We start from the raw sequence: 225,568 nt of genomic DNA on the forward strand, positions 1-225,568 counted from the left end.
ACAGCGTCCGCCCGCTGCTGCGCACTCACGACCCGGTCGGGGGAAACCGCGTCTCGTTGCGGTCGATCTTGGCGTTGGCGGCGTCGACGAGGTCGATGCCCGCGACGTCGGCCAGCCTGATCAGGTAGATCAGGACGTCGGCCGCCTCGTCGGCCAACCGCTCCTTGAGCGGTCCCGCCACCGGTCCCGGGGCGCCGTCGAGCCACTGCAGCTCGGCGGCCAGCTCGCCGGCCTCGCCGCTGAGCGCCATCGCGAGGTTCTTGGGCGTGTGGTACTGCTCCCAGTCCCGCGCCGCCGCGAAATCGCGCAACCTGTCCCGGATCCCGTCCACGCTGTCCATGCCGGACACCGTAGCCGTGTCAGGCGCGCTCTTCGTGCCGGGCGACCGTCCAGGCCCGGGCCTGGTCGCTGATCGTCACCCCGAGCCCCGGGCGCGGTGACAGGTGCATCCGGCCGTCCTCGATCCGGAGGTGCTCGTCGAACAGCGGGTCGAGCCATTCGAAGTGCTCCACCCACGATTCGCGGGCGTAGGCCGCCGCGAGGTGGATGTGGATCTCCATCGCGAAGTGCGGGGCCAGCTGGAGGTTCCGGTCGTCGGCCAGGGACATCACCTTCAGGAGCTGGGTGATGCCGCCGACCCGCGGGGCGTCGGGCTGGACGATGTCGGCTCCGCCCGCGCGGATCAGCTCGCGGTGCTCGGCCGCGCTGGTGAGCATCTCCCCCGTCGCGATCGGGGTGTCGAAGGTCGACGCGAGCACGGCGTGGCCCTCGAAGTCGTAGGCGTCCAGGGGTTCTTCGACCCACACCAGGTTCAGCGGCTCCAGGGCTCGGCACATGCGGCGCGCGGTGGGGCGGTCCCACTGCTGGTTGGCGTCGACCATCAGCGCCACGCCGTCGCCGACCGCCTCCCGGACCGCGGCCACCCGGGCCAGGTCGACGGCGTTGTCCGGGTGGCCGACCTTGATCTTGATGCCGCCGATGCCACCGGCCACCGACTCCGCCGCGCGCTCCACGACCTCCTCGATCGGTGAGTGCAGGAAACCGCCGGAGGTGTTGTAGCAGCGCACCGAATCGCGGTGCGCGCCCAGGAGTTTCGCCAGCGGCAGTCCGGCCCGCTTGGCCTTGAGGTCCCACAGCGCGACGTCGAAGGCGGCGATCGCCTGCACCGACAACCCGCTGCGGCCCACGGAGGCTCCGGCCCAGACGAGCTTGTCCCAGATCTTGGCGATGTCGCTGGGATCTTCGCCGATCAGCACCGGGGCGATCTCCCGCGCGTGCGCGTACTGCCCGGGGCCGCCCGCGCGCTTGGAGTAGCTGAACCCGATGCCTTCCAGACCGCTGGCCGTGGTGATCTCGGCGAACAGCATCGCCACCTCGGTCATCGGCTTCTGCCGCCCGGTCAGCACCTTGGCGTCGCTGATCGCCGCGGGCAGCGGCAGCGTCACCGAGGAGATCTCCACGCGGGTGATCCGGTCCAGCGTTGCCGATTCGGTCATGAGCTCCCTCTCCCGTTCACCGTCCGATGTGGACTTCATCGCGGTTCGTCGAACCGGATGCGCTTGATCGTGCCCATCACGGCCAGCCCGACCAGCGCCAGCGCCCCGTGCGCGGCGACGAACCACAGCGCCACGTCGAAGGAACCGGTGGCCTGCACGGTGTAGCCGATGACGATCGGCGTCACGATGCCCGCGATGTTGCCGAACGCGTTCATCGTCGAGCTGACGAAGCTGGTGGCCTGCGGCGGCGCGAGATCGGTGGTGATCGCCCAGCCCAGCGAGCCGATTCCCTTGCCGAAGAAGGCCAGCGTCATGATCGCCACGATCAGCGCGCTGCTGTCGGTGATGCTGCAGAGCGCGATGCTGGTGGCCAGCGTCATGCCGATGACCGACGGCAGCTTGCGGGCGAAGGTGAGCGAATGACCGCGGCGCAGCAGGGCGTCGGAGGCGAAACCACCCGCCAGGCCGCCCGCGAACCCGCACAGCGCGGGCAGCGCCGCGACGAAACCCACCTCCAGCAGGGACAATCCGCGGCCCTCGACCAGGTAGACCGGGAACCACGTGATGAAGAAGTAGGTCAGCGCGTTCACCGAGTACTGGGAGAGGTAGAGGCCCCAGAGCGGACGGGTGGCGAAGATCTGGGCGATGGTGCGCCGGTCGAGCCGGGTGCGCCTGCGGTCCTCGGCGGTCTTCGGGGCGTCCAGGTCGACCAGCCCGCCACCGGAGCTGATCGTCTCGAACTCCTCCGGGGTGACCCGCGGGTGGTTGCGCGGCGAGTCCATCCAGCGCAGCCAGACCACGGCCAGCGCCAGGCCGAGCACGCCCAGCAGGACGAACACCCACCGCCAGCCGAACTCGTGGGTGATCCAGCCCATCAGCGGCGCGAACAGGGCGGTGGCGAAGTACTGGGCGGAGTTGAACACCGCGGTCGCCCGGCCGCGCTCGGCCGTCGGGAACCAGGCCGTGGCCACCCGCGCGTTCGCCGGGAACGCGGGCGATTCGAAGACGCCCAGCAGGAGGCGGAGCGCGAAGATGATCGCCACCGACACCAGCACCGGTGTGGTGATCAGCCCGACCAGGCTGATCGCGGCGGTGACCGCCGTCCACAGCGCGAGGCTCAGGGCGTAGACGCGGCGGGCGCCGAAGCGGTCGAGCAGGATTCCGCCGGGCAGCTGGCCCACCACGTAGGCCCAGCTGAACGCGGAGAAGATGTAGCCGAGCTGCACGCTGTCGAAGCCGAGGTCGGCCTGCAGGCTGGTGCCGGTGATCGACAGGCTGCTGCGGTCGGCGTAGTTGAGCGCCGTGATGATGAAGATCAGCGACAGGACCAGGTAGCGGGTCGGGATGCGTCGGCGGCTGGTCGGTGCACCTGCCCGCCCGACGGTGGAAGCTGTTGCGGTGTCAGACATCGGTGTCCTCCCGGTCGCTGCGGAGCACTCCGCAGTGACCAGGACACTAAGTCGGCGCACCGATTCCGGTCCAACACCGAATGAACATCGATCAATACCCAGCCCGCATCGAAGCCCCGGCCAACGCAGGCGGGGCGTCAATTTCGTGCGAAATTGACGTTCACCCGGGTGACGGTCAATTTCGTACGAAATTGACCAGGGCCCGGGTGACGGGCGGGTTCGGGTGGCGATGCGCGGGCGGTATCACTCGATACCGAATCGACCTTGGACACGCATCGGACGCGAACTTAGGCTGCCGAGCGTTCGACACCGTGACTGCGCTCACAGCGCGGCGGTGGGCCGCCTCGAACCGAAGGAGCCCCGCGTGACGTCGAAATCCCCTGCCCGCCGAAGAGTTCTGCCGCCCGTGCTCGCCGCCGCGCTGTCCCTGCCGCTCGCCGCGTGCGGGGGCAACCTGTCCAGCGGCGGCGCGGAGTTCCCCAGCGGCCCGGTGACGATGCTGGTCGGCCAGGCCCCCGGCGGGAGCACCGACCTCATCGGCCGCGCCCTGGCCGACGGCGCCGCCGACGACCTCGGGGTCGCGATGCCGGTGGTCAACACGCCCGGTGCCAACGGGGCGCTGGCCGCGAACGAACTCGCCGGCGAGCAGCCGGACGGCCAGCACGTCCTGGTGCTCAACGCGTCGCTGACCTCGATCACGCCGCTGGCGGTCGCGCCGGAGGAAGCCGTCGACATCAACGATTTCGAGGTCATCACCGGGATTTCCCAGGACGACTACGTGCTCGTCGCCAACGCCGCCTCCGGCCTGCGCTCGGTGCCGGACCTGGCCAGGGCGGGCCGCGACCTCAAGTTCGCCACGACGGGCGTGGGCACCGGCAGCCAGCTGTCCCAGGAACTGCTGTTCAAGCAGGCCGGGATCGCGGGCACCGCGGTTCCCTTCGACGGCGGTTCGCCCGCGATGACCGCGGTCCTCGGCAACCAGGTCGACGTCGCCGCCGTCCAGCTCGGCGAGGCGATCGCCCAGATCGAGGCCGGTTCGCTGACCCCGATCGCCACCTTCGCCGCGCAGCGCAGCCGGTACCTGCCGGAGACCCCGACGGCGGTGGAGCAGGGCTACGACGTGAAGGTGTCGCAGTTCCGCGCCATCGTCGCGCCGAAGGGCACCCCGCCGGAGCGGGTGGAGCGGCTGCGCAAGGCGTTCCAGGCCACCTTCGCCGCCGAGCGCTACCGGAAGTTCAACGAGGACAACCTGCTCACGCCGCACGAGGTCGACGGCGCGCAGGTGGCGCAGGAGTGGAGCAGCTCGCTGGAGAGCTACCGCGCCATGACCCAGCAGTACGGGATCGACCTCGGCGGGCCGAAGTGAGCGGAGCCGAGCCGGAGCGTCCGGCCGGGTTCGCCGCGAACGTGGTCGTCGCGCTCGTCGTGGTCGCCGTCGGGATCTGCGGCGCGGTCGGCTCCTGGTCGCTGGGGCTGGGCAGCGCCGCGGAGCCGGCGGCCGGGACCTGGCCGTTCCTGGTCAGCGTCGTGATCGCGGTGCTCGGCGTCGTGCTCGGCCTGCTGGCGCGGCGGACGAGCGACGCGGAGCGGATGTCCTCGGCGAACTGGGCGGTCCTGGCCGGGATCGCCAGCATGGCGGGCTTCGCCGCCGCGATCACCGCGATCGGGTTCGAGATCCCGGCCGCGCTGCTGGCGTTCGGGTGGCTGCGGTTCCTCGGCCGCGAGTCGTGGCGGGTGTCGGTGCTCGGCGGGCTCGGCGTGGTGGTCGCGTTCTACGCGGTGTTCGTCGGCCTGCTGAAAGTCCCCGTCCCGCACCTGTTCTAGCGCCCGAGGCCACCGGTCGCCGTGCGCACCAACACTGTCGTGAGGAGCGGCGATGGATCTGGCCCCGGTGATCGAGGGGTTCGGCGTCGTGCTCGAACCCGCCAACCTGCTGCACTGCCTGCTCGGCGTGGTGATCGGGATGCTGGTCGGGGTGCTGCCCGGGCTCGGCCCGGCCGCCACGATCGCGATCCTGCTGCCGCTGACCTTCGACGTCGAACCGGTCACGGCGATCATCATGCTCGCGGGCATCTTCTACGGCGCGCAGTACGGCGGCACCATCACCTCGGTGCTGCTGCGGCTGCCCGGCGAGGCGTCGTCGGTGGTGACGGTCTTCGACGGCCACGCGCTGGCCCGCCAGGGCCGGGCCGGGACCGCGCTGGGCATCGCGGCGATCGGGTCGTTCGTCGGCGGCACCGCATCGATCGTGGCGCTGTCGGTGCTCGCGCCGCTGATCGCCGGGTTCGCGCTGGACTTCGGCCCGCCCGAGTACACCGCGCTCGCCCTGCTCGGCATCCTGCTGGTCGCCACCGTCAGCAACGGCGGCCGGGTGAAGGCGGTCGTCGCCGCGTGCGCGGGCCTGCTGCTGGCCACGGTCGGCAGGGACGCCTTCACCGGCTCCGAGCGGTTCACCTTCGACCTGCTGCCGCTCTCGGACGGGCTCGACTTCGTGCCGATCGCGATGGGCCTGTTCGGGCTGGGCGAGATCCTGCACAACCTCGAACAGCGGCAGCGGGGCGCGCCGGCCGCCGCGCGGGTCGCCAACGCCTGGCCGTCGCGCGGAGATCTCCGGCGGTCGGCCGGGGCGATCGGCCGCGGTTCGGTGCTCGGGTTCGTGCTCGGCGTGCTGCCCGGCGGCGGCGCGACGCTGTCCTCGCTCGCGGCCTACGCGGTGGAGAAGCGCCGGTCGAAGAACCCGGAGCGGTTCGGCCAGGGCGCTGTCGAGGGCGTGGCCGCGCCGGAGACGGCGAACAACGCCGCGGCGACGTCGTCGTTCATCCCGCTGCTCACGCTCGGCATCCCGGCCAACGCCACCATGGCGATGATCTTCGGCGCGCTGCTGGTCCAGGGCGTGACGCCGGGCCCGCAGCTGGTCGACGAGGACCCGGACCTGTTCTGGGGCGTAGTGAACTCCATGTACCTCGGCAACGTCCTGCTGCTGATCATGAGCATCCCGCTGGTCGGGCTGTTCGTGAAGATCCTGCGGGTGCGCCCGGCGGTGCTCGCGCCCATCACGGTGCTGATCACGCTGCTGGGCGTCTACACCGTCCGCAACAGCGCCTTCGACATCGCGCTGGTGATCGTGTTCGGCGCGCTCGGCTACCTGATGAAGAAGTACGGCTTCGAACCAGGGCCGCTGGTGCTGGCGTTCGTCCTCGGCTCGCTGCTGGAGACCTCGCTGCGGCGCTCGCTGCTGCTGTTCGAGGGCGACCCGACCGGCTTCCTCACCAGGCCGATCTCCGGCACCCTGCTGATCCTGCTCGCCGTGGTCGCGCTGTTCCCGCTGGCGCAGCGGCTCGTCCGCGCGAGGAGCCGCTGAGTGCCGACGGGTCAGAGCAGGTCGAGCAGCGCGTGCAGGGCCGGGTTGTCGTTCGCGCGGCGCCAGAGCAGGTGCAGTTCCACCGGATCCGGTTCGGGCAGCCGCAGCGGGCGGAAGCGCACGCCCTCGAAGTGCAGCCGGGCCGCGGTGGCGGGCACCAGCGCGCTGCCGAGCCCGACCTGCACCAGCGCCAGGGCGGTGTGGATCTGGCTGACGTGCTGCACGTACGTCGGCTGCACCCCGGCCCGGCCGAAGGCCGTGACGAGCAGTTCGTGGAAGTACCGCGCTTCGGTCGGCGAGTACATCACCACGTCGGCGCCGTGGAACTCGCTCAGCTCCAGCGGTTCGGAACCCGCCGCGAGCGGGTGCCCGTCCGGCAGCGCGGCCAGCAGCGGCTCCGAGCGGAACAGCCGCGACGCCAGCTCGGGTCGGGCGGCAGGCGGTCGGGCGAGCCCGAGGTCCAGGGAACCGCCGGACAGCCGTTCGGCCTGGTCGCGGGTCACCAGCTCGTGCAGCACCACGTCCACGTGCGGCAGGTGCTCGCGAACGGTGGCCAGCAGGCCGCCGAGCACGCCGTAGGCCGAGGTCGCGGTGAAGCCGATGCGGATGATGCCCGCCTGGCCCAGGGTCACGCGCCGCACCGAGAGCGCGGCGTTCTCCGCCTCGTGCAGCAGGCGGCGCGCGTCCTGCAGGAACGCGCGGCCCGCCGGGGTCAGCCGCACGGTGCGGCTGGTGCGGTCGAACAGCTGGACCTTGAGCTCCTTCTCCAGCTGCTGGATCTGCCGCGTCAGCGGGGGCTGGGTCATGCGCAGCCGCTGCGCGGCCCGGCCGAAGTGCTGCTCCTCGGCCACCGCGACGAAACCGGTGAGTTGGTTGAGCGTGAACATCGATGCTGTCCCGGTATCAGTAGATGCATTGTTTGAGTTGGACCGGCATTGATGCCTCACCTTACTGTCGATCGCAAGCCCATCCGAAGAAGTCGCTCACGCACCGCCCAGCCGCCGGGCCGCGCGGAGGAGCAACGACGTCGCCAGGAATCGCCCACGGAGGAGATCTTTGATGTCCGCGTACTCGCCCACCGGCATGGCCCGGCAGCTCGCCAGCGGATTGCTGTCCTTCCCGGTGACCCACTTCCGGCCCGACCTCGGCTTCGACGAGGCCGCCTACCGCGAGAACATCGGCTGGCTGAGCGGTTTCGGCGCGGCCGGGCTGTTCGCGGCGGGCGGCACCGGCGAGTTCTTCTCGCTGACCCCGGCCGAGGTCGAGCAGGTGGTGACCGCCGCCGTGCGGGAGGCTCCGGCGGGTCTGCCGGTGATCGCCCCCGCCGGGTACGGCACCGCGACGGCGGTGGAGATGGCCCGCGCCGCCGAGCGCGCCGGAGCCGCCGGGCTGCTGCTCCTGCCGCCCTACCTCACCGAAGCCGACCAGGCCGGGCTCGCCGCGCACGTCCGGACCGTCTGCGCCGCCACCGAGCTCGGGGTGATCCTCTACAGCCGCGCCAACGCGGTCTTCGAGGACACCACCGTCGCGGAGCTGGCCGAGGACTGCGCGAACCTGGTCGGTTTCAAAGACGGCGTGGGCAACGTGGAGAAGATGACCCGCCTGTACTCCCGGCTCGGCGACCGGCTCACCTACGTCGGCGGACTGCCCACCGCGGAGACCTTCGCGCTGCCGCTGCTGGAGCTGGGCGTGAGCACCTACTCGTCGGCGATGTTCAACTTCGTGCCGGAGTTCGCGCTGCGCTTCTACCGCGCGGTCACCGACCGGGACCGCACCGCGGTGTACCGGTACCTGAACGAGTTCGTGCTGCCCTACTGCGACATCCGCAACCGGCGCGCCGGGTACGCGGTGAGCATCGTGAAGGCGGGCATGCGGGTCATCGGGCGCCCCGCCGGACCGGTGCGGTCGCCGCTGGTCGATCTGGACGACGCCGAACTCGCCGCGCTGGCCGACCTCGTCGAGCGCGTTCCCGGGGAGTGATGATCGTGCGACCCACTGGACAGATGCTGATCGCCGGGGCCGAGGTGTTCGGAACCGGTGAGAAGATCCGGGCCGTCGACCCGAGCACCGGTACCGAGCTGGAGCCCGCCTTCGGGCACGGCGGTGCCGACGAGGTCGACCGCGCCTGCACCGCAGCCCGCGAAGCGTTCGCGGGCTACCGCGCGCTGCCCGACGCCGAGCGCGCGGAATTCCTGGAGCGGATCGCGGAACGGATCGAATCGCTCGGCGACGCGCTGGTCGAACGCGCGCACCGCGAAACCGGTCTCCCCGTCGCCCGGCTGACCGGGGAACGCGCTCGCACCACCGGCCAGCTGCGGCTGTTCGCCGAGGTCGTGCGCGGGGGCAGCTGGGTCCGCGCGCGCGTCGATCCGGCACAGCCCGACCGGAAGCCCTTGCCGCGGAGCGACATCCGGCAGCGGCAAATCCCGCTCGGCCCGGTCGCGGTGTTCGGCGCGAGCAACTTCCCGCTGGCCTTCTCCGTCGCGGGCGGCGACACCGCTGCCGCGCTCGCCGCCGGCTGCCCGGTCGTGGTCAAGGCGCACGACGCCCACCCGGGCACCTCGGAGCTGGTGGCGCGGGCGGTGACCGGCGCGGTGGCCGACCTCGGCCTGCCGCCCGGCACCTTCTCGCTGCTGTTCGGCTCCGGTCCGGAGCTGGGCATCCGCCTGGTCGCCGATCCGCGCATCCAGGCCGTCGGCTTCACCGGATCGCGCTCCGGCGGGCTGGCGATCGCGGCCGCCGCCCAAGCGCGCCCGCAGCCGATCCCGGTGTACGCCGAGATGAGCAGCACCAACCCGGTGTTCCCGCTGCCCGGCGCGCTGGCGGAACGGGCCGCGGAGATCGCCGACGGGTTCGTCGCCTCGCTCACGCTGGGGTCCGGGCAGTTCTGCACCAACCCGGGGCTGGTCATCGCGGTCGACGGGCCGGGTCTGCGGACGTTCCTGGAGTCGGCGGCCGCGGCTGTCACCGGCAGCGCGCCGTCGACGATGCTCACCCCGGGCATCGCCCGCGCCTACGCCGACGGCGTGGCCGGGCTCTCGGCCCACCCCGCCGTGGAAGTGCTGGCCAGAGGTGCCGCGAGCGACCTGCCGAACACCTGCCGACCGGCCCTGCTGGCCACCGATGCCGACAGCTTCGCCTCGGACACCGCGCTGCAGCAGGAGGTTTTCGGCGCGTGCTCGCTGGTGGTCCGCTGCCGCGACGCCGAGCAGGTCCGGGCGGTGGCCGAGGGGCTGGAGGGCCAGTTGACCGCCACGGTGCACGCCGCCGACGCCGACCACGCCGAAGCCGCGGGGCTGCTGCCCGTGCTGGAGCTGAAGGCCGGGCGGATCCTGTTCAACGGCTGGCCGACCGGGGTCGAGGTCGGGCACGCGATGGTCCACGGTGGACCGTTCCCGGCCACCTCGGATTCCCGCACGAGCTCGGTCGGCACGCTGGCGATCGAACGGTTCCTGCGCCCCGTGGCCTACCAGGACGTCCCCGCGGCCCTGCTGCCGAGCGCGATCGCGGGCGAGGGCACCCCCAATCCTGCGCGGAGGAACGCATGACGCAGAAGCAGCCCGTGGTCACCGCGATGCGGGTGGTCCCGGTCGCCGGGCACGACAGCATGCTGCTCAACCTCAGCGGGGCGCACGCCCCGCACTTCACCCGCAACCTGGTGATCCTCACCGACTCCGAAGGCCGCACCGGGGTCGGCGAGGTGCCCGGTGGCGAACCGATCCGCAGCACCCTCGACGACGCGGCCGACCTGGTCGTCGGACGGCCGGTCGCCCGCGTGCGCTCGGTCCTCAACGAGGTGCGCGCCCGGTTCGCCGACCGCGACTCCGGCGGTCGCGGTGCGCAGACCTTCGACCTGCGCGTCACCGTGCACGCCGTCACCGCCGTCGAGTCGGCGATGCTCGACCTGCTCGGCCAGCACCTGGAGGTGCCGGTGGCCGAGCTGCTCGGCGACGGGCAGCAGCGCGACCAGGTGCCGGTGCTGGGCTACCTGTTCTTCGTCGGTGACCGGCGCAAGACCGATCTCCCCTACCAGGCCCCGGCGGACGAGCCCGACGACTGGTCGCGCCTGCGCCACGAGGAAGCCCTGACACCGCAGGCCGTCGTGCGCATGGCGGAGGCAGCGCAGCAGCGGTACGGGTTCCGCGACTTCAAGCTCAAGGGCGGTGTCCTGCCCGGTCCGGTCGAAGCCGAGGTCGTCACCGCGCTGGCGCGGCGGTTTCCCGAAGCGCGGATCACCCTGGATCCCAACGGCGCGTGGTCGCTGGCCGAGGCCATCGAGATCGGCCGCTCCCTGCGCGGCGTCCTGGCCTACGCCGAAGACCCGTGCGGCGCCGAAGGCGGGTACTCGGGTCGCGAGACGATGGCGGAGTTCCGCCGCGCGACGGGATTGCCCACGGCCACCAACATGATCGCCACCGACTGGCGGCAGCTGCACCACGCGATCCGCGCCGGGGCGGTGGACATCCCGCTGGCCGATCCGCACTTCTGGACGATGAGCGGCTCGGTGCGGGTGGCGCAGCTCTGCCACGAGTGGGGCCTGACCTGGGGTTCGCACTCCAACAACCACTTCGACGTGTCGCTGGCGATGTTCACCCACGTCGCCGCGGCGGCGCCCGGCGAGATCACCGCGATCGACACGCACTGGATCTGGCAGGACGGCCAGCGCATCACCCGGAACCCGCTGCGCATCGCCGAAGGCCGCATCGAGGTTCCCACCAGCCCCGGCCTGGGCGTCGACCTGGACGTGGACCGCGTGGCCGAAGCCCACGAGCTCTACCTGCAGCAGGGCCTCGGGTCCCGCGACGACGCGGCGGCGATGCAGTACCTGCTCCCGGGCTGGGCCTTCGACCCCAAGCGCCCGGCGCTCGACCGGGCTTAGCCGCACAGGTTCCGTGAGCGTTTCGGGGCGCCAGAGCGCCCCAAAGCGCTCACGGCTCCGGCGCGCAACTCAAACGCTGCGGAGCACCGAGACCACGATCCCCAGGATGACGGCGTTGTCGCCGTCGATGACCTCGTAGGCCGGGTTGCGGGGTTCGAGGTGGACGTGGCCGTTGCGGCGGCGGTAGACCTTCACCGTCGCCTCGTCGTCGATCATCGCCGCCACGATCTGGCCGGAGTGCGCCTCCTGCTGCTGGCGGACCACCACGATGTCGCCGTCGCAGATCGCCGCGTCGACCATCGAGTCACCGCGCACCCGCAGGCCGAACACGGTGCCCCGGCCGGTCAGCTCGCGGGGCAGGCTCATCACGTCGTCGAGGTGCTCGTCGGCGGTGATCGGGGCGCCCGCCGCGATGTCGCCGACCACGGGCACCGGCACCGAGGACTCGTCGCGCGCCGCCGCGGGCTGGAGGAACGCGCGGACGTCGATCGGGCGGGAGACCGTGGCGCTGCGGCGCAGGAATCCCTTGTCCTCCAACGCGTTCAGGTGCTTCGACACCGAGGACGACGAGCGCAGGCCGACGGCTTCGCCGATCTGGCGGGTGCTCGGCGAGTACCCGTGCCGGTTCACCCAGTCCTGGATCGTGGCCAGGATCTGCTGCTGGCGCTGCGGCAGGGCCGAGGCGTCCAAGTGCTCGAAGGCGTCGAAGTCGTAGGCGGCCACCCCCGAATGGTAGAGGTCGGCACCGCCACCCGGAGCACTGGCCCGGTTCCGGCCGTGATCTCCGACCACCGCCCTCGACACCCTTGCAGCGGTGGCACGCTCCCTGGTGGACAGTGCGGACCTGGCGCGCGGCAGCCCCCGGGCACCGCGCCGGGAGAGCGGCCCCGGCCCACCGCTGGGTAGGCTCACCGGGCGTGGACAGCGAGGTCTCCGGCCGATCTGCCCCGACACCCAGGAGGTTCTCGTGCCCGAATGGCGTCCCCGGTCGCTGCGCAGGTCCCGGCACACCGCGCCTCCAGCGCCCGAGCACTCGATGGACCCGCGTTCCGACGACGAGCGCCCGCTGGCCGACCGGCCGCTGATCGACACCGCGATCTACCGCGACGGCGTGCGCGTCGCGACCCCGGCGAGCCTCGCCGAGACCTACCGCCACCTGCGCCGCGAGCCCGGCACGATGGCCTGGATCGGGCTGTACCGGCCGGCCGAGGAAGAGCTGCTGGCCGCCGCCGACGAGTTCGACCTGCACAAGCTCGCCGTCGAGGACGCGATCGTCGCGCACCAGCGGCCGAAGATCGAGCGCTACGGCGACACGCTGTTCGTGGTGCTGCGCGCCGCGACCTACGTCGACGAGGCCGAGGAGGTCAGCTTCGGCGAGCTGCACCTGTTCGTCGGCCCGAACTTCGTGCTCACCGTCCGGCACGGCCAGTCCCCCGACATGTCGGCGGTCCGGCGGCGCATGGAGGAGGACCCCGACCTGCTGCGCCGCGGCCCCGAAGCGGTGCTCTACGCGGTGCTGGACAACGTGGTGGACGGCTACGCCCCGGTGATCGCCGGGCTGCAGAACGACATCGACGAGATCGAGACCGAGGTCTTCGAAGCCGAACCGCACGTGTCGCGGCGCATCTACGAGCTGACCCGCGAGGTCATCGAGTTCCAGCGGGCGACGCAGCCGCTGCTGAGCATCCTCCGCAACCTGGAGGCGGGCTTCGACAAGTACGGCATCGACGAGGAGCTGCAGCGCTACCTGCGCGACGTGGCCGACCACGCCACCACCGTCGGCGAGCGCGTGGACGGCTTCCGCCAGCTGCTGGACAAGATCCTCACCGTCAACGCCACCATGGTCACCCAGGCGCAGAACGACGAGATGCAGAAGATGACCGAGGCCAGCCTCGCCCAGAACGAGGAGGTCAAGAAGATCTCGGCGTGGGCGGCGATCCTGTTCGCCCCGACCCTGATCGGCACGGTCTACGGCATGAACTTCGACCTGATGCCGGAACTGCACTGGGACCTCGGCTACCCGTTCGCGGTGATCCTGATGGCGGCGGTCTGCCTGACCCTCTACACGATCTTCAAACGCCGCAACTGGCTCTGACACCACCGATCGGTCAGCGGTGAACCTCCGCGATTCGGGTTCTTGTGTCGAATCTGTGGGCGGTCGGGGCGGTGCCGGGGTATCGGTGGTGATAGCGGGGTGGGGTTGGTGGGGTGACGGGGCCGGCGGGGTGCGAGGTTGCGCGGGGTGCACTGCGGTAGGTGGTTGCGTCGTGCGCGGGGCGATTTTGCCTGAAACTGGCCACGTTCTCCACGCAAGATGCGGCCGGGAGGAACGCCAGTTTCAGGCAAAATCGCCAGAGGTCACCACCACCCGAACAGTGGCGACACCAGCCCCGGCCCGAGCCGGCGCCACCCTAGGAGCCGGGTACCCGATCGTGCGGCCGAACCCGCGGTGGTGACACAGGCAGTTTTGCCGGAAATTGCCTCCGGCCCCACCGCAGGTTCCGTCGAGAACGCGGGCAATTTCCGGCAAAACTGCCCCACACCCAACGCGACCACCCACCGCTTCGAACCCAACCCAGCCCCGCGCCGCACGGTACCGCCGATGGCAAGGTCTCCCCGCTATCACCGCCGAATCCTTCGGTGGTGATAGCGGCCGACCCCCCAACCCAGAAGCACCCCGCCCCTTCCGGAGGATTGCGCGCGGCACCGGGTTGCCGCAGGCTTCCGGGGGATCGCCTCTGCTGCACGGCAGCAGGCGGGATGCGGTGACCGGGAGGCCGGATGGTGCGACCGATGCAGAGCACTCGCCCCACGCTGCTCGGCGCCCGGATACCGCGGATCGAGGACGACCGCCTGCTGGCCGGGCGCGCTCGCTTCGTCGCCGACGTGGCCTTGCCGGGCGTGGTCGAGGCCGCGTTCGTGCGCAGCGAGCTGCCGCACGCTGAGGTCCGCGGGGTCGACGTCTCCGCGGCGCTGGAGGCGGGCGCGCACGCCGCGTACGGCGGCCCGGACCTGCCCGTCGGGCCGGTGCCGGACCTCGTCGAGTGGGTGCGGCCGGTCCAGCACTTCCCGCTGGCGCGCGACCGGGTCCGCTACGTCGGATGCCCGCTGGCGGTGGTGGTCGCCGACGACCGGTACCTGGCCGAGGACGCCGCCGAGCTCGTCGAGGTCGACCTCCGGCCGCTGCCCGTCGTCGACACCGCCGAAGCGGCGCTGGCCACCGGCGCGCCGCTGCTCTACCCGGAGTGGGGCGACAACCGGCTGCTGTCGATCGCGCCGGAGAACCCGGCCGTCGACGCCGCGTTCGACCGCTTCCGCACGATCAGCGGCACCTACACGACGCACCGCTGCGCGGCCGCTCCGCTGGAACCGCGCGGCGTCGTGGCCGAGTACCGCGACGACCGGCTGACGGTGTGGACCTCCACCCAGGCCGCCCACCTGGTGCGCACGATGCTGGCCGACGTGCTCGGGCTGGCCGAGCGCGACGTCCGGGTGATCACGCCGGACGTCGGCGGCGGCTTCGGCCAGAAGAACACGATCTCCCCCGAGGAGTACGTGGTGCCGTGGCTGGCGATGCGGTTGCGCCGCCCGGTCCGCTGGATCGAGGACCGCCACGAGCACCTGATCGCCGCCTCCCACGCCCGGGACATGAGCATCGAGCTGTCCGCGGCGGTCCGCGACGACGGCACCATCGCGGCGCTGCGCGGGCGGGTCCGCGCCGACCTGGGCTCCGCGGAGACGTTCCCGGGCGGCTACGGCCCGGCCCTGGTGGCCGTCGGCTCGCTGTGCGGGCCGTACCGGATCCCGCACCAGTGCGTGGCGGTCGAAGGCGTGGTCACCAACAAGACCCCGACCAACGGGTACCGCGGCTACGGCATGCCGGAGGGCACCTTCGCGATCGAGCGGCTCGTGGACAAGATCGGCCGCGAGCTGGGCATCGATCCGCTCGAGCTGCGCCGCCGGATGATCCTCGACCCGGACGACCTGCCCTACGAGACCGCCGCGGGCGCGCGGCTGGATTCGGGCAGTCACCGCGCGGCTTTCGAGCGCGCGGTCGAGCTGGGTGAGCAGATGCTCGCCGAGGAGCGCGACCGCGCCGAACCGGGCGCGCACCTGGGCGTCGGCTACGCCACCTACGTCGAAGGGGTGGCCGCCAGCGGCTTCAGCGTCACCGGCATCCGCAGCGCTCAAGACTCGGCGGACCTGCGCTTCGACCCCGACGGCGGGGTCACCGTCGCGGTGGGCATCTCGGCGATGGGCCAGGGCGCCCACACCGCGGTGGCGACGCTGGTCGCCGAAGCGCTGGCCATCCCGATCGACCAGGTGCGGGTGGTGATGGGCGATACCGACACCGCGCCGTTCGGCCTGGGCAGCTTCGCCAGCCGCAGCGTGCTCGTGGCAGGCGGAGCCGTCGCGGAGGCCGCCGAGGTGTTGCGGCGCAAGGGGATCCAGATCGCCGCGCACCTGCTGGAGGCCGCGCCGGAGGACCTGGAGCTGGCCGACGGCGGGTTCCAGGTGCGCGGCAGCCCGGGCAGCGCGGTGCCGTGGGCGCGGATCGCGCGGGTGGCGCTGACCCGCACGTTCGAGCTGCCACCGGGAACCGCGCCGGGGCTCGACGCGCGAGCCAGCTACGAACCGCCGGGCATCGAGCACGCGCCGCGCCCGGACGGGAAGATGAACGCCTCGGCCAACTACACCAACTCCACGCACGCCGCGGTCGTCGAGGTCGATCCCGGCACCGGCGTGGTGCGGGTGCGGCGGTACGCGGCGGTGCACGACTGCGGACGTGTGATCAACCCGCTGACCGTGGCCGGGCAGATCCACGGCGGTGTCGCGCAGGGCATCGGCGGCGCGCTCCACGAGCAGCTGCCCTACGAGGACGGCCAGCCGCTGGCCACCACCTTCGCCGACTACGTGCTGCCCACCGCGTGCGAGATCCCGGACATCACCACCGAGGAGCTCTGCAGCCCGGCGCCGGAGATCCCGTTCGGCGTCAAGGGAGCCGGTGAAGCGGGCATCATCGGCCCGCCGGCCGCGATCGCGCGGGCCGTGGAGCACGCGCTGGAGCCGCTGGGCGTGACCGACGTGGACGTCACTCCGCTGACGCCGCCGGTGGTGCGCGGGCTGATCGAGGAGGCCCGGTCGTGAAGCCACCGCCGTTCGACTACGCCCGCCCGGACAGCATCGCCGAAGCGGTGCGGCTGCTCGCCGCCGACGAGGACGCGAAGGCCCTCGCCGGTGGCCAGAGCCTGCTGCCGATGATGAACTTCCGGCTCGCCCGGCCCAGCGTCCTGGTCGACATCGGCCGCCTGCCGGAGCTGTCCGGGCTGCGCCGCGAGGACGACGTGCTGGTCATCGGCGCGGGCGTGCGACAGCGAACCGCCGAGACCGCGCAGCTGGTCCGCGACGCCTGTCCCCTGCTCGGCCGGGCGCTGCGCCACGTCGGGCACCACCAGATCCGCTCCCGAGGCACCATCGGCGGTTCCCTGGCCCACGCCGACCCGGCGGCGGAGCTGTGCGCGGCGGCCCTGGCGCTGGACGCCGAGGTGGTGGTGACCGGCAGCGGCGGCCGCCGCACCATCCCGGCGGCCGAGCTGTTCGTGGCGCCCTACCAGACTTCGCTGTCGGAGGAGGAGATCCTCACCGAAGTGCGCCTGCCGATCGACGACGCGCGCAGCGGATTCGCCGAGATCAGCGCGCGTTCGGGCGATTTCGCCCTCGCGGGCGCGGCCGCGGTGCTGCGCTTCGAGGACGGCGAAGTCGTCGATGCGCGGCTGGTCGGCCTGGGCATCGGCGGCACGGTCCAGCGCCTCCCCGATGCCGAAGCGGTGCTGACCGGGACCGCGCTGGACGACAGGACGATCGACTCCGCCGCTGAAGCGACCGCCTCCGTCACGCCGCCCGACGACCTCCACGCCGATCCCGCGACCAGGCGCGCAGCACTGCGCGCGGCCGTGCAGCGAGCTCTGAAGCAGGTGTCGAATGCCTGAGAACCCTTCCGCGAACCGGGAGATCACGCTGACCGTGAACGGCCGCGAGGTCCGGCGGACGGTCCCGGTGCGCCGCCTGCTGGTCGACTTCCTGCGCGACGACCTCGGTCGCACCGGCACCCACGCGGGCTGCGAGCACGGCGTCTGCGGTGCCTGCACGGTGCTGATCGACGGCGACCCGGCCCGCTCCTGCATCACGCTGGCCGTGCAGGCCGACGGCACCGAGGTCACCACCGTCGAAGGCCTCACCCCGGAAGACGGCCTCAGCCCGGTGCAGCAGGCCTTCAAGGACTGCCACGGCCTCCAGTGCGGCTTCTGCACACCGGGCTTCATCACCACGCTCGCGGCGGCGAACCCCGAAGACCACCCGGACGACACCGCGATCCGGGAACTCCTGGCCGGAAACCTCTGCCGCTGCACGGGCTACCACCACATCGTCGAAGCCGTGAACAAGGCCTGGGGCCGCACCTGACCGATCAGGTGAGGGGTGAAGGGCACCTTTCACCAACGTACTTGGCGAAAGGTGCCCTTCACCCCTCAGCCGACCGGGTCGGGTGGGCGGCCGATCGGGGATGTCGGGGTGCACGCGTAGCTTCCCGGTAATGACGACGCAACCGGATCCACGTCCGCTCTTCAGCCGGTCGCTGGACCAGATCGGGCGGCAGGTCGCGGCAGTGCGCCCCGACGAGCTGGGCAATCGCACTCCCTGCACCGACTACGACGTCCGCGCGCTGCTCGGGCACGTGGTCTCCGTGCTGCGCAGGCTCGCCCTCGCCGGGGCCGGAACCGACTTCAGCGAGGTCCCCGGAGTGGTCGTCGGCATCGACGACGACGGCTGGTCCGACGCGTTCGCCCGGGCCCGCGACGAGGTGGAGCGCGTCTGGGGCGACGACGAAGTCCTGGACCGCGCGGTCGACCTGAAGTGGGCCACGATGCCCGGCCGGACCGTCCTCGACGCCTACACCCACGAGTTCACGATCCACTCCTGGGACCTCGCCCACGCCACCGGCCGCCTCGCCGACCTCGACCCGGACCTCGCCACCCGCGCCCTCGAAGTGCTCCCCACCTTCGCCCCACCGGAAACCCGCAGCGCCGAGGGCACTTTCGCCCCAGTGGTCCAGGTGCCCGAAGACGCCGACACCTACACCCGACTCGCCGCCTACACCGGCCGCCACCCATAGTCCGCCGCCTCGATCAGGCGAGAGGCGAAGGGCACCTTTCGCCAACATACTCGGCGAAAGGTGCCCTTCACTCCTCAGCTGATCGGGTTAGAGGAGGGCCTGGCGGTGGAGGCGGGCTTGTTTGGCCATGTTCCAGCCGACGATGGCGGTCGGGTGGCCGTTGTGGTCGTACTTGGCTACGAAGCGGCCCTCCTCGGGAGAGCCGTCGATGATGGTTGGTTGCGCGTCGGGTGGGATCTGGCCGTGGACGTGGATCTTGGCGTCGTACTGGTCGGTCCAGAAGTACGGGGTCGGTGTGTAGGGCTGGTTCTCGCCGAGGACGTTGGCCGCCACTGCTGCGGCTTGTTCCGTTGCGTTCGTGCGGTTCTCCAGGCGCACCAGGGCGTTCAGCCGGTCGTGCCACCAGCGCGCGACGTCGCCGACCGCGAACACGCCCGGGGCCGCGCGGCAGTGCGAGTCGCAGACCACGCCGTTGTCGAGCTCCAGTCCGCTCCCGGCCAGCCAGGCCGTCTGCGGGACCGCTCCGATCGCGACCACGACCACGTCGGCGGGCAGCACCTCGCCGCCGCTGAGGTGCACTCCCGTGACCCGGCCGCCTTCGGAGGTGAAGCCGTCCACACCGGTTCCCAGGCGGAGCTCGACGCCGCGCTCCTCGTGCAGCCCGGCGAGGCGCTGCGCGACCGACGGGCCGAGCTGGGCGTGCATCGGCATCGGCTGCGGGCCGGTCATCGTCACGGCCAGCCCCATGGTGCGGGCCGTCGCGGCGATCTCGGCACCCAGCACGCCCTCGCCGACGACGACCAGCCGGGACGCCGCGAGCAGGCTTTCCCGCAGCGCCAGGGAATCTTCCAGGGTGCGCAGGACGTGGACGCCGTCCAGGCCGTCCTGCCCCGGCAGGACCCGGGGCTTCGCGCCGGTGGCGATGACGACGGCGTCCGCGGTCAGGGCGCGACCGGAGGCCGTCCGCACCGTGCGCGTCGCCGGTTCCAGGCCGACCGCGGCGTCGGCGAGGACGAACTCCGCGCCCAGCGCCGTCAGCGCCTGCTCCTGGCGCAGGTTGGTCCGGTCGGGCTGCCACTCGCCGGAGAGCACCTTCTTCGACAGCGGCGGCCGGTCGTAGGGCAGGTGCCGCTCGGCTCCGAGCACGGTCACCGCACCGTCGTAGCCCTTCCGCCGCAGCGCCTCCACTGTGGACAGACCAGCGGCGCACGCGCCGACCACCAGGACCTCTCGCAGGTCGTTCACGACACCTCGCTCAACTCGGCAGCTCCGGCGCGCTCTCGGGGCCGGATGACACCACAATGCCAGCCGCGGCGCCTCAGCGGCCGGACACGGGCGCCATCCACAGGCCGACGACGCCGTCGATCAGGCCGCTGGCCGCGTCCTCCCACGAAGCCCGCGGCGTCGGCTCGCCATCGGCCAGCGCGCGCTCCCGCTCGGCGATCATGTGCACCATCAGCTGGCGCACCATGTCCCGCCGCTCCAGCCGCACCTCCAGCGGCAGATCGGGCAGGCAGCTGTTGAGGCCGTCGGTCGCGCGCAGCACCGCGGCCGAGCTCAGCGACTCCGCCACCATGATCTCGCGGTAGGCCGGATCGGTCATGACCTGCGCGCCGAAGCGGCCGAACCAGGTCGGGGAGCCGAGCTCGGCGAGGTAGCGGGTGGACGGGCAGACCAGGCAGGCCACCCATTCGCGCACGTCCGAGGAATCGCCCACCGCGGCGACCATCTCGCCGCGCAGCCGCTCGATCTGCAGGCTGTGCTTGCGCACGATCGCGCGGATCAGGTCGGTCTTGGACCCGAAGTGGTAGCCGACCGCGGTGTTGTTGCCCTGCCCGGCCGCCTCGCTGACCTGGCGGTTGGACACCGCGGCCACGCCGTGCTCGGCGAAGAGCCGCTCCGCGGCCGCGAGGATCAGCTCGCGCGTCGCCGCGGACCGCGCCGACCCCGTCGTTCGCACCATCACGTTCACCACCGCATCCGCAACCTCGCGGCCCGCCGACGACGAGCCCCTCCCGCCGGCGCGGCACCGATCCCGGCGCGCAGCGCGGCACCCACCAGTGTGACCTGCGGTTCGCCCGCCTCGGGCGACCACCCCGGGCGGGCGGGGTGATCGCTGCTATCGTCAATCAAGCAGCTGACTTAAAAAGGCTGAGCGACGAGCGCGCCCGACCGGCCCGCAGCATGCTCCGTGGAAACCGCCGGACCCGGTCGCGCAGACGATGGGAGCCCTTCCACCCATGACCCGTGCCTCCAGCACGCCGCCAGTCGCGGCCCCGCCCCCGCAGGCGCGGTCGCGCACCGTCGTCCCGGTGCTGGCGCTGTGCGGCATCGTCGTCTCGCTGACACAGACGCTGATCATCCCGCTGGTCCCCCAGCTCCCCGACCTGCTGAGCGCCAGCGCGGCCGACGCGGCGTGGGCGATCACCGCCACGCTGCTGGCCGCGGCCATCGCCACGCCCACCGTCGGCCGCCTCGGCGACATGTACGGCAAGCGGCGGATGCTGCTGTTCAGCCTCGGGATGCTGGTGCTGGGCTCGGTCGTCTGCGCGCTGTCGACCGGGCTCGGCCCGATGGTGGTCGGCCGGGTGCTGCAGGGCTTGTCCGCGGGCGTCATCCCGCTGGGCATCAGCATCATGCGCGACGAGCTGCCGCCGGAGCAGCTCGGCGGCGCGACCGCGCTGATGAGCGGTTCCCTCGGCGTCGGCGGGGCGCTGGGGCTGCCCGCGGCCGCGCTCATCGCCGAGAACCTCGACTGGCACGCGCTGTTCTGGGTGGCTGCCGCTCTCGGCGCCCTCGGGGCCGTGCTCGTGACCGCACTGGTGCCCGAATCGCGCGTGCGCACCGGCGGGAGGTTCGACCTGCCGGGCGCGGTGGGGCTGTCGATCGCGCTGCTGTGCCTGCTGCTGGTGATCTCCAAGGGCGCCGACTGGGGCTGGACCGGCGGCTGGACCCTCGGACTGCTCGGCACCGGGCTGGTGGTGCTGGCGGTGTGGGGCTGGTGGGAGCTGCGCGCGCCGCAACCGCTGGTCGACCTGCGCACCACCGCGCGACGCCAGGTGCTGCTCACCAACATCGCCTCCGTGGTGTTCGGGTTCGCGATGTTCGCGACCTCGCTGGTCGTCCCGCAGCTGCTGCAACTGCCGGAGGCCACCGGTTACGGGCTCGGGCAGTCGATCCTGGCGGCCGGGCTGGTGATGGCGCCGAACGGGCTGATCATGATGGCGATGGCGCCGGTGTCGGCCCGGATCTCGCGGACCAGGGGCCCGAAGGTCACGCTGATGACCGGCGCCTTCGTCGTCGCCGCCGGGTACTGCCTGTGCCTGGTGATGATGTCGGGCATCTGGCAGCTCGTGATCGCCTCCAGCGTCATCGGCGCCGGCATCGGGCTCGCCTACGGCGCGCTGCCCGCGCTCGTCATGGCCGCCGTGCCGGTGTCCGAGACGGCTGCGGCCAACAGCCTCAACACGCTGATGCGCTCCATCGGCACCTCGCTGTCCAGCTCGGTCGCGGGCGTCGTGCTCGCGCACCTGACGACCGACCTGGGCGGCGTGGCGGTCCCGTCCCTCGGCGGGTTCCGCCTGGTGCTGGTCATCGGCGCGGTCGCCGCGCTGTTCGCCCTGGTGATCGCCGCATTCCTGCCCGGTAGTCGTCCGCAGAGGAGCCCGCATGGACCAGTCCCCCGCCGCTGAGCGAAACGGCGGCCTCCGCACCGGGTTCGGCCCGGCGCCCGACGTGGCGGCGCTGCGCGAACAGCCCGGGATCGTCCAGGTGCCGACGCCGTTCGGGCCGTCGGCCTGGCTGCTGACCCGGCACGCCGACGTGCGCCGGATGCTCGGCGACGCGGACGCCTTCCGCAACGGCTGGGGGCCCGAGGACCTCGCCGGACCGGCGCTGGATCCGCGCCAGCTCTCCGGCGACCGCAGCGGGAACCTGCTCTCGCTCGACCCGCCGGACCACACCAGGCTGCGCCGGATGCTCACCCCGGAGTTCACCGTGCGGCGCATGCGCCGCCTCGAACCGCGCATCGTCGAGATCGTCGACGAGCACCTGGCGGCGATGGCGCGCGGCGGCTCACCGGCCGACCTGGTCGCCGAATTCGCGCTGCCGGTCCCGTCGCTGGTCATCTGCGAGCTGCTCGGCGTGCCCACCGGCGACCAGGCCGAGTTCCAGGAGCGCACCAGCCGCCAGCTCGACACCACGCTGCCCGAGGCGGACAAGGCCGAGCTCGCCGCGCAATCGCTGGCCTACATGAACGAACTCGTCGCGCGCGCCCGCCGCGATCCCGGCGAGGACCTCATCGGCATGCTGATCCGCGACCACGACGACCGGCTCAGCAACGCCGAGCTGGTCGGCATCGGCAACCTGCTGCTGGTGGCGGGCCACGAGACGACCTCGAACATGCTCGGCCTGGGCACGCTGGCGCTGCTGCGCCACCCGGATCAGCTGGCGGCGGTCCGCGACGACCCGGAGAGCGCGCCCAAGGCCGTGGAGGAGCTGCTGCGCTGGCTCAGCGTGGTCAACGGCGGCTCGCCGCGGATGGCGACCCGCGACGTCGAGTTCGAGGGCAGCACCATCCGCCGCGGCGACCTGGTGATGTTCAACCTCCCCGCGGCGAACCGGGATCCGGAGCTGACCGACGACCCGGACCGCTTCGACATCACCCGCCCGGCCGCCCCGCACCTCGGCTTCGGCCACGGCATCCACCACTGCCTCGGAGCGCCGCTGGCCCGCATGGAGATGCGCATCGCCTTCCCCGCCCTGCTGCGCGAGTTCCCGGACCTGCGCCTGGCCGTCCCGGACTCCGAAGTCGCCTTCGCCACCCACCAGGCCATCTACGGCCTCAAGGAACTCCCCGTCGCGTGGTCTTGAGGTTGCCTAGGTTGTCAGGTCGTGAAGAAGTGATGGTCGCACCAGGTTCCGTGAGCGTTTCGGGGTGTTATAGCGCCCCGAAACGCTCACGGGCCGCCCTGCGGCGGGAGCCCCTCACTGGACGGACCAGGCTCCGTCGGACGGCAGGATCGCGCCGGAGACGTTCACGCCGTCGTCGCTGAGCAGGAAGGTGATGGAGGCCGCGAGGTGCTCGGCGGCGGCGATCGGCGGGATCAGCGCGAGGAAGTCCCGGATGCGGCCGCCGCCGAACTCCGAGGTGCTGCCCGCGCTGGTGATGCCGGTGGCCACTCCGCCGGGCGCGACCGCGTTGACCCGGATGCCCTGCGGCCCGTACATGAAAGCGGTGCTGCGCGTGATGCCGACGACGGCGTGCTTGGAAGCGGTGTAGGCGACTCCCGCGGCGGATCCGCGCAGCGCGGCCTCGGACGCGACGTTGACGATCGAGCCCCGGCCGGCCGCCAGCATCACCGGGACGACCGCGCGGGTCAGCCGGAACAGGCCGTCGACGTTGATCGCGAAGACCCGCTGCCAGACCTCGTCGGACACCTCGTGGATCGGCGAGAAGTCGTCGCTGATGCCCGCCACGTTGGCCAGCCCGTCGATGCGCGGCCCGGCGGCGTCGAGGATCCGCTGCAGGTGGCCCGGGTCGGTCAGGTCGGCGACGACGGTGACCACGTCGGAGTCCGGCAGCTGGGCGGCCAGCTCCGCCAGCCGCTCCGCGGAGATGTCCACCGCCACCACCCGGCCGCCTTCCCGCGCGATCCGGGAAGCGGTGGCCCGGCCGATCCCGGAAGCGGCGCCGGTGACGATCGCGGTCCGCCCGTCGAAGCGCCCCGGCGTGATCCGCTCCCGCCATCCGGCGTCCTCAGCGGACACCTCGGGCATCGTGCCGCCGTTGGCCCGCCGGACGAGCCCGTCGACGACGTCCTGCGGCAGCGCGCCCTTGCTCATGTCGGCGAGCTGCTGGAGCGGCAGCTGCCGCACCGGGGCCAGGACCTGCTCGTCGAAACCGGCCTGCGCCAGCAGTTCCCGCAGCAGCGGCGCCCCTCCGGGATGCGCGAGCCACTTCCCGACCGGGCTTTTCGCGGTCAACGGCTCGGATTCGGCTGCCATGTCATCTCCTCCACGATGCTCCGACTGCACCTCGGCTCTCCGCGAGCCCCGCAGCGGCGGTGTCGTCGGCTCCACGGCACCGTTGCCGCTCCGTTTCCGCTGGCCAGGCCCGTGAGTACTTTGGGGTGCTATAGCCCCGCAAACCACTCACGGGCCACCACCAGCGGAAAGCCGGGCGCGGAGGGCGACTTCACGCGAAACCGACCGCGCCCGGACATCAGCGACGCCCACCGCCTGAAGTCGTGCGGCCGAGGGCGTCGAAGCAGGTGTCGACGATGCGCGGCCGCCACGAGGTCTTGTCGCCGCGGTAGTTGGCGGCCAGGCTCAGGACCGCCAGCGCGCTGAGCGCACCCGTCACCCGGATCAGCCGCTCCTCGTCGGACGGGTCGATCGCGAACAGCTCGGACAGCAGCGCGTCCTGGTCCGCGTTGTGCGCCTCCGGCGTGGTGACCGGGCGGAACAGCAGCGCTACCAGCCCTGGCCGGTCCAGCGCGGTGTCGGTCAGCAGCTCCAGCACGCGCCGGTCCCGCTCGGGGCCCAGCGGCAGCGCCGCGACCCGGTCGAGCACCTGCCTGCTCCGCACCGCCGAGAACTCCAGCGCGGCCTCGTGCAGCGCCTCCTTGCTCGGGTAGTGGTGCAGCAGCCCCGCTTTCGACAGCCCGACGGCGTCCGCCAGCGCCTTCAGGGACGTCTGCTCGAAGCCGTGCTGGGCGAACAGCGCGGCCGCGCGGTCGAGGATCTCCTCGTCCACGTGCCGCCGCAACGCTCGTGCCATGCCCCGAGACTACCCGACCGATCCGGTCGGGTAGCCGAACAGATCGGTCGGCACCAGCTCACTGGTCGAAACTTCAACCAATCCTGCGACCGAGGATCCATACCGGAGACCTTTCTCGCGCACCTCCGGTTCCACGGGAAATTTACCGGTTCTTCACGCACGAATCAGCGCGCGATCACGCCGTTTTCTTGTCACCATCGCCCGAACGCCGACCGCCTTTTTCCCTTTCGTCCGCGAACGACCGGAAATGCCGGGCCCGCAGCTGTTCCGGCGATCCGACGCGGATGGCGAGCGGCGACCGCACCGACCACCGCGGACGGACCGAAGCGTGGTCGCCGCCGCCTGAGGAGGCAGCATGACCAGGAACATCGCGATCGTCGGCGGTGGAGTCGCCGGACTGCTGGCCGGACATCTCCTGCAGCGCGACGGGCATCGGGTGACGTTGCTGTCCGAACAGCGCCCGGACGACCTCCGCAACGGCCCGATCACCTCCACGCAGTGCGTCTTCGGCCCCCGGTTGCGCCCCGAGCGCGGCGCCGGTCTGGCGTTCTGGGACGACACCGCACCGGTGATCGCGAACGGCCGGCTATCGGTGTGGCTGGACGAGCAGTGCGTGCTGGACTGGTCGGACGCCCTGCTCGACTCCCCGGCGCAGTCCGTGGACCACCGCATGAAGCTGGCCACCTGGATGGAAGCCCTCAGCGACGCGGACGGAGCGTCCGTGCACTACCGGACCGTCGACGAGAGCGCCCTCGACGCGCTCACCGCCGAACACGACCTGGTGCTGGTGGCCACCGGCCGCGGCCGCGGGCTCTTCCGGCGGAACGGCGAGCTGTCGCAGCACACCGAGCCGCAGCGCCAGATCGCCGCGGTCTACCTGCGGGTTCCGGAGCGCACCAGCGTCATCGACACGATCCGCTGGTCCATCGTGCCCGGTGCCGGTGAGCTGCTCGTGCTGCCCGCGCTGACCTTCACCGGTCCCTGCCACGCGGTGGTCGTCGAAGCGCTGCCGGGCGGACCGTGGGACGTCTGGCGCGACCGCCCGCAGTCCGCTGAGCTGTGGAAGCGGATTCGCGAGCTGCTGCGCGACGTCCCGCGCGAACACGAGGCCCTCGCCGGCACGACGCTGACCGACGACCGCGCCGCGCTGTCCGGCGCGATCACTCCCACCGTGCGTCATCCCGTCGCCGTGCTGCCGTCCGGTCGCGCGGTGCTCGGCCTGGGCGACGCGGTCGTGACCAACGATCCGCTGACCGCGTCGGGAGCGAACTCCGCGGTGACCGCCGCCGCCATGCACGCGGCGGCGATCACCGAGCACACCGGAGCGTTCGACGCGGACTGGATGCGGCGAACGCACGACGCGTGGTGGAACGCGCCGGGCGGCGGCCGCGACGCCACCGCGGTCGCCAACACGCTGCTCAATCCCCCACCGCAACTGCTGGAACGCCTGCTGGTCTCGGCGAACGACCACGCGTTCCTGCGGAAGTTCACCGGCATCATCGAAACCACCGAAGACACCGACTGGCTCCTGAGCACCTGAAGCCGGGGCTCGCTCCACCTGTTCTCGAGCCGATGCGCGTCAGTCGCCTTGGGACCAGGCGGCCACCGGGAGGGAGAGGTAGACGCCGAAGTCGCTCAGACCCGTCGCCTCCTCGATGCCTTCGTGCAGGGCGTCCACGCGCTCCTGGCGGTTGGACGCGCGGCTCTCGAACCACTTCGAGCGAACCTCGACCACGAAGTCCAGGCCGCTGCGGTCGAAGGGGCCGAGCTGCCGGAAGCGCAGCTCCACGTCGCCGGGCTGGAGATTCCGGTCGTAGGGCTCTTCGGGGCACTCCACCGCGAGCGAAACCAGGTGCGGCAGCGCATCACCCAGCTGGTGGAGGGTTTCCTCGGACACATCGGGCGAGTGGACGACCTCGATCAACGGCACGGAATCCAGCCTACCCGCCGGGCCACCCGGCGCCCACCCGCGGACCGGGCGTCCTCTGTGGACACCGCTAGGCGTCGATCCGCCCGGTGATCTCCAGGTGGCGGGGGCCGCGGAGCACCGGGCTCGGCCGGTACGGCGGCGGGTCCTCCGGCAGCTGCGGATCGGTCGTCCTGCTGACGAGTTCGGTCAAGGCGACCTGGGTCTCCAGGCGGGCCAGCGGCGCTCCGAAGCAGGCGTGGATGCCGAAGCCGAAGCCCAGGTGCTGGTTGTCCTCGCGGGCCGGGTCGAAGGTGCCCGGATCGGTGAAGCGCCGCGGGTCGCGGTTGCCCGAGGCCAGCAGCAACCACACCGGGGTGCCCTTCGGGATCACGGTGCCCGCGACGTCCAGATCGGTCAGCGCGGTGCGCTGCGGGAGGAACTGCACCGGCGGCTCGTAGCGCAGCAGCTCCTCCACCAGCAGGGGCGCCGTCGACGGGTTCTCGCGCAGCCGCCTCAGCTCCTCCGGGTGGCGCAGCAGGGTGAGCACGCCGTTGGCGATCAGGTTGACGGTGGTCTCGTGCCCGGCGATCAGCAGCAGCACGGCGTTGGTGACCATCTCCGCCAGCGACATCCGCCCCTCCGGGCCCTCGTCGGTGACCCACGCGGAGAGCATGTCCTCGCCGGGGTGGCGGCGGTGCTGCTCGATCAGCTCGGCCAGGTACTGCCCGAGCTCGAAGCGGCTGTGCTGCGCGGCGCGCCGCTCCGCCACCGGCAGCGCCGGGTTCAGCCCGGCGACCACGCCGTCGACCATCACGCGGAAGCGCGGCTCGTCCTCCGGCGGCACGCCCAGGAGCTGGCAGATCACCGCTACCGGCAGCGGGTAGGCGAAGTCGTCGACGACGTCGAACCGATCGCGGCTCGCGAGCCCGTCGAGCAGGTCGGTGACGATCGCGGTGAGCTCGCCGTGCATGTCGTGGATGCGGTGCGGGCTGTGCGGCGGGCCGAACGGCCGCATCGCCAAGCGGCGCAGGCGGTCGTGCTCGGGCGGGTCCAGGCGGATGAAGCTGGGCGGCAGCGTCGACTCCTCCTCCTCGCCCAGCAGCGAGTTGGCGCCCGGCGCGAGGTTGCGGCTGTCGGAGCTGATCCGCGAGTCCTGGAGCAGGTCGCGGATCTCCCAGTAGGTGGTGACCAGGTGCACTCCGCTCTCGTCGCGGATCACCGGGGTCCGGCGGAGTTCGGCGTAGATCGGGTAGGGATCGGGGCGCGCGGCCTGGTCGGCGATCCGCTGCACCGGGCTGGTCGAGGTCATGCGGGGCCTCCCGTCGATCAGGCTCGGGCCGGGGTGAACACGACGCGCTTGTCGTTGGGCGAGTGGCCGGTCAGGGTGACGGTGGGCCCGTGGCTGGGCAGCGCCGGGTCCGGGAACCGGGCCGGGACCGGGCGCTCGCCGCGCCTGCCGGGCAGCTCGGGCGGGAACGGCGCGGCCTGCTCGATCAGCCGCCGGTAGCCGCCCATCCACTTCCCGTGGTCGAAGCCGACCGCGGCGATCACCCGGCCCTGGTGGCCGTAGGCGGCGGCGAAGCGGTGGTCGACGAGCGAGCCCTGGGTCACCACGACCTCCTCGCCCATCGTCGGTGCGCCGACCGACTTGATGTTCACGGCGAACTGCGCCGACCAGAACGACGGCGTCCACAGGTGCGGTCGCCGCCGGGAATCGGCGCTGATCATGTTGTGCGCGGCGATCTCGGCCTGCGCCACGGCGTTGCCCCAGTGCTCCAGCGAGAGGAACTGGTAGCCGAACAGCGGGTGCGGAGTCCGGGCGACGTCGCCCGCGGCGAACACGTCGTCGGTGACGATGCCGTGGACGTCGAAGGCCCGGCAGCCGGCATCGCAGGCGACGCCGCGCGGCCCCGCCGCCAGCCCGGAACCCTCCAGCCACCTGGTGTTGCGCACCGCACCGAGCGCCACCACGGCGATGTCGGCGTCCAGCGCGGAACCGTCGGAGAGGTGGGCGCGCCTGAGCCGCCCTCCGGCATCGCCCTCCAGCGACGTCACCATCACGCCGCAGCGCAGGTCGACCCCGTGCTCCCGCTGCAACTGCGCGGCGACGTCGCCGACCACGCCGCCGAGCGCGCCCACCAGCGGGGCTGCGCCGCGCTCGGCGACGGTGACGGCGAAGCCGCGTTCCCGGCACGCCGAAGCGATCTCCGAACCGGTGAACCCGGCGCCGATGATCAGCACCCGCTTCGGGCGCCGCGCCAGCAGCCGGCCCAGACGCGCGGCGTCCTCCCGGGTGCGCAGCACGCACACCCCGTCCAGGGCGGCTTCGGACTCGTTGGGCCAGGGCCGCGAGCGCACGCCGGTGGCGATCAGCAGCCGGTCGTACTCGATCCCGGAACCATCGGCCAGCTGCACCCGCCTGCGATCGCGGTCCAGCCCGGCGGCGGCGATGCCGAGCCGCCACTCCGCGTCGATCTCGCGCGTGCGGGGCAGCGCGGTGTGCTCCGGCAGCACCTGCCCCAGCAGGACCTGCTTGGACAGCGGCGGCCGGTCGTAGGGCTCGTGCGGCTCGTCCCCGACCAGCGTGAGCGTGCCGGCGAAGCCCGCCTCGCGCAGGTGCTCAGCGGCGCGCAACCCGGCGAGCGAAGCACCGACGATCACGATGCGGCCGTCGCGCATCATCACCGCTCGCCCCTCGGCACCTCGACGCGGTCCACCAGGATCGCCTGAACCGGGCAGGCGGCCGCGGCCCGCAGCACGTCGTCCCGACGCGCCTCGTCGACGTTCGGCTGGTAGAGCAGCGCCTCCTCACCGTGCAACCGGAACACCTCCGGGGCCAGGAAGGCGCACTGCGCATAGGCCTGGCACCGGTTGAGATCGACGTTGATCCGCATCTGACCTCGCCCCCTCGAAGTCGGGCTGCCCCCATGCTGACCGACCCCCGGCATGACCACCAGCGCGCTGATGTGGGCGACTTTCCCACCACGCAGCCATTTCCACCGTGAACTTCCAGCAGCAGCTGTGACCACAATGGACTGAGCCGAGGTTCAGGCCGGTGTGGTCCGTGAGTGCTTTGGGGTGCTGTGGCGCCCCGAAACGCTCACGGGGACGGTCCTAGCATGTGGGCATGTTCAAGGCTCTCGGCACGGCCCGCAGGCGCGTCTCCTCCGCTGATCGCCATCTCGTGCACCGGTGCGCCGGGCTGCCCAGGAGCGTCGTCGATCCCGGGCTGCGCAAGCTCAGCCGGTTGGCGAACCACAGCAAGTTGTGGTTCGCGCTGGCCGGTGGGCTCGCCGCGCGCAAGGGGCCGACGCGCCGGGCTGCGTTGCGCGGCGTGGCCGCCATCGGGGCTACCAGCGCCGTGACGAACCTGCTGGCCAAGCAGCTGCTGCCGAGGCGTCGGCCGGCCAGCGACCTGCTGCCGCTGCACCGGCGGCTGGTGCCGCGACCGGTCTCCTCGTCGTTCCCGTCCGGGCACGCCGCCTCCGCGGCGGCGTTCGCGACCGCGGTCTGCATGGAGTCGCCGCTGCTGGGTGCGGCCGTGGTGCCGATCGCGGCGGCGGTCGCCTACTCGCGCGTGCACGTCGGGGTGCACTGGCCCACCGACGTGGCGTTCGGGGCCGCGATCGGCTGCACCGTCGGGCTCGCCACCCGCAGGTGGTGGCCGGTGCGCCCGGCCGCTCCCGGGCTGGCCCGGCCGAGCGAGCACGTCGCCGCGCTGACCGACGGCAACGGGCTCGCGCTGCTGGTCAACGCCTCGTCCGGCGACGCCGACCACGACCCGTCCGCCCTGCTCGCCGACCTGTGGCCCGCGGCCAAGGTCCTGCACCCGGATCCCGGCGCCGACCTGGTCGGACAACTGCACCGCGAACTCGACGCGGCAGGGGGTTCCGTGCGCGCGCTGGCCGTGGCGGGCGGCGACGGCACCGTGGCGGCCGCCGCCTCCGCAGCCGCCGTCCGCGGGCTGCCGCTGGCCGTGATCCCCGCGGGCACGCTGAACCACTTCGCCCGCGACCTGGGCGTGGCCAGCGCGCAGGACTCGGCCCGCGCGCTGGCCGCCGGTTCCGCGGTGCAGGTCGACCTGGGTGCGGTCGGCGTCGACGACCGGCCCGACCTGTGGTTCGTCAACACCGCCAGCCTGGGCGGCTATCCCGACATGGTCCGGCTGCGGGAGAAGTGGGAGCCGCGCTGGGGGAAGTGGCCCGCCGCGGCCGCCGCGCTGGTGCGCGTCCTCGCCGAGGCCGAACCGATCGAGGTCCGCATCGACGGTGCCCACCGCAAGATCTGGCTGCTGTTCGCGGGCGCCAACGGCTACCAGCCGAAGGGCTTCGCCCCCACCTGGCGCCCGCGCCTGGACGACGGCATCCTCGACGTCCGCTACGTCCGCGCCGACCTCCCCCTGTCCCGCACCCGCTTCGCCTTCGCGGCGCTGACCGGCGCGCTGTTCAACAGCCGCACCTACGTCCAGCAGGAGCGGAAGTCGGTGCACGTCGAGGTGCTCGGCGAGCCGGTGGCGCTGGCCTGCGACGGCGAGGTCGTCCCGCCGGGACGCACCTTCAGCTTCACCTCCCGCGACGAAGCGCTGCGCGTGTACCGCCCGGAGAACGCGGGCTGATCGCGTCACGGAGCGACCACCGCAGCGTCACACGAGCAGCTGACCACACGAGGAGGGATGCCGTGACCGCCGATGACGTCCTGCGCACCCGAGTCCGCAGCACCATCACCGCGCTCATCGTCAAACCGGACAGCATCGAGGCCCAAGCCCTGATCATCGACCTCGGCAAGGCCACCGACCGCGCCGCGGACCTGCTCACCGCCTCGAACCCGAAAGCGCTGGCCGCGCTCCGCCGAGCGCTCGCCTTCGCGGCCGCGGATCAACCGGAGGAATGCACGACCGAGCTGGTCGCGGCCCACCACCACCTCAGCGGACTGCCCCGCCACTGATCGCCGTCGCGGCGGCGCAATCCTTCGCGCCGAGGTCCGGGGTACTCCTGATGCGTGATGGCGTGGTGGGCGCGGAGCTGGTGCACTTCGGTATCGGGGTCCGCCGCGGGGCTCCGGCGCGGACAACGTCGTCCGGGTCCGATCGGACGAGCAGGAGGACGACGCCATGGGTTCAGCGGGAACGTCGTGGGGACGACCGGAGCTGACCACGAACGCCACCTTCCGGGAGCACCGGGAGCAGCTGGCGCGGCAGGACACCAGCGGGGTGTTCCGCTACATCTTCGAGCAGAACCTCTGGGGCAGCGCGGAATCGGTGTCCGGGGCGGGTTCGGAGAGCTCCGCCACCGCGCACATCCGCGCCGAGATCCCCGCGCTGCTGCGCAGGTGGGGCGTGCGATCGGTCGCGGACGTGCCGTGCGGCGACTTCGGCTGGCTGTCGACGACCGATCTCGGCGTGGCGAGCTACTTCGGCGCCGACATCGTGCCGGAGCTCGTCGAGCACAACCGCCGCCACCACGCCGCAGGCGACCGGCGCTTCGAAGTCCTGGACCTCACCCGCGACCGGCTCCCCGCCGCGGATCTGGTGCTGTGCCGGGACTGCCTGGTGCACCTCGGTTTCGAGCAGATCCGGGCGGCGCTGCGCAACATCCGCGACAGCGGCGTGCAGTACCTGCTGACCACCACGTTCCCGGAGCTGGCGGTCAACGTCGACGTCGAGACCGGCGACTGGCGCCCGCTGAACTTCCAGCTCGCCCCGTTCGCCTTCCCCGAACCGCTGGAGGTGATCACCGAAGGCTGCCGGGAGGGCGACGGCCACTACGCGGACAAGGCGCTCGCGCTGTGGCGCGTCGCCGACCTCCCGCAGCTCAGCTGACGGCGTGCTCGGCGAAGTGCCCGCAGACCTGGAAACCCAGGCGGCGGTACACCGGTTCTCCGTCGGCTGAGGCTTGCAGCACCGCAGTGCGGTGGTCGCGGTCGCGGGCGGCGTGCAGCACCGCCAGGGTCATGGCCCCGCCGTAGCCGCGGCGGCGGTGGGTGGTCAGCGTGCAGATGTTGTAGACGCCCGCGACTCCCGCGTGCAGGAACACCTCGGCCGAGCAGACCGGCTGCCCGTCCGCGTAGCCGACCAAGTAGCGGGACGGGCAGTCCTCGGCCAGCGCCCGGTCCGCGGTGCGCGCGAAGAAGTCGAGGACGGTTCCGGCAGGCGGGTCCCAGTTCGCCGCGAGCACCCGGGCGTAGTCGGCCAGTTCCCCGGGCGTGGTCGCCGTGCGGATCTCGAGCCCGGCGACCGCGGGCCGGGGCAGGCTGTCGTCGAGTTCGGCCCACATCGCCGTTTCCCGCTCCGATTCGGGCAGACCGGCCGCCGACAGGCGGGCGCCCAGGTCCGCCGGGGCCGAGGCCGGGCCGACCCACCAGGAGAAGCGGCGGCCGGTGGCGGCGAGCATCCGGGCTGTCTGGTCGATGCGGGCCGCGGCGGTGTCCGGGGTGAAGCGGGCCGTCGCGACGATGTTGAACGTGTCGTCGTCCAGGCCGCTGTCGGCCACCAGCAGGTCGTCGGTCCGCGTGACCGTCGCGCCCGGCAGGGCGCGGTGCAGGTGGCAGGCGTGCTCGGCCAGGTTCCGCTCCATGCGGTCGAGCAGGTCGTTCTCACCCAGCGTGCTCACCTGACGAATCCCACCACAGTCCGGCTGGTGGCGCATCCGAATTTCCACCGTCCACTGTGGTTCATCGGCCGAACCGCCTCAGCTCCCCGGCGAGATCGTGCTGACCCAGCGGCCGCGCACCTCCCAGGTGCCGCCGTCGGCCGTGGCGCCGCGCAGCCCGTCGAGATCCGTTGCGAGCGCGGTCATCCTGGAGTCCTGCAAGGAAGCGAAGGCGATCGTGCGGGACGGCTCCCACGTCGTGCTGTGCCGCAGCCTCCGGGCCAGCTGCGCGAAGCCGAGCGGTGCGGCCGCCACCACCCACGCGTCCGGAGCACCAGCGGCCATCCGGTTCGCCGGGCGCAGCCACGAGGCGGCCACTTCCGGCCAATCCACTGTGGCCAGCACGGTTCCGCCGAGACCTCGCCAGGCAGCGGAGAACGCCTCCGCTGCCGCCCGGGAGGCATCATCGCGACTGCGGCCGACGGTGACGGCGCTCGACCGCGGCAGCAGGTCGATGACCGCGGCGAGCTCGGCCGCGGAGTGCGGAGCGGGCTCGGCGAACTCGCCGAGCCACGCCAGTTCGGCGGTGTTGATCAGTGGTGACCTCGTGCGCACGGTCCCACCCTGACAGGCGGCGACCACCTCGGCTGGCGGGTTCCGGACCTTGCCCTTATTTTCCACTTCTGGCATATTCTCTGCATGTCAGCCTTCGGAGCACTCGCACAGCCGGTCCGGCGGCAGATCATGGACCTGCTGCTGGAGCGCCCCCGGCCGGTCGGCGAGATAGCCGAGCGGCTCGACCTGTCGCAGCCCGCCGCGTCCAAGCACCTCCGGGCGCTGCGCGAGACCGGGCTCGTGCGGGTGCGTGTGGACGCCCAGCGCCGCTGGTACGAACTGCGGCCCGAGGCGCTCAGCGAGATCGACGACTGGCTGGCGCCCTACCGGGCGTTGTGGTCGGACCGGCTCGACGCTCTCGAACGACACCTGGACTCCGACGACAAGGACCCGAACCAGTGACCGAATCGCTCACCACCGAGAACGGCCGCCAGGTGCTGCGCTTGGAGCGCAAGCTCGCGCACCCGCCGGCGAAGGTGTGGCGCGCGCTCACCGAACCCGCGCAGCTGAGCCAGTGGTACCCGCTGACCTGCACCGGGATCGACCTGCGGGTCGGCGGCGCGATCAGCTTCGACGACGGCGAGGGCACCACCTACTCGGGCGCCGTCACCGAGCTCGTCCCGGAGCGCGTGTTCGCGTTCAGCGAGGAGAGCGACCTGCTGCACGTCGAGCTCCGCCCCGACGGCCCGGGCACGCTGCTGGTCTTCACGCACACCTTCGACGACCCCGAGATGGGTCCGGCGACCGCGAAGGGCTGGCGCAACTGCCTGGCCGAACTGGCCGACTCGCTCGATCGATCCACAAAGGACTAGTCGGCAGTCAGCTCGTCGACCAGTTCGGACAGTGCGCTGAACTGCCAGTCGAAGGCGTCGGTGCTCGTCGGCGGATCGCCCACCGGCCGGTGCACGTAGGCGGTCCGCATGCCCGTCGCCCGGGCGCCGCGGAGGTCCCATGCGTGCGCGGCCACCATGAGGATGCGCTCCGGCGGGCATCCCGCGCTGTCGATGGCGAGCTGGTAGACCTCCGGCGCGGGCTTGTACGCCGAGGCGGTTTCGCCGGACAAGGCCTGGTGCCAGCGCAATCCGGCGTGCGCGTTGAGCCGCAGCAGAGCGGCGCGGCTCGCGTTGGAGAGGCCGAGCACGGGGAAGCGCCGGGCCAGCCGTTCGAGACCGGCGGCGGAGTCGTCCCAGGCGGGCAGCCGTTGCCCCGCCGTGGCGAGCCGCTCGATCGCCGACGGATCGGTGATCCCGGCGCGGTCGGCGACCCGGCGCGCCGCTTCCCGGTCGATGACCTCGGAGTTGGCGTACGCGCGGTCTCCTCGCGCGATGCGCTGCTGTTCGAGCTCGACGTGCCGCTGCCACCGGGCGATCAGCTCATCGACGTCGCCGTCGGGCGCCGCTTCGCGGATTCCCGTTCGGAGACCGCTGGTTTCGTCGACCATCGTCCCCAGGACGTCGAACACGACGACCTCGATATCACCGGCCTCGGCCATGCGGTCCTCCTCGTGTCACCGGTTCAACTGGTGACGAGGTTGCCATCGCCGCGCGTCACCGGTCAAGATGGTGACGTGGATTTCGCGTTCGTCAGCGGCAACCCCGCCCTGGACCTGGCGGGCACCGTGGGCTCCCGCCGGACCCGGCCCGTCGACGCCCTGACCGGCTCCGCGGACCTGGAGCGCTGGGTGGCCGAGTGCGACGGGCTCCCCGATCACGTCACCGCCGACGCCACGACGTTCGAGGCCGCCCTGCGCCTGCGGGAAGCGATCTACCGGCTCGCGCTCGACCGCGTTCTCGACCGCTCCTTCGACCCGAAGAGCCTGGAGATCCTCAACGACGCGGCCGCCGGAAGGCCCCCGACCATCCAGCTCAGCGACTCCGGGCTGCGCACGTCGGGCGACCTGCCCGCCGCGCTCGCCCAGATCGCACGCAGCGCCATCACCGTGCTCGCCGACGCCGACGCCCACCTCAAGGAGTGCGGGCGCGCCGACTGCACCCGGATCTACCTCGACCGCTCCCGCGGGGCCCGCCGCACCTGGTGCGGAATGGAGGAGTGCGGGAACCGCGTCAAGGCCGCCGCCTACCGAGCCCGAAAACGCTCGTCGTGAGCGCGCAACGGCGTTCCACCGCTGTTGCGCGCTCACGACCCCTACCCGCGCGAGGTGCGCTGCGCCCAGCGGGCCGCCCACGCGGCCAGCCCGAATGCGATAGCGGCCTCCACCAGCAACAACGTCCACATGACGACCTCCTAGTCGCGCCTTCGTCCTTCGCCTTCCATCGTGCGGAGGAGGCCGTTCGACAACCAGTGTCCCGATGGCCAATGTGCGCAAGGATCGGGCCAAGGTCTCAGCGCTCGTCGTAGCCCTCGTCGCCGATCGTCCCGATGTGCCGGAGCACGGTCGCCGACACGGCGGCCAGCACCAGGACTGCGATCCCGGTGACCAGGGTCGTCACGTTCAGCCCCGCGGTGAACGCTTCCTTCGCCTGGCCCAGCAGATCGCCCGGCAGCTCCGCGGCCCCCGCGAGGCCGTCCTCGACCCCGGCCAGCCCCGGCGGCAGGTCGGGCAGCCCGCTCCGGTAGATCACCGAGGTGAGGCTGCCGAGCACCGCGACGCCGACGGCCAGGCCCAGCTCCTGCACGGTCTCCGACATCGCCGCGGCCGAACCCGACTTCTCCGGCGGGGCCGCGCCGACGACCAGATCGGTGCCCAGCGCCGCGATCGCGCCCAAACCCAGGTACACCAGGCCGAAACCGCCCACCACCAAGCCGATGTCGCCCGGATCCGCGAGGGACAGCAGGAAGTAGCCCGCGGCGGACAGCGCGAGCGTCGCGGCGACGATCGCACCGGGCCGCACCCGCCGCGCGATCAGCGGGGACGCCAGCGCGGCCACGAACATCAGCAGCGCGGGCGGCCCCATCCACAGCCCGGCCGCGAACGGGGAGAGCTCTTCGACGAGCTGGAGGTACTGGGTGACCAGGAACATCACGCCACCGACGCCGACCAGCCCGAACAACAGGACGCCCAGCGCGGCGTTGAACGTGCGGCTGGTGAACAGCGACAGGTCCAGCAGCGGATCGGCCAGCGTGCGCTGCCGCCGCACGAACATCACCGCGAACACCGCACCGACCAGCAAGGACACCGCCGAGCCCAGGTCGAAGCCCGCCTTGGCGGTGTGCTTGACCGCGTAGACCAGCGGCAGGATCGCGGCCAGCGACAGCACCACGCTGCGCAGGTCCAGCCGGCCGCTGCCCGGCGCGCGGTACTCCGGGAGCACCAGCGGCGCGGTCAGCAGCAGGACGCCGACCGGCGGAACCGCGATCAGGAACGCCGAACCCCACCAGAAGTGGTCGAGCAGCACGCCGCCCACGAGCGGTCCGGCCGCCATGCCCAGCGCGAAGGTGGTCGCCCAGACGCCGATCGCCACCGCGCGCTGCCTGGCATCGGTGAACATGGTGCTGAGCAGCGACAACGTCGAGGGCATCAGGGTCGCCCCTGCGATGCCGAGGGCGGCCCGCGCGGCGATGAGCAGCTCGGCGCTGGTGGCGAACGCGGCCACCACCGAGACCGCGCCGAAGCAGGCGGCGCCGATCATCAGCAGCTTGCGCCTGCCGATCCGGTCGCCCAGCGTGCCCATGGTGATCAGCAGGCCGGCGATCAGGAACCCGTAGGCGTCCATGATCCACAGCGTCTGGGTGGCGGTCGGCTGCAGATCCGCCGACAGGGCGGGCAGCGCCAGGTACAGCACGCTGACGTCCAGACCGAGCAGCGCCGTGGGCAGCGCGAGGATCGCGAGCCCGGTCCATTCCCGCGCACCGGCGCGGTGCGCGACGGGGGTGTGCATGGTTCTCCAATTCGCTCTCGTCGAGTGGTCGCCGACCACGCTGTCGCGCCGCGCGTGCGGTCGGCTGATGGTTCGCTGGCGATATCCTTCGGGCATGCGATACGGGGTTCTCGGCCCGCTGACGGCGTGGGACACCGACGGCCGGGCGGTGCGGGTTCCCGAGGCCAAGGTGCGCGCGCTGCTGGCGATCCTGCTCGCCCACGGCGGCGGCCCCGTTTCGGCCGACCGGCTGGTGGCCGAGCTGTGGGCCGACGCTCCCCCGGCCACACCGCTGAACACCCTGCAGAGCAAGGTCTCCCAGCTGCGCCGGGCACTGGGCCGCGACCAGGTCCTGCACCAACCGGCCGGTTACCGGCTGCTGGTCGACCAGGTCGACGCGCACCGGTTCCAGGAGCTGGTCGAACGAGCGCGCGCAGCCGGTTCACCGCGGGTGCGGGCCGATCTGCTCGACGAGGCGCTGGCGCTGTGGCGCGGTCCCGCGTACGCGGACTTCGCCGACGCGCCGTTCGCGCGCGCCGAGATCACCCGGCTCGAAGAGCTCCGGCTGGCCGCCGTCGAGGACCGCGCCGAGGCGCGGCTGGAGCTGGGCCAGCACGCCGCGGTCGCCGCCGAGCTCGGCGACCTGGTGGGCAGCCACCCGCTGCGCGAGCGGCTGCGGATGGCGCAGATGCGCGCGCTGTACCGGTCCGGGCGGCAGACGGAGGCGCTGAGCAGCTTCCACGAGCTGCGCCGCGAGCTCGGCGATGAGCTGGGCGTGGCTCCCGGCCCGGAGTTGACGGCCCTGCACGAGGCGATGCTCCGCCACGAACCGCACCTGGCCCCTCCGGCAGCCTCACGCGATCGCAGCAACCTCCCCACCCCGCTGACGCCGATCGTCGGGCGGGTCGCGGAGATCGCCGGGATCCGCGCACCGCTGGTGGAGCAGGGCGCGCGGCTGGTGACGCTGACCGGGGCCGGCGGGGTCGGCAAGACCCGGCTCGCGCTGGCCGCCGCCGACGGGCTGCGGTGCCCGGACGGCGCGTGGCTGGTCGAGCTCGCCGGACTGGACCGCACCGCCACCGCCGCCGACATCGCCGACCGGGTCATGACGACGCTCGGGCTGTGCGAGAGCACCTCGACGCCGGAGACCGCCGACCTGGTGGAATGCCTCGTCGAAGCGGCTGCGGGCAAGGACTTCCTGCTGGTGCTGGACAACTGCGAGCACCTGCTGGAGCAGGTCGCGGCGCTGGCCGAACGCCTGCTGGCCGGGGTGCCGGGCGCGCAGCTGCTGCTGACCAGCCGGGAACCGCTCGACGTCCCCGGCGAGGTCGTCCGCCCGGTTCCGCCGCTGGAGCTGCCCGACGACGCGGCCGCGCGAGAAGTCCTGGCAGCCGCCCGGTTCAGCGCCGTGGAGCTGTTCGTGCAGCGCGCCGCCGCCGCGGTTCCCGGTTTCGCCCTCGACGCGGGCAACGTGCGGGCGGTGTCGGCGATCTGCCGGCGGCTGGACGGCATTCCGCTGGCGCTGGAGCTGGTCGCGCCGCGGCTGCGGATGTTCGAGCCGGAGCACCTCGCCGACAGCCTCGACGACCGGTTCAGCCTGCCCTCCGGTGCCGGTCGCGGTCGACCGTCCCGGCAGCAGACGCTGCGCGCGATGATCGACTGGAGCTGGGAGCTGCTCGGCCGCGACGAGCGGATCGTGCTGCGGCGGCTGGCGGTGCACGCCGACGGCTGCACCCTGCGCGCGGCGCAATCCGTGTGCTCGGACCAGGACATCCCCGCGCCCCGGGTGCTCGAACTGCTGGCCCGCCTGGTGGATCGCTCGCTGGTCGTCCGCGACGGCGACCGGTTCCGCCTGCTGGAGTCGGTTTCGGCCTACAGCGCCGAGCGCCTCGCCGAGGCCGGTGAGCGCGACGCCGTGCGCGACCGGTTCGTGCACCACTACCTGGAGCTCGCCGAGCGCGCGGATCGGGAGCTGCGCGGTCCTGAGCAGCAGCGCCACCTGGCCCGGCTCGATGCCGAGACCGCCAACCTCCGCCGCGCGCTGGACCTGGCGATCCAGGGCGAGCAGGCCGAAGCCGCGTTGCGCCTGGTGAACGCGCTGACCTGGTACTGGTACCTCCGCGGGCGCCACGGCGAGGCCCGCCGCTCGCTTCAAGCAGCGCTGGCCACCGACGGCGGAGCACCGGCGCTGCGCGCCGCGGCGCGGGGCTGGCTGACCGGGGTGGAGCTGCGGAGCACGCCGAACGTGGTGCCGGTGCCGGATCTGGCGGCCATCACCGATCCCGTGCTGCACGCGCGGCTGCAGTGGTTCATCGGTTCCGGGCTGCTGGACGACGTCGAGCACGACCTGGGTGTGCGGATGCTGGAGCAGGGCCTGCTCGGCGCTCGCGCGCACCGGGACCGCTGGACCGAAGCCGCGGTGCTGGTGGAGATCCGCACCGACGTGGAGCGCGCCGCGGAGGTGTTCGGCGAGCTGGGCGACCGCTGGGGACAGCTGCGCGCGGCGCGCTGCCTGGCCGAGCTGGCCGAAACGGACGGCGACCGCTCACGGGCCGCCCGCATGCACCGCGAAGGGCTGCGCAGCGCCGAAGACCTGGCACTGTGGACGGAGGTGGTCGAATCCCTGTGCAGGCTGGGGAAGAACTCGCTGGACGGCGGAAATCCCGCGCAGGCCCGGCAGTTCTCCGAACGAGCGCTGCGGATCTCCACCGACCACTCCTACCACTGCGGCGTGTTCCAGGCCCGCAGGCAGCTCGACGCCATCACCCGCGCCGAACCCGCCTGGGCACTGCTGCGCACCAGCTGAGCTCACTGAACCCTCGAATCCTGGCTGGTAACCGCAACCGCGACGACCAACGCGCCGCACCGCGAAACGGTCGCATACACAAGACCGGGATCCCGCAGTCCAGGCGGGCGCTGAGGTTCCGCCACCCGCACCGCCACGCAAAACGAGCCTGGAAAAGGCCCTCATTGCATGGTCACCGCGAGGACGAGGAGTCCCACGGCGATCAGGCCGACGACGATGATGAGCACCAGGTTCGAGGTCTTGTTCATGCGCACAGCCTCGCCGCCGGGCTCACCGGGCGATCATCGCGAGCACCTCGCCGCAGCCGCCTGACCTGCTGGAACTCCGATCCGCGCACGGGCCCGGACGGGTGGGTGAGACGCAGCTCGCAAAGCTGTCCCCCTCAGATGAGGGGGCTCGGGGCCGCCTGGTGGTCCTCGAAGGTGAAGGGGAGCAGTTCCGCGCAGCGGTGGAACTTGTCGACCAGCTCCGCTTCGTCGCGGGCGCCCAGGCAGCAGGTGGCCAGCTCGTAGCTGTAGCTGTCCTGCACGGTCAGCTCGGCCAGCCGCGTTCCTTCGCGCGCCACCACGTCGACGGTCGCCTCCGGCATCTCCCGGCGGATCCGCGCGAGGTGCTCCTCGGTCGGGCAGCTGCGCACCACCCCGTCGGTGAAGGACCGCAGGAACCACTTCGCCGCCACGGCGTGCGCTCCCCTGCGGCACGGCATCTCAGGTTCCTCGCCCAGCGCCAGCCGGACCATGCAGTGGTGGTTCGCAACACCGTCGACCAGCCTGAACAGCTGCGCGTGGGACTGGGAGATCCGCGGGTTGATCTCCAGGACGTTGAGCTCGTCGACGTCCTGGTTCCAGAAGAACTCGATGTTGAAGGCCGTCGAGTCCAGGCCGATCTGGCGGATCACCCGCGTGCTGACGTCGGTGATCCGGCGCTGGATCCGGGCGGGCAGCCGGGACGGGTACTGGTAGCGCAGGAAGCTCGGGCTGCCCGGGTAGTGCACCGAATCGACCACGCCGTAGACGTGCGGTTCACCGCGGTAGCAGTAGCCCTCGGCGGTGGCCTGCACGCCCCTGATCTCCTCCTCCACCAGGCACGCCCGGCCCCCGGCCACCGCGATCTCGGGCGGGAGTTCGAGACCGCTGAGCACGGCGTCGAAGGACTTCCCGACCGCGTCGATGCCCTGCCGGATCTCGGCCATCGCCCGGCCCAGCTCGGCGGGTTCGGCGACGCGGAACGCCAGCACCGAGCTGTAGGACTTCACCGGTTTGAGCCACACCGGGAAGCTCAGCCCGCGCGGCAGGCCGGGGTCGCCCGCCAGGTCGACCAGCCCGAACTTGGGGTGCGCATCGGCGGCCTTGCACTGCTCGAGGCGGCTCCAGTACTTGTGCTCGCACTTGAGCACCGGTTCCAGCCCGGGGCCCGGCACCCCGTAGTCGGCGCACAGGGCCGGTACCAGTGAAGTGGTCGGGAAGTCCCAGTAGCCGACGATCGCGTCGATCGGGCCGCCGAACTCGTCGAGCCTGCGGTGTCCCTCGTCCAGCAGCGCGGGGAAGTCCGCCGAGGCGGGCATGACCTCCGACTTGCCGAACAAGGAGTGGAAGCGGCTGCGCGGGAACGAACCGCGCAGCAGCGCGAGGTTGCCCGCGTCGAGTCCCACGACGAACACGTTGGTCATGGAGATCCCCCGCCTCACACCAGGGCGCGCGGGATGGTCTGCTGCCAGTTCCGGGAGAACACGCGCTGATCGCCCTCGTAGGCGTCCAGCTCGGCGTGCAGGTGGAACTCGGTCCGGCTGGAGGTCAGCACGGTGCGCGTGGTGGTGCGCACCGACCAGTCGCCGCGTTCGAAGGCCATCGTCCACTCGATCTCACCGCGCACCGAGTCGAAGTCGTCCGCGGTCCAGCTGTAGCGCTCGTAGGCGCGGCGGGTCACCGCCAGGTCGATGTCGTCGAAGCGGACCACCCCGAGGTCCTTGACCACCTCCAGCGCCGAGTCGTAGCCCACGAGGTCGCGGGAGACCGTCCAGCGCTGCTCGCCGGGCTGAAGCTGGGTGGTCGCCGACACGGGTGCGCCTTCGGGTTCGCCGAACGCCGGGGCCGTCACCTCGTCGGGCTCCGCGACCGGGCGGATCGGCAGCTCCAGCGCGCTGGTCTCCGGGTGCACCGTCAGGCGAACGGGTTCCGGCGGCGGCCAGGCCAGCGGCCAGTACGAGGTGGACAGCGACATCCGGATCTGGTGCCCGGGCGGGAACGCCTGGGCGACACCGTTGAGCTGCACCCGCACCCGGTAGCGCTGGCCGGGTCGCAGCGGGCGGGGTTCGCCGTGCCCGTCGCGGTGGGTGAGGTTGAGCAGCCCGTACGTGACGCGGGTGGCCCTGCCCTCCGGTGCGACGTCGGAGAGCCGCACGGCCACCATCGCCGTCGGCCGGTCCACCTCGAGGTCGAGCTCGGCCACCGGCCCGCCGAGGATCTCGCAGCGCTCGGCCAGCGGGGCGGTGTCGAAGACCAGCGATCCGCCGTCCTCCTCGCGCTGGTCGTAGGGCAGGTCCGGCGGGGCGTTGTAGGAGCACCACTTCCCGGCGAACTGCCCCACCGACAGCGGCGACTCGACCGGCAGCGGGCGCGACGGCGGCGCCTCGCCGGGCCGGGCGATGAGGCGCTGGCCCAGCGGGAAGCGCACCCGTTCCACGTGCGGCGAGGGCCAGGACGGCTCGCCCACCCAACGCCCCGGACGTTCGTCGTAGGCGGTGGACGGCGGCATGCTCTCCTGCATCCAGACGCGCAGCATCGGGCCGTCCATCGCGCCGTTGTCGACGTCCTTGAGCCAGTGGTCCCACCAGCGGACCAGTTCCTGCAGGAAGCCGATGGCCGGGCCGGGTTGGCCGAGGTGCGGGTACTTGTGCGACCAGGGGCCGATGAGACCGCGCCGCGGCACGTCGAGGTGCTGCATCAGCCGGAAGACGGCGTTGGAGTACCCGTCGGCCCAGCCGCTGACCGCCAGCACGGGGCAGCCGACGCTGCCGTAGTCCTCGCACACCGAACCGTGCCGCCAGTAGTCGTCCCGGTGCTGGTGGCGCAGCCATTCCGCCAGCCACGGTTCGCAGTCGACCAGCCGTTCGAACCACTGGCGCCGCCAGCCCGGCCCGAAGGTCGCGGGATCCGGCGGGCAGGAGTTGTAGGCGAACATCGTCGACGCCCAGGACAGGTTGTCGCTCAGCAGGCAGCCGCCCATGTAGTGCACGTCGTCGGCGTAGCGGTCGTCGCTGCAGCTCAGCACCGCGATCGCGGCCAGGCTCGGCGGGCGGCGGGCGGCGACCTGCAGGGCGTTGAACCCGCCCCAGGAGATGCCCATCATCCCGGTGCGCCCGCTGCACCACGGCTGCTCGGCGAGCCACCCGAGGATCTCCGCGGCGTCCCGCAACTCCTGCTCCAGGTACTCGTCGGTGAGCAGGCCCTCGGAGTCGCCGCTGCCGCGCAGGTCCACCCGCGCGCAGGCGTAGCCGAACCCGGCCAGGTAGGGGTGGTTGACGGAGTCCCGGCGCGCGGTCAGGTCCCGCTGCCGGTACGGGATGAACTCCAGGACGGCCGGGACCGGTTCGTTGTCGGAGTCCACCGGCCGCCAGATGCGCGCGGCCAGCCGGGTGCCGTCGGACAGCGGGATCCAGCCCGCCTCCTCCTTGACCGGATGGGGCAGGACCTCCACCGTTCGCATCGAACCGCCTCCCGTGCGCGTACCTGCCCGTCGCCTACCCGGTTTCGGGGTCGCGGACACCCCTTGTGCCAATCGGAGTCCTGCCCGACCGCACCTCAGGGGACCGTGACGCAACCCAGCCACAAGAAACCGCCAAACGCGAGATCGACCCCGGACGCGACCACCACTGAAAATCGCGGAGAGGCGGGCATGGGAGAGGCGGGACGGTCAGAGCAGGCCGGACTTGGCGGCCCTGGTGATGAGTTCGATCCTGTTGCGGGCGTTGAGCTTTCGCATCGCGTTGCGGAGGTAGCCGGTGACCGTGTGGCGGGTCAGGCCCAGCTGCTCGGCGATCTCCGGGTTCGTGCGGCCCGCCGCCGCGTGCCGGAGCACGTCGTACTCGCGCTGGGTGAGGCCGGTTTCGTGCAGGCGGGAGCGCATTCTCGGCGCCGCCCGGTCGTCCACGCGCGGGTCGAAGATCTGCAGGCCGCTGGCCGCTTGGCGCACCGCCGAGACCAGGTCCGTCGCGCTCGCGTCCTTGAGGATGCAGCCGTCGACTCCCGCGTCGAGGGTGGCCCGCAGCGCCGCGTGGTCGCGGTAGGCGGTGAAGACCACGATGCGGGCGTCCGGGGCCGCCCGGCGCAGCGGGGCGACCAGCTCGCTGGCCACCGCGTCCGGGAGCCGCAGGTCCAGCAGGATCACGTGCGGGCTGGTCCGGGCGGCCAGGCCGACCGCGGCGTCGGCGTCGGTCGCGCCGCCGACCACCCGGATCGCCGGGTCGTCGCGGAGCAGCAGGCGCACCCCGTCGACGACCACCGGGTGGTCGTCGACGACCACGAGCCGGATCTCGGTCACGGCAGCGGGATCCAGATCCGCGCCGTCAGCCCGCCGTCCTCGTTGGCCACCACCGACAGCGTGCCGCCGAGCTCGGCCAGCCGGCCGGCGGTGGTGCGCAGGCCGATGCCGTCGCCCGCGGGCTCCGACCAGCCGTTGCCGTCGTCGGCCACCGAGATCGCGATCCCCTCGTCGAGGGCGATCGCGCTGATCAGCACCGAGCGCGCACCGGCGTGCTTCTCCACGTTGAGCAGCGCTTCGCGGGTCGCCGCGAGCAGGGCTCCGGCGCGGTGCCGGTCGCAGTCCGGGAGCTGACCGATCTCCACCGACTGCGCGGAGATGCCGGTCCGGCGCTGGAAGGCCGCGCAGTCGCGGGACAGCGTCGCGGCCAGGCCACCGGCCGGTTCGTCGTGGTCGAGGGCGTGCACCGAATCGCGGAACGCCGAAGCGGTTTCGGCCAGCTGGTCCTCCAGCGAGGCCAGCCGGTCCAGCAGCTCGGCGCTGTCGGGCTGGGCGTGCGTGCGCAGGTCGCGCAGCTCGGCGCCGATGCGGAAGAGGCGCGCGCCGACCGAATCGTGCAGTTCCGCGGCGATCCGGCGGCGCTCGGCCGCGGCGGCCTGCTCCCGCTGGCGGCGCGCGGCGGACGCGGTCTGCAGCGCCAGGCCGCCGCTGTCGGCGAGGTTCACCGCCGCGTCGAGCTGCCTGCCGCCGAAGTAGGACACCTCGCGCATCGCCGCGTAGACCACGCCCTGCACCCGGCCCGCCCGCACCATCGGCACCGCGAGCATGGTCTTGATGCCGTCCGCCGAGATCGGGACGTCGAAGTCGTGCGTGATCAGCTCGGAGGAGCAGTAGTCGGCCACCCACACCGGGCGGCGCTCGGCCGCGGCCAGCCCGCCCAGGCCCAAGCCCATCTCGACGTGCAGGTCGTGCAGACCGGTTGCCCAGGTGCCGTTCCACTGCCGCAGCACCAGCACCTGCTCCGCCTCGACCGGACCGGCCAGGCCGATGTGCGCGCCGGTCTCCTCGCGGACCCGCCGCGCCAGGCCGCGCAGCGCGGCCGCGTCGTCGAGCAGGTGGAGGACCTGGGCGTGCTCGTCGAGCAGGTGGCCGAACCGCCGACCGTGCTCGGCCACGCGTTCCGAGCGATGCCGCTGCGCCACCTGGACCCCCGACGTCCGCGTTCTCCCAGCGCGCCGGATGCTACCCGGTCTTTCACGATCCACTGTGCACTGTGAGGGCCCGCACAGTGCTCAGCGGCGGGCGAAAGGAGCGGGGTTGGGGGTGAACGGCCTGGTCCGCTGGCGGTCGACGAGCGCGGCCTCGCCCGGTGCCAGCGCGTCGGCCGCGACCGCGCCGCGCGCGTCGAGCAGTGCGGCCAGCACCTTGCCGTGGCCGGGCGCGCAGACCACCACCTGGTCGATCGAGTGCCAGAAGCCCGAGCGCGGCGGGACCTTCGGCGCCAGGTGCACGGTGGTGCACCACGCCGCGTCGCCGAGGTGCCGCGGTGGCGGTTCCGGCAGGTCGCTGACCAGCACCTGCGGGCCTCGGTCGTGGCCCGGCGGCCGACCTGGCCGAAGCGGCCAGCGCAGCCCGGTGGTGATCACGGTGAACTTCTCGCCGACGGCGACGGTGCGCCACCGCTCGGGATGGCGGGTCAGCACCGTGACCTGGGCGCCGATCGCCAGCATCCGGTGCGGCAGGGCCTGCCGGAGCGGGTGCTCGCCGATCAGGCCGATGCGCAGCGGCGACGGGCGGGTCGCCGGGAGGACGACCGGTCGGCGCTGCCGGTCGGCGCCCAGCGCGATCCCGGCCTCGGGCAGGCCGATGCGCAGCTCGGGAACCTCGCGGCTCGACGGCAGTCCGGAGAGGTCCATCACCGGCGCACCACTCCCAGCGCAGCGCTGTCGGTCCGGGTCGGGCAGCCCAGCGGCAGGGTGGCCACCACCCCGGCTTCCTGGTCGTGCGGCAGGTCCTGGCAGAGCCCGGCGTTGAGCATCCGCTGCCGGACCTTGGCGACGAGCCCGGGCACCGCGCCCACCAGGCGCACCACCGTCGTGCTGGTGGTGGTCGCACCGTCCGCGGACAGCGCGACCGAGGTGATCACCTGCTCCACCTCGGCGGTCGCCTGCTGGAGCTCGTCCCAGTCCGCTTGATCGCGCGGCATCGCCGACAGGCAGCAGTGCACCCGCTCCGGTCCGACCCAGGCGTTCTTCTTGACCGAACCGTCCGCCGGTCCGCCGAGCTCCCGCAGCAGGGCGCGGACCGCCGCCGCGGAGAGCACGGCCGTCCGCACGCCGCGGCGCGCCAGCTCGTCGCGCAGCCGCAGCAGGGCGGTGGCGGTCGTGCCCTGAACGCGGTCGCTGCCGTAGGCCACCACCGCGGGCGACCACAGCGGTTCGTGCCGCACCACGAGCCAAGCCCGGACGGCGACCGGGAAGGCCGCGCCGAGCGCGCGGTAGTCCGCGGTGGGCCGGTAGCCGCGGGTGGTGTCCCACGGCGGCAGGAAGAACCGCTCGGTGAGCACCTGCACCCCGGCCGGGGCGGCGCGGTCCGAGCGCAGCCAGGACACCAGGTCCCGCAGCTCCACCTCGTCGGCGCTGAGCTCCAGCACCGCCGCGAATCCGCGGCCGTCGCCCGCGATGCCCACCGGGATCCGGTTGCGGTCGACGTGCTCGGTGATCTCCAGCGCCGGGACGAGGCGGTGCGCCAGGCCGAGGTCGTCACCGGCTGCGGGTTCGCCGCCGCGTCCGTTGAGCCAGATCGTCAGGTGCGTCCAGGCCCAGCGGTCGTGCCAGCGCAGGAACGCGAGCGCCGGGACGAGCACCGCGGGAGCGAACAGCACCGGGTTCAGCGCGAAACCGCCTGCCGCGCAGGCGATCGCCAGCTGCACCGCGATGATCCTGCCCAGCCCCAGGCGGATCCGCCGCTTCGGGGGCGCCGGCCGGGCCGCGACGCGCACGACGCCGATGTTCGACCAGTCCGGCGGTGGCGGTGGTTTCGCGGTCACCGGCCCTCCCCCCGGTGCTCCAGCGCGGCCGCCGCCGGGTCCAGCACCGGCCCGGCGGGCAGCAGGTCGACGAACGGCTTCGGGACGCTGGGAGCGGTGGCCGGGTCGTAGCGCAGGCGTCGCACCGCTTCCGGCGAGGAGAACGGGTAGGCCAGACCGGCATCGGTGATCAGCGTGTGGGTTCCCGCCGTTCCCGCCGCCGTGCTCGCCCGCACCACCGCGCCGCTGCCCGGCGGGACGTGGATCGCGCTCAGCAGGCCGAGCGCCGCGCCGTCGGCGGCGGACACCGCCTTCGCCGGTTCCGGCATCCGCGCCGGGGTGTGCACGACCACGCGCCACGGCGTGTCGCCCGGAGTGCTGCCGGGCGGCGTGCTGACGCACATCGGCTGGTTGCGGCTCAGCTCCACGACCTCCGGCACGGCATCCGGCCACAGGGCTTCGCCCGGCCCGGCGCCGACTTGCGGCGCGGTCGCCGCCACGCCCGCCGGGAGCAGGTGGTCCGCGGTGGCGTGCGCGCTCATGAGCCGGTGGACGAGCGGGGTGATGGAGGCCAGCCCGTCGCGGTGGACGAGGTAGTGCTGCGGGTTCACGCCGTCGGTGTGGACCAGGTCGCCGACCTTCACCTCACCGGGCAGCCGGAACGCCGGAACAGCACCCGCACCGTCCACTGCGGACGGAATCGACAGCGCCGGGCCTTCCGGCACCGTCGCCAGCACCTCGGTGGGCAGCCGCACGGCGGCGGCGCGCTGCAGCCCGAGCATGGTGCGCGCGCTGTCCGGCATCAAGAACCGCTGACCGCCGCTGACCAGCCAGGACGCGCCGCTGGGATCCTGCACGACGACGTCGGCGCTCTCGGCCGGGGACAACCGGATCCCCACGTACGCGGCCACCCGCGGCGCGACGCCCTCGGCGCTCGGTGGAACCGCGCACACCGTCCACTCCTCCTCCGTCAGCGCCTCCGCGGCGGGCAGCGCGTCCGGCGCGAACGGGATGCCGACCGGAAGCCCGCGCGGAACCTCCTCCAGCGCCGAAGGTTTCACGGTGGTGACGGTGCCGCCGCCGACCAGCAGCGCCGAAGCCAGGTTCAGCGCCGGGTGGGCGACGCCGTCGGACATCACGTAGCGGTCGCCGCTGCCGCTGGCCACCACCGCGCCGCTGTCCGGCAGGCCCGGCCCCCGGCCGCCGCCGAGCCAGCCGACGACGCCGAACCCGGCGGCGATCAGCACGCCGATCGCCAGCCCGCCGGCCAGCGCGCGGTTGAGGCGCCGCCGCGGGTCGTGCATGGCCTCGTCGGTGCCGCGGATGAGGCTGGTGGCCCGCCTGCGGTTCTCGTAGCTGTAGGCCTCGGACTGCTCCCGGGTCGTCGCCATCTCAACAACCCCCTCGCCGCACGACGCCAGCCGCGCGCGGTGGGCGGAAGTACGCAATGTCAATGGAGATCAGACGTCCGATTTCAATGGAAGTCGCGCATCCGATTTCCATTGAAGTCGCGGGTGTGCGTGCTTCGATCACTGTTTCAGTCCAGTTCGGTCTTCGGAGGTGTGCGGGTGCTGTGCTCGTGGCGCGGTCGCTCGACCGGGCCCGCGCGCCAGGACCGGCCGGAGGCGCGCCGCACCACCGGAACGGCGCACAGGGCCAGCGCGGTGCCGAGCAGCAGCACTCCGCTCCAGGTGACGGCGACGACGCCGCCCGGGGACAGCAGCGGTTCCTCGCGCGGCACCGGGCCGATGGCCACCCGCCCGATCCCGCCCCGGTGCTCCTGCCGCAGCTGGGCATCGGTGGCGGTCAGCGCGAAGAACGGATCGACCAGTCCGGCTCCGGTGCGCTCGTTGCGGCCGCCGCCGACCGCGACCGCGCTGCCCAGCAGGCGCTGCCGCACCTGGTCGGCGGGCATGCCGGGGAACTCCGCGCGCAGCAGGGCCGCGGTGCCCGACACCTGGGCGGCGGCGAAGCTGGTGCCGCTGTTGCGCAGGTAGCCGTGCCCGCCCGGTGCGAGCATCACCAGGTCCTGGCCGTAGGCGGCGATGTCGACCCAGGCACCGCTGTTGGACTGGTCGACAGGCTGCCCGGAGCCGTCCACTGAGGCCACCGCGATGACGCCTTCGTAGGCCGCGGGATACATCGCGACGCCGCTCTCCCCCTCGTTGCCCGCCGCAGCCACCACCACGACGTCGCGGCGCAGCGCGTGCTCCACGGCCGCGCGGATCTCCGGCCGGTCGACCCTGGTGGCCAGCGACATGTTGATCACGCGGGCCCCGCCGTCGACGGCGCTGGTGATGGCCGCGGCCACCGCGCCCGGGGTCGAGGAGCTGATCTCGGGCACCCGCACCGGGAAGATCCGCGCGGCCGGGGCCACGCCCGCCACCCGGCCGTCCCCGTCGCGGCGGGCGGCGATCAGCCCGGCGACGCCGGTGCCGTGCGCTTCGCAGTCCAGCGGCGCGCCCGGCTGCACCGCGAACTCGGCCGGGAACGGCGCATCGGCGAACTGCACGCCGGGGTCGACGGCACCGGCCAGCTTCGGGTGCCGCCAGTCCACTCCGGAGTCGATCACGGCGACCGAGACGCCTTCGCCGCGCGAGAGGTCCCACGCCGCTTCCAGGCCGAGCTGGGTGATCAGCGGGTGCACGCCGAAGGTCCCGGGCAGGTCGATCCCGGGTGGTGGCGGCTGACGGCAACCCGGGGGTTGTGCGGACGCCGGTGGCGCGGCGAACACCGCCAGCACCAGCAGTGCGGAGGCCAGTCCGAGCAGGCGCATCATCACGCCTTCAGGTTCAGCAGCGTGACGTAGACGTCCCACACCGCCAGGACCAGCGGGATCACGCTGAGCAGCAGCACGACCTCGACCACGTCCAGCGTCCGCGTCAGCCGCGGGCTCACCCGGCGCCCGGCGAGCAGCCCGACCGCGCACGCCGCGATGGCGATCACGAGCCCGATCGGTGCGGCGATGGCCAGCAGCGGGATCACCTCACCGCCGGTGCGGCAAGCCGCCGCCAGCGCGGTCCCGGCCGCGGCGACCAGCCCGGCGATCCACGGCACGTACGCCGCCTCGGCCTCCCGGAACAAGCGCACCCGCAGGGCGAAGAGCGCGATCAGCACGCCGCCGAGCACGAACGACCAGACCTCGCCCGTCCAGACCAGCACGAGCACGCCGGTGGTCGCGGTGAGGTGGGTGCCCACCAGCATCCCGGCGAGCAGCTGCCGCGCGCGGCGCACGCGCACCCGCGCCGACTCGAAACCGGGATGCCCGGAGATCTTCGCCAGTTCCTCGGTCCTGCTGGTGACCTGCGGTGCCGGCACCCGGGCCAGGTTCAGCGCCAGCGGCGGCAGGAAGCTGGTCAGCGCCACCGCCAGCGGCGCCACCACGGCCGCCGAGCGGGCCGCGTCGACGCCCCACAGCAGCGAGATCAGCGCCGCGACCGCGCCCAGCGCACCGGCCACGATCAACGCCGCGAACACGCTGTCACCGCCGCCGATCAGCGCCGGCCCGGCCGCGGCGACCGCCGCGATCACGGCGACGCCCAGCAGCAGGTGCCCGGCCGACGTCCCGGGCCCCAGCAGCTTGACCGCTCCCGCGGCCGCCACGCCTGCCCCCAGCACGATCGCGAAGCAGCCACCGGGCACGTCGCCGAACGCGCGCGAGAGCAACGTGCCCGCCACGCAGATCAGCGCCGCGACGACCAGCGCCAGGATTCCGGGCAGGATCCCGGGAACGGCCATCACCGCCGCGACGGCCCCGGCGATGCCGACCGCCGCGGTCGCGGCCGTGACGCGGCGGGTGTCCTTCGACGACCACGCGCTGCGCACGCCTTCATCGCCGATCACCTCGACCACGTCGTCGTAGAGCGGCGTGCGCTCCTCGCGGCCGTGGGTGAAGAACAGCAGGTCGCCCTCGGCGATCTCGTTGTCCCGCAAGGACAACGCCGGGTCCAGGCCGGTCCCGTCGGCGCGGCGCAGCACCCAGCCGCCGTGGCCGACCCCGCCGTCGGCGGCGATCTTCTCCCCGGTGTGGCGCAGCAGCGACGTGCGCAGCGCGGCCAGCGGCACGCCGAAGGGCACCGCCAGGTCGACCCGGCTGGAGGAACCGGCGATGCCGATCCGGCCGAACTCGTTGTGCGCCGCGCCCGGCAGCCGGACGGGCGCGGTCGTGGTTGCGTGGTCCACGAGAGGAACTCACTTTCCGCAGTTCAGGAGCGGGCATCGATGCGATTTCAATGGAAGTTGGACGTCTGGTTTCCATTGAAGTTGCGCGGTTACCCGCCCGGTACCGCGCCCAGCTGGGAGTCCAGGCGCGCCAGCTGGATCGGGGTGTTGCCGAGGCGGCGGTGCAGCAGCAGTCCGCGGCCCGGCCGGAAGGTCTGCGGGCGGTGGCCCCAGACGCCCGTCTCGTCCTTCGGGATGCTCATCAGGATTCCGGGGAAGTTCAGCTCCCGCATGCGGTTGAGCAGCGGGTCGGTGGTCGCCCGCGCCGCGCCGCCCGCCTGCCGCGCGATGTAGAGGTTCAGCCCGATCGAGCGCGCCTGCGGCAGCAGGTCGAGCAGCGGCAGCAGCGGGTTGCCCACCGAGGTCGCGACCAGGTCGTAGTCGTCGACCAGCAGGAAGATCTCCGGCCCGCTCCACCACGACCGGTTGCGCAGCTGCTCGGGCGTCACCTCCGGGCCGGGCAGCCGCCGCTGGAAGCCGTCGACCAGCCCGCTGATGACCTCCAGCGAGTGCTGGTGGGTGGTGGAGTAGCCCAGCAGCTGCGGCCCGTCGAACTCGCGCAGCATGCTCATCCGGTAGTCGAGGACGATCAGCTTCGCCTGCTCCGGCGACCACTTGGTCACCACCTGGGTGGCGATCGAGCGCAGCGTGGAGGTCTTGCCGCACTCGTTGTCGCCGATCAGGATCGCCCCGTTGTCCCGGCCGGGAGCGAACACCACCGGTTCCAGCCGCTTGCCCTCCATGCCGAGCACGACACCCCGCGCACGGGCCTCGGCCGGGATCTCGGCGAACTCGTAGCAGGTCGGCAGCAGCCGCACCTTCCGCGCGCGCGGGCCGGGCCAGGCCGCGTCGATGCGCTCGACCAGCTCCGCGGTGCCGCCGTCGGCGAGCTCCGGCACCGCGGTGAGGAAGTGGTGCTTGCTCGCGCTGATCCCGCGCCCCGGACGGCCGGTGGGCACGCCGAGCTGCACCTTGCGGTCGATCTCGGAGTCCAGCGCGTCGCCGAGCTTGAACTCGATCTTGGTGCCGATCAGGTCGCGCAAGCCCATCCGCAGGTCCATCCAGCGGTTGCCGCTGACCACCAGGTGGATGCCGTAGCTGAGCATCCGCCCGGCGAGCTGCATCAGGGTCTGCTCCAGCTCCTCGTAGGTCTGGCGCAGCGCGTGCCAGCCGTCGACGACCACGAACACGTCGCCGAACCGCTCCTCCGGCAGCTCGCCCTGCGCGCGCAGCTCCCGGTAGCCGGCCATCGAGTCCACGCCGATCTCCCGGAACCGCAGTTCGCGGTCCTCCAGGATCTCCACCACCTCGGCCACCACCCGGTTGACCACCTCGGAGTCCAGCCGCCCGGCGATGCCGCTGACGTGCGGGAGGTCCTTGAGCCCGAACAGGGTGCCGCTGAAGTCCAGGCAGAAGAACTGCACCTCCGCGGGTGTGTGGCGCAGGGCCAGCGAGAGCACCAGGGTGCGGATCGCGGTGGACTTGCCGGTGCGCGGCCCGCCCACGACGCCGACGTGCCCACCGGCGCCGGACAGGTCCAGCAGCAGCGGGTCGCGGCGCTGGTGGAACGGCTTGTCCTCGACGCCGAGCACCGCCTCCAGCAGCGGTCGGCGCGGCGAAGCCCCGAACCCGCGGCCCTCCCGCACCTCCAGGTCCGGGTACAGCGCGCCCAGCGGCTCGGGCACGTCCAGCGGCGGCAGCCACACCTGGTGCGCCTGCGCGCCGCGGCCGGTCATCTGCTCGACCATCACGCTGAGCACGGTCCGCTGCAAGGACTCCTCCTCGCCGAACTCGTCGGCGGCCAGCTCCGGCTCCGGCGCCGGGGCCTGCTGCTCGGCCGGGATCGGCACGACCGCCGCGGTGAAGGGACGGACGCCGACCTCGCCCGCGAGCCCGCCGTGGTCCTGCTCGTCGCCGCTGCGGTAGGCGCCGGAGACGTAGGCGCTGCGGAAGCGGCGCAGCGTGGTGGTGTCGGTGCGCAGGTAGCCGTGGCCCGGCGAGTTCGGCAGGTGGTGGGCGTCGACCACGCCGATCGCGGTGCGGCTCTCCTGCTCGGAGAAGGTCCGCAGCCCGATCCGGTAGGACAGGTGGGCCTCCAGGCCGCGCAGCCTGCCCTCCTCCAGCCGCTGCGAGGCCAGCAGCAGGTGCAGGCCCAACGACCGGCCCAACCGTCCGATCTGGACGAACAGCTCGGCGAAGTCGGGCTTCTGGGCGAGCAGTTCGGAGAACTCGTCGACCACGATGAACAGGCTCGGCAGCGGCGGCAGGTCGGCGCCGCGCTGCCGGGCGCGCTCGTAGTCGCGGACCGAGACCATGTTGCCCGCGTCGCGCAGCACCTCCTGGCGGCGGTTCATCTCACCGGCGAGCGCCTCCTGCATCCGGTCGACCAGGCCGAGGTCGTCCTCCAGGTTGGTGATCACCGCGGCCACGTGCGGCAGCTCGGACATTCCCGCGAAGGTCGCGCCGCCCTTGAAGTCCACCAGCACGAGGTTCAGCTGCTCCGGCGAGTGCGTGGTGGCCATCGCCAGCACCAGCGTGCGCAGCAGCTCCGACTTGCCGGAACCGGTCGCGCCGACCACCAGCCCGTGCGGCCCCATGCCCTCCTGCGCGGCTTCCTTGATGTCGATTTCGAGCAGGCCGCCGTCGGCGTTGACGCCGACGGGCACCCGCAGCCGGTCGCGCATCGGCCGCGGCCGCCACAGCTGCGGCAGGTCCAGCCGACCGGGATCGCCGACGCCGAGCAGCCCGGGCAGCGTCTGGTCGGCGGTGGTCAGGTCTTCCACCTGCGCCGTCGCCACGTCCAGCCGGAACCGGGCGACCTGCCGGGCCAGCGCCTCCAGCTCGGGCGCGGACAGCCCGTCGGGCTTGCCGATCGGGTCGCGCACCTCGCCCGCGCGCACCGCCAGCTCGTCGCCGCGGACCTCCAGCCGCAGGCCGTGTGCCGCGGCGAGCTCGGCGGCGTGCCCGTCGAGGTCCAGCACCGTCACGGCCTGCAACCCGTGCGCGTCCAGCACGGCCTCGCTGCCCACGACCGTCCCGCCGTCCAGCACCACCAGCAGGTGCGGCAGCTCCGGGTCGGGGTCGGTGCGGCGGTTGAAGCGGGGGCGGCGGGTCAGCTCGGCGCCGAGCCAGTCCTCCAGCGCCAGCAGCCCGGGCTGCACCATCCGCACCGGCCCGACGTGGTCGCTGTCGTCCGGGTGCCAGGTGTGCGGGAGCCACTTCGCCCAGCCCCACTCGCGGCCGTCCGGCGCTCCGGTGCAGATCAGCACCCGCAGGTCCTTCGGCGGGTGCAGGGTGATCGCGTGCGCGATCATCGCGCGGACCAGCGCCCGCTCCGCCGCGCGATCCCCGCCGAAGGTGATCGCGGCGAAGCGGCGCAGCGCCAGCTGCACCGGCAGGTCGACCACAGTGGACTGCGTCTCCACGAACCGCTTGAGCGCCACCGCGCTGAGCGGGTCGACCTCCTCCACCGGCGCCGATTCGGCCGGGACCAGCGGGGTGTTGAGGTAGCGCGGTCCGGTGCCGATGCGCAGCACGCCGAAGTCCGCGTCGGCCGGCCGCCGCTCCCACAGCCGCGGGCTCTCCGCGACCGACCACAGCACCGACGGGTCGGGCGAGTTCCACTCCAGCGAATCCCGCTGCACCTGCGCGGTGTTGCGCACCTCGCGCCGCGCCTTGGCCAGGTGGCGCAGGAAGTCGCGACGGGCCACCCGCAGCTCGCCCTGCTGCCCGCTGCGCTGCCGCAGCAGCGAGCCGACCACCATGGCCAGCGCGGAGACCACGAACATCGAGCCCGCCACGTACCCGATCGGACTGCGCCCGATGGAGAAGATGTAGACCACCGAGCCGAGCCCGCTCAGCGCGGGCAGCACGACGAGCCAGGTGTTCTCGTTGTTCGGCTTGGGCAGCTCCGGTGGCGGCTGCAACCGGACCTCATCACCGGGTACCACCGGTGCGGCGGGCCTGGGCGGCCTCCGGAACGACCGGGTAGCCGTGGACATGCGATAGCTCTCAATCTCGTAGTGGTGCCGGGCGGATGCTGCCGACGAAGTCCTCGAAATCCGGCAGCACCTCGTCGAGCTGATCCGGCGTGCAGGTCAGCGCCATCCGGACGACGATCGAACCGGCGGTGGCGGCCATCTCGACCAGCACCTGGGTCTGGACCACATCGGTGCCCGCCGAGCGCAGCCGCACGACCCGGGCGCAGCCCGGGGTGTCAGCGGTGCCGAACTCGTTGCGGCACAACAAGCACACCGCCACGTACGACTCGGCGAGCTGCGCCAGCCAGTCGGCCTCGGCGGCCCACAGACCGCCGGGCACCGTGGTGACCACGATGTTGGCGGTGAAGCCGGTCCGCGACGGGCCGTGCTGCGCCGCCATCACCACGCCGGGGTCGGCGAAGCGCTCGGCCGGAACCGGCGTCCACTCGCCGGACAGCTCGAAGGTCAGGTCGTACATCAGAACAGGCTCGTAACAGCGTCTTTGGCGTCACCGGCCGTCTCCAGGACCTTGTTCGGGTCGACGGTGACGGTGGTACCGGCCTTGCCGCCGAAGCCGTACGCCCCGCCCGCGCCCGCGGTGAACTGCCACTTGCCGTCCTTGGTCCTCCCCCACCCGGCGTCGCCTTCCGCACCGGCACCGGCCCAGCCCTCGGCGGTCACGTCCACCCCGACCGGTCCCCAGTCGACACCTGCGTCGCCCTGGATCTTGCCGCCCGCGAAAGCGTCGAAACCGACCTTGGCCTCCTCGGAGTTCGCCCGGACATGAGCGTCGAGCTCACCTCCCGCGTACCCGCTGACGTTGGCGTGCCCGCTGGTCGGGCCGTCGCTCATCGACACGCCCGCGGAGCCCTCCAGCAGGGTGAGCTTGCCGCCGGCGCCGAGCCTGCCGCCGTTCTCCCCCGCCGATGCGGTCCAGTTCGAGTCGAACTTGGGGCCGACGCTCGCGCCGTACTCCCCGTAGACGTCGGCCCCGGCCACGTTCCAGCGCTCCGGCACGTCGGTGCTCTTGCTCCACCACGTGCCGTCCCAGTTGAAGATGCCGCCGCCGTGCTGGGCGTAGGTCTGGCCGTCCGGGCGTTGCGGCCTGCCGTCGCCCACCTCCCACTGCCCGCGTTCCCGCTTGTCGTCGAACAGCTGCCCGTCGGGCGTGCCGGGCGGGGTGATCGGCTGGAAGATGTTCTCGTACTGCTTCAGGGCGTCCGGGTACTTGCTCCCCATGCCCTCGATCTTGTCGTCCTTCAGCGCCACCGCCCCGGCGTGCACGGCGTCCCGGGAGGGCAGGAAGTCCGGTGTCCCGCAGAACTTCGACGTGTCGCTGGTCAGCTTGAAGAGCTTGTCCATGCCGTCCGCGCCGAGGGTGTTGTAGAAGCCGTAGAGGTACTTCCAATCCTCCTCGCTGATCGATGCGCCGTCGACGCGCTTGCCGTTCTCGTCGTACAGGTCGTCGGTGATCTCGCCGACGATCTGGGTGTAGAGGTCCAGCCGCTCGGGATCGGGGTTGTCCTTCTCGATCTCCCGCTTCAGCGACTCGGCGTGCCGCTTCGCGTCCTCCTCGGTCATCTTCTTCGGATCGCCGAAGTCGACGCCGGAACCACCGATCTCGTAGCCCAGATCAGATAGCTCGCCCTTCTGCATGCCCAGGTAGGACTCGTAGTCGTCCTGGAGGTCCTTGATGTTGCCGTCGATCTCCTTGGCCCGGTCCCCGGCCTTCTCCCGCCAGTGCTTGACGATCCGCTGCAAGGCCGGCCCCAGGATCGACTGATCGGCACCGCTGCCGACGTGCGTGGTGCCGCAGTAGGCGTCGTTGCCGCCGAACGCCGCGGTGTCGGGATCCTTGTCGTTGCCCACCGCCATGTTCTCGATGGTCTGGTTGATCTCCTCCTGGCCCTTCTCGACGCAGTCCTGCCGGTACTCCTCCAGGACGTCGAGGCGCTTGTCGGCGGCCGAGAGCTTGATGTCGGCCATCGTGCGGATCTTCTCGATGATGCCGCTGACGTTGGCGAAGTCCTCGCCGTCGTTGCCCAGGTCCTTCTTGGTCGAGGACACGTGGCTCTCGATGTCGTGCAGCTGCGCACCGTCGACGCTGCCCGCCGCACCGGTGTCGCCCGAACCGCTGGCCGCGTCCGCACCGGCGTCCGACGCCGCCGACGCCGCGCTCCGGAACTCCGCGCTGAGCGCCGACATCGCGTCCATGTCGAGGCTGTCGGCGAAGTCGTCCTTGCGGCTCCACGGATCGGCGCCGTACTCGATCATGTGCTGCTTGGTGATGGTCATTTCCATGGCGGTGTTCCTGACGACTCGTGGCCGGACTACATGCCGCCGGCGATGTTCCTGCTGATCTCCGACGTCGAGCTGCGGTAGGCCGCACCCCCGGCGACCGACGCGGAATCCGCGTCCAGGTCGTCCCCGGTGCTCGCCGCGCTGTGCGCGCCCCGGCCCATCTCGTCGCGGTTCTCCGCCGCGCGCCCGGCCTGGCTCGCCTGCCCCTCCTTGGTGCTGGTCAACGCGCTCCCGAAGGACCCGTCGCCGCCGAACTTCGCGACCGTCGCGCCGCGCAGCCGGCGCGACACCGCCTCCGCGCCGTCCGCCGCGTCGTAGCTCTTGCGCCCACCCGAGCGGTACAGCTCGGGCTGGTACTCCAACTCCACCTGGTACTCCCCGAAGTCGTTCGGTCACCCTGCCCCTGGTCAATTTCGTACGAAATTGACCACCCGCGCCCCGTTTCCGCTGGTGGCGGCCCGTGAGCACTTTGGGGTGCTATAGCGCCACAAAACGCTCACGGGTCCTGAACAGGCCGTGCGCTCGCGCCGACGAGCTCTCCCCGGTCAGTCACCGAGCACGCCGCGGAGCCCGCGTGCCGTCGGCTGCCACAGCGAATCCTCTTCCAGTGCGGAAGGATTCGCCTTCCTGTCCGGTTTGGACGGTCGTGCTGCGGAACCGGTCGGCGGAGGCCCACCCGCCGACCGGACCGCGGAGCCGCCCAGACCGTGCCGGTCGGCGGCGGGCTTCGGCCTGCTCGCCCACGCCGAAGCCACCTCGCGCCCTCGGGTGGCCATCGCGGCGCGCGGCGCTTGCTGCGTCTGCGTGGGCGCGTGCGAGGCGGGCATGCCGAACGGCCTTCCGCCACCGCCCGCTTCGTGCACCGCGATCCGGGTGGCGAGGTGGGCCTTGTTCGCCAGCCCGCGCAGCGCCTGCTGCCCGAGCTGCCCGCTCGCCGCGTTGTGCTGCGCCAGGCTCGGCGGCAGCGTCCCGCCGTAGAGCCCGCCGAGCGCCGAGAGGCCCATCCCGGTGCCCAGCGCGCCGATCCCCACACCGGCACCCGTGCCCAGCGACGTGGGCATGCCGCCGCTGACGCCCTGCAAGTTGGTGGCGTAGTGCGCGACGTCGCCGAACGGCTTGCCGGTGACCGGGTCGATCCACCGGTTGCTCGCCGGGTCGTACTCCCGGCCGGTCGCCGGGTCGACCAGGTGGCCGCTGCGCGGATCGGTGACCCACCCCGCGAAATCGCCCTTCTCCGGCCCCAGCACCGAAGAGCCCGGGTAGTCCCCAGCTCCGACCGAAGTGCCGTTGGCGGCGAGGGCCAGCGGCGGAGCTCCGCCGCCACCCGAGCCCGGCGCGACGATCGCCGGAGCACCGCCACCACCGCCGCCGGAGCCGGGCGCAGCGGCCGGCGAACCGGGCTGGATGCCGTGGAACGCATCCGCCAACCGCGCCACCTCGGAGTTGATCTTCTCGGTGAGGGCGGCGAGCTGGTCGGCGTCGCGCATCGCGGCGTTGCCCACATCGGGCGCCGCGGCCATGCGGTCCTTGATCGAGTCGTACTCCGACTCCAGTTCCACGCGGTTGGCGAACACCGCCGCGCCCACGTCACCGGCCACGAGCAGCTGCTCGCCGACCCGGGCCGCGAAGTCACCGGCGTCACCGGCCCAGCCGCTGACCCGGTTGAGCCCGGCGGCCAGCTCCGCGTGCCCCTCACCGGGATCGCCGAGCACCGCACCTTCGATGCCGGTCAACCGGCTGGCGTCGGCCCCGGCCGCAGCCGCCAGGCCCTGCCAGGCGAAACCCGCCGCCTTGATCGACACGTAGCTCACGCTGTCGATCAGCGACACCGCTTCCTGGAAGCTGTACCCCATTGCCCTTCCTCACCTGAGCTCGGGCCGCAGACCGCCGGAATGGCGCTGCGCGCCCAGCGATTCGAGGAGCGCCGCCGCGTCGGTCGCCCCGGCGATCTCGGCGACCGTCCCCGCGTTCTCCGCGATCTGGCCGACCGAGATCCCGGCCCGTTCGAGGTTGCCGATCAGGTCGTTGGCGGCCTGCGCCAACCGAGCCGCCGCGTCGGCGCCTTCCGGCAGCGCGCCGAACACGGCAGGCGCGGCCATCAACCCGACGAGCTGTTCCTTCAAGCCGCTCAGGCCCTCGATCGAGGACACGTCGCTCTGCGTCTGCCGAGCCCGGTCCTCGTTGTGGACCAGCGGCCCACCACCATCAGCCACGACTGGTCACCCCGGATTCACAGCGACGCGTGCTTGCGCATCTGCGCGCCGCCTTCGACGGCGAGATCGTTGATGTTGTTGGTGGCCTGGCTCTGCCGCTGCAGCGCCTCGGCGTAGTTGCCGATCTCGCGGACGTACTTGGCGTTGCGGTCCTCCAGCACCGAGGACAGCCCGGCGTCGATGCTGCCGGACGGGAACAGGCCCTGGATCTGGGTGATCACGTCGCTCCAGATGTTGTTGGCCTCCTCCACCTCCCGCTTGCCGACGCGGGCGATCTCGTTGAGCTGCTCGGAGCTGTACTGGTAGTGGCCCATCTGATTCGTCCTCCTGGAGTGCTCGGGTCACATTCCGGCGGTGATGCCGCTGGCCACGACCGAACCGTCGGCCGCGCCCTGCGAGGCCGCCTGGCTGGTGCTGTCGTCGGTCTCGTGCGCGGCCTTGTTGGTGGCGCCGAGGTCGGAGAGCAGACCGTTGAGGGCGTCGCCGAGCGCCTTGCCCGCGCCGCCGAGGTTGGTGTAGCTGTCGATCATGGTTCCGGTGCCGGAGCCCTTGTAGGCCAGCCCCGCGGCGTCGGCCTGCGCCTTGATGTTGGACGCCGAGGTGTTCATCCGCTCGAACGCGTCGGAGACGATCGATTCGATCCGGGACACTTCCTCGGTGCTGATGTTGACGTTGTGGTCGCCAGCCATTTCTCTTTCCTCCACCTCGTGGGAATCGCCGTTGCGACGCGGCGAATCGGAACCCGGTTCCCACTGCCGACGAATTTTCTTCCGAACGATCGCGAATTGCGGACAACCGCGGGAACACGTTCCGGCACCGCACCCGCATTCGCGCGAGCGCGGGCCGGAACGCGTTGACCGCACCGGGTTTTCGATCCGGTGCGGGCGCGAATATCCAGTTCGCTGATCCCTCCTGCCCCCAGGGGGTTCGCCCGATCTTTCGGTACCGCCATGTAAGCGCATCCGATGCCCGCCGTGGGGTGTTCGCGCTGTTCGACTCTGTGTCGAACAGCTGGCGGCCCTGTTCAAACTGCTCACGCTGAGGTAGGGCCCGCAATGCCGAACAGGGCGCGCACACCCCCGGTTCCCGGCACCGCCGCCCGGCCACGGCGAATTCACCTGACGTTCCCGCATTCCGCGCCGGACCGATGAATTCGGCGGCGACCTCCCGCCCTTTCACCGGCAACCGGTCCGCGGAAATCCGCCGAACGGTCTCGTTCGACCACCGCGCGACCCGTTCGAACGCACCACCAATTCCGCCGGAAACGGCTTGTTCGAGTTGTTCGGCGTCCCCGAACGGCCGGTACCAGATGCGGGGATCCCGCCGGGCGGCAGCACTCAGCGGGCGGCGCATTCGCGGTCGCTAACATCTGCCCCGTGTTCAGCTGGTCAACTTCGCGCGCGGCGGCCCCGCGCCCTCCGCGTTCGAGGTCCACCGGTCCCGGAGTCGGCAGATGAGCACCGACCCCGGCCACCACGACGACCTGCGGCCGTCCGGCATCGGCAGCGCCGCGGAGTTCATGCACGGGCTCCGCCGGATGCGCTCGGCGTCGGGCCTCACCTACCGGCAGCTGGAAGCCCGCGCGCGGGCGCGCGGGGACGTGCTGCCCTACAGCACGGTGGCCACCGCCCTCCGCCGCGATTCGCTCCCCCGCCGCGAGCTCACCGCGATGTTCGTCCGCGCGTGCGGAACAGCACCGGAGGAGGCCGCCGAGTGGCTGGCCTGCTACGACCGCCTCTCCGCAGCACCCACCGCGGTCGCGCCCGCACCGGAGCCCGCCGCGGAGCCGGAAACCCCCGAGCCCGCGGCGATCCCGCCGGTCACGCGGCTCGGCAAGTTCCACCCGGTGACCGCGGTGGCGGCCCTGGTCGCGTGCGTGGGTTTCGCCGTCTTCCTGCTGGCGGGCCCGGACATGGTCCGCCCGCCCAACGTCAGCTGGTTCGCGATCCGCACCCCGCACGACACCTGCCTGGACTTCACCACCAAGGACGAGCTGGGCAACCCGTTCGTCACCGAGCAGCCCTGCAAGAGCAACCCGCGCCCCGACCAGCGGTTCGCGCTGGAGGAGCAGGAGCCCGGCGTGTTCCGCATCAAGGTCTACAACCCCGAGACCAACGGCAGCACGCGCTGCATGGACATCGGCGAGCGCTCGCAGCTGCGCCCGCAGGCGTGCGTCGAGAGCAGCATGACGCAGCTGTTCCAGCTCGAATCCGCCGCGGGCAAGTGGCGGATCCAGGACTTCCGCGGCGAGTGCTTCGCGCTGGTCTCCCCGCAACCGGGCCTGCCGCGCGAGGTCCGGCACAGCAGCTGCGCCGATCCCACCGACGACGACGTGTTCCACCTGGTCCCGGCATGATGAGCACCGCGACCTGGCCCGAGCAGTGGGCCCACACCTCCCGGCGCCGCCCGGCGATCCTCTTCGCCGCGCTGGTGACGCTGTTCCTGTTCGCCGCGGGCACCGCGATCCGCCACCACCTCACCGGCTGGCCGTCGGGCGCCCTCTACACCGCGATGTTCGGCCTGCTGTTCGCCGAACTCGCGTGGTTCATCGCGCTGACCCGGCTGCGGCCCCGCAAGTCCGGCGCGAAACCGCTGCGCCGCAAGGCGACCGGCGACGCGGCGATGGTGCTGGAGATGCCGTACTCCAAGGCCCAGTTCACCGGCTTCGCGCTGCTCGCGCTGACGGCCGCGGCGCCGTTCGCGGTGGGCATCATCGGCGCGATGGACAAGGACCGCCCGCAGGTGGACCGGGCCGCGCTGATGGCCGTCGTCGCGCTGGTCCTGCTGTCGCTGCCGCTGGTCATGCTGCGCGGCAGCTTCGCGCTCGGCACCGTGCAGCTGTCCCCGTCGGGCATCTACCACCGCGGCTGGACGCACGAGTCGTTCCTGCCGTGGGACGGCGTCGCCGAGGTGCGCGCGGTGCCGCACGACGGCCCGGAGATCTGGGTGGTCGCCACCGCCGACGCCCGCTGGCACCGCCGCCGGATGACGCGGTTGTGGCCGGAGGACCGCCTGCCCGACCTGCCGATGCTGCGCATCCTCGGCCGCGACCTGGCGGGCGACCCGGCGCTGCTGCACGCGCTCGTCGACCACTACCACCGCCATCCCGAGGACCGCGCGGAACTGGGCACGGACCGCGGCATCGAACGTGCCCGCGCCCTCGCTTCCGGGGCGTGAGCCACCGAGGTGCTCGCACCCGGCCTTGCGCTGGACGGGTTGTCACGGCTCAGAGCCGTGAGCGTTTTGGGGCGTTGTAGCACCCCAAAACGCTCACGGATCGCAAGCGGCGGGCGTGCGGGGCGCTCCCGGCGGATTTTTCGCCGTCCGGATCCGGGGAAGATCCCCGGTGCAATAGGGTTGCCGCCGTTACTGGGCCACTACTGCTGGTGATCAGGAGGGTGCGGTGCGCACCGGTCAACTGGTCAAGGATCGCTACCGGCTGCTGGAGGAGATCGGTTCCGGCGGCGGCGGAACGGTGTGGCGCGCCTTCGACGAGGAGCTGCAGCGGACCGTCGCGGTCAAGCGCGCTCTGTCGCCGGACAGCGAGGACTGGGCCAAGCGCGTCGGGTGGCTGCGGCGCGAGGGCACCATCCTGGCCCGGTTCAGCCATCCGAACGTCGTCACCGTGCACGACATCGCGGTCGAGGGCGGCGAGTTCTGGCTGGTGCTGGAGCACATCTCGGCCAGCGACCTCGCCGAGCAGGGCGTCCTCCAGCCGCACCGCGCGGCGCGACTGGGCGCGGATCTGGCCGGCGCGCTCGAAGCCGTGCACGCCGAAGGCGTCGTGCACCGCGACGTCAAGCCCGGCAACGTGCTCATCACCGACACCGGGACCGCCAAGCTGGCCGACTTCGGCATTTCGCGGGTCGTGCACGGCGACGTCACGCTCACCGAATCCGCACTGCTGACCGGCACTCCCGGCTACATGGCGCCCGAGGTGGCCAGGGGCGCCGAGCCCACCGCGGAGTCGGACGTCTTCTCGCTCGGGGCCACGCTGTTCGCCGCGGTGGAAGGCGTCGGTCCGTTCGGCGATTCGCGCAATCCGCTGGAACTCCTGCACCACGCCCAATCCGGCCACATCTCGGCGCCGAAGAACGCGGGCGCTCTCGCTCCGGTGCTCGCGGCGCTGCTCCGCGTCAACCCGGCCAAGCGGCCGACCGCCGCCGAAGCCAAGCGGATGCTGGAAAGCGCCGCCGAAGCGGAGCCGGCGCGGGCGAAGCAGCCCTGGCGGTGGGCTCTGGTCGCCGCAGCGGTCGTCGCGGTGATCGCCGGTGGCTGGCTGGCTTTCCGCGACCAGCCGCCGGCGAGCACGGTCGCCGGGGTCGACGTCCACGCGGCCGATCCGTGCTCGCTGGTCGATGCGGCGGAGCTGGCCCGCTTCGGCGAAGCCCGGCTGGAACCGGAGTACGGCAACTTCACCCGCTGCGACGTGATCGTGCGGTCCGGCGCCAGCGAGGTCGACGTGCAGGTGCGGTTCGCCGACGCCGAAGCCGGACCGCCACCCGGGCGGGCCGACGCGATCAGCGGCATCGACGTCGTGCGCAATCCTCCCGAAGCCGAGGCGTGCGAGCGGACGCTGCTGGTGCCCGGCGCACGCGTGATCGTCGGCGCCGAGCAGGACGGCGAGGGCCCGGCGGACCTGTGCGGGATGGCCGACGCGGCAACCGCGACCGCCGCGGGCGCGCTCGCGAGCGGAGTTCTGCCGCCGCGCGCCGAACCGGCACCGTCCTCGCTGATCAACGTGGACGCCTGCGCGCTGCTCGACGGCGACGGGCTCGCTCGCTTCCCCGGTGTCGACGCCAACAGTCCCGACCCCGGTGTCGGCGGCTGGTCGTGCCGCTGGGAGAGCACCACCAGCCCGCTGGCGCTGCGGCTGCTCTTCGACCGCAACCAGCCGCTGAACGCCGACGACGGCCGGCCCGTCCGCCTCGGCGACCACCAGGGCTACGTCGAACCGGACGACGAGTCGTGCGCGGTCAAGGTGGTCCACCGCGAGTACACCGGGGTGGACGGCAACCCGATGGCCGAGCTGGTGCAGGTGATCGTCACCGGCGCGCGGCCGCAGGACCAGCTGTGCGAGCTGGCCACCTCACTCGCCGAGCCGACCGCCGCCGGGCTGCCGAAGCCCTGAGCGCGCTGCCGGCGTAGCCGTCCGCCGAATGACCACCTGCGCAGACCAGCACTCGCGCGGGAGGGGTCCCGACTGCGGCTGGCACCGTTGCGGTCAGGGCGGGAGCGGATGTGATCGGAGGTCGACGTGAACGACGAGCTGAGGTCGGTAGGGGGACGTCCGCTCCCGGCCGGGCACACCAGCCTGGCGCGCGGGGTGCCGGAGGCGGTGCCGGGCACCATCCACGCGCTGACGATCGGCGGCGGCATCACGGTGCGCCCCAAGGACGGCCGCACCATCGTGTTCGGGCGCAACCGGCCCGAGGTGCACGTCTGCATCGGCGAGAACGACCGGCGGGTCAGCAGGCGGCACGGCTCGCTGAGCTTCCGGCTGGGGCACTGGTGGGTCGACAACGCCGGCCGCCTCCCGATCCGCCTGCCCGGCGCGCGCCTGCTCTTCGACGTCGACGAGCCGGTCCCGCTGACCGAGGGCTACACGCCGCTGTTCGTGCGCGGCTCCAACGAGCGCGAGCACCTGCTGGAGGTGCACGTCGTGGGCGCGACAGGCACCGCCCCGGTGCACCACGGCGATCCGACGCAACCACCGCGCACCTGGCGGCTCACCGACACCGAGAAGCTGCTCCTGGTCGTGCTGGCCCAGCGCTACCTGCTGCACGACTCGCACCCGCAGCCGCTGTCCTGGCGCCAGGCCGAGGAGCACCTCGCCGAGCTCCGGCCGGCGGCGGGCTGGCGGGCCAAGCAGGTCGAGCGGCGCATCACCGCGGTCCGGGAACGCCTGTCCGCCAGCGGTGTCGCGGGCCTGACCCGCGACGAGGTCGGCGAGCCGGTGGGAAACACCCTCAACCACAACCTGATCCGGGAGCTGATGACCAGCACCACCCTGGTCCCACCGGACCTGAACCTCCTGGACTCGGCCGACCTCGCTTGACACCCCCTCGAACCGCAACTAGGTTCGTTGCAGTTCGAGCGGCACGGAGGGAGCGCGGTGAGCCTCAGCAGCAGGAGCGCGGTCGCGATCCACGCGCTCACCATGCTGGCGCGCTGGAGCGACAAGTCGCTGACCTCCGCGGAGATCGCCGACAGCCTGGCGAGCAACCCGGTCCTGGTGCGGCGCGTGCTCGGCAGCCTGCGCGACGCCGACCTGGTGCGGTCCACCGAGGGACGCGGCGGCGGCTGGACCCTGACCCGCGCGCCGCGCGCGATCACGCTCCACGACGCCTACCTCGCCGTCGAGCCCGGACCGATCCTGTCGCGGCACCCGCACCCGCCCAGCAACGCCTGCGAGGTCGGGCGGAACATGCAGGCGCTGCTCGAATCGGAGTTCCAGGACGCCGAGCACGCCATGGCCGAGCGGCTCGGCCGGACGACGATCGCGGACCTGGTCACGAAGGTGCTGGCGATCGAACGCGAAGCACGGCCGAACCGGTAGCCGAGCGGCGGCGGCAGTCCCGCCGCCTTTTTCACACCCTAACTGCCACCATTTTGGTAGCAGTAAATCAGCAGGAGGCGCACTCGATGACAGCCACGATCGAACGGACCGGTTCGGGGGTGGGCCTGCTGGCGGTCCTCATGCCCGCGGTCCTCATCACGGTCATCGCCAGCGACATGGTCAACCTGATGCTCCCGTCGATCGGCGCGGAGTTCGGCGCCGCGGAGGCCGAGCTCGCCTGGGTCGTGACCGGGTTCCTGCTGGTGTTCGCGGTCGGAATCCCCATCTACGGCCGCGTGTCCGACCGGGTGGGCCTGCGGCAGCTGTTCGGCCTCGCGCTGCTGGCCTACGCGGCCGGGAGCCTGATGTGCGCGCTCGCACCGGACCTCCTCGTGCTCGTCCTCGGGCGGATCGCGATGGGCGTCGGTGCGGCCGCGATACCGGTGCTCTCGGTCATCGCCATCACCAGGCTGCTGCCCGCGGACCGGCGCGGCACGGCGATCGGCGTCGTCAGCGCGGCCGCCGGCATCGGAGCCGCCGCCGGTCCGGCGCTGGGCGGCGGGGTCGGCCAGTTCCTGGGCTGGCGCGCGCTGTTCTGGTTCATGGCCGTGGTCGTGCTGGTGCTGCTGCCCGCGGCGTGGCGCGCGCTGCCGGCTGCCGCCCCGGCTGGCGGGACCGGGTTCGACCTGCTCGGCGGCATCCTCCTGGGCGCCGGCGCCGGGTTCGTGCTCTTCGGCGCGACGCAGGCGCAGGTCGCGGGGCTCGCCGCTCTCCCGGCGTGGGGCAGCTTCCTGGCTTCGGCAGTGGCGATCGCGCTCTTCGGGTGGCGCACCGTTCGCGCCGCGCAGCCCTTCGTCCCGCCCTCGCTGTTCGCCAACCGCGTCTACCGGATCGCCGTCCTCGTCACGTTCCTGGCCATGGCCGTCAACCTCGGCGGGCTGGTCTTCGTGCCGCTGCTGCTCGTCGACGTCAACGGGCTGGAACCGGGGACCGGCGCCCTGGTCATGATCCCGGCCGGGATCGCCGTCGCCGCGCTCTCCCCGCTGATCGGCCGGATCGCCGACCGCATCGGCACCCGGCTGCTGGTCCTCACCGGTCTGGCGATCATGGTGCTGTCGGCCGCGTTCCTCGCCGCAGCGCGCTCGGTGGTGCCGACCGCAGCCGGAATCCTCGGCCTGAGCATCGGTTTCATCCTGGTGCTCACACCGATCATCAACGCCGCGGCCGGGGCGCTGCCGCCCGAGCAGGTCGGGATCGGCATGGGAATCCTCCAGGGAGCCCAGTTCCTCGGCGCGGGCACCGGCCCGGCCCTGTTCGGCGTGCTGCTCGCCGCGCGGCAGCAGCACATCGGCGCCGAAGCCGCCTTCTCCCAGGTCTTCCTCGCCATGGCGGTGGTCGCCGTCCTCGCCCTGGTCGCGGCGGCGCGGATGCGCCCCGAGCGCTGAGGCTCAGAGGCTCCGGGCCAGGGCTCGGCCGGCCGCGCGGCCGGAGAAGATGCAGCCGCCGAGGAAGGTTCCCTCCAGCGCGTTGTAGCCGTGCACGCCACCGCCGCCGAACCCGGCCACCTCACCCGCCGCGTACAGGCCGGGCAGCGCAGCGCCGTCCGGGCCGATCACCTGCGAGTCGAGGTTCGTCTGCACGCCGCCCAGGGTCTTGCGGGTCAGGACGTTGAGCCGCACCGCGATCAGCGGCCCGTGCGCCGGGTCGAGGATGCGGTGCGGCTTGGCCACCCGCGAGACCTTGTCGGCCAGGTAGCGGCGCGCGTTGGCCACCGCCATCAGCTGGAAGTCCTTGGTGTGCTTGTGCACGACCTCGCCGTCCCGGGCCACGATCTGCCGCTCGATCTCGTCGTGGTCGAGCTGCGGGCCGCGGGCGATCCGGTTCATGCCCGCCACCAGCTCGCGCAGGTCGTTCGCGACGACGAAGTCCACGCCCTTGTTCTTGAACGCGTCCACCGGGCCCGGCGCCTCCTTCGCCAGCCGGGTGGCGATGGTGAGCTTGAGGTCCTTGCCGGTGATCTCCGGGTTCTGCTCGGAACCGGACAGGCTGAACTCCTTGGCCAGGATCGACTGCGTGAGCACCAGCCACGAGTAGTCGTACCCGGTGGCCAGGATCTCCTTCATGGTCCGGTTGGTGTCGAAGCCGGGGAAGCACGGCGCGGGCATCCGCCTGCCGGTGGCGTCGAACCACAGCGAGGACGGCCCGGCGAGGATGCGGATCGCGTGGTCCGGCCAGATCGGGTCCCAGTTGTGGATTCCCTCGGTGTAGTGCCACATCCGGTCCCGGTTCACGATGCGCCCGCCGGCGGCCTCGGTGATCCCGATCATCCGCCCGTCCACGTGCGCCGGAACGCCGGAGATCATCGTCTCCGGGCACGGCCCGAGCCGCTCCACCGGCCAGTTCGCCCGGATCAGCTCGTGGTTGTGCCCGATCCCGCCGGAGGTCACGACGACGGCCTTGGCCCGCAGCTCGAAATCACCCGCCGCCGCACGCGAGGACGCCACCCCGCGGTCGGCTTCGCTCGGCTCCAGGACGGTGCCGCGCACGCCGACCACCGCGCCGTCCTGCACGATCAGCTCGTCGACCTGGTGGCGGAAGGCGAACCGGACCAGGCCGCGCCGCTCGGCTTCCAGCACCGGTTCGGCGAACACGCGGACCACCTCGGGGCCGGTGCCCCAGGTGAGGTGGAAGCGGGGCACCGAGTTGCCGTGCCCGCCCGCGACCCCGCCGCCGCGCTCGGCCCAGCCGACCAGCGGCGTCAGCCGCAACCCGAGATCGCGCAGGTACTGGCGCTTCTCGGTGGCCGCGAACCGCACGTAGGCGCGGGCCCACCGGCGAGCCCAGCTGTCCTCGTCGTCGCGGTCGAAACCCGCTGATCCCAGCCAGTCCTGCAACGCCAGCTCGTAGGAGTCGCGCACGCCCAGCCGCCGCTGCTCCGGGCTGTCGACCAGGAAGAGCCCGCCGAGCGACCAGAAGGCCTGCCCGCCCAGGTTGGCGCGGTTCTCCTGCTCGACGACGACCACCCGGCGCCCGGCCTGGACCAGCTCGTAGGTCGCCACCAGCCCGGCCAGCCCGGCGCCGACCACGACGACGTCAGGTTCGGTGTCCACGTTCATCCCCTGCTCTCCACGCTGTAGGCCAGCACGACCTGCTCGAACAGATCGACCCGGCGCCGCACGGCCGGGCCACCGGGTTCCATCAGGCACTGCACGGCGGTCCCGTCGTGCACCGCGACCAGCGCCTGCCCGAGCGCCACCGGATCCGGCACCCGCCGCCCGATGCGGTTCAGCAACGACTCGATCCCGGGCACGATCGCCGCGGCGATCGCCTCCTCCCGGGCCACCACGACCCGCCGCAGCGCCGGGTTGCGCAGCGCGTGCGCGCTGAACTCGGCGGTCACCCGGTACCAGTCGTCGTCCACCGGCACGGCTTCGAGCAGCCGCTCGACGGCCGTGCGGACGTCGTCGACATTGGCGGTCCGCGCCGCGTCGAGCGCCGCCTCGACCTCGGCGAGCATCCGCCGCGAGTGCTGCTCCCACATCGCGAGGAACAGCTCCTCCAGCGAGGCGAAGTTGGAGTAGAACGCGCCGCGCGTGTACCCGGCGCGGTCGCAGATCTGCTCGATCGTCGACCGCCCGAACCCCTCGGCGGCGAACACGACCAGCGCGGCGTCGAGCAACCGCTGCCGGGTCTGCCCCCGCCGCTTGGTCACCCGCCGCTGCACGCTCACCACACCCTCCCGGGCCAATGGATGCACGAGCGTATCCGATGCACCAACGCATCGGAAGCCCTCGGATCAGCGCGGATACCGGCTCCGCACGCTCCGCGCCGGGTCCGCGACGTGGCGATTCAGCGCGGAAGCTCCAGTTCCGCAGGTGGAGGCCCGTGAGTGTTTTGTGGTGCTATAGCCCCACAAAACACTCACGGCCCATGGACACTGAACCCCACCCACTACTCACCCGACGCCGAGTGCGCGAGGACGTTGATCACCACGCCGGTGGGGTCTTCGACGAAGAAGCGCCGGACGCCCCAGGGCTCGTTCGTCAGCGGGTAGACGATGTGCAGCCCGCGGCGCAGGCACTCGGCGTGCGCCGCGTCGACGGCGTCCGGTTCGCCGACGTCGATGCCGAAGCGCGGCTCGGGATTCTCCATGCCCGGTGGCGAGACGATGACCTGGGCCGTGGGGTTCTCCGGTGACCGCAGGCAGAGCACCGGGTCTTCCATCGCGACTTCGAGCCCGAGCACGTCGACGTAGAAGCTCTTGGCGGCGGAGGCGTCGCCGACGAGGTAGGGGATGATTCTGCTGACCATCACCCCATCCTCGCCGCCGCGCTCCCCCGCCGCCTTGTAGGAATGGAACCTCCGCACCGGCCGCCGCGATTTCCATTGAAATCGGACATCTGATTTCAATGGAAATCGCGTCAGACCACGTGGGTGCGATGCGGATCGACGTGCCGCACCGCAGGACAAGCCCGGGAGGCCTACCGGCTCACCAGCTCACAGCCTTCGGCCACCACTCGGCCGTTGTGCAGGACCGTGCGGTCGCGGCCTCGGTCCATCACCGCCGCCGTCGGCGTGTCGCCGTCCACCAGCAGGATGTCCGCCTGGTCGCCGACCGCCAGACCGGGGCGGTCGGACACCGAGGCCAGGCGGGGCAGGTCGCGGTCGAGGATCGACGCTCCGCCGCGGGAGGCCACCGCCAGGCAGTGCTCGATCAGCTCGTCCTCGCGGAAGCGGTTGGTGAAGGCCAGCTGCCAGGTGCGGTCGAGCATGTCGGCGTTGCCGTAGGGCGACCAGTAGTCGCGCTGGCCGTCCTCGCCCAGCCCGACGCGGACGCCGGCCGCGGTCAGCTCGGTCAGCGGCAGCGAGCGGTTCTGCGCGGGCGCGACCGTGGCCATCGAGACGTCGAGCTCGGCGAACTCCTCCACCAGCCGGCGGGTGGTGCTCTCCGAGATGCCGCCGAGGGCGTAGGCGTGCGAGAGGGTGACCTGGCCGGTCATGCCCAGCGCGCGCGTGCGCTCCAGGATCAGGTCGACGGAGAACACCCCGAGCTCGCCCGGCTCGTGCAGGTGGACGTCGACGGGCACCTGGTGCTTCTCGGCCAGCCCGAACAGCACGTCCAGGTGGCGGACCGGGTCGCGGTCCAGCGTGCAGGGGTCGATCCCGCCGACCACCGCGGCCCCGGAGGCCAGCGCCTCGTCGACGAGCTCCGGGACTCCCGGCTCGCGCAGCAGGCCTGCCTGCGGGAAGGCGATGACCTCCACCTCGCACCGGTCCCGGTGCGCCTCCTTCGCGGCGAGCACGCCTTCGAAGCGCTCCAGCCCGCAGTCGGCGTCGATCTGCGCGTAGCTGCGGACGCGGGTCGTGCCCTGCGCGATCATCCGCCCGAGCGTGTGGGTCGCGCGCTCGGCCACCGTCCACTCGGCGTCGCGCCAGTTCTCGCGGTCGTTCATCACCATCGGCCAGATGCCGGGGCTGCCGGTGTGCGGGCGGAACGGCAGCCCGATGCGGGTCGAGTCGAGGTGGCAGTGCACGTCGGAGAAGGCGGGCAGCGCGAGCCGCCCGCGCCCGTCGACCGCACCGGCGGTGTCCACTTCGGACTTGAGCGGCGTGATGGCGGCGATCCGGCCGTCCTCGACGGCGATCTCGGCGAGCGGACCGCCCCACGGGCGGACGTTGGTGATCAGCATTGCGCCTGGCGTTTCGCGGTCGTTCACGAGCTCGTCCTGTCGAAGTCCGGGTAGGTGGGCGGGAACAGCTCCGCGGCCGGGCGGCGCAGCAGGTCGCGCTCGGAGTAGGCCTCGCGCATCCGCTCGAAGAGCAGCTGCGCGCGTTCGCGGAGGTCGTCGAGGTCGACGCCGGGGATCCGGGAGTCGACCAGCACCGGCCGCCCCGCGACCACCGAATGCGTTGCCTGCCGGGCGGTTCCGCTGAGCAGGAAGGTCCGCACCGGGTCGTCGAGGACGCCGTCGCGGATGTCGTCGATGCGGAACGCCACCAGGTCCGCCTGCGCGCCCGGTTCCAGGCGGCCCAGATCGCCGCGGCCGAGCGCGCGGGCACCGCCGAGGGTCGCGGCGTCGACGTAGTCCTCGGCCGGTGCGGCGTCCATCCGCCCGTCCAGGACCTTGGCGACGTGCACGCCGAGGTCCATGCCGCGGATCAGGTCCGGCGGGAAGGAGTCGGTGCCCAGGCACAGGTTGATCCCGGCGCGCCGGTAGTCCCCGAAGGAGCGCAGCACCGCCCCGTAGCGCAGCGACGTCTGCGGGCAGTGCACGATCGACACCCCGGCTTCGGCCAGGGTCGCCAGGTCGCCGCGGTCCTCGCCGTGCACCTGGGGGTGCCGGTCGACGACGAGGCCGTGCGGGACGAGCAAGCGGGTGCCGAGCAGACCGGTCCGGTCGAGCATTTCGAGCGGCGTCGCGCCGTGCTGGCGCTGCACGAGCTCTCGCTCCAGCAGGCCTTGCAGGCTGTGCAGGCGCACGATCGCGTCGCGCTGCTCGGCGACCTCCGCGGTGTCGCGCATGAGCTGTTCGGTGAGCGTTTCGATGCGGCACGGCAGGAGAACGCCGGTGATCAGCGGATCGGCCAGCTCGGCGGCGTGGTCCAGGAAGCGGATCGCATCGCGCAGGCCGGCGCGGCCCAGCTCCTCGTCGAAGACCACGTCGCGGCCGCCCTCCGGCAGCGCGACGTTGACGCCCGAGCGGTACGCGGGCCCGAGGTAGCCGCGCAGGCCGATCCGGCGGGAGGTCTCCGCCATCGCGACCAGCTCGTCGAACGGCTCGGCCCACGAGCTGTGGATCTCCGAGGCGATCGGCATGTAGGTGGTGATGCCGTGCAGGGCGAGCTGCACCAGCGCGTACTCGCGGACGGTCGCCCGCTCCTGCGCGGTGAACACGTCCCGGCGCCGGTGCTGGAAGTAGTCCAGCGACCACTGCAGCCCGGCGGCCCGCTCCGGCGTGGCCCAGGAGTCCAGCACCAGGTGGTCGATGTCGGTGAGCGCGTCGAGGTCGATCAGCCCGGGCAGCACCAGCGAGTCGCCGAGGTCGACCTCGGCGTCGACGGGCCCGTCGTAGCGGTGTCCGACGTGGACGATGACGTCGTCCTCCCAGACGACCTCGCCGTCGCGCAGCAGCGCGTGGTGCCCGGCCCGGTGGGCGAGGACGTGACTGGCGCGCCATCGAGTGCGCATCGGGAAGACCTCCTCAGGCAGAACCTGCGGCGAACCCTAGCATTTGGCATACCAGAAACCTGACCCCAGCGCGGGACCCACCGAGCGAATCCGCCGAACTTCGCGGAACTCCTTGATTAACAACAGTTAACACAGATATTTGCGGCAGCAAACACCGTTCCGGTGGTCAGCGGCTAGGCTCCCGCCGGTATACCGAACCGGTCGACCACTTCGGAGACTGCCATGGAACGAGGCGCCGGAACCGCCGCGCCCGGCCAGATCACCCGCGCGCACTGGGTGACCGCGACCGTGCTGTCCACCGCGGTCTCCGCCGTCGCGGTGCTGATCGGCGAGCACAAGTTCGACATCGGCCCGGCCGCCATCGCGCTGTTCCCGATCGTCTGGGCGGTGCTGATCGGCGCGATCGTCGGCGTCCAGCGCTGGCGCCCGGTCTCCGGCGCCACCCGGTCGGTGGCAGGCGTGCTGCTGGAGATCAGCATCCTGCTGTTCCTGGCCAAGCTGGGCACCGAGATCGGCCCCACGCTGGCGAAGTTCACGAACCTGGGCCCGGCGATCGTGCTGCAGGAGGTCGGCCACATCTTCGGCACCGTCATCATCGCGCTGCCGGTCGCGGTGGCGCTGGGCATCGGCCGGGCCTCGATCGGCGCCACCTGGTCCATCGACCGCGAGTCCTACCTGGCCTTCGCCATCGAGCGCTTCGGCGTCCGGTCCCCCGAGTACCGCGGCGTCTTCTCGGTCTGGCTGATCGGCACGGTCTTCGGCGCGCTGTACGTCTCGCTGCTCGCCGGGTTCACCGGCAGCCTCGGCATCTTCAGCCCGCTCGCGCTCGCGCTGGGCCTCGGCCTGGGATCGGGATCGATGATGCTCGGCGGCGTCGGCGCGCTGTCGCTGCTCTACCCGGAGCAGGCCGCCGAGATCGCCGCGCTGGCCGCGCTGTCCAACCTGGTCACCAACATCGTCGGCTTCTACTCCGGGGTGTTCCTGGCGCTGCCGCTGTGCCGCCGCCTCTACGCCTTCTGGAGCAGGGTCTTCGGCCGCGACGACGAGGGCAGGCGCCGCCGCGCCGAGCAGACCTCCGCGCCCGCGGAACGAGAAGTGCTCGCGGTCGTGGCGGACCCGAAGGTCCGGATGACGCCCTGGCTGCGCCTGCTGGCCTACGTCATCGTCGGCGCGGCCGGGCTGCTGGTCAACGCGCTGGGCACCTGGTCGCTGGCGGTCGAGGACGCGATCGGCATCGCCGTGCTGCTGGTGATCGTCCGGGTCGCGGTCGCGCTGGGCAAGCTGCTGCCCGCGATCCCCTCCAGCGTGTTCGTGCTCGGCATCGGCACCTTGCTCTCAGCGGGCTTCCTGCCCACCGGTGCCTGGCTGACCGGTCTGCTGCCGAACCTGGAGGTGATGCTGATCGGCCTGCCGGGACTGGCGCTCATCGGGCTCACCCTGGGCCGCGACGTGCAAGCGCTGCGGCAGCTCAGCTGGAAGATCGTGCTGGTCGCACTGCTGACCTACACCTCGTCCTTCCTCGCCGCCGCAGCACTCGGCCAGTCCGTCCTGCACCTGTGAAAGACCTGTTCGTGACTGGTTCGCGCGAATGGTCCCGCTGCGGTCACTTGACGTGCACGGGCAGCGAGTCCAGGCCGTAGACGATCGAGGCCTTGCGGAACTCCAGCTCCGAAGCGGGCACCGCCAGGCGGATGTCCGGGAAGCGGCGCACCAGCGCCGGGTAGGCCGCGCGCAGCTCCATGCGGGCCAGCTCGGCGCCGATGCATCGGTGCAGCCCGTGCCCGAAGGCCAGGTGCGAGGTGGGCTTGCGGGTCGCGTCGAACCGCTCCATGTCCGGGCCGAGCGCGGCGTCGCGATCCGCACCGCTCAACGAGCACAGGACGACGTCGCCCTGCGAGATCTCGGTGCCCGCGATCTCCACGTCCTCGCGGGCGAAGCGCGGGAAGGCCACCTGCACGACGGTGAGGTAGCGCAGCAGCTCCTCGACGAGCCCGGGCACCACCTCGTCGTCCTCGCGGACCCGTTCCAGCAGCTCCCGGTCCTGGAGCAGCACCAGCGCACCGAGCGCCAGCATGCTCGCCGTGGTCTCGAAACCGCCGGTGAGCACGCCGTCGGCGAGCTCGGCCAGCTCCCGGTCGGTGACCTCGTCACCGTGCTCGCGGATCAGCGCACCGAGCAGCCCCTCGCCCGGTTCCTCGCGCTGCTTGCGCACGACGCCGTGCAGGTACTCCAGCGACTGCGACATCGCGCCCAGCGACGCTCCCACGCCGTCGAAGACGTCGAACCGCGCGACGCTGAGCTGCTGGAACTCCTCGCGGTCGCCGTAGGGAACCCCGAGCAGCTCGCTGATCACCAGCGACGGGATCGGCACCGCGAACTCGGCGACCAGGTCGACCGGCTGGTCGGCGGCGGCCATCGCGTCGAGCCGCTGCTCCACGATCGCCTGGATCTCCGGGGTCAGCCGGGCCAGCCGCCGCATGGTGAACTCCGGCGTCAGCAGGCGGCGCAACCGGGTGTGCACCGGCGGGTCGGTGAACCCCAGACCACCGGGGTTGTCCGCCTCGGTGACGCCGGCGTAGCCGACCAGGTTGGTGAAGTCGTTGCTGAACCGCTTCGCGTCGCCGAGCACCGCCTTGGCCTCGTCGTAACCGGAGACCAGCCAGACGTTGGTCGCCACCGGCAGCGGGAGGCGGCTGATCGGCTCCTGCGCGCGGACCTCGCCCAGCGCCGGGACGGGGTCGAGCCCGGTCCGCTGCAGCGGCATGAGCGCGGCCGCCGGGAGGACGGAGCTCAGCCCCTTCCGGCGGGCGCGCGCGAGGTATAACCGCGCGAAGAGCCCGGTGATCGTGGCCCGAAGCCGTCCCACTGGTAAAACCCCCATCAAGCTTGATCGGTGAACGACCGCCGCCGGTTTCCCCGACCGGATCAGCGGCCCAGCGCCGCGTCGATGATCCGCGCGGCGACCCGCAACTCTACCTTGCCACGAGCAACTGTTGCCAAGTGCAATATTCGGTGCCCGGAGGAGTCCACATCGCACCGCCGGAGCGGATTCCCCGGCACCCGGCTGGAAAGCCGCCCCCGGCAACCTACACCCAGGAGTGATCGCAGCGGGTCGTGCCGGACGACGATGAGGTAGAACAAGCACATGTCCCGAGCTGAGACCGGCACCCCGCCCGACGCGGACGCGGACGTGGACGCGGTCACCGACGCGGTGCTGACCGCCTCCCGGTTGCTGGTGGCCGCATCGGCTCGCTCGGTCGCCGCCGTCGAGAACTCGCTGACCCTGCCGCAGTTCCGGCTGCTGGTGGTGCTCTCCAGCGCGGGCCCGCTCAAGCTGGCCGCGCTGGCCGAGGCGCTGGGCGTCAACCCGTCCACGGTGACCCGCATGATCGACCGGCTGATCGGCACCCAGCTCGTCGACCGGCGGCCGAATCCGGCCTCGCGCCGGGAGAACGTGGTGGCGCTGACGCCGAACGGCGCCGACGTGGTGGCCGAGGTCACGGCGCGGCGCCGGTCGGAGATCGCGCGGATCGTCAAGCGGATGCCCGCCGCGGCGCGGCGCGGTCTGGTCGGCGCGCTGGCCGCGTTCACCGAAGCCGGCGGGGAACCGCCCGGCCCGGCGCAGCCGCGGGTCACCGCGCAGTGGGGCTAGCAGACGGCCTGTCCACCGGTTCGGCTCGGTCGATCGGCCGAGAGCGCGGCACCGAACGTCGGCCGATCGACCGATGTCGGCGAGCCGATGAGTCGTGTTGCGCGATCACCCTGGCCCCGCAGACTTGTCGGTGTGAATTCCCCGATCTCGAACTCCCCCGGACGTGCCGCGCCACCGCTCGACGCACCGACCGTCCGCCTGCCCGCCACGTCCGGCGGGCGGCGCATCGGTGAGCTCGACGCGCTGCGCGGCTTGGCGCTGTGCGGAATCCTCTTCGTCAACATCTCGCAGATCCTGTACCTGCGGGGCGTCGTCGACCTCCAGAAGCTACCGATCCCGCACGCGCTGGACATGTTCGTCCAGCAGCGGTTCTTCCCCATCTTCTCGCTGCTGTTCGGGGTCGGGTTCGGGATCTTCCTGGGCAACGCGAGCCAGCGCACGGCCCGGCCGCGCATCGTGCTCCTGCGGCGGCTGCTGGTGCTCGCCGGTTTCGGCGCCCTGCACCACTTCCTGCAGCCGGGCGAAGCGCTGCTGCCCTACGCGGTCTTCGGGCTGCTGGTGCTGCTGCCGATGAGCTTCCTGCCGTGGTGGGCGAACCTGCCCATCGCCGTGGCCATGACCGCGGTCACGCTGTCTCTGACCAGCGGCGGCATGCTGCTGATCCCGTGCCTGCTGCTGGCCGGTTTCGCGCTGGCCCAGGCCGGCCTGCCCGCGATGCTGCCCCGCCTCGGCGGGCAGCTCGCCGCCGTGTTCGCCGTCTCCGCCGTCGCCGGTGCCGGTTTCCTGGTGCTGCAGGAGCAGAATCCGCTGAACGCGGGCTTCAGCAGCGCCTCCGCCGCGGCCGGCCTGTTCATGGCGATCGCCTACTCCGCGGGCTTGTTCCTGCTGCTGCGGACTCCGGCCTCGCGCGTGCTGTCACCGGTCCTCGAGCCGCTCGGCAAGATGGCGCTCACCAACTACGTCACCGCCACGCTGCTGATCATCCCGTTCGGACAGCTGCTCGGGATGCGCGAATCCACGAAGTGGGAGCTGCTGCTGGCGATGGCCGCCGGGATCATCCTGCTGCAGGTCCTGTGGAGCCGCTGGTGGCTGGCCCGCTTCCAGTACGGGCCGCTGGAGTGGGTCTGGCGCTGCGCGACGTGGTGGCGCATCGTGCCCTTCCGCCGGCGACCATCCCCGACACCTCACTCCGGTCGGTGACCGACCCCGACGAGAGTGGTCAGGTCGAGCTCCCGGACACCGCGTTCGTCCAGCTGCGCCAGGAAGTCCGCGCGCAGCGCGCGAACCTGTTCGGGAGCCAGCCCTTCGACGACGCGGCGGAAGCCGCTGCCCAGGACGAACGCCCAGGCGAACTCCTGGGTCAGCGGCACCGACCGCGCGACGGTGCGCACGGTGGGTGCGGTCAGGCCGATCTCGTCCAGCCAGGTCCGCAGGCTCTCGGCCCGGTTGATGCGGGTGATCGGCTCCGGCGGGCCGTCACCGTTGCGCCGGACATCCGGCCGGTACCGCTCGGCGACGTCGAACAGCGCCTTGCCGTAGTCCTCGAAGACACCCGCCCGCCACACGGTGGCGCCGAACTTCCCGCCGGGCCGCAGCATCCCGACGAGCCGGCGCACCGAATCGTCCATGTCCGGCAGGAAGAAGATCCCGAAGGAGGACTGCACGACGTCGTAGGCATCGGTGCCGTCCGGGAGCTGCCACGCGGTCACGTCCGCTTCGGCGAAGCCGATGTTGGTCACGCCCTGCTGGCCGGCGAACTTCTCGCCCAGCGCGAGCAGACCACCGGCCAGGTCCACCGCGTCCACCGAACCGGTCGGCCCGGCCGCGATCGCAGCCGGGATCGCCGAAGCGCCCGCGCCGCAGCAGACGTCGAGCACGCGGTCCCCGCTCACGGGTGCGACAGCCTCCACCAACGCGCTGCCCAACGGCCCCCACACCAGGGGCGTGCACTCCGCGAACTCCTGGAACGTCGCGCTGAACCTCGCGCCGAGTTCTTCCACACCCACAGTCGCCTCCAGAAGTGCCGCCCGCCCTCCGGCCACCACCGGAGCGCACCGCATCCGTCCAGTCACCCGGCCGACGACATTACATGAAAACGATTCCCGGTATCGGCGCTTCCGGAGTTCGGCCCCGCGCTCAACTCCGGTCGAACGGGAAGTCCGCTCGACCGAGGCGGGTCCCGGAGCGGGTGATCCAGTAGCGGCGCAGGACGTCGAGCACCACCGAGACCTCCACCGAGCGGATCCCGGGCAGCGCCGCCAGATCCGCGGACAGGAAGTCGGCGAGGTGCTCCTCGCCGCGGAACACGCCCTGGTGGATCACCGTCGCGTTGCCCGCGACCATCGAGACGTAGCGGGCGGAGGGATGCCGCCCCAGCGCCCGCCCCACGACCTCGGTAGAGCCGGGCTCGGTGGACAACGACAGCGCGACCTCCAGCGGGAAGCCCAGCAGCGCGGGCTCGATCTCCACCCGCGGGCGCACGACCTGCCGCTCCAGCAGTCCGGCGATCAGCCGGTGCGCGGTGGACTGGCTGACGCCCAGCGCCCGGGACAGGTCGCTCGACGTCAGCCGGGCGTCGGCGTGCAGCAGCCTGGTCGCCTCCCGCTCCTGCTCGGAAAGAGCTTGCGGCTCCACGACTTCCTGCGGATCGATGCGATGCGCAGCCAGCACCGCGCGCTGGTCCGCCGCCAAGCGGTCGACGCGCCACGCCTCCGCCCGCCCGAACGGTTTGAGCACCAGGTCGGACTGGGTCGAGACCACGCCCGGCACCGACGGGATGCGCTGCGTCAGCAGGTCCTTCACCGCCTCGCGGCCCAGCGGCCGGACGGTGCAGTACACGTCGGCGCGCCCGGTGGTCATCGCGACGTACTGGGCCTCGGGGAGTTCGGCCAGCTTCCGCGCGACGTCCTGCAACCGGCCGGGCGCGGTGGTGATCCAGACGTGCCGGGGGTGGGTGTCGGAGATCAGCGTCCAGTCCAGCTGGCCGATCACCCGCAGCAGCCGCTCGGCGTGCAGCCGCTGCATCCGGCGGCCCACCGTGCTCGGCGAACTGCCCACCGCCTCGGCCAGCGCGTTGATCGGTGCGCGCGGCGCCTCCTGCAACGCCGACACCAGGTCCAGGTCGAGGTCGTCCAGCACGAGGTCACCGTCCACGGGGAGTGATACTACCCCCACGCTCGGCACGTATACCGAATAGATACACCACGAGACTCCCCACTATTGACAGATCACGCCATGCCCGATTTGAATGCTCGCCATCGGCCCAGGCGGTCGGATCGGATTTCGAGGAGCTCGGTTGACCAACACGGAGAACGCGCGGCCCACCCGGTCGATGTCGCTGCTGCTGGGCTTCCTGCGCGGCGTCGAACGCGTCGGGAACAAACTGCCCCACCCGTTCTGGCTGTTCACCATGATGGCCGTCCTGGTCATAGCGCTCAGCGCGGTGCTCAACGCCCTGGGCGCCTCCGCGGTGTCGCCGGTGGACGGCGAGACCATCCGGGTCAAGAGCCTGCTCACGGCCGAGGGGCTGTCCACCATCATCGGCGACGCGGTGGAGAACTTCGCGAAGTTCCCGCCGCTGGCGCTGATCATCGTGGTCATGCTGGGCGTCTCGGTCGCCGAGCAGAGCGGGCTGCTCAACGCGATGCTGCGCGGCAGCGTCACCAGGGTTCCGGCGAAGTACCTGACGTTCGTCGTCGCGCTGGCGGGCATCACCGGCAGCGTCGCCTCCGACGCCGCGTACGTGGTGCTGATCCCGCTGGGCGCGCTGGTGTTCAAGGCGGTCGGCCGCAGCCCGATCCTGGGCCTGGTGGTCGCCTTCGGCTCGATCTCGGCCGGGTACAACGCCTCGCTGCTGCTCACGCCGACCGACGCGCTGCTGGCCGGGCTGACCACCTCGGCGGCGCACTTCATCGACCCGGCCTACACGGTCACCCCGCTGGCCAACTACTTCTTCTCGATCGGCTCGGCGCTCTTCCTGGCCGTGGTGATCACGCTGGTCACCGAGTTCGTGCTCACCAAGCGCGCGGCGGGCATGACCGCCGACGGCGACGGGGTCGACGAGCAGCTGGGCGAGATGCGGCTGAGCGCGGTCGAGCGGCGCGGCCTGCGCAACGCCGGGCTCACCCTGCTGGCCGCCGTGGTGCTGCTGGTGATCGCGCTGGCCCCGCCCGCATCCCCGTTCCGCGGTGAGGACGGCGGCATCCTCAACTCGCCGATCGTCACCGGTGTCGCCTACCTGCTCGGCGTGATCTTCCTGCTCACCGGCGCGGTGTACGGCCGCACCACCGGCAGCCTCGCGACCGCCCGCCAGATCCCCGGCGCGATGTCCAAGGGCGTCGTCGACCTGGCGCCGGTGGTGGTGCTGTTCTTCGCGGCCTCGCAGTTCCTGGCCTTCTTCAAGTGGACCCACATGGGCGAGGTCCTGGCCATCCACGCCGCGGCGCTGCTGAAGTCGGCGAACGTGCACCCGCTGGTGCTGTTCCTCGGCCTGATCGTGCTGGTCACCTGCATCAACCTGGTGATCACCAGCGGTTCCGCGCAGTGGGCGCTGATGGCGCCGATCGTGGTGCCGATGCTGATGCTGCTGGACGTCTCGCCGGAGACGACGCAGGCGGTGTACCGGATCGCGGATTCGGCGACCAACCTGATCACCCCGATGAGCCCGTACTTCGCGATGGCGCTCGGCCTGCTGCAGCGCTACCGCAAGGAAGCGGGCATCGGCACCCTGATGTCGCTGACGATCCCGATCTCCTTCGCGGTCCTGATCAGCTGGACCCTGCTCTTCATGGCCTGGTGGGCCCTCGGCATCCCCCTCGGCCCCGGCGCCCCGGTCCGCTGAGCGTGCGCTGAGCATCAACTCCGGCTCCGTTTCCATGGCTCCGTGAGTGCTTTGGGGCGCCATGACACCCCAAAGCACTCACGGCCCACCGCCGAAACCGGAGCCGCCAACGGAGCTCTCGCACGGAGCCGCCCTCCCGCAGGCGGGGCGGGGTGTCAATTTCGTACGAAATTGACGCGGGCGCGCACCGGGTGGGCCGGGGCTGGAGGCTCCGGGCCGCTGCGGCGGTGGATGGATTCGACAGATGTGGAAGGTGGAGTTGTGACTACGAAGCTGGTGGCGCGGGCCGAGCAGGAGCTCCCCCAGGTGCTCGCGGACCTGCGCAGGCTGGTGGAGCACGAAACCCCCAGCAACGACAAGCAGGCGCTGGACGCCGGGCTGGCCGACATCGAGCAGTGGCTCACCGAACGCCTCGGCGCGCCGGTCGCCCGGCAGCGCCACGACGGCGGCCCGCGCGGCGACGTCCTCGACATCACCTACCCCGGCACGGCCGGCGGAACGGTGCTGCTGCTGTGCCACTACGACACGGTGTGGCCGGTGGGCACGCTCGCGGAGTGGCCGTTCACGGTCGACGGCGACCGCATCACCGCGCCCGGCGCTCTGGACATGAAGCTCGGCATCGTGCACGGCGTGTGGGCGCTGCGCCTGCTGCGCGAGCTGGACGTCCCGCACCCGTCGGTGCGGTTCCTGCTCAACGGTGACGAGGAGATCGGCAGCATCTCCTCGCGCCCGCACATCGAGCGGGCCTGCACCGAGGCGACCGCGACGCTCGTGCTGGAGCCGAGCCGCGAGGGCATGGCCAAGATCCGCCGCAAGGGCCTGGGCCTGTTCGACCTGGCGGTGCACGGCGTCGAGTCGCACGCCGGGCTCGACCCGACGGCCGGCGCCAGCGCGATCCACGCCATCGCCGAGCTCATCCCGGCGATCACCTCGCTCGCCGCGCCGGAGCGCGGCACCACGATCAACGTCGGGCTGCTCGACGGCGGCACCGGCCGCAACGTGGTGGCCGGCCGGGCGACCTGCGAGATCGACATCCGCATCCAGGACCCGGCCGAGATGCCCCGGATCGACGCGGGCTTCCGCGAGCTGGCGGTGGCCGACGAGCGCATCCGGGTGGAGCTCACCGGCGGCTGGAACCGTCCGCCGATGAACCCGAACCCGCTCTCGGAGAAGCTCTTCGAGCACGCCAAGGCGGCTGCGAAGGAGCACGGCCGGACTCTGGAAGGCACCTCGGTGGGCGGCGTGAGCGACGCGAACTTCGTGTCCGCCCTGGAAAGGCCGGTCCTCGACGGCCTCGGCGCGGTGGGCGCAGGCCCGCACTCCCGCGACGAGCACGTGATCCCGGGCGAGTCCCCCGGCCAGATCGCCACCCTCGCCACCCTGATCAGCAACCTCCGCGACTTCTGAGATTCGCACCGGCAGCGCCCGCCCGGAGCTCCTCCGAGCGGGCGCTGCCGCGTTCGGAGTTGCATCGACCACGACACCCAACATAAGTTACCCACGGGTAGCATGACGGGGTGGACGGGTTCTGCGCCAACCCCGGCCCTGCTCGACCCCACCCCGGGGAGGACGTGACGCGACCCGCTCGCGAGCAACCCGGAACGCAAGGCCAATCCCGACGCGACCGCCACTGCCCATCGCGGAGCGGCGGAACCGCGCCGGAGCACACGCAACCGCAAGGGGATTCTCGTGCTGACCGCTGAACTCGCCGGCCTGTCCGGGCTGGAACTGATGCGCTGGGTGCAGGCTGAACGGCCCACCGGCATCCCGTCCATCGGACGACTGCTCGGCATGCGGTTCGACGAGGTGGAGCTGGGCCGGATCGTGCTCTCGCTGGAGACCCGCCCGGACTTCGCCAACCCGCTGGGCACCGTGCACGGCGGTATCGCGGCGACCATGCTCGACTCGGCGATGGCCTGCGCGGTGCACACGACCCTCGCCGCCGGTGTCGGCTACACCACCTTGGAGCTCAAGGTGAACTACATCCGGGCGGCCAAGACCGACGGCACGACGCTCACCGCCGAAGGCACCGTCATCCACGCGGGGCGCAGCACCGCAACGGCGGAGGGCAAGGTCCTCGACGACCGCGGCGAGCTCATCGCCCACGCCACCACAACGTGCCTGATCCTCGATCCCGAAGGCTGATCGCCGAAACCGGTTTCACGGCCGGGGGAAGCACGCTCGGGAAAATTCCTTGACCGGCTGGTGCCGCGCAGTCGACAGTGCGCGTCGTGACTGTCCACTTCCCGCTGCTGAGCGCGCGGCTGCAGGTTCGGCCCTTCCGCACCGACGATGTTCCCGCCGTCCACGCCGTCTACGGCGACCCCGAGGTGATGCGCCACGTCGCACGCGGAAACGCCGCCTCGGCGGAGGAGAGCGCGAAGATGGTGCACGACCACATCGAGCACCAGCGGGCGAACGGCTACGCCTGCTGGGCCGTGGTCGAGCGATCAACGGGGCACCTCATCGGTGACGCCGGGTTCGAGGCGCGCGCCGAGGGTGCCGAGTTCGGGTACACGCTGGCCCGGCGCACCTGGGGCCGGGGGCTCGCCACCGAAGCCGGGAAGCTGTGCATCGACGCGGCTTTCCGGCAACTCCAGCTGCCACGGCTGTCCGCAATCGTCGATCCCTCGAACCCCGCCTCCGCGCGCGTTCTCGGCAAGCTCGGTTTCCAGTTCACCGGCACACGTCTGGAATACGGCAGAACCCACCACGAGTACCTGCTCACCGACGACGCCTACTTCAGCCCGTCGGCTTCCGGGCCGCCAGGCGTTCGATGATGCCCAGTTTGAAGCGGTCGGACTCCAGCACTTCCAGGCCCGCCGCCCGGACCAGCGGCAGCGGGCGGCGCCGGAAGTGCTCGCCGCCGAGCGGGATCGTGATCAGCTCGGCCACTCGCTGGACGAGCCGCACCGGCCACGCCGAGCCCGCCACGTGGTCGAGCAGCAGGAGCTTCCCGCCCGGGCGCAGCACGCGGGCCATCTCGGCGATCGCCTGCTGCTCGTCGGGGATCGCGCACAGGCCGAAGGTGCACACCACGCTGTCGAAGGCGGCATCCGGGAACGGCAGGTCCTGGGCATCCCCCTCGCGCAGGTCGACCGGCACGTCCAGGTCCTGCGCGCGCTGGCGCGCGAGGTCCAGCATCCGCGGGCTCCACTCGACACCGGTCAGCCGGAGATCACCGCCGTAGACAGGGAGGTTGAGGCCGGTGCCGATGGCGACCTCCAGGACCTCGCCCTCGGCGCGCGAGCACACCCACTGGCGGCTGCCGGGCGCCATCAGCCGCTCGAAGCGGTTCATCTGCTCGTCGTAGGCGCGCGCCGACCGATCCCAGTAGTCACGCCACCGGCCAGCGCGATCTCTCTTGACGCTCATGCTGTACCGCCTCTCCGCGATTCACAGTGGTGGTTGCGTTCGGGATCCACCCCGCGTTTCGCGGTTTCTTGTGGCCGGGTTGCGTCACGGTCCCCTGAGGTGCGGTCGAGCAGGACTCGGGCGACGCCCATGCTCCGACATTACCCGGCGTGAGACGGTTCTCGGGCCGCTGCACGAAAGGACGTCACCGCTGGTGCGCGCGTTCCCTCACTGAATCGTCACATCCCTCATCGGCGCCGAACTGCGCTCGCCGATCACGTCGGTCAGCGGCCGCGCCGATTCACCCGAAGTCGCGATCTTCGGGCGAGGGCGGGAGCGAGGGCAGGAACTTCGGCGCCCGCCAGGCGTCCAGCTCCCGCTCGACCGATGCCGCCAGCGACAGCAGTTCCGGGTCTTGCCGGTGACCGGCCATCAGGAGCAGGCCGACCGGGAGCTCGCCGACGAATCCGGCGGGCACCGAGATCGACGGGTAGCCCGCCACCGCGGCCGGCGTCGAGGACGGGATCACGTCGTCGTCACCGCGCGCGCAGTCCGTGGTCCAGGCGGGCGGGTTGGTCGGCGAAGCGATCGCGTCCAGGCGGTGCTCCGCCATCGTCTCGTCGATCGAGCGCTTGGCCAGGTCTGTCAGCTCCGCGCGCATCGCGCGGTAGTCCGGGTCCGTGGTCGGCGGCGCGGTGAGGGCCTGCTCGAAGAGCTCCTGCCCGGCGAAGCAGGTCTGCTCCTCCGGTGTCCGCCGGTTGAACTCGATGAGCTCGGCGAGGTCGCGCGGTCCGCCGCGGGTGGCCAGGTAGGCGTCGATGTCCCGGTGGAACTCGCTGAGCAGCGCGGGGAATTCCAGCTCGCCGAGCCGGTCCTGGTAGGGCGGGACCACCTCGACGACCTCAGCGCCAGCCGCGCGGAACTTCGCCGCGGTGCTGGACATCAGCGCGTCGACCTCCGGGCCGAGGTCCGGCAGCCGCCAGAGCCCGATGCGCTTGCCCGCCAGGCCGTCGGCCCGCGGGACCACCGGTTCCGATCCCTGCAGCACGGCCAGCGTCAGCGCGGCGTCGACGACGTTGCGCGCCATCGGCCCGGCGGTGTCCTGCTCCACCGAGATCGGCACCACGCCGGCACCGCTGACCAGCCCGAGGCTCGGCTTGTGCCCGACCACGCCGTTGATCCCGGCCGGGCACACGATCGAACCGTCGGTCTCGGTGCCGATCGCCACCTGCGCCAGCGACGCGGCCAGCGCGGCGCCGGAACCGGCCGACGAACCGCACGGGTTGCGGTCCAGCACGTACGGGTTGCGGGTCTGCCCGCCGACCGCGGACCAGCCGGAAGTCGGTGTCTCGGCGCGGAAGTTGGCCCACTCGGAGAGGTTCGTCTTGCCGAGGATCACCGCGCCGCCGTCCCGCAGCCGGGTCACCAGTTCCGCGTCGGTGTCCGGCGGTGCTCCGGCCAGCGCCAGGGAACCGGCGGTCGTCGGCATGTCGCGGGTGTTCACGTTGTCCTTGAGCAGGACCGGGATCCCGTCCAGCGGACCGAGGACCTGCCCGGCGCGGTGCCGGGCGTCGCTGGCCTCCGCCTCGGCCACCGCCTCCGGATTCGTGTGCAGCACCGAGTTGATCCGGGGATCGACGGTGCGGATCCGGTGCAGGTACGCGGCGGTCAGCTCGCTCGACGTCAGCGACCCCTCGGCCATCCGCTCCTGGAGCTGCGGAATCGTCGCGGTGTCGAGGTCGATGCCGAGTGCCGGGGCGGCCTCGGCCCCGCGCACGTACTGCCCTGTCATGAACATCCCAGCGGTGAGAGCGGTGATCAGCGCGAGCGCGCCAGTCCTGCGCATGGGCCCATCAGACTACGAAGAGCCCACCCGTGCAACCGATTTCAGCACTGTCCGATTCACAGTTTCAATGTGATCGGGGCTTTCTCACACCCGGCGTTCACAGTTTCCGGCGCGGGTTCAGAGCCAGCCGCGGTCGCGGGCGGTGTTGGCCGCTTCGATGCGGTTGCGCGCCGCCAGCTTCGCCATCGCGGTGGACAGGTAGTTGCGGACCGTTCCCTCCGCGAGGTGCAGGCTCGCGGCGATCTCGGCGTTGCCCGCGCCGGTGGCCACCTCGCGCAGGATCTCCCGCTCGCGCGCGGTCAGCGGGTCCGGCTGGTCCCAGGCCGCCACCGCGAGTTCCGGAGCCACCACCCGCTCGCCCGCGTGCACCCGCCGCAGCGCCGTGACCAGCTCGCCGATCGGCGAGTCCTTCAGCACGTAGCCGGACACCCCGATCTCCATCGCGCGGCGCAGGTATCCGCTGCGCGCGAAGGTGGTGACGATCAGCACCCGCACCGGATCACCGCGCCGGTGCAGTTCCGCCGCGACGTCGATGCCGCTGCGCTCCGGCATCTCGATGTCGGTCAGCAGGACGTCCGGCCGGTGCTGCTCGACCGCCGCCAGCGCTTCGGCGCCGCTGCCCGCCGTGGCCACCACCGCGACGTCCGGTTGCAGGTCCAGCAGCGCGGCGAAGGCGCTGAGCACCATCGTCTGGTCCTCGGCCAGCACGACCCTGATCTGCTCGCCCATCACGCCGCCACCTCGACCGGCACCGCGATGGTCACGGTCGTCCCGGCCGTGCCGGTGCGCCGGACCGCGCCGCCGAGCGCGCTGATCCGCTCGCGCATGCCGGTCAACCCGTTGCCGTCCGGTGCCTTTCCGCCCACTCCGTCGTCGGCCACGACCAGCCGCAGCTCGTCCTGCACGACCTCCAGGCTGACGTGGCAGGTGCGCGCCGAGGCGTGCCTCGCGACGTTGGTGGTGGCCTCGCGCAGCGCGAGCGCCAGCTCGTGCTCGGTGGAGCCCACGATGGCCTCCTCGACTTCCCATCGCACCGTCAACTGGACGCCCGAGCTGGACAGCGCGTTGCGCGCCGCCGCCAGCTCGGCTTCGAGCGTGGCCTGCCGCCACCCGCTCACCGTCGCGCGGATCTCGGCGAGCGCCGCCCGCGCGGCCCGCTCGATCTCACCGGACTCCCCGCGCGCCCGCTCGTCGTCGACGCCGACGAGCCCGTTCACCAGCTGGGCGCGCATGGTGATGGCAGTCAGCGTCTGCCCCAGCAGATCGTGCAGGTCACGGGCGATGCGCTCGCGCTCGGCCAGGGTGGCCAGGTGCTCGACGCGCGCGGTGCGCAGGCGCAGGTCGTTCTGCGCGCGCTCCTTCTCCGCCCACTCGATCTGCAGCGAGCCGATCAGCCACAGCAGCACCAGCGGCGGCAGGTGCCCGAGCAGCCGCCAGGGCATCGGCACCACCGAGACCACCGAGAACACGCTGATCAGGGCCGTCATCCCGACGAACCACCGCAGTGCGGTGCGCCGCGACTCGGTCAGCCCGGCGAACGCGGCGGCGTAGACGAACAGCGTCGCCGCGCCGGAGTTGAACGGCGTCACGATCGCACCGAGCAGCACCGTCGGCACGATCGCCGCCCACCGCGTCCGCTCCGGCCGCCGGTGCGCCACCGCGTACATCGGCACGAACACGACGACCACGGCGGCGGCCAGCGCCCAGTCCACCCAGGTCGCGGTCTCCGAGAACACCGGCAACCACAGCAGGTTCACCAGGTAGATCAGGTGTCCCCAGTGCGACATCAGTCCGGAAATCCTCATGATCGGGCATGACGATACGACACCGCGGCCAGCGTCCCGGTCACCGCGGTCGCGCCGAGCAGCACCAGCGCGTGCCCGAGGGCGGCGCTGCCGTCCAGCTGCGCCAGCGCGAGCTGCGCGAGGTGGTAGGTCGGCAGGAACGGCGCGATCTGGCCGAAGAAGCCGGGCAGCACCGACAGCGGCATCCACAGCCCGGACGCGATCGCCATCGGGAACAGCAGCGCGTTGAGGATCGCGGTGGTGGCGTTGGCCCCCACCTGGAAACCGATCGCCAGCCCGAACAGCGCGAACGGCAGCGCGCCGAGCACCAGCACGACCGAGAGCCGGATCAGCGCGCCCGGCGAGGCCTGCAACGTGCCCAGCAGCGCGGAGGTCGCGGTCATCGCGATCAGCACGCCGATCGCGTAGGGCAGCGCGGCCACCACCTTGGCGGTCAGCGTCACGCCGAGCGGCACGGGTGAGACCCGCTTGGCGCGCAGCCAGCCGCGTTCGCGGTCCGATGCGACGCCGATGCCGGGGTTGGTCAGCACCACCGACAGCACGCCGAAGGTGCCGAAGGTGGCCAGCATGATGGTGCCCGTCGGCACCGCGCCGCCCTGTTCGCCGCCGAAGAGGGACGCGAACAGCGCGAAGAACGCCACCGGCATCACGATGGAGAACAGCAGCGCGGCCGGTTCGCGGATGATGCCGCGCAGCTCGTCGGTGATCTCGACGGCGAGGGTCCTGGTGTTCACGCGGCGACCTCCTCGGTCAGGCCGAGCATGGCCTCTTCCAGCTTGGCGCCTTCGACCCGCAGGTCGGACAGGGCCGGATCGGCGGCGAGCAACCTGCGCAGCAGTTCTTCCGGTTCCCGGGTGCGCAGCCGGACCAGGTCGCCGTCGGCGGCGACCGACACCGCGCCGGGCAACCGGCGCAGCTCGTCCCGGCCGAGCCCGGTCCGCGCGATCACGGTGCGGTCGGGCAGCCGGGCCGTCAGCCTCGCCGGGCTGTCGGCGGCCAGCACCCGGCCGCGGTCCAGCACCACCACCCGGTCGGCGACCGCGGCCGCTTCCTCGATCAGGTGCGTGGTCACCAGCACTCCGGCGCCGCGGGCGCGGCGTTCGGCCAGCACCTGCCACAGCCGCCGCCGGGCGGCGACGTCGAGGCCGTTGGTGGGCTCGTCGAGCACCAGCAGCGCCGGATCGGTGACCAGCGCCATCGCCAGCTGCAACCGCTGCTGCTGCCCGCCGGAGAGCTTGGTCGCGCGCCGCCGCGCCAGCTCGGCCAGCCCCAGCTCGGCCAGCACCGGACCGGCCGCGGAACGCGGGTAGCCGCCCCGCACCGCGGCACCCGTGACCAGCTCGCCGACCTTCAGCGTGCTCGGGAACCCGACCGACTGCTGCACCACGCCCAACCGCCTGCGCACCGCGGCCTTCCGCGGATCGCCGCCGTCCACCCGGACGGTTCCCGCTTGCGCGTGCAGCAGGCCGACGACCAGCTGCACGAGGGTCGTCTTGCCCGCCCCGTTCGGCCCGAGCAGGGCCACGCACTCCCCCGCCCCGACGGTGAGGTCGACTTCGTCCAACGCGCGCGTCGCACCGTAGCGGTGCCGCACCCCGCGCACTTCGAGCACAGATCCCATGGTCGCCGATCGTGCTCGGCCGGAGCCCTGCCCAGTAGTGAAGCGAGAACACCTGGCGCAGCTGACAAATGTCATGCGGTCCGAGATCGCACGGGGTCAGCTGGACTTGCGCTGCCGGTAGGCCCGCTGCTGGCAGGCGCGCGAGCAGTACGCGCGCGGACGTCCCGCGGACGCCTGCTCCACCGGCCCGTCGCACATCCGACACTTTTCATCACGCTTTTCATCACGACTCTGGACGAGCAGTTCGATGCCGTCAAGAACGCGGGCCAGGCCGAACTCGAACGAGTCCAGCGGCTCGTCGTACCCACCGGCCTCCCACAGCGCGGTGATCACCGGGAAGCGGTCGAGGCGCTCGAACAGCGACCCGCGAGCGCCCCACCACTCCTCGTGGGTCACCCCGCTGCTGCGCTCCGCGCGGGCTGCTTCCGCCAGCGCCACCGCTTCGGAGTTGACGAAGCGCTCGACCAGCTCGGCCGAAGCGATCACCTCGGCCGGGGCGAGGCCGGTACCGGCGAGGATGCCGAGCAGGCGCTCGTAGTGCGCCACCGCGTTCGGCCCCGGCAGGCTGCGGCTGCCGCTCGCCTCGGCCAACCACGGATGCCGTTTGCGCAGTTCCCAGCCCTCGCGCGCGCAGGCTTCCAAGCGCGGGCGCCATTCGCCCTCGGCAGGCGCGGAACCCAGCTCCGCCAGCACCGCATCGCGCATCAGCTCGACGAGCTGGTCCCGCCCGGGCACGTGCCGGTACAGCGACATGCTGGTGAAGCCCAGCCGCTCGGCCACCTTGCGCATCGACAGCCCGGCCAGCCCTTCGGCGTCGGCCACCGCCACCGCCGCGCGCACGATCCGGTTCAGGCTCAGCCCGGCCCGCGACCCGCCGTCCCGCCACAACAGCTCGATCCCGCGATCGGGATCGGCCACTCCGCCCTGCACCATCCGCCACCTCCCCCCTCCAGGATCCCGCCCCGCCGGATGCGGCCGGGCAACCCCCGCCTGTTCCGCGCCGGAAAAGTGGTCTACTCTCCACCCGAGTTTATGCCATAAACCCGGAGGTTCGCGTAATCGTGCTAGAACTCCACGTCTCCCCCACCGGCGACGACTCCGCCCCGGGCACCCCGGAGGAGCCCTTCGCCACGCTCGACCGGGCTCGCCGCGCCGCCCGCGAGGCGACCGGTGAGGTCACCGTTCATCTCGGAGCGGGCACTCACGTCCTGACCGCGCCACTCGCCCTCGACCCGGCGGACCGCCGGATCACCTTCCAGGCCCGCGGTTACGGCACCGCCGATCAGGAAGCGGTCGTCATCAGCGGCGGCCGGGAGATCTCCGGCTGGCAGGTGCGCGACGGGGTGTGGCGCGCGGAGGTCGGCGACCTGGACACCCGCCAGCTCCACGCCGACGGCCGGCGGGTGGAGCGCGCGGGCATCGACGGAATTCCCGGCAACGCGAGCCGAACGCCCACCGGGTACGTCACCGACAGCCGCGCACCGCTGGCCTGGCAGCCCGGGGTCGAGTTCGTCCACCGGGGCGTCTACCCGTGGACCGAAGCGCGGTGCGGCGTCGCGGCGGTGGCTCCCGACGGCGACTCCACCGCGATCACCATGCGGCAGCCCGCCTTCGGCTGGGCGCTCGAGCTCTACCGCTCCGCGTGGGACGGGGAGCTGATGGACGGCCCCGGCCTGCCGACCCGCGTCGAGAACGATCTCGCCTTCCTCACCGAGCCCGGGACGTTCGTCCTGGACCGCTCCCGGCCGGGACAGCACGTCCTGCACTACCTCCCGCGGCCGGACGAGGACCCGCAGCGCACCCGCGTGGTCGCGCCCGTCCTGGAAGCGCTGCTGCGCGCGACGGGCGCCCGGGACATCTCCTTCCGCGGCTTGGCGTTCGCGGACGCGACGTGGCTGCGGCCCGGTGGCGACCGGGGATTCCTGCACTACCACGGCAACGCCTTCTACGACGGCGGCGGCGTGGAGGTGGTCGTGGTCGAGGACCGGTCGTGGGTCACCGTGCCGTCGGACACGAAGCCCGTTCCCGCCGCCGTGGTGCTCGACGACGCGGCCGGGATCCGGTTCGAGGGATGCCGCTTCACCCGCCTCGGCGCCACCGGCCTGAGCACCGCAGGCGGCTCGGACATCACCGTGCGCGGCTGCGACTTCGACGCCCTCGGCAGCGCCGGGATCTCGATCAGCGGGAGCCGGGAGGTGCTCGTCGAGGACAACCTGGTCCGGCAGATCGGCCTGGAGCACTCGGGCTCGCCCGGGATCTCGCTGGCGGGCACGACCGGGTGCACCGTTGCGCACAACCACGTCACCGACGTGCCGCACTGCGGGATCGTCGCGGGCCCGGCCAGCGGCACCCGCATCGTGCGCAACCTCGTCACGAAGACCATGGGCGCGCTGGCCGACGGCGGCGGCGTCTACCTGTCGGGCCCGCAGGGCGATTCCCACGACAGCGGCGCCACCGTCAGCGGCAACCTCATCGAGGACACCAGGACTCCGTACAACTTCGGGCTCTACACCGACTACGGCGCCTCCTGGGTGACGGTGGAGGACAACGTGGTCGTCCGCGCCGACAGCACCGCGGTCCTGCACGTCAGCCCACCGCTGGAGAACGTCCGCTACCGCAACAACTTCTGGGACGCCGACCCGCTCGGCAGCGACGCCGTGCCGGACGGCGTCACCTTCGAGGACAACACCACGATCACCGACGAGGACGAACTGCGCGCCGCGACCGCGCACATCCGGGACCGCGCGGGCCGGATCCGCTAGGTGGTGCGGGCGATGTCGGCTTCGATGAGCGCCGTGATCTCCTCCTCCGGGTAGCCCAGGGAGGCCAGGATCCGCCTGGTGTCGGCGCCCTGCTCGCGCGGTGCGGTGCGGACGTTGCCGGGCGTCCGGCCGAGCTTGACCGGGATTCCGGTGCCCCGGTAGCCGTCCTTCTCCACCACCATCTCCCGGTGCAGCACCTGCGGGTCGGTCAGCGCCTCGCCGACGTCGTGCACCGGGGTCGCGGGCACGCCGCGCCGCAGCAGCGCCTGGGCCAGGTCTTGCCTGGTCCGGGCGCTGATCGGCGCGGCGAGCAGGTCGCGCAGCACGCCCATGTGCCCGACCCGGTCGGCGTTGGTGGCGAAGCGGGGATCCTCGGCGAGCTCCGGCAGGCCCAGGACCTCGGCCATGGCGCGGAACTGGCGGTCGTTGCCGCCGCTGATGAAGATCGGCCCGTCCGCCGCGTCGAAGGTGTCGTACGGGGCGATCGACGGGTGCGCCGAGCCGGTGCGCTGCGGGATCTGGCCCGAGGCCAGCCACGCGGCGGAGTGCGGGTGCAGCAGCGAGACCGCGGTGTCCAGCAACGTGCAGTCCACCAGCTGCCCGCGGCCGGAGGCGTGCCGCTCGTGCAGGGCCAGCAGCACGCCGGAGAAGGCGTAGATGCCGGTCACCATGTCCACGATGGGCACGCCGACCCGCAGCGGTGGCCCGGACTTCTCACCGTTGATGCTCAGCAGTCCGCCGTAGGCCTGCAGGATCGCGTCGTAGCCGGGCGTGGAGCCCATCGGCCCGTCGGTGCCGAACCCGGTGATCCGGCAGTGCACCAGCCGGGGGAAGCGCGCCGCGATGACCTCGTCGGGGTAGCCCCACTTCGCCAGCGTCCCCGCCTTGAAGTTCTCCACCACGACGTCCACATCGGACAGCAGCTCGCCCAGCAGCCGCTGGCCGTCCGCGGTGGTCAGGTCCAGGCAGATGTTGGCCTTGTTGCGGTTGATCCCGGTGTGGTAGGCGCTCATGGTCCCGGTGACGAACGGCGGGCCCCAGCTGCGGGTGTCGTCGCCCGCGGGCGGCTCGACCTTGATCACCTCGGCGCCGTGGTCGGCGAGCATCTGCGAGCACAGCGGACCGGCCAGGATCCGCGACAGGTCCAGGACGCGGATGCCCCGCAGGCTGCCGGTGGGTTCGGATGCGTTCATGGACCGTCCTGTTCGCTCGAAACTTCCACTACCCGTTGACGTTCAGTGCTCCCGGATCCGCGCGGTTCCGGGGTTTCCCCTTGGTGGTGGTGACCGCAAGCGCGACGACCAACCGGCCTCACCGCAGAGACGTCGCACGCGCCGCAGGCGCATAACCCACCCCCACAACCGGCACCGCCGCGGGTTCTCAGCGGCTTTCTCGCGAGGACAGCCCGTTCGCCGTGTATCGGACATACATAAGAACGGGATCCCGCAGTCGAGAAAGCCGCTGAGGTTCCGCCACCCGCACCGCTAAGCAAAACGAGCCCGGAAACCTGGTCAGTACGACTTGGGGAGGCCGAGGACGTGGGTGGCGACGTAGTTCATCACCATCTCCTGGCTGACCGGGGCGAGGCGGAGGATGCGGGATTCGCGGAAGTAGCGCTCCACGTGGTACTCGCGGGCGTAGCCCATGCCGCCGTGGGTCTGGATCGCCTGGTCGGCGGTGGTGAAACCGGCGTCGGCGCACAGCCACTTGGCCATGTTCGCCTCGCGCCCGCAGGGCAGGCCCTGGTCGTAGCGCCAGGCGGCGTTGCGGGCCATCAGCTCGGCGGCGTCGAGCCGGGTGACCGCCTCCGCCAGCGGGAAGGCGATGCCCTGGTTCTGGCCGATCGGCCGGTCGAAGACGACGCGCTCCTTGGCGTAGCGCACCGCGCGGTCCAGCGCGGCGCGGCCGATGCCGAGCGCTTCGTGGGCCAGCAGGATCCGCTCCGGGTTGAGCCCGTCGAGCAGGTACCGGAATCCCTTGCCCTCCTCGCCGACCCGGGCGCTCTCCGGCACGAACAGGTCGTCGATGACCACTTCGTAGGAGGAGACCGCGTTGCGGCCCAGCTTCGGGATCGGGCTCAGGTGCACGTGCTCCGGGTCGATGTCGATCAGGAACAGCGACATCCCGTCGGTGGGGCGGTCGACCTCCTCGCGCCGGGTGGTGCGGGCGATGAGCACCATCTTCTGCGAGTCGCCCGCCTTGGTGATCCACACCTTGCGGCCGTTGACCAGGTAGCCGCCGTCGACGCGCTGGGCGAAGGTCGAGATCCGGGTGGTGTCGGTGCCCGCGTCGGGTTCGGTGACGCCGAAGCAGACGTGCAGCGATCCGTCCGCGGCGGCGGGCAGGACTTCCTGCCGCAGCTGCTCGCTGCCGTGCTTGACGATGGTGTTGAGGCCGAAGATGGTCAGGTGCATGGTGCTGCAGCCGTTCATCCCGGCGCCCGAGGCCGCGACCTCTTCCAGCAGCAGCGCCGCTTCCAGGATGCCGAGCCCGCCGCCGCCGTACTGCTCCGGGATGGCGATGCCCAGCCAGCCGCCTTCGGCGAAGGCGTTGTAGAACTCCCACGGGAAGCGGCCCGCCGCGTCGCACTCGGCCCAGTACTCGTCGGAGAAGCTGCGGGCCAGTTCGCGCGCACCCGCCCGCAGGGCCGTCTGGTCCGCGGTCAGCTCGAAGTGCATTGCGTGGTCCTCCCGTGTTCGTATTTACGAACTAAAGCTCAGATATATGAACACCTTGATCCCCGCCGGGCCACCCTGTCAAGCCGCCGCGAAGCCTTGACAGTGACGCCGTTCACTTCTTAGATTCACACTTACGACACCGCGTTCCCATATATGAACGCTTCCCACCCGCTGCGGAGCGGGTTCCCCGCGCAGCCGCGCGACGATCTCCGGCGAAGAGGACTTGAGCGATGACGCTTGGCAGCGCTGCCCCGGCACCCCCAGATCCGGCCTCCCGCAAGGCGGTCGGTCCCGCCGTGGTGATCGGCTCGGCCCTGGAGTGGTTCGACTTCTACCTCTACGCGTCGATGGCCGCGCTGGTCTTCGGCCGCCTGTTCTTCCCGACCGGCGATCCGACCACCGCCACCCTGGGGGCGATGGCGACCTTCGCGGTCGGCTTCCTCGCCCGGCCCTTCGGCGGCATCGTCTTCGGGGTGCTCGGCGACAAGTTCGGCCGGAAGGTCGTCCTGTCGGTGACCTTCCTGCTGATGGGCATCTCCTCCGGGCTGATCGGCCTGCTGCCCACCTACGAATCGGTGGGCCTGTTCGCTCCGCTGCTGCTGGTCGTCCTGCGCCTGCTGCAGGGCCTGGGCGCCGGGGCCGAGCTCGGCAGCGCGATCGCGGTCGCCTACGAGCACGCCGACGCCAAGTCCCGCGGACGCCTCGGATCGCTGCCCGCGCTGGGCGTCAACATCGGGCTGTTCGCCTCCTCCCTCACCGTCACCGTGCTCACCAGCTTCGACGAGGAGTTCCTCTACAGCTGGGGCTGGCGCATCCCGTTCGTGGCCAGCTTCGCCCTGGTGGCGCTGGGCTTCTGGGTCCGCAGGCAGATGCCGGAGACACCGGAGTTCGAGCGCGAGGCCAGCACCCGCAAGAAGTCCCAGCCGCTGCGGTCGCTGATCCGCTCGGACTGGCGCGGGCTGGCCGTGGTGCTGGCGATCACCGTCGGCTACAACGGCGTCAGCTACGTGTTCAAGACCTTCTCGCTGTCCTACCTCACCGAGTTCCGCGACGTGGCCGCCAACGTCGGCTCGTTCGGCATCACGCTGGCCAGCGCCTGCGCCATCATCACGGTGCCGATCGCAGGCAGGCTCTGCGACCGGGTCGGCGCCAAGACCGTGGTGATGGTGGGCGCGGTGGCCACCGCAGCACTGGCCTTCCCGTTCTTCTGGATGCTGGACTCCGGGCAGAACCTGCTGATCTGGGCCGCGCTGGTGCTGGCCACCGGCATCGTGGTGCCCGCGATGCTCAGCGCGCAGGGCGCCTTCCTCTCCCAGCAGTTCCCGACCCGCACCCGGGCGTCCGGGCTGGGCACCGGCCGCGAGGTCGGCGGCGCGTTCTCCGGCGGGCTGGCCCCGCTGGCCGCGCTCGCCCTGGTCTCCGCCACTCCCGGCCACAGCACCTGGGCCGTGTCGCTGATGTTCGTCGCCGGAGCCGCGTTCATCGGCGTGGCCGCGATGTTCGACCAGGCGAAGCGGCTGGAATCCCGCGCCGAACAGCAGGTCGCCGAGCGGACCTGACCGGATTCGGGCGCGGCGGCGGCGGTAGGTTCGTCGGCGAAACCGTGGGCATCGACGATGGGGAGCGCAGTGCCACCTGCAGGAGCAGCCAAGGCGCACCGCACGGTCTCGCGGGTCACCACGATCCTCGAGCTGGCGGCGGCGCACCGGTCCGGAGTGCGGCTGGCCGAGCTGGCCGCCGCGCTCGACGCCCCGCGCTCGTCGGTGCACGGCCTGGTCAAGGGCCTGGTCGTCACCGGCTACCTGCGCGAGGAGGGCGGCGCCTACCGGATCGGGCCGGCGATCAACTCGCTGCTGGCCGCCGCGCCGCCGAGCGTCGCCGAAGCCGCCCGCCCGGCGATGGAGCAGCTGCACCGCCAGTTCGACGAAACCGTCATGCTGGCCGCCCTGGTCGGGGACTCGGTCGTCTACACCGACACCATCGAGTCCACCGAGCCGATCCGCTACTCGGCCCCGCTGCGCACCCGCCGCCCGCTGCACCCGACCAGCTCTGGCAAGTGCATCCTGGCCTTCGGCACCGAGCGGTTCCGCGAGGGCTACCTGGCCGGTCACCTGTCCGATCCGGACCAGCGCGACCAGATCCGCCGTCAGCTCGAAGAGGTCGCCGAGGCGGGCGTGGCGATCAACCGCGGCGAAACCCTGCCGGACCGCAGCGGTGTCGGTGCGCCGATCTTCGAGAGGGGCAAGGTGGCGGCGGCGATCGCGGTGGCGGGCCCGAGCAGCCGCCTGGCGGACAAGATCACCGAGATCGCCGAAGCGACGAAGGCCGCCGCCCACGAGGTCTCCGAGCACCTCGCCGGCCGCGTCTGACGCGCGAAACCGCTTGCCCGCCACCGTTTCCGCAGGTGGCGGCCCGTGAGTACTTCGGGGTGCTGTAGCCCCGCAAAACGCTCACGGCTACTGAACTGCGGAAACGGAGCCGATGTAGGTTGGCCGAACGGGTTCCATCTCGGCGGAGGGCTAGATGGCGGACGCTCCGGCTCGGTTGCGCGTGGGGTTGCTCGGGCCGCTGGAGGTCGTCGCGGGCGGGGTTGCCGTTCGGGTCGCCGGGAAGCGGTTGCGCGCCGTCGTGAGCAGGCTCGCGCTGGACGCCGGGCGGCAGGTTCCGGTGTCCGCGCTGGTGGCGGCGCTGTGGCCCGACCAGGAGCTGGACGATCCGCAGCACGCGCTGCACTCGCTCATGACCCGGTTGCGGCGGGCGCTCCCGGAGAAGTCGGTGCTGCGGTCGGCCGATTCCGGGTACTGGCTGGACGTCGAGCCGGACGACGTGGACGTGCTGCGCTTCGAACGGCTGGCGGCGGAAGGCCGCCGCGCGCTCGGCCGGGATCAGCCGTCGGTGGCCGCGGAGTTGTTGCGCGAGGCGCTGGAGCTGTGGCGGGGCGAAGCGCTGACCGACGCGGGAGACGCGCCGTACGCCGTCGCCGCCGCGATCCGCCTGACCGAGCTGCGGTTGTCCGCGACCGAGGACCGGGCCGCCGCCGAGCTCCGGCTGAACCGGGATCCCGCCGCGCTCGCGGCAGAACTCGCGGAGCTGACCGCGCAACACCCGCTGCGCGAGCGGGCCGGTGCGCTGCTGATGCGCGCGATGCACGCGGACGGCCGGAGCGCTGCCGCGTTGCGCCACTTCGAATCCGTTCGCCGGACGGTGATCGAGGAGCTGGGCACCGAACCCGGCCCGGAACTGACCGCGGCGCATCTGGCGGTGCTGCGCGGCGAACCTGCCAAGCGCCGCAGCAACAACCTCCGGGCCGCGGTGACCAGCTTCGTCGGGCGGGAGCGGGAATGCGCGCAGATCCGCGAGCAGCTGGCCGGGGCGCGGCTCGTGACGCTGGTCGGCGCGGGCGGTTCGGGCAAGACGCGGCTGGCGTCGGCGATCGCGGAGCGGGCCGAAACCGATACCTGGCTGGTGGAGCTCGCACCGGTCACCGATCCGGCCGCGGTGCCGCTGGCCATCGTCGAGGCGCTCGGCCTGCGCGGAACCCGGCCCGCGATGGAGCGGCTCGTCGAGGGGCTCGCCTCGACCGAGGCGCTGCTGGTGCTCGACAACTGCGAGCACCTGGTGGCGGCGGTGGCCGCGTGCGCCACCGAGCTGCTCGGCCGCTGCCCGCGCCTGCGGGTGCTGACCACCAGCCGCGAAGCGCTCGGCGTCGACGGCGAAAGGCTGTTCGCCGTCCAGCCGCTCGCCCTGCCCACCTCCGGCGCCGTGGACTGCCCGTCGGTGCAGCTGTTCACCGACCGGGCCAGGGCCGCCCGCCGCGATTTCGCGGTCACCGCCGGCAATTCAGCCGCCGTCGCCGAGATCTGCCGCCGGCTGGACGGGCTGCCGCTGGCCATCGAGCTGGCCGCCGCCCGGCTGCGCTCGCTGACGGTCGAGCAGCTCGCCGCCCGGCTGGACGACCGCTTCCGGCTGCTGACCGGCGGCAGCCGCACCGCGCTCCCCCGCCACCGCACCTTGCGCGCGGTGGTGGACGCGAGCTGGGAGCTGCTCACCGCCGGAGAAGCTCGCTGCGCGCAGCGGCTCGCGGTCTTCAGCGGCGGTTTCACGCTGGAGGCCGCCGAGGCGGTGTGCGGGGTGGAGCCGCTGACCGCGCTGGTCGAGAAGTCCTTGGTGCAGCAGGCCGGCGAGCGCTACCGGATGCTGGAGACGATCCGCGAGTACTGCCTCGAACAGCTCGCCGCGTCCGGTGAATCGACTGCCGCCCGGATCGCGCACGCCCGCTACCTGTGCGAGTTCGCCGAGTCCCAGGAACCGTCGAGCCGCGACGAGCGGCAACCCGCCTGGCTGCGCCTGCTCGGCGCGGAGCACGCGAACCTGCTGGACGCGCTGCGGTTCGCCGTCGACGAGGACCGGGACCTGGCAGTCCGGCTGGCCGCCCAACTAGGTCCGCTGTGGACTTACCGGGGCATGTACGCCGATGCTGCCGAGCGGTTGCGCTTCGCGGTCGGCAGCCCGTCCTGCGCGGTCTGGTACCTGCTCAACGCCGTGCTCTCCGGCGGCACCGACCGCGCCCGGTTCGACCCGACCGCGCTCCAGCGCGCACCGGAGCACCCGGTCGGTGCGCTGCTGGACGCCGCGCTGGCGCTGGCCACCGACGGCCCGGAAGCCGTGGAGCCGCTGGCTCACCAGGACGGGTGGACGCGGGCGATGGCGCACCTGATCCGCGCCTTCCGCCACGCCAACAACGGCGGGCTGGCCGCGATGCGCCCCGCCCTGGTGAGCGCGGCGGAGGCGTTCCGCCGCTGCGGGGAGCTCTGGGCCCGGTCCACCGCGCTGTCCTCGCTGGGCTACGCGGAGCTGGCGCTCGGCGATCTCGACCGCGCCGAGGCCGCGCTGGTGGAGTCGATCCGGCTGCGGCAGGAGCTCGATCCCGCGCAACCCGCTGTGCTGGAAGGAGTGTGGCTGGCCCAGGTCCTGCACCGGAGAGGAGCGGTGGCCGAGGCGCGAGCACGGCTGCACGAGCTGCTCGGAGGCCCTCCGGCGGTGCACGCCCGGCTGGCGCTCGGCGATCTGGCGCGCCACGACGGGGATTTCGCGGCAGCGGCGGACTTCTACCGGTCGATCGGCCGCCCGAAGCACGAACCGTTCCGCGCCATGCTCGACTGCGCGCTCGGCAACCTGTCCGTGTCGACAGGCGATCTGCTGGCAGCGCGCGCCCAGCTCGCCGAAGCCTTCACCACGGCTTCGGCGACGCTGGACATGCCGCTGGTGGCAACCGTCGCCGTTGCGGTGGCCCGCCTGCGCCACCACGAGGGCGCGAACGCCGCGGAGGTCCTCGGCGCCGCCGAAGCCCTCCGCGGCGCTCCGGACCCCACCGACCCCGACACGCGATCCCTGCGCGCGGCGCTGACCGACCGCGCCGCCTACGACCGCGGCCGCGCGCTCGGCAGGGCCGAGGCTCTCGCTGTGGTAGAAGCGAATGTCTCGGTTTTCCCTGTGCCGTGAGCGTTTTGGGGCGTCATAGCACCCCAAAGCACTCACGGACCACCTCAGGGCCGCCAGACCGCCGAGACCACCCAGCCCGGCACGCTGCCCCGGACCCCGCCCGGCCCCGCCAACGGGCGCAACGCGGCCGCAACGGCCTCCCGCGCCTTGCCGACCGCGCCGTCATCGACGTCGCGCAGCCAGAACCGGATCGGGCCCATGCCGAAGATGAGGTCCACCGCGTCGTCGACATCGCTGCCGAGCACGTAGTCCGAGGCGGTCTCCCGCAGCACCACGTCGTGGAAACCGGCCCCCACCAGCACTTCTCGGATCCGGTCGCCGTCGGTGAAGTTGACCGGACCTGGCGCGGTGTCCTCGGCCGGGTCCGGCAGCGGGACGTGCGCGCCCATCGCGGCCCAGACCACGTCCAGGACGTTCTCGCCATCGCGCCCGCAGCCGAAGACCAACCGGCCGCCGGGCTTCAGCGCGCCGCCGATGTTGCCGAACGCGGCGACCGGATCGGCGAAGTACATGATCCCGCCCCGGCTCAAGGCCACGTCGAAGTGCGCGGCGGGCAAGGCGTGCACCTGCGCATCGCCCTGCTCGAAGGTCACGTTCTCCAGCCCTTCACCGGCCGCCGCGGCCCGGGCGCGCTCCAGCATCGGCGCCGACAGGTCCACGCCCAGCACGTGGGACGCCCGTCGCGCAGCGGTCCGGGTCGTCTTCCCGGTGCCGCAGCCGATGTCGAGCACCCGGTGCGAGCGCTCGATCGCGGCCACCTCGAACAGGAGCCCGGTGCTGTCGTCGAGCATCCGGTCGTAGCGGTCCCGGTTGTCCGCCCAGTGCTGCCCCTCGTAGCCGTTCCACGCTTCTGCCTGGTGTTCGTTCACGATCTCCATGCCGCGCAGGCTGCCGACCCGCGCACACAGCACGCACACACCTCGCGCACTACCGGCGGAGCATCGCCAGCGTCGCCCCCGTCGAGGCCACGGCAAGGACCGCTTGGGCCACTGCGAACACCGTCCAGGCCGCGAACGCCACATCAGTCGCCCAGTAGCCGCCGCCGAGGTAGGTGAACTGGGCGCCGAGCAGCAGGGAACTCAGGATGAGCAGCACTTCGGGGCCGGAGTAGGCCACGACGACCGCACCGGCGAGGTCGCGCTCCTCCTGGTCGCCCACCTCGGTCAGCGCCACCACAGCGCACAGGCCACCGATGGACACCACCGGTAGCAGCGCGCCCAGCGCGCCGAGCCCGGCGATGACGGTCGTGCTGCCGTACTCCAGCGGAAGTCCGGCGAACAGCAGCACGAACTGCACCGCCACCGCGCCCAGCACGACGTAGGCCAGCGGCCGCCTGGCCGGCGGCACGAGCCGCCTCCGGCGGAACACGCGGCGCAGCGGTGCCAGGCGGGATGCCACCGCAGCGGTGAAGGCGATGACCGCGAAGAAGTGCAACCAGGCCCAGACCGTCGCCTCGCCGTGCAGCGAGGTCAGCGCGTCGACCAGGAAGAACACGGTGGTGCCGACGACCAGGCCCGCACCGGTCGCCCCGCGCCCGCCATCGCGCTCCAACCACACCAGACCGGTCACGAGCAGGGCGAACCGGATCAGCAGGAACCCCAGCCCGAAGAAGCTCGACGCGGCGATCACCCCGGTGTAGGTGATCAAGGTGGTGGCCGAGGCAGCAGCGGCCGCGGCGTACAGGGCGTTCCGGTTGCGCAGCCAGCCGAGTCCGGCGACGCGGTCCTTCCAGTCCGGCGGCGTCGCCGACCGCTGTGCGGACCAGTCGAGCACCGACGCCATCCGCTCGGACCAGCTCCCGACGCCCGGCGGCGCGAGGACTTCCCGGAGTTCGCGTGCCAGCTCGGCGAGCGGCGTGCCACCGGCGTGCGCGGCGACGATGCTCAACGCCTGCGGCGATCCCGCGCACAGCGCGACGAGCTCGGCCACCGCTCGCGGTTCGCCGGTCAGCCGCTCTTCGCCGAGGGCCCGTGCGAGCAGTTCGCGGGACTCCGCTGCGCCGAGCGCGTCCAGCGGGAGCGAACGAGCGCCTCCGGCGATCAGGCCGGTCAACTGGTTCCGGCTGGTGACCACGACGAACGCGGTGCTGCCTCCGGGCAGCAGCGGGCGGACCTGCGCCAGATCGCGCACGTCGTCGAGCACCACCAGCACCCGCTTCTTGGCCAGCAGCGTGCGATAGCGCCCGGCCACGTCAGCGGGAATCCGCGTTTCTCCCATCGCTTCCAGGAAGCTCCGCAGCACCTCGGTCGGGTTCACCGGCCAGTCCCCGGCATCCGAACCGCGCAGGTTCACGTACAGCTGCCCGTCCGGGAACTGCTGCGCGACCTGGTTCGCCCAGTGCACGGCCAGCGCCGTCTTGCCGACGCCCGGTGCTCCGGAGATCACCGCCACCCGCGCGGAGTCGCCCACCATCGCGTGCAGCGCCGCGAGTTCGTCGGCCTGACCGGCGAAAGTGGCGATGTCCGGCGGCAGTTGCCCCGGCGCCAACCGCTCCCCGGTCGACGTGGTGAAGTGGATGCCGCCGTGGACCGCGCCGACCTGCGCGACCGGACCGTTGACCGTCCCGCTCTGCTCGTTGCGGGCCCCGGACTCCTCGACCATGCCACCCCCATCACTTTCGCACGATCGTAGCGCCGGAAGATCGCCCAGCGGGCGTGGTAGATGTTTGTGCATGGCACGACCAGCACTGATGTTGGGCATCGATGTGGGCACCACCGCCGTGAAGGTGGCCGCCTTCGAACTGGACGGCACCCTCGTCGCGGCGCACACCGCGGCGTACCCGATCCACCGCCCGCGGCCGGGCTGGGCCGAGCAGGACCCGATGGACTGGTGGCGGGGCTGCGCGGAGGGCATCCGGACCGTCCTCGCCGGACTGGGCGCGGCCGCGGTCCGCTCGATCGGCGTGGTCAGCCAGGTCAACACCCACGTCTTCACCGACGACCGGCTGCGCCCGCTGGCCCCGGCGATCATCTGGCAGGACCAGCGCTGCGCCGAAGTCGCCCGCGAGCTCGACGACCGGCTGACCCCGGCGGACAAGACCCGCATCTGGGGCGGCCCGATCGTGCTGGACGCCTCCTTCGTCGGTTCCCGCGCGGAGTGGTTCGCCCGCACCGAACCCGAGCTGTGGGCGCGGACGCGGTGGGTGCTGAGCCCCAAGGACTTCGTGATCGCCAAGCTCACCGGGCGGATCGCCACCGACCAGCTCTCCGCGGTCCGCGTCGCAGGCCCGACCGGCTACCTCCGAGAGGCGGTCGAGCTGGTCGACGGCCTGCTGGGGAAGCTGCCGGAGATCGCCGCCCCCGAACTCGTGCTGGGGCCCGCGACCGAGCTCGGCGCCGAGGTCGTCGTGGGCACGATGGACGCCTACAGCGCGGTGTTCGGCACCCGCACCACCGAGTCGGGGCGCGGCATGGTCTCGTGCGGAACGTCGCTGGTCGTGGCGGGCGCGTCCGCCGAGTCGGTGCCGGTCGCGGAAGTCGTGAGCTTCCCGCCGAAGGACGGGCTGTTCGTGCACGCCGGGCCGACGCAGGCGGCCGGTGACGCACTGCGCTGGTGGTGCGGCGCTTCCGGGCTCGGCGTCGAGGAGGTGCTGGCGTCGGCGGAAGCGGGTGAGCCGGGTGTGATCTTCACGCCGCACCTGATGGGCGAGCGCGCACCGCTGTGGGATTCCGAGGTGCGCGGGAGCTTCTTCGGCCTCGATTCGGCGACCACGCGGGCAGATCTGTCCCGGGCGGTCCTGCAGGGCGTGGCCATGTCGGCGCGGCACGTGCTGGAGCCGGTGGAGCGCGCGTGCGGATTCCCGTTGCCGTCCTTGGCCTTCTCCGGCGGCGGCGCGCGCAGCGATCTGTGGACCCAGATCCACGCCGACGTCCTGCAGCGCCCGGTCGAGCGCCTGCGCGTGCACGACAGCGCAGTCCTCGGCGCAGCGCTGCTGGGAGCCGTGGGCACCGGCACCTACCCGGACATCGCCACCGCGGCGGCGGCAACGGTCGCGGTGGACCGCGTGTTCACCCCCGCTGCCGACGCCGACCGCCTGAACCCGCTGTTCGAGGCCTACCGCGAGTCGCACGAAGCCCTGCGCGGCATCCACCGGCACCTCACCGCGTGGCGCAGCACGCCATGAACGCGTGCTGCGCCGCTGCGGGCGTCAGCCGCGGATCTTGACGTTCTCGATCTCCACCGGCAGGGCCGGTTCGCCGTCGCCGGGGTCGCCGTTCTCGCCCGGGACGATGCCGCCCGCGACGATCTCGTCCAGGACGTCCATCCCGCGCAGGACGCGGCCCAGCACGGTGTAGGCGGGCTTGATGTTGGCGTGCGAGTGGACGATGAAGAACTGGCTGCCGTTGGTGCCCGGCCCCTGGTTGCCCATCGCGATGGTGCCGCGCGGGTAGGTCTCGGCGCCGGTCACCTCGTCGGCGAACCGGTAGCCGGGGCCGCCCTTCTCCACCGACCAGATGTCCCCGCACTGCAGCACGCCGAGCCGCTCGGAATCCGTCAGCCGCCAGCAGCGGGACCGGTCGTAGAAGTCGCTGCGCGCCAGGTGCACGAGGTTGTGCACCGCGCACGGCGCGTTCGCGCGGTCCAGCTCGACCACGACGTCCCCGCGGTTGGTCTCGATCTCGGCCCGCACCGTGCCCCTGGCCTTCGCCTTCGGCTCGGGCGGATCGACCTCGCGGGCCGCCGGGTTGTCCGGGGTCGGGATGAACTCGCACGTCGTGCGGTGCGGCGGGCGCGGCGACTCGGCCTGCGCGACGGAGACGGGGGTGGCGGCCAGCACGACCGCGAAGATTCCAGCGAACCAGCGCAACTTCATGCGACGAACTTAATCACCCGCCCGGACCCGCCACACCGGCGAACGGACGAGTCAGCGCGACGGCGGCCGGACTGAGGCGCTTCCACCCGGTCCCGGTTCCGGGGTGGGTTACGGTCGACGGCTGTGAGCAGGGGTTCGCACGCGGAAGTGCCAGTCGGCATCAAGGCCGGGCAGTGGAGCACCGTCGCGCCGGAGCGCACGGTGCTGGTGGTGGCGCACAACGTCACCACCATCACGCGGCTGCTCGACGTGCTGCCGGTGTTCGACAGCGATCTCCGGGTGCAGGTCGTGGTGAGCTGGAGCGGATCCGACCCGTTCCAGCACGGCGTGGCCGAACTCCTCGAGCGCACCGGCGTCATCACCATCCCGTGGGAGCAGGCCAAGCAGCTGCACTTCGACCTCGTCGTCGCGGCCAGCCACCACGGATCGCTCACCGACCTGAGCGGGCCGATCGTTGTTCTGTCACACGGGATTGGATACACTAAGTACTCGCCCGGAAACCGGAAACCGGAAACCGGAAACCGGAAACCGGAAACCGGAAACCGGAAACCGGAAACCGGAAACCGGAAACCGGAAACCGGAAACCGGAAACCGGCAGACCTTCGGCCTTTCGCCGCAGTGGGTCCTCTACGACGGCCGCCCGTTCGCCAGTGCGCTGGGCCTGTCGCACGTCGACCAGCTCAACGCGCTCGCCGCATCCGCACCGGAAGCCCTGCCGGTCGCGCGGGTCGTCGGAGATCCTTGCTACGACCGGATTCTCGCGAGCCTGACGCAGCGGGAGCGCTACCGGCGGGCGCTCGGCACCGGTGACCGCACGCTGGTCGTGGTCTCGTCGACCTGGGGGCCGGGGTCGTTGCTCGGTTCGTGGCCGGACCTCGTGCGGCGGCTGCTGGCGGAACTGCCGATCGATTCCCACCAGGTCGCGCTCGCCCTGCACCCGAACACCTGGCACGGCCACGGACCCTGGCAGATCCGCTGCTGGCTGGCCGACTGCCGCCGCTCCGGCCTGACCCTGCTGCCCGAGATCGACGGCTGGCGCAGCGGTCTGATCGCCGCGGACCTGCTGATCGGCGACCACGGATCGGTCACCGGCTACGGCGCCGCCATCGGCGTGCCGACCGCGCTGGCCGCGTTCCCGGACGACGACGTCGCGCCGGACACCCCCATCTCAGCGCTCGGCAGCACCGCACCTCGCTTGAACCCGGCGAAACCGCTGCTCGACCAGCTGGACGAGGCGATCGCCCTGCCCGCGCAGGCGGATGCCGTCGCCGAACGCGTCACCTCGGCCCCCGGTGACGCGCTGAACCGCCTGCGATCCGTGTGCTACGACGTGCTCGGCCTGCCCGAGCCGGCCGGCGAACCGCCGCTGCTCCCGCTGCCCGTCGCCGCGGTTCCCGCAGAGGACCGCCCGCCCGCCTCCGTGGCGTTCCGAGCGGCGCACACCACCGATGCGCGGACGAAGGTCGTCCACCTCAGCCGCCGCCCCGCCGAGCTGGCCACCGCACCGGATCGGCACGACGACCTGCACGTGTCCTGCCCGCACGACTACCCGCTCCGGACGATCAGGGCGAGTGCGGCCGTCCTCACCTGCCAGCGGGCGGAACTGCCCGCGGATGCCGCGACGTGGATCCGGGACACCTTCGAACGCCACCCGGCGTGCCGGACGGTGGCCGTCCTCGACGAGCACTCCTGCCTCGTCCGGACCCGCACCGGGGCACAGCTCTTGGCGCGAACCGCGAAGCTGCCGCCGGACGTCCTCGCATCAGCGGTCCACGCCTGGGCGGCGGAGCCGGGCACCGTCCCGCAGGAGATCTCGATCGACCTGGACGGCACCCGGCACCGGGCGACGATCACACCGTCCTGAGGTTCACAGCTCCTGGGCGATGCGCCGCCAGTGCTCCGCTCCTTCAGGGCTGTCCTGAGCATCGGCGAGCGCAGCCGCGGCTTCCGCTGCCTTGTCGGCCATGCCTCGCGCCCGGAACTCCTCGTACGCCGACGTCAGGCCCTCGACCGCTGCACCACGACGCTGGAGCCCGAGCAGAGCGCGACCGAGGTCGAGCTCGACGCGCGCCAGGTTCGGCTGTTCGCCGTGCTCGGCGAAGTAGCCGCGAGCCTCGGCCAGATCGCTCGCCGCCCGCTCGAACTCACCGAGGGCGCAGCGGTTCCGGCCGAAGTGCATGCGCAGCAGCGCCGTCGCGCGAGCCCGCTGCTCGACGTCCATCAGCGGAACGGCTTCGAGCGCGCGTTCCAGGTCCGCGAGGGCGGCCCGGCGATCACCACGCGACTCGTGCGCGAGTCCTCGCCACGTGTAGGAGCTTTCGATCCCGGGCTCGTACCCGGTGCGGATCGACAGCTCCACCTGCTCGTCGGCCTCGGCGTGATCGCCGCAGCGCTCGTGGAGTCCGGCGAGATCGCGGTGCAGCTGCCACTTCTCGCCCGCGGACACCTCGTGCTGGAGCGCGCCGCAGTAGGCATCGATCAGCTCGTTGCAGCGATGCGTCTGGTAGCCGAAGAACCACAGCGCCAGCGGGAAGACGCGGGACAGCTCGTCCTGCGGTCCGGCGGCGCCCGCGCGCATCGCCGCGATCAGGTTCGGCCACTCCAGCTCGATCTCCGCCCACGCCCGGCGGCCCGCGTCGAGGCCGCTGTACGCCGGTTCGACCGCGTCGTAGCACGCCTCGGCGCCCAGCGGCTTCGGCCGTCCTGAGATCACCTGGTCCAGCGCCACCTGCCTGCGCCAGTACCACGTGCGCGCGGTCTCCACCGTCGATGCGATCTCGACCGGAGACAAGGTCGTGCGCGCCTTGTCCTTCGCGTGTTCGCGGATCAGCGAGTGGAACCGGAAGCGGTCACCGTTGAGCTGGATCACGTGCCGCCGGGCCAGCTCGCGGAGCAGCCGGCCCGCTTCCGCCTCCGCCAGGTCGAGGACCGCGGCCGCCACACCGATGCCGAAATCGGCACCCGGCAGCAGCGACAGCCGCGCGTACGCGAGCTTCTGGGCCTCGTTGAACTCCTGGTAGTCCAGCTCGAAGATCTTCAGCACCGGCCGCTCGCCGTCGCGCTCCAGCACCTCGTGCGGCTTCGCACGCCGGAGATCGGCCACGTAGTCGTGGGCCGGTTCGCCGTCGCCGAGCCGGAAACCGGCGATCGACAGCGCCAGCGGCAGGCCATCGCACACCTCGTGGATCGCGCTGAGCACCTCGGGCGAGAGCTCGCCCAGCTCGTCCCCGGCGAGCCGCTCGATCAGCTCCTTCGCGTGGTCGGCGCCGAATCCGGTCAGCTTCACCCTGGTGAAGCCGTACTGGCCCAGGCTGGGCAGCGACCGCCTCGACGTGACCAGGACGGCGGCGCTCGCGGAGTTGAACAGCAGCGGCTCGACCTGGTCCGCGCGCGCCACGTCGTCCAAGAACACCAGCGCCTTGCGCTCGACGAGAGCCGAGCGCAGCTTGGCGAACCGGTCCCCCGCCCGCGCCGGGATCTCCGCACCGCTGAGCCCGAGCTGGGCCAGCAGCGAACCGGCCACCGACTCGGCCGTCTCGACGCTGTCCGGTTCGGAGCCGTTCACCTCGTGGAACAGGTGCGGGCCGGGGTAGAGATCGGCCAGTTCGGCGCAGGTCTTCAAGGCGAAGGTGGTCTTGCCGATGCCCTGCGGGCCGGTGATCAGCGTCAGCAGCGGCCCGCCGGACCTCGCCCGGGCCAGCACGCCCCGGAGTTCGTCCGCGCGGTCGACGAAAACCGTCGGCGGGACGGGCAGCGACCTGCTCACCGGGGGCTGTGCGCTCACGCTCGGCGTCCTCTCGTCGCATCGGTCCACTGATCACGACCCTATCTGTTCCGACTGCACGGCGTGAGCGGATCGCTACTGGCCAACAGCGCCGAGAAGCGCCCCGACGGCCTGCCCGACTCCGTCCCGCTGCCGCAACCGCGCCTGCATCTCGCCCAGCGCAGCTCTCGTGCGGCCGTCCTCGGCCAGGGCCTCGACCTGGCGGCGCACCGAACCGGAGAGCCGGTCGCCGAGGCCGAGCTGGACGAGGCACTGCGCGGTCGCCCGCTGCTCGGCGTTGCGCGGTGCCAGCAGCATCGGCACCGCCTCGGCGAGCGCCTCCTGCACCGAGTTCATCCCGCCGTGGGTGAGGAAGACGGCGGCCTCGGCGAGCAGTTCGCGCTGCGGCACCCACCGGTGGGCCACGACGTTGTGCGGCAGCGGGCCGAGTTCGGCGGGATCGACGTGCCCGGTCGCCATCACGACGGTCCAGCCGGTGCCGGTGAACTCCTCGACCACGCCGCGGAAGAACTTCGCCGTCCTGGCGAACACGGTGCCGGGCGAAACCAGCAGCAGCGGCCCGGATGTCCGCCGGCCGGTTCCGCCGCGCGGGCCCAGCAACGGGCCGACGAACCGGTACCGGGGCCCGTACCTGGGCCGTTCCGGTTGCAACTCGGGCAGGCTGTTCACCAGCACCGTGCCGCGCAGGCGCGGGGAACGGGCGTGCGTCGTGCTGAGCCAGGCGACCGGAATGCCCAGTTGCTCGGCGACTCTCGCCGTCGCGGGCACCGCCGGGTCCACGATCACCAGGTCCGGCCGGTCGGCCTCGAACTCACCGCGGCAGCGCCGGGCCACCGCGCGCAGCGCGCGCTTGCGCTGCCACCGCACCTCGGCCAGCCTGGCGAGCTGCCGCGGCCCCCAGCTCGGCGGCGACCACACCTCGGCATCGCGGTCGAGAGGCACGTGCTCGGCCCCGGCACCGGTGATGCGCGGGGCGAATCGCGGGCCGGCGAGCATCCGCACCCGGGCACCGGTGGCGGCGAGTTCCGCGGCGACCGGGAGCATCGGGTTGACGTGCCCGAACGCCGAGTACGGCACGAAAGCGAATCCGGACATCCCACCTCTCCGCGAGCCCGAACGTGCTTTCTACCCCGCCGGGCCCGGGAAGTGCCAGCCTCAGGCGGCGGTGGTCTCCGCGGGCGGCAGGTTGCGGGCCTGCCAGAGGGCTTCCGCCGGGGGCTGGTTCCAGCGGGCGAGACCGAGGGATGCGTAGGTCTCGTCGAGGTTCCGGTAGATCTCGTCCAGGAAGGTGGCCGCCATCGCGCAGGTCAGCGACGGCTCGGCCGCGGACGGTTCCACCGCGTCGGCCTGCGATCGCGCTGCCATCTCCCCACCACCTCTTCGGAACAACCGGTGCGCGAGGCCGACCGGCCTCGCCCGATTCGCACCGTAACCGCGAACAGCTCCCCACGTCAACAACCAAGTGACTTGGAAATAGCTGCGATATCGCCCCAATTAAGTGTCATTACCTGCTAAAACAGTGCATAAGTGAACTCGTGATAGCCAACATGTTCAGCTGACGACATCCCGCGGGAAGCCGCGCCGCACCCCACGGCCACGAGACCGCGACGTTCCGCTTGTCCGGACCCACAAGCCACGCACCGAACTTCGTCGTTCAGCACAAACTCACCGCGCAGCCACCCGCCGTACCGTTCTCCGCAACGAACGCGTCCGGCCCGAAGGAGACCCGTGCCGCTCCAGACCGCGCAACGCACCACCGCGCCGCACGACCGCGCCCAGCCCCGCCCGGAACCGAAAGTCCCGCAGCCGCCCGCAGAACCGCACGACGAAGACCACGTCATCCGCGGCTACGACTAGAGCGTGTCTGACAAAGGTTGAGGGCTCAGGCTGGGAGTCTTGACGGGTGTCGCGGTTCCAGACGCTTTCGGATGCTCAGTGGTCGCTGATCGAGGGGATGTTGCCTCGCCCTACGGGCCGGCCAGGTCGGAAGTTCTCTGACGCTCGGCTGATGGTCGAGGGCATCATCTACCGGTACCGGTGCGGGATCGCGTGGCGTGACCTGCCGGACGTGTTCGGCCCCTGGCCGACGGTATGGACGTGGCACCGCCGGATGGCTGCCGACGGCACGTGGGATCGGATTCTCGCGAACCTGACGGCTGCCGCGGACGCGGCTGGGTTGGTCGATTGGTCGCTGTCCGTGGACTCAACGATCGCCCGTGCCCACCAGCACGCGACGAACATAACCCGCCACACAGGGGGCTGGATCGAACTACAATAATCCACTCCTCGAGCGCCTGATCACGGCATTGGCCGATCTCGCGGCGGCCTATCGACGAAGATCCATCAACTCGTCGACGGCAACGGGTTGCCGCTGGTCACGTTGATCACTCCGGGGCAGGCGGGCGACTCGCCGATGTTCCTGCCGCTGATGGCGCAGCTGCGCGTTACTCGCGAAACAGGCCGGCCGCGAACTCGACCAGATGCGGTCCGCGGCGACAAGGCCTACTCGTCCCGTGCGATCCGCTCACACCTGCGATCACGCGGCATCAAGGCCGTGATCCCCGAGCCCGCCGACCAGAAGGGCCACCGCAAGCGCCGCGGATCACGCGGCGGCAGGCCCGTCGCACTCGATGCCGCCGACTATCGGAACCGCAACGTCATCGAACGCCGCTACTGCCACCTCAAGCAGTGGCGCGGACTTGCCACTCGCTACGACAAATACGCCATCGTGTACCGCTCCGCCGTCGTCCTCAACGCGGTCATCGCCTGGACGCGGGCGTTACTTGATGCTGTTGCCGGCTAGGACCATCACCGCCCTACCATTGGGATCATGGGCGATCTTGAAGCGCTTGACCGCGAGGAACTCGTGCAAATCGTGCGGCGACTCCAAGAAGCGGAGGGAAGTGAGCGGGAGCAGGAGCGACTGCTCGAAGTGCTGCAGGCAAACGTCCCGGACCCGCATGTGTCCGACCTGATCTACTGGCCCATGTCTACGCTCGCGCCCGAAGAGATCGTTGACCGCGCCTTGGCCTACAAACCCTTCACGCTCTAACGCACGCCAGTAACTGAGTCGCCATCCTCACGCATTGTCAGACACGACCTAGTCGCCACCCCGAGAGCCACGACGCCCATTTCGCACGAAATCGCCCGCCTTGCCCCTGGTCTCCGTAGGCATGCAGGAGACAAAGGCATCGGGTGAGGGTGGGGTACTGGTACTTCTTCCACCGCGATCGCATCGTGGTCGGCCACTACCCGTTTGGTCTACTTACGTACGTCGTCTCGCCGCTGACGCTGCCGCTGCCACTGCCGCTGAAGATGTGGCTGTTCCCGTGGCTGAGCTACCTGACCATCGCCCTGATGCTCGTGGTGATCGCGGCGATGGCGGTCCTGCCCGGGACTCGCTCCCAGTTCTGGCTGAGCCTGGTGACCCTGGCGGTGGTGCTCACCGGCTACGAGTCCCGCCGTCGCGGAACAACGAACCCGACCGGAGGTGTTGACCGACCATGACGTCCACGTTCGCAGTCACCTGGGACTACCGGTGCCCGTTCGCCCGCAACGCGCACGAGCACCTGCTCACCGGTCTGGCCGCAGGAGCCGACTGGCAGGTCCGCTACCTGCCGTTCTCGCTCGGCCAGGCGCACGTCGAAGAAGGCCCGAGCGTGTGGGACGAACCCGGTCAGGACAGCGGCATCATCGCGCTGCAGGCGGGTGTCGTGGTCCGCGACGAGTACCCGCAGCAGTTCCCGGCGGTGCACCGCGCGCTGTTCGCGGCCCGCCACGACGATGGCCTGCACCTGGAAGACCGGTCCGTGGTGGCCGGCGTCCTCGCCGACCACGACGTCCCCGCCGACGCGGTGTTCGAACGCATCGACAGCGGTGCGGCGCTGGCGCAGGTCCGAGCGGAGCACGAGCAGTTCGCGTCCTCCCACGACGTCTGGGGCGTGCCGACCTTCATCGCCGCCGACCAGGCCGTCTTCGTCCGCCTCATGACCCGAGCCCCGGAAGGCTCCGACGCCCAGGCGTCGATCAGAGCGGTCGAGAAGGTCCTGGACCTGCTGACCGGCTGGCCCGACCTCAACGAGTACAAGCACACCACCATCCCCCGCTGACTCACCTGAGCCCCAGGTGGAACCGCAGCCGGTCCGGCTCGGCTGATCAGCCTGCCCGAGTCCCGCTGGGCACGCGGTTTTCAGCGCTTGGTGCGGCGGGTGGGGGTGGCCGTGGTGGGGTCTTCGGGCCAGGGGTGCTTGGGGTAGCGGCCCCGGAGCTCGGCGCGGACCTGGTGGTAGCCGTTGGCCCAGAAGGACTTCAGGTCCGAGGTGACCGCCGCCGGGCGTCCCGCCGGGGACAGCAGGTGCAGGACCAGCGGGATGCGGCCGTCGGCGATGTGCGGGGCTTCGGACCAGCCGAAGACCTCCTGCAGCTTCACCGGGAGGGCGGGCCGGTCGGTGTAGTCGACCTTGATCCGGGAGCCGGAGGGCACCTCGACGCGGTCCGGGGCCAGCTCGTCCAGGCGGCCGGCCACCGACCAGGGGATCAGCCTGCGCAGCGCGGTGCCCGCCGGGATCCGCAGGTCCGCGCGGCGGCGGGCGTTGCTCAGCTCCGGCTCCAGCCAGTTGTCCACTGAGGACAGCAGGGATTCGTCGTCGGTGGCGGGCCAGGGATCGCCGAGGGCGTCGTGCAGGAAGCCGAGGCGCTGCCGGAGCCGCCGGGCGTCGTCGCTCCAGTTCAGCAGCTCCAGGCCTTCCGCGCGCAAGCCCTCCAGCAGCGCGCGGCGGACCTCGGCGGGGTCGGGATCGCCGATCTTGCGCCGGCTCAACGTGATCGCGCCGATCCGCTCGACGCGGAACGCGCGCACGTCGCCGTCCGCCCAGCCGATCTCGTCGGTGGTGCCGACCAGCGCGGGGGCGGCCGCGCGGGCCAGCTGCTCGTCCGCGGGCGCAGCCAGCCGGACGGTGCCGTGAGCGCTGCCGGGCGTGCGGTCGGCGACTGCGATGGCCAGCCACTCCGATCCGCGCACGCTCGAACCGCTCGGCAACTGCACAGCGGTTCCGGAGGCCATCAAGTACACGTTCGACCCGGCGTCGCGTCGCCGGGCCAGGCGTTCCGGCTGCGCGAGCGCGACGACCAGCGCGGCGTCGTCGTTCCCGCGGTGCGCGGGCACCATCGACCGGAGCCTGCGGACCTCCTTGCGCCACCGGTCGCTGCCCGGTCCGCCGCGCCGCAGCCCGGCCAGCGCGGTGGTCACGTCGAGGTCGTTGGTCAGCGCGTCGTTGTCCAGCAGCGCGACCACTTCCGCCGCGATGTCGGTGCCTGCCCGCTCGGACCCGTCGAGCAGCGCGCGGGCCAGCCGCGGGTGCAGACCGAGCTCGGCCATCCGGCGGCCCCGATCGGTCACCGCACCGGAGGCGTCCAGCGCACCGAGCCCGCGCAGGACCTCCCGGCCGGCGGCGAGCGCACCGGTCGGCGGCTCGTCCCACCACTCCAGCGCCGAACCGTCCGGGGTGCCCCAGCAGGCCAGCTCCAGCGCCAGGCGGGTCAGCTCCGCGGTGCGGACCTCCGGCTCCGGGTAGGCGGGGAGCGTGCTGTGCTCGTGCTCCGGCCAGCAGCGGTAGACCACGCCCGGCCCCTGCCTCCCGGCACGACCGGCGCGCTGATCGGCGACCGCCGCCGAGACCCGCACCGTGGCCAGCCCGGACAGCCCGCGCCGGTTGTCCACGCGCGACACCCGGGCCAGGCCGGAGTCGACCACCGCCCGCACTCCCGGCACCGTCAGGCTCGACTCCGCGACCGCCGTCGCCAGCACGACCCGGCGCCGCTTTCCCGCCCGCAGCGCGCAATCCTGCTCCGACCGGGGCAATCTCCCGTGCAGCGGCAGGACGTCCACATCGGACCCGGACAGATTCCCGGCCACCCGGCGGATCTCGGCGGCACCGGGCAGGAAGGCCAGCACGTCGCCGTCCTGCTCCGCGAACGCCGTGCGCACGGCCCGCGCGACGCAGGCCTCGATCCGCTCGCCCCGGTGGGGCGGCACGTGCGCGGTGCGCACCGGGTGCGTGCGGACGTGCGCTTCGAGCACCGGGGCGTCGCCGAGCAGTTCGGCGACCCGGCCGGCGGCGACCGTCGCCGACGTCGCCAGCAGCCGGAGGTCGGGGCGCAGTCCGGCGCGCGCGTCGAGCAGCAGCGCCAGCAGCAGGTCGGCGTCCAGGTGGCGCTCGTGGCACTCGTCGAGCATCACCACGTCGACACCGGGCAGCTCGGGATCGCCCTGCAACCGCCGCACCAGCAGGCCCGAGGTCACCACCTCGACCGCGGTGCGCCCGCTCCGGCGGCGCTCACCGCGCACCGAGTAGCCGACGCGCTGCCCCACTTCCTCGCCGAGCAGCCCCGCCATGCGCTCCGCCGCAGCACGCGCCGCCAGCCGGCGCGGTTCGGCGACCACGACCCGCAAGCCCTGCTCGGCCAGCGCGAGCGGGACCAGCGTGGTCTTCCCGGTGCCGGGCGGCGCCACCAGGACCGCGGTCCCGTGCTCGGCCAGCGCTCCGGTGACGTCGTCGAGCACCGCCCGCACCGGCAGATCGGGAAGTTCCCGCTCCATCACAACCTGCCTCCGAAGTCCTCCTGCCCAGCCCGGGCAGCCGGTGTCAATTTCGTACGAAATTGACGTTCACCCGGGTGACGGTCAATTTCGTACGAAATTGACGCCGGGCCCCGGGACGGCGGCGGTCAGACGAGTTCGTCGTCCTCCGGGGAGCGGGTGTAGATCGTCTCGCCGCGCAGGACGGTGCGCAGGCAGCGCGGCATCGGTGCCTGCGGTGAGAGGTCCGGCAGCGGGGGGACCCCGGAGCGCGGGTCGGTCGACCAGCGCTGCACCCGCGAGTCCGTTGCCGCCACGACGAGCTCACCGGTGTCCCACACCGCGTAGGTCGCGGGCGCACCCGGCACGAGCGTTCCGGTCACGCCGTCGTCGACGCCCGCCGCTCGCCAGCCGCCGCGGGTGTGCGCCGTGAACGCCGCGCGCGGCGAGATGCCGAAACCGCTGGTGCGGTGGTGCACCGCGGCCTGCACCGCTCGCCACGGGTCCACCGGCGTCACCGGGGCGTCCGAGCCGAGCGCGAGCAGCGCGCCGTTGGCCGCCAGCTTGGAGAACGGGTTGAGCTGCGTGCCGCGCGGCACACCGAGGCGGCGCGCGTACATCGCGCCGGAGCCGCCCCACGCCGCGTCGAACGCAGGCTGCACCGACGCCACCACGCCGTAGCGGCCCAGCTCGGCGGCCTGCTGCTCGTCGACCATCTCCAGGTGCTCCAGCCGGTGGCGCAGGCTCGCCAGCGCCGGGACGCCGACCACCTCCGCCGCCTTGCGGAAGCCCGCGCAGACCTCGGCCACCCCGGCATCGCCGATCACGTGGAACCCGGCCTGCACACCGGCCCGGGTGCAGGCCACGAGGTGCTCGGCCACCGCGTTCGCGTCGAGGTAGAGCACCCCGGAGGTGCTCGGGTCGTCGGTGTAGGGCTCGCGCAGCGCGGCGGTGCGGGAACCGACCGCACCGTCGACGAAGAGGTCACCGGCCAGGCCGCGCGCCCCGAGCTCCGCCGCGCGCTCCACCGCGCCGAGCTCACCCCAGTAGCCGACGACCTCGGGAACTCCGCCCTGCGCCGAGAGCGCCAGCAGGTCGACCAGGTCCTCAGCGCCGGAGATGTCCGGCCCGGCGCACTCGTGCACGCAGGCCACGCCCTGCGACGCGGCGTGCTGCAGGAACGCCAGCTGGGCTTCCTTGCGCTGCCCGGAGCCGAGGCAATCGCGCGCGGCGCGGCGCACGTGGTGGTGCGCCACGCGCGTCAGCGGGCCGGAGTCGCTCCAGCCCTCGGCGCTGCGTGCCAGCGGCGTGCGGTCCACCAGCGCGGTGGACACCAGCGCGGAGTGCACGTCTATGCGGGAGAGGTACACCGGCGCACCGGCGGCGGCGCGGTCGATCTCCTCGCGGGTGGGCGGGCGGCGCTCCGGCCACCAGGTCTCGTCCCAGCCGTGGCCCCACACCAGCGCACCCGGGTACTCGGCCACGTGGTCGCGCAGCGCGTGCAGGAACTCCGTCAGCGAAGCGCAGCCGGTCAGGTCGAGCCCGTTGAGCAGCAGGCCGGTGGACGTCGCGTGCACGTGCGCGTCGACGAACGCCGGTGCGACGAACGCGCCCTCCAGGTCCACGACCTCGGCGTCGGGGTGCAGCGCGCGGCCGACCTCGTCGGAGCCGAGCCAGGAGATGGTGCCATCGGTCACGGCCATCGCCGTGGCGGCGGCGTCGACGGGCGAGTGGATTCGTCCGCCGAGCAGCAACGTGGTCTCGGACATGTCCTTCGTGCTTCCCCGTCTCGGGTTTCCGCTGCGATGGTGACCGGCGCGCGGCGCCGGCGGATGGGCTGGTTCGGGCGAGCTTACCCGCCACCGCGCGGACCCCGACGGACCGTCGACCAGATCAGCCGCGCGGCTGCTCGTCCGAGCGTTCTGCCTGCGCAGACCGCTGCGGGGGCAGCAATCGCGGCCCGTCGTCCGGGGCGCGCTCGTCGTCCTCGGTGACCGAGACCACCTCGCCGTCGATCACGTCGCTGCCCGGCGCCGCGGCACCGCGCTCCCGGCGCACCCGCTGGGTGTGCAGCCACACCTGGTCCTGCATCTCCTTCGACCGCCGCTCGGCGGCGCGCACCATCCGCTTGCGCAGCACCGCGCGGATCGGCGGGAACAGCAGCAGGAAGCCCGCGACGTCGCTGAGCAGGCCGGGCAGGATGATCAGCAGGCCCGCGGCGGCGATGAGCACGCCGTCGGAGATCTCCCGGTCCGGCGAGCGCCGCAGCCGCGCGGCCTCCCGGAACTCCGCCATCGTGCGGCGCCCCTCGCGGCGCAGCAGCCAGGTGCCCAGCACCGCCCCGGCCACCAGCAGACCGAGGGTGGGCAGCACCCCGATCGCCTGGCCGAGCACGACCAGCACGGCGATCTCGGCCACCACGGAGAGCAGGAGCACAACGAAGATCGGCACGGCGGGAGCCCTCCTGTCGACTGCAGTCACCGGGTACAACGAACCAGACCCGACAAATGCTCCCGCACCGGGCGGAGGTGATGGAGGTCCTCCCCCGCGGGCCCCATAGAATTCGTCCCGATGCGGGCGCACAGAACGAAAACACTCCTCTTCGTGGCCGTCAGCGGTGTGCTGGCGCTCGCGCTGCTGATCAGCGACCAGTACTTGCCGGGACTGCCGCTGCAGCCCAAGCAGTTACCGGCCGCGGTGGTCACCATGGGCGACAGCACGCTGTCCGGCGAGGGCGGCGGGGACTACGCGGTGGGGACCAACGGCGAGCGCGGGAACTGGTGCCACCGCTCGGCCGCCGCACCGGTCCACCAGCTCCAGCTGCCGCCCGATGTGACCCGCATCAACCTGGCCTGCTCCGGTGCGCGCGCGGAGGTCGTCGGCGCCGACCCGGATCCCGGCCACCCGGAGGGCTCGCAGTCGGCCCAGCTCGCCGAGCTGGCCAAGCGCTACCGCGTCACCGACGTCGTGGTGCAGGTCGGCGCGAACGACGTGGGCTTCACCGACACGGTCAACCAGTGCGTGGAGGCCTGGGTGCGCCGCGCCGAGGAGGGCTGCGCCGGACCGCTGAGCACCAGCTGGCCGCAGCAGGTCGAGGAGACCAAGCCCAAGGTCCGCAGGGCGCTGGAGGACGTCCGCGCCGCCATGGACAGCGCCGGGTACACCCCGAGCAGCTACTCGCTGGTGGTGCAGTCCTACGCCTCCCCGGTCGGCCCCGGCGTCCGCCCCGAGCTGCAGAACCTGTCCGGTTGCCCGTTCCTGACCGGCGACCTGCAGTGGATCCGCGACACCGGCGTGCCCCAGCTGGCGAACGGGCTGCACGAGGTCGCCCAGCAGGTCGGCGCCCGCTTCCTGGACTACTCCCGGGCGGGCTCGGGCCGCGAGGCCTGCACCGGCGAACCGAGGACGGGCGAGGGCGAGTGGTTCACCCGCCTCTCGGTGGACTGGGCGAGCCTCCAGGACGAATCCCGAGCGGCGCACGCGATGCAGGAGTCCTACCACGCGAACGCCGCAGGCCACCGCCAACTGGGCCGCTGCCTGAGCGAATTCCTCGCCACGACGGACGAAGCGGCGGTCTGCCTCCCCGACGACCGGGGCAACCTCCACCTGGCCACCGACACCGCATCGGCACTTCCGTCGAACCCCTGACCCGACGCCACCGGGTTCCCGCGCCGGTGCACGACGTCAGTCGCCTTGACCGGCATGACGATTGGGCTCTTGTGACGTGTCCGTGGGTGCGATGGGCTTTCGTCTTCGGCGGTGGACTCCGGTCGCTTTTCGGGCGGAGCGTGCGATGGGGTGGTGGTTTCGGCCCGGCGATCGGTGCCTCGGTGCCCTCGGGGGGGATCTGGGGGCGGTGGCCGGCTTGTGGAGCGGGCGCGTTTTCCCATGAAATCGGCATCGTTGGCGAGGCGAGCTGCGGTTGGCACCGCAGCCAATTTCAAGAGAAAACTCTGACGTCGCCACCACAAGCCCAGTCACGCGACCGCTTCGGCCCGCGCCCGGTGCGATGCGCACGCTCCGGACCACGCCCACGGCCGTCCCGGTGGTGCCGAGCTTCGACGATTTCGCTTGAAATCGGCGGCCTCGCCACCGCAGGCTCCGTCGACAACGCGGCCAATTTCAGGCGAAATCGCTACCCCCACAAGCCGACCACCTACCGCTTCGAACCCAAACCCAGCCCCGCACCCAACCGGCCCCGTCACCACCCCAACCCCACCCCGCTATCACCGCCGATCGCTCAGTCCGCACCCACGGGCACGTCACAAGAGCCCGAAATCGCCGCCGCCGCAACCCCAACGCATCCCGCAGGACTTCGCCGGTTCCGCGCGAAAGAGGCTCCCGATCTTCAGATCAGGAGCCTCTTTCGCGCGTTCGGCGTCAGATCGCCGGGGGGCGGTTCTCGAACGGGGTGGACAGGACCACCGTCGTGCGGGTCGAGACCTTCGCCGCTTCGCGGATCTGGCGGAGGAGTTCCTCCAGGCCCAGCGGGGAGGTCACTCGCACCTGGAGGATGTAGGACTCGTCGCCCGCCACCGAGTAGCACGACTCGATCTGCGGCAGGTGCTCCAGGCGCTGCGGGTAGTCGTCCGGGGCCGCCGGGTCGATCGGCGTCAGCGAGATGAACGCGGTCAGCGGCAACCCGATCTGGTCACCGTCCACTTTGGCCGTGTAGCCCTGCAGGGCACCGCGCTGCTCCAGCCGCCGGACCCGCTGGTGCACCGCCGAAACGCTCAGCCCGACGCGTTCGGCCAGATCGGTGAAGCTGCACCGGCCGTCGCGGGCCAGCTCGCGCAGGATGGCGCGGTCGGTGGCCTCCAGCACGGCTGGAGTTGCGGCTCGTTCGCTCACGCCGGCAGCACCACCAACTCGTGCGGCTGGTTGTTCACGCTCTCGACGCCGTCCTCGGTGACGATGACGATGTCCTCGATCCGCGCGCCCCAGCGGCCCGGCTGGTAGATGCCGGGCTCGATGCTGAAGGCCATGCCCGCCTCCAGCTCGATCGCGTTGCCGCCGACGATGTAGGGCTCCTCGTGCACGTCGAGCCCGATGCCGTGGCCGGTGCGGTGCACGAAGTACTCGCCGAACCCGGCGGCGGCGATCGGCTCGCGGGCGGCGGCGTCGATGGACTCGGCCGTCGCGCCGGGGCGCACCGCCTGCACCGAGGCGCGCTGCGCGGCTTCCAGCACGGCGTAGGTCTCGCGGACGTCGGCCTGCGCCGGTTCGCCGATCGAGTAGGTGCGGGTGCAGTCGGAGTTGTAGCCCTCCGCGATCGGGCCGCCGATGTCGATCACGACGACGTCGCCGCGCTCGATCACCCGGTCCGACACGTCGTGGTGCGGGCTGGCACCGTTGGGCCCGGAGCCGACGATGACGAACGCCGCCTCGGTGTGGCCCTCTTCGAGGATCGCGGCGGTGAGGTCCGCGCCGACCTCGGCCTCGGTGCGGCCCGCTTTGAGGAACTCGCCCATCCGGTTGTGCACCCGGTCGATGGCCGCCCCGGCCTTGCGCAGCGCCTCGATCTCGGCGGCGTCCTTGCGCATCCGCAGCTCCCGCAGCACGCGCCCGGCGAGCACCTGCTCGGCGTCGGGCAGCGCGGCGCGCAGCGGCAGGACGTGCAGCGCGGCCATCGCGTCGGCGACGGCCAGGCGCTTGGGCTTGCCGCCGCGGCCTGCCAGGTCGGCCACCATGGCGTGCGGGTCCTGGCCGTCGACCCAGGTGACGACGTCGATGCCGAGCTCGGCCAGCGGGATGTCGGCGAAGCCGAGCTCTTCGAGCTTCGGCAGCACCAGCGCGGGCCGGCCGTCGGCGGGCAGCACCAGGCAGGTCAGCCGCTCGTGCGACTCCCCGCCGGCGCCCAGGAGGTAGCGCAGGTCGGAACCGGGCGAGATCAGCAGCGCGTCGAGGTCAGCCGAGGCCGCGGTTTCGGCCGCCCGGGTCAGACGGGCGGCGAGCACGGAAGGATCCTGCTTGAACGAGTCGGTCGCCATAGCTCCCCAGCCTAATCCCGAGGTGAAGCCCGGACGTGCGGGCGGTCCAGCCCCCGCCACACCGGCGACAGCACCATCGCGAGCGTGACGGCCAGGTAGACCGCACCGCCCGACACCAGCGCGCCGGGCAGGCCGATGCCGTCGACCAGCGCACCGCCGACCAGCGCACCCAGCGGGGCACCGACCATCGCGACCGCGCTGAGCAGTCCCAGGACCCGGCCGCGCATGTCCGGGTGCACCCGTTCGTAGGCGATCACCGCCAGCATCGGGTTGATCGCGCCCGAAGCCAGTCCCACCACGGCGAGCACGATCAGCAGCGCGGGCAGACCGGGTTCCGCGGCCATGATCGCGTATCGCGGAGCTCCGGTGATGGCGATCGCCGTGACCAGCACGAACCGCCGCGGCAGCCGCGCTCCGAGCCATCCGTAGCCGACGTTGCCCAGCAGCGCCGTGCCCGCCAGCACACCGCTCATGGCGCCGAGCGCGACGGGACTGCCCAGCACCTCGGCCGCGTAGATCGGGTGGAAGACCCCGAGCGCGGCCATGTCGAGCGTGTTCATCACCAGCAGCACCAGCACGATCGCCGTCAGCAGCCGGTCGCCGAGCAGCGCGCGGGCACCGGCGCGGAGGTCGGTCAGGTAGCCGTCGGCCGGTCGTGCGACGCGGCTCCGGGGAACGCCGAGCGCGGCCAGCCCGGCAGCCAGCGCGAAGAGGGCTCCGACACCGGCCAGCACGGTCGTTTCGGAGACCACGGCCAGCGCCGCGCCGCCCAGCGGAGCACCGAGCATCTGCGCGCCGCGGCTGGCCGCTTCAAGCCCTCCGGAGCCGCGTTCCAGCGACATCCCAGCCCGCTCCAGGAGCTCTGGGGCCACCGCCCGCCGCGCGGTCTGCCCCGGTGCGCGGCTGGCGCCGAGCAGTGCGGCGAGCACGAAGAGCTGCCACATCGCGAGGCCGAACGTGTTGTGCAGCAACGGAATCGCGATGAGCACCGCAGCGGCGGACAGGTCCGATGCGATGGCGCAGCGGCGCGCGCCGAGCCGGTCCACCAGCGGACCGCCCACCGCGGCCAGCGCCACCAGCCCGGCCAGCTCGACCGCGGCGATCGCGCCCACCAGCGTCGCGCTGCCGGTCAGCGCCAGCACGAACCACGGGACCACCAGCAGCGCGACCGCCGTGGCGAACGCCGACACCCCGGTCGAGGCCCACAGCAGGACGACCGGCGCGCGGCCGGTCACGGCGCCGAACGCGGGAAGGCCTGGAACTGCACGGCGACCTGCTCGTCACCGTCCTCGGCCGGACGCCGGTACTCGTCGAGCAGCTCGTGCATCCGCCGGGTCAGCTCGCCGAGCTCCTCGGGCCGCAGCGAGAGGAAGGTGTCCGACAGGGCGGCCGCCTCGGTCCACTCCGGCGGCCACTGCTGCCGTTCGGCCAGGTACGCCGTGGTCTGCCGGTAGTGCGCGCCGGCGACGCCGAACAGGTAGGCCGCCAGCGGTCCCTGCTCGTCCGGTCCGAGCTCGCCGGTGGCCAGCACGGTGTGCTCGTGCACCGCGCGCCACCAGCGCTCCCGCCGGTTGCCCCGCTCGGCGTCCTCCTCGACGAACCCGTGCTCGGCGAGCTGCCGGAGGTGCCAGCTGGTCGTCCCGCTGCTCTCCCCCGTCCGCGCGGCCAGCTGCGTAGCGGTCGCCGGGCCGTCGCTGCGCAGCGCGCCCAGCAACTCCATCCGCAGCGGATGCGCCAGCCCGCGCAGGCTCTTCGCGTCCAGTTTCCGGTCCATGCGAGCACGATACGATCGCCAAGGACTCTTTGCAAAGAGTTCTTGGCGATCGTCGTGATCAGGCGGGGGCCTTGTCCAGGTCCTGTTCCAGGAGGGCGGCGAGTTCGTCCAGGGCCGCCTCGTCGGGGCCGGAGAGCTCGACCTCCTCGCCGTGCCGGGCGCCCAGCGACATCAGGCCCAGGACGCTGGCCGCGTCGACCGGCGGACCGGCCTCGCCGTCGACGACCTTGGCGACGGTGACCGGCTGGGCTTGCGCGGCGGCCGCCTGGGCGAGCAGCGCGGCGGGGCGGGCGTGCAGGCCGACCGACGCGGCGATGCGGACTCGTCGTTGCATCTCGTTCCTCTCGAGCGTCAGGCCGCGACCGCGGCCTTCTCCGGTGCGGCTTCAGCGGTTTCGGTGCGACCGATCTGCTTGGCGAGCAGGACCGCGAGCGCGGCGACCACGACACCGGCCGCGATCGCACCCAGGTACGGCAGCGCGTTGCCCACCAGCGGCAGGACGAAGAGGCCGCCGTGCGGCGCCCGCAGCGACGCGCCGAAGGCCATCGACAGCGCCCCGGTGGTCGCCGATCCGACCACGATGGACGGGATGACCCGCAGCGGATCGCCCGCGGCGAACGGGATCGCGCCCTCGGTGATGAACGACGCGCCCAGCAGCCAGGCGGTGCGCCCGCTGGCCCGCTCCGCCGGGGTGAACAGCTTGCCGCGCACCGCCGACGCCAGCGCCAGGGCCAGCGGCGGCACCATCCCGGCGGCCATCACCGCGGCCATGATCTCCAGCGACGCGGTGGTGGCGATGCTCAGCCCGCCGACGGCGAAGGTGTAGGCGACCTTGTTGACCGGCCCGCCCATGTCGAAAGCGATCATCGCGCCGAGCAGCGCGCCCAGCAGCGCCGCGTTGGCCCCGGACAGCCCGGTCAGCCACCCGGTCAGCGCGGTCATGGCCAGCGCGATCGGCTTGCCGATGACCACGAACATCAGCACGCCGGTGATCAGCGCGCCCAGCAGCGGCAGCACCACCACCGGCATGATCCCGGCGATGCCGCGCGGCACCCTGATCTTCTTGAGCGCGACGAGCACCGCACCGGCCAGCAGACCGGCGATCAGCCCGCCGAGGAAGCCCGCGCCGACGGTCACCGCCACCGCGCCGCCGACGAAGCCGGGCGCGATCGCGGGCCGGTCGGCGATGGCGAAGGCGATGAACCCGGCCAGCACCGGCACCAGGAACTCGAACGCGGTGGAGCCGACCTGGTTGAACAGCGCCGCCCAGCTGACCAGGCTCGCCGCGTCGAAGTGCTCGGTGACCGGCGGCGCCTCGGTGATCTGGTAGCCGCCGAGCGCGAAGCTCAGCGCGATCAGCAGACCGCCCGCGGCCACGAACGGGATCATGTAGCTGACACCGGTCATCAGCCACTGCCGCAGCCGGGTGCCGAACCCGGTCCCGGCGACGACCTTGCTGGCGAGTTCCGGTTCCGCCGCAGCGGGTTCCGGTGCCGAGGCGGGCTGCTGCGCGGCGGCGTCCGCGGCGCGCTGCAGGAGCCCGGCGGCGTCGTTGATCGCCTGCTTGACCGGCGCCTCCACCACCGGCTTGCCCGCGAAGCGGTCCCGATCGCGCACGCCCACGTCGGCGGCCAGGATCACCGCGTCCGCGGCGTCGATGTCCGCAGTGGACAGTGGTGTGGATCCGGCCGAACCCTGGGTCTCCACCAGCATTTCGTGCCCGGCGTCCTTGGCCGCCTGCTCCAGGGCCTCGGCCGCCATGTAGGTGTGCGCGATGCCCGTCGGGCACGCGGTGACGGCGACGTACTTCACGGCGAGACCTCCCCGCGCACGTACTCGGCCAGCCGCGCGGCATCGGTGGCCGCGCGCAGGTTCTGCTTGAACTCCGCGCGCACCAGCCGGCGGGCCAGCGCGGCGAGCACCGTCATGTGGTCGGCGCCGCCGCCTTCCGGGGCGGCGATCAGGAAGATGAGGTCGGCCGGGCCGTCCTCGGCGCCGAAGTCGACCCCGGTCGCGCTGCGGCCGAAGGCCAGCGTCGGCGCGGTCACCGCCGCGGAGCGGCAGTGCGGGATGCCGATGCCGCCTTCCAGCCCGGTCGGCATCTGCTGCTCGCGGGCCTCGATGTCGGCCAGGAACCGCTCGACGTCGGTGACCCGCCCGGCGGCGGCCAGCCGCTCGGCGAGGCTGCGCACCACGGCCTTGCGGTCGGTGCCCGCCAGGTCCAGGTCGACGAGTTCGGGGGTGATCAGTTCGGTAGTCATGCCGCCACTCCGCTGAGGCTCACTGATTCGTCCACTGCGTCCACCCGCACCCGCTGCGGGTGGACGTCGTCCGGTGCGGGCATCCGGCTGCCGGCCAAGCCGACCGCCGCCCCGCCGTAGGCGACCGCGACGCGCAACGCGTCGGGGCCGTTGCCGCCCGCCCGCAGGAAGCCGGCGAGCATCGCATCACCGGCGCCGACGGTGCTGAGCACCGCGGGCACCTCGCTGGTGGCGTGCCAGGTGCCGGACTCCGCGACCAGCACCGCGCCGAGCTGCCCGAGGCTCACCAGCACGGCACCCACGCCACCGGCGCGCAGCCGGCTCGCGACGTCCAGCACGTCGCCGAGGTCGCGCAGCGGCGTTGCGGCCAGCTCCGCGAGTTCGGCGAGGTTCGGTTTGACCAGGTCCGGCGCCGCCTTGCAGGCCAGCGCCAGGGGCTGCCCGGAGCTGTCCACGGCGACCTTCGCCCCGGCGCGGCGGGCCGCCGCCGCGATGCGGGCGTGCAGGTCGTCCGGGCACCCGGCGGGCAGGCTTCCGCAGGTCACCAGCCACTCGGCTCCCCCGGCGAGGTCGGCGACCGCCTGCTCCAGCGCGGCGACCTCGGCCGCGGCGAGCTCCGGACCGGGTTCGTTGAACTTGCTCGTGGTGCCGTCGGCTTCGACGACCGCGATGTTGCTGCGGGTCGGCGCCTGCACGGGCACCTCCACCACCGGCACCGCTTCCGGCGCGAGCAGCTCGGCCAGGCGCGCGCCGTCGGCGCCGCCGGAGGGCAGCACCGCCAGCGTCGGCACCTCGGCCGCGGCCAGCGCGCGGGAGACGTTGACGCCCTTGCCGCCGGGGTCCAGCCGGGTCCGGAGGGTGCGGTGCACCGCGCCGGGCGCCAGGCGGTCCACCTGCACGGTGCGGTCCAGGCTGGGGTTGGGGGTCACGGTCACGATCACGCCAGCACCACTTCCGCTTCGACCTGTTCGAGCTCGTCGAGCGCCGCCTCGTCGAGGCCGTCGTCGGTGACCAGCACGTCGATCTCGGCGAGCTCGGCGAACCGGCTGAACTGGTCGTCGCCGTACTTGCTGTGATCGGCCAGCAGGACGCGCTTGCGGCTGGCCGCCACCATCGCCGCCTTGACCGCGGACTCGGCCGGGTCCGGGGTGGTGCAGCCGCGCACCGCGGAGAACCCGTTGGTGCCGAAGAAGCCGATGTCCACGGTGAGCCCGCGCAGCACGTCCAGCGCCCAGGATTCCACCGTGGCCAGCGTGGTGCCGCGGATCCGGCCGCCGAGGATGTGCACGTTGTAGTTGTTGCGGGTGGCCAGCTGGGTGGCCACCGTCAGCGAGTTGGTCACCACCGTCAGCTCGCGGTCGGCGGGCAGCAGCCCGGCCAGCCGGGAGGTCGTGGTGCCCGCGTCCAGCAGCACGGTGCCCCGGCTGGGCACCAGGTCCAGCGCGGCGCGCGCGATGCGCTCCTTCGCCGCGGCGTTGGTCTGGTCGCGCAGCGAGACGCCGGGTTCGAAGTCCAGCCGCTCGACCGGGATCGCGCCGCCGTAGACGCGCCGGACCAGGCCCTGCCGTTCGAGCGCGGCGAGGTCGCGGCGGATGGTCTCGGGTGCCACCTCGAACTCGGTCGCCGCGGCGGTGACGTCGATGCGCCCGTCCCGTCGTGCCCGCTGCGCCAGCAGCTGTTGGCGCTCCGCCCCGTACATGCCCGTTGTCCTCCGGTTAATGTTTGGTGTTGCCTGATTGTGCCCTGTGTTGCCATATTGTCAAGCCTCTGGGAACGCCGGGGAAACCTTCGGCCACGACGAGGAGCGCGCATGTCCACCAGCACCCTGCCCGCGAAGACGCACCACGGCGTCGGCGTCAGCCCTGGTCGGGCGGCCGGCCCGGTCGTGCGGGTGCACGACCGGTCGCCCGATCCGCTGCCCGGTCCGGCACCGACCGACCCGGCGGCCGATGCCGCCCGCATCCGCCCCGCCGCGGAGGCCGTGGCGCAGCGCCTGATCGCACGCGCCGCGGCGGCCGACGGCGAGGCGCGGGAGGTGCTGGAGATGACCGCGACGATGGCCGCCGACCCGTCACTGCTCGGCAAGGCCGAGCAAGCGGTCGCCGAGCGGGGCCTGCCCGCACCGCGCGCGGTCTTCGAGGCCGCGGGCGAGTTCGCCGAGCTGCTGGCCGCGACCGGCGGCTACCTGGCCGAACGGGCGCGCGACGTGCTCGACGTGCGGGATCGCCTGGTCGCCGAGCTGACCGGCACCGAACCGCCCGGCGTCCCGGAGCTGACCGGCCCGAGCGTGCTGGTGGCCCGCGACCTGGCCCCGGCCGACACGGCGGACCTGGATCCGCGGCTGGTGCTGGCGCTGGTGACCGAGGAAGGCGGCCCCACCAGCCACACCGCGATCCTGGCGCGGTCGCTGGGAATTCCGGCGGTGGTGGCGGTGCGCGGCGTGCTCGCGGCGGACGCCGCGGGGGCGCGGGTCGACGGCGCGGCCGGCACCGTCGAGCTGTTCGACCGGGCCGTGGAACCGGAGGCGGCGACTCGCGACCGGGTGTTGTGGAACGGCGTCGGCACCACCGCGGACGGGCACCGGGTCGCGCTGCTGGCCAACATCGGCTCGGCCGCCGACGCGCGAGCCGGGATCACCGCCGACGCAGCAGGATCGGGCCTGTTCCGCACGGAGTTCTGCTTCCTGGACGCCGCGGCCGAACCGGACGTCGAGGCGCAGCGCAGCGCCTACGCCGCGGTGCTGGAACCCTTCGCGGGCAAGCCCGTCGTGGTGCGCACGCTCGACGCCGGTGCGGACAAACCGCTGCCGTTCCTGGCGATCGGCGATGAACCCAACCCGGCACTGGGCGTGCGCGGGCTCCGCGTGGCCTTCGACCGGCCCGGCCTGCTCGACCGCCAGCTCACCGCGATCGCCGCTGCCGCAGCGGAAACCGGCGCGGAGGTGTCGGTCATGGCACCGATGGTCGCGACCGCCGCGGAGGCGGCGTGGTTCGCCGAACGCGCCCGCGCCGCCGGGATCGAGCGCGCCGGAGTCATGGTGGAGACCCCGGCGGCGGCGTTGACGGCGGAGGCGATCCTCGACGCCGTCGACTTCGTCAGCATCGGCACCAACGACCTCGCGCAGTACACCTTCGCGGCGGACCGCATGCTCGGCGCGCTCGCCGCGCTCAACGACCCGTGGCAACCCGCGCTGCTGCGCCTGATCGCACACCTGGCCCGAGCCGGCGGGGAACGGGGCAAACCGGTCGGCATCTGCGGCGAAGCGGCGGCCGATCCCCGGCTGGCCGGAGTCCTGACCGGCCTGGGCGTCACCAGCCTGTCCATGAACCCCGCGGCCCTGCCCGCGGTCGGCGCCGCGCTGGCCGAACGCACGCTGGCGGACTGGCAGCGGGCAGCGCAAAGCGCGCTGGCCGCAACGGATCCCGCCAGAGCCCGCCGAGCCGCCGGGCAGGACTGACACCCGCGAGCGGCGGTGGCGGCCCTTGCCACCGCCGCTCGACAATTGTTCGCCGAATTCCGCGAACCGCTTGACAGGAAGTCGAATAGCCTCTCCGGCCATTAATCGACAAACCCAGAACAGCACTCCAGGAATTTGTCAAATTTCCCTTTCCCGCAATTCTTGGTGTACCTTTGCGGCCGCCGCGAGCGCAGTTCCGCCAGCGGCCCATCCGGATTTGTCCACCAGTGATGTGCAGGAGCAGTTCATGACCTTCTTGGTGACCGGTGCGACCGGGAGCGTCGGCAGGCACGTCGTGGCACGGCTGCGCGATGCGGGCGCGCAAGTGCGTGCTATGACCCGGAATCCTGACAACGCGGGCCTGCCCGCGGACGTCGAGGTCGTCGCCGGCGACCTCGACCGGCCCGAAACGCTCGAACCGGCGCTGGCCGGAATCGAGCGCGCGTACCTGTTCCCGCACGACGACGCGACGGCGTTCGCGGAATTGGCGAGGAAGGCCGGAGTGCGCCGCATCGTCGTGCTGTCCTCGGCAGCGGCCGGAATCGAGTACAAGCGCGACCACAATTCCGACAGCCATGCGTGGCACCTCGCGGTGGAGCGGGCCGTCGAGGATTCCGGAATCGCGTGCACGACCGTCCGGCCCGGTTCCTTCGCGTCGAACTCGCTGCTCTGGGCCGACGCCATCCGCTCAGGATCCGCAGTGCGCTCCCCCTACGCCTCGGCGGCGCAGGCCCCGGTCCACGAGGCCGACATCGCCGCGGTGGCCGCCACCGCGCTGCTCGAAGACGGCCACACCGGGGCGAAGTACACGCTCAGCGGCCCCGCGTCGATCACCCTGGCCGACCAGGTGCGCACCATCGGCGAAGTGCTCGGCCGACAGACCTCGTTCGAGGAGCTGACACCGGAGCAGGGCCGGGCCGAGCTGCTGCAGGGCCTGCCCGAGGACATCGTCGACATGCTCCTCGGCTACTGGGCCGAAGCCGTCGACCAGCCGGAACCCGTGCTGCCGACCGTCGAGCAGGTCACCGGCCGCCCGGCGCGCACCTTCGCGCAGTGGGCGGCCGACCACGCGGCGGACTTCCGCTGAACGGGGGCCGACGATGACCGAACGGACGGTCGCGGCCGGGAGCACGCGGCTGTGGAGCGAGGACCGCGGTGATCCCGGCGACCCGCCGGTCCTGCTGATCTCGGGCGACTGCCAGCCCGGGCTGTTCTGGCCCGACGAGGTGGTGGCGGCGCTGGTCGGCGGCGGATACCGGGTGATCCGCTACGACCACCGCGACACCGGGCGCTCGACCCACCGGGACTTCGCCGCGAACCCCTACACCTTCGACGACCTCACCGCGGACGCCATCGCGGTGCTGGACGCCTGGGGCGTGAGCGCGGCGCACGTCGTTGCCTTCTCCATGGGCGCGGGCCTGGCGCAGCTGATCGCGGTCGACCACCCGCACCGGATGCTGAGCCAGACGCTGATCTGCACCCACGCGCTGGGGATCGACTTCGCGGACAGCGTGGCGCGCGCGATGGCCGGTGAAACGTCCCGGGACGGGCTGCCGCTTCCGGAGCCGCGCGTGTTCGAAGCGCTGGAACTGCACGCCGGCCCCGTGCACGACCGGTCGGCCGAGCTCGACCGGCGGGTGGCGGGCTGGCGCACCGTGGCAGGCGACGCCTTCGACCCGGCCGAGTTCCGGCGGCGGGAGGAGCGGGTGATCGACCACGCCGGCACCCTGCACCAGAGCATCGCGCACGGGTACGTGACCGAGGGGATCGCCACCCGCGGGGCCGACCTGGCCCGCATCACCGCGCCGACGCTCGTGGTCCAGGCACCGCTGGACCCGATCAGCCCGCCGCCGCACGGGCGTCACCTCGCCGGGTCGATCCCCGGCGCGGTGCTGGTCGAGATCCCGGGCATGGGGCACGCGCTGACGGGCACGGCGCTCGACGCCCTGATCCCGGAGGTCCTCGCCCACCTCCGGCGGTGACACCGGGCCGGATGTCGCCGGGTCGTGACAAGCTGGGGCGGTGACTGGTCCTCTGATGCTCGTCGACTCGGCCGGGTTGTGGTTCCGCTCGTTCTACGCCCTGCCCGACTCGCTGACCGCGCCGGACGGGACACCGGTGAACTCCGTGCGCGGGTTCTGCGACATGCTCGCCAAGCTGATCACCGATCGCCGCCCGTCCCGGCTGGTCGCCTGCCTGGACAACGACTGGCGCCCGCAGTTCCGGGTCGACGCGCTGCCGTCCTACAAGGCGCACCGCGTGGCCGAGGAGGACCCGGACGCCGAAGAGGTGCCGGACGCGCTCTCCCCGCAGGTCCCGGTGATCCTCGACGTGCTCGACGCGGCGGGCGTGGCCACGGCGGAGGCCGAGGGTTACGAGGCCGACGACGTGATCGGCGCGCTGGCCTGGCGCGAGGACCGGGACCCGGTGGAGGTCGTCACCGGCGACCGCGACCTGTTCCAGCTGGTGCGCACCGAGCCCACCCCGGTGCGGGTGATCTACATCGGCGCCGGGCTGGCCAAGGCGCAGAACTACGGGCCCGCCGAGCTCGCCGAGAAGTACGCGCTGTCCCCCGGGCGGGCGGGCGACGACTACGCCGACATGGCGGTGCTGCGCGGCGACCCGTCGGACGGCCTGCCCGGCGTGGCGGGCATCGGCGAGAAGACGGCCGCGAAGCTGATCACCCAGTTCGGCTCCCTCGAAGCCCTGCTGGCGGCGGCCGACAGCGGTGCCGCCGGTCTGACGCCGCGGGTGCGCGGCAAGCTGGCCGAAGCTTCGGACTACCTCGCCGCGGCGCCGTCGGTGGTCCGCGTGGTGCACGACGCGCCGGTGGTCGTCGACCGCCCCGACCCGATGCCGAAGTCCGAAGTGGACGTCGACCGGCTGCGCGAGCTGCAGAGCACCTGGGGCCTCGGCGCGAGCATCGACCGGCTCATCACCGCGCTGGAGCTCTGAGCCGGCCGCAGGAGGCGAGATGCCCGAGGAGCAGATCTTGCGCTCGGTCGAGCGGGCGCTGGCCGTGCTGCGGGCGTTCTCGCCGGAGCAGCCGGAGCTGACGCTGACCGAGGTCGCCCAGGCCAGCGGCCTGGACCGGGCCGGGGCCCGGCGGATCCTGCTGACCCTGGTCGGCCTCGGCTACGTGCGGCACGACGAGCGGCGCTTCGCGTTGACGCCGCAGGTGCTGGAGTTCGGCTACGCGTACCTGTCGAGCCGGTCGCTGCCGCAGATCGCCGAACCGCACCTGCGGCGGCTCACCGGGGAACTGCGCGAGATGACCGCGCTCGCCGTGCTGGACGGCGAGGAGATCCGCTACGTGGCGCAGGTTCCCAGCCCGAAGCTGCTGTCCGTCACGATCCCGGTCGGCACCCGCTTCCCGGCGCACGCCACCTCGATGGGCAAGGTGCTGCTGGCAGGCATGCCACCGGAGCTGCTGGAGGCGCGGCTGCGGTCAGCGGAGCTGAAGCGGCTCACACCGCACACCGTCACCACCCGCCGAGGCCTGCTCGCCGACCTCGCCGAGATCCGCGAGCAGGGCTTCGCGATCTCCGACAGCGAGCTGGAGGAAGGCCTGCGGGGCGTCGCGGCACCGGTCCGCGACTCCGACGGCAAGGTGATCGCCGCGGTCAACGTCTCGTTGGACGCGCACCGCGCACCGGAGGGGGCGGTGCGGCGGGAGATCGTGCCGCTGCTGGTGACCACCGCGTCCCGGATCGAGGCCGACCTGCGGCTGAGAACACCGGCGGACCACCGGCGGTAGCCGGGTTCCGCTCTGGAACCGACCGATTCGAAGCCGTTGGGAATCGCGCCGGTCGAAGCAGCCGGAGACGTTCGCCCAGCGACCGCCGCAGTCGCCGCGCGAACGGGCCACGATCGGCCGGAACCTCTCGACGCCGTCGGCCCGCATCTCGGCGGAAATCGCGTTTTCCCAGTTCAACGGGCATTGGCGGCGATCACGGGAACGATCCGACCAGCACGTCGATCAGCTGTCGTGTCGTGCATCACAACCATTTCCGCTCGATTTCGCGCCTACGATCCACGTCACACATGGCCCGTTGATCATTTTCGGGGCCGTCGCTGTCCCAACGGAGGGGTGGAGATGACCGGCAGGATTCGGAACCAGCGGTTCGCGGCGAAGGTCGTCGAGGCCCCGGAAGCCGTCGATCTGATCGAGCCGGGCGCCAACGTGGGCATGAGCGGGTTCACCGGCGCCGGATATCCCAAGGAGGTGCCGGGCGCGCTGGCCAAGCGGGTCGCCGAGGCGCACGCGCGCGGTGTGCCGATGAAGTTCGGCCTGTGGACCGGCGCGTCCACCGCGCCGGAGCTGGACGGCGCGCTCGCCGACGTGGAGGGCATCGACCTGCGCCTGCCGTACCAGTCCGACCCGGTCACCCGGGAGAAGATCAACAGCGGCCGGATGGACTACACCGACATCCACCTCTCGCACGTCGCGCAGCGCGTGTGGCAGGGCGCTCTCGGCAAGCTCGACGTCGCCGTCGTGGAGGTCAGCGGCATCACCGAGGACGGTCGTCTCGTCCCGTCCTCCTCGGTGGGCAACAACAAGACCTGGCTCGAACAGGCGGATCGGGTGATCCTCGAGGTCAACTCGTGGCAGAGCGAGCACCTGGAGGGCATGCACGACATCTACTACGGCACCGCCCTGCCGCCCCGCCGCACGCCGATCCCGATCACCAGCCCGGCCGACCGGATCGGCACGCCGTACCTGGAATGCCCCGCGGACAAGGTGATCGCCGTCGTGGAGACCGAATCACCCGACCGCAACACGGTTTTCACCCCTCCGGACGAGAACTCGGAGCGGATCGCCGGGCACGTGCTGGACCTGCTGGAATCGGAGGTGCGTTCCGGCAGGCTGCCCGGCGAGCTGCTCCCGCTGCAGTCCGGCGTGGGCAACGTGGCCAACGCCGTCCTGGCCGGGCTCGGCGCCGGGCCGTTCGACGGGCTGACCGCCTACACCGAGGTGATCCAGGACGGCATGCTGGCGCTGATCGAATCGGGGAAGCTGCGGATGGCCTCCGCGACGGCGTTCTCGCTCAGCCCGGCGGCGATCGACCGCTTCAACCGCGACGCCGCGGCGTACCGGGACCGGATCCTGCTGCGCCCGCAGGAGATCAGCAACCACCCCGAGGTGGTGCGCCGGCTCGGCTGCCTGGCGATGAACGGCATCGTGGAGGCCGACATCTACGGCAACATCAACTCGACGCACCTGATGGGCAGCCGGATCCAGAACGGCATCGGCGGCTCGGGCGACTTCGCGCGCAACGCCCACGTGTCGATCTTCGTCACGCCGTCGGTCGCCAAGGGCGGTGCCGTGTCGGCGATCGTGCCGATGGTCTCGCACGTCGACCACACCGAGCACGACGTCGACGTCATCGTGACCGAGCAGGGGCTGGCCGACCTGCGCGGCCTGTCGCCCAGGAAGCGGGCCGAGCGGATCATCGCGAACTGCGCCCACCCCGACTTCCGCCCGGCGCTCCAGGACTACTACGACCGGGCGCTGCGATCGTCGTTCGGCCTGCACACCCCGCACCTGCTGGGAGAGGCGCTGTCCTGGCACCAGCGCTACGTCGAAACGGGCTCGATGCGCCCTGCCGCGGCGAACTGACCTCGCGGGAGTTCAGGCGTTCCCGCCAAATCGCTCCAAGCCGACCGGGTCGTGCGCGCTGAACACCTCGACCTGGCCGCGGTGCGCGGTGGCCAGGTCGCGCAGCCGGTCCTGGTTGTGCCGCCGCAGCGGGCCGTCGACCTGCACCCTGTTCTGGAAGTAGCGCAGCATCGGGCTGCAGTGCGGGTTCTCGGCCATCTCGCCGTGGTGGAAGAACGCGTCACCGGCGTGCAGCAGCCACGTCCCGTCCTGCTTGCGCACGGCGACGCCGGTGTGGCCGCGGGTGTGGCCGGGCAGCGGCACCAGCAGGATCTCCGGCGGCAGGCCCGGCAGGTCGCGCACTGCCTCGAAGCCGAACCAGCGCTCCCCGTCGGCACTTCCGTGCACGCTCCACTTCGGACCGTGCTGGAACTGGTGGCGCAGGTAGCGGTCCTGCTTGAGGTCGCGCAGCATCGTCCGGTGCTCGACGTCGTGGACGTGCACCTGGGCGTGCGGGAAGTCCGGCAGCCCGCCCGCGTGGTCGAGGTCCAGGTGGGTCAGCACGATGTGCCGCACGTCCTGCGCCCGGTGGCCGAGGCGCTCCAGCTGGGCCACCGCGGTCTCACCGGCGTCGAGCACCGGACGGCCCAGCCGCAGCCGCTGCTTCATCAGCTTCGCGTGCGTGGTGACGTCCGGGACGCCCATGCCGCTGTCGACGAGCACCAGCCCCTGCTCGGTCTCGACCAGCAGGCAGTGGCAGATCATGCGCGCGGTGCCGAACCGGCTGCCCGCCGCGTTGACGAGCCGACCGCCGAACGGCCGCATGGTGCCGCAGTTGAGGTGGTGGATCCGCATCAGTTCCCCTCCACCCGCGCCGCTTCCAGCAACGCGGTCAGTTGTGCTCCTGTCGTTCGCAGCGGCGCGACGTCCCGCTGCACCTTGGCCAGCAGCAAGCCGCCTTCCAGCAGCGACAACGCGACGACGGCCAGTTCCGCGGCCCGGCCCGCCGGGATCCCCCAGCCGCCGAACCGCTCGGCCAGCTGCTCCTGCCACAGCCCGTAGGCGTCGCGGCACGCGGACCGCACCTCGGGGCTCTCCGCGGAGGCCTCCAGGGCGACCGTGGCCACCGGGCAGCCGCGGCGGAAGTCCGACTCGACCAGCGACCGCTCGAAGTGCGCCACGATCGCCGCGACGGCCTCGCCCGGTTCGGCCACCTCGGCGAGCAGGGCCAGCAGCTCGCCGACCTGCCGCCCGGAGGCGGCGACCGCTTCGGCGGCCAGCTGCTGCTTGCCGCCGGGGAAGTGGAAGTACAGCGAGCCCCGCGGCGCGGCGGACTCGGCGAGCACCTGGTTGACCCCGGTGCCGTGGTAACCCTGCTGGTTGAACAGCTCCATCGCGGTCTCGAGCATCTGCTGCCGCGTTCGCGCACCCTTCTTCACGAGAGAAAATATGACAGTCGGTCTACTTATTTTCAACCCCTGATCTCCCCCGAGCACCAAAAAGGGGTCGTGAGTGCGAAACGGTGCTGGAACACCGTTACGCGCTCACGACCCCACGCGACCAGATCAGGACGTCAGCGCCGCCTCCCCGCCGCGGGACCAGGAAGTCCACCGTGGAGGATCAGCAAGCCTGCGCTCAGGTCAGAAACCCGTTCCGCACCAAGGGGTTTCGAGGGTGGCGAACAAGCGGTCGGCCGCCGCGACCGCCGCCGGGTCGCGCATCTCGATGCGCCCGGCCGCCACCAGCGTCGACGGCAGCTGATCACCCAGGTACAGCACGGCGAGCGTCGACACGTCGAGGCTCAGCTGCGGCTCGGCCGTCGAGCGCTCGACGCCGTCCGGCCCGATGCGGTAGCCGCCTTCGTTGTCCGGCAGGAAAGCATCGCGCACCTCGACCACCACCGGCTCCGCCGCGCCGTAGGACCGCGCCCGCAACGCGGCGAGCACGTCCACCAGGCGCACCCAGAGGTCGTCGGCGACCTCGGTCACCGCGCACCGGCGGCGGTCGGTCAGCCACCACTCCAGCGGCTCGTCCAGCGGCCGGACGTGCCCCACCACGCGATCGACCAGGTCGATGCCCAGCAGGAACCGCCACAGCTGCGCCACCGCGGTGGCATCGGCGCCCTTGAGGTCGTGGACGTCCACGGTGGTCCCGCCGTCGCCCGGCTTCGGCTCGTACACGGCGAACCCGTCGTCCGCACCGTCCTCGTCGGCGTGCACCGCCACCAAGCAGCCGTCGCCGAGGTACTGCCGCATCCCCGACCACCACGCCTCGTTCCGGCCGATCGTGCCCGGCCGGTCGACCACGCACCTCCGGTAGATCTCCGGGAGCAGCGAGATCGCCGCCTCCCAGTCCAGCACCCGCACCTGGCCGCCCCGCGGCGCGTCGTCGCGGAACACCACCCGCGCGCGCTCCAGCTCCACCTTCCGGTGACGCGAGGCCAAGCCGTAGCCGAACCGCTCGTAGATCGCGGCCTCCGAGGCGTGCAGCATCGCCACCGGCTCGCCGCGCTTCGCCGCGTCGTCGAGCTGCGCGCGCATCAGCCCGCGGAGCACTCCGCGCCGGGTCCGGTCGGCGCGGACGCCGACGCCGGTCACCGCACCCGCGGCCACCTGCCCACCGGGCACCGCGAGCTCGTTGGTGGTGGCCATGGCGGTACCGGCCAGCTCACCGCCGTCGAACGCGCCCAGCACCCGGCCGAGCTCGTAACGACCGCGGGTGTTCTCCCACGCATCGTCCTTGCACGGTGGGAGCAGCAAGGCTCGCCGGAACAGGTCGTGCGCCGATCGGAACTCGGACTCGGCCAGTGCGCGTACGTCGATCACGCCGCGATTCTCCCGGTCGCCGCCGCCGGAAGCGACCGATTTTCCGCCCCGCCCGGCGGACCTCACCTGGGGTGGCCGACCTCGTAGACGCCCTTGCTCGTCTTCACCGTGACGGTGACGGTCTTGTCCTCCGCGCCGATCCGCACCTGGCAGTCGAACCGGTTGCCGGTCTGCACCGCCTGCCCGCCCGGACAGCTCACCGACCCGACCCCGGCCAGCCCGTAGGAGTCCTTCAGCGTCTGCTCAACGCCCTTCTCCACGCTGCTCGCGTCGAACACCGAGCGCACGAACCACCCCGGCACGATCAACCCCAGCACCAGCACCACGGCGACCAGGAGCACGCCGGCACCGCTGAGCACCCACGGCAGCACCGAGCGCTTCTTCCGCGGCGGCGGGCCGAAGCCGCCCTGCGGCGGGAACTGGTTCGCGGGCCGCTGGAACTGCTGCGGCTGCTGGTACTGCTGGCCGTAGCCGTACTGCTGCGGCGGTGGCTGCGGCGCGAACCCGCCCTGCGGCGGCGGAAAACCGCCCTGCGGCGGGTAACCCGGCCCGCCCTGCGGCATCCCGGTGTTCGGGGGCTGCTGCCCCCACTGGGGATACCCCCCTGGCGGCGGGCCGTAGGGGGACGACATTCTGCACCTCCGGACGATGTTGCACGCGGCATCGCGAAGAAATCCAACCACAACCGCCCGGCCGTCTGTCCCGCCTCTCCGCGTTTTTCAGTGGTGGTTGCGTTTGGGAGCGATCTTGCGTTTTCGGGGCTTCTTGTGGCTGGGTTGCGTCACGGTCCCCTGAGGTGCGGTTGCGCAGGTCGCCGGTTGACACGTGGGACGGTCAGACCGCCCCGGCGGCCACAACTCCGCGCCGGATCGCGGTGACCGCCTTCGCCGCCGCCGCGCCCACCGGATCGGACACCCCGACCACCTCGCGGATCTGGTCCAGCAGGTCGATCACCTGCCTGCACCACCGCACGAAGTCGCCCGCCGACAGCTCGTGCCCGCTGGTCTCCGCGGCGGTGAGCACCTTCTCCAGCGACTCACCGCGCGCCCAGCGGAACACCGGCCAGGCGAAACCCGCATCGGGCTCGCGAGTGCGGTTCAGCTTGTGCCTGCGCTCGTCGTCCTCCAGCTCCGCCCACAGCTGCCAGGTCGCCTCCAGCGCATCGGTGACCGCCCCGGCCGGGACCTGCGGGGCCAGACCCTCCCGCCGCGACTCGTACACCAGCGAGGAGACCACCGCGGCCAGCTCCGCCGGGCCGAGCCCGGTCCAGGTGCCGACCCGCAAGCACTCCGCCGCCAGCAGGTCGGACTCGCTGTAGAGCCGCGACAGCCGCCGCCCGTGCCGGGTGACCTTGTCGTCCTCGCTCGGCTCGGCGGGCAGGTAGCCGCGCTCGGTCAGCAGCGCGACGATCCGGTCGAAGGCGCGGGCCAGCGAGTGCGTGGTGGCCGCGACCTTGCGGCGCAGGTTCTCGTTCTCGCCGTGCAGCCGCTCGTAGCGCTCCGCCCAGCGCGCGTGGCTCTCCCGCTCGTCGCAGCCGTGGCACGGGTGCGCCTTCAGCGCGCGCCGCAACGTCGCCAGCTCCGCGTCGTCGGTGGCGTCCGAGCGCCGCCTGCCGCGCCCGCCCGGCGACTCCAGCCCGGTGTTGCGCAGCGACGAGGCCAGATCGCGCCGGGACTTCGGGGAACGGGTGTCGACGTGCTTGGGCAGCTTGAGCTTGCCCAGCGGCTCCACCGGGGAGGTGAAGTCGGCGACCGACAGCCGGCCCGACCACCGGTCCTCGGTGACCACCAGCGGCCGCGGCTCGCCCATCGGCTCCAGCCCCGGGTCGATGACCACCGCCAGACCCGAGCGGCGTCCCGCGGGCACCGAGATCACATCGCCCTTGCGCAGCTTCTCCAGCGACTTCGCCGCTTCCGCGCGCCGCGACTGCCGGTTCTGCCTGGCCAGCAGCTTCTCCCGCTCCGAGATCCGGCGGCGCAGCTGGAAGTACTCGTCGAAGTCGCCCAGGTGGCAGTGCATCGCCTCGGAGTAGCCGCTCAACGCCTCGTTGTTGCGGTCCACCCGCCGCGACAGGCCCACCACCGAGCGGTCGGCCTGGAACTGCGCGAAGGACTGCTCCAGCAGGTCCCGCGCGGCGTCCTGCCCGACGCGCTGCACCAGGTTGACGGCCATGTTGTAGCCGGGCCGGAACGAGGAGCGCAGCGGGTAGGTGCGGGTGGAGGCCAGGCCGGCCACCTGCTTCGGGTCGACGCCGGGCTGCCAGACGACCACCGCGTGGCCCTCCACGTCGATGCCGCGCCGCCCCGCGCGGCCGGTGAGCTGCGTGTACTCGCCGGGGCTGAGGTCCACGTGCGACTCGCCGTTGAACTTCACCAGCCGCTCCAGCACCACCGTGCGGGCGGGCATGTTGATGCCCAGCGCCAGCGTCTCGGTGGCGAACACGGCCTTGACCAGGCCGCGCACGAACAGCTCCTCGACGGTCTCCTTGAACGCGGGCAGCAGCCCGGCGTGGTGCGCGGCCAGCCCGCGCTCCAGCGCCTCCCGCCACTCCCAAAAGCCCAGGACCGACAGGTCGCTCTCCGGCAGGTTCGCGGTGTGCTCGTCGATCACCTCGCGGATCTCGGCGACCTCGGACTCGCTGGTCAGCCGCAGCCCGGCGCGCACGCACTGGGAGACGGCCTGGTCGCAGCCGTTGCGGCTGAAGATGAACACGATCGCGGGCAGCAGCCCGGCGGCGTCCAGCCCGGTCAGCACCTCCACCCGCGACGGCGGGAAGAACCGGGGCGGCCGCGGGCCCTTGCGCTTGCCGTTGTTGGGGCCGCTGCGGCGGCCGCCGTAGGGCAGGTGCACGCGGGCCAGCTGCTGGGTGTGGCGCAGCAGGCTCGGGTTCATCTGCAGCTCGCGGTCGGCGCTCTCCCCACCGAACAGGTCGAACATCCGCGGCCCGACCAGCATGTGCTGCCACAGCGGCACCGGCCGGTGCTCGTCGACGACCACGGTGGTGTCGCCGCGCACCTCCTGCAGCCACTCGCCGAACTCCTCGGCGTTGCTCACCGTCGCGGACAGGCTGGCGACCTGCACGTGGTCGGGCAGGTGCAGGATCACCTCCTCCCACACCGCGCCGCGGAACCGGTCGGCGAGGTAGTGCACCTCGTCCATCACCACGTAGCCGAGCTGGTCCAGGCTGCTGGAGCCGGCGTAGAGCATGTTGCGCAGCACCTCGGTGGTCATCACGACCACCTGGGCGTCGCCGTTGATCGAGGTGTCGCCGGTCAGCAACCCGACCGCGTCGCTACCGTGCCGCTCGCACAGGTCGGCGTACTTCTGGTTCGACAGCGCCTTGATCGGCGTGGTGTAGAAGCACTTGCGGCCCTCCTGCAGCGCCAGGTGCACGGCGAACTCGCCGACGACGGTCTTGCCCGCGCCGGTCGGCGCGCACACCAGCACGCCGCGACCGGCCTCCAGCGCCTGGCACGAGGTGCGCTGGAAGGGGTCGAGCTCGAAGGACAGCTGCCCGGCGAAATCGGTCAGCTTCGGGTGCACACCGCGGCGGGAGTGCTTGGCGAAGGACTCGGCCGGGGACAGCTCGGTGGGGTTGGAACGGCTAGCAGCCACCTCCCAAGGTTTTCACATCCCACCGACGACCGTCTCGACCGAGCCCGCACCGGCGGTGCGCACCTCATCACAGTCCGACCATTTCCGCAGGTGGGGACCCGTGAGTGCTTTGTGGTGCCATAGCCCCTCAAAGCGCTCACGGCCCCTGTGCAGGCACAACACCAACCCACGACCTTCAGTCGCGCGTCAACCCACGACCTGCAGGGCGCCCGGCGCGCAGCGGATGGTCAGCGGTAGCCGGGCCTGGGGTTCGCCGTCGGCGTAGGCCAGCCAGCCGTTGTCGCCGCCCAGGCGGATCCGCCTGGCTCGCAGCGTGGTCACCGCCGGGTGCTCCACGTGCCCGCCGGAGCGCAGCGTCGGCAGGATGCCGACGAAGTCGCGCCGCGACACCGCGCCGACCACCGTCACGTCGAGCAGCCCGTCCGCCGGGTCGGCGCCCGGGCAGACCGGGATGCCGCCGCCGTAGCAGGCGGAGTTGCCCACCGCGACCAGCGTCGCGGCCTGCTCGATGACACCGGACTCGGTCTCCACCCGCAGCGGCATCGCGTGCAGGCCCAGCAGCTCCCGCACCACCGCCAGGTCGTAGCGCCGCTGCCCGCGCGGCCAGCGCATCCGGTTCGCCCGCGCGTTGACCCGCGAGTCGAACCCGGCGCAGAGCACGGTCGCGAACCAGCCCGCGCCCGCGGCCTTGCCGAGGTCGATGCTGCGCTTGTCCCCCGCCTGCAGCGCCCGGGCCACCGAGCGGGCCGCGGCGGCGGCGTCGAGCGGCACGCCGAGCCCGCGCGCGAGGTCGTTGCCGGTGCCCGCCGGGATCAGCGCGAGCGCGGTGCCGGACTCCGCGCACGCCTGCACGGCGAGGTGCGCGATGCCGTCACCGCCGACCACGGCGAGCACGTCGGCGCCGTCGGACACCGCGCGCTTGGCGGCTTCGGCGGCACCACCGGCATCGGTGGCGATCACCGTCCGGACGTCGCAAACGGCGCGAAGGTGGCCGACGATGTCGCCGACCACCTTCGCCGAGAGCCGACCACCGGCCGCGGGGTTGATCAACAGGACACAGCGCACGAGGCAAGATCCTCACCCACGCGGCACCGCCTTGGCCAGTGCCCGTGTCCAAGTCGTGGCCGGCACCGGCGCCGCTCCCGGCACGTCAGGTGACGTCGTCGTGGTTGCGCCGGGGCGCCTGCGAGGACTGCAGGTCCAGTTCGGAGCCCCGGAAGTCGATCTCGGAGGCCTCGTCCAGCCCGACCGCGTCGAGCCCCTGGGCCGCCAGCTTCTTGGCCTTGCGCTTGTCGTTGGCCCGGCAGATCCCCATCGCGATGATGAACAGCACGGACAGCGCCGCGGCCAGCGCGAGCATCGAGAACGGGTCCTGGCCGGGGGTCGCGATCGCGGCGAACACGAACAGCGCGAACACGATGCCCCGCCACCAGCTCTTGAGCTTCTCGTAGCTGACGATCCCGGCGAGGTTGAGCATCACCAGGATCAGCGGCAGCTCGAAGCTGACACCGAAGATCACCAGCAGCAGCAGCATGAAGCTGATGTACTTGCCACCGGTGAGCGCGGTGAAGAACGCGTCCCCGCCGAAGCCGGACATGAACGCCAGCGCCACCGGCAGGATGTAGTACGCCAGCACCGCACCGGCCAGGAACAGCACCGTCGCGCAGCTGACGAACAGCCGGGCGAACTTGCGCTCCTTGGCGTACAGACCGGGCGTGATGAACGCCCACAGCTGGTACAGCCACACCGGGCTGAACAGCACCGCACCGACCGCGACACCGACCTTGAGGGTCAGCATGAAGATCTCGAACGGCTCGGTCTGCAGCAGCTGGCAGTGCCCGTTGGGGGACAACCGCTGCGTCTCGGGCAGCTGGCAGTACGGCTCCAGCAGGAAGTCGCTGAGCGTGGGCAGCCCGAAGGCCGAGTGGGAGAACCACCAGATCCCGAAGATCGCGCCGACGATCACCGCCGCGATGGCCACGCCCAACCGGTACCGCAGCTCGTAGAGGTGATCCACGAGCGTCATGGTGCCGTCCGGGTTGTGCCTGCGGCCCCACCGGCGGCGCTCCTTGCGGAACGGGTTCAGGCGACGCAGTGGATTACCCACCGTGTTGTCCCGTCCTCACTCAGTTCTTGGTGTCGTTGCGCTGCTTCTCGTCGGCCGGGGACGGCGACGTGACCGGAGGCGCACTGGTCTCACCGGCGGTCAGCTCCGGCTTCGGCTTGTCCTCCTCGGCCTTCTTCGCGGCTTCCTCGTCGGCCTTCATGCCGCGGGCCTCCGCCTTGAACACGCGCGCGGACTGGCCGAGCGAGCGGGCCATCTGCGGGAGCTTGGTGGCGCCGAACAGCAGCACCAGAACCAAGACGATGAGGATCAGCTCCCAGCCACCTGGCAAACCCATCCGAACACAACCTTTCGTGATGTCCCTGCTGGGCGACATCGTACGCGCGGCAGGGCTGGACAAATAGGGCCGTTGAGCGTCACCCGCGGCGGCGTTCGGCGAACGCCACCTTGAGCCCGGCCACGCGCGCCTTCACCAGGCCGCTGCGGTCCGCGAGGTCGTGGGCGACCTGCCGCTGGACGGACTTGAACCGGGAAACCTCCCGGAGGACCCGGACCAGCAGCAGCACGAGCAGGACCAGACCCGCTCCCAGCAGCACAAGACTCCACACGTACGGCACCCGGTCACCGTATCGGGCTCAGATGGACGGAAGGTGACGTGCCCGTGCCAACGCGTCTTCCGCGCGTTGACGCACGTCACAGGCCAGGTCGTCGGGGCTGAGCACCCGGGCCTGCCCGCCCAGCCCGAGCAGCAGCCTGCTCATCCAGCTCCGGTCGGAGTAGCGCATCCGCACCCGGGCGCGCCCGTTCGGCAGCTCGACGAGCTCGTCCACCTGGTAGTACTCGGCGACCCAGCGCGCGTCCGGCTCCAGCTCCAGCTCGGCCACCGACTGGTCGGGCGCGGGCCGGAACAGCCCCTCCGACACGTCGGTGGGCTCGGCCTCGGAGGGCGGCTGCGCCGCTTCGTCGAGCACCGCGACCTCGTCGATCCGGTCCAGCCGGAACATCCGCACGCCCTGCGCGCTGCGGCACCAGGCCTCCAGGTAGCTGCGCCCGTCGATGAGCAGCAGCCGCATCGGGTCGACGGTGCGCTCGCTGATCTCGTCGCGCGAGGGCGTGTAGTAGCGGATCCACAGCGCCCGGCGCAGCGTCGTGGCCTCCTGCACCGCGGCGCGCACGCCCGGCTGCACCGCGCCGCCGCGGCCTTCCAGCCCGACGACCACACCGGCCGGGCGGGCCTGCCCGACGGCGTTCTCCACCTTCGCCAGGGTCCGCTGGACCGCGTCGGTGTCGGTGATGCCCGGCGTCTCGGCCAGCGCCCGCAGGGCGACCAGCAGCGCGGTGGCCTCCGAGGCGGTCAGCCGCAGCGGTCGCCGCATGCCCGCGTCGTAGGTGACGGTGATGGTGTCGCTCTCGAAGGAGAGGTCGATCAGGTCACCGGGCCCGTAGCCGGGCAGCCCGCACATCCACAGCAGCTCGAGGTCCTTGCGCAGCTGCTGCTCGGTGACGCCGAAGTCGCCCGCGGCGTCGGCGACCGGGATGCCCGGCCGGCTCAGCAGGTACGGCACCAGCGCCAGCAGGCGCGGCAGCCGCTCGGTCGCGCTCGTCACCGCGTGCCCTCCCCCGGCTCGCCCTGGTCCACCACGTCCAGGTGGATCTCGTGGATCGTCTTGCGCAGCGTGTCCGGCTCCAGCACCAGCACGTCGGCCCCGTACCCGGCGAGCCAGCTCGCCGCCGACTCCGGGTAGTTCAGGTCGAGCTCGACCACGTCGCCCCAGTCGTCGCCGAGCTGCATCCGGTCGACGACCTTCGCCCGGCGCCGCGCGCCCTGCGCCCGCCCGTCCGCGACCCACACGCGGGCGAGCGTGCTCGGCTGGGCGTGGCGGTGCTCGCCCGCCACGAAGCTCAGCAGGTCGATGTCCGGTGGGCGCTGGACCTGCCCGGCCCGCCCGGTCGCCTTCGCCTTGCCCTGGATGCGGGAGAGCCGGAAGCACCGCGGGGCCTGCCGGTCCCGGTCGTGCCCGACGACGTACCAGCGCCCCCGCCAGGACACCACGCCCCACGGCTCGATGGTCCGCCGGTGCACGTCGGGGCTGCTCGGGCGCCGGTAGTCGAACTCCACCACCCGGCCGCTCTGCACCGCCGCCAGCAGCGGCGCGAACGCGGGCTCGGTGGTGCGCACCTTGGGCTCGACGGCCGCCGAAGCGTGCTCGTCGACGTCCACGCCGGCCGCGCGCAGCTTCAGCAGCGCGCCGCGAGCCGCCGCGGTGAGCTCCGGGGCGTCCCACAGCCGCACCGCCAGCGCCACGGCGGCGGCCTCGTCGGGTTCCAGGTCGACGTCGCCGAGCTCGTAGTCGCGGCGCGCGATCCGGTAACCGTCGGTGGCGTCGAAGGCCGAGTTCCGGCCCGTCTCCAGCGGGATGCCCAGATCCCGCAATTCCGCCTTGTCCCGTTCGAAGGTCCGGAAGAAGGCCTCGTCAGTGGGCGCGCCGGAGTAGCCCGGCACGATCGCCCGGATCCGATCCGCGGTGAGGTACTGGCGGGTCGACAGCAGACACAGCACCAGGTTCACCAAGCGTTCAGCACGCACAGTGGCCACCGCAGAACTCTAGCCCGCCCGGATTCGATCATGTGTTTGGGTCGGGGCGCGTTGTTCTTCGCGGGACGGACGGGGCGAATGAGGCGCTGATTTCGGTGTGCGCTGAAGTCACGATGAACGCGAAGAAGTTTCGCGACGCGCCGCACCCGGCTCGCCGCGAACAGGTTCGCGGTGATCACCGCGCCTACCCTGGACGCATGTCCGAACGCGTCTTGATGATCACCGGGGCGTCCCGCGGCATCGGTGCCGCGACCGCGCGCGCCGCCGCAGCAGCGGGCTTCCGCCTGGTCCTGACCGCCCGCTCCGCCGAAGCCCTGTCCGCCCTGGTCGACGAGCTCGGCCCGGAAACCGCGCTGGCGCTGCCCTGCGACGTCACCGACTACGCGAGCCTCACCGAGACCGTCCAGCGCGCCGAGGACCGCTTCGGGCGCCTGGACGCGGTGTTCGCCAACGCGGGCGTCAGCCAGCACACCTCGTTCCTCGGCAACGGCGGGGCCGAGCCCGAGCAGTGGCGCGACATGGTCCTCACCAACGTCTACGGCGCCGCGATCACCGCCCGCGCGGCCCTGCCCGCCCTCACCCGCACCGAGGGCCACCTGCTCCTGACCGGCTCCAACGCGGGCCGCGGCATCCGCCCGGGCAACCTCTACTCGGCGACGAAGTGGGCGGTCACCGGCATGGCCCAGAACATCCGCGCCGAATGCGTGGGCACCGGAGTCCGCGTCACCCTCATCCAACCGGGCATGGTCGAGACCGAGATGACCGCAGACACCCGCGACGTCCCCAAGCTCACCCCGGCGGACATCGCCAACGCGGCCCTCTACGCCCTCCAGCAACCCCCGACGGTCGACGTCAACGAACTCACCATCCGCCCCACCGGCCAACAACGCTGACCTTTTCGAGGTGAAGGGCACCCTTCACCAACTATGCGGGCGAAAGGTGCCCTTCACCTCGCCCCCACCAGGTGACGGACGCACCGCGCGGAGGCACCCAGACCCCCGGGCCCACCCGAACGTGGTCGGCGTGAAGGGCACCTTTCGCCCACTAACTTGGCGAAAGGTGCCCTTCACCTCGTCCCGATCGGTGGGTCAGAGGGAGTTGATGAGGCGTTCGACGCGGTCGTCGACCGCGCGGAACGGGTCCTTGCAGAGGACTGTGCGCTGGGCCTGGTCGTTGAGCTTGAGGTGCACCCAGTCGACCGTGAAGTCGCGGCCCGCGGCTTGGGCGGCGGCGATGAAGTCGCCGCGCAGCTTGGCCCTGGTGCTCTGCGGTGGGGTGTCCTTGGCCGCCTCGATCTCACCGTCCTCGGTGGCGCGGTCCACCAGGTCCTTGCGCTGGAGCATGTCGAACAGCCCACGTCCGCGGCGGATGTCGTGGTAGGCCAGGTCCAGCTGGGCGATGCGAGGGCTGGACAGCTCCAAGCCGTGCTTGCCGCGGTAGCGCTCCAGCAACCGGTGCTTGATCGCCCAGTCGATCTCCCGGTCGATCAGCGAGAAGTCCTGCTGCTCGATGGCGTCCAGCGCCCGGCCCCACAGCTCCAGGATCCGGTCGGTCATCGGGTCCGAACCGCGCCGCGCCACGTGGTCGACGGCCCTGCCGTAGTACTCCCGCTGGATGTCCAGCGCGGAGGCCTCCCGGCCGCCCGCCAGCCGGACCGTGCGCCGCCCGGTCAGGTCGTGGCTGATCTCCCGGATCGCGCGGATCGGGTTGTCCAGGCTGAAGTCCCGGAACTGCACGCCCTGCTCGACCATCTCCAGCACCAGGTTCGCCGAGCCGACCTTGAGCAGCGTGGTCACCTCGGACATGTTGGAGTCGCCGACGATGACGTGCAGCCGGCGGTAGCGCTCGGCGTCGGCGTGCGGCTCGTCGCGGGTGTTGATGATCGGCCGTGAGCGGGTCGTCGCGCTGGAGACGCCCTCCCAGATGTGCTCGGCGCGCTGCGACAGGCAGTACACCGCGCCGCGCGGGGTCTGCAGCACCTTGCCCGCGCCGCAGATGAGCTGGCGGGTGACCAGGAACGGCAGCAGCACGTCGGCGATCCGGGAGAACTCGCCGGAGCGACCGACCAGGTAGTTCTCGTGGCAGCCGTAGGAGTTGCCCGCGGAGTCGGTGTTGTTCTTGAACAGGAAGATGTCGCCGCCGATGCCCTCGTCGGCCAGCCGCCGCTCGGCGTCGATGAGCAGGTCCTCCAGGATCCGCTCACCGGACTTGTCGTGCGTGACGAGCTGGACGAGGTCGTCGCACTCGGCCGTGGCGTACTCCGGGTGGGAGCCCACGTCCAGGTAGAGCCTGGCCCCGTTGCGGAGGAAGACGTTGGACGACCGCCCCCACGACACGACCCGTCGGAACAGGTATCTGGCCACCTCGTCCGGGGACAGTCGACGCTGCCCGTGGAAGGTGCAGGTGACCCCGAACTCGGTTTCGATGCCGAAGATCCGCCGCTGCATGACTCCACACTAGGCGCTAATACCGCTTCGCGGCGGTCCGCCGTTCGGGCACCTGTGGCGCGTCCTGCCGACGAAAACGGTTGCACCGCGTCATCGGGCGTGCCGCGAAGGCCACCGGCACCCCCGCACCGCGCCCCGCGCACCCCGGTCACCCCGCCACGGGCGGTGTCCGCAGCGGCAGCCGACCACAGCATGTTGTGACCTCCGGCGGCGCCGCCGCTTGGCGGGCAGCCGTTCGGGGAATCCGGTGCGCAACGCACGAGTGCGGGACACCGGTCAGCCGACCGGCATCCCGCACTCGTGGAGTCGTCCGGGCGAAATCGCCACCGCCACTACTTGCCCGAGGGCGTCTCCTCGGAACCGGTGTCCTCGGACTCGTCCGAAGTCGACTCCCGCTCCGGGATCAGCGCCTTCAGCGCCGCACCCTGGATCCGGCGGAAGGTCCGGTTCGGCCGGGCGCGGTCGAGCACCGCGACCTCCAGCTTGTCGGCGCCCAGCTCCCGGTTGCCGTCCCCGCCGGAGCCCAGCGCCTCGATCGCCACCTTGGCCGCACCGGCCAGGTCCAGCCCGTCGCTGAAGGACTCCTTGAGCGCGCTGGTGATCGCGTCGGCCTGGCCGCCCATCACCACGAACTGCGGTTCGTCCACGATGGACCCGTCGTAGGTCAGCCGGTACAGCTGGTCGGTGTCGGCGGTGAAACCGGCCTCCGCCACGCAGATCTCGACCTCGAACGGCTTGATCTGCTCGGTGAAGATGGCACCCAGGTGCTGGGCGTAGGTGTTGGCCAGCGACCGGCCGGTGACGTCACGCCGGTCGTAGGAGTACCCGCGCACGTCGGCGATGCGCACCCCGGCCACCCGCAGCGCCTCGAACTCGCTGTAGCGGCCCACCGCCGCGAAGCCGATGCGGTCGTAGATCTCGGAGACCTTGTGCAGCGTCGGCGACGGGTTCTCGGCGACGAACAGCACCCCACCGGCGTACTTGAGCACCACCACGCTGCGCCCCCGCGCAATGCCCTTGCGGGCCAGCTCGGAACGCTCCCGCATCAACTGCTCGGGGGAGGTGTAGAACGGCATCGTCACGGCTGTGCACTCCTGGTTCGAATCTGCTCGCGAGTCGGATCGGGGCGGGTGTCAGCCGCCGGGGTTCTCCAACCGGCCGTTGACGACCTCGGTGGCGACCTCGGAGGTGCGCTCCTCGGGCAGCCGCACGGCACCGTCGGCGGCCGTGATGGTGATGACCGACGGGAAGATGCGCCGCGACAGGTCCGGGCCACCGGTGGCCGAGTCGTCGTCGGCGGCGTCGTAGAGCGCCTCGACCGCGGTGCGCACCGCGGTGTCCAGGTCGGCGTCCGGGTCGAAGCGCTTCTTCAGCGCGGATTTCGCGAACAGCGAACCCGAACCGACCGCGTGGTAGCCGCCCGCCTCGTCGTAGCGGCCGCCGACCACGTCGTAGGACACGATCCGCCCGGCGCGGTCGGGGTCCTCGGCGTCGGTGTCGTAACCGGCGAACAGCGGCACCACGGCGAGGCCCTGCATGGCGGCCTGGAGGTTGCCGCGCAGCATGTTCGCCAGCCGGTTCGCCTTGCCGTCCAGCGACAGCGAGATGCCTTCCAGCTTCTCGTAGTGCTCCAGCTCGACCGCGTACAGCTTGACCAGTTCCTGCGCCACGCCCGCGGTACCGGCGATGCCGACGGCCGAGTACGCGTCGGTGACGAACAGCTTCTCCATGTCCCGCTGGGCGATCAGGTTGCCCATCGTGGCCCGGCGGTCACCGGCCAGCAGCACACCACCGCGGAAGGTCACCGCGACGATCGTGGTGCCGTGCGGTGCTTCCACCACGCCGTCGGCCAGCTTCCGGCCACCGGGCAGCAGTTCGGGCGAAGTGGACCGGAGGAAGTCGGTGAACGACGACGACCCCGGGGTGAGGTAGGCGGCGGGCAGTGCCTGACCCGGGAACTGGGTCGAGCTCGATTCCATCAGCGACATCGTCTCCCGATCGAAGGACCTGCGACTGGTACGCACTCTAGTCAAGATCCGGCGCGCAGCGGACGGCACCGGGCCGCGCGAAGCGGCCCGGGAACCGGTTCCGACTACTGCCCGCCCTTCTGGACGTAGGCGCGGACGAAGTCCTCGGCGTTCTCCTCCAGGACGTCGTCGATCTCATCCAGGATGGCGTCCACGTCCTCGCCGAGCTTCTCGCGGCGTTCCTGGCCCGCGGCCTCCGGCCCCTGCTCTTCCTCGCCGTCGCCGCCGCCGTGCCGCTGAACCTTTTCCTGGGACATCTCGCCTCCCGGTGGTCGATCTGGCGGACCTCCCCTGCACCGGGGACGTCCTGGTGTGAACACTACCCATCCGAACACCCGTTGGCCCACGGCCAGCCGGGGGTCATTGGCGATCTCCCGGACCCACCTGACGTGGCTGTCCGTCACCCCTTGGTCAGGGAGTCGACCAGTTCCTCGGCGCTGGCCGCGGCCTCCAGGAGCGCGCCCACGTGGGCCTTCGTGCCGCGTAGCGGTTCCAACGTCGGGATGCGCACCAGCGATTCCCGGCCGAGGTCGAAGATGACCGAGTCCCAGGACGCCGCGGCCACCTCCGACGGGTAGCGCTCCAGGCAGCGGCCGCGGAAGTAGGCGCGGGTGTCCTCCGGCGGCGTGAGCACCGCGTCGCGGACCTCCTCCTCGCTGACCAGGCGCTTCATCGAGCCGCGCGCGACCAGCCGGTTGTAGAGGCCCTTGTCCAGCCGGACGTCGGAGTACTGCAGGTCGATCATGTGCAGCCGCGGCGAGGCCCAGCCCAGGCTGTCGCGGCTGCGGTAGCTCTCCAGCAGCCGCAGCTTGGCCGGCCAGTCCAGCCGGTCGGCGCAGCTCATCGGGTCGGTGCTGAGCAGGTCCAGCACCTCGCCCCAGGTGTCCAGGACGTCCCGCGCGGCCCGCTCGCCGCCGTGCTCGTCGAGGAAGGCGGCCGCCCGCTCGTGGTAGGCGCGCTGCAGGTCCAGGCCGGTGAACCGGCGGCCGTCGGCGAGCTCCACGGTCTGCTTCAGCGTCGGGTCGTGGCTGATCAGGTGCACGGCCTGGACCGGGTCGATCAGCTTCAGGTCGTCGAAGCGAAGGCCGGCCTCGATCATGTCCAGCACCAGCGCCGCGGTGCCGAGCTTGAGGTAGGTCGAGGTCTCCGCCAGGTTGGCGTCGCCGATGATCACGTGCAGCCGCCGGTACTTGTCGGCGTCGGCGTGCGGTTCGTCGCGGGTGTTGATGATGCCGCGCTTGAGGGTGGTCTCCAGGCCGACCTCGACCTCGATGTAGTCGGAGCGCTGGGAGAGCTGGAACCCGGCCTTCTCCCCCGCCTGCCCGACGCCGACCCGGCCCGAACCGCAGATCACCTGGCGGGAGGCGAAGAACGGGGTCAGCCCGCCGATCACCGCGGTGAACGGGGTGCTGCGCGACATCAGGTAGTTCTCGTGGGTGCCGTAGCTGGCGCCCTTGCCGTCGACGTTGTTCTTGTAGAGCTGGATGGGCGCGGTGCCGGGCACGCTGGCCGCCCGCATCGCCGCCTCCTCCATCACCCGTTCGCCCGCCTTGTCCCAGATGACCGCGTCGCGCGGGTTGGTCACCTCGGGGGCGGAGTACTCCGGGTGCGCGTGGTCGACGTAGAGCCGCGCGCCGTTGGTCAGGATGACGTTGGCCGCGCCGAGGTCGTCACCATCGGAGTTGCTGGGTTGCTGCGCCGCGGCGCTCAGGTCGAAGCCCCGGGCGTCGCGCAGGGGCGATTCGACCTCGTAGTCCCAGCGCGCGCGCCTGGCCCGCGGGATGTCGGCCGCCGCCGCGTACGCGAGCACGATGTGCGTGGAGGTCAGCACCGGGTTTGCGCTGGAATCGCCCGGCACGACGATGCCGTACTCCACCTCGGTTCCCATGATCCGCCGCATACCTCGCAGCGTACGGGGTATCACCGACCGTGCGGAGTGCTGCACGCCACACGATGTCGGATCGTGGGAAGTGCCGCCGGTGCCGGTGCGTCCGGTGGGCCTCGCCGGACGGCTGCGACGATCGGGGCATGAACCCTGGCGAAGAACTGGTGGCCGTGTACGACGCGGCCGGGCGTGTCGTGGGCAGCGCGACCCGGCAGCGGATGCGCGCGGAAGGCCTGTGGCACGCGTCGGCGGCGGTGCTGGTCCGCTCCCCCGACGGCGAGAGCATCTACGTGCACCGCAGGACCGACACGAAGGACGTCTTCCCCGGCATGCACGACTGCGCGGCCGGTGGCGCCGTCGCGGCGGGCGAAGACCCGGCCGCCACGGCCGAGCGCGAGCTCGCCGAGGAGCTGGGCGTGCGCGGTGCCCCGCTGCACTTCCTGTTCCGCTCCACCTTCGACCAGGGCACCGTGCGCTACCACGGCTTCCTCTACGAAGTCCGCTGGGACGGGCCGATCACCCACCAGCCCGAAGAGGTCGCCGCCGGCTGGTGGATGCCCCTGCCGGAGCTCCGCGAACGGCTGGACGACCCGCGGTGGCCGTTCGTCCCGGACGGCCGGAAGTTCGCCCTGGAGTGGTTCGCCCGGATGTGAATCCGCTCAGCGCCAGGGAAGAGCGGCCCTGTCGCCCCAGTAGGTCGCCGCGTCGCGGGCCAGGGTCTGCAGGGCGTGCAGGTCCCGGTCGGTGAGCTCCACGCGGCAGGCCGCCACGTTCGCCGCCAGCTGCTCGACGCTGGCCGGGCCGAGCAGCACCACGTCCGCCCACGGCTGGTGCAGCACGTGCGCGATGGCCACCGCGTCCGGCGCCACGCCGTGCCGGTCGGCGACCGCCGCCAGCTCCCGGGGCACGTCGACCGCGAGACGCCCGTTGGCCAGGGTCTCCTTGACCAGCACCCGCCAACCACCTGCGTGCACCTCGGTCAGCGCCCGCCCCGCGGACGGCTCCATCGAGTTCCACGTGGACTGCACGGCCGAGAACAGCTGCCGCCCGCCGACCTCGATCTCCCAGGCGCGTTCGATGGCCTCGGCCTGCGCCGCACCGCTGGTGGAGAAGCCCAGGTGCACGCCTGCGTCGCGGATGCGGGCGAGTTCGTGCTGCAGCGCCATGTCCTCGAACAGCGGGCTGCTCGCGGTCAGCGAGTGCACCTGGTAGAGGCCCACCCGGTCGCCCAGCAGCTTGCGGGTTTCCGCCCACTGCGTGCGCAAGCGCTCCAGCGAGTGCTCCTTGACCTCGTGCACCTCGGTCTCGATCCGCCACTGCGCGACGTAGGCGTAGCCCCACTTGCTGGACACCGCCACGTCGCCGTGCCCGCGTTCGCGCAGCCACTCGGCGAGGAACTGCTCGGCGCTGCCGTAGGAACGCGCCGTGTCCACCCACCGGATGCCGCTGGCGTAGGCGGCGTCCAGGACCGCGCGGGTGCGCTCCCGCATGGCCTGCGCGCTGCGCTGCGCGGGCAGCACGTCGGAGCGGCCGACGTTGATGTAAGCCGGGCGGCCCAGGGCGGCCAGTCCGAGCCCGAGCCGCTCCACCGGTGTCTGCGGGATCATGCCTGGAAACGTAACCGCTGCCGGGCTCCGGCACAGCTCGGGGCCGCCACCCGGAGGAGGTGGCGGCCCCGAGCCCAGCGCCCTTACAGGTACTGACCCGTGTTCGTAGCGGTGTCTATCGCTCGACCGGATTCCTGGTTCTTCCCGCTGACCAGGGTGCGGATGTAGACGATCCGCTCGCCCTTCTTGCCGGAGATGCGGGCCCAGTCGTCCGGGTTGGTGGTGTTGGGCAGGTCCTCGTTCTCGGCGAACTCGTCGATGATGGCGTCCTGGAGGTGCTGCACCCGCAGACCCGGCTGCTTGGTCTCCAGCACCGACTTGATCGCCGCCTTCTTCGCCCGGTCCACGATGTTCTGGATCATCGCGCCGGAGTTGAAGTCCTTGAAGTACAGGACTTCCTTGTCACCGTTGGCGTAGGTGACCTCCAGGAACCGGTTCTCCTCGGTCTCGGCGTACATCCGCTCGACCGTGGTCTGGATCATCGCGTCCACGCACGCCGTCTTGTCGCCGCCGAACTCCTTGAGGTCCTCCTCGTGGATCGGCAGCGTCCCGGTCAGGTACTTGGAGAAGATGTCCTTGGCCGACTCGGCGTCCGGCCGCTCGATCTTGATCTTCACGTCGAGCCTGCCCGGTCGCAGGATCGCCGGGTCGATCATGTCCTCGCGGTTGGAGGCGCCGATGACGATGACGTTCTCCAGGCCCTCGACACCGTCGATCTCGCTGAGCAGCTGCGGGACGATGGTGGTCTCCACGTCGGAGGACACCCCGCTGCCGCGGGTCCGGAAGATCGAGTCCATCTCGTCGAAGAACACGATCACCGGGGTGCCCTCGGAGGCCTTCTCCCGCGCCCGCTGGAAGATCAGCCGGATGTGCCGCTCGGTCTCGCCGACGAACTTGTTCAGCAGCTCGGGGCCCTTGATGTTCAGGAAGTAGGACTTGGCCTGACCATCGTCGTCGCCGCGCGCGGCCGCCACCTGCTTGGCCAGCGAGTTGGCCACCGCCTTGGCGATGAGCGTCTTGCCGCAGCCCGGCGGGCCGTACAGCAGGACGCCCTTCGGCGGGCGCAGCTGGTACTCGATGTAGAGGTCGGAGTGCAGGAACGGCAGCTCCACGGCGTCGCGGATCTGCTCGATCTGCCCGGACAGGCCACCGATGTCCTGGTAGCCGACGTCGGGCACCTCCTCCAGCACGAGGTCTTCGACCTCCGCCTTGGGCACCACGTCGAAGGCATACCCGGCTTTGCTGTCGACCAGCACCGAATCGCCCGCCTTGAGCCCGGCGGTCACCAGCGGTTCGGTGACCCACACGACGCGTTCCTCGTCGGTGTGTCCCAGCACCAGCGCGCGGGAGCTCTCCCCGTTACCGCTGGACAGGAGCTCCCGGAAGGTGCAGACCTCACCGGTTCGCTCGAACGCACCAGCCTCCACCACCGTCAGTGCCTCGTTGAGGCGCACCGACTGGCCCAGTCTCAGGTCCTCCGTCTCGACGTTGGGCGACACCGCCACCCGCATCTTGCGACCAGACGTGAACACGTCGACCGTGCCGTCATCGAAGCGGTTCAGGAACACCCCGTAGCCGCTGGGCGGCTGGGCGAGCCGGTCGACTTCCTCGCGCAGCGCCATCAACTGGCCCCGCGCTTCCTTCAGGGTCTCGGTGAGCTTGGCGTTCCGTTCGGTGAGCTGACTCACTCTCTCGGATGCCTCGGCCAGCCGCTTTTCCAGCAACCGGGCCTGTTGGGGCGACTCGTTGAGCCTGCGGCGCAGCAGAGCAACCTCGTCCTCCAAAAGGCGGATCTGGCTGCGGAGCTCTGCATTGCCACCGCTGTACTGCTCGCCGCCCTCCTCTGGCCGGCTGCCGGGACGGTCGTGCTGCATGTCGGCACCCTCCTCCCGTGCTCGTACCACCACGGTACCGGCGATCACCGACGACGGCGGCGTCGTGAATGTCCGCCGGATCGCCCAGCGTGCCACAAAAATCCGCGAATACCCACGAAGTCGGCCAGGTTGTTCCCAGCGGGTCGGCCCGGCCCGGGAGGCGGCCGGACACGGTGCGTCGACGATCATGGTCCGATCGATACGTTGCGCTGCGGGCCGCGCGGTGCCCCGCGCCGCTGGACAGCGCGGGTTTTCCGTTGCGCCACGCGGATCGCGCTCGCGCACCGGCATCCGGGTTAACGGTTCCGGCAACCGGGTGGCGTTGCCCGCGAGCACCCGCTTCCCCACCCGGAACTTCTCCCATCATTTGGAACAACTGCCCCCGGCGTCCACCAAGAGCGGACGAACCCGCCGTGACGATTCGGTGCGGAATGGTCCACTCCGTGCACGTCCCGCCGCGCCCTCTGATCTACTTACGGCCGCCGCGCAGACGGCGACCAGCACGACGCACACCTCCGGGGAGGAGCTCATGACCTATCCGCCGCAGCAGCCTGGACCGGGCGGGTGGGGCCAGCAGCAACCCACGGGCAACGGATTCCCGCCACCGGGAACACCGGAAACCCCGCAGCAGCAGCCCGCCTTCTACGGCAACCAGCACACCGGCTGGGGTCAGCAAGGGCCGGACCAGCCGCAGCAGGCGCCCACGCCCCCGCAGTGGGGCAGCGAGTTCGGCCCCGGTTCCTGGCTCCAGGAGCCCAACGGTTTCGCCGATGTGGAACCACCACAGCAGAAGAAGTCGAAGCTGCCGCTGATCCTCGGCATCGTCGGGGCGCTGGTCGTCCTGGCGGGCGCCGGTGTCGGCGTGTACTTCTGGCTCACCAGCGGGCCCGGCGATCCCAAGCCGGTGGCCCAGCAGCTGGTGACCAAGGTCAACAACCACGACTTCAAGAGCGTTCGCGGACTGCTGTGCGAGTCCAACAAGGCGGAGCTCAACCAGGCCCTCGACCAGCTCGAGCAGTGGAAGTTCAAGGTCGAGCTCGGTCAGGTCACGGAGCGCGACGACACGGCCACCGCGAAGCTGACCGGGACCTACGTGGCCGACGGCAAGACCCACCCCGTGGACCAGACCATGGGGCTCAAGGTCGAGGACGGGACCTGGAAGGTCTGCCAGCTCGACCAGTGATCGCAGGTGGATCGCCGCAGCGGCCCGCCCTGGTAGCTCCGGGGCGGGCCGCTGCGCGTGTCAGCCCTTGCTCGGGCGGCGCTGGACGCGGGGCGGGGTCACGCCGTCCGCCAGGCGGCGGGTGACCAGCAGGAAGGCCGTGTGGGCGACCATGCGGTGCTCCGGGCGGACCGCCATGCCGACCACGTGCCAGGGCCGCAGGAGGGTCTCCCAGGCCTGCGGTTCGGTCCAGTTCTGCTGCTCGCGGATCGCCTCGGTGATGCGGGAGAGCTGGGTCGTGGTCGCCACGTACACCACCAGCACACCGCCGGGGATCAGCTTGTCGTGGACCTTGTCCAGGACCTCCCACGGCGCGAGCATGTCCAGCACCACGCGGTCGACCGGGTCGCCGTCGTAGTCCTTGAGGTCGCCCAGGGTCAGCGACCAGTTGTCCGGGATGTCGCCGAAGAAGCGCTTCACGTTGCGCTCGGCGTGCTCGTAGTGGTCCTCCCGGACCTCGTAGGAGGTCACGCTGCCCTCGGGGCCCACCGCGCGCAGCAGCGAGCAGCTCAGCGCGCCCGAGCCCGCACCGGCCTCCAGCACCCGCGCGCCGGGTCGGATGTCGCCCCACATCAGGATCTGCGCGGCGTCCTTGGGGTAGATGACCTGGGCGCCGCGCGGCATGGACAGCACGTAGTCGGCCAGCAGCGGGCGCATGGCCAGGAACGACGTACCGCCCGCCGAGGTCACCACCGAACCCTCGGGCTCGCCGATCAGGTCGTCGTGCGCCAGCGCCCCGCGGTGCGTGTGGTACTCCCCTCCCGGCTCCAGCACGACCGTGTACTTCCGCCCCTTGGGGTCGGTCAACTGGACCCGGTCTCCGGGCTGGAACTCACCGCTGACGGTGCTGCTCAACTGCGGCCTACCTTCTCGACGCTGGTACAGCGCACCATCGTCGCAGAGGCCCCGGCGCTACCTGGGATCGGCGTCCGGCCTGCGGTTTCCGCTGGTCAAGTGCCGTGAGCACTTTGGGGTGCTATAGCCCCACAAAACGCTCACGGGTCGTGACCGGGGACGACGGAGCTCTTCGAGGTGCCCCGCCGCCTCAGTCGTGCCGGGAGCGCAGGGCGGCGCGGAGGTCTTCGCGGCGGAGGACGCCGCTGGGGCGGCCTTCTTCGTCGATCACCAGGAACTGCCAGGCCAGGACCGTGCGGACGCGTTCCAGGATCGCCTCGGGGGGCTCGCTGTCGAGCAGGATCGTGTCCGGGTCGACCGGTTCGGCGGCTCGTTCGGCGGGTTCGTTCGGGGCGTGGGTGGCCAGCCGCTCGGCCGCCGTCTGGTCCAGCAGGCCCACCGCGATGCCGTCGGCGCGCACCAGCACCACTCCCCGGCCTGCCGCGGCCAGCAGCGCATCGCCCACCGGGCTCTCCGCCGGGAGCTGCAGCACCGGGCGCACGAGCTCCCGCAGGGTCAGCCCGGCCGGCCAGCTCCGGCGCTGGTCGGCAGCGCGCTCGGCGTTGGCGCCGGCCACCACGAACCACGCCATCAGCACGCACACGCCCAGCCGCAGCCACTGGTCCTGGGCGTTCTCGATCAGCCCCAGCAGCGCCCAGACGATCAGCGCCGCCGCGACCACGCCCGCGCCGATCACGCCGGCGGTGGTGCCGGTGCGGCGCCTGCCGGTGATCCGCCAGGTCAGCGCGCGCAGCATCCGGCCGCCGTCCAGCGGCAGGCCGGGCAGCAGGTTGAACACCGCGACCGCGAGGTTTGCCACGCAGGTCTGCACCACCAGCAGCCAGATCGCCCCGCCCGGCACCATGGCGAACCAGCCGATCCCCGTGACCACCGCGAGCACCAGCGACACCGCCGGGCCCGCGGCCGCGATCAGCCCTTCCTGGGTGGGCTTGGGCGGCGTGCGGGAGATCTCGGTCAGGCCGCCGAGCAGGAACAACCGGACCCGGCGCACCGGCAGGCCGAGCCGCAGCGCGACGATGCAGTGCCCCAGCTCGTGCAGCAGCACCGAGGCCGCGAGGAACACCGTGAACACCGCGGCGAGCACCGCGCTCTCCCAGACACCGGCGCCGGGCAGGATGCGGCCCACCAGCGGCGTGTAGAGCAGCACGATCAGCGCCGCCCCCAGCCACCAGGACGGGGAGAGCAGCACGGGCACCCCGGCGACCCGGCACAGCAGCAGGCCACCGTCGTTGAGCTTGGGCCGGGCAGGCGGGGATGCGGTCGGTGGCATGCGCGCAGGGTAGTACTCGCTCCGTGAAGACACTGTCGGCGTAGCCGTCCGCGCCTGTCAAAGCGGCGTCAGCCGCTTCGAGCACGCACGCAGCTCGCACCGCCACGCAAAACAACCACGAACAGGCTCTGCGGCGGTCGTGAGCCGCACGGGCCTGATCGCGTGTCGGAGGGCTCGATTAGGGTTCCTGGCCATGGCCGAACCGGTGGGAACAGCAGCAAGCGGCGCGCTCCAGGACCGCGGGACGAGACGTCCGGCGCTGTCTCCGTCGCGCGCGGGCGACTTCAAGCAGTGCCCGCTGCTGTACCGGTTCCGCGCGGTGGACCGGCTGCCGGAGACCCCGACCAGGGCGCAGGTGCGCGGCACCGTGGTGCACTCGGTGCTGGAGCGGCTGTTCGGGCTGCCGATCGAGCAGCGCGACCCGGAGCAGGCGCGCGCGCTGCTCGCCCCGGCGTGGGCGGAGCTGCAGGAGCAGCAGCCCGAGCTGGCCGGGCTGTTCGACGGCCCCGACGACCCCGAGCTGGCGAGCTGGCTGGAGTCGGCGACGGCGCTGCTGGAGTCCTACTTCGAGATGGAGGACCCGCGGCGGCTGGAGCCGGAGGCCTGCGAGCTGCGGGTGGAGACCGAGCTGGACTCCGGGGTGCTGCTGCGCGGGTTCATCGACCGCGTCGACGTCGCGCCGACCGGGGAGATCCGGCTGGTCGACTACAAGACCGGCGCCGCGCCGCGCGAGATCGGCGAGGCCAAGGCGATGTTCCAGATGAAGTTCTACGCCCTGGTGCTGTGGCGGACCCGCGGTGAGATCCCGCGCCAGCTGCTGCTGATGTACCTGGCCAGCAAGCAGCGCCTGGCCTACGCGCCGGACGAGACGGAGCTGCGCCGCTTCGAGCGGACGCTGGAAGCGATCTGGCAGGCGATCCTGCGCGCGGGCAAGACCGGCGACTTCCGCCCGAACCCGAGCCGGCTGTGCGACTACTGCGACCACAAGGCGCTGTGCCCGGCCTTCGGCGGCACCCCGCCGCCCTACCCGGGCTGGCCGGAGCCCGACCCGGGCGAGGAATCGGTCCTGGACCGCACCGACTGATCGTCTACGGTTTCCAGGCTCGTTTTGCGTGGCGGTGCCGGTAGCGGAACCTCAGACGCCGCCTGAACTGCGGGAGCCCGTTCTTATGTATGTCCAGTCTCGCCGCCGCTGAGAACCGGTCAGTCCTCGTACGGGTCGTAGTTGGCCGCGGTGCCGTACTCGCCGGCCTGGGTCTGGTCGATCACCGCGAAGCGGGCCCCCGTCGGGTCCCGCAGGACCGCGACCCGGCCGATGCTGGAGTCGTAGGGATCCACCCGGACCCGGCCGCCCAGCGCGATCGCGGTGCGGACCAGCTCGTCGGTGCCGACGCTCTCGTCCACGCCGAGGTAGAGCAGCCAGTGCGGGTGCGTGCTCGCCGTGATGTGCTCGCGGATCATGCTCACCCGCGCCAGCACCGACTCCTCGCCGAGGTACCAGACGGAGTAGTCCGAGCGGTTCTCGGTGCCGAACTTCTCCGCGTCGTAGCCGAAGAGCTCGTGGAAGAAGTTGTCCGCGGTCTGCGCCTTGATGGTGACCAGTTCGGCCCACATCAGGGTGCCCGGCAGCCCGACGTCGAACTGCCAGGACTCCTCGGGCTGCAGCAGTCCGAACTCGGCGTCGGCCGGTCCGACCAGCACCGCCTTGGTGCCCACGCCCGGGACGTGGTTGTGCGGCACCGTCAGCGTCGCGCCCAGCTCCTGCGCGTGCGCGGTGGTCGCCGCGCAGTCCGCGCTGGCCAGGTAGAGCCGCCACGTGGAGTGGTCACCGGAGGCGGCGCGCAGGCTCGCCACCGGGAACCCCTCCCGCAGCGCGATCACGTGCTCTCCGGAGACCGGATCGCTGTGCGTCCGGTACTCCCAGCCGAACAGGCCCGCGTAGAACTCGCGGGCCCGCTCCAGGTCCGTGGTGATGAGCTCTATCCAGCAGGGCATCCCCTCGTAGAGCTCCCACCGCGGCGGGGTCTTCCCCGGCACCACGACTGCCATTCGCTCACCCCCGCAGTCTTTCCGTCCAAGATCGTTCGCGAAGGTCATTATCCGCGCCCGGTGCGCGCACCAGCCCGCACCGGGCCCCGAAGCGGATCACGATCCGGTTGAATCACCGGGCATGAGGGACGAAGCGTGCGGATTCCAGGCTCGCACCCGCGGTCCGGGACGAGCCTGGAACACCGTCATTCAGAGGCGGCAGGCGCGGATGTCCGAGGACAGGATCGCCTTGGCACCGACCGCCACCAGGCGATCCATGATCGCCGGGGCTTCCTTGCGGGAGACCATGGCTCGCACCGCCACCCAGTTCTCGTCGGCCAGCGGCGCCATCGTCGGCGAGCCCAGGCCGGGCGTCATCGCGGTGGCCTCGTCGAGCAGCTCGCGCGGGCAGTTGTAGTCCAGCATCACGTACTGCTGGGCGAACACCACGCCCTGCAGCCGCGCGATCAGCTGGTCCTTGACCGGGTCCACCGCCGAACCGCGGCGCTCGATCACCACCGCCTCGGACTTGCAGATCGGGTCGCCGAAGGCGGCCAGCCCGTGCTGGCGCAGCGTGCGGCCGGAGCCGACCACGTCGGCGATCGCGTCGGCGACGCCGAGCTGGATGGAGATCTCCACCGCCCCGTCGAGCCGGATGACCTCGGCGGTCACGCCGTGCCGGGCCAGGTCGTCGGTGACCAGCTTCGGGTAGGAGGTGGCGATCCGCTTGTCCTGCAGGTCCGCCGGGGTCCACTCGTGCGGGCCGGCCGGCGCGGCGTAGCGGAAGGTGGATCCGCCGAAGCCCAGCGCCAGCCGCTCCTCGACCGGCGCACCGGAGTCCAGCGCCAGATCGCGGCCGGTGAGCCCCAGGTCCAGCTCGCCGGAGCCGACGTAGATGGCGATGTCCTTGGGGCGCAGGAAGAAGAACTCGACGTCGTTGGTGGCGTCGAGCACCGTCAGGTCCCGCTGCTCATGGCGCTGCCGGTACCCGGCTTCCGCGAGCATCTCGGATGCGGGCCCGGCCAGCGTGCCCTTGTTGGGCACAGCCACACGCAGCATGGCAGCGTTCTCCTTCTTCGTTGTTGACGGACGTCGGCTCGAACGCCGCGGTCACAGGTAGCGGTAGACGTCCTGGAGGGAAAGACCGCGCCCCAGCATGATCACCTGGAGGCGGTACAGCAGCTGGGAGATCTCCTCGGCCAGCTGCTCGTCGGACTCGTGCTCGGCGGCCAGCCACACCTCGCCGGCCTCTTCGAGCACCTTCTTGCCCTGCGCGTGCACCCCGGCGTCGAGCGCGGCCACCGTCGACGAGCCCTCCGGTCGGGTGCTGGCGCGTTCCTGCAGTTCGGCGAACAACTCGTCGAAGGTCTTCACAGTGCACGATCCTTGCATCTCAGGTCGGCGGGCCGAACGGCGGACCGCCGGTGTCCAGACTCTGGTACGGCTGGTCACCGCAGGCCCGCGGTGGCCTCCAGCGCTGCGCCGATGGTGTCCTTGATCATCGCGCGAGCGGCACCGCGCGGGCTCGACCGACCACCCGAAACAGTGACCGATCCGGCGTCGCCGCAGTCGTAGCGCACCGCCTTCTCCGGACCGACCAGAGCGCCGAGCGGACCGCCGAGCGGTTCGGCGCGGACGGTCACGCGGACCAGGCCGGGCTCGTCGCGGCGGGCGGCGGCGACCTGGCGGAGCCGGTGGCCGGGCTCGACCTCGCGCGGTCCGCCGATCGGTTCCGCCTCGACCCGCACCGCGGTCACGTCCCAGCCCCACAGCAGGCCGGTGATCAGGCGCATCTTGGTCGCGGCGTCCGCGCCGGAGAGGTCGGCGGTCGGATCGGCCTCGGCGATGCCGCGCCGCTGCGCCTCGGCGACGGCGGCGTCCAGCGGATGGCCCGCGGCGAGCTGGTCGAGCACGAAGGTCGCGGTGCCGTTGAGGCAGCCGTGCGCGGCCTCCACGTCGAAGCCGCGCAGCACTGATCGCGCCAGGTCACCGGCGGGCATCGCGGCCCCGGTGGCACCGGAGATCCGCACCGAGCGCCCGGCGCGCCGGGCCGCCTCGTCGAGTCGGCTCCAGTGCGTGAGCAGGTGCGACTTGGTGGCGGTGACGACGTGCGCGCCCTGCCCGAGCGCCTGCAGCGCGTCCTGTCCGGACTGGTCGCTGCCGTCGGAGGGGACGGCCTGCGCGAACACCCTGGCTCCGGTGCGCGCCAGCAGTTCCGCGAGCGGTTCGACCGGCTCCCACTGCTCGCGGGGCGGCACGACGCCGTCGACGGCCACCTGGGTGCTGCGGCCGCGCACGGCCACCACGCGCAGGTCGACGCCGTGCTGGTCGCGCCACTGCGCGCGGTGGGCGGCGACGAGCTCGGCGTACTCCCGGCCGACCGGGCCGAACCCGGTCAGCACGATCGGGACGTCGATCATCACGCGGCCCGGGTGAACAGCTCGCCGAGCGCGTCGAAGTCGACGTCGGTCAGCGAATCGCGCAGCACCCGGTGCGGGCCGGGCGCCAGCGGCACCTCGCACGGGATGGCGATCACCAGGCAGCCGGCGGCTTCCGCGCTGGCCACCCCGGTCGGCGAGTCCTCGACGGCGACGCAGTCGGCCGGGTCGACGCCCAGCAGCCGCGCGGCCTTCAGGTACGGCTCGGGGTCGGGCTTGTTGCGCCCGTCGACCTCGTCACCGCAGACGGTGAGGTCGAAGGAGTCGCGGCCCAGGGTCTCCAGCGCCATCTCGGTGAGCGAGCGGATCGTGGAGGTCACCAGCGCGACCGGCACGCCCAGCGCCCGCGCCCGGCGCAGCGCCTCCTGCGCGCCCGGCCGCCACGGCAGGCCATCTGCGAACAGCTCCGCCATCCGCTCGGCCACCCAGCTCGCGGCCGCCTCGATGTCGGCTTCGGTGGCCGGGGCGCCGACGTCGGTCAGCAGCATCCGCATGCTGCGCGTCATGTTCGAGCCGACCATGGCTTCCCTGGTGGCGTCGGTGAGCGCGCCCCCGCGATGCGCGGCGTAGTCGTCCAGCGCGATCGTCCACAGCTTCTCTGAGTCGACGAGCGTGCCGTCCATGTCGAACAGGACGGCGGCGGGCGAGTTCGGACCGGCGTCGCGGGTCACGCGGAGATCTCCTCCAAGCTGGATCGACAAAGCTGAGTCGCCCCCAGTACAGCACCGCGACCCCCACCAGCCCCACTGAAAGTGGGCAATCCCTCTTCCCGCCCAACCGGGTGAGTTTTTCGAGGTGAAGGGCACCTTTAGGCAAGTAACTTGCTGAAAGGTGCCCTTCACCTCTCACCCGATCCGGTGGGGACGGTCAGATGACGCCCTCGTGCTGGAGGAGGCGGAACATCGCGATGCCGGGCACGACCGGCAGCCAGTAGGTCAGCAGGCGGGAGAGCAGCACCGCGGTCACCGCCGCCGTCGCCGGGATCCCCATCGCGCTCAGGCCCGCGAGCAGGACCGCTTCCACCGCCCCCAGGCCGCCGGGCGAGGGCACCAGGTGGCCGAGGGTGTTGCCGATGATGAACACGACCGTCACCGCCACCCAGGAGAACTCCAGGTGCAGCGCGGCCAGGCAGGCGGCCAGCCCGAGCCCCGACACCACCAGGTAGCCCAGCCCGCCGCCGAACAGCTGCAGCGCCCGGACCGGGTGCCGCAGCGTGTCCAGCAGCTCCCGGCCCACTTCGAGCGCGGGCGCGGCGATGCGCCGCCGCCCGAACGGCGAGGCCAGCACCGCGGCGGCGGCCACCAGCACCGCGACCGCCGCCACCAGCACCGGCCAGCCGGCCGGGAACGACAGCCGGGTGAAGGTGCCGGACAGGCCGATCGCGAACACCCCGACCACGGCCACCGCGAACGCCACCGCGCCGGTGCCCGCCTGGTTCAGCAGCGTCACCCCGACCGCGAGCGGCCGGCGCAGGCCGAGCCGCTCCATGTACACCACGTTGATCCCGAAGAACCCGGCGCCGCCCGGCGTGGTGCGGCCGGTGAACGCGGCGGCGACCTGCACCGCCAGGGTGCGCCAGAACGGCAGCGGTACCCGGCTGGAGCCCTGCACCGAGATCGACGACAGCAGGATCGCCAGGAAACCGGTCAGCACCGCCACCGCCAGCCAGCCCCAGTCGGCGTGGCGGGCCGCCAGGAGCACCTCGTCCATGCTCGACAGCTCCGGCAGCAGCAGGTAGACGGCGGCACCGATGAGCAGCAGCCCGATCACGGTGACCGGGCGGACCGGGGACCGGAAGCCCGGGATCGGTTGCCCGAGCCCGTCGGCCAGCGCCTCGCGCACCTCGGCCATCAGGAAGCGCCCACGCGGTGCCTGCGCGCGGATCCGCCTCGGCAGCGCCATCGGCAGCAGGTTGCGCAGCGCTCCTTCCAGCTGCTCGGCGGGCAGCGCGCTGATCGCCGAGCGCACCGCCCGTTCGGTGCCCACCACCGACGCGATCGACACCAGCGCCTCGGCCAGGTCGCGAGCGCAGCGCGCCGCACCGGCTCCGGCGTGGCTGAAGGTGAAGCTGAGCAGCCACGGCCGGTTCTGCTCGTCGACCAGGACGTTCTTCGCCCGCAGGTCGTGGTGGGCGATGCGCGCGCGGGCCAGCGCACCGAGCTGCGCCCAGATCTCCGCCAGCAGCTCGTCGTCGACCTCCGCCGAGCTCAGCTGCGAGAGGCGCCGCCCCGGAACGTGCCGCACCACCAGCAGCGCGGGTGCGTGCTCGACGTCGCAGGCCAGCACGACCGGTGGCGTGCGCACCCCGGCGCGCTCGGCCAGCAGCGTCACGTACGCCTCGTGCTCGACCTCGTGGTGCGGTGTCGACAGCCGCGGTTCGTCCTGGACGTCCAGCAGCGCGAGCAGCCGCTTGATCTTGTACCAGGCCCCGGCCCGACGGCTCATCCGCCGCACCACCTTGACCCGCAGCGTCGTCCCGTCCTCGGTGCGCACGGCGAACTCGCGCGGCTCCAGGAACCGGTGCCGCAGCGCGACGATCGAGCGCGGCGCCAGCCCGGCCTGCTCCAGTTCGTACCGGACGACCAGGTCGGAGACCCGCCGCCCCGGAGCGCCCCACACCACGTGGAACAGCGTCCCGACGCCCCAGCCCAGCAGCGCCCCGCCCACCGCCGCCAGCGGCAGGTGCCCGCCGAGGTGCACCACGGCGACGCCGACGAGCACCACCAGCACCCACCCGGCGTAGCGGGCGTACCCGCCCAGGTAGGGCGCGACGACCACGACGAGCACCGCCACGACGGCCACTTCGTCGGCCGGGAACGGGAACACCCCCGCCGAGGACACCTGGCGCAGCTCGAGCACCTGGTGCATGAACAGCGCCAACGCCCAGGTCACCGCACCCGAGGCCGCGGACAGCAGCGCCACCCGGATCCAGCCCGCGTAGGCCGCCACCGCGGTCACCCCGGCGATGCCCGCCCACGAACCGAACCAGCTCAGCACCACCCACAGCGGATCGGACACCGCCGGGATCCGGCCGAGCTGGTCGTGGATCGCCAGCTCCACCGGGTTCACCGGCACCAGTACCAGCAGCACGCTCAGCGCCAGCAGGCCGCCGACCAGGCCGAGCTGCGCGAGATCGCGCGGCCGCCTGCCGATGGACAGCCGCAACCGGGATCGCGGGGAGATCCCGTTCTCCCCGTTCGGTGACGGCCTGGCGTGGTCCACTGGGCATCCGCTCCGCAGGCGGTCGAGCGCCTGTTCCCGATCCGCTCCGCAGCCGGTGTTCGCCCGGCGAGAACAGCCCGCCCGCGCGCGTCGGACGACCGGGGCACCCGTGGTCCTGGCGGGCGCTGAGGTCAAGGGTCTGGCCCGCAGGTCCGGGCGTCAAACCGGCTGCGGATCACGATGCAGGAGCGTTGCCGCCGGCCCCGGTATGTCCGGCGCTGGCGTCGGCACGGCGTCGTAGGCTGGGTCGGTGACCGATCGCGACGCACACGCCAACGAACATCCGCGCGCCGAACTCCCCGAGCTGACCGACCCGATCGTCATCGCCGGTTTCGAGGGGTGGAACGATGCGGGCGATGCCGCCAGTTCCGCGATCGAGCACCTGCAGCTCATCTGGGACGCCGAACCGCTGAGCGAGCTCGACCCGGACCCGTACTACGACTTCCAGGTCACCCGTCCCACGGTCAAGCTGGTCGACGGCATCACCCGCCAGGTCACCTGGCCGACCACCCGGCTGTCGGTCTGCCGCCCGCCGGGCTGCGCGCACGACGTGGTGCTGGTGCACGGCATCGAACCGAACATGCGGTGGCGGGCCTTCTGCACCGAGCTCGTCGAGCAGATCGAGCGGATCGGCGCGCACACCGTGGTGACGCTGGGCGCGCTGCTGGCCGACGCCCCGCACACCCGGCCGGTGCCGGTCAGCGGCGCGGCCTACGACGCCGACTCGGCGGCCCGCTACGGCCTGGAGCGCTCCCGCTACGAGGGCCCGACGGGCATCGTCGGGATCTTCCAGGACGCCTGCGTGCAGGCCGGCATCCCGGCGATCTCGTTCTGGGCGGCGGTGCCGCACTACGTCTCGCAGCCGCCCTCGCCGAAGGCGACGCTGGCGCTGCTGCACCGGGTCGAGGACGCCCTCGACGTGGAGGTGCCGCTGGGCAACCTGCCCGAGCAGGCCGAGGAGTGGGAGCAGACGGTCAGCGAGATGGCCGAGGAGGACGAGGACGTCCGCAACTACGTCCGCGCCCTGGAAGAGCGCGGCGACGCCGAGGTGAAGCTGACCGAGACCAGCGGCGACGCGATCGCGGCGGAGTTCGAGCGCTACCTCCGCCGCCGCGGCCCGGGCGGCAAGGGCCCCCTCGGCCCCGGCCCGGGCTGATCCCCACCGCAGCTTCCCGCACCAGCCGTCCGACACGCCCGGACGCGGGGGACTGCCGCGATTTCAATGGAAATCGAACGTCTGATTTCCATTGAAGTCGCATCCGGACCGGCGCTCGCGGGGTTCGCGGTTTGGCGACAAATGGACTGGACCTTGACTCCTAGAGTGGTCTAGTCCATTTTTGTGTGCTCCGGCTCACCCCATCCGGATCGGAGCAGCCATGTCACGGATCCGCACCGCGCTCGCCGCGCTGGCGGGGCTCGTCCTCGCCGCCGCGCCTGCTTCCGCCGCCCCCGAACCCGCCGCCATCCCGGGCCACGCCCTGGTCGGCTACCTGCACGCCAGCTTCGCCAACGGCTCCGGCTACGTGCGCATGGCCGACGTGCCCGCCGAGTGGGACGTCATCGACCTGGCCTTCGCCGAACCGACCTCCCCCACCTCCGGCCAGCTGGAGTTCACCCGCTGCCAGGCCGCCGAGTGCCCGAACGTGGAGAGCGACGAGGAGTTCCTCGCCGGGATCCGCGCCAAGCAGGCCGAGGGCAAGAAGGTGCTGCTGTCGGTCGGCGGCGCCAACGGCCAGGTGCGGCTGGAGACCGCCGCCGCGCGCGATGCGTTCGTGTCGTCGGCGGCGGCGATCATCGACCGCTGGGGCCTGGACGGCATCGACATCGACTTCGAGGGCCACTCGCTGGAACTCGCGCCCGGCGACACCGACCTGAAGAACCCGACCACCCCGGTGGTGGTCAACCTGATCGGCGCGCTGCGCGCCCTCAACGAGCGCTACGGCCCGGACTTCGTGCTGACCATGGCACCGGAGACGTTCTTCGTGCAGGTCGGCTACCAGCACTACGGCGGCGGCACCGGTGCCGACCCGCGCGCGGGCGCGTACCTGCCGGTGATCGACGCGCTGCGCGCGGACCTGGACCTGCTGCACGTGCAGAACTACAACTCCGGCCCGGTCATGGGACTGGACGGCCAGTACCACACAATGGGCAACGCGGACTTCCACGTGGCGATGATCGACATGGTGCTGACCGGCTTCCCGCTGGCGGGCAACCCGAACAACACCTTCGCCCCGCTGGCCCCCGAGCAGGTCGCGATCGGCCTGCCCGCGGCCAACCCGGCGGGCAACGGCTTCACCCCGGTGCCGGAGGTCCACAAGGCCCTCGACTGCCTGCGCGCGGGCACCGGCTGCGGCACCTACAAGCCGCACGGCACCTACCCGAAGCTGCGCGGCCTGATGGCCTGGTCGATCAACTGGGACGTCTACCACAACAACGAGTTCGCCAAGGCCCACGACGCCTACGCGATCCGGTAGGACCCGTTGCGGCCCAACAGATTTCGGCCGGGGCGAGGAGCACGCGCACTCCTCACCCCGGCCGGATCCAGCGCTCAGCCGAAGCTGCGGAGGTACTCCTCGGCCCCCTCCGGGTCGAGCAGCCAGGTCTGGAAGTCCGCCGGGTCGTCGAAGCCGTCGGCGAAGCGGTCGCGGATCTCGGGGTGCCGGGCCGCGGCGGCCACGAGCCGCTGCACGTGCGGCTGGGCGGGCCGCAGCGAGGTGTTCGTCCACGACACCACGTGCCGCGCGTGCCGCCAGAACTCCTCGAAGCTCCGCTGCATCCAGGACCGGTCGAACTCCTGCGCACCGCGCGCCACGATGCTGTCCAAATAGGACTCAGCGCACCGGCTGGCGACGTTGGCGCCCTGTCCGGTGATCGGGTCGTTGGCCACCACGGCGTCGCCCATGCCCAGCACCACCGCACCCGACGGGAGTTCGGCGACCGGCTTGCGCACCACCGGGGTCACGCCACCGGTCAGGGTGGCGCGCTCGTCGGTCAGCTCGGCACCGGCGAACCGGGCGTGCTCCCACGGCAGGTGCTCGCGCATCAGCTCCAGCATCCGCGCCCACTGCTCGCCGCCGCCGGGGCGATCCGACCAGCAGTCCATCGGACCGCCCGGGATTCCCTCGTACAGCAGGACATCGCACGCCCCGCCGAAGGTGCAGCCGGGGATGACGTAGATGTCGCCGACACCGGGAATCGACGTCGCCCGGAGCAGACCGGCGTCGGGCTCGTCCGGCGACGGAGCCGCTCCGCGCACGTAGGCGACCGCCAGCGCCCGCTGCGGCGCGGTGAACGGCGAGTGCCGCGCGTCGCGCTCGAAGATGCGGCCGAGCTCGCCCGCGCCCGTCGCGACCACCGCCAGGTCGTGGCGCGCGGCCATCTCGTCCAGCTCGGAGGCGGTGATGTCGCGGTACTCCACGGCACCGCCTCGCTCGGCGAACAGCTCCAGCCAGCGCGCCATCTTCACCCGCTGGTCCACCGACTGCGCGGGCCGGGAGAACCGGCCCCGCCAGTCCAGCAGCCGCCCCTCCCCCGGCTTCTCGACGACCTTGCGCAGACCGGTGATCGGCGGTGCTTCGCCGTCCCAGAAGTTCAGCCCGCGGGCCCGTTCAGCGGCCAGCGCGGTGCCGAACATGGCCTGCGTGGACATCACCCGCCCACCGCGGATCTGCTCGGGCGTGCGCCCGGAGACCAAGGTCACCTCGTACTGCTCGGCCTGCAGGCCGAGCGCCAGCTGCAGCCCGGCCTGCCCCGCCCCGACGATCAGGACCTTCCGCATTTCCCGCCCGTCCTCTCCCGCGCGTCGACGTCGTGAGGGGCGCCGGTCCCAGTCCGGAACCGACGCCCCTCCAACCGGATTCAGAGCTCGACGCCGAGCAGGGCGTCGACGGCCGTGCGGATCAGCGCCGGCGCCCCGGCGTCGGAGCCGCCGGTCGTCAGCGCTTCCTCCGCCCAGGCGTCGATCGCCCGCAGCGCCCGCTGCGTGTCGAGGTCGTCGGAGAGCCGGTCGCGCAGCTCGGCGACCGCGGCTTCCGCCGACGGGGCCGACTCCAGCTCGACGGCCTGGCGCCAGCGCGCCAGCCGCGCCGCGCCCGCGGTCAGCGCGTCGGCCGTCCACGAGCGGTCGGTGCGGTAGTGGCCGTCCAGCAGCGCCAGCCGGATGGCCATCGGGTCCACCCGGTCGCCGCGCAGCCGGGAGACGAACACCAGGTTGCCCTTGGACTTGGACATCTTCTCGCCGTCCAGCCCGATCATCCCGGCGTGCACGTAGTGCTTGGCGAACGGGAACTCACCGGTCAGCGACTCGGCGTGCGCGGCGCTGAACTCGTGGTGCGGGAAGATCAGGTCCGAACCGCCGCCCTGCACGTCGAAGCCCAGGCCCAGCCGGTTCAGCGCGATGACCGAGCACTCCAGGTGCCAGCCCGGCCGGCCCGGCCCCAGCTCGGACTCCCAGGACGGCTCGCCGTCGCGGGCGGCCCGCCACAGCAGCGCGTCCAGCGGGTGCTCCTTGCCCGCCCGGTCCGGGTCGCCGCCGCGCTCGGCGAAGAAGCCGCGCATGGTCTCGTCGTCGTAGTTCGACTCGTAGCCGAAGCGGCCGCTGGCCCGGTGGCGGAAGTAGATGTCCGGGTGCTCGTCGTCGAGCCGGTAGGCCGCACCGGAGGCCAGCAGCTTGCCGACCGCCTCGACGATCTCCGGGATGGACTCGACAGCGCCGACGAAGTCCGCGGGCGGCACCACCCGCAGCGCCTCCATGTCCTCGCGGAACAGCGCGGTCTCGCGCATCGCGAGCACCACCCAGTCCTCGTGGTCGCGCTCGGCGCGCTCCAGCAGCGGGTCGTCGATGTCGGTGACGTTCTGCACGTAGTGCACCTGGTGACCGTTGTCCAGCCACACCCGGTGGACCAGGTCGAACGCCAGGTAGGTGGCGGCGTGACCGAGGTGGGTGGCGTCGTACGGCGTGATGCCGCACACGTACATCCGCGCGACCGCACCGGGCTCGGTGGGTTCGACCGAACCGGCCGAGGTGTCGAAGAGGCGCAGCGGACGTGGCGTGCCCGGCACTCGAGGCACGGGAACCGATGACCAGGGTTGCATGCACCCGACCTTAAACGTCCGCCTCGGGTGGACGCCGCCATCCGGGGGATAGCCAGTATCACATCGTGGGAGGACCGGCTGGCCCGAACGCCGCCGCGGCCGCGCGGGCGCCCTGGGCCGGAACACCCCGGACCGCGCATTCCAGCACAGCGAGATCCTTTGCATCCGCCACTCGGCCACAACGCCACTGAAGTGGGATCATCAGTTCCGAAAAGGGAATATCCGCACGCCAAAATCATTACATCATGCCTGGTCAGAAGCGCGGAAATGCATTTCTCCGCGAAATGCAGATCTTCGCCCGATCTGCTGAGCGCGAGCTTTTCCGGAGCATGATCGGCGAACGGAACCGAAAGGAGTCGACGGCGAATCCGGGCATCGTGATCGCAACCGGCGGTGTCCCGGCGGAGCGGGTGGAGGCGATCGGTGACTTCGGTACGCGTGGAACGGCTCTACAAGATCTTCGGGCCGCAGCCGGCCGAGCTGGTCCGCCGCGTGGAGCGCGGGGCCGGTCCGGACGAGATCAAGGCGGCCGGTGGCACCGCCGCGGTGGTGGACGCGTCGTTCGAGGTGGCGGAGGGCGAGACGTTCGTCGTCATGGGCCTGTCCGGCTCCGGCAAGTCGACCCTGATCCGGATGCTCAACGGGCTGCTCGCGCCGACCGCGGGCCGGGTGCTCGTCGACGGCGAGGACGTCACCGCGATGTCCGGCAAGGTGCTGCGCGCGATGCGCCAGGAGAAGATGAGCATGGTCTTCCAGCACTTCGCGCTCTTCCCGCACCGGACCGTGCTGGACAACGTCGGCTACGGGCTGCGGATCCGCGGCGCGGGCGAGGACGAGCTCGCCGAGAAGGCCACCGAGGCGCTGAACCTGGTCGGCCTGGAGGGCTGGGGCGACCGCTACCCGCAGCAGCTCTCCGGCGGGATGCGCCAGCGCGTCGGCCTGGCGCGCGCCCTGGCCGCGCAGACCGACGTCCTGCTGATGGACGAGGCCTTCAGCGCGCTGGACCCGCTGATCAAGCGCGAGATGCAGGACCAGCTGCTCGACCTCAACGCCCAGCTGGGCAAGACGATCATCTTCATCACCCACGACCTCGACGAGGCGATGCGGCTGGGCGACCGGATCGCGATGATGCGCGCCGGGCGGATCGTGCAGATCGGCACCGCCGAGGAGATCCTGCGCGAACCGGCCGACTCCTACGTCGCCGAGTTCGTCCACGACGTGGACCGCAGCCGGGTGCTCACCGCGGCGACTCTGGCGAACCCGCAGGTGATCGCACCGACGGGCGCCGAACCGGTGGACGCGGGCACACCGCTGCGGGAGCTGTTCCTGCGGCTCGGCGGCCGACCGGACCCGGTGCCGGTGGTCGACGGGCAGCAGCGCCTGCTCGGCGCGGTGACACCGGCCGCGATCTTCGAGGCGCTCAGCCGCGAGCCCGAGACGGCCGAGGAGGCATCCGATGCGTGAGGTGCTCACCCAGTTCGAGCTGCCGCGGATCCCGGTCGGCAGCTGGTTCGCGGCGGTGGTGGACTGGCTGAACGACAGCATCGGCCCGGTGTTCGACTTCGTCGACCTGGTGCTGCGCTCGGCGGTCGGCGGGCTGGCCCAGGCGCTGACCTTCCTGCCGCCGCTGGTCGTGGTGCTGGTGTTCGCCGCGCTCGGGTGGTGGCTGCGCAGCTGGCGGTTCGGCCTGTTCAGCCTGATCGGCTTCGGGCTGATCGCCAGCGTGCAGGAGTTCGAAGCGGCGATGCAGACCCTGTCGCTGGTGCTGGTGGCCACCGCCATCGCCATCGCCATCGGCATCCCGGTGGGCATCCTGATGGCGCGCAGCAGCGAGGTCAGCGCGGTGCTGCGGCCGGTGCTGGACCTGATGCAGACCATGCCCGCCTTCGTCTACCTCGTCCCGGTGATCGTGTTCTTCAACATCGGCGAGGTGCCGGGCGTGGTGGCCACCGTGATCTTCGCGCTGCCGCCGGGCGTGCGGCTCACCGAGCTCGGCATCAGGCAGGTGGACACCGAGGTGGTCGAGGCCGGCGAGGCCTTCGGCGCCCCGCCCCGCAAGATCCTCACCGGCATCCAGCTGCCGCTGGCCATGCCGTCGATCATGGCCGGGGTCAACCAGGTGATCATGCTGGCGCTGTCGATGGTGGTCATCGCGGGCATGGTCGGCGCGCCCGGCCTCGGCTCGAACATCTACGAGGCGGTCACCAGGGTCCAGCTCGCCCAGGGCTTCGAGGCCGGACTGGCGGTGGTGATCCTGGCGGTCTACCTGGACCGGATCACCGCCGTGCTCTCGGACCGCTCGCCGGTCGCGCGGGCGGAGCGCAAAGCGGCCAGGACCGGCTGAGCCCGGTCCGCCAGCCGCCGCGGAAAGGCAGGTAGCAATGTTGTCCAGCAGGAGATCGCGGAGATTCGCCGCACTGCTCGCCGCACTGGCCGCGCTGGTCCTGGTCGCCGCCGGCTGCGGCGGCCGCGAGCCCCAGACCGGGCAGGAGTCGAAGACGATCAACATCGGCTACATCGCCTGGGACGAGGACATCGCGGTCACCTACCTCTACAAGGAGCTCCTGGAGCGCAAGGGCTACGCCGTCAACGCCACCGAGCTGGAGGTCGGCCCGATCTACGCCGGGCTCGCCCAGGGCAACCCGGACCTGTTCCTGGACGCCTGGCTGCCGCAGACCCACGCCGACTACTGGCAGCAGTACGGCCCGCAGCTGGAGGACCTCGGCGTCTGGTACGACCAGGGCACGCTGAACATCGCGGTGCCGAAGTACCTGACGGACGTCAACTCGATCGAGGACCTCAAGGGCCGGGGCCCGGAGTTCGGCGGCGTGATCACCGGCATCGATCCGGGCGCCGGGCTGAGCCGCACCACCAAGGACAGCGCGATCCCGGCCTACGGCCTCGGTGGTGAGTACGCCCTGCAGACCTCCTCGACCACGGCGATGCTGGCCGCCCTGGAGAAGGCGACCAAGGAGCAGAAGCCGATCGTGGTCACCCTGTGGCACCCGCACTGGGCCTACGCCCGCTACCCGCTCAAGGACCTGCAGGACCCGAAGGGCGCGATGGGCCAGGCCGAGCAGCTGCACGCCGTCGGCCGCGCCGGATTCGCCCAGGACTTCCCCGAGGTCACCGAGATGATCAAGAAGTTCAGGCTGACCGACGACCAGCTGGCCTCCCTGGAGAACGAGATCAACAACGCGCAGAAGGGCCAGGAGCAGCTGGCGGCCAGGAAGTGGGCCGACGCCCATCCTGAGGTGATCAACACCTTCGCCGGTCCGTGACGGCGCGCTGGAGGGCCGGTGGCGGCACCCCACCGGCCCTCTTCTCCGGGAAACCAGGGCGTTGGCACGACGTTGGTCCGGCGTTGGCGTTCTCGCTGATCATTCGGCCAGGTGTGGCCGCGCCTGGAGGCAGCGGCGGTTTCCGGACATCGAGGTGCTGTTGTGGGTAATCCGCTGGTGGCGGAGCGCGAGGATTCGACGAAGTCGTTCAGCGGCGTGCCGATCCTGGAATCGGTCGATGAGACGAAGAAGGCCATCGAGTCCGGTGACTGGGCCTCCGGAGTCATGGGTGCGGTCGGGACCGGGCTGGACGCGCTGGGCATGGCGCTGGATCCGTTCGGGGCGATCCTCTCGGCCGGTGTCGGCTGGCTCATGGAGCACGTCGGCCCGCTCTCAGACGCACTGGATTCGTTGACCGGCGATGCGGATCAGATCAAGGCCCACTCGGAGACCTGGAAGAACGTCGCCGCCGAGCTCGGTGAGATCAACACCGAGATGACCAACATGGTCAACAGCGACGTCGCCGACTGGGCCGGGGAAGCCGCCGATTCCTACCGCAAGCGCAGCGAGGACACCGGAAAGCTCATCGAAGCGGCCCAGAAGGCAGCCGAAGGCGCCTCCGAAGGAGTCGGCACCGCAGGCGAAGTCGTGGCCGCCGTGCGCACGCTGGTGCGCGACATCATCGCCGAACTCGTCGGCAGCCTCGTCTCGTGGGCCCTGCAGGTGCTGGCCACGCTGGGCCTGGCGATGGCCTGGGTCGTGCCGCAGGTCGTCATGGCGGTGGCGAAGACCGCCGCGAAGATCGCCAAGATCACCACGAAGCTGGTGAAGGCGATGAAGTCGCTGGGCAAGCTGTTCAAGAAGCTCAAGGACGGCTTCGGCGACGCCAAGAAGGCCCTCGACAAGATCAAGAAGGACAGCGGCGGCTCCGGCAACAAGCCCGACAGCCCCAAACCCGACCGTGGCAAGGGCGACAACGGTCCCAACAACAAGCCCGACAACAACGACCCGGCATCCACCCACTCGCAGAGCACGGGCGGAAACGAGTCGCGCGGCGGCAATCCCCCGGACAGCACGCCCCGCTCCCCGGACAGCACGCCCAGATCCCCCGACAGCGGTCCGACGCCCTCCCCGCCACCCGCGCGCGACAGGGGCCTGGGCGGCCAGCCCGGCAGCCGCGGTGGTTCCAACACCGGCAGCAACAAGCCCGAGAACCCCCGCGACCGCGCCGTCGGCACCGACGACCGGAAGTACATCTCCGACCCGGTCGACGTCGCCACCGGCGAGGTGGTGATGACCCAGGTGGACCTGACCATCGCGGGCAGCCCCGACCTGGTCCTGGAGCGCACGCACATCTCGTCCTACCGGGCAGGCCGCTGGTTCGGCGCCTCCTGGTCGTCCACTGTGGACCAGCGCCTGGAGGTCGACGAGGAGAACGTCTGCTACTTCTCGGCCGACGGCATGATCCTGGTGTACCCGATCCCCACCGCGGACGCGCCCGTGCTCCCGGTGGAAGGGCCGCGGTACCCGTTGCGGCGGACCGCTGACGGCTACCGCCTCGACGACCGAGCCGGGACGCTGGTCTTCACCGCCGTCGCGGGCAGCGGCGAACGGCTGCTGCCGCTGGTCGCGGTCGAGCGGGCGAACGCCCCGCGGATCACGATCGAGCACTCCGCCGACGGCGCGCCCAGCGCGATCCGGCGTTCCGACGGCTACGAGGCGCGGTTCACCACCGAGCGCGGCCGGATCGTCGAGGTGGCGGCCGTGAGCACGGCGGACGGCAGCGCCGTCCCGGTCGTCGAGTTCGGCTACGACGAGCGCGGCAGGCTGACCCGGGTGGTCAACTCCACCGGCCGCGCGATGACCTTCGACTACGACGAGAGCATGCGGCTCACCGGCTGGCAGGACCGCACCGGCACCTGGTACCGGTACTCCTACGACCGGACCGGGCGGTGCGTCCGCACGGTGGGCGTCGAGGACTTCTTCAACGGCACCTTCAGCTACGACCTGGACAACCGCATCACCCGGCACACCGATGCGCTCGGGTGCACCAGCGAGTTCCACCTCAACCCGGCGGGCCAGCTGATCGCGGAGGTCGATCCGCTCGGCCACGCCAAGCGCTACAGCTGGGACCGCTACGACCGGCTGCTGTCCCGCACCGACGAGCTGGGCCGGACGACGCGCTACACCTACGCCGACGACGGCGAGCTCGTCGCCGTGATCCGCCCCGACGGATCGGAGGTGAAGGTCGCGGCGACCGCGGAGGGCGGTCTGTCGCTGGAGGTCCAGGACGAGGACGCCGTCGACCGCCGCGAGTACTCCCCCACCGCGGCACCGGACCTGTTCTCCGACCAGGTCGGGATCGCTCCGCCGCTGCCGAGCGCGGGCTTGCCCAATCCGCTCGACGAGGAGTCGCCGACGGCGGTTCCCGGGGAGCGGGACCTGTTCGGCCGGCCGCGGACGACCCGCACCGCATCCGGTGCCGCGGTGCGGATCGGCTGGACGGTCGAGGGCAAGCGCTCGGTGCGCACCGGACCGCTCGGGCGCCACGAGACGTGGCACTTCGACGCCGAGGGCAACGCCGTCGAGCACCGGGGCGCCGCCGGGCAGGTGACCCGGCGCGGTCACGGCCCGTTCGGCCTGCCCGTCGTCGACACCGACCCCGCCGGCGGGCGCACCCGCTACGCCTACGACCGCGAGCAGCGGCTGGTCACCGTCACCGACCCGCAGGGGTTGACCTGGCACTACACCTACGACCCCGCGGGCAGGCTGGTCGAGGAGGTGGACTTCGACGGCCGCCGCCTGGTCTACGCCTACGACGAAGCCGGGCAGCTGATCCGCATGACCAACGGGCTCGGCCAGGTCACCGAGTACACCTACGACGTGCTGGGCAACGTCGTCGAGCGGCGGACACCGGCGGGCACCACCACCTACGACTACGACCACCTCGGCAGGCTGGTGCGCGCGACGAACCGGGATTCCGTCCTGGAGATCGTCCGCGACCGCCACGGGCGGGTGATCGCCGAATCGGTCAACAGGCTCGCCGTCCGCTGGAGCTACGACGAGACCGCCGTGCACCGCGGCACCCCCGGTGGGGTCGACAGCACCTGGCGGTTCGACGCCGCGGGCACGCCCACCGTCCTGGCGACCGCCGGCCACGAGATGCGGTTCGAGCACGACGCGGCCGGCCGGGAGACCGCGCGGCACGTCGACGGGCGCGTGGTGCTGACCCAGGAGTTCGACGCCGAGGACCAGCTGGTCGAACAGGTGATCACCGATGGGAAGCGGCGCCGCTTCACCTACCGGGTCGACGGCCAGCTCGTCGGCATCGACGACTCCTCCACCGGGCCGCAGCGCTTCCGGCTCGACCCGGCGGGCCGGATCGCGGAGGTCGCCCGGCCCACCGGCGTGGAGCGGTACTCCTACGACGGCTCCGGCAACATCACCGGGGCCGCCACGCCGTGGGCCGATCCGACCGCCGGGCCCCGCCGGTACGCGAACAACGCGCTGGTCGAGGCCGGGTCCACCGGATACGTCGTCGACCACCAGGGCCGCGTCGTCGCCCGCCACGGCCAGGGGTCCTGGACCTACTCGTGGGACCCGCTGGACAGGATGACCGGCCTGACGACCCCGGACGGCACCCGCTGGACCTACCTCTACGACCCGCTCGGCAGGCGGTTCGCCAAGCAGCGGTGGGTGGCCGACGCCGACGGCGCGCCCCTGATGGCCGAGGAGATCCGGTTCATCTGGAGCGGCGCCGACCTCGTCGAGCAGATCACCACGCGGCAGGACGGCTCGCGAGCGGTCCTCACCTGGGAGCGCCACCCCCTCGACGGGCGCCCGGTGGCGCAGGTCGAGTACGCCTGGCCGCGGCACGACGAGCGGTTCCGCCCGATCGTCACCAACGCCATCGGCACGCCGACCGAGCTGCTCGACGCCGACGGCACCATCGCGTGGGAGGCGCGGACGAGCCTGTGGGGCAAGGCGCTGCCCTCCCCGGCCGGCTCGGCGGCCTCGACGCCGCTGCGGTTCCCCGGGCAGTACCACGACGCCGAGAGCGACCTGCACTACAACGTCTACCGCTACTACGACCCGGAAACGGCCCGCTACCTGAGTCAGGACCCGCTCGGCCTCCGCCCGGGGCCGAACCCCGCGGCCTACGTGCCCAGCCCGCTGCAGGCCGCCGACCCGCTCGGCCTCGCCGGGTCCGGCAGCTGCCGCGGTTCCGGTTCGAACGGCATGCGCGACCGCCCCGGTGGTGACACCGACGCCAAGCACGTCGACTCCCAGCAGAAGAAGCCGGACGGCAAGCCCGACGCCAACCAGTACAACCACGACCTGCGGAACATGAGCCTGGACGAGTACTACAAGTGGACCTCCAAGTGGGACGACGTGATGAAGCACGATCCCAACGGGACCTGGCTCTGGTCCGGCGGCGGCAAGAAGAACGACGGTGAGTGGCAGTCCGTCATGGACCTGGCCAACAAGCAGGCCGACGCCCACGGCGGCACGACGTTGGAAGGCAAGCTGGACAAGGACAAGATCAAGATGCCGGACTGGCCGAAACCGGGTGAGAAACCGGACTACGACAAGGAGGACGTGTTCCGCGAGTCGGTGTGGACCGAGGCCTCGTCGGCGTTCGCGCGCAACGCCAAGGGCGACGTGAACGTGATCCTGGTGACCGGGGCGGAAGGATCGCGGCGGCCGAACAACGTCTTCGACATGACGGAGTTCCCCATCCTCCGGAAGAACCCGGACGTCGAGCGCATCATCACCCACGACGTCAAGTGGGACCCGAAGATCGAGAGGTTCACCCCGACCGGCGCGCACGACGTGCTCTGGGAGAACCCCAACCGCCCGAAGCCCAAGCTCTAGCCCCGCGGCGGGGGCCGGTGGTGCTCCCACCGGCCTCCGCGCGGCGCCTAGCCCGGGTTGCGGATGCCGTCGATCAGGCGGGTCCAGTTGTCGCCGCCCTTGCCCGCGGCGATGGTCCGGTCGTAGTGGGCCTTGATCGCGCGGGGCAGGTCGAGGTCGATGCCCGCTTCCCGGCTGGCCGCCAGGACGTGGTCGGCGGTCGCGCCCATCATCGTGACGGTGCTCAGGTCGCCGGGGTGCTCGTCGGCGTCGACCTGCTCGGCGGACTGCGGCAGGAACTGGATCACGAGCTGGAGCACCTGCGCCGCCCACGGCGCGAAGTCCTTCGCGGGCACCCCTGCCGAGCCGAGCAGCGCCGAGCCGTGCAGGAAGGCCGACAGCGCGGTCAGGAAGACGTCCAGGTTGGCCTGGTAGAACAGCTGCGCCAGACCGGGATCGGTGCCCATGTGGTGCGGTGCGCCGATGACGGCCAGCGTCTTCTCGTGCACGTCGAAGACCTCGCGCGGCCCGCTGTAGTAGACGTAGGACGCCTCGGTGCCGACCATCGGCGCGGGCACCATGACACCTCCGGTCAGGAACCGGGCACCGCGCTGCCCGGCCCACTTCGCCGCTTCCCGCGTCACCTCCGGGCTGTCCGAGCTGAGGTTGACGATCACCTTCCCGGTGACGTCGACCTGATCGAGGATGGCGTGCATCGCCGCGTAGTCGGTCAGGCTGAGGACGACCAGTTCAGCGGCCGCCACCGCCTCCGCCGGGCCGGCGGCGCGAACGGCACCGCGCGCGACCACCTCGTCGGCCCGGCTCGCGGTCCGGTTCCACACCGTCACCGGATGCCCGGCATCCAGCAGCGCGTGCACCATCGCCTGCCCCATCGGCCCCAGACCGATCAGGGTGACTGGCTGATTCATCTTTCCCTCCAGTGGTTTTCGCTACCGCGGATCGCGGATGACGTCGATGAGCCCGGTCCAGCTGCCGCCGCCCCGGCCGGCGGCGATGGCGCGGTCGTAGTGCGCCTTGATCGCCTTCGGCAGTTCCGCGTCGATGCCCACCGCGCGACTGGCCGCCAGCAGGTGGTCGGCGCTGGCGGCCATCATCCGGGCGGTGCCCAGGTCTCCGGGGTGCTCGCCGCTGTCGATCTGCGCGGCGGCCGCCGGGAGCACCAGCGGGTTGGTGGTGAGGTTGTCCACCGCCCAGGGCAGGAACTCCTGCGCGGACACGCCAGCCGAGCCGACCAGCGCGGTGGCGTGCAGGTACGCCGCCAGGCTGACCAGGAACAGGTCGATGTGGGCGAGGTAGTAGAGCTGGGCCAGGCCGTGGTCGGTGCCCACGTGGTGCGGCTCGCCGATCAGCCGCAGCGTCTGCTCGTGGGCTTCCAGGAGTTCCGCCGGGCCGCTGTAGAACACCTTCGCCGGTTCCGCGCCGACGAGCTCCGCGGAGGCCAGCACGCCGCCGGTGAGGAACTTCCCGCCGCGCTGCGCGATCCAGCTCGCCGCCTCGCGGGACGCGTCGGGCGTGTCGGAGCTGAGGTTGACGACCACCTTGCCGCTGAGATCCGGCACCGGGCCGAGGATCTCGTACATCGCCGCGTAATCGGTGAGGCTCAGCAGCACCAGCTCGCTGGCCGCCACCGCCTCGGCCGGGATCGCGGCGCGAACCGCACCCCGCGCGACCACCTCGTCGGCCCGGCTCGCGGTCCGGTTCCACACCGTCACCGGATGCCCGGCATCCAGCAGGACGTTGGCCATCGCCTGGCCCATCGGACCGAGCCCGATCAAGGTGACAGGCTCATTCATGGTTCTCTCCCATTGCTTTTCAGCGCTTGAGCAGCTCGATGACGCCGACGAAGTCCTCGTGGCCGTGGCCGTCGGCGACCCGGCGCTGCATCAGCTGGTGCACCGGTAGCAGGAGTTCAGCGCTGATGCCCTGCTCCTCCGCCGCGATGAAGTGGTTGGCGAACCCGGCGGACTGCATGCTCAGGTTGGAGACCACGTCCTTGTCGTAGTCGCCGGTGTCGATCCGCTCGGCCGCTTCGACGGGCCAGGTGACCACGCCCTGCAGCCACTTGCTCAGCGTCGGGGCGAACTCCCGCGCCGAGGCTCCGGTCGAGCGGACCAGGGCGAGCGCATGCAGCGAGCCCGCGATCACGCCGTACATGCTGGAGAGCAGTGCGAGGTCCTGCAGCGCCGCAGCACCCGCGTCGTCGCCGACGTAACGGCTTTCGCCGAAGAGGTCCAGCACCGGCTGCCAGGTCTCGAAGGCTCCGCTCGGCCCGCTGTAGAGCACGAACGCCCCCGGCTTGCCGATCATCGGCGGGACCGCCATGATGCCGCCGTCGAGGTAGTCGGCACCGTGCTCAGCAGCCCAGGCGGCCATCTCGCGGGCCTGGCCCGGTGTGCCGTTGGTCAGGTTGACCAGCGTGCGCCCGGCCAGCACGTCGGTGTGCGGGCCGAGCACCTGGCTGACCGAGTCGTAGTCGAGCAGGCAGACCACCACGAGCTTGCTCGCCAGGACCGCGTCCGCGGCGGTGTCCGCGCGGATCGCGCCCTTGGCCACCAGCGGATCGGCCTTGGCCGCCGTGCGGTTCCAGACCGTCACCCGGTGGCCCGCCGCGAGCAGTGCGTCCGCCAGCGCCGTTCCCATGTCGCCGAGACCGACGACGCTCACCGTCTTGCCGTTCATTCCAGCTCCTTTCGTCGAGGAGACCGGCAGGGCGAATCCCACCGGCCCCCTCGTCCTTCCGGCCGGGTACGAGCTCCACCGCGCACCGCTGCGCCCGATCCAGGAGTCCACAGAGGACCCCGGCTACCAGAACGGTGGAACCGACCGGCCGGAGTCCTCATTTCCCGAGCAGTTCGACGAGGCTCGCGGTGTCCTCGTGGCCGTGGCCGTCGGCGACCCGGCGCTGCAGCAGCGAGTGGATAGGGGTGATCAGCTCGGTGCTGACCCCCGCTTCTTCGGCGGTGTCGAGGAAGTTGGCGTACGCGGCGGCCTGCATGGCGAGGTTCGAGGTCACGTCGTCGGCGTAGTCGCCTGCGTCGATCCGCGCGGCCATCACCTCCGCGTAGGCGCCCATCGTGTCGACGTACCGGCGGGCCATCGGGGCGAACTCCGCCGCCGACCCGCCCGCCGAGCGGACCAGCGCGAAGGCGTGCAGGACGCCGCCGAACATCCCGTACATGCTGTTGAGCAGGGCGATGTCGTGCAGCGGGGCGAGCCCCGGGTCCTCGCCGAGGTAGTGGCTCTCGCCGAACGCGTCGAGCACCGGCTGCCAGGCCTCGAAGGCTCCGCTCGGCCCGCTGTAGAGCACGAACGCCCCCGGCTTGCCGATCATCGGCGGGACCGCCATGATGCCGCCGTCGAGGTAGTCGGCACCGTGCTCAGCAGCCCAGGCGGCCATCTCGCGGGCCTGGCCGGGAGTGCCGTTGGTCAGGTTGACCAGCGTGCGCCCGGCCAGCACGTCGGTGTGCGGGCCGAGCACTTCGCTGACCGAGTCGTAGCCCAGCAGGCAGACCACCACCAGCGGGCTGGCCACGATCGCATCGGCGGCGGTGTCCGCCCGGGTCGCGCCCTTGGCCACCAGCGGGTCGGCCTTGGCCGCCGTGCGGTTCCACACCGTCACCCGGTGGCCCGCCGCGAGCAGTGCGTCCGCCAGCGCGGTTCCCATGTCGCCGAGTCCGAGGACGCTCACGGCTTTCCGGTTCATCATCTCTCCTTCCGCTGGCATCCACCCTGCTGGGGGCCGCGCACGGTCCGCGCACGACCGGCTGGGGGTGTCGGGCGCGCGGACTAGGCTCGGACCGTGCGTTTCGGAGTGCTGGGCCCGCTGGGGGTGTGGACCGCCGATGGCGAACCCGTCGTGGTTCCCGAGGCGAAGGTCCGCGCCCTGCTCGTGGCGCTGCTCGCGCACGACGGCCCGGTGTCGGCCGATCGCCTGGTCGACGACCTGTGGGGAGCCGAACCGCCCGGCAACCCGGTCAACACGCTGCAGACCAAGGTCTCCCAGCTGCGCAGGGCCGTCGGCCGCGAGCTGGTCGCCTACCGCTCCGCCGGATACGCGCTGGTCGTCGACCCGGAGGCCGTCGACGCGCACCGATTCCGCCGCCTGGTCGCGCAAGCCCGGGCGTCAGCGGCGCCCGGTGCGCGCCGTGCGCTGCTGGACGATGCACTGGCGCTGTGGCGGGGACCGGCGTTCGCCGACTTCGCCGACGAGCCGTTCGTCCAGGCCGCCCGCCAGCGGCTGGCCGAGGAGCACCTCGACGCGCTGGAGGAGTCCGCCGCGGCCCGGCTGGAGCTCGGCGAGCACACCGCTCTCGCCGGTGAGCTCGGCGAACTCGTGGCCACCAACCCGCTGCGCGAACGGCTGCGGGCGCTGCACGTGCGGGCCCTGTACCGCGCCGGGCGGCAGAGCGAAGCGCTGGCCGGGCTGGCCGAGCTGCGCGAGCGGCTGGCCGACGAGCTGGGCATCGACCCGAGCCCGGAGCTGGTCGAGCTCCAGCAGGCGATCCTGACCCAGGACACCACGCTGGCCGCCCCGGCAGCCGTCCCGCACAACCTGCCCGTGCCGGTGACCGACCTGGTCGGGCGGGACGGCGAGAGCGCGGAGGTGCTGGCGCTGCTGGGTTCGTCGCGGCTGGTCACGCTGACCGGGCCGGGCGGCGTGGGCAAGACTCGCCTGGCGATCGAATCCGCGCGCGGGGCGGTGTTCCGGGACGGCGTGCGGCTGGTCGAGCTGGCCGGGGTCGAGCCCGGGGAGGACGTCACCTGCTCGCTGGAGCACGCCGTGCTCGCCGCGCTGGAAGTGCAGGAAGCAGCGCTGTCCTCGGCCGACCCGATCGCGGAGGCCTTGCGCGGCAAGGAGATCCTGCTGGTGCTCGACAACTGCGAGCACGTGATCAACTCCGCCGCGTCGATGGCCGCGCGGCTGCTGCGGCTGCTGCCCGGGCTGCGGTTCCTCGCCACCAGCAGGGAGGCGCTGGGCATCGCGGGCGAGACGCTGCTGCCGGTGCCACCGCTCGCCGTGCCCGAGACCGGCGCCGAGCTCCGCGACGTGCGCGCTTCAGCCGCGGTCCAGCTGTTCGCCGCCCGCGCCGCCGCCACGTCACCGGGATTCGACGTCACCGCCGACAACTCCGCCTCGGTGGCGGCGATCTGCCGTCGCCTCGACGGCATCCCGCTGGCGCTGGAGCTGGCCGCCACCCGGATCCGGGTCCTCGGCGCGCGGACGCTGGAGTCCAGGCTGGACGACCGGTTCGCGCTGCTGAACTCCGGCCACCGCGACGCGCCGGAACGGCAGCGGACCCTGCACGCGGTGATCGACTGGAGCTGGCAGCTGCTGCCGACCGCGGAGCGGATCGTGTTGCGCCGCTTGGCGATTCACCGCGACGGCTGCACCCTGACCGCGGCCGAGGCGGTGTGCTCCGGCGACGGCGTCCGGCCGGCCGAGGTGCTGGACCTGCTGTCGCGGCTGGTGGACCGATCGCTGGTGGTCGTCGCGGAGAGCCGGACCGGCGAACCCCGCTACCGGTTGCTGGACACCGTCGCCGCCTACTGCCTGCAGCAGCTGCGCGAAGCCGGTGAGCACGAAGCCGTGCGGCAGCGGCGCAACGAGCACTACGCCGACCTCGCCGAGCGCGCCGAAACCCAGCTGCGCGGCCCGGAGCAGCGACGTTGGCTCGAACTGCTGGACGCCGAAGCCGCCAACCTGCGCGCAGTGCTCGACGACGCCGCCCCGGACGTGGCGTTGCGCCTGGTCACAGCACTGTCCTGGTACTGGTTCCTGCGCGGCAGGCTCACCGAAGCCCGGCAGTCCCTCGCAGCCGCACTGGTCGCTGCGGAAGCGGATGATCAGGCCGAGAAGCGCCCAGCACCTCTCAACGGCACCTCAGGGGACCGTGACGCAACCCAGCCACAAGAAACCGCCCAACGCGAGATCACCCCCGAACGCGATGAATCGCGGAGAGGCAGTGCAGCAGCTTGGTATGCGGCCATCGCGTTGCTGACCGGTGAGCAGGTCGAGGACGTCGAGGCGTGGCGAGGCATCACCGATCGGGCCGAGCGCGCCCGCGCCCGCTGGTTCCTCGCCCACGCCCAGTACACGGTCGCCGACCTGGGCGCGGCGGAAGCGACCGTCAACGAGCTGGTCGAGGAGTTCGCCGCGCTGCAGGACCGCTGGGGGCTGGCCGCGGTGCTGAGCGATCACTCCACGCACCTCATGACCCGCGGTGATCTCGCCGCGGCTCTGGAGGCCGCGGAACGCAGCGCCGAGCTCTTCCGCGCGATCGGTGATCGCTGGGGACTGGCGCAGGCGTCCTACGCGCTGGGCATGCTCGCGGGGGTGGTCGGCGACTACACCAGCGCCGAACGCCACCACACCGAAGCCCTGCGCGGTGCGGAGAGCATCGGGCTGTGGGCCGAAGTGGCCTACCAGACGTCCTGGCTCGGCCGGGTGGCGCTGCTCAGGCACGACTACCCGCGGGCGCGCGAGCTGCACGGGCGCGCGATGCGGCTGGCAGCCGAGCGAGGCTTCACCCCGGCCGAGATGTACGCCGAGACGGGGCTGGCGCTGGGCGCGCGCCGCGAAGGCCGCTTCGGCGAGGCCGAGCAGCACCTGCACCGGGTGCTGGAATGGCACCGCCGGGTGGAGTTCGAGCCGGGCAACACGCTGATCCTGGCCGAACTCGGCTTCCTCGCCGAACTGCGCGGAGACCTCGGCGCGGCGCGCGAGCACCACCTGTCGGCCTACCGCATCGCCCGCCGGATCGCCGACCCCCGCTCGATCGCGCTGACCCTCGAAGGCCTGGCAGGAGCCGACGCCGCGAGCGCCCCGGAACGCGCGGCCTGCCTGCTCGGCGCGGCCGAAGCGGCACGAGCCTCAGCGGGCACACCGCTGCCCGAAGCGGAGCGCGGCGACCTCGACCGGATCACCGCCGAAGTCCGGAAACGGCTCACCGAAACCGAATTCGACCTCGCCGTCGCCCAGGGCGCGGAGCACTTCCCCACCGATCTGGACGCCCTGACCGCGACGGCGCGGTAACCGCCGTCACCCCGGTGCACGCCGCGGAGCGGGATCGGCGGGCGACCGTATAGTTGCCAGTCGTGTCAAGCGTTCACCTGCTGCCCGTCAAGACAGCGGCGCTCATCTTCCCGTTGCTCGCCATCGTCCTGTTCCTGCCCGCCGCGGTGGTCACCTACCGCAGGCACGGCGTCATGACGAGCTGGCGCACGTTGTCGTTCTACAGCTTCCTGTTCTACGCGCTGACGGCGTTCTTCATGACGCTGATCCCGCTGCCCTCCCGGGTGGTGGACGTGTGCGCGAAGTACCCGCAGATGGCGCAGCCCGCGCTGACACCCGGCAACACCTTCGGCGACATCTGGAAGGAAGCCGGCGGCGAGGTCGGCTTCAGCGCCCTGGTGCTGCACAACCCGGCCGTGTGGCAGGCGACGCTGAACGTGGCGCTGCTGGTGCCGCTGGGCGTGTACCTGCGCTACCACTTCAAGCGCGGTTTCCTCACCACCGCCGCGATCGGCCTGGGCGTGTCGCTGTTCTTCGAGCTCACCCAGTACACCGGCGTGTGGGGCCTCTACGCCTGCCCGTACCGGCTGGCCGACGTCGACGACGTCATCACCAACACCTCCGGCGCGATGCTGGGCTGGTGGCTGGCCGGGCCGGTGACCCGCTGGCTGCCCACTTTGGACTCCATCGACGACGGCGTGCTGGCCCGCCGCCCGGTCCCGCTGGGGCGGCGCGTGGTGGCGTTCATCGTGGACATGTGCCTGCTGCCGTTCGCGATGCTGTTCTGCACGCTGGTGTTCGGCCTGTTCGGCGTCGGCTTCTACACGTCGCTGCTCCTGACGCTGCTGGTGTACTACGTCCTGCTCCCGTGGGCGCTGGGCGGCACGCCGGGCAAGAGGCTGCTGCTGCTCAAGCTCGTCGGCCCGGAGGAGGACGCGCGGCCCGCGCCGTGGCGACTGCTGGTCCGCGCGGTGGTGCTCGCGATCCCGATGATCCCGATCGCGGGCCTGATGATGATGGCGGCCATGCTCCTCGTCGTCCTCCCGGGCGAGCTGCTCTTCGGCGCCGCCCGCACCCTGCTGGACGAACCGCTGGAACTGATCCACTCCCTGGGCGGCCTCGAACCGGTCCTGATCGCAGGCTTCCTGACAGCGCTGGCCTCCGGCGTCCTCTTCCTCGTCTTCTGCGTGGCCCTCTACCGCAACCCGGACCACTACGGCTTCCACGAACTCCTCTCCGGAGTCCACAACAAGGCCCTCCCCCACAAACGAGCCCGCCGCACTCCCCCGCAACCCACCCCCGAAGAAGAGACCACCAAACTCCCGACCGAGTGATGTTGTCGAGGTGAAGGGCACCTTTGGGCAAGTAAGTTGCTGAAAGGTGCCCTTCACCTCTCACTCGACCAGGTGGTTCAGCGACGGCGCCTGGTGCGGAGGTAGTCGCCGAGGACCGCGGCGCCGAGGCCGTCGGCGGACGGGGCCACGACGCGGCCGCCGCCGCGGCGGGCGAGCAGGTCCACGAACGCCGCCAGCCGCGGGTCCTCGCCGAGCATGAAGACGCTCAGCGTCGTGCCCAGTCGGGTCAGCGCGTCCACTTCGGACAGCGTGGCGACCAGGGTGCGCGGGTCCGGCGGGTACTGGAAGACGGCCTCGCCGTCGGGTTCCAGGTGGGCCGTCGGCTCGCCGTCGGTGACCACCAGCACCACCGGCTCGGCGTCCGGGTGGCGGCGCAGGTGGCGCCCGGCCAGCAGCAGCGCGTGGTGCAGGTTCGTGCCCTGCTCCCAGACGCCCTCCAGCGCCGCGAGCTCACCGACCTCCACAGTGGACGCGTAGCGGCCGAAGGTGACCAGTTGCAGCGCGTCGGAGCGGAACCGGGTGGCCACCAGGTGGTGCAGCGCCAGCGCGGTGCGCTTCATCGGCACCCAGCGGCCGTCCTGCACCATCGACCACGACGTGTCCACGCACAGCACCACGGCCGCCCGCGAGCGCTGCTCGGTCTCGGCGACCTCCAGGTCCGCGATGTCCAGCAGCGGCGAGCCCGCGCCCTCGCCCGCGCGGCGCAGCACCGCGTTGCGCACCGTCCGGGAGGCGTCCCACGGTTCCGAGTCGCCGTAGCTCCACGGCCGCGTCGTCCCGGTCAGCTCGCCCGCCGCCCCCGCTCGGTCGGTGTCGCGCTCACCGCGCTGCGAGCGCAGCTGCGAGATCACCGAGCGCAGGGCGGTTTCGCCGAGCCGCCGCATCGCCCGCGGGCTCAGCCGCAGGCTGCCGTCGGGCGCGCGCTGCAGCAGGCCCTGCTGGCGCAGCTGCCGCTCGATCTCCGACAGCCGCTGCGCGTCGACGACCGCTCGCGGGCCGAGCTGCCGCTCCAGCGCCTCCAGGTCGATGTCGGCCAGGCTCGCGCCGGGGTAGGCCTGCCCGAGCTGCTCGGCCAACCGGTCCATCTCGCCGAGCTCGGCCATCGCGGCCGTCGCCTCCGCCAGCCCCATCGGCTGATCACCGCGGAACCGCGCCCGGCCGGTCCAGTCCTCGCCGGGCCGCAACTGCTGCAACTGCTGGTCCAAGCGCTGCAACGCCTGCGCGATGCGCGGATCGCCGAAGGCCTGCTGCGCCAGGGCCATCAGCTCGTCGCGCTGCTGGGCGTTCATCGAGTTCATCAGCCGCTGGGCCGCGGCCGAACGCGCCGCGAGCGCATCGATCAGCTCGTCGACGTCGCGCGGGTTCTCCGGGAAGAACTCCCCGTGCTCGGCCATGAACTGCTCGAACTTCCGCGGCACGTCGGCATCGCCGCGGGCGTGCGCGGCCAGCAGCGCCGAGAGGTCGTCGAGCATCTCCCGCACCCGCTCGACGTCCTCGGGCGTGACCTGCTGCATCGCCTGCTTCATGCCATGGAAGCGCTGTTCGAGGACCTCCGAGCCGAGCAGCTGCTGGATCTCCTCGAAGGCCTCCCGCGCTTCCGAAGAGCGCCAGTCGTAGTTCGCCAGCTCCGCGACCTGCCCGGCCACGTCCGGCGGCAGCGCGTCCAGCTGCAGTTCGCGGAACCGCGCGTCCTCGCTGGTGTCGGCGGCGAGCGCGAGCCGCTCCTGCTGGAGCGCGCGGTCCAGCAGCCGCCGCACCTCGGCGATCGTGCCGTCCAGCCGGTGGCGCCGCTGGAGCTCGCTGCGCCGCTGCCACAGCCGCCGGGTCAGGTCGTCGAGACCGGAAACGTCGCGGGTACCGGTGCGCAGCAGCTCCTCCAGCGCCGCGCGCGGTGACGCCCCCTCCATCACGTCGCGGCCGAGCTGGTCCAGCGCGGCGCGCAGATCCACCGGCGGTTCCAGCGGATCGGGCCCTCCGCGCCACGCGTCGTACCGGAACCGCGGGGACATCAGCTGTACACCGACCTGTCGTCCTCGGCGTCCTTGCCCAGCCGCTTGGCCAGGAACAGCGCTTCCAGCGCCAGCTCCACGGCGCTGGCGATGCGCCCGGGCGGATCGCCAGCCCGCACCTCCAGCCGTTCGGCGACCTGGTGCAGCACCGGCAGCTCCGGCAGCGCGGTCAGCACGTCGTGCCCGGACACCCGCTCCCCGGTGGCCACCGGGTGGCCGTCGGCCACCGCCTGGGCCAGCGATTGCAGGTCGAGCCCGGCGAACAGCCCGCGCGCGGTGTCGGCCACCGAACGGCGCAGCAGGTAGCCCAGCAGCTCGTCCTCGCGGCCCTCCTCACCGGCCTCGAACTCGATCTTGCCGCGCAGCACCGCGGGCACCGCCGCCAGGTCGACCGGCCGGGCCACCGCGGGGTGCTCGCCGGTCACCGCGGCGCGGTGCAGCGCGGCGGCCGAGACGGTCTCGGCGGCGGCGATGGCGAACCGGGCCGAGACCCCGGAGCGCTGGTCCACGGCGGTCGATTCGCGCAGGTGGCCGACGAACCGGGCCAGCACCTCCAGCAGGTGGTCGCCGACCTCGGCGGGCAGGTCCGCCTCCTGGCGCACCAGCGCCACCTCGTCGTCCACGTCCAGCGGGTAGTGCGTGCGGATCTCCGCGCCGAAGCGGTCCTTCAGCGGGGTGATGATCCGGCCGCGGTTGGTGTAGTCCTCGGGGTTGGCGGTGGCGACCAGCAGCACGTCCAGCGGCAGCCGCAGGTGGTAGCCGCGGATCTGGATGTCGCGCTCCTCCATCACGTTCAGCAGCGCGACCTGGATGCGCTCGGCCAGGTCGGGCAGCTCGTTGACGGTCACGATGCCGCGGTGCGCGCGGGGCACGAGTCCGAAGTGGATGGTCTCCGGGTCGCCCAGCGACCGGCCCTCGGCGACCTTGACCGGGTCGACGTCGCCGACCAGGTCGCCGACCGAGGTGTCCGGGGTGGCCAGCTTCTCCGCGTAGCGCTCGCCGCGGTGCCGCCAGGCCACCGGCAGCTCGTCGCCGAGCTCCGCGGCCCGCCGCCGGGAGGCCGGGGTGATCGGCCGCAGCGGGTGCTCGCCGAGCTCGGAGCCGTCGATGACCGGCGTCCACTCGTCGAGCAGCTCGGTGAGGCTGCGCAGCAGCCGCGTCTTGCCCTGCCCGCGCTCGCCGAGCAGCACCACGTCGTGCCCGGCGATCAGGGCGCGTTCCAGCTGGGGCAGCACGGTCCGGTCGAAGCCGACGATGCCGGGCCACAGCGCCCGGCCGGAGCGCAGGGCGGTCAGCAGGTTCGCGCGCAACTCGGCCTTCACACTGCGCGGGGCGTGGCCGCTGGCCCGCAGCTCCCCCGCGGTGCGGGGCAGACCGGGAGGTGGGGTCGGGTTCGTCACCCTGCCGACGCTACCCGGCGAGGCCGACGAACGTCGGAATAGCAGAAAGGTTTTCGCATCCCGGACGGCCCGGCGCCGCTCGCAACGTGTAGAAACACCACGTATCCGCCAGGAGCGAGGAGGCAGTGCAGTGGAGATCGAGGTTGACCCCGGTCAAGTCGGCTTCGACGCAGCCCGGCTGCGGCGCATCGACCGGCACTTCGCCCTGTACGTCGAGTCCGGGAAGCTGCCCGGCTGGCTGGTCCTGGTGTCCCGCGGTGGCAAGATCGCGCACCTGGCCACGCACGGCATGCGCGACGTCGAGAGCAGCGCACCGGTGCGCCCGGACACCCTGTTCCGGATCTTCTCGATGACCAAGCCGGTCACCTCCACCGCGATCATGATGCTGCACGAGGAGGGCGCGCTCGAGCTCACCGACCCGGTCAGCGACTTCATCCCGGCCTTCGCCGACCTGCGCGTCTACACCAGCGGCAGCGCCAATGCGCCGCAGACCCGCCCAGCGGGCGAGGAGATGCGGATCTGGCACCTGCTCACCCACACCGCCGGGCTCACCTACGACTTCAACCGCCTGCACCCCGTCGACGAGCTCTACCGCCGCGCCGGCTTCGGCAACGGCCTGGGCACCCGGCTGGACCTGGCGGGCTGCTGCGACGCGTGGGCCTCGCTGCCGCTGCTGTTCGACCCCGGCACCGCCTGGAACTACTCGGTGGCCACCGACGTGCTCGGCCGGATCGTCGAGGTGATCTCCGGGCAGACCCTCGACGAGTTCTTCCGCACCCGCATCTTCGAACCGCTGGGCATGACCGACACCGGATTCGCGGTCGCCCGCGAGGACGCCGACCGGCTGGCCACCCTGTACATCGCCGACCCGCAGGGCCTGGCGCGCCGCCACCCCCAGCACGACGAGGCGCACGCGGCCGCCTTCGAGCTGCCCAAGGCGCTCTCCGGCGGCGGCGGGCTGTTCTCCTCGGCGCACGACTACCACCGGTTCACCCAGATGCTGCTGCGCCGCGGCGAGCTCGACGGCACCCGGCTGCTGGGCAGCCGCACCGTCGACTACATGACCCGCAACCACCTGCCCGGCGGAGCCGACCTGGAGTCGCTGGCGCTCAACTCCTTCTCCGAGGCGCGCAACGCGGGCAAGGGCTTCGGCCTGGGCTTCTCGGTGGTGCAGGACCCGGCGGCGGGCAAGGTGATCAGCTCAGCGGGCGAGTACGCCTGGGGCGGCGTGGCCAGCACGGCCTTCTGGGTCGACCCGGCCGAAGACCTGACGGTCCTCTTCCTGACCCAGCTGATGCCCTCCAGCACCCACCCCATCCGCTCCCAACTCCACCAGCTCGTCTACCAAGCCCTGGTCGACTGAGCCGCGGCTGGTCAATTTCGTACGAAATTGACGTTCACCCGGGTGACGGTCAATTTCGTACGAAATTGACCACCACCCCGGCCGCGCGGGCGCGTTTCCGCAGGTGGCGGACTTGATCGGCGGAGGTTGCCGCGTCACCTGGTGGTGTGGTCCGCGGTCAGGACGCGGGATTCGCCGACGGCGAGGTCCCAGAGCTGGTCCGGGTCGCGGCCCGCTTCGCGCCAGGCCTTGCGGACCCGGATCAGCGGTTCCACCACCGGTTCGCGGGTGAGCACGAAGGTGCCCCAGTGCATCGTCGCCGCGTGCGCCGCGCCCAGGTCCGCGACCGCCTGGACGGCCTCCTCCGGGTCCATGTGCACCGGCTTCATGAACCAGCGCGGGTCGTAGGCGCCGATCGGCACCATCGCCACGTCGATGCCCGGGTAGCGCTCCCCGATCTCGGCGAAGTGCGGGCCGTAGCCGCTGTCGCCCGCGTGGAAGACCCGGTGCCGCGGCCCGGTGATCACCCAGCTGCCCCACAGGCTCCGGCAGGTGTCGCGCGGGCCGCGGCGGCTCCAGTGCCGGGCCGGGGCGAAGTCGAAGGTCAGCCCGGCCACCTCCGCGGACTGCCACCAGTCGAGCTCGACGACCTCGGTGAAGCCGCGCCGCCGGAACCAGCGGCCCAGCCCGACGGGCACCAGCACCGGCGTCGACCGCGGCAGCCGCTGGATCGTCGGGGCGTCCAGGTGGTCGTAGTGGTTGTGGCTGATCACCACCGCGTCGATGGGCGGCAGCTCGCTGAACGCCACGCCGGGCGGGGTCAGCCGCCGCGGCACGCCGGGGATGCGCGAGGACCACACCGGATCGGTGAGCACCGCGGCCCCGCCCGTCCGCAGCAGGTACGTCGAGTGCCCGACCCAGCTCAGCGCGGTGTCCTGCGCGGCGACCGGGGCCAGCCCGTTGCGCAGCACCGGGATCCGGTCGACGTCCTCCACCCGCCCGCGGAACCCGCCGGTCCACATCAGCCGCATCACGTCCCGGAAGCTGGGCAGCGGAGCGTGCAGGCGATCGGCGTAGGAGGGCTGGAGACGCGGCGGCTGGTGCTGGATCGACACCACCCAAGACTGCCCTGCGCGCACCGCCCACCGCACCCGCAATCCCCGAGGATCACAGTCGCAGCGGTCAGAACGCGGGCCAGGGGATCGCGGGCCAGTCCCCGGAGGGGGCCGGGAAGACGCCGGCGTCCAGGAGGCGGTCGATGCGGGTGCTGATCGCCTGGACCTCCTTCGGCGTGATGTGCTCGGCCAGCCGGACCGCCAGCTCGCCCTCCATCAGCGCCCGCAGCTCGCCCAGCTCGTCGACGGCGTCCTCCGGCAGCGGCTCGCCGATCCAGCCCCACAGCACGGTGCGCAGCTTGTCGTCGGTGTTCAGGCTGACGCCGTGGTCCACGCCGAGCACGCGGCCGTCCGGGGCGTGCAGGATGTGGCCGCCCTTGCGGTCGGCGTTGTTGATCACCACGTCGAGCACCGCGAGGCGGCGCAGCTGCTCGTGGTCGGCGTGCGCCAGCACGACCGGATCACCGTGGTGGTCCTGGGCGCGCAGCACCGGCAGCCAGCCGTCCGGCACCTCGTCCGGGGCGACGATGCCGACCAGCCCGGAGTCTTCCTCGACGTCCACCCACAGCTGCACCATGCCCGGCCCGAACGGCCCGTCGCGCAGCACCGTCGGCGGGACCAGCTCCCAGCCGGTCGCCTCGGCGATCAGGGCGGAGCCGACCTCGCGGCCGGCCAGCGTGCCGTCCGGGAAGTCCCACAGCGGGCGTTCCCCGCGCACCGGCTTGTACACGCACTCGGCGGCCGTGCCGTCGAGCTCGATCCCGCAGAACAGCGTCGCGTTCGACGCCTCCACCAACCGCCCCTGGACGTCCAGCCGGCCGTTCAGGAGCAGCTCGTGCACCGCGGGATCACCCGCGTGCACGTGCCTCAGACCTCTTCCGAACGGCGGTAGCCGTTCTGGCGCGGGCAGATGTGCCCGTTGGGGTCCAGCGGTTCGGCGCACAGCGGGCAGGGCTTGCGGCCGGCGTTGATGACGCGCTCGGCGCGCTCGGCGAACGCCCGCGCGTGCGCGGGGCTGAGGAACACCCGCAGCGCGTCCGGGCCCTCCTCGGTGTCGTCGAGCACCACAGATTCGTCGAGCTCCTCGTCGGTGACGGCCAGCAGTTCGACCACCACCGCCTCGGTCTCGGCGTCCCAGCCCAGCCCCATGGTCCCGACCCGGAACTCCTCGTCGACCGGGACCTGCAGCGGTTCGGTGTCGACGAGCGCGTCGGGGGTCTGGCTGGGCAGGTCGGCGTGGAAGCGCCGCTGCACTTCCTCCAGCAGCGCGCCGATGCGTTCGGCCAGCACCGACACCTGCTGCTTCTCGAGCTGCACGCTCACCGTGCGGACGTCCTCGGACGCCTGCAGGTAGAAAGTGCGCTCACCGGGTTCCCCGACCGTTCCGGCGACGAATCGGTCAGGTTGACGGAAGACGTGGATGACACGAGCCATGACTCCTCCGACACTAGGCCACCGAGCGCACCGGGTGCGCGGCTGGCCCCCGTTTTGTTGGTCACCGCCGCACCAGGTGCCGGTCTACCCGCCGAACCCGCCCGCCGACCACCGGTTTCGCCGATGTTCGCCGATGGCGAACTGAAGCGCGCCGGGGGCCGGGCCGATACGCTCACCGGCGGTGGTCAAGATCGCGGGATGGAGCACGCCGATGAGCATGCGCGAACTACGTCGCCCGCCGAGGCTGCGCAGCGGTGACACCGTGGCGGTGGTCGCCCCCGCCGGGCCGGTGCCCGAGGAGCTGCTCGACGCCGGACTCGCCCACCTGCGCGCCTGGGGCCTGCAACCGCGCGTCGGCAAGCACGTCCGCGACCGCCACCCGGCGGTGAACTACCTGGCGGGCACCGACGCCGACCGGGCCGCCGACCTGCAGGAGGCGTGGTGCGATCCGGAGGTGGCCGCGGTGCTCTGCGCGCGCGGCGGCTACGGCAGCATGCGGGTCCTGGACCACCTGGACTGGGCGGAGATGGCCGCGGCGGGCCCGAAGGTGTTCACCGGCTCCAGCGACATCACCGCGCTGCACGACGCCGTCGCCACCCAGCTCGGCCTGGTCACGGTGTTCGGCCCGATGGTCGCCACGAAGGCGTTCGCGGAGGACGCCGCCGCGAGGGAGCACTTGCGCCGCACCCTGTTCCAGCCCGAATCGGTCACCATCCTGACCCGCTCCACCGCGGACGCCCTCGTGCGCGGGCGCGCCCGCGGCACCACCTACGGCGGCAACCTCAGCATCGTCGCGGCTTCGCTCGGCGCCCCCGACGCGCCGACTCCGCCGGAGCACGGCATCGCGCTGCTGGAGGACATCACCGAATCCCCCTACCAGCTCGACCGGTTCGTCACCCAGCTGCTGCGCGCGGGCTGGTTCGACCACGCCGCGGGCATCGCGCTCGGCTCGTGGACCGACTGCGGACCGCTGGAGGAGGTCCGCGCGGTGATGTCGGACCTGCTGGGCGGCCTGGGAGTGCCGATCCTGTGGGAGCTCGGCTTCGGCCACTGCACCGCGCAGCGCACCATCCCGCTGGGCGTCGCCGCCGAGCTCGACACCGACGCCCAGCGCCTGTCGATCCTGAAGCCCGCGCTGCTCTAACCGGCCGCTTTGCGGCGGGCGTAGTGCTGGCGTGCCTTGGCCCGGTTGCCGCACCGCGCCATCGAGCACCACTGCCGGTTGCGCGCCGGCGAGGTGTCCAGGAAGCGCAGCCCGCAGCGGTGGTACGCGCAGACCGCCACGCGCGGGAACGGTTCTGCCGCAAGCAGTTCGATCGCGTCGACGGCGACCTCCGCCAGCGCCGTCCGCACCGGGTCCCGCGGTTCCGGGCGGAACGCCGCGACGGATCCGTCCGGCTCGGCGCGCAGCTGCACCGCTGCGCGGTCATCACCGCGCGCCGCCTCGTTGATCAGCTCCACGTCGGATGCCGCGATCACCGAGCCCTGCGCGCGGGCGTCCACGGCCTGGCAGATCGCTTCGCGGAGCTCTCGCGCGGCTGCCACGTGCGCTTCCACGGGCGAGCTGTCCGCGCGCAGCCCCACCTCGCGGAGCCATTCGGCCAGCGCTTCCGGCGCGATCAGCAGCTCCCGGCCGCCGCGGTAGCGGTCGCGCAGCGTGTTGACCAGATCGAGGCAGAGCCGGCCGCCGTCGTGGACCCAGTCGCCCATCCTTGCCCTCCCGCCGCCGTCGATCTACCATCCTAAACTCTAACCCCCTAAGCCAGTTAGAAACGGAGTCGATCGATGCCGTCCGACGAAGTCGCCCTGGTCAACGGCCTGCGCGTGCACTACACGACCGCGGGCAGCGGCCCCGGGCTGGTCCTGCTGCACGGCTGGCCGCAGACCAGCCACTGCTGGCGCAAGCTGATCCCGGAGCTGGCCCGCACGCACACCGTGATCGCGCCGGACCTGCGCGGCTACGGCCGCACCGACAAGCCGCGCGACGGCTACGACAAGCGCACGATGGCCACCGACGTGGCCGAGCTGGTGGCGGCGCTGGGCTTCGAGTCGGTCAGCGTGGTCGGCCACGACCGCGGCGCGCGGGTGGCGCACCGCTGGGGCCTGGACCGCCCGGACCAGGTCGACCGGCTGGCGCTGCTGGACATCGTGCCGACCCGCGAGATGTGGCGGCTGATGAACACCGAGGCGGGCACCGCCTACTGGCACTGGTTCTTCCACCTGCAGCCGGACCTGCCGGAACTCCTGGTGGGCAACGACATCGCGGGCTACCTCCGGTACTTCTTCGAGCGCTGGACGGTGAACCGGCCCGGTCTGGAGCCCTCGGCGATCGAGGAGTACGTGCGAGCGTTCTCCGCACCGGGCGCGCTGCGCGCCGGTTTCGACGACTACCGCGCGTCGTTCCCGCTCGACAGCGAGCACGACGACGCCGACGCCGAGGCGGGCCGCAAGCTGACCATGCCGCTGCTGGCGCTGTGGGGTTCGGCGGGCCTGCCCGCGAAGCTGCCGATGCGCGAGATCTGGCGCGAGTACGCCGAGCACCCGACCTGCGCCGAGATCGCCGACTGCGGGCACTTCCTGCCCGAGGAGCGCCCCGAGCAGGTCCTGGCGCACCTGCGGGAATTCCTGGCGCCCGGGAGGTAGTTGATAACGTCGTCAGCGAGCGAGAGGTGCCCCATGCGAGTCCGACCCGTCACGCCCGAACTGCTGGCGGCGGAGCTGGTCGACCGCATCGAAGCACTCCCCCGCCGCTGGGCGCGGATCGCGGTGGACGGCGCCCCGGCCGCCGACACCGGCGACTTCGCCGACGCCCTGGTGGAACCGCTGCGCACCCGCGGCCGCGAGGTGATCCGCATCCGCACGGCCGACTACCTGCGCCCGGCGTCCCTGCGCCTGGAACACGGCCACCACGACCCGGACTCGTACTACGAGAACTGGTACGACCTGCGCGGTCTGACCCGCGAAGTGCTGGACCCGTTGTCGGACAACGGCAACGGCCGGGTCCTGCCCGCGCTCTGGGACGCCGCGGCGGACCGCTCGCCCCGCCTGCCCCGCGTCCAGCTCCCGGACCGGGCGGTGGCCGTGGTGGACGGTCCGCTCCTGCTCGGCGCGGGCCTGCCGTTCGACTTCACCGTCCACCTCTGGCTCCCCGAAGCGGCCCTGAACCGCCGAACCCCCGACGAAGACCGCTGGACCCTCCAGGCCTTCCACCGCTACGCCGAAGAGGTCTCCCCGCACCACCTGGCGGACTGCGTCGTCCGCGTCGACCGCCCAGGCCGCCCAGCAGTGGTGGACAGCCTGGAGTGAAGAGCAGGCGCAAGCTAGGCTCACGGCGCGTATTACAAAATGTGTTACACTCGGGCACATGGGAACTCTCAATGTGCGCACCGATGAAGCAATGGAGACCGCGCTGAACGCGTTAACAGGAGACACGCGTAGCCGGTCAGAGGCCGTTCGCTACGCCCTCCTCCGAGCCTACAAGGAAATGCTCCTGGAACAGGCCGAAAAGGACGCTGAGCGTCTCAACGCAGATCCGGACGACCAAGCGGAGATGCTGGCGATCCAACGGTTCATGGGGGTCACTGAGTGATCTTCCGCGGAGCGGTCTACGAGATCAAGGCGATGCCCGGGGCTCGCGGACACGAACAACAAGGCCGACGGTACGCCGTGATCATCCAATCCAACCGATTTGCGACAAGCACGATCACCGTCGCCCTGACCTCGACACGGGCCGCTGAAGCCATCTACCGTCCCGAAATCGAGCTCAACGGAACCAAAACACGCATTCTCACTGATCAGGTCTACTCAGTGACTTCTGATCGATTGGGAGACTTCAAGGGTTCGCTCGATGCGAGCGAGCTCGCCGACCTGGATCGGGCACTACTCCTCCGTTTCGGCTTGATCTGACGCTCAAGCCACGCGGCGTTCGACGGTGGGTACGGCGGCGAGCAGGGTCTTGGTGTAGTCGTGCTGCGGGTCCAGCAGGACCTGTTCCACCGGGCCGACCTCCACCAGCTCTCCCCGGTACATCACCGCCACGCGGTCGGCGATGTTCCACGCCAGGCCCAGGTCGTGGGTGATCACCAGCGTCGACAGGTCGCGCTCCACGCGCAGTCGCAGCAGCAGCGACAGGATCTCGCCGCGCACGGTCGCGTCCAGCGACGCCACCGGCTCGTCGGCGACCAGCACCTTCGGCTCCAGCACCAGCGCACCCGCGATCACCACGCGCTGCCGCTGACCACCTGAGAGCTCCTGCGGCAGGCGGCCGAAGAACTTCTCCGCCGGCCGCAGCTCCGCGGCTTCCAGCGCCGCGGTGACCCGGCCGCGCTCGTCGTCGGTGATGCCGTGGATCCGCAGTCCCTCCGCCACCGCCTCGTAGACCGTGTGCCGCGGGTTGAGCGCTCCCGTCGGGTCCTGCAGCACCAGCTGCACCTGCCTGCGGTAGTCGCGCAGGCCCGCGGCCCCGCTCGGCAGCGGCACCCCGTCGTAGCGGACCGCTCCCCTGGTCGGCTTCTGCAGGCCCAGCAGGGTGCGCGCGAGCGTCGTCTTGCCGGATCCGGACTGCCCGACCAGGGCGACGATCTCCTTCTCCTCCACCGCCAGGTCCACCCCGCGCACCGCGTGCACGACCTGCCCGGAACGGCCGGTGAAGTCGACCGCGACGTCCTCGGCGGCCAGCAGCGCGGAGCCCCGGGACGCGCTCTCGGTGAGCCGGAACTGCGGATCGCCGACCGTGGGGAACGCATCGGCCAGCGCCTTGCTGTGCTCGTGCTGCGGCCGGGTCATCACCTCCTGGGCCGGGCCGTGCTCCACCACGCGCCCCTGGTACATCACCGCCAGCTGCGCGCAGCTGGCCGACAGCACCGACAGGTCGTGGCTGATCATCACCAGCGCGATGCCGCGCTCGGCCACCAGCCTGCGCATCAGCTCCAGGATCTGCGCCTGCACCACGACGTCCAGCGCCGTGGTGGGCTCGTCGGCGATCACCAGCCGCGGCTCGCACGCCAGCGCCATGGCGATCATGACGCGCTGCTTCTGCCCGCCGGAGAGCTCGTGCGGATAGGCGTTCGCCCGCTCCGCGGGCAGCTCCACCTGCGCCAGCAGCTCCGCGACTCGCGCGGAGAGGTCCTCGGAGCCGCTCCCGTGCAGCTTGATCGGCTCGGCGATCTGCTCGCCGATCGTGCGCACCGGGTTCAGCGCGTGCATCGCGCCCTGGAACACCACCGACGCGCTCGCCCACCGAACGGCGCGCAGCCGCCCGAAGGTCATCTCGCGCACGTCCTCGCCGTCCAGCAGGACCTGCCCCTCGATGCGCGCCGAGCTCGGCAGCAACCGCAGCACCGACATCGCCACGGTCGTCTTCCCGCAGCCGGATTCGCCTGCGATGCCCAGGGTTTCACCCTCGCCGAGGCTCAGGTTCACGTCCCGGACCGCGGGTTCCTCCGCGCCCCGGTAGGTCACCGACACGTCGCGCAGTTGCAGAATCGGACTCACCGCCGCCCCCGCAGCCTCGGGTTGAACACCGTCTCCAACGCCCGCCCGCACAGGGTGAAGGCGAGCACCACCACCACGATCCCCAGTCCCGGCGGCAGCAGGTACCACCAGGCGCCACCGGTCACCGCGCCGGTGTCCATCGCCGACTTCAGCATCGAGCCCCACGACACCAGGCTCGGGTCGCCCAGGCCCAGGAACGACAGCGTGGACTCGGCGATGATCGCACTGGCCACCGCCAGCGTGGTGTTGGCGAACACCAGCGGCACCACGGCGGGCAGCACGTGCTTGCCGATGACGTGCCCGTGCCCGGCGCCCAGCGCGCGAGCCCGCTCGATGTACGGGCGGGTTTCGATGGTCAGCGTCTGCGCCCGCACCATGCGCGCCGTGGGCGGCCAGGACGTCACGCCGATCGCCAGCACGATCGTCCACAGCCCGCGTTCGAGCACCGTGGACAGCGCGATGGCCAGCACCAGCGAGGGCAGCACCAGGAAGAAGTCGGTGAACCGCAGCAGGATTCGCGAGGTCCAGCCGCCGAAGTGCGCCGCGAGCACGCCCACCAGCGCACCGATCAGCACCGACAGCAACGCCGCGGCCAGCCCGACCACCAGCGACACCCGAGCGCCCCACCAGGTCAGCAGCAGGACGGAACGACCGGATTCGTCGGTCCCGAGCCAGTACTCGCCGCTGGGCGCCTGCAGCGGCTCGCCGGTCGCGCGCGTGACGTCCAGGCCACCGGCGTCGGTGAGCAGCGGCGCGAGCAGCGCCAGCAGCCCGACGACGACCAGCACCACGAGCCCGACCAGCCCGCCCCGGTCGGCGCGGAACACGCGCCACGCATCGGCCAACCGCGCCCGGCGGCGAGCCCGGACGATCTGGCCCGCGGTGGCCGTCACGATTCCCGCACCCTCGGGTCCAGCACCCGGTAGAGCAGCTCGGCCAGCACGTTCATCACCACCACACTCCCCGCCAGCACGATGAAGATCCCCTGCAGCAGCGGCAGGTCCGGCACCCGCAGCGCCTCGAAGGTCAGCAGCCCGAGCCCGGGCCAGGAGAACACCGTCTCCACCGTGATCGCCCCGCCGACCACCAGCCCCATCCGCAGGAAGATCAGCGTGACGGTCGGCAGCAGCGCGTTGGGCACCGCGTGGCGGCGGCGCACCAGGTCCTCGCGCAGCCCCTTGGCGCGGGCGGTGGTCAGGTAGTCCTCGCCCATCTCCTCCAGCAGCGAGGACCGCATCACCATCAGGTATTCGGCGTAGATCACCGCGACCATGGTCAGCGCGGGCAGCACCAGGTGGTGCGCCACGTCGAGCAGCTGCGGCAGGAACTCGGGCGGGGTGTCCGGCGAGGACATCCCGCCGACCGGGAACAGCCCCGGGATCGGGCCGACCCCGACGCCGAAGGCCATCAGCACGATCAGGCCGAGCCAGAACGTCGGCACCGACCACAGCGTCAGCGCCACCGAGGTCGAGGTCTTGTCGAACGCGCCGCCGTGCCGCCACGCCGCGCGCGAGCCCATCCACAGCCCGAGCACCACCGCCAGCGCGGTGGCGGTGCCCACCAGCAGCACGGTCGGCCCGATCCGCTCGACGATCAGCTCCCCGACCGGGCGGCTGTAGGTGTAGGAGGTGCCGAGGTCACCGCGCAGCAGGTTGCCGAGGAAGTCCAGGAACTGCTTCCACAGCGGCTGGTCCAGGCCGAACCGCTCGCGCAGCACCTGGATCTGCTGCTCGCTGACCGGCGCCCCGCGGGTCATGGTGCGCACCGGGTCGCCCGGGATCACCCGGAAGAGGAAGAACCCCAGCACCGCCACCAGGAGCAGGCTCACCAGGCCGCCGCCGACCTTGCCGCCCAGGAAGCGGGCGAACCGGCGGCGACCGGCGCCGGCGGGCACCTGATCCGGGACGGTGGCAAGCAGATCGGACACGGTTCACTCCCTGGTGTCGGCGGTCGCCCGGCGGCGGACGAACACCAGCGCCACCACGACGCCGACCAGCACCACGACTCCGCCGAGCACCCACGCGACGGTGCTGTAGTCGGTGCCCGAGGTGCCGTTGACCGCCGCCTCGGTGGGCTCCGCGCCGTAGTAGCCCCAGTAGCCCTGCTGCGCAACGATGACGCCGTCCTGCGCGGGCTGCAGGGTGAACCCGGCGTAGCGGTCGGTGCGGTAGGCCTCCAGCGAGTTCTGGTAGAAGAGGATCAGCCCGGCCGCCTGGTCGTAGAAGCGCGCCTGCGCCTGGTTGACCAGGTCGACCCGCGCGGCCTTGTCGAACTCGCCGAGCTGCCGCTCGTAGAGGTCGTCGTACTGCTGGTCGCACAGGAACGAGTCGGCGTTGCCGCCGCCGCTCGGGCTGGGCCGCGCGGCGCAGGTCTGCAACCGCAGCACGTAGTCCGGGTCGGGGTTGGCCGACCAGCCGCTGATCACCATGTCGAAGTCGCCGCCGGTGGTGCGGTCCTGGAGCTGGTTGTCCGACACCGGCTGCAGCTCCACGCCGATGCCCAGCTCCGCCAGCCACCGCTTGACGAACTCGCCGACCTGGATGTCGGCCGAGATGTTGCCGTGCAGCACGAAGTCGAAGTTCAGCGGTTCACCCTGCGGGGTGTGCCGGATGCCGTCCGCGCCGCGCGGGTAGCCGGCCTCGTCGAGCAGCCGGTTGGCCTCGGCCAGGTCGAAGGCCCGAGGCTGCGGCGGGTTCCAGTGGTAGTCGCCGAAGATCGGCGGCAGGTAGCCGCCGCCGGCCTGCGCGTAGCCGCCCATCACGCGGTCGACCAGCGCCTGCCGGTCGATGGCGTGGTCGATGGCCTGCCGCACCCGCACGTCCTTCAGCGCCGGGTGCCCGGAGCCGATCGGCTCGTTCTGGCTGTTGGCCGCGCCCGGGTTGAGGATCATCTCGAAGAAGCGCCTGCCCTGGCCCTTGACCTGCTGGATGTCGGACTCGCCGGCCAGCGCGTCGAACTGCGCCGGGGTGAGCTTCTGCACCACGTCGACATCGCCCTTGCGCAGCGCCTGCACCGCGGCGTCGCTGTTCTTGAACTGGATGAACTGCACCTGCGCGACCTTCGCCGGGCCGCGCCAGAAGTCCGGGTTGGCGGTCAGCGTGACGTCCTGCTCCGGGCGGTAGCCGGTGAGCACGAACGGCCCGCTGCCCACCACCGGCATCTGGTCGTTGGTGAAGTCCGCGACGTCGGTGACCTTGGACCACACGTGCTCGGGCACGATCGGCGCGTCGATGGCCAGCATCGTCGCCTGCGGCGTCTTGGTGCGGATGACCAGCGTCCTGTCATCCGGTGCGGTGACGGTGTCGAAGTTCTCCACGAAGTTGCCGTTGGCGGTGCTGGCGGCCGGATCGGTCATCATCCGGTTGAAGGTGTAGGCCGCGTCGCGGGCGGTCACCGGCTGCCCGTCGGACCACTTCACGCCGGGCCGGATGTGGAAGGTCCAGGTGAGCTTGTCCGGCGAGGTGTCCCACTTCTCGGCCAGCTCCGGTTCCACCTCGAAGTCCTCGGCGCGGTAGGTGGTCAGCGTCGGGTAGATGGACCGGAAGATGTCGGTGGAGGCGAGCGTGTAGCCCAGGAACGGGTTGAGCGAGTCGATCTGCTGCTGCAACCCGACGCGCAGCGTGGCACCCTGCGGCCGCGCGCCGTCCTCCTGCGCGGCCGCGGGCAGCGGCACCAGCAATCCGGCCAGCAGCACGGCCCAGAGCGCGACGAGTCGTCTGCCCACTTGTGACCCCCTCCTTCGCGGCGAGTGAGAGAAAGGAACCACCTTCGGACACTGTTCGTCAATGGTTAACCACGAGTTGTCGCCGCTGAACATCACGCAGTGGAACCGAACCGTTACCCCATCGGCGCGCCACCGCCCGAAAGCCTGGACAGGCCGCCTAGATTGATCTCCGTGCGGATCTTGCTCTCAGCTGACATGGAAGGCGTCACCGGCGTCACGTGGACCGATGACGTGGTGCCCGGGACCGAGCAGTGGCAGCGCTTCCGCCGGTTGTTCACCGGCGAGGTCAACGCCTGCGTCGAAGGCCTGTTCACCGCCGGGGCGACCGGCGTGCTGGTCAACGAGGCGCACTCCTCGCAGCGGAACCTGCTGCTGGAGGACCTCGACGAGCGGGCGGTGCTGCTGACCGGCAGGCACAAGCCGCTGTCCATGATGCAGGGCATCGAGTCCGATGTGGACGGTGTGGTGTTCCTCGGCTACCACGCGCGGGCGGGCGAGGAGGGCGTGCTGTCGCACACCTACCTGGAGAACTCCATCACCGGCGTCTGGCTGGACGGCCGCCCGGCAGGCGAGGGCGGGCTGAACGCGGCGCTGGCCGACGAGCACGGCGTGCCCGTCCTGCTGGTCACCGGCGACGACAGGGCCTGCGCGGAAGCCGCCGGCTACGCGCCGTCGGCGCGCACGGTCGTGGTCAAGGAGTGCGTCAGCCGCTACGCGGCGATCTGCCGCCCACCGGCCCGCACCACGGCCGACATCCGCTCGGCGGCGGCGGAAAGCCTGCGCCTGGCCGGGCGCACCGCGGGCGACGTGCGCCCGCACCGCATCGAGGTGGAGTTCGACGCCGCGCACCTGGCCGCCGCCGCGGCGGTGATCCCGACCGTGGAGCAGGTGGACGTGCGGCGGGTCGGCTTCGACGCGCCGGACATGACCGAGGCGATGAAGGCGTTCAAGATCGTCACCACCATCGCCGCCCGGGCCGTCCAGGGCATTTACGGCTGATCGAGTCCCGTCGGCGCTGGCCGATGGGACGCCAGCGGAACCCTCACAGATCGCCCCAGCGGGCGGTCTGCCACTGGACGGCTTCCGGACGCTGCCCGGTTCGGGTGAATTCGTCCAGCGCTGCGCGGAGTTCCCGGAACGGGAGCACCGCGTTGCGCGGGAACTTCAGCGTGCTGCCCGCGTCGAAGGGCAGCGCCGGGGCCTCCGGTTCGGGCTCCGGGTTGAGGGTGTGCCAGGACGTCATCTCGCCGTCCTCGGACTCCTCGGTGAAGTTCAGGACGCCGACCTCCTCCTCGGGATCGGTGACGATCCGGACCTGGAGGTAGGGCCCCGGTGCCTCGGGATCCTGGTGCGGCCGGTCCCAGACGTAGAGATGAGCGGCTCCCGGCTGCGCCGGGCGCAGCACCTTGTCCACCAGTTCGGCCTTGTCGTCCTCGGTCTGCGCGTAGAGGCGCTCGCCGCCGACGACCGCGGTCGTGACGGTGACCCCCAGTTCGGTGTTGCGCGCGCCGACCGCCTCGGAGCGCAGCCCCTCCAAGCAGATCCGCGCCTCCTTCAACGCCTTCATCGCCGCGCCCTGGTGGTAGACCAGATCGCCCCAGTACGGGTGACCGAGCACCTTGTTGAGGTCGTCGTAGACCTCGTGGGTGGCCTCGATCAGCTTGTCCAGGGCGTCCACCGGGACGTCCGCGAGGCGGGCGAACACCACCGCAGGCGGTTCTAGCGGGCCGGGCTCGACTTGTGCTGGATTCGACATGCGTTCCCTGCATCCACTTCGATCGTGGGCGACCCCCAGGACGCCCCTGCCCAGATCTCGTCCCCCAGCAGGCTACCGTGCGTCAGTGCACGGCCCCGAAGCGCCACCGGCTCAGCCGGCGGCGTCCCGCAGCACCCCGATCGCAGGCCCGCCGTGCGGCGAACCGAGCGCCAATAACGCCCGCGCCAGCCCGTCCGCGTCGTCCAGGCCGAGCTCGGAGACCAGGTCCTCGGGCAAGCTCAGCATCGACAGCGCCACGCCGAGCATTCCGGCGTCCAGCAGTCCGGCGCCGCGGCGGCTGATCCGCCTGCCCACCGCGCTGTGCAGGTGCACCGCGGTGTCGACGTTGGCCTCGGTGATCGCGCTCAGCGCGGCGCGGACCTCCGGATTCCGGACCGCTTCGAGGTGCAGCTCGAACAAGGCCAGGAACTGCGATCGCGCGCTGGTGGCCATCCGGCGCAGCATCGCCGCGTACAGCGCGGTGATGTCCTCGGAGCTGACGTCGGCGGGAATCTCGCTGCACAGCGCTTCCAGCGCCTCGGTGTGCCGGGCGGCGAGGTAGCGCGCGACGGCCAGGAACAGCGCGCTGCGCGTCGGGAAGTAGTTCTTCGTGGTGCCTTCGGGAACCTCGGCCTCACGATCGATCGCGCGATGGGTGAGCCCACGACCGCCCTCCCGCGCCAGCACCTCGATGGCGGCGTCGGCGAGCAGTTCTCTGCGGTTGCCTCGTTGCGGCATGCATCCCCTCGGTCTCGGCTGCTGATCAACAGCGTACCCGTCCACCACACCAGTGGTGGAAGCGGTCCTTGACCGCCATGTCATCAAATTGGTATAGACCTTACGTCCCCTTCCGCTCGCCCCTCAGGAGCCACCGAATGTCGGAAACCGCGCCCGGCCACGCCGAGCACACCCTGGAACACCTGCGGAAGATCGGCGCGCACAACGCCGAGAACCTGCGCACCGCCGCCGAACGACTGCTCACCGCGATCCGCGCGGACGGCCTGGTGTGCACCGCCGGGGCGGGCCACTCGCTGGCCGGCGTGATGGAGTCCTTCTACCGGGCGGGCGGACTTGCCGCGGTCCGCCCGCTCTACCACCCCGACCTGCTGCCGCTGCACGGCGCGGTGCCCAGCACCCGCACCGAACGGCGCACCGGGCTGGCCGAGGAGATCCTCACCGGCGCCGGGTTCCGGGGCGGCGCGGACGTGCTGGTGGTGTTCTCCAACTCCGGGGTGAACCCCTACCCGGTGGAACTGGCCCGCACCGCCCGCGCGGCGGGCTCGTCGGTCATCGCCATCACCTCGCCGATGGCCAGCGCCGAGGCCCCCAAGCGCGCCGGGACCACGCTGGCCGAAGAAGCCGAGGTCGTGCTGGACACCCTGGTGCCGGGCGGCGACGCCAGCTACCCGGTCGACGCACCCGTGACGGCCCCGCTGTCCTCCCTGTCCAACGCGTTCCTGTGGAACATGCTGCTGGTCGAGCTGTTCGACCTGGCCGCGGCCGCGGGCGTCGACCTCCCGGTCTGGCGCAGCTCGAACACCGTCGGCGGCGACGAGGCCAACGCGGCGAGCCTCGCCCACTACGGCGAACGAGTCCCCGGCCTCCTCTGAGCGTCTTCCGGCCGAGCTCGGGCTCGGGTGGCGATTTCGCGCGAAATCGGCGCAGCACGCGCCTGCGGAACGACGATCTCGCGCGAAATCGCCGTCACCCGGACTCGGGCCGCGCGACCAGTTCGGCGATCCTGCGCAGCTGCGCGGCCCGTTCGGCGGCCAGCTGCTGCTCCGGGTCGACCGCTTCGTCGGCCTGCACCAGCAGCGCCAGCGTTTCGCGGACCGCGCCGATCGGCGGCCGGGCGACGGCTTCGGCCAGTTCGTCGACCGCCACCTCCAGCCGGTCCGGCTCCACCACCGCGTTGACCAGTCCCAGCCGCAGCGCCTCGTCGGCGAGGATCTCGCGCCCGGTCAGGCAGATCTCCACCGCGCGCGCGTATCCGACGGCCCGGACCAGCGGCAGCGTGCCGCCCAGATCGGGGACGAGCCCCAGGCCGGTTTCGGCCATGCGGAAGCTGGCGTCGGCGGCGACCACTCTGAGGTCGCACGCCAACGCCAGCTGGAATCCGGCACCGATCGCGTGCCCCCGCACTGCCGCGATGGTCACCCTGTCGGGTTCGCGCAACCAGCTGAACCCCTGTTGATAGCCGGCGATCTCGGCGTCGGCCTGTTCGGTGGGACGCCGGGCCAGCCCGGCCAGCCCCGGCGCCCCGTCCACTTCGGCGGCGTTGAACAACCGCCGGTCCAGCCCGGCCGAGAACGCCCGGCCGGCGCCGCGCAGCACCACGACCTGGACTTCCGCGCCCAGGCATCGACCGATCTCCCGCAACGCCTGCCAGGTGTGCGGTGTCTGCGCATTGAGCTTGTCCGGGCGGTTCAGCGTGATCGTGGCCCGCCGACCGCGGATCGTGAGCCCCACACCGCCACGATCCAGCAGGTCGGCGTCCACCATCGACTCCGCCAAGCGGACCTCCTCGATGAGAGCCCGTCAGCACCTCGCCGAGCGCGAGGCGACCGCAGACCGGGCTCCAAGACGACCAGTGGTCGCCGGGCTCACTTCTTCTTGGAGCGCGTGGCGCCCCCGCGACCGCGCAGCTGCACACCCGATTCGCTCAGCACCCGGTGCACGAATCCGTACGACCGGCCGGTCGCCTCCGCGAGAGCGCGGATGCTAGCCCCCTTCTCGTACTTCTTCCTCAGGTCACTGGCAAGCTTGTCCCGCGCACTACCTGTGATGCGCGCACCTTTCTTCAGCTCAGCCACGGTGTCCCCGCCTTCCCTCTGAGCAGGTCGGGCCTCGCGACCCCTGTCAGCGCAATGATCGAACAGGAAAGGCGGGAACGCCAGGCGATCATGGAAAAAAGATCGGCCAACGGCCGAGAAGGCCACCCGGCGATCACCGGAATGCACTAATCCATCCGTAGTAGTGGACTCCGGGTGGACGGCGGTTGCTATGAGCCCTTTTCACCTTTTGGGTGGTCGCGGGCCCGACGACCACCGTGCCGGGCCCTGCGAAGCGATCGGGCGCACAACCCACCTGCGCAACTCGCACCGCCGCGGATTCCCAGGTGCCGCCTGACGAGCCCAGTCCCGTTCGCCGTGTATCGGACATGCATGAGAACGGGCTCCCGCAGCCAGGCAGCGCCTGAGGTTCCACCACCCGCGCCGCCGTGCAGAACGAGCCTGGAAACGCTCTACGCCAGCTGGACGAGGTCCAGGTAGTCCTCCGACCAGTGGTCCTCGGTGCCGTCGGGAAGCAGGATGACCCGTTCCGGTTCCAGCGCCTGCACCGCGCCCGGGTCGTGCGTGACCAGCACGACCGCGCCGGTGAAGCTGCGCAACGCGTCGAGCACCTGCTCGCGGCTGGCCGGGTCGAGGTTGTTGGTCGGCTCGTCCAGCAGCAGCACGTTGGCCGCGCTGGAGACGAGACCGGCCAGCGCCAGCCGCGTCTTCTCACCACCGGAGAGAGTGCCCGCCGGCTGCTGCAGCTGCTCACCCTGGAACAGGAACGCGCCCAGCAGCGTGCGCAGCTGCTGCTCCGGGGCGTCCGGGGCGGCGCTGCGGATGTTCTCCCAGACCGTGGCGTCGTGGTCCAGCGTCTCGTGCTCCTGCGCGAAGTAACCGATGCGCAGGCCGTGACCTGGGACGACACCGCCGGAGTCGGACTTCTCCACGCCGCCCAGCAGCCGCAGCAGGGTCGTCTTGCCCGCGCCGTTGAGGCCGAGCACGACGACCCGCGAACCGCGATCCACGGCGAGGTCGACACCGCTGAAGATCTCCAGCGAGCCGTAGGACTTCGACAGCCCGTCGGCGGTCAGCGGGGTCCGCCCGCACGGGGCCGGCTCCGGGAAGCGGATCTTGGCGACCTTCTCCTGGGCCTGCTCGGTCTCGGCCTCGGACAGCAGCTTCTCCGCCCGGCGGGCCATGTTCTGCGCGGCGACCGCCTTGGTGGCCTTGGCGCGCATCTTGTTGGCCTGCGCCATCAGCGTCGAGGCCTTCTTCTCCGCGTTGGCGCGCTCGCGGCGGCGGCGCTTCTCATCGGCCGCGCGGGCGTCCTGGTAGCGGGTCCAGTCCATGTTGTAGACGTCGGCCTCGCCGCGGATGGCGTCCAGGAACCACACCTTGTTGACCACCGCGGCCAGCAGGTCGACGTCGTGGCTGATCACCACCAGCCCGCCGTCGTGGGCCTTGAGGAAGTCGCGCAGCCAGTTGATCGAGTCGGCGTCGAGGTGGTTGGTCGGCTCGTCGAGCAGCAGCGTGGTGGCCGAGCGACCGCCCGGACCGGCCTCGGACGCGGCGAACAGGATCCGGGCGAGTTCGACGCGGCGGCGCTGCCCACCGGACAGCGTGCTCAGCGGCTGCTCCAGCACCCGGTCGGGCAGACCGAGGTTGCTGCAGATCCGCCCGGCCTCGCTCTCGGCGGCGTACCCGCCGCGCGCGGCGAAGCGCTCCTCGAGCCGGCCGTAGCGGGCGATCGCCTTGTCCCGCTGGCGGTCGTCGGCCAGCTCGGCCATCGCCGTCTGCGCCTTCTCCATGTCGCGCAGCAGCTGGTCCAGGCCGCGCGCGGACAGCACGCGGTCCTTGGCCGAGACGGTGAGGTCGCCCTCGCGCGGGTCCTGCGGCAGGTAGCCGAGCTCACCGCGGCGGATCACCTCGCCCGCGTACGGCTCGCCCTCCCCCGCCAGCACTCGCAGGGTGGTCGTCTTGCCCGCGCCGTTGCGGCCGACCAGGCCGATCCGGTCGCCGGGCTGGACGCGCAGCATGGCGTCGGAGAGCAGGATGCGGGAACCGGCGCGCAGCTCCAGGCCGGTGGCAGAGATCAAGGGAAACTCCGGAAGTAGTGGTCGAGCGATTCCACGAACACGCCCACCGGGCGGAGCCGGGGTGGGCGCGGAGGCTGAGCGGCCCGGCAGCTAATCGATGAGCGGGCGGATCAGCGAGGGAGTGGCGCGGGCATCGCAGACCACGAAACGCTTGGTGACCACGGAACCAGTGTAACCGCCGATGTCCACCGAATTGATCGCGGATCACATTCCGTCGGTCACACCCGGTCGTGGACGCTCACAGCACGAAGGTGTCGTTCCACAGCTGCGTAGTGCGGCCGGAGAGGGCTTCCAGCAGCGCGGCGGCCTGGTTGTCGGTGAGCGAGGCGACGAAGTCGATCACCGCCCGGCCGCGCGACATCCGCTCCAGGTGCTCGGCGTCGATCACCGCCGGCTCGCCCGGCTGCACCAGCAGCTCCGGGGCCTCGCGGCGCAGCAGCGCGAACTCGGCGCGGGCCCGGTCGAACAGGTCGCGCAGCCGGTGCGGCAACCGGGCGGCCTCGCTGCGGTCGATCAGCCAGTTGTCCAGCGCTTCCACCAGCTTGCTCACCAGCCGGTCCTGGCCGCGCTGGTGCAGCGCGAGGTCCGGTCGCTGCAGCACGAACCGGCGGTGCACGAACTTGAGCACCTGCACCTCGTGCCACTGCTCGACGGCCAGCGCGACGTGCCCGGAGCGCGTCGGCGGCTCCTCGACGACCTGGATGCCCTCCACCAGCCGCTGCGTCCACTCCCCGGAGAACGCCGCGACGGCCTGCTCGGCCTGCTGCGAGCGGTCGAAGGGCACTTCCAGCAGCTTGGTGACCAGGTTCGCGACGACCTTCTTCACCGCGCTGACGAACGCCTCGTCGTCGGCGATCCAGCCGTCCTTGGCGTGCAGGCGGCGGCGCAACCGCTCCAGCGAGCAGCCCGGCCGCATCCCGTCACCGGCCAGCTCCTCGTCGGAGCGCCCGGCGAACTCCACCGCGCGCCCCAGCCACTCGGTCAGCTCGTGCGAGACGCTGGTGTGCTGCAGGATCCCGACGCGGTGGAAGTCCTCCAGGTCGTGGATCGCGTAGGCGATGTCGTCGGCGGTGTCCATGATCGACGCCTCGACGGTCTGCTGCCAGTCCGCCAGCCGTCCGCGGAACGGCGAGCGCGCGTCGATCATGTCCGCCAGCTCGGTGCTGTAGCAGGAGAACTTCGCCGATCCGGTGCCCGGCGCGTCCTCCGGCTCGGAAGCGCCGCGCGGCGGCACCGGCAGGTGGCGCGGGTGCGGCTGCGGCTCGGCCAGCCGCGTCCACGGGTACTTCAGCAGCGCCGCGCGCACGGCGGCGGTCAGGTCCAGGCCCTCGCCGTCGGTGCCGCGCACGTCGATGCGGGTCACCACGCGGTAGCTCTGGGCGTTGCCCTCGAAGCCGTCGGGCAGCGCGAACCGCTGTCGGGCGAGCCGGTCCAGCACGCCCTCGCCGAGGTGCCCGAAGGGCGGGTGGCCGAGGTCGTGGCCGAGCCCGGCCGCCTCCACCACGTCCAGGTCGCAGCCGCCGAGCCGGTCCAGCTTGCTCAGGTTCGCGGGATCGGCCATCAGCCGTTCGGCGATGGCCCTGGCGACCTGGGCGACCTTCAGGCTGTGCGTCAACCGGTTGTGCAGCAGCAGCCCGGAACCGCTGGGGCTGACGACCTGGGTGACCCCGCCCAGCCGGGCGAAGAACGCCGAGCTGGACACCCGGTCCCGATCCGCCCGGAACGGGCTGGCGGCGAGATCACCGGGAGCTCGGTGGGATCCCGAACGACCACTGCGCCTACCGGTCCGAAGCTGCGCGTCGTACATGGCCACACGTTAGACGATCGGTGCCGCGGTCATCCTGCGCGGCGGCCCTGGCGGCGGGCGCCCGGCCGGGCGTGATCTGATTTCCCCGTGGCAGATGTCGTGGTGGTCGGCGGCGGTCCCGCGGGACGGGCCGCGGCGGCGGCCTGCAGCGACACCGGCCTGGAGGTCGTGCTCGTCGACCCGGCACCGCGCCGCGTCTGGCCGCACACCTACGGCGCCTGGCGCGACGAGCTGCCCGCCGCGCTCCCCGGCTCCGCGCTGGCATCGGTCGTGGAACAGATGGCCCTGCACGGCACGGACCGGCACCAATGGCACCGGCCGTACGCCGTCCTGGACAACACCGCGTTGTGGAAGCACCTGTGGCGCCACGACGTCCTGGAGATCACCGGCCGCGCGCAGGCCGCCGAGCACGGGCCGACCGGGTCGACCGTGGTGCTCAAGGACGGCAGGCGGATCGCCGCCGCGGTCGTGGTCGACGCGACCGGCGCGGCGCGAGCGCTCTCCGGCGGCCGCCCGGCGCACACCTCCGCGCAGCAGAGCGCGATCGGCTGGGTGGTCAGCGCCGCCGCGGCCGAGCCGTTCTGCGGGCCCGGCGAGGGGGTGTTCATGGACTGGCGGCCGGCTCCGCAGACCCGCGGCGGCTGGCCGACGTTCCTCTACGCGGTGCACGTCGGCCCGGACCGGGTGCTGCTGGAGGAGACGTCGCTGGCCCGCCGCCCGGCATTGCCGCTGGCCCTGCTGCGCAGGCGGCTGGCGGGACGGCTGGCCGCGGCGGGCGTGGCCGAGTCGGAGCGGCTCGCCGAGGAGCGCGTGCGGTTCCCGGTGGACGACCCGCTCCCCCGGCCCGGACGGGTGGTCCCGTTCGGCGCTGCCGGCGGCTTCGTGCACCCGGCCAGCGGGTTCAGCGTCGCCGCGTCGCTGCGGCGCGCACCGTGGCTGGCCGCGGCGATCAGCGCGGCCCTGCCCTCCGGGCCTGCGGTCGCCGCCCGCGCCGCGTGGTCGATCCTGTGGCCGCCGCGCGCGGTGTCCGGGCACGTGCTGCGGCACCGGGCGCTGCGGGCACTGCTGTCGCTGCCGCCCGACCACGTGCCGGAGTTCTTCGAGCTGTTCTTCCAGCTCGACGCCCGGCACCGCGCCGCGTTCCTGGCCGCGGAGGACGATCCGGCGGGCACGGCGGCGGCGATGTCCGCGCTGTTCGCGAGCGCGCCCTGGCGCATCCGCAGGCGGCTGGCGCTGGGTGGTCTGACCATCGGTCACCCGCAGGCCCGTCACGGCCTCGGCGGCAGCTGAAACCGGGCATACCCAGCCAGCTGGGCACGTAACGTGGCCGGTGCGCTGCTCATAGTTGTGGCAACCGCCACCCGGCGCCGCCAACCCGTGTTCGGTGCTGGTCAAGCGCGCTAAGTTGGTCTGCAGGGAGAGGCGGTCCTCCACCCCGAGGAGGAGGAACTGAGATGTCGGTGAACAGGTCGTGAACACCGTCGATGGAACAGCATGAGTGCGGGCAACATCGACTCCGTGCTAGCGCTGGTTGACGAGGTGCGCTTCGCGTTCCAGCCGTTGATCAACATCAAGACCGGAGCCATCGTCGCGATAGAGGCGCTGGCCCGGCCGGTTGGGACGAACGTCCAGGAGCTGTTCCGCGAGGCTGCCCGGCAACGGCGGCTGACCGAGCTCGACGTGGAACTGGCCAACGCGGCGCTGACGGCTGCCGCCGAACACGAATCCCTGCTGCCGCTGCACCTCAACATCTTCGGCGGCACGGTCACCCACGACCTGCAGCGGCTGGACCTGGTGCGCGAGCGGCTGCGCGAGATCGGCCGCCGCGAGCAGGAGGTGACGCTGGAGATCGGCCCGCCGTTCGCCCGGCTGAACACCGACGACCTGCTGGTCGGGGTGGACAAGCTGCGCGCCGACGGGTTCCAGATCGCGCTGGACGGCGTCGGCGAGGGCGATGTGCCGCTGGCGCTGATCGCCGACATCGGCCCGGCCGTGGTCAAGCTGGACCGCGAGGTGGTCCAGCAGCTGCCGGAGAGCCCGGCGCGGGTCGCGCTGGTCGAGTCGGTGCGGCACCTGTGCGAGGCCACCGACAGCCAGCTGGTGGCCGAGGGCGTGGAGAACGAGCGCCAGCTGACCACCTTGCGCCGCAACGGGATCCGCCTGGTGCAGGGCAACCTGCTGGCGCCCGCGGCGCGGCGGCCGCCGACGGCCAGCAGCGTGCCCGGCGTGGCCGCGGAGGTGACCGACCCGCACGGTCCGCCGATCAGCTCGCTGGCCAGCGGACCGCGGGTGACCGAGTTCCTGTCCCCGGCCACGATCCTGCCCACCGACGTCACCGCGGACAAGGTGCGCGGCGTGCTGGCCGACCACCCGGAGATCAGCGGTGTGGTGCTGGTCGACGAGGGCAACCGGCCGCAGTGGACCATCGAGCGCAACCGGTTCCTGCTCGCGGTGACCGGCCCGTACGGCCACGCGCTGCACGCCAAGCGGCCCGCGTCGCGACTGGCCGACGAACCGCGGGTGGTGACCACGGCGACCACCGCGATGGAGGCGCTGAGCATGGTCACCCGCTCCGACCAGTACCGGATGTACGACGACGCGATCGTGGTCGACGAGTCGGGCCGGTGCCTGGGCGCGGTGCGCGCCGGTGACCTGATCCGCGGCATGGCGGAGCTGAAGGTGGAGGAGGCGGCGGCGCTGAACCCGCTGACCCGGCTGCCGGGCAGCGACGCGATCGCCCGCGACGTCACCCGCCGCATCGCCGCGGGCGAGGTCTTCGCGGTGAGCTGGCTGGACATCGACGGGTTCAAGACGGTCAACGACACGGCGGGCTTCTCCGCGGGCGACGACCTGATCCGAGCCATCGGCCGGAGCCTGACCGACGCGGCCACCGCGCTGAGCTCGGTGCAGGTCGGGCACGTCGGCGGGGACGACTTCCTGCTGGTGGCGGACCTGGACGACCTGGTGGCGCTGGCCGAGCTGGTGCTCGATCCGGAGCGCACGGCGGGCGGCGTGTCGGTGACCCTGTCGCTGGCGACCCTGGTGTGCACGCCGAGCACCGTCGCGGGCTACGACGACGCGTCCAGCCGCCTGGCGCCGCTGAAGAAGCACGCCAAGTCGCTGGCCGGGTCGAGCTGGGTGATGTCCCGCCCCGGCTCGGACCGCATCGAAGTGCTGCGCGGCACCCCCAGTTCCTGAGCTCCCGCGGGCAGGATCACTCACGCGGACGATTGCCGCGGCCCACCACGCGCCCCCTAGGCTGGTGTTCGAACGAGGTTTGACAACGTTGTCAAAGCCGTGGGAGGACACGTGCCAGGACATCGCCGTCGGCTCGCCACCACCGCAGCGCTGCTGTTGACCGCGCTCACCGCCACCCAGCTACCCGCCGTCGCGCAACCCACCGATCCGGTTCGCGCGGTGAACACCTTCATCGGCACCAAGGACGAGGGCAACACGTTCCCCGGTGCCTCCGCGCCGTTCGGCATGACCCAGGTCAGCCCGATCGGCACGCACTACGCCGGATGGCGCTACGACGACACCCGGATCAAGGGCTTCGGCCACTTCTTCCTCTCCGGAGCGGGCTGCTGGGAGCAGGGCGGCCTGATCTCGACCCTGCCCACCACCGGCAGCATCGGCGCAGGCCAGGGCCACGACTTCGACATCAACAAGCCCGCCGCGTTCGACCAGGAGCAGTACGCGGCCGCCTACACCCACGACGGCGAGGTCGGCGACGCGGGCTACTACCGCACCCGCCTGACCGACTACGGCGGCATCGACGTGGAGGCCACCGCCGACACGCGCGTCGGCGTCGAGCGCTACACCTTCGAACGCGGCCCGGCGCACGTGTTCCTCAACGTCGGGCAGGCCAACGAGCGCAACCCGGTCAAGGCCAGCGGGCTGGAGGTGGTGGACGAGCGGACGGTCCGGGGCTGGGTGCGCAGCAAGGGCTTCTGCGGCGGGCAGGACTACACGCTGTGGTTCACCACCCGCTTCGACGAACCCGTCGAGTCCTTCGGCACCTGGCAGCCCGACGGTGGCCGCTTCGACCGCCGCTCGGTCTCCGGCGGCGAAGGCCTGCGCGGCGCGTGGCTGACCTTCGCCGACGAGCAGGTCACCGCGACCACCTCGATATCCTATGTGGACGCAGCGGGAGCGGACGCGAACCTCGCCGCCGAGGGCGGCGGCTTCGACCAGGTCCGCGAGCGGACCCAGGACCGCTGGCGCCGCGAGCTGGACCGGATCCAGGTGAGCGGCGGAACGCCCGACGACACGGCGGTCTTCTACACCTCGCTGTACCACGTGCTGCTGCAACCGTCGACGGCCACCGACGCCGACGGGCGCTACCGCGGGTTCGACGACGCGATCCATCGCGCCGACGACTGGACGTACTACCAGTTCTTCTCGCTGTGGGACACCTACCGCACGCAGAACCAGCTGCTGGCGCTGCTGGTCCCGGACCGCGCCCGGGACATCGCGCGCAGCGTGCTCGCGATCGACGAGCAGGGCGGCTGGCTGCCGCGCTGGGCGTACGCGAACTTCGAGACCAACACGATGACCGGCGACCCGGTCACACCGTTCCTGGTCGACCTGTGGCGCTTCGGCGCACTGGACGGCCGCGAACAGCAGGCCTACGAAGCGCTGCGGCGCAACGCCAGCGAAGTCCCGCCGGCCGACTCCCAGTTCGAGGGCCGCGCGGGCAACGACTCCTACCTGTCGCGCGGATTCGTGCAGTACGACCCGGACTTCCCGAAGAAGGGCCAGGACGTCGACCCGGCGCACGGCGGCTCGGCGACCATGGAGTACGCGCTGGCCGACTGCTCGCTGTCCCTGCTGGCCGGAGTCCTGGGCCACCGGGAGGACGCCGCGCAGCTGGCCGAACGCGGGCGGAACTGGCGCCACGTCTGGGATCCCTCGGTGCACGACCCGGAACGCGGCTTCACCGGTTTCCCGCGCCCGAAGAACCCCGACGGAACCTGGTTCGAACCCTACGAACCCATCTCCGACAAGGGATTCCACGAAGGAACGGCCTGGCAGTACCAATGGCTGACCCAGCAGGACGTGCCCGGCCTCCTCGCCGCCGTCGGCGGTCCCGACCAGGCCGAAAAGCGCCTGGACACGTTCTTCGCCCACGACCAGCTGATCCAGGACCCGGCCCGCACGGCCCGCGAGGAGTGGGTGATCGACCCGTACGACTACTACGGCCAGTTCCGCTACAACCCGAACAACGAACCGGACCTGCACGCCCCGTGGATGTACTCGCTGATCGGCCGCCCGGCGAAGACGTCGGCGGTGGTGCGGGCCCAGCAAACGCTGTTCACCAACGCCCCCGACGGAGTCACCGGGAACGACGACCTGGGCACGATGTCGGCCTGGTACGTCTTCAGCGCCCTGGGCCTCTACCCCACGACACCGGGAACCGGCCAGTTCATCCTGAACGCCCCGAGGTTCCCGAGAGCAGTGGTCGAGATCCCCGGCGGAACCCCGCTGACGATCAACGCCCCGAACGCGCGAGGAGCGAAGCTCCAGTACGTGGACGAAGTCCGCGTGGCGAACACCCCCAAGCACGAGGTGTGGATCGACCTGGAAAGAGTCCGAGCGAGCGGCACCATCGACCACCGCCTGTCCGACACCCCCACCACCTGGGGAACCAACCCGGAAGCAGTGCCCACCGCCCCCTGCGCAGCGGGCTGAGCGTCAGTTCCGGCGCAGGGTCCTGCTGGCCGCCGCGATGATCGCGGTGGCCAGCACCCACCCGGAGACCATCAATACCCACATGACGGCCTTGGACGGTCCGACCACGTCCCACGCCTTCTCATGACCGAGGTCCAGGAGCGGGATGAGCAGGTCCAAGGCGTACAAGAACGGATCCCAAGCCGGGTGCTCGCCTGTTTTGACCGGGCAGGGTCCAGAACCGAGCGCGCCTAGGCGATGACACGGCCCGCTGCCGAGAGCGAATGCAGCGCCACCGAGTCCCCAGAGAAGCAAGAACAGCACCACTGCTCGCGACGAGCGGTAACCGTATCCCAGCACTGAATCCTGCAGGAATCCCCATCCACGACGGAAGACGTACCTGATCCGATGGCGGACCGATCGAGTGCTGCCGAGCCCTGATGGCGCTTCCCGGTACGAGCGCCGCACAGCGGCCAAGCGGACCGTTCGCGCTCCGTCTTTGTCCCCAGCCGCGATCAGGCAGTTCGCCAACTGCTCATACGGACCGGGCACGAACTTCGGCGTAGCGAGCTTGAGCCAGGAAAGGCGCTCCGGCAACCCCACTTCAGTGCTGAGCCGCCCGTAGCTGAATCCTGCCAGGTCGATCTCGTGCTCCCGTGGCCACGAGGTCGCTCGATCCACGAGCAAACCGACCTGAGCATTGGCCAGACGCACTGCCCCGCCCGGCATCGTCGTCGGCAACAACCGGAACACGCTGGCCTGGAGCCGAGTGGCATCGAGCGCGCATCCGCTCCTGCCGTCGAGCTGCACGTCGTCGAGGCGCGCGTCCTGGCCGATCACTGCGTCCGCCAGGACGACCTTGTCGGCGAAGGAACTACCCGTCATGTTCAACTGGCGACCGATCTTCGTACCGGTGAGATCAAGAGCGAACGATCCGGTCTCCTCCAGATCCAGTCTCCGCACACCGCCGGTGACCGCAGCCGACGTGATACGCAGGAAATGCCCGATCTCGGAAGACGACAGCACAACGCCTCCGGCAGCGGCCAGCTCCGAAAGAACCATGGTGTCCACCGTCAGATTCGAACCGCTGATCGCGAGCGCTCCCGAAGCCTCCAGCTTCGCTCCGTGGAACGTGATGTGCGGAACCACTAGATTGACCAACCGCACCTCACCTGAGCAGCGAAAACCCTTCCCTGCGTGAAGGCGACCGCGAATAGTCGTATCGGAGAGGTCCGCTGTCGAAACGAGAGGGTCGACAGCGGACTGCCTCTCGTCATCACCGGCGGTGGGCTGGCTGCCGCTTCCGGACACCTCCAGATCGGTGAGCCTCAAGTCACCGGACACTTCACTGGTCGCGATTCGCAGGGCAGTGCCTCCCCGAGCCGTCAACTTCCCGTTGCAGACCGCTACGAAACCGCTGACAGTACTGCTCGAAAGACCGAAGGATGTCCCTTCGACGCCGTCCAACATCACGTCCCCGCTGATCGTGCAGGTCGCAACGCGGACCTCACCCGAGAGCCGAGAAGCACCCTCCAAGCGGAAGCCGGCACCGAATGACGCCGAGACTGCGTTGATCACACGTCCGTCGCGTCCGTTCAGCCGTCCTCCCCGGATTCTGAAGAGGCCGCCCACACGCGTGCCGACGAGGTTGATCACCCCCTCGAGTTGGACGGGATCTGTCGCCTCGATGCCACCAGCGATGTCCGCCCAGTCCAAGGCGATCGCCACTCCCGAGGCCGCATGGGGGTCGACGATCGCCGCGCGATCCAGCCGGAGCTGTCCGGAGACCGAGGCATGCCGGTAGTCCAGAACCCCTCGGCAGGAGAAGCCCCCGCGCAACAAGGCAGATCCACGAATCTCCGCACCGCTGAAGTCGATCGCGCAAGCACCCGGGTGATTGTGCTGTGCCCCCCGCAGGTTCAGATCACCACCGAGACGCGCTCCGGCAAAGTGAAACTTCCCGGTGAACCTAGCTAACCGCGCATCCAAGCCCAAAGACATGCTGGCCGACTCGCCATCGACTGCGGCACCGTCCGGATTGGCGATGCTCACCTCCTCCAGCAGGAGGCGTCTGCTCACCACTGCACCCGGAAGATGAAGTGCTCCGCGCAGATCAGCGTGCTTCCCGATCAGATCACCATCGATCTGTGCAGCCATGAGATTCACAGCGATCCCACCGCCGCTGACCCGGCTGCCCGTCAGATCCAGATCTCCACCGATGCGTGCATCCTCGAGATCGATGTGGGCAGCCTTGCGCAGCCCGCGAAGCCACAGCGGCCCTTCGACGCGCACGCGCGATGCCCGAACAGAGCTGATCTGGCAGTCCTCCAGGTGAATCCGCAGCGTGCTGGCATCGTTGAGCAGCAGATCACCATCGAACACGCATTCCCGGAAGACCATCGGCACGGACACCGAGCAGTCGGACAGGTCGAGGTCTCCGACGATCCGAGCGCCGACCAGTTCCAAAGCCGGGCCCCGACCTCCCTCAGGAGACGTGACTACGAGCTGGCTGATGAACGATGCCCGTACGACCTCGTCATCGGCCGGCCGAAGCGGCTCACGACGCTCGAACGATCTGCGGAGCGAAGTCTCGACGGATGAAGCTTCTGCTTCCGGGAGATCTCCCAACCTCATATCCCCACCCAAGATCAGCTGCCTGGCGAACCTAGCGCAGCACGGGAAGCCTCGGAGCCCGTTTGGCTCGACCCAACAAACGGCTCAACAAAGCGTGCTGGTCATTCGAGCAATGCTCGACCGGCTCGAAGTCGACCGATCAACCGCAACGCGCTAGTACCCGTACGGCCGACGGAACCACACCGGTTCCGCCAGCCGCGGGCGCTCGAGCAAGGTCACGGGATGTTCGGGGCCGGGCCCAGGGTGTTGAGGGCTGCGACGATCGTTCGTTCTTCGTAGGCGAAGTGGGCTTCGAGTTCGCCGGTCATGGATTCGAGGCGGGTCTTCAGGTGCGCCGGGTCGGTTCTTCCCGGTTCGTACTCGTCCACGAGCCGGCGAATCTCGTCCTGCAAGCGCGCTACGGCCTCGTGCTCCTGGCCCAGCTTCTCCAGAGTTGGGGAGAGTTCCGGGAACTGCTGCGCGAGCATCGGGAAGGCACCTCGGTCCTCGCCGGTGTGGTGCTGCTTCAGCGCGGCGCAGAACTCGGTGCAGTGCGCGCGCAGCTGTTGGGCCAGATCCGGCTTGGGGCGTTCGAGTTCCGGGGAGCTCGCATCGCCCTCGATGATCTCGTCCACCTGGCGGTGGAGTTCCGCGAGCTCCGCGCGCAGCCAATCATGGGCCTCCACCAGGAAATCGCCCAGACCGCGGACTCGCTCGGCACCTGCCGAATCCTGGTCCGACCGCTGGTCCCGGTCGATCCGGTGGAGGGTCACCACCGGGAGCACCCGCGCCGTCTTCCGCTGGTAGTCGCGCATCCCCTCGTTCTGCGCTGCCACCGCGGCGAAGAGCTCGTCGCGCCGCCCGCCGGTCTCGATGGTCGCCATCGCGTCGTAGGTCTCAGCGCCGGTCTCCACCGTGACCTGCGGGTTCTTGCGGATGTTGTGGTACCAGGCCGGATTCTTCGGTCCGCCCATCACCGAGGCCACGACCAGCGGTTGGCCGCCGATCTCGAAGTAGCCCAGCGGGGTCTCCCTGGGCTCGCCGGTGCGGGCTCCGGTCGTCGTCAGCACGCACACCGACCAGCCCTCCATCCAGCCGGTGAGCTTTCCGCCGTTCTGGCGGAACTCCGCTATCACCTGGCGGTTGAAGGCGTGGACGTCGAAGTTCTCGATTTCTCGCTCTGTCAATGCAGTCCTTCCGGATCTCGGTCGATCGGAGGGTTCGGCATCGAGGTGCGGACACGCGGAAGAGCCCCGCAGGCCGGGTACGCAGAGGCAGGCACGTTGGACCGCATCGCGGTTCGACGAAACCAGGTGCGAGACACGTTGAATCGTGTCGCAACTCGATGGTGGCTTGAGAAGCCGCTACCTCCATGCGTAGGCCCATCCGGGGCTCGTGGGGAGGCTAGCAAGGCGTTCCGTCGGGGTGCAAGGGCGGGGTTGTGGTTGGGGCTTTTAGGGGTTCTGTTGTCCTTGGGCCATCCCCGTGGTTTGGTGGATTGTGGGGGCTGCGGTCCGGATGTCAAGCCCGGCCTGGCGGCCGCCCCTTCGGGGTTTCAGGCT

The 225,568-nt window shown here is 71.8% G+C and carries 194 protein-coding genes and 1 pseudogene; 75 read left to right on the forward strand and 120 right to left on the reverse strand.

Features of this window, described 5'->3' with window-relative positions:
• Positions 1-25: 25 nt before the first annotated feature.
• Genes OU416_RS25505 through OU416_RS25515 form a run of 3 tightly spaced genes read right to left on the reverse strand, consistent with a single transcriptional unit; the run spans position 26 to position 2,905 of the window.
• Positions 26-340: a nucleotide pyrophosphohydrolase gene (locus OU416_RS25505; protein WP_270929545.1), complete on the reverse strand. Its 315-nt coding sequence runs from the start codon at positions 338-340 to the stop codon at positions 26-28.
• A 19-nt stretch (positions 341-359) separates the two neighbouring features.
• A complete protein-coding gene (locus tag OU416_RS25510; RefSeq protein ID WP_270929546.1) occupies positions 360-1,496 on the reverse strand; it encodes an L-talarate/galactarate dehydratase in 1,137 nt (378 codons plus the stop codon).
• Between the two features lie 35 nt (positions 1,497-1,531).
• Positions 1,532-2,905: an MFS transporter gene (locus OU416_RS25515; RefSeq protein WP_270929547.1), complete on the reverse strand. Its 1,374-nt coding sequence runs from the start codon at positions 2,903-2,905 to the stop codon at positions 1,532-1,534.
• Positions 2,906-3,269: 364 nt separating this feature from the next.
• Between OU416_RS25515 and OU416_RS25520 the strand changes: the two genes are divergently transcribed.
• From OU416_RS25520 to OU416_RS25530, 3 genes are read left to right on the forward strand one after another with little or no spacing between them, the layout of a single operon-like run.
• On the forward strand, positions 3,270-4,271 hold the full coding sequence (locus OU416_RS25520; protein ID WP_270929548.1) for a tripartite tricarboxylate transporter substrate binding protein: 1,002 nt from the start codon (positions 3,270-3,272) through the stop codon (positions 4,269-4,271).
• Positions 4,268-4,729, forward strand: a complete 462-nt coding sequence (locus tag OU416_RS25525) for a tripartite tricarboxylate transporter TctB family protein (protein WP_270929549.1) — start codon at positions 4,268-4,270, stop codon at positions 4,727-4,729. The genes OU416_RS25520 and OU416_RS25525 overlap by 4 nt, the downstream gene beginning before the upstream one ends.
• Before the next feature lie 52 nt (positions 4,730-4,781).
• Entirely contained in the window at positions 4,782-6,266 is a 1,485-nt protein-coding gene (locus tag OU416_RS25530; protein WP_270929550.1) for a tripartite tricarboxylate transporter permease, read from the forward strand.
• Positions 6,267-6,277: 11 nt separating this feature from the next.
• Here the strand turns inward: OU416_RS25530 and OU416_RS25535 are convergent, their stop codons facing one another.
• Positions 6,278-7,153, reverse strand: a complete 876-nt coding sequence (locus OU416_RS25535; RefSeq protein WP_270929551.1) for a LysR substrate-binding domain-containing protein — start codon at positions 7,151-7,153, stop codon at positions 6,278-6,280.
• A gap of 172 nt (positions 7,154-7,325) precedes the next feature.
• Between OU416_RS25535 and kdgD the strand changes: the two genes are divergently transcribed.
• Genes kdgD through gudD form a run of 3 tightly spaced genes read left to right on the forward strand, consistent with a single transcriptional unit; the run spans position 7,326 to position 11,145 of the window.
• Positions 7,326-8,246, forward strand: coding sequence for a 5-dehydro-4-deoxyglucarate dehydratase (gene kdgD / locus OU416_RS25540; protein WP_270929552.1), 921 nt, complete (start codon positions 7,326-7,328; stop codon positions 8,244-8,246).
• Positions 8,247-8,251: 5 nt separating this feature from the next.
• Positions 8,252-9,814: an aldehyde dehydrogenase (NADP(+)) gene (locus tag OU416_RS25545; protein WP_333779656.1), complete on the forward strand. Its 1,563-nt coding sequence runs from the start codon at positions 8,252-8,254 to the stop codon at positions 9,812-9,814.
• A complete protein-coding gene (gene gudD / locus OU416_RS25550) occupies positions 9,811-11,145 on the forward strand; it encodes a glucarate dehydratase (protein WP_270929553.1) in 1,335 nt (444 codons plus the stop codon). The genes OU416_RS25545 and gudD overlap by 4 nt, the downstream gene beginning before the upstream one ends.
• A 69-nt stretch (positions 11,146-11,214) precedes the next feature.
• On the opposite strand, the gene lexA is transcribed toward gudD, so the two are convergent.
• Positions 11,215-11,868 carry a transcriptional repressor LexA gene (gene lexA / locus OU416_RS25555; RefSeq protein ID WP_270929554.1) on the reverse strand — a complete coding sequence of 218 codons (654 nt, stop codon included), beginning with the start codon at positions 11,866-11,868 and terminating at the stop codon, positions 11,215-11,217.
• A 244-nt stretch (positions 11,869-12,112) separates the two neighbouring features.
• On the opposite strand from lexA, the gene OU416_RS25560 reads away from it, so the two are divergent.
• From OU416_RS25560 to OU416_RS25580, 5 genes are all read left to right on the forward strand, one after another.
• Complete coding sequence (locus OU416_RS25560) at positions 12,113-13,240, forward strand: magnesium and cobalt transport protein CorA (RefSeq protein WP_270929555.1); 1,128 nt, start codon at positions 12,113-12,115, stop codon at positions 13,238-13,240.
• 698 nt (positions 13,241-13,938) lie between these two features.
• Positions 13,939-16,293: a xanthine dehydrogenase family protein molybdopterin-binding subunit gene (locus OU416_RS25565; RefSeq protein ID WP_270929556.1), complete on the forward strand. Its 2,355-nt coding sequence runs from the start codon at positions 13,939-13,941 to the stop codon at positions 16,291-16,293.
• The gene (locus OU416_RS25570) at positions 16,290-17,135 is read left to right on the forward strand and encodes an FAD binding domain-containing protein (protein WP_270929557.1); all 846 of its coding nucleotides are present in this window, start codon (positions 16,290-16,292) and stop codon (positions 17,133-17,135) included. Before OU416_RS25565 ends, OU416_RS25570 begins: the two co-directional genes overlap by 4 nt.
• A complete protein-coding gene (locus tag OU416_RS25575) occupies positions 17,128-17,607 on the forward strand; it encodes a (2Fe-2S)-binding protein (RefSeq protein WP_270929558.1) in 480 nt (159 codons plus the stop codon). The genes OU416_RS25570 and OU416_RS25575 overlap by 8 nt, the downstream gene beginning before the upstream one ends.
• Before the next feature lie 130 nt (positions 17,608-17,737).
• On the forward strand, positions 17,738-18,316 hold the full coding sequence (locus OU416_RS25580) for a TIGR03086 family metal-binding protein (RefSeq protein WP_270929559.1): 579 nt from the start codon (positions 17,738-17,740) through the stop codon (positions 18,314-18,316).
• 87 nt (positions 18,317-18,403) lie between these two features.
• On the opposite strand, the gene OU416_RS25585 is transcribed toward OU416_RS25580, so the two are convergent.
• Positions 18,404-19,561 (reverse strand): NAD(P)/FAD-dependent oxidoreductase, encoded by a 1,158-nt coding sequence (locus OU416_RS25585; RefSeq protein WP_270929560.1) that lies wholly within the window; start codon positions 19,559-19,561, stop codon positions 18,404-18,406.
• 73 nt (positions 19,562-19,634) lie between these two features.
• Complete coding sequence (locus OU416_RS25590; protein ID WP_270929561.1) at positions 19,635-20,279, reverse strand: TetR/AcrR family transcriptional regulator; 645 nt, start codon at positions 20,277-20,279, stop codon at positions 19,635-19,637.
• A gap of 277 nt (positions 20,280-20,556) precedes the next feature.
• On the opposite strand from OU416_RS25590, the gene OU416_RS25595 reads away from it, so the two are divergent.
• Together OU416_RS25595 and OU416_RS25600 are read left to right on the forward strand one after the other, a co-directional pair.
• Entirely contained in the window at positions 20,557-22,008 is a 1,452-nt protein-coding gene (locus OU416_RS25595) for an MFS transporter (RefSeq protein ID WP_270929562.1), read from the forward strand.
• Positions 21,986-23,188 (forward strand): cytochrome P450, encoded by a 1,203-nt coding sequence (locus OU416_RS25600; protein WP_270929563.1) that lies wholly within the window; start codon positions 21,986-21,988, stop codon positions 23,186-23,188. Before OU416_RS25595 ends, OU416_RS25600 begins: the two co-directional genes overlap by 23 nt.
• Before the next feature lie 114 nt (positions 23,189-23,302).
• Here the strand turns inward: OU416_RS25600 and OU416_RS25605 are convergent, their stop codons facing one another.
• Both OU416_RS25605 and OU416_RS25610 read right to left on the reverse strand, forming a co-directional pair.
• Positions 23,303-24,322 carry an SDR family NAD(P)-dependent oxidoreductase gene (locus OU416_RS25605; RefSeq protein WP_270929564.1) on the reverse strand — a complete coding sequence of 340 codons (1,020 nt, stop codon included), beginning with the start codon at positions 24,320-24,322 and terminating at the stop codon, positions 23,303-23,305.
• Positions 24,323-24,539: 217 nt separating this feature from the next.
• A complete protein-coding gene (locus OU416_RS25610; RefSeq protein WP_270929565.1) occupies positions 24,540-25,097 on the reverse strand; it encodes a TetR/AcrR family transcriptional regulator in 558 nt (185 codons plus the stop codon).
• Between the two features lie 355 nt (positions 25,098-25,452).
• Between OU416_RS25610 and OU416_RS25615 the strand changes: the two genes are divergently transcribed.
• Positions 25,453-26,637, forward strand: a complete 1,185-nt coding sequence (locus OU416_RS25615) for a styrene monooxygenase/indole monooxygenase family protein (protein WP_270929566.1) — start codon at positions 25,453-25,455, stop codon at positions 26,635-26,637.
• A gap of 39 nt (positions 26,638-26,676) precedes the next feature.
• Here OU416_RS25615 and OU416_RS25620 read toward each other — a convergent pair whose 3' ends face one another.
• The 4 genes from OU416_RS25620 to OU416_RS25635 all read right to left on the reverse strand — a co-directional run bounded on the left by OU416_RS25620 (position 26,677) and on the right by OU416_RS25635 (position 29,900).
• On the reverse strand, positions 26,677-27,027 hold the full coding sequence (locus OU416_RS25620) for a hypothetical protein (protein WP_270929567.1): 351 nt from the start codon (positions 27,025-27,027) through the stop codon (positions 26,677-26,679).
• Positions 27,028-27,094: 67 nt separating this feature from the next.
• Positions 27,095-28,315 carry a cytochrome P450 gene (locus OU416_RS25625; RefSeq protein WP_270929568.1) on the reverse strand — a complete coding sequence of 407 codons (1,221 nt, stop codon included), beginning with the start codon at positions 28,313-28,315 and terminating at the stop codon, positions 27,095-27,097.
• 17 nt (positions 28,316-28,332) lie between these two features.
• The gene (locus tag OU416_RS25630; protein WP_270929720.1) at positions 28,333-29,688 is read right to left on the reverse strand and encodes an NAD(P)/FAD-dependent oxidoreductase; all 1,356 of its coding nucleotides are present in this window, start codon (positions 29,686-29,688) and stop codon (positions 28,333-28,335) included.
• Positions 29,688-29,900: a ferredoxin gene (locus tag OU416_RS25635; protein WP_270929569.1), complete on the reverse strand. Its 213-nt coding sequence runs from the start codon at positions 29,898-29,900 to the stop codon at positions 29,688-29,690. Before OU416_RS25635 ends, OU416_RS25630 begins: the two co-directional genes overlap by 1 nt.
• Before the next feature lie 233 nt (positions 29,901-30,133).
• Between OU416_RS25635 and OU416_RS25640 the strand changes: the two genes are divergently transcribed.
• From OU416_RS25640 to OU416_RS25650, 3 genes are all read left to right on the forward strand, one after another.
• Entirely contained in the window at positions 30,134-31,621 is a 1,488-nt protein-coding gene (locus tag OU416_RS25640) for a bifunctional phosphatase PAP2/diacylglycerol kinase family protein (protein WP_270929570.1), read from the forward strand.
• A 62-nt stretch (positions 31,622-31,683) separates the two neighbouring features.
• Positions 31,684-31,950, forward strand: coding sequence for a hypothetical protein (locus OU416_RS25645; RefSeq protein ID WP_270929571.1), 267 nt, complete (start codon positions 31,684-31,686; stop codon positions 31,948-31,950).
• A gap of 166 nt (positions 31,951-32,116) precedes the next feature.
• The gene (locus OU416_RS25650; protein ID WP_270929572.1) at positions 32,117-32,824 is read left to right on the forward strand and encodes a class I SAM-dependent methyltransferase; all 708 of its coding nucleotides are present in this window, start codon (positions 32,117-32,119) and stop codon (positions 32,822-32,824) included.
• On the opposite strand, the gene OU416_RS25655 is transcribed toward OU416_RS25650, so the two are convergent.
• Both OU416_RS25655 and OU416_RS25660 read right to left on the reverse strand, forming a co-directional pair.
• The gene (locus OU416_RS25655) at positions 32,817-33,614 is read right to left on the reverse strand and encodes a GNAT family N-acetyltransferase (RefSeq protein ID WP_270929573.1); all 798 of its coding nucleotides are present in this window, start codon (positions 33,612-33,614) and stop codon (positions 32,817-32,819) included. The genes OU416_RS25650 and OU416_RS25655 overlap by 8 nt on opposite strands.
• A 78-nt stretch (positions 33,615-33,692) precedes the next feature.
• Positions 33,693-34,208, reverse strand: coding sequence for a hypothetical protein (locus OU416_RS25660; protein WP_270929574.1), 516 nt, complete (start codon positions 34,206-34,208; stop codon positions 33,693-33,695).
• Positions 34,209-34,292: 84 nt separating this feature from the next.
• On the opposite strand from OU416_RS25660, the gene OU416_RS25665 reads away from it, so the two are divergent.
• On the forward strand, positions 34,293-34,610 hold the full coding sequence (locus tag OU416_RS25665; RefSeq protein WP_270929575.1) for an ArsR/SmtB family transcription factor: 318 nt from the start codon (positions 34,293-34,295) through the stop codon (positions 34,608-34,610).
• Positions 34,607-35,020 carry an SRPBCC domain-containing protein gene (locus OU416_RS25670; protein WP_270929576.1) on the forward strand — a complete coding sequence of 138 codons (414 nt, stop codon included), beginning with the start codon at positions 34,607-34,609 and terminating at the stop codon, positions 35,018-35,020. The genes OU416_RS25665 and OU416_RS25670 overlap by 4 nt, the downstream gene beginning before the upstream one ends.
• On the opposite strand, the gene OU416_RS25675 is transcribed toward OU416_RS25670, so the two are convergent.
• Positions 35,017-35,700 (reverse strand): haloacid dehalogenase type II, encoded by a 684-nt coding sequence (locus OU416_RS25675; RefSeq protein WP_270929577.1) that lies wholly within the window; start codon positions 35,698-35,700, stop codon positions 35,017-35,019. The genes OU416_RS25670 and OU416_RS25675 overlap by 4 nt on opposite strands.
• 75 nt (positions 35,701-35,775) lie before the next feature.
• Here OU416_RS25675 and OU416_RS25680 point away from each other — a divergent pair, with 75 nt between their 5' ends.
• Positions 35,776-36,312, forward strand: a complete 537-nt coding sequence (locus tag OU416_RS25680; protein WP_270929578.1) for a CGNR zinc finger domain-containing protein — start codon at positions 35,776-35,778, stop codon at positions 36,310-36,312.
• A 238-nt stretch (positions 36,313-36,550) separates the two neighbouring features.
• Here OU416_RS25680 and OU416_RS25685 read toward each other — a convergent pair whose 3' ends face one another.
• Complete coding sequence (locus OU416_RS25685; protein WP_270929579.1) at positions 36,551-38,047, reverse strand: MFS transporter; 1,497 nt, start codon at positions 38,045-38,047, stop codon at positions 36,551-36,553.
• Positions 38,048-38,141: 94 nt separating this feature from the next.
• Between OU416_RS25685 and OU416_RS25690 the strand changes: the two genes are divergently transcribed.
• Complete coding sequence (locus OU416_RS25690; protein WP_270929580.1) at positions 38,142-40,832, forward strand: BTAD domain-containing putative transcriptional regulator; 2,691 nt, start codon at positions 38,142-38,144, stop codon at positions 40,830-40,832.
• A gap of 382 nt (positions 40,833-41,214) precedes the next feature.
• Here the strand turns inward: OU416_RS25690 and OU416_RS25695 are convergent, their stop codons facing one another.
• The 17 genes from OU416_RS25695 to OU416_RS25775 form a co-directional block, all read right to left on the reverse strand.
• Complete coding sequence (locus OU416_RS25695; protein ID WP_270929581.1) at positions 41,215-42,501, reverse strand: ATP-grasp domain-containing protein; 1,287 nt, start codon at positions 42,499-42,501, stop codon at positions 41,215-41,217.
• 14 nt (positions 42,502-42,515) lie between these two features.
• Positions 42,516-44,537, reverse strand: coding sequence for a CocE/NonD family hydrolase (locus OU416_RS25700; RefSeq protein WP_270929582.1), 2,022 nt, complete (start codon positions 44,535-44,537; stop codon positions 42,516-42,518).
• Between the two features lie 207 nt (positions 44,538-44,744).
• A complete protein-coding gene (locus OU416_RS25705; RefSeq protein WP_270929583.1) occupies positions 44,745-45,371 on the reverse strand; it encodes a response regulator transcription factor in 627 nt (208 codons plus the stop codon).
• The gene (locus OU416_RS25710) at positions 45,368-46,513 is read right to left on the reverse strand and encodes a GAF domain-containing sensor histidine kinase (RefSeq protein WP_270929584.1); all 1,146 of its coding nucleotides are present in this window, start codon (positions 46,511-46,513) and stop codon (positions 45,368-45,370) included. Before OU416_RS25710 ends, OU416_RS25705 begins: the two co-directional genes overlap by 4 nt.
• A gap of 90 nt (positions 46,514-46,603) precedes the next feature.
• A complete protein-coding gene (locus tag OU416_RS25715; RefSeq protein WP_270929585.1) occupies positions 46,604-47,227 on the reverse strand; it encodes a hypothetical protein in 624 nt (207 codons plus the stop codon).
• The gene (locus OU416_RS25720) at positions 47,227-48,360 is read right to left on the reverse strand and encodes a type VII secretion protein EccE (protein WP_270929586.1); all 1,134 of its coding nucleotides are present in this window, start codon (positions 48,358-48,360) and stop codon (positions 47,227-47,229) included. The genes OU416_RS25715 and OU416_RS25720 overlap by 1 nt, the downstream gene beginning before the upstream one ends.
• A complete protein-coding gene (gene eccB, locus OU416_RS25725) occupies positions 48,357-49,730 on the reverse strand; it encodes a type VII secretion protein EccB (protein ID WP_270929587.1) in 1,374 nt (457 codons plus the stop codon). The genes OU416_RS25720 and eccB overlap by 4 nt, the downstream gene beginning before the upstream one ends.
• A gap of 146 nt (positions 49,731-49,876) precedes the next feature.
• Entirely contained in the window at positions 49,877-51,118 is a 1,242-nt protein-coding gene (gene mycP / locus OU416_RS25730) for a type VII secretion-associated serine protease mycosin (protein ID WP_270929721.1), read from the reverse strand.
• The gene (gene eccD, locus OU416_RS25735; protein WP_270929588.1) at positions 51,118-52,521 is read right to left on the reverse strand and encodes a type VII secretion integral membrane protein EccD; all 1,404 of its coding nucleotides are present in this window, start codon (positions 52,519-52,521) and stop codon (positions 51,118-51,120) included. The genes mycP and eccD overlap by 1 nt, the downstream gene beginning before the upstream one ends.
• 89 nt (positions 52,522-52,610) lie before the next feature.
• Positions 52,611-56,561, reverse strand: a complete 3,951-nt coding sequence (gene eccCa / locus OU416_RS25740; protein WP_270929589.1) for a type VII secretion protein EccCa — start codon at positions 56,559-56,561, stop codon at positions 52,611-52,613.
• Between the two features lie 10 nt (positions 56,562-56,571).
• Positions 56,572-57,018, reverse strand: a complete 447-nt coding sequence (locus OU416_RS25745) for a hypothetical protein (RefSeq protein ID WP_270929590.1) — start codon at positions 57,016-57,018, stop codon at positions 56,572-56,574.
• Positions 57,018-58,841 (reverse strand): hypothetical protein, encoded by a 1,824-nt coding sequence (locus tag OU416_RS25750; protein WP_270929591.1) that lies wholly within the window; start codon positions 58,839-58,841, stop codon positions 57,018-57,020. Before OU416_RS25750 ends, OU416_RS25745 begins: the two co-directional genes overlap by 1 nt.
• Positions 58,842-58,870: 29 nt before the next feature.
• On the reverse strand, positions 58,871-59,209 hold the full coding sequence (locus tag OU416_RS25755; RefSeq protein ID WP_270929592.1) for a hypothetical protein: 339 nt from the start codon (positions 59,207-59,209) through the stop codon (positions 58,871-58,873).
• 177 nt (positions 59,210-59,386) lie between these two features.
• Complete coding sequence (locus OU416_RS25760) at positions 59,387-60,694, reverse strand: hypothetical protein (protein WP_270929593.1); 1,308 nt, start codon at positions 60,692-60,694, stop codon at positions 59,387-59,389.
• 9 nt (positions 60,695-60,703) lie between these two features.
• Positions 60,704-61,054: a hypothetical protein gene (locus OU416_RS25765; protein WP_270929594.1), complete on the reverse strand. Its 351-nt coding sequence runs from the start codon at positions 61,052-61,054 to the stop codon at positions 60,704-60,706.
• Between the two features lie 17 nt (positions 61,055-61,071).
• Entirely contained in the window at positions 61,072-61,368 is a 297-nt protein-coding gene (locus OU416_RS25770; protein WP_270929595.1) for a hypothetical protein, read from the reverse strand.
• Between the two features lie 27 nt (positions 61,369-61,395).
• On the reverse strand, positions 61,396-61,743 hold the full coding sequence (locus OU416_RS25775; RefSeq protein WP_270929596.1) for a hypothetical protein: 348 nt from the start codon (positions 61,741-61,743) through the stop codon (positions 61,396-61,398).
• Between the two features lie 764 nt (positions 61,744-62,507).
• On the opposite strand from OU416_RS25775, the gene OU416_RS25780 reads away from it, so the two are divergent.
• The 6 genes from OU416_RS25780 (at position 62,508) to OU416_RS25805 (ending at position 69,058) form a co-directional block, all read left to right on the forward strand.
• Positions 62,508-63,410 carry a helix-turn-helix domain-containing protein gene (locus OU416_RS25780; RefSeq protein WP_270929597.1) on the forward strand — a complete coding sequence of 301 codons (903 nt, stop codon included), beginning with the start codon at positions 62,508-62,510 and terminating at the stop codon, positions 63,408-63,410.
• Positions 63,407-64,231: a hypothetical protein gene (locus OU416_RS25785; protein ID WP_270929598.1), complete on the forward strand. Its 825-nt coding sequence runs from the start codon at positions 63,407-63,409 to the stop codon at positions 64,229-64,231. Before OU416_RS25780 ends, OU416_RS25785 begins: the two co-directional genes overlap by 4 nt.
• 226 nt (positions 64,232-64,457) lie before the next feature.
• The gene (locus OU416_RS25790; RefSeq protein ID WP_270929599.1) at positions 64,458-66,185 is read left to right on the forward strand and encodes a serine/threonine-protein kinase; all 1,728 of its coding nucleotides are present in this window, start codon (positions 64,458-64,460) and stop codon (positions 66,183-66,185) included.
• A gap of 126 nt (positions 66,186-66,311) precedes the next feature.
• The gene (locus tag OU416_RS25795) at positions 66,312-67,112 is read left to right on the forward strand and encodes an FHA domain-containing protein (protein WP_270929600.1); all 801 of its coding nucleotides are present in this window, start codon (positions 66,312-66,314) and stop codon (positions 67,110-67,112) included.
• Positions 67,113-67,169: 57 nt separating this feature from the next.
• Entirely contained in the window at positions 67,170-67,613 is a 444-nt protein-coding gene (locus OU416_RS25800; RefSeq protein ID WP_270929601.1) for an RrF2 family transcriptional regulator, read from the forward strand.
• Between the two features lie 86 nt (positions 67,614-67,699).
• Positions 67,700-69,058, forward strand: a complete 1,359-nt coding sequence (locus OU416_RS25805; RefSeq protein WP_270929602.1) for an MFS transporter — start codon at positions 67,700-67,702, stop codon at positions 69,056-69,058.
• A 3-nt stretch (positions 69,059-69,061) separates the two neighbouring features.
• On the opposite strand, the gene OU416_RS25810 is transcribed toward OU416_RS25805, so the two are convergent.
• The 5 genes from OU416_RS25810 to OU416_RS25830 all read right to left on the reverse strand — a co-directional run bounded on the left by OU416_RS25810 (position 69,062) and on the right by OU416_RS25830 (position 74,802).
• Positions 69,062-70,729: an FAD-binding dehydrogenase gene (locus OU416_RS25810; protein ID WP_270929603.1), complete on the reverse strand. Its 1,668-nt coding sequence runs from the start codon at positions 70,727-70,729 to the stop codon at positions 69,062-69,064.
• Positions 70,726-71,343, reverse strand: coding sequence for a TetR/AcrR family transcriptional regulator (locus tag OU416_RS25815; protein ID WP_270929604.1), 618 nt, complete (start codon positions 71,341-71,343; stop codon positions 70,726-70,728). The genes OU416_RS25810 and OU416_RS25815 overlap by 4 nt, the downstream gene beginning before the upstream one ends.
• A 221-nt stretch (positions 71,344-71,564) precedes the next feature.
• Positions 71,565-71,924, reverse strand: coding sequence for a VOC family protein (locus tag OU416_RS25820; RefSeq protein WP_270929605.1), 360 nt, complete (start codon positions 71,922-71,924; stop codon positions 71,565-71,567).
• Positions 71,925-72,094: 170 nt separating this feature from the next.
• On the reverse strand, positions 72,095-73,330 hold the full coding sequence (locus OU416_RS25825; RefSeq protein ID WP_333779657.1) for an amidohydrolase: 1,236 nt from the start codon (positions 73,328-73,330) through the stop codon (positions 72,095-72,097).
• On the reverse strand, positions 73,327-74,802 hold the full coding sequence (locus OU416_RS25830; protein ID WP_270929606.1) for a chlorohydrolase family protein: 1,476 nt from the start codon (positions 74,800-74,802) through the stop codon (positions 73,327-73,329). The genes OU416_RS25825 and OU416_RS25830 overlap by 4 nt, the downstream gene beginning before the upstream one ends.
• A 222-nt stretch (positions 74,803-75,024) precedes the next feature.
• Here OU416_RS25830 and OU416_RS25835 point away from each other — a divergent pair, with 222 nt between their 5' ends.
• Positions 75,025-76,362: a DUF3100 domain-containing protein gene (locus OU416_RS25835; RefSeq protein WP_270929607.1), complete on the forward strand. Its 1,338-nt coding sequence runs from the start codon at positions 75,025-75,027 to the stop codon at positions 76,360-76,362.
• Positions 76,363-76,405: 43 nt separating this feature from the next.
• Here OU416_RS25835 and OU416_RS25840 read toward each other — a convergent pair whose 3' ends face one another.
• Positions 76,406-77,683 carry a cytochrome P450 gene (locus tag OU416_RS25840; protein ID WP_270929723.1) on the reverse strand — a complete coding sequence of 426 codons (1,278 nt, stop codon included), beginning with the start codon at positions 77,681-77,683 and terminating at the stop codon, positions 76,406-76,408.
• 264 nt (positions 77,684-77,947) lie between these two features.
• Here OU416_RS25840 and OU416_RS25845 point away from each other — a divergent pair, with 264 nt between their 5' ends.
• Both OU416_RS25845 and OU416_RS25850 read left to right on the forward strand, forming a co-directional pair.
• On the forward strand, positions 77,948-78,454 hold the full coding sequence (locus tag OU416_RS25845) for a MarR family winged helix-turn-helix transcriptional regulator (protein WP_270929608.1): 507 nt from the start codon (positions 77,948-77,950) through the stop codon (positions 78,452-78,454).
• Between the two features lie 132 nt (positions 78,455-78,586).
• Complete coding sequence (locus OU416_RS25850) at positions 78,587-79,654, forward strand: DUF418 domain-containing protein (RefSeq protein ID WP_270929609.1); 1,068 nt, start codon at positions 78,587-78,589, stop codon at positions 79,652-79,654.
• Here the strand turns inward: OU416_RS25850 and OU416_RS25855 are convergent.
• Together OU416_RS25855 and OU416_RS25860 are read right to left on the reverse strand one after the other, a co-directional pair.
• Positions 79,639-80,460 (reverse strand): class I SAM-dependent methyltransferase, encoded by an 822-nt coding sequence (locus OU416_RS25855; RefSeq protein WP_270929610.1) that lies wholly within the window; start codon positions 80,458-80,460, stop codon positions 79,639-79,641. The two genes, OU416_RS25850 and OU416_RS25855, sit on opposite strands and share 16 nt — an antisense overlap.
• A 130-nt stretch (positions 80,461-80,590) precedes the next feature.
• Positions 80,591-81,607 carry an Lrp/AsnC family transcriptional regulator gene (locus OU416_RS25860; RefSeq protein ID WP_270929611.1) on the reverse strand — a complete coding sequence of 339 codons (1,017 nt, stop codon included), beginning with the start codon at positions 81,605-81,607 and terminating at the stop codon, positions 80,591-80,593.
• Between the two features lie 178 nt (positions 81,608-81,785).
• Between OU416_RS25860 and OU416_RS25865 the strand changes: the two genes are divergently transcribed.
• From OU416_RS25865 to OU416_RS25880, 4 genes are all read left to right on the forward strand, one after another.
• On the forward strand, positions 81,786-83,294 hold the full coding sequence (locus OU416_RS25865; protein WP_270929724.1) for an AbgT family transporter: 1,509 nt from the start codon (positions 81,786-81,788) through the stop codon (positions 83,292-83,294).
• Positions 83,295-83,555: 261 nt separating this feature from the next.
• On the forward strand, positions 83,556-84,701 hold the full coding sequence (locus OU416_RS25870) for a M20 family metallopeptidase (protein WP_270929612.1): 1,146 nt from the start codon (positions 83,556-83,558) through the stop codon (positions 84,699-84,701).
• Positions 84,702-84,983: 282 nt separating this feature from the next.
• Complete coding sequence (locus tag OU416_RS25875; RefSeq protein ID WP_270929613.1) at positions 84,984-85,439, forward strand: PaaI family thioesterase; 456 nt, start codon at positions 84,984-84,986, stop codon at positions 85,437-85,439.
• A gap of 86 nt (positions 85,440-85,525) precedes the next feature.
• A complete protein-coding gene (locus OU416_RS25880; RefSeq protein ID WP_270929614.1) occupies positions 85,526-86,074 on the forward strand; it encodes a GNAT family N-acetyltransferase in 549 nt (182 codons plus the stop codon).
• Here OU416_RS25880 and OU416_RS25885 read toward each other — a convergent pair.
• The 7 genes from OU416_RS25885 to OU416_RS25915 form a co-directional block, all read right to left on the reverse strand.
• Positions 86,037-86,669: a class I SAM-dependent methyltransferase gene (locus OU416_RS25885; protein ID WP_270929615.1), complete on the reverse strand. Its 633-nt coding sequence runs from the start codon at positions 86,667-86,669 to the stop codon at positions 86,037-86,039. The two genes, OU416_RS25880 and OU416_RS25885, sit on opposite strands and share 38 nt — an antisense overlap.
• Positions 86,670-86,949: 280 nt before the next feature.
• Positions 86,950-88,494: an amidase family protein gene (locus OU416_RS25890; protein ID WP_372907255.1), complete on the reverse strand. Its 1,545-nt coding sequence runs from the start codon at positions 88,492-88,494 to the stop codon at positions 86,950-86,952.
• Positions 88,495-88,611: 117 nt separating this feature from the next.
• A complete protein-coding gene (locus OU416_RS25895) occupies positions 88,612-89,223 on the reverse strand; it encodes a response regulator transcription factor (protein ID WP_270929616.1) in 612 nt (203 codons plus the stop codon).
• Positions 89,223-90,281 (reverse strand): sensor histidine kinase, encoded by a 1,059-nt coding sequence (locus OU416_RS25900; RefSeq protein ID WP_270929617.1) that lies wholly within the window; start codon positions 90,279-90,281, stop codon positions 89,223-89,225. Before OU416_RS25900 ends, OU416_RS25895 begins: the two co-directional genes overlap by 1 nt.
• A gap of 14 nt (positions 90,282-90,295) precedes the next feature.
• Entirely contained in the window at positions 90,296-91,033 is a 738-nt protein-coding gene (locus tag OU416_RS25905) for an ABC transporter permease (protein ID WP_270929618.1), read from the reverse strand.
• Positions 91,030-91,920, reverse strand: coding sequence for an ABC transporter ATP-binding protein (locus OU416_RS25910; RefSeq protein WP_270929619.1), 891 nt, complete (start codon positions 91,918-91,920; stop codon positions 91,030-91,032). The genes OU416_RS25905 and OU416_RS25910 overlap by 4 nt, the downstream gene beginning before the upstream one ends.
• Before the next feature lie 96 nt (positions 91,921-92,016).
• Positions 92,017-92,853: a TetR/AcrR family transcriptional regulator C-terminal domain-containing protein gene (locus OU416_RS25915; protein ID WP_270929620.1), complete on the reverse strand. Its 837-nt coding sequence runs from the start codon at positions 92,851-92,853 to the stop codon at positions 92,017-92,019.
• Between the two features lie 128 nt (positions 92,854-92,981).
• Here OU416_RS25915 and OU416_RS25920 point away from each other — a divergent pair, with 128 nt between their 5' ends.
• Complete coding sequence (locus OU416_RS25920) at positions 92,982-94,682, forward strand: right-handed parallel beta-helix repeat-containing protein (RefSeq protein WP_270929621.1); 1,701 nt, start codon at positions 92,982-92,984, stop codon at positions 94,680-94,682.
• Here the strand turns inward: OU416_RS25920 and OU416_RS25925 are convergent.
• A complete protein-coding gene (locus tag OU416_RS25925) occupies positions 94,679-95,875 on the reverse strand; it encodes a CaiB/BaiF CoA transferase family protein (protein WP_270929622.1) in 1,197 nt (398 codons plus the stop codon). The two genes, OU416_RS25920 and OU416_RS25925, sit on opposite strands and share 4 nt — an antisense overlap.
• A 318-nt stretch (positions 95,876-96,193) precedes the next feature.
• Entirely contained in the window at positions 96,194-97,360 is a 1,167-nt protein-coding gene (locus OU416_RS25930) for an acyl-CoA dehydrogenase family protein (RefSeq protein ID WP_270929623.1), read from the reverse strand.
• Positions 97,361-97,590: 230 nt separating this feature from the next.
• Between OU416_RS25930 and OU416_RS25935 the strand changes: the two genes are divergently transcribed.
• The 3 genes from OU416_RS25935 to OU416_RS25945 all read left to right on the forward strand — a co-directional run bounded on the left by OU416_RS25935 (position 97,591) and on the right by OU416_RS25945 (position 102,862).
• The gene (locus OU416_RS25935; protein ID WP_270929624.1) at positions 97,591-98,919 is read left to right on the forward strand and encodes an MFS transporter; all 1,329 of its coding nucleotides are present in this window, start codon (positions 97,591-97,593) and stop codon (positions 98,917-98,919) included.
• A gap of 69 nt (positions 98,920-98,988) precedes the next feature.
• Positions 98,989-99,729 carry an IclR family transcriptional regulator gene (locus OU416_RS25940; RefSeq protein ID WP_270929625.1) on the forward strand — a complete coding sequence of 247 codons (741 nt, stop codon included), beginning with the start codon at positions 98,989-98,991 and terminating at the stop codon, positions 99,727-99,729.
• A gap of 154 nt (positions 99,730-99,883) precedes the next feature.
• Entirely contained in the window at positions 99,884-102,862 is a 2,979-nt protein-coding gene (locus OU416_RS25945) for an ATP-binding protein (RefSeq protein ID WP_270929626.1), read from the forward strand.
• A 44-nt stretch (positions 102,863-102,906) separates the two neighbouring features.
• Here OU416_RS25945 and OU416_RS25950 read toward each other — a convergent pair whose 3' ends face one another.
• Together OU416_RS25950 and OU416_RS25955 are read right to left on the reverse strand one after the other, a co-directional pair.
• Positions 102,907-103,740, reverse strand: a complete 834-nt coding sequence (locus OU416_RS25950; protein WP_270929627.1) for a class I SAM-dependent methyltransferase — start codon at positions 103,738-103,740, stop codon at positions 102,907-102,909.
• 49 nt (positions 103,741-103,789) lie between these two features.
• On the reverse strand, positions 103,790-105,463 hold the full coding sequence (locus OU416_RS25955; RefSeq protein ID WP_270929628.1) for an NB-ARC domain-containing protein: 1,674 nt from the start codon (positions 105,461-105,463) through the stop codon (positions 103,790-103,792).
• 70 nt (positions 105,464-105,533) lie between these two features.
• On the opposite strand from OU416_RS25955, the gene OU416_RS25960 reads away from it, so the two are divergent.
• Positions 105,534-106,985, forward strand: coding sequence for a xylulokinase (locus OU416_RS25960; protein ID WP_270929629.1), 1,452 nt, complete (start codon positions 105,534-105,536; stop codon positions 106,983-106,985).
• Positions 106,986-107,009: 24 nt separating this feature from the next.
• Here OU416_RS25960 and OU416_RS25965 read toward each other — a convergent pair whose 3' ends face one another.
• Together OU416_RS25965 and OU416_RS25970 are read right to left on the reverse strand one after the other, a co-directional pair.
• Entirely contained in the window at positions 107,010-107,675 is a 666-nt protein-coding gene (locus tag OU416_RS25965) for a peptidylprolyl isomerase (protein WP_270929630.1), read from the reverse strand.
• 108 nt (positions 107,676-107,783) lie between these two features.
• A complete protein-coding gene (locus OU416_RS25970) occupies positions 107,784-108,095 on the reverse strand; it encodes a hypothetical protein (protein ID WP_270929631.1) in 312 nt (103 codons plus the stop codon).
• 52 nt (positions 108,096-108,147) lie between these two features.
• Between OU416_RS25970 and OU416_RS25975 the strand changes: the two genes are divergently transcribed.
• The gene (locus OU416_RS25975) at positions 108,148-109,539 is read left to right on the forward strand and encodes a hypothetical protein (protein ID WP_270929632.1); all 1,392 of its coding nucleotides are present in this window, start codon (positions 108,148-108,150) and stop codon (positions 109,537-109,539) included.
• A 3-nt stretch (positions 109,540-109,542) separates the two neighbouring features.
• On the opposite strand, the gene OU416_RS25980 is transcribed toward OU416_RS25975, so the two are convergent.
• The 3 genes from OU416_RS25980 to OU416_RS25990 all read right to left on the reverse strand — a co-directional run bounded on the left by OU416_RS25980 (position 109,543) and on the right by OU416_RS25990 (position 112,824).
• Positions 109,543-111,459 carry an NB-ARC domain-containing protein gene (locus tag OU416_RS25980; RefSeq protein WP_270929633.1) on the reverse strand — a complete coding sequence of 639 codons (1,917 nt, stop codon included), beginning with the start codon at positions 111,457-111,459 and terminating at the stop codon, positions 109,543-109,545.
• A 75-nt stretch (positions 111,460-111,534) separates the two neighbouring features.
• Positions 111,535-112,554: a nucleotide disphospho-sugar-binding domain-containing protein gene (locus OU416_RS25985; protein WP_270929634.1), complete on the reverse strand. Its 1,020-nt coding sequence runs from the start codon at positions 112,552-112,554 to the stop codon at positions 111,535-111,537.
• A 60-nt stretch (positions 112,555-112,614) separates the two neighbouring features.
• Entirely contained in the window at positions 112,615-112,824 is a 210-nt protein-coding gene (locus tag OU416_RS25990) for a hypothetical protein (protein WP_270929635.1), read from the reverse strand.
• A 363-nt stretch (positions 112,825-113,187) separates the two neighbouring features.
• Between OU416_RS25990 and OU416_RS25995 the strand changes: the two genes are divergently transcribed.
• The 5 genes and pseudogenes from OU416_RS25995 (at position 113,188) to OU416_RS26015 (ending at position 115,568) form a co-directional block, all read left to right on the forward strand.
• Positions 113,188-113,316, forward strand: a complete 129-nt coding sequence (locus OU416_RS25995; protein ID WP_270929636.1) for a hypothetical protein — start codon at positions 113,188-113,190, stop codon at positions 113,314-113,316.
• Positions 113,317-113,362: 46 nt separating this feature from the next.
• Positions 113,363-114,262, forward strand: a pseudogene (locus tag OU416_RS26000) (IS5 family transposase).
• A 27-nt stretch (positions 114,263-114,289) separates the two neighbouring features.
• Positions 114,290-114,511 (forward strand): hypothetical protein, encoded by a 222-nt coding sequence (locus OU416_RS26005; RefSeq protein WP_270929637.1) that lies wholly within the window; start codon positions 114,290-114,292, stop codon positions 114,509-114,511.
• Positions 114,512-114,654: 143 nt separating this feature from the next.
• Positions 114,655-114,966, forward strand: a complete 312-nt coding sequence (locus tag OU416_RS40225) for a hypothetical protein (protein ID WP_333779658.1) — start codon at positions 114,655-114,657, stop codon at positions 114,964-114,966.
• A complete protein-coding gene (locus OU416_RS26015; protein ID WP_270929638.1) occupies positions 114,963-115,568 on the forward strand; it encodes a DsbA family oxidoreductase in 606 nt (201 codons plus the stop codon). The genes OU416_RS40225 and OU416_RS26015 overlap by 4 nt, the downstream gene beginning before the upstream one ends.
• 80 nt (positions 115,569-115,648) lie before the next feature.
• Here OU416_RS26015 and hrpB read toward each other — a convergent pair whose 3' ends face one another.
• From hrpB to OU416_RS26030, 3 genes are all read right to left on the reverse strand, one after another.
• The gene (hrpB, locus tag OU416_RS26020) at positions 115,649-118,057 is read right to left on the reverse strand and encodes an ATP-dependent helicase HrpB (protein ID WP_270929639.1); all 2,409 of its coding nucleotides are present in this window, start codon (positions 118,055-118,057) and stop codon (positions 115,649-115,651) included.
• A gap of 128 nt (positions 118,058-118,185) precedes the next feature.
• Positions 118,186-119,805, reverse strand: coding sequence for an amidohydrolase (locus OU416_RS26025; protein WP_270929640.1), 1,620 nt, complete (start codon positions 119,803-119,805; stop codon positions 118,186-118,188).
• A 124-nt stretch (positions 119,806-119,929) separates the two neighbouring features.
• On the reverse strand, positions 119,930-120,487 hold the full coding sequence (locus tag OU416_RS26030) for an FxsA family protein (RefSeq protein WP_270929641.1): 558 nt from the start codon (positions 120,485-120,487) through the stop codon (positions 119,930-119,932).
• Between the two features lie 153 nt (positions 120,488-120,640).
• On the opposite strand from OU416_RS26030, the gene OU416_RS26035 reads away from it, so the two are divergent.
• Positions 120,641-121,684: a GDSL-type esterase/lipase family protein gene (locus tag OU416_RS26035; RefSeq protein ID WP_270929642.1), complete on the forward strand. Its 1,044-nt coding sequence runs from the start codon at positions 120,641-120,643 to the stop codon at positions 121,682-121,684.
• Positions 121,685-122,416: 732 nt separating this feature from the next.
• On the opposite strand, the gene OU416_RS26040 is transcribed toward OU416_RS26035, so the two are convergent.
• The 9 genes from OU416_RS26040 to OU416_RS26080 are packed head-to-tail and all read right to left on the reverse strand — an operon-like array spanning position 122,417 to position 129,760.
• Positions 122,417-122,857, reverse strand: coding sequence for an Lrp/AsnC family transcriptional regulator (locus OU416_RS26040; RefSeq protein WP_270929726.1), 441 nt, complete (start codon positions 122,855-122,857; stop codon positions 122,417-122,419).
• 26 nt (positions 122,858-122,883) lie between these two features.
• The gene (locus tag OU416_RS26045; RefSeq protein ID WP_270929643.1) at positions 122,884-124,026 is read right to left on the reverse strand and encodes a M24 family metallopeptidase; all 1,143 of its coding nucleotides are present in this window, start codon (positions 124,024-124,026) and stop codon (positions 122,884-122,886) included.
• Positions 124,027-124,037: 11 nt separating this feature from the next.
• Positions 124,038-125,261 carry an MFS transporter gene (locus tag OU416_RS26050; RefSeq protein WP_270929644.1) on the reverse strand — a complete coding sequence of 408 codons (1,224 nt, stop codon included), beginning with the start codon at positions 125,259-125,261 and terminating at the stop codon, positions 124,038-124,040.
• The gene (locus OU416_RS26055; protein WP_270929645.1) at positions 125,258-125,800 is read right to left on the reverse strand and encodes an ArsR/SmtB family transcription factor; all 543 of its coding nucleotides are present in this window, start codon (positions 125,798-125,800) and stop codon (positions 125,258-125,260) included. Before OU416_RS26055 ends, OU416_RS26050 begins: the two co-directional genes overlap by 4 nt.
• A 58-nt stretch (positions 125,801-125,858) precedes the next feature.
• Positions 125,859-126,134, reverse strand: a complete 276-nt coding sequence (locus OU416_RS26060) for an HPr family phosphocarrier protein (RefSeq protein ID WP_270929646.1) — start codon at positions 126,132-126,134, stop codon at positions 125,859-125,861.
• A 17-nt stretch (positions 126,135-126,151) separates the two neighbouring features.
• The gene (locus tag OU416_RS26065) at positions 126,152-127,612 is read right to left on the reverse strand and encodes a PTS fructose transporter subunit IIC (RefSeq protein ID WP_270929647.1); all 1,461 of its coding nucleotides are present in this window, start codon (positions 127,610-127,612) and stop codon (positions 126,152-126,154) included.
• Positions 127,609-128,061 (reverse strand): PTS sugar transporter subunit IIA, encoded by a 453-nt coding sequence (locus OU416_RS26070; protein ID WP_270929648.1) that lies wholly within the window; start codon positions 128,059-128,061, stop codon positions 127,609-127,611. The genes OU416_RS26065 and OU416_RS26070 overlap by 4 nt, the downstream gene beginning before the upstream one ends.
• Positions 128,058-129,002 carry a 1-phosphofructokinase gene (gene pfkB / locus OU416_RS26075; RefSeq protein WP_270929649.1) on the reverse strand — a complete coding sequence of 315 codons (945 nt, stop codon included), beginning with the start codon at positions 129,000-129,002 and terminating at the stop codon, positions 128,058-128,060. Before pfkB ends, OU416_RS26070 begins: the two co-directional genes overlap by 4 nt.
• Positions 128,999-129,760, reverse strand: a complete 762-nt coding sequence (locus OU416_RS26080) for a DeoR/GlpR family DNA-binding transcription regulator (protein WP_270929650.1) — start codon at positions 129,758-129,760, stop codon at positions 128,999-129,001. The genes pfkB and OU416_RS26080 overlap by 4 nt, the downstream gene beginning before the upstream one ends.
• Before the next feature lie 111 nt (positions 129,761-129,871).
• Here OU416_RS26080 and OU416_RS26085 point away from each other — a divergent pair, with 111 nt between their 5' ends.
• The 6 genes from OU416_RS26085 (at position 129,872) to OU416_RS26110 (ending at position 137,138) form a co-directional block, all read left to right on the forward strand.
• Positions 129,872-131,518 (forward strand): phosphoenolpyruvate--protein phosphotransferase, encoded by a 1,647-nt coding sequence (locus tag OU416_RS26085; protein WP_270929651.1) that lies wholly within the window; start codon positions 129,872-129,874, stop codon positions 131,516-131,518.
• A 247-nt stretch (positions 131,519-131,765) separates the two neighbouring features.
• Entirely contained in the window at positions 131,766-132,605 is an 840-nt protein-coding gene (locus OU416_RS26090; RefSeq protein WP_270929652.1) for an NAD(P)H-binding protein, read from the forward strand.
• A 13-nt stretch (positions 132,606-132,618) separates the two neighbouring features.
• The gene (locus OU416_RS26095; RefSeq protein ID WP_270929653.1) at positions 132,619-133,500 is read left to right on the forward strand and encodes an alpha/beta fold hydrolase; all 882 of its coding nucleotides are present in this window, start codon (positions 132,619-132,621) and stop codon (positions 133,498-133,500) included.
• Positions 133,501-133,555: 55 nt separating this feature from the next.
• The gene (locus OU416_RS26100; protein ID WP_270929727.1) at positions 133,556-134,473 is read left to right on the forward strand and encodes a 5'-3' exonuclease; all 918 of its coding nucleotides are present in this window, start codon (positions 133,556-133,558) and stop codon (positions 134,471-134,473) included.
• 19 nt (positions 134,474-134,492) lie between these two features.
• On the forward strand, positions 134,493-135,275 hold the full coding sequence (locus OU416_RS26105; protein ID WP_270929654.1) for an IclR family transcriptional regulator domain-containing protein: 783 nt from the start codon (positions 134,493-134,495) through the stop codon (positions 135,273-135,275).
• A 339-nt stretch (positions 135,276-135,614) separates the two neighbouring features.
• Positions 135,615-137,138: an acetyl-CoA hydrolase/transferase family protein gene (locus tag OU416_RS26110; RefSeq protein ID WP_270929655.1), complete on the forward strand. Its 1,524-nt coding sequence runs from the start codon at positions 135,615-135,617 to the stop codon at positions 137,136-137,138.
• 12 nt (positions 137,139-137,150) lie between these two features.
• Here OU416_RS26110 and OU416_RS26115 read toward each other — a convergent pair whose 3' ends face one another.
• The 11 genes from OU416_RS26115 to OU416_RS26165 form a co-directional block, all read right to left on the reverse strand.
• Entirely contained in the window at positions 137,151-137,972 is an 822-nt protein-coding gene (locus OU416_RS26115) for an MBL fold metallo-hydrolase (RefSeq protein WP_270929656.1), read from the reverse strand.
• The gene (locus OU416_RS26120) at positions 137,972-138,556 is read right to left on the reverse strand and encodes a TetR/AcrR family transcriptional regulator (RefSeq protein ID WP_270929657.1); all 585 of its coding nucleotides are present in this window, start codon (positions 138,554-138,556) and stop codon (positions 137,972-137,974) included. Before OU416_RS26120 ends, OU416_RS26115 begins: the two co-directional genes overlap by 1 nt.
• Before the next feature lie 201 nt (positions 138,557-138,757).
• Positions 138,758-139,942, reverse strand: coding sequence for a GNAT family N-acetyltransferase (locus OU416_RS26125; protein ID WP_270929658.1), 1,185 nt, complete (start codon positions 139,940-139,942; stop codon positions 138,758-138,760).
• A 62-nt stretch (positions 139,943-140,004) separates the two neighbouring features.
• Positions 140,005-140,574 (reverse strand): DUF4333 domain-containing protein, encoded by a 570-nt coding sequence (locus OU416_RS26130; RefSeq protein ID WP_270929659.1) that lies wholly within the window; start codon positions 140,572-140,574, stop codon positions 140,005-140,007.
• A 202-nt stretch (positions 140,575-140,776) separates the two neighbouring features.
• Positions 140,777-143,557 carry a DEAD/DEAH box helicase gene (locus OU416_RS26135; protein ID WP_270929660.1) on the reverse strand — a complete coding sequence of 927 codons (2,781 nt, stop codon included), beginning with the start codon at positions 143,555-143,557 and terminating at the stop codon, positions 140,777-140,779.
• Positions 143,558-143,743: 186 nt separating this feature from the next.
• Positions 143,744-144,622, reverse strand: coding sequence for a diacylglycerol/lipid kinase family protein (locus OU416_RS26140; RefSeq protein ID WP_270929661.1), 879 nt, complete (start codon positions 144,620-144,622; stop codon positions 143,744-143,746).
• An 85-nt stretch (positions 144,623-144,707) separates the two neighbouring features.
• Positions 144,708-145,664 carry a twin-arginine translocase subunit TatC gene (tatC, locus tag OU416_RS26145; protein ID WP_270929662.1) on the reverse strand — a complete coding sequence of 319 codons (957 nt, stop codon included), beginning with the start codon at positions 145,662-145,664 and terminating at the stop codon, positions 144,708-144,710.
• Positions 145,665-145,683: 19 nt separating this feature from the next.
• Complete coding sequence (gene tatA / locus OU416_RS26150; protein WP_270929663.1) at positions 145,684-145,959, reverse strand: Sec-independent protein translocase subunit TatA; 276 nt, start codon at positions 145,957-145,959, stop codon at positions 145,684-145,686.
• 79 nt (positions 145,960-146,038) lie between these two features.
• A complete protein-coding gene (locus OU416_RS26155) occupies positions 146,039-146,239 on the reverse strand; it encodes a bacteriophage holin (protein ID WP_093155592.1) in 201 nt (66 codons plus the stop codon).
• Between the two features lie 18 nt (positions 146,240-146,257).
• Complete coding sequence (locus tag OU416_RS26160) at positions 146,258-147,229, reverse strand: helix-turn-helix transcriptional regulator (protein ID WP_270929664.1); 972 nt, start codon at positions 147,227-147,229, stop codon at positions 146,258-146,260.
• Positions 147,226-148,218, reverse strand: a complete 993-nt coding sequence (locus OU416_RS26165) for a helix-turn-helix transcriptional regulator (protein WP_270929665.1) — start codon at positions 148,216-148,218, stop codon at positions 147,226-147,228. The genes OU416_RS26160 and OU416_RS26165 overlap by 4 nt, the downstream gene beginning before the upstream one ends.
• A gap of 197 nt (positions 148,219-148,415) precedes the next feature.
• On the opposite strand from OU416_RS26165, the gene OU416_RS26170 reads away from it, so the two are divergent.
• Positions 148,416-149,111 carry an SDR family oxidoreductase gene (locus OU416_RS26170; RefSeq protein ID WP_270929666.1) on the forward strand — a complete coding sequence of 232 codons (696 nt, stop codon included), beginning with the start codon at positions 148,416-148,418 and terminating at the stop codon, positions 149,109-149,111.
• 195 nt (positions 149,112-149,306) lie between these two features.
• On the opposite strand, the gene pafA is transcribed toward OU416_RS26170, so the two are convergent.
• The 5 genes from pafA to dop all read right to left on the reverse strand — a co-directional run bounded on the left by pafA (position 149,307) and on the right by dop (position 154,592).
• The gene (gene pafA / locus OU416_RS26175) at positions 149,307-150,665 is read right to left on the reverse strand and encodes a Pup--protein ligase (RefSeq protein ID WP_270929667.1); all 1,359 of its coding nucleotides are present in this window, start codon (positions 150,663-150,665) and stop codon (positions 149,307-149,309) included.
• A 332-nt stretch (positions 150,666-150,997) separates the two neighbouring features.
• A complete protein-coding gene (prcA, locus tag OU416_RS26180) occupies positions 150,998-151,747 on the reverse strand; it encodes a proteasome subunit alpha (RefSeq protein WP_270929668.1) in 750 nt (249 codons plus the stop codon).
• A 51-nt stretch (positions 151,748-151,798) separates the two neighbouring features.
• The gene (gene prcB, locus OU416_RS26185; RefSeq protein WP_270929669.1) at positions 151,799-152,644 is read right to left on the reverse strand and encodes a proteasome subunit beta; all 846 of its coding nucleotides are present in this window, start codon (positions 152,642-152,644) and stop codon (positions 151,799-151,801) included.
• Positions 152,645-152,757: 113 nt separating this feature from the next.
• Positions 152,758-152,949, reverse strand: a complete 192-nt coding sequence (locus OU416_RS26190; RefSeq protein WP_093155583.1) for a ubiquitin-like protein Pup — start codon at positions 152,947-152,949, stop codon at positions 152,758-152,760.
• Between the two features lie 143 nt (positions 152,950-153,092).
• Positions 153,093-154,592 carry a depupylase/deamidase Dop gene (gene dop / locus OU416_RS26195; protein WP_270929670.1) on the reverse strand — a complete coding sequence of 500 codons (1,500 nt, stop codon included), beginning with the start codon at positions 154,590-154,592 and terminating at the stop codon, positions 153,093-153,095.
• A 128-nt stretch (positions 154,593-154,720) separates the two neighbouring features.
• Here dop and OU416_RS26200 point away from each other — a divergent pair, with 128 nt between their 5' ends.
• Complete coding sequence (locus OU416_RS26200) at positions 154,721-155,230, forward strand: NUDIX hydrolase (RefSeq protein WP_270929671.1); 510 nt, start codon at positions 154,721-154,723, stop codon at positions 155,228-155,230.
• 6 nt (positions 155,231-155,236) lie between these two features.
• On the opposite strand, the gene OU416_RS26205 is transcribed toward OU416_RS26200, so the two are convergent.
• Both OU416_RS26205 and arc read right to left on the reverse strand, forming a co-directional pair.
• Positions 155,237-156,184: an aldo/keto reductase gene (locus OU416_RS26205; protein ID WP_270929672.1), complete on the reverse strand. Its 948-nt coding sequence runs from the start codon at positions 156,182-156,184 to the stop codon at positions 155,237-155,239.
• A gap of 83 nt (positions 156,185-156,267) precedes the next feature.
• The gene (gene arc / locus OU416_RS26210) at positions 156,268-158,058 is read right to left on the reverse strand and encodes a proteasome ATPase (protein WP_270929673.1); all 1,791 of its coding nucleotides are present in this window, start codon (positions 158,056-158,058) and stop codon (positions 156,268-156,270) included.
• Positions 158,059-158,587: 529 nt separating this feature from the next.
• Between arc and OU416_RS26215 the strand changes: the two genes are divergently transcribed.
• Positions 158,588-159,241 (forward strand): Rv0361 family membrane protein, encoded by a 654-nt coding sequence (locus OU416_RS26215; RefSeq protein ID WP_270929674.1) that lies wholly within the window; start codon positions 158,588-158,590, stop codon positions 159,239-159,241.
• A 60-nt stretch (positions 159,242-159,301) separates the two neighbouring features.
• On the opposite strand, the gene OU416_RS26220 is transcribed toward OU416_RS26215, so the two are convergent.
• Positions 159,302-160,135, reverse strand: a complete 834-nt coding sequence (locus tag OU416_RS26220) for a tRNA (adenine-N1)-methyltransferase (protein ID WP_270929675.1) — start codon at positions 160,133-160,135, stop codon at positions 159,302-159,304.
• Between the two features lie 190 nt (positions 160,136-160,325).
• The gene (locus OU416_RS26225; RefSeq protein WP_270929676.1) at positions 160,326-161,465 is read right to left on the reverse strand and encodes a site-2 protease family protein; all 1,140 of its coding nucleotides are present in this window, start codon (positions 161,463-161,465) and stop codon (positions 160,326-160,328) included.
• A gap of 193 nt (positions 161,466-161,658) precedes the next feature.
• On the opposite strand from OU416_RS26225, the gene OU416_RS26230 reads away from it, so the two are divergent.
• Positions 161,659-162,549 carry a RecB family exonuclease gene (locus tag OU416_RS26230; RefSeq protein WP_270929677.1) on the forward strand — a complete coding sequence of 297 codons (891 nt, stop codon included), beginning with the start codon at positions 161,659-161,661 and terminating at the stop codon, positions 162,547-162,549.
• Between the two features lie 119 nt (positions 162,550-162,668).
• Here OU416_RS26230 and OU416_RS26235 read toward each other — a convergent pair whose 3' ends face one another.
• The 6 genes from OU416_RS26235 to OU416_RS26260 all read right to left on the reverse strand — a co-directional run bounded on the left by OU416_RS26235 (position 162,669) and on the right by OU416_RS26260 (position 169,153).
• Positions 162,669-163,514 carry a VOC family protein gene (locus OU416_RS26235; protein ID WP_270929678.1) on the reverse strand — a complete coding sequence of 282 codons (846 nt, stop codon included), beginning with the start codon at positions 163,512-163,514 and terminating at the stop codon, positions 162,669-162,671.
• Between the two features lie 189 nt (positions 163,515-163,703).
• Positions 163,704-164,552, reverse strand: coding sequence for an ATP phosphoribosyltransferase (gene hisG, locus OU416_RS26240; protein ID WP_270929679.1), 849 nt, complete (start codon positions 164,550-164,552; stop codon positions 163,704-163,706).
• 51 nt (positions 164,553-164,603) lie between these two features.
• Positions 164,604-164,867, reverse strand: a complete 264-nt coding sequence (locus tag OU416_RS26245; RefSeq protein WP_093155567.1) for a phosphoribosyl-ATP diphosphatase — start codon at positions 164,865-164,867, stop codon at positions 164,604-164,606.
• A 74-nt stretch (positions 164,868-164,941) separates the two neighbouring features.
• Complete coding sequence (locus OU416_RS26250) at positions 164,942-165,913, reverse strand: homoserine dehydrogenase (protein WP_270929728.1); 972 nt, start codon at positions 165,911-165,913, stop codon at positions 164,942-164,944.
• Positions 165,913-166,602 (reverse strand): HAD family hydrolase, encoded by a 690-nt coding sequence (locus tag OU416_RS26255; RefSeq protein WP_270929680.1) that lies wholly within the window; start codon positions 166,600-166,602, stop codon positions 165,913-165,915. Before OU416_RS26255 ends, OU416_RS26250 begins: the two co-directional genes overlap by 1 nt.
• A gap of 196 nt (positions 166,603-166,798) precedes the next feature.
• Complete coding sequence (locus OU416_RS26260; protein ID WP_270929681.1) at positions 166,799-169,153, reverse strand: lysylphosphatidylglycerol synthase domain-containing protein; 2,355 nt, start codon at positions 169,151-169,153, stop codon at positions 166,799-166,801.
• Between the two features lie 250 nt (positions 169,154-169,403).
• Between OU416_RS26260 and OU416_RS26265 the strand changes: the two genes are divergently transcribed.
• Both OU416_RS26265 and OU416_RS26270 read left to right on the forward strand, forming a co-directional pair.
• Positions 169,404-170,309, forward strand: a complete 906-nt coding sequence (locus OU416_RS26265; protein ID WP_372907256.1) for a PAC2 family protein — start codon at positions 169,404-169,406, stop codon at positions 170,307-170,309.
• Between the two features lie 220 nt (positions 170,310-170,529).
• Complete coding sequence (locus OU416_RS26270; RefSeq protein WP_270929682.1) at positions 170,530-171,627, forward strand: chitinase; 1,098 nt, start codon at positions 170,530-170,532, stop codon at positions 171,625-171,627.
• A 74-nt stretch (positions 171,628-171,701) separates the two neighbouring features.
• Here the strand turns inward: OU416_RS26270 and OU416_RS26275 are convergent, their stop codons facing one another.
• Positions 171,702-172,931, reverse strand: a complete 1,230-nt coding sequence (locus OU416_RS26275; RefSeq protein ID WP_270929683.1) for a styrene monooxygenase/indole monooxygenase family protein — start codon at positions 172,929-172,931, stop codon at positions 171,702-171,704.
• Between the two features lie 80 nt (positions 172,932-173,011).
• Positions 173,012-174,247, reverse strand: a complete 1,236-nt coding sequence (gene mshC / locus OU416_RS26280; RefSeq protein ID WP_270929684.1) for a cysteine--1-D-myo-inosityl 2-amino-2-deoxy-alpha-D-glucopyranoside ligase — start codon at positions 174,245-174,247, stop codon at positions 173,012-173,014.
• Between the two features lie 423 nt (positions 174,248-174,670).
• On the opposite strand from mshC, the gene OU416_RS26285 reads away from it, so the two are divergent.
• The 4 genes from OU416_RS26285 to OU416_RS26300 all read left to right on the forward strand — a co-directional run bounded on the left by OU416_RS26285 (position 174,671) and on the right by OU416_RS26300 (position 182,403).
• Positions 174,671-175,711 (forward strand): quaternary amine ABC transporter ATP-binding protein, encoded by a 1,041-nt coding sequence (locus OU416_RS26285; RefSeq protein WP_270929685.1) that lies wholly within the window; start codon positions 174,671-174,673, stop codon positions 175,709-175,711.
• Positions 175,704-176,591, forward strand: a complete 888-nt coding sequence (locus OU416_RS26290; RefSeq protein ID WP_270929686.1) for an ABC transporter permease — start codon at positions 175,704-175,706, stop codon at positions 176,589-176,591. Before OU416_RS26285 ends, OU416_RS26290 begins: the two co-directional genes overlap by 8 nt.
• A gap of 37 nt (positions 176,592-176,628) precedes the next feature.
• Positions 176,629-177,528, forward strand: coding sequence for a glycine betaine ABC transporter substrate-binding protein (locus OU416_RS26295; protein ID WP_270929687.1), 900 nt, complete (start codon positions 176,629-176,631; stop codon positions 177,526-177,528).
• A 162-nt stretch (positions 177,529-177,690) separates the two neighbouring features.
• A complete protein-coding gene (locus OU416_RS26300) occupies positions 177,691-182,403 on the forward strand; it encodes an RHS repeat-associated core domain-containing protein (protein ID WP_270929688.1) in 4,713 nt (1,570 codons plus the stop codon).
• 47 nt (positions 182,404-182,450) lie between these two features.
• Here the strand turns inward: OU416_RS26300 and OU416_RS26305 are convergent, their stop codons facing one another.
• From OU416_RS26305 to OU416_RS26320, 4 genes are all read right to left on the reverse strand, one after another.
• Complete coding sequence (locus OU416_RS26305) at positions 182,451-183,311, reverse strand: NAD(P)-dependent oxidoreductase (RefSeq protein WP_270929689.1); 861 nt, start codon at positions 183,309-183,311, stop codon at positions 182,451-182,453.
• A 21-nt stretch (positions 183,312-183,332) separates the two neighbouring features.
• Positions 183,333-184,196 carry an NAD(P)-dependent oxidoreductase gene (locus tag OU416_RS26310; protein ID WP_270929690.1) on the reverse strand — a complete coding sequence of 288 codons (864 nt, stop codon included), beginning with the start codon at positions 184,194-184,196 and terminating at the stop codon, positions 183,333-183,335.
• 19 nt (positions 184,197-184,215) lie between these two features.
• Positions 184,216-185,112: an NAD(P)-dependent oxidoreductase gene (locus OU416_RS26315; protein ID WP_270929730.1), complete on the reverse strand. Its 897-nt coding sequence runs from the start codon at positions 185,110-185,112 to the stop codon at positions 184,216-184,218.
• 127 nt (positions 185,113-185,239) lie between these two features.
• Complete coding sequence (locus tag OU416_RS26320; protein WP_270929691.1) at positions 185,240-186,109, reverse strand: NAD(P)-dependent oxidoreductase; 870 nt, start codon at positions 186,107-186,109, stop codon at positions 185,240-185,242.
• 93 nt (positions 186,110-186,202) lie between these two features.
• Between OU416_RS26320 and OU416_RS26325 the strand changes: the two genes are divergently transcribed.
• Positions 186,203-189,436 carry a BTAD domain-containing putative transcriptional regulator gene (locus OU416_RS26325; RefSeq protein ID WP_270929692.1) on the forward strand — a complete coding sequence of 1,078 codons (3,234 nt, stop codon included), beginning with the start codon at positions 186,203-186,205 and terminating at the stop codon, positions 189,434-189,436.
• 62 nt (positions 189,437-189,498) lie between these two features.
• On the forward strand, positions 189,499-190,749 hold the full coding sequence (locus OU416_RS26330; RefSeq protein ID WP_270929693.1) for a VanZ family protein: 1,251 nt from the start codon (positions 189,499-189,501) through the stop codon (positions 190,747-190,749).
• 77 nt (positions 190,750-190,826) lie between these two features.
• On the opposite strand, the gene OU416_RS26335 is transcribed toward OU416_RS26330, so the two are convergent.
• Entirely contained in the window at positions 190,827-192,779 is a 1,953-nt protein-coding gene (locus OU416_RS26335; protein WP_270929694.1) for a vWA domain-containing protein, read from the reverse strand.
• Positions 192,779-194,179, reverse strand: a complete 1,401-nt coding sequence (locus OU416_RS26340; protein ID WP_270929695.1) for an ATP-binding protein — start codon at positions 194,177-194,179, stop codon at positions 192,779-192,781. The genes OU416_RS26335 and OU416_RS26340 overlap by 1 nt, the downstream gene beginning before the upstream one ends.
• A 130-nt stretch (positions 194,180-194,309) precedes the next feature.
• On the opposite strand from OU416_RS26340, the gene OU416_RS26345 reads away from it, so the two are divergent.
• Positions 194,310-195,542 carry a serine hydrolase domain-containing protein gene (locus tag OU416_RS26345; RefSeq protein ID WP_270929696.1) on the forward strand — a complete coding sequence of 411 codons (1,233 nt, stop codon included), beginning with the start codon at positions 194,310-194,312 and terminating at the stop codon, positions 195,540-195,542.
• Positions 195,543-195,676: 134 nt separating this feature from the next.
• On the opposite strand, the gene OU416_RS26350 is transcribed toward OU416_RS26345, so the two are convergent.
• The 3 genes from OU416_RS26350 to OU416_RS26360 form a co-directional block, all read right to left on the reverse strand.
• Positions 195,677-196,636: an MBL fold metallo-hydrolase gene (locus OU416_RS26350; RefSeq protein WP_270929697.1), complete on the reverse strand. Its 960-nt coding sequence runs from the start codon at positions 196,634-196,636 to the stop codon at positions 195,677-195,679.
• Positions 196,637-196,703: 67 nt separating this feature from the next.
• On the reverse strand, positions 196,704-197,498 hold the full coding sequence (locus OU416_RS26355; protein WP_372907257.1) for an SCO1664 family protein: 795 nt from the start codon (positions 197,496-197,498) through the stop codon (positions 196,704-196,706).
• A gap of 5 nt (positions 197,499-197,503) precedes the next feature.
• Complete coding sequence (locus tag OU416_RS26360; protein ID WP_270929699.1) at positions 197,504-198,070, reverse strand: DUF3090 domain-containing protein; 567 nt, start codon at positions 198,068-198,070, stop codon at positions 197,504-197,506.
• 211 nt (positions 198,071-198,281) lie between these two features.
• Here OU416_RS26360 and OU416_RS26365 point away from each other — a divergent pair, with 211 nt between their 5' ends.
• The gene (locus OU416_RS26365) at positions 198,282-199,214 is read left to right on the forward strand and encodes a S66 peptidase family protein (protein WP_270929731.1); all 933 of its coding nucleotides are present in this window, start codon (positions 198,282-198,284) and stop codon (positions 199,212-199,214) included.
• Here OU416_RS26365 and OU416_RS26370 read toward each other — a convergent pair.
• Positions 199,211-199,780, reverse strand: a complete 570-nt coding sequence (locus tag OU416_RS26370; RefSeq protein WP_270929700.1) for a CGNR zinc finger domain-containing protein — start codon at positions 199,778-199,780, stop codon at positions 199,211-199,213. The genes OU416_RS26365 and OU416_RS26370 overlap by 4 nt on opposite strands.
• A 75-nt stretch (positions 199,781-199,855) precedes the next feature.
• On the opposite strand from OU416_RS26370, the gene OU416_RS26375 reads away from it, so the two are divergent.
• The 4 genes from OU416_RS26375 to OU416_RS26390 are packed head-to-tail and all read left to right on the forward strand — an operon-like array spanning position 199,856 to position 201,976.
• The gene (locus OU416_RS26375; RefSeq protein ID WP_270929701.1) at positions 199,856-200,713 is read left to right on the forward strand and encodes an alpha/beta fold hydrolase; all 858 of its coding nucleotides are present in this window, start codon (positions 199,856-199,858) and stop codon (positions 200,711-200,713) included.
• Positions 200,714-200,746: 33 nt separating this feature from the next.
• Positions 200,747-201,376 carry a nucleoside/nucleotide kinase family protein gene (locus OU416_RS26380; RefSeq protein ID WP_270929702.1) on the forward strand — a complete coding sequence of 210 codons (630 nt, stop codon included), beginning with the start codon at positions 200,747-200,749 and terminating at the stop codon, positions 201,374-201,376.
• Positions 201,377-201,434: 58 nt separating this feature from the next.
• On the forward strand, positions 201,435-201,659 hold the full coding sequence (locus OU416_RS26385) for a hypothetical protein (protein WP_270929703.1): 225 nt from the start codon (positions 201,435-201,437) through the stop codon (positions 201,657-201,659).
• Positions 201,656-201,976, forward strand: coding sequence for a type II toxin-antitoxin system PemK/MazF family toxin (locus OU416_RS26390; RefSeq protein WP_270929704.1), 321 nt, complete (start codon positions 201,656-201,658; stop codon positions 201,974-201,976). Before OU416_RS26385 ends, OU416_RS26390 begins: the two co-directional genes overlap by 4 nt.
• 3 nt (positions 201,977-201,979) lie before the next feature.
• Here the strand turns inward: OU416_RS26390 and OU416_RS26395 are convergent, their stop codons facing one another.
• The 4 genes from OU416_RS26395 to OU416_RS26410 are packed head-to-tail and all read right to left on the reverse strand — an operon-like array spanning position 201,980 to position 207,287.
• Entirely contained in the window at positions 201,980-203,563 is a 1,584-nt protein-coding gene (locus OU416_RS26395) for an ABC transporter ATP-binding protein (RefSeq protein WP_270929705.1), read from the reverse strand.
• On the reverse strand, positions 203,560-204,456 hold the full coding sequence (locus OU416_RS26400; protein WP_270929706.1) for an ABC transporter permease: 897 nt from the start codon (positions 204,454-204,456) through the stop codon (positions 203,560-203,562). The genes OU416_RS26395 and OU416_RS26400 overlap by 4 nt, the downstream gene beginning before the upstream one ends.
• Complete coding sequence (locus OU416_RS26405; RefSeq protein WP_372907258.1) at positions 204,453-205,490, reverse strand: ABC transporter permease; 1,038 nt, start codon at positions 205,488-205,490, stop codon at positions 204,453-204,455. Before OU416_RS26405 ends, OU416_RS26400 begins: the two co-directional genes overlap by 4 nt.
• 3 nt (positions 205,491-205,493) lie before the next feature.
• Positions 205,494-207,287: an ABC transporter substrate-binding protein gene (locus OU416_RS26410; RefSeq protein ID WP_270929707.1), complete on the reverse strand. Its 1,794-nt coding sequence runs from the start codon at positions 207,285-207,287 to the stop codon at positions 205,494-205,496.
• Positions 207,288-207,458: 171 nt separating this feature from the next.
• Here OU416_RS26410 and OU416_RS26415 point away from each other — a divergent pair, with 171 nt between their 5' ends.
• On the forward strand, positions 207,459-208,286 hold the full coding sequence (locus tag OU416_RS26415) for a M55 family metallopeptidase (protein ID WP_270929708.1): 828 nt from the start codon (positions 207,459-207,461) through the stop codon (positions 208,284-208,286).
• 43 nt (positions 208,287-208,329) lie between these two features.
• On the opposite strand, the gene OU416_RS26420 is transcribed toward OU416_RS26415, so the two are convergent.
• Positions 208,330-209,043 carry an Imm1 family immunity protein gene (locus OU416_RS26420; protein WP_270929709.1) on the reverse strand — a complete coding sequence of 238 codons (714 nt, stop codon included), beginning with the start codon at positions 209,041-209,043 and terminating at the stop codon, positions 208,330-208,332.
• A gap of 111 nt (positions 209,044-209,154) precedes the next feature.
• A complete protein-coding gene (locus OU416_RS26425; RefSeq protein WP_270929710.1) occupies positions 209,155-209,781 on the reverse strand; it encodes a TetR/AcrR family transcriptional regulator in 627 nt (208 codons plus the stop codon).
• A gap of 137 nt (positions 209,782-209,918) precedes the next feature.
• Here OU416_RS26425 and OU416_RS26430 point away from each other — a divergent pair, with 137 nt between their 5' ends.
• Complete coding sequence (locus OU416_RS26430) at positions 209,919-210,653, forward strand: SIS domain-containing protein (protein ID WP_270929711.1); 735 nt, start codon at positions 209,919-209,921, stop codon at positions 210,651-210,653.
• A 94-nt stretch (positions 210,654-210,747) separates the two neighbouring features.
• On the opposite strand, the gene OU416_RS26435 is transcribed toward OU416_RS26430, so the two are convergent.
• From OU416_RS26435 to OU416_RS26450, 4 genes are all read right to left on the reverse strand, one after another.
• The gene (locus tag OU416_RS26435; RefSeq protein ID WP_270929712.1) at positions 210,748-211,557 is read right to left on the reverse strand and encodes an enoyl-CoA hydratase/isomerase family protein; all 810 of its coding nucleotides are present in this window, start codon (positions 211,555-211,557) and stop codon (positions 210,748-210,750) included.
• A gap of 89 nt (positions 211,558-211,646) precedes the next feature.
• Positions 211,647-211,856 carry a helix-turn-helix domain-containing protein gene (locus tag OU416_RS26440; protein WP_010310662.1) on the reverse strand — a complete coding sequence of 70 codons (210 nt, stop codon included), beginning with the start codon at positions 211,854-211,856 and terminating at the stop codon, positions 211,647-211,649.
• Between the two features lie 431 nt (positions 211,857-212,287).
• Positions 212,288-213,916: an ABC-F family ATP-binding cassette domain-containing protein gene (locus OU416_RS26445; RefSeq protein ID WP_270929713.1), complete on the reverse strand. Its 1,629-nt coding sequence runs from the start codon at positions 213,914-213,916 to the stop codon at positions 212,288-212,290.
• Between the two features lie 238 nt (positions 213,917-214,154).
• A complete protein-coding gene (locus OU416_RS26450) occupies positions 214,155-215,723 on the reverse strand; it encodes a deoxyguanosinetriphosphate triphosphohydrolase family protein (protein WP_270929714.1) in 1,569 nt (522 codons plus the stop codon).
• A gap of 87 nt (positions 215,724-215,810) precedes the next feature.
• Between OU416_RS26450 and OU416_RS26455 the strand changes: the two genes are divergently transcribed.
• From OU416_RS26455 to OU416_RS26465, 3 genes are all read left to right on the forward strand, one after another.
• A complete protein-coding gene (locus tag OU416_RS26455; RefSeq protein WP_270929715.1) occupies positions 215,811-217,013 on the forward strand; it encodes a lycopene cyclase family protein in 1,203 nt (400 codons plus the stop codon).
• Positions 217,014-217,217: 204 nt separating this feature from the next.
• Positions 217,218-218,921 (forward strand): GGDEF domain-containing protein, encoded by a 1,704-nt coding sequence (locus OU416_RS26460; protein WP_270929716.1) that lies wholly within the window; start codon positions 217,218-217,220, stop codon positions 218,919-218,921.
• Positions 218,922-219,032: 111 nt separating this feature from the next.
• Positions 219,033-221,414: a GH92 family glycosyl hydrolase gene (locus tag OU416_RS26465; protein WP_372907259.1), complete on the forward strand. Its 2,382-nt coding sequence runs from the start codon at positions 219,033-219,035 to the stop codon at positions 221,412-221,414.
• Positions 221,415-221,417: 3 nt separating this feature from the next.
• Here OU416_RS26465 and OU416_RS26470 read toward each other — a convergent pair whose 3' ends face one another.
• Positions 221,418-223,859, reverse strand: coding sequence for a translocation/assembly module TamB domain-containing protein (locus OU416_RS26470; RefSeq protein WP_270929717.1), 2,442 nt, complete (start codon positions 223,857-223,859; stop codon positions 221,418-221,420).
• A 383-nt stretch (positions 223,860-224,242) separates the two neighbouring features.
• The gene (locus OU416_RS26475; RefSeq protein ID WP_270929718.1) at positions 224,243-225,193 is read right to left on the reverse strand and encodes a nitroreductase/quinone reductase family protein; all 951 of its coding nucleotides are present in this window, start codon (positions 225,191-225,193) and stop codon (positions 224,243-224,245) included.
• Between the last annotated feature and the right edge of the window lie 375 nt (positions 225,194-225,568).

Origin of the sequence: Saccharopolyspora indica (assembly GCF_027853965.1) — a bacterium.
Lineage (GTDB): Bacteria > Actinomycetota > Actinomycetes > Mycobacteriales > Pseudonocardiaceae > Saccharopolyspora > Saccharopolyspora indica.

Bases quoted from the DNA above. Each gene is read 5' to 3' on its own strand.
- OU416_RS26365 (WP_270929731.1), top strand. From the start codon at position 198,282: ATGAGCATGCGCGAACTACGTCGCCCGCCGAGGCTGCGCAGCGGTGAC.
- OU416_RS26200 (WP_270929671.1), top strand. From the start codon at position 154,721: ATGAACCCTGGCGAAGAACTGGTGGCCGTGTACGACGCGGCCGGGCGT.
- OU416_RS26005 (WP_270929637.1), top strand. From the start codon at position 114,290: ATGGGCGATCTTGAAGCGCTTGACCGCGAGGAACTCGTGCAAATCGTG.
- mycP (WP_270929721.1), bottom strand. From the start codon at position 51,118: ATGATGCGCCTGCTCGGACTGGCCTCCGCACTGCTGGTGCTGGCGGTG.
- hrpB (WP_270929639.1), bottom strand. From the start codon at position 118,057: ATGGAGCGGGAACTTCCCGATCTGCCGGTGCGGGCGGTGCTCGACGAC.
- OU416_RS25885 (WP_270929615.1), bottom strand. From the start codon at position 86,669: ATGAGCGTCAAGAGAGATCGCGCTGGCCGGTGGCGTGACTACTGGGAT.
- OU416_RS26055 (WP_270929645.1), bottom strand. From the start codon at position 125,800: ATGGACCGGAAACTGGACGCGAAGAGCCTGCGCGGGCTGGCGCATCCG.
- kdgD (WP_270929552.1), top strand. From the start codon at position 7,326: ATGTCCGCGTACTCGCCCACCGGCATGGCCCGGCAGCTCGCCAGCGGA.
- OU416_RS25770 (WP_270929595.1), bottom strand. From the start codon at position 61,368: ATGGGCCACTACCAGTACAGCTCCGAGCAGCTCAACGAGATCGCCCGC.
- OU416_RS26375 (WP_270929701.1), top strand. From the start codon at position 199,856: ATGCCGTCCGACGAAGTCGCCCTGGTCAACGGCCTGCGCGTGCACTAC.
- OU416_RS25530 (WP_270929550.1), top strand. From the start codon at position 4,782: ATGGATCTGGCCCCGGTGATCGAGGGGTTCGGCGTCGTGCTCGAACCC.
- OU416_RS25505 (WP_270929545.1), bottom strand. From the start codon at position 340: ATGGACAGCGTGGACGGGATCCGGGACAGGTTGCGCGATTTCGCGGCG.
- OU416_RS26290 (WP_270929686.1), top strand. From the start codon at position 175,704: ATGCGTGAGGTGCTCACCCAGTTCGAGCTGCCGCGGATCCCGGTCGGC.
- OU416_RS26205 (WP_270929672.1), bottom strand. From the start codon at position 156,184: ATGATCCCGCAGACACCGGTGGAGCGGCTCGGGCTCGGACTGGCCGCC.
- OU416_RS26070 (WP_270929648.1), bottom strand. From the start codon at position 128,061: ATGACTACCGAACTGATCACCCCCGAACTCGTCGACCTGGACCTGGCG.
- OU416_RS25615 (WP_270929566.1), top strand. From the start codon at position 25,453: ATGACCAGGAACATCGCGATCGTCGGCGGTGGAGTCGCCGGACTGCTG.
- OU416_RS26105 (WP_270929654.1), top strand. From the start codon at position 134,493: ATGCCCGAGGAGCAGATCTTGCGCTCGGTCGAGCGGGCGCTGGCCGTG.
- OU416_RS25745 (WP_270929590.1), bottom strand. From the start codon at position 57,018: ATGTACGACCTGACCTTCGAGCTGTCCGGCGAGTGGACGCCGGTTCCG.
- OU416_RS25900 (WP_270929617.1), bottom strand. From the start codon at position 90,281: ATGTCGCACTGGGGACACCTGATCTACCTGGTGAACCTGCTGTGGTTG.
- OU416_RS25925 (WP_270929622.1), bottom strand. From the start codon at position 95,875: ATGAACGCATCCGAACCCACCGGCAGCCTGCGGGGCATCCGCGTCCTG.
- OU416_RS25510 (WP_270929546.1), bottom strand. From the start codon at position 1,496: ATGACCGAATCGGCAACGCTGGACCGGATCACCCGCGTGGAGATCTCC.
- dop (WP_270929670.1), bottom strand. From the start codon at position 154,592: ATGCGGCGGATCATGGGAACCGAGGTGGAGTACGGCATCGTCGTGCCG.
- OU416_RS25810 (WP_270929603.1), bottom strand. From the start codon at position 70,729: ATGAACGTGGACACCGAACCTGACGTCGTCGTGGTCGGCGCCGGGCTG.
- OU416_RS25965 (WP_270929630.1), bottom strand. From the start codon at position 107,675: ATGAAGTTGCGCTGGTTCGCTGGAATCTTCGCGGTCGTGCTGGCCGCC.
- OU416_RS26320 (WP_270929691.1), bottom strand. From the start codon at position 186,109: ATGATGAACCGGAAAGCCGTGAGCGTCCTCGGACTCGGCGACATGGGA.
- OU416_RS25625 (WP_270929568.1), bottom strand. From the start codon at position 28,315: ATGACCTCGACCAGCCCGGTGCAGCGGATCGCCGACCAGGCCGCGCGC.
- OU416_RS25515 (WP_270929547.1), bottom strand. From the start codon at position 2,905: ATGTCTGACACCGCAACAGCTTCCACCGTCGGGCGGGCAGGTGCACCG.
- OU416_RS25805 (WP_270929602.1), top strand. From the start codon at position 67,700: ATGACAGCCACGATCGAACGGACCGGTTCGGGGGTGGGCCTGCTGGCG.
- OU416_RS25960 (WP_270929629.1), top strand. From the start codon at position 105,534: ATGGCACGACCAGCACTGATGTTGGGCATCGATGTGGGCACCACCGCC.
- mshC (WP_270929684.1), bottom strand. From the start codon at position 174,247: ATGCAACCCTGGTCATCGGTTCCCGTGCCTCGAGTGCCGGGCACGCCA.
- OU416_RS26370 (WP_270929700.1), bottom strand. From the start codon at position 199,780: ATGGGCGACTGGGTCCACGACGGCGGCCGGCTCTGCCTCGATCTGGTC.
- OU416_RS26385 (WP_270929703.1), top strand. From the start codon at position 201,435: ATGGGAACTCTCAATGTGCGCACCGATGAAGCAATGGAGACCGCGCTG.
- tatA (WP_270929663.1), bottom strand. From the start codon at position 145,959: ATGGGTTTGCCAGGTGGCTGGGAGCTGATCCTCATCGTCTTGGTTCTG.
- OU416_RS25930 (WP_270929623.1), bottom strand. From the start codon at position 97,360: ATGCACTTCGAGCTGACCGCGGACCAGACGGCCCTGCGGGCGGGTGCG.
- OU416_RS25685 (WP_270929579.1), bottom strand. From the start codon at position 38,047: ATGCACACCCCCGTCGCGCACCGCGCCGGTGCGCGGGAATGGACCGGG.
- OU416_RS25700 (WP_270929582.1), bottom strand. From the start codon at position 44,537: ATGCGAACGGTGGAGGTCCTGCCCCATCCGGTCAAGGAGGAGGCGGGC.
- OU416_RS26430 (WP_270929711.1), top strand. From the start codon at position 209,919: ATGTCGGAAACCGCGCCCGGCCACGCCGAGCACACCCTGGAACACCTG.
- OU416_RS26270 (WP_270929682.1), top strand. From the start codon at position 170,530: ATGTCACGGATCCGCACCGCGCTCGCCGCGCTGGCGGGGCTCGTCCTC.
- gudD (WP_270929553.1), top strand. From the start codon at position 9,811: ATGACGCAGAAGCAGCCCGTGGTCACCGCGATGCGGGTGGTCCCGGTC.
- OU416_RS26190 (WP_093155583.1), bottom strand. From the start codon at position 152,949: ATGTCCCAGGAAAAGGTTCAGCGGCACGGCGGCGGCGACGGCGAGGAA.
- OU416_RS25750 (WP_270929591.1), bottom strand. From the start codon at position 58,841: ATGGAAATGACCATCACCAAGCAGCACATGATCGAGTACGGCGCCGAT.
- OU416_RS26095 (WP_270929653.1), top strand. From the start codon at position 132,619: ATGACCGAACGGACGGTCGCGGCCGGGAGCACGCGGCTGTGGAGCGAG.
- OU416_RS26335 (WP_270929694.1), bottom strand. From the start codon at position 192,779: ATGTCCCCGCGGTTCCGGTACGACGCGTGGCGCGGAGGGCCCGATCCG.
- OU416_RS25630 (WP_270929720.1), bottom strand. From the start codon at position 29,688: ATGATGCGCGACGGCCGCATCGTGATCGTCGGTGCTTCGCTCGCCGGG.
- OU416_RS25915 (WP_270929620.1), bottom strand. From the start codon at position 92,853: ATGGTGCAGGGCGGAGTGGCCGATCCCGATCGCGGGATCGAGCTGTTG.
- OU416_RS25895 (WP_270929616.1), bottom strand. From the start codon at position 89,223: ATGGGCGAGCAGATCAGGGTCGTGCTGGCCGAGGACCAGACGATGGTG.
- OU416_RS25945 (WP_270929626.1), top strand. From the start codon at position 99,884: ATGGCGGACGCTCCGGCTCGGTTGCGCGTGGGGTTGCTCGGGCCGCTG.
- OU416_RS25780 (WP_270929597.1), top strand. From the start codon at position 62,508: ATGAGCACCGACCCCGGCCACCACGACGACCTGCGGCCGTCCGGCATC.
- OU416_RS25565 (WP_270929556.1), top strand. From the start codon at position 13,939: ATGCAGAGCACTCGCCCCACGCTGCTCGGCGCCCGGATACCGCGGATC.
- OU416_RS25835 (WP_270929607.1), top strand. From the start codon at position 75,025: ATGGAACGAGGCGCCGGAACCGCCGCGCCCGGCCAGATCACCCGCGCG.
- OU416_RS26215 (WP_270929674.1), top strand. From the start codon at position 158,588: ATGACCTATCCGCCGCAGCAGCCTGGACCGGGCGGGTGGGGCCAGCAG.
- OU416_RS26305 (WP_270929689.1), bottom strand. From the start codon at position 183,311: ATGAATCAGCCAGTCACCCTGATCGGTCTGGGGCCGATGGGGCAGGCG.
- OU416_RS25760 (WP_270929593.1), bottom strand. From the start codon at position 60,694: ATGGGGTACAGCTTCCAGGAAGCGGTGTCGCTGATCGACAGCGTGAGC.
- OU416_RS25775 (WP_270929596.1), bottom strand. From the start codon at position 61,743: ATGGCTGGCGACCACAACGTCAACATCAGCACCGAGGAAGTGTCCCGG.
- OU416_RS25785 (WP_270929598.1), top strand. From the start codon at position 63,407: ATGATGAGCACCGCGACCTGGCCCGAGCAGTGGGCCCACACCTCCCGG.
- OU416_RS25695 (WP_270929581.1), bottom strand. From the start codon at position 42,501: ATGACCAACGTGTTCGTCGTGGGACTCGACGCGGGCAACCTCGCGCTG.
- OU416_RS26115 (WP_270929656.1), bottom strand. From the start codon at position 137,972: ATGCGGATCCACCACCTCAACTGCGGCACCATGCGGCCGTTCGGCGGT.
- OU416_RS25840 (WP_270929723.1), bottom strand. From the start codon at position 77,683: ATGGGGGTTTTACCAGTGGGACGGCTTCGGGCCACGATCACCGGGCTC.
- OU416_RS25600 (WP_270929563.1), top strand. From the start codon at position 21,986: ATGGACCAGTCCCCCGCCGCTGAGCGAAACGGCGGCCTCCGCACCGGG.
- OU416_RS26015 (WP_270929638.1), top strand. From the start codon at position 114,963: ATGACGTCCACGTTCGCAGTCACCTGGGACTACCGGTGCCCGTTCGCC.
- OU416_RS25635 (WP_270929569.1), bottom strand. From the start codon at position 29,900: ATGCGGATCAACGTCGATCTCAACCGGTGCCAGGCCTATGCGCAGTGC.
- OU416_RS25595 (WP_270929562.1), top strand. From the start codon at position 20,557: ATGACCCGTGCCTCCAGCACGCCGCCAGTCGCGGCCCCGCCCCCGCAG.
- OU416_RS25605 (WP_270929564.1), bottom strand. From the start codon at position 24,322: ATGGCAGCCGAATCCGAGCCGTTGACCGCGAAAAGCCCGGTCGGGAAG.
- OU416_RS25990 (WP_270929635.1), bottom strand. From the start codon at position 112,824: ATGGCAGCGCGATCGCAGGCCGACGCGGTGGAACCGTCCGCGGCCGAG.
- OU416_RS25935 (WP_270929624.1), top strand. From the start codon at position 97,591: ATGACGCTTGGCAGCGCTGCCCCGGCACCCCCAGATCCGGCCTCCCGC.
- OU416_RS25590 (WP_270929561.1), bottom strand. From the start codon at position 20,279: ATGGTGCGAACGACGGGGTCGGCGCGGTCCGCGGCGACGCGCGAGCTG.
- OU416_RS26225 (WP_270929676.1), bottom strand. From the start codon at position 161,465: ATGCCACCGACCGCATCCCCGCCTGCCCGGCCCAAGCTCAACGACGGT.
- OU416_RS25575 (WP_270929558.1), top strand. From the start codon at position 17,128: ATGCCTGAGAACCCTTCCGCGAACCGGGAGATCACGCTGACCGTGAAC.
- OU416_RS26110 (WP_270929655.1), top strand. From the start codon at position 135,615: ATGACCGGCAGGATTCGGAACCAGCGGTTCGCGGCGAAGGTCGTCGAG.
- pafA (WP_270929667.1), bottom strand. From the start codon at position 150,665: ATGCAGCGGCGGATCTTCGGCATCGAAACCGAGTTCGGGGTCACCTGC.
- arc (WP_270929673.1), bottom strand. From the start codon at position 158,058: ATGCAGCACGACCGTCCCGGCAGCCGGCCAGAGGAGGGCGGCGAGCAG.
- OU416_RS25640 (WP_270929570.1), top strand. From the start codon at position 30,134: ATGTTCAAGGCTCTCGGCACGGCCCGCAGGCGCGTCTCCTCCGCTGAT.
- OU416_RS26170 (WP_270929666.1), top strand. From the start codon at position 148,416: ATGTCCGAACGCGTCTTGATGATCACCGGGGCGTCCCGCGGCATCGGT.
- OU416_RS26060 (WP_270929646.1), bottom strand. From the start codon at position 126,134: ATGCAACGACGAGTCCGCATCGCCGCGTCGGTCGGCCTGCACGCCCGC.
- OU416_RS26025 (WP_270929640.1), bottom strand. From the start codon at position 119,805: ATGTCCGAGACCACGTTGCTGCTCGGCGGACGAATCCACTCGCCCGTC.
- OU416_RS26250 (WP_270929728.1), bottom strand. From the start codon at position 165,913: ATGATCGACGTCCCGATCGTGCTGACCGGGTTCGGCCCGGTCGGCCGG.
- eccB (WP_270929587.1), bottom strand. From the start codon at position 49,730: ATGGCGACGACCCGGGAGCAGTCCGAGGCCTACAGCTACGAGAACCGC.
- OU416_RS25675 (WP_270929577.1), bottom strand. From the start codon at position 35,700: ATGGCCGAGGCCGGTGATATCGAGGTCGTCGTGTTCGACGTCCTGGGG.
- OU416_RS26460 (WP_270929716.1), top strand. From the start codon at position 217,218: ATGAGTGCGGGCAACATCGACTCCGTGCTAGCGCTGGTTGACGAGGTG.
- OU416_RS25865 (WP_270929724.1), top strand. From the start codon at position 81,786: ATGTCGCTGCTGCTGGGCTTCCTGCGCGGCGTCGAACGCGTCGGGAAC.
- OU416_RS26380 (WP_270929702.1), top strand. From the start codon at position 200,747: ATGCGAGTCCGACCCGTCACGCCCGAACTGCTGGCGGCGGAGCTGGTC.
- OU416_RS25985 (WP_270929634.1), bottom strand. From the start codon at position 112,554: ATGTCCGGATTCGCTTTCGTGCCGTACTCGGCGTTCGGGCACGTCAAC.
- OU416_RS26450 (WP_270929714.1), bottom strand. From the start codon at position 215,723: ATGTACGACGCGCAGCTTCGGACCGGTAGGCGCAGTGGTCGTTCGGGA.
- prcB (WP_270929669.1), bottom strand. From the start codon at position 152,644: ATGGAATCGAGCTCGACCCAGTTCCCGGGTCAGGCACTGCCCGCCGCC.
- OU416_RS25535 (WP_270929551.1), bottom strand. From the start codon at position 7,153: ATGTTCACGCTCAACCAACTCACCGGTTTCGTCGCGGTGGCCGAGGAG.
- OU416_RS25950 (WP_270929627.1), bottom strand. From the start codon at position 103,740: ATGGAGATCGTGAACGAACACCAGGCAGAAGCGTGGAACGGCTACGAG.
- OU416_RS26130 (WP_270929659.1), bottom strand. From the start codon at position 140,574: ATGTCGTCCCCCTACGGCCCGCCGCCAGGGGGGTATCCCCAGTGGGGG.
- OU416_RS25830 (WP_270929606.1), bottom strand. From the start codon at position 74,802: ATGCGCACTCGATGGCGCGCCAGTCACGTCCTCGCCCACCGGGCCGGG.
- OU416_RS26425 (WP_270929710.1), bottom strand. From the start codon at position 209,781: ATGCCGCAACGAGGCAACCGCAGAGAACTGCTCGCCGACGCCGCCATC.
- OU416_RS26045 (WP_270929643.1), bottom strand. From the start codon at position 124,026: ATGGCGACCGACTCGTTCAAGCAGGATCCTTCCGTGCTCGCCGCCCGT.
- OU416_RS26090 (WP_270929652.1), top strand. From the start codon at position 131,766: ATGACCTTCTTGGTGACCGGTGCGACCGGGAGCGTCGGCAGGCACGTC.
- OU416_RS25650 (WP_270929572.1), top strand. From the start codon at position 32,117: ATGGGTTCAGCGGGAACGTCGTGGGGACGACCGGAGCTGACCACGAAC.
- OU416_RS26080 (WP_270929650.1), bottom strand. From the start codon at position 129,760: ATGTACGGGGCGGAGCGCCAACAGCTGCTGGCGCAGCGGGCACGACGG.
- OU416_RS25690 (WP_270929580.1), top strand. From the start codon at position 38,142: ATGCGATACGGGGTTCTCGGCCCGCTGACGGCGTGGGACACCGACGGC.
- OU416_RS26230 (WP_270929677.1), top strand. From the start codon at position 161,659: ATGGCCGAACCGGTGGGAACAGCAGCAAGCGGCGCGCTCCAGGACCGC.
- OU416_RS25845 (WP_270929608.1), top strand. From the start codon at position 77,948: ATGTCCCGAGCTGAGACCGGCACCCCGCCCGACGCGGACGCGGACGTG.
- eccCa (WP_270929589.1), bottom strand. From the start codon at position 56,561: ATGTCCACGGCTACCCGGTCGTTCCGGAGGCCGCCCAGGCCCGCCGCA.
- OU416_RS25910 (WP_270929619.1), bottom strand. From the start codon at position 91,920: ATGGGATCTGTGCTCGAAGTGCGCGGGGTGCGGCACCGCTACGGTGCG.
- OU416_RS26100 (WP_270929727.1), top strand. From the start codon at position 133,556: ATGCTCGTCGACTCGGCCGGGTTGTGGTTCCGCTCGTTCTACGCCCTG.
- OU416_RS25665 (WP_270929575.1), top strand. From the start codon at position 34,293: ATGTCAGCCTTCGGAGCACTCGCACAGCCGGTCCGGCGGCAGATCATG.
- OU416_RS26420 (WP_270929709.1), bottom strand. From the start codon at position 209,043: ATGTCGAATCCAGCACAAGTCGAGCCCGGCCCGCTAGAACCGCCTGCG.
- OU416_RS26295 (WP_270929687.1), top strand. From the start codon at position 176,629: ATGTTGTCCAGCAGGAGATCGCGGAGATTCGCCGCACTGCTCGCCGCA.
- hisG (WP_270929679.1), bottom strand. From the start codon at position 164,552: ATGCTGCGTGTGGCTGTGCCCAACAAGGGCACGCTGGCCGGGCCCGCA.
- OU416_RS25820 (WP_270929605.1), bottom strand. From the start codon at position 71,924: ATGGTCAGCAGAATCATCCCCTACCTCGTCGGCGACGCCTCCGCCGCC.
- OU416_RS26275 (WP_270929683.1), bottom strand. From the start codon at position 172,931: ATGCGGAAGGTCCTGATCGTCGGGGCGGGGCAGGCCGGGCTGCAGCTG.
- OU416_RS25890 (WP_372907255.1), bottom strand. From the start codon at position 88,494: ATGCGCAGGACTGGCGCGCTCGCGCTGATCACCGCTCTCACCGCTGGG.
- OU416_RS26310 (WP_270929690.1), bottom strand. From the start codon at position 184,196: ATGAATGAGCCTGTCACCTTGATCGGGCTCGGTCCGATGGGCCAGGCG.
- OU416_RS25955 (WP_270929628.1), bottom strand. From the start codon at position 105,463: ATGGTCGAGGAGTCCGGGGCCCGCAACGAGCAGAGCGGGACGGTCAAC.
- OU416_RS26085 (WP_270929651.1), top strand. From the start codon at position 129,872: ATGTCCACCAGCACCCTGCCCGCGAAGACGCACCACGGCGTCGGCGTC.
- OU416_RS26360 (WP_270929699.1), bottom strand. From the start codon at position 198,070: ATGGCTCGTGTCATCCACGTCTTCCGTCAACCTGACCGATTCGTCGCC.
- OU416_RS25715 (WP_270929585.1), bottom strand. From the start codon at position 47,227: ATGGACCTCTCCGGACTGCCGTCGAGCCGCGAGGTTCCCGAGCTGCGC.
- OU416_RS26235 (WP_270929678.1), bottom strand. From the start codon at position 163,514: ATGGCAGTCGTGGTGCCGGGGAAGACCCCGCCGCGGTGGGAGCTCTAC.
- OU416_RS25580 (WP_270929559.1), top strand. From the start codon at position 17,738: ATGACGACGCAACCGGATCCACGTCCGCTCTTCAGCCGGTCGCTGGAC.
- OU416_RS25610 (WP_270929565.1), bottom strand. From the start codon at position 25,097: ATGGCACGAGCGTTGCGGCGGCACGTGGACGAGGAGATCCTCGACCGC.